The 226,184-nt window shown below is 70.9% G+C and carries 205 protein-coding genes, 1 tRNA gene, 3 pseudogenes and 3 riboswitches (1 of these 212 running past the window's edge); of the genes and pseudogenes, 116 read left to right on the top strand and 93 right to left on the bottom strand.

Translation table 11 applies throughout. From position 1 onward, the window contains the following. From AC3EU2_RS01045 to proB, 5 genes are all read left to right on the top strand, one after another. A protein-coding gene (locus tag AC3EU2_RS01045; RefSeq protein WP_488177896.1) for an Rne/Rng family ribonuclease crosses the window boundary here: on the top strand, window positions 1–2,937 show its 3' portion. The gene continues 117 nt to the left of window position 1, outside the view; the window shows 2,937 of its 3,054 coding nt (coding positions 118–3,054); its start codon lies beyond the left edge, outside the window; it ends in the stop codon at window positions 2,935–2,937. 104 nt (window positions 2,938–3,041) lie between these two features. Then, complete coding sequence (rplU, locus tag AC3EU2_RS01040; protein ID WP_488179417.1) at window positions 3,042–3,347, top strand: 50S ribosomal protein L21; 306 nt, start codon at window positions 3,042–3,044, stop codon at window positions 3,345–3,347. A 34-nt stretch (window positions 3,348–3,381) separates the two neighbouring features. After that, the gene (gene rpmA, locus AC3EU2_RS01035; protein ID WP_488177895.1) at window positions 3,382–3,651 is read left to right on the top strand and encodes a 50S ribosomal protein L27; all 270 of its coding nucleotides are present in this window, start codon (window positions 3,382–3,384) and stop codon (window positions 3,649–3,651) included. A 120-nt stretch (window positions 3,652–3,771) separates the two neighbouring features. Continuing rightward, window positions 3,772–5,307: a GTPase ObgE gene (obgE, locus tag AC3EU2_RS01030; RefSeq protein WP_488177894.1), complete on the top strand. Its 1,536-nt coding sequence runs from the start codon at window positions 3,772–3,774 to the stop codon at window positions 5,305–5,307. A gap of 3 nt (window positions 5,308–5,310) precedes the next feature. Beyond that, window positions 5,311–6,438: a glutamate 5-kinase gene (gene proB / locus AC3EU2_RS01025; protein WP_488177893.1), complete on the top strand. Its 1,128-nt coding sequence runs from the start codon at window positions 5,311–5,313 to the stop codon at window positions 6,436–6,438. Between the two features lie 102 nt (window positions 6,439–6,540). Here the strand turns inward: proB and pdxY are convergent, their stop codons facing one another. Further along, complete coding sequence (gene pdxY, locus AC3EU2_RS01020) at window positions 6,541–7,395, bottom strand: pyridoxal kinase PdxY (RefSeq protein ID WP_488177892.1); 855 nt, start codon at window positions 7,393–7,395, stop codon at window positions 6,541–6,543. Between the two features lie 108 nt (window positions 7,396–7,503). On the opposite strand from pdxY, the gene AC3EU2_RS01015 reads away from it, so the two are divergent. After that, the gene (locus tag AC3EU2_RS01015) at window positions 7,504–8,823 is read left to right on the top strand and encodes a glutamate-5-semialdehyde dehydrogenase (RefSeq protein WP_488177891.1); all 1,320 of its coding nucleotides are present in this window, start codon (window positions 7,504–7,506) and stop codon (window positions 8,821–8,823) included. 15 nt (window positions 8,824–8,838) lie between these two features. On the opposite strand, the gene AC3EU2_RS01010 is transcribed toward AC3EU2_RS01015, so the two are convergent. Continuing rightward, window positions 8,839–9,360 carry a hypothetical protein gene (locus tag AC3EU2_RS01010; RefSeq protein ID WP_488177890.1) on the bottom strand — a complete coding sequence of 174 codons (522 nt, stop codon included), beginning with the start codon at window positions 9,358–9,360 and terminating at the stop codon, window positions 8,839–8,841. Then, a complete protein-coding gene (locus AC3EU2_RS01005) occupies window positions 9,357–10,325 on the bottom strand; it encodes a glycosyltransferase family 2 protein (RefSeq protein WP_488177889.1) in 969 nt (322 codons plus the stop codon). Before AC3EU2_RS01005 ends, AC3EU2_RS01010 begins: the two co-directional genes overlap by 4 nt. A gap of 509 nt (window positions 10,326–10,834) precedes the next feature. Here AC3EU2_RS01005 and AC3EU2_RS01000 point away from each other — a divergent pair. The 6 genes from AC3EU2_RS01000 (at window position 10,835) to AC3EU2_RS00975 (ending at window position 13,688) form a co-directional block, all read left to right on the top strand. Then, window positions 10,835–11,071, top strand: a complete 237-nt coding sequence (locus AC3EU2_RS01000) for a hypothetical protein (RefSeq protein ID WP_488177888.1) — start codon at window positions 10,835–10,837, stop codon at window positions 11,069–11,071. After that, window positions 11,068–11,721, top strand: coding sequence for a nicotinate-nucleotide adenylyltransferase (nadD, locus tag AC3EU2_RS00995; protein WP_488179415.1), 654 nt, complete (start codon window positions 11,068–11,070; stop codon window positions 11,719–11,721). The genes AC3EU2_RS01000 and nadD overlap by 4 nt, the downstream gene beginning before the upstream one ends. Next, a complete protein-coding gene (gene rsfS, locus AC3EU2_RS00990; RefSeq protein WP_035940111.1) occupies window positions 11,708–12,088 on the top strand; it encodes a ribosome silencing factor in 381 nt (126 codons plus the stop codon). Before nadD ends, rsfS begins: the two co-directional genes overlap by 14 nt. After that, window positions 12,085–12,765 (top strand): histidine phosphatase family protein, encoded by a 681-nt coding sequence (locus AC3EU2_RS00985; protein ID WP_488177887.1) that lies wholly within the window; start codon window positions 12,085–12,087, stop codon window positions 12,763–12,765. The genes rsfS and AC3EU2_RS00985 overlap by 4 nt, the downstream gene beginning before the upstream one ends. A gap of 77 nt (window positions 12,766–12,842) precedes the next feature. Further along, window positions 12,843–12,915: transfer RNA gene (locus tag AC3EU2_RS00980), tRNA-Ala, on the top strand. A 116-nt stretch (window positions 12,916–13,031) separates the two neighbouring features. Further along, window positions 13,032–13,688 (top strand): hypothetical protein, encoded by a 657-nt coding sequence (locus AC3EU2_RS00975; RefSeq protein ID WP_488177886.1) that lies wholly within the window; start codon window positions 13,032–13,034, stop codon window positions 13,686–13,688. 7 nt (window positions 13,689–13,695) lie between these two features. On the opposite strand, the gene AC3EU2_RS00970 is transcribed toward AC3EU2_RS00975, so the two are convergent. Beyond that, window positions 13,696–14,517: a dienelactone hydrolase family protein gene (locus AC3EU2_RS00970; RefSeq protein WP_488177885.1), complete on the bottom strand. Its 822-nt coding sequence runs from the start codon at window positions 14,515–14,517 to the stop codon at window positions 13,696–13,698. 32 nt (window positions 14,518–14,549) lie between these two features. Here AC3EU2_RS00970 and AC3EU2_RS00965 point away from each other — a divergent pair, with 32 nt between their 5' ends. Beyond that, window positions 14,550–15,773 carry a GNAT family N-acetyltransferase gene (locus AC3EU2_RS00965; RefSeq protein WP_488177884.1) on the top strand — a complete coding sequence of 408 codons (1,224 nt, stop codon included), beginning with the start codon at window positions 14,550–14,552 and terminating at the stop codon, window positions 15,771–15,773. Here AC3EU2_RS00965 and AC3EU2_RS00960 read toward each other — a convergent pair. From AC3EU2_RS00960 to AC3EU2_RS00950, 3 genes are read right to left on the bottom strand one after another with little or no spacing between them, the layout of a single operon-like run. Further along, window positions 15,764–16,375, bottom strand: coding sequence for a DNA-3-methyladenine glycosylase I (locus AC3EU2_RS00960; protein WP_488177883.1), 612 nt, complete (start codon window positions 16,373–16,375; stop codon window positions 15,764–15,766). The genes AC3EU2_RS00965 and AC3EU2_RS00960 overlap by 10 nt on opposite strands. Then, entirely contained in the window at window positions 16,372–16,860 is a 489-nt protein-coding gene (locus AC3EU2_RS00955; RefSeq protein WP_488177882.1) for a hypothetical protein, read from the bottom strand. Before AC3EU2_RS00955 ends, AC3EU2_RS00960 begins: the two co-directional genes overlap by 4 nt. 1 nt (window position 16,861) lies before the next feature. After that, window positions 16,862–17,998 carry a metallophosphoesterase gene (locus tag AC3EU2_RS00950; RefSeq protein ID WP_488177881.1) on the bottom strand — a complete coding sequence of 379 codons (1,137 nt, stop codon included), beginning with the start codon at window positions 17,996–17,998 and terminating at the stop codon, window positions 16,862–16,864. A gap of 183 nt (window positions 17,999–18,181) precedes the next feature. Here AC3EU2_RS00950 and ppdK point away from each other — a divergent pair, with 183 nt between their 5' ends. Then, window positions 18,182–20,890: a pyruvate, phosphate dikinase gene (gene ppdK / locus AC3EU2_RS00945; RefSeq protein ID WP_488177880.1), complete on the top strand. Its 2,709-nt coding sequence runs from the start codon at window positions 18,182–18,184 to the stop codon at window positions 20,888–20,890. On the opposite strand, the gene AC3EU2_RS00940 is transcribed toward ppdK, so the two are convergent. Then, on the bottom strand, window positions 20,865–21,377 hold the full coding sequence (locus tag AC3EU2_RS00940) for a methyltransferase family protein (protein WP_488177879.1): 513 nt from the start codon (window positions 21,375–21,377) through the stop codon (window positions 20,865–20,867). The genes ppdK and AC3EU2_RS00940 overlap by 26 nt on opposite strands. Window positions 21,378–21,531: 154 nt before the next feature. On the opposite strand from AC3EU2_RS00940, the gene AC3EU2_RS00935 reads away from it, so the two are divergent. Together AC3EU2_RS00935 and AC3EU2_RS00930 are read left to right on the top strand one after the other, a co-directional pair. Further along, window positions 21,532–23,046 carry a flavin-containing monooxygenase gene (locus tag AC3EU2_RS00935; RefSeq protein WP_488177878.1) on the top strand — a complete coding sequence of 505 codons (1,515 nt, stop codon included), beginning with the start codon at window positions 21,532–21,534 and terminating at the stop codon, window positions 23,044–23,046. Window positions 23,047–23,056: 10 nt separating this feature from the next. Next, the gene (locus tag AC3EU2_RS00930) at window positions 23,057–23,851 is read left to right on the top strand and encodes a deoxyribonuclease IV (RefSeq protein WP_488177877.1); all 795 of its coding nucleotides are present in this window, start codon (window positions 23,057–23,059) and stop codon (window positions 23,849–23,851) included. Window positions 23,852–24,035: 184 nt separating this feature from the next. On the opposite strand, the gene AC3EU2_RS00925 is transcribed toward AC3EU2_RS00930, so the two are convergent. Beyond that, window positions 24,036–24,863 carry an ABC transporter permease gene (locus tag AC3EU2_RS00925; protein WP_488177876.1) on the bottom strand — a complete coding sequence of 276 codons (828 nt, stop codon included), beginning with the start codon at window positions 24,861–24,863 and terminating at the stop codon, window positions 24,036–24,038. Continuing rightward, complete coding sequence (locus AC3EU2_RS00920; RefSeq protein WP_488177875.1) at window positions 24,860–25,900, bottom strand: ABC transporter ATP-binding protein; 1,041 nt, start codon at window positions 25,898–25,900, stop codon at window positions 24,860–24,862. Before AC3EU2_RS00920 ends, AC3EU2_RS00925 begins: the two co-directional genes overlap by 4 nt. Before the next feature lie 62 nt (window positions 25,901–25,962). Here AC3EU2_RS00920 and AC3EU2_RS00915 point away from each other — a divergent pair, with 62 nt between their 5' ends. The 3 genes from AC3EU2_RS00915 to AC3EU2_RS00905 all read left to right on the top strand — a co-directional run bounded on the left by AC3EU2_RS00915 (window position 25,963) and on the right by AC3EU2_RS00905 (window position 30,481). Beyond that, on the top strand, window positions 25,963–26,925 hold the full coding sequence (locus AC3EU2_RS00915; protein ID WP_488177874.1) for a helix-turn-helix transcriptional regulator: 963 nt from the start codon (window positions 25,963–25,965) through the stop codon (window positions 26,923–26,925). Window positions 26,926–27,095: 170 nt separating this feature from the next. Further along, the gene (gene leuS / locus AC3EU2_RS00910) at window positions 27,096–30,011 is read left to right on the top strand and encodes a leucine--tRNA ligase (protein ID WP_488177873.1); all 2,916 of its coding nucleotides are present in this window, start codon (window positions 27,096–27,098) and stop codon (window positions 30,009–30,011) included. A gap of 5 nt (window positions 30,012–30,016) precedes the next feature. After that, window positions 30,017–30,481 carry an anthrone oxygenase family protein gene (locus AC3EU2_RS00905; RefSeq protein WP_488177872.1) on the top strand — a complete coding sequence of 155 codons (465 nt, stop codon included), beginning with the start codon at window positions 30,017–30,019 and terminating at the stop codon, window positions 30,479–30,481. A 39-nt stretch (window positions 30,482–30,520) separates the two neighbouring features. Here the strand turns inward: AC3EU2_RS00905 and AC3EU2_RS00900 are convergent, their stop codons facing one another. Both AC3EU2_RS00900 and AC3EU2_RS00895 read right to left on the bottom strand, forming a co-directional pair. Beyond that, window positions 30,521–31,798: a glycosyltransferase gene (locus AC3EU2_RS00900; RefSeq protein WP_488177871.1), complete on the bottom strand. Its 1,278-nt coding sequence runs from the start codon at window positions 31,796–31,798 to the stop codon at window positions 30,521–30,523. Window positions 31,799–31,815: 17 nt separating this feature from the next. Continuing rightward, window positions 31,816–32,406, bottom strand: a complete 591-nt coding sequence (locus AC3EU2_RS00895) for a TetR/AcrR family transcriptional regulator (protein WP_488177870.1) — start codon at window positions 32,404–32,406, stop codon at window positions 31,816–31,818. Between the two features lie 119 nt (window positions 32,407–32,525). Next, window positions 32,526–32,640, top strand: a riboswitch (SAM riboswitch). A gap of 43 nt (window positions 32,641–32,683) precedes the next feature. Between AC3EU2_RS00895 and AC3EU2_RS00890 the strand changes: the two genes are divergently transcribed. The 5 genes from AC3EU2_RS00890 to AC3EU2_RS00870 all read left to right on the top strand — a co-directional run bounded on the left by AC3EU2_RS00890 (window position 32,684) and on the right by AC3EU2_RS00870 (window position 39,103). Further along, window positions 32,684–34,072 (top strand): aminotransferase class V-fold PLP-dependent enzyme, encoded by a 1,389-nt coding sequence (locus AC3EU2_RS00890; protein WP_488177869.1) that lies wholly within the window; start codon window positions 32,684–32,686, stop codon window positions 34,070–34,072. Window positions 34,073–34,107: 35 nt separating this feature from the next. Further along, a complete protein-coding gene (locus tag AC3EU2_RS00885; protein WP_488177868.1) occupies window positions 34,108–34,953 on the top strand; it encodes a DegV family protein in 846 nt (281 codons plus the stop codon). A gap of 14 nt (window positions 34,954–34,967) precedes the next feature. Further along, window positions 34,968–35,579, top strand: a complete 612-nt coding sequence (locus tag AC3EU2_RS00880) for a glycerol-3-phosphate acyltransferase (RefSeq protein ID WP_488177867.1) — start codon at window positions 34,968–34,970, stop codon at window positions 35,577–35,579. Window positions 35,580–35,672: 93 nt separating this feature from the next. Next, window positions 35,673–36,683: a ComEA family DNA-binding protein gene (locus tag AC3EU2_RS00875; RefSeq protein WP_488177866.1), complete on the top strand. Its 1,011-nt coding sequence runs from the start codon at window positions 35,673–35,675 to the stop codon at window positions 36,681–36,683. Continuing rightward, window positions 36,680–39,103, top strand: a complete 2,424-nt coding sequence (locus AC3EU2_RS00870; protein ID WP_488177865.1) for a ComEC/Rec2 family competence protein — start codon at window positions 36,680–36,682, stop codon at window positions 39,101–39,103. Before AC3EU2_RS00875 ends, AC3EU2_RS00870 begins: the two co-directional genes overlap by 4 nt. Before the next feature lie 60 nt (window positions 39,104–39,163). Here AC3EU2_RS00870 and AC3EU2_RS00865 read toward each other — a convergent pair whose 3' ends face one another. After that, complete coding sequence (locus tag AC3EU2_RS00865) at window positions 39,164–40,102, bottom strand: LysR family transcriptional regulator (RefSeq protein ID WP_488177864.1); 939 nt, start codon at window positions 40,100–40,102, stop codon at window positions 39,164–39,166. 136 nt (window positions 40,103–40,238) lie between these two features. On the opposite strand from AC3EU2_RS00865, the gene AC3EU2_RS00860 reads away from it, so the two are divergent. Then, window positions 40,239–40,427 (top strand): hypothetical protein, encoded by a 189-nt coding sequence (locus AC3EU2_RS00860; protein WP_488177863.1) that lies wholly within the window; start codon window positions 40,239–40,241, stop codon window positions 40,425–40,427. 49 nt (window positions 40,428–40,476) lie between these two features. Further along, window positions 40,477–41,352, top strand: coding sequence for a Sir2 family NAD-dependent protein deacetylase (locus AC3EU2_RS00855; RefSeq protein ID WP_488177862.1), 876 nt, complete (start codon window positions 40,477–40,479; stop codon window positions 41,350–41,352). A 4-nt stretch (window positions 41,353–41,356) separates the two neighbouring features. Here the strand turns inward: AC3EU2_RS00855 and lexA are convergent, their stop codons facing one another. Then, window positions 41,357–42,103 (bottom strand): transcriptional repressor LexA, encoded by a 747-nt coding sequence (gene lexA / locus AC3EU2_RS00850; RefSeq protein WP_488177861.1) that lies wholly within the window; start codon window positions 42,101–42,103, stop codon window positions 41,357–41,359. A 184-nt stretch (window positions 42,104–42,287) separates the two neighbouring features. Here lexA and AC3EU2_RS00845 point away from each other — a divergent pair, with 184 nt between their 5' ends. Together AC3EU2_RS00845 and AC3EU2_RS00840 are read left to right on the top strand one after the other, a co-directional pair. Continuing rightward, the gene (locus AC3EU2_RS00845) at window positions 42,288–42,692 is read left to right on the top strand and encodes a LysM peptidoglycan-binding domain-containing protein (protein WP_488177860.1); all 405 of its coding nucleotides are present in this window, start codon (window positions 42,288–42,290) and stop codon (window positions 42,690–42,692) included. 182 nt (window positions 42,693–42,874) lie between these two features. Continuing rightward, window positions 42,875–43,339: a VOC family protein gene (locus AC3EU2_RS00840; RefSeq protein WP_488177859.1), complete on the top strand. Its 465-nt coding sequence runs from the start codon at window positions 42,875–42,877 to the stop codon at window positions 43,337–43,339. Between the two features lie 76 nt (window positions 43,340–43,415). Here AC3EU2_RS00840 and AC3EU2_RS00835 read toward each other — a convergent pair whose 3' ends face one another. Continuing rightward, window positions 43,416–44,543, bottom strand: coding sequence for a winged helix DNA-binding domain-containing protein (locus AC3EU2_RS00835; RefSeq protein WP_488177858.1), 1,128 nt, complete (start codon window positions 44,541–44,543; stop codon window positions 43,416–43,418). A gap of 45 nt (window positions 44,544–44,588) precedes the next feature. Between AC3EU2_RS00835 and AC3EU2_RS00830 the strand changes: the two genes are divergently transcribed. Then, window positions 44,589–45,017 carry an SRPBCC family protein gene (locus tag AC3EU2_RS00830; RefSeq protein WP_488177857.1) on the top strand — a complete coding sequence of 143 codons (429 nt, stop codon included), beginning with the start codon at window positions 44,589–44,591 and terminating at the stop codon, window positions 45,015–45,017. On the opposite strand, the gene AC3EU2_RS00825 is transcribed toward AC3EU2_RS00830, so the two are convergent. Then, window positions 45,012–45,611: a GNAT family N-acetyltransferase gene (locus tag AC3EU2_RS00825; RefSeq protein WP_488177856.1), complete on the bottom strand. Its 600-nt coding sequence runs from the start codon at window positions 45,609–45,611 to the stop codon at window positions 45,012–45,014. The genes AC3EU2_RS00830 and AC3EU2_RS00825 overlap by 6 nt on opposite strands. A 71-nt stretch (window positions 45,612–45,682) precedes the next feature. Between AC3EU2_RS00825 and AC3EU2_RS00820 the strand changes: the two genes are divergently transcribed. The 4 genes from AC3EU2_RS00820 to AC3EU2_RS00805 all read left to right on the top strand — a co-directional run bounded on the left by AC3EU2_RS00820 (window position 45,683) and on the right by AC3EU2_RS00805 (window position 51,735). Next, window positions 45,683–46,960, top strand: coding sequence for a DUF2254 domain-containing protein (locus AC3EU2_RS00820; protein ID WP_488177855.1), 1,278 nt, complete (start codon window positions 45,683–45,685; stop codon window positions 46,958–46,960). A gap of 166 nt (window positions 46,961–47,126) precedes the next feature. Further along, window positions 47,127–47,798 carry a hypothetical protein gene (locus tag AC3EU2_RS00815; protein ID WP_488177854.1) on the top strand — a complete coding sequence of 224 codons (672 nt, stop codon included), beginning with the start codon at window positions 47,127–47,129 and terminating at the stop codon, window positions 47,796–47,798. Between the two features lie 298 nt (window positions 47,799–48,096). After that, window positions 48,097–48,624 carry a transcriptional regulator NrdR gene (gene nrdR / locus AC3EU2_RS00810; protein ID WP_488177853.1) on the top strand — a complete coding sequence of 176 codons (528 nt, stop codon included), beginning with the start codon at window positions 48,097–48,099 and terminating at the stop codon, window positions 48,622–48,624. A 105-nt stretch (window positions 48,625–48,729) separates the two neighbouring features. Next, on the top strand, window positions 48,730–51,735 hold the full coding sequence (locus AC3EU2_RS00805; protein WP_488177852.1) for a vitamin B12-dependent ribonucleotide reductase: 3,006 nt from the start codon (window positions 48,730–48,732) through the stop codon (window positions 51,733–51,735). Window positions 51,736–51,810: 75 nt separating this feature from the next. On the opposite strand, the gene AC3EU2_RS00800 is transcribed toward AC3EU2_RS00805, so the two are convergent. Beyond that, on the bottom strand, window positions 51,811–54,903 hold the full coding sequence (locus AC3EU2_RS00800; RefSeq protein ID WP_488179414.1) for a DEAD/DEAH box helicase: 3,093 nt from the start codon (window positions 54,901–54,903) through the stop codon (window positions 51,811–51,813). 239 nt (window positions 54,904–55,142) lie between these two features. Here AC3EU2_RS00800 and AC3EU2_RS00795 point away from each other — a divergent pair, with 239 nt between their 5' ends. Together AC3EU2_RS00795 and AC3EU2_RS00790 are read left to right on the top strand one after the other, a co-directional pair. Beyond that, a complete protein-coding gene (locus tag AC3EU2_RS00795) occupies window positions 55,143–56,060 on the top strand; it encodes a nuclease-related domain-containing protein (protein WP_488177851.1) in 918 nt (305 codons plus the stop codon). A gap of 99 nt (window positions 56,061–56,159) precedes the next feature. Next, window positions 56,160–56,501, top strand: a complete 342-nt coding sequence (locus AC3EU2_RS00790; RefSeq protein ID WP_488177850.1) for a hypothetical protein — start codon at window positions 56,160–56,162, stop codon at window positions 56,499–56,501. Between the two features lie 329 nt (window positions 56,502–56,830). Here the strand turns inward: AC3EU2_RS00790 and istB are convergent, their stop codons facing one another. Continuing rightward, on the bottom strand, window positions 56,831–57,631 hold the full coding sequence (gene istB, locus AC3EU2_RS00785; RefSeq protein WP_488176069.1) for an IS21-like element helper ATPase IstB: 801 nt from the start codon (window positions 57,629–57,631) through the stop codon (window positions 56,831–56,833). Further along, on the bottom strand, window positions 57,631–58,848 hold the full coding sequence (gene istA, locus AC3EU2_RS00780) for an IS21 family transposase (protein WP_488177849.1): 1,218 nt from the start codon (window positions 58,846–58,848) through the stop codon (window positions 57,631–57,633). The genes istB and istA (AC3EU2_RS00780) overlap by 1 nt, the downstream gene beginning before the upstream one ends. Before the next feature lie 264 nt (window positions 58,849–59,112). Between istA (AC3EU2_RS00780) and AC3EU2_RS00775 the strand changes: the two genes are divergently transcribed. The 5 genes from AC3EU2_RS00775 to AC3EU2_RS00755 all read left to right on the top strand — a co-directional run bounded on the left by AC3EU2_RS00775 (window position 59,113) and on the right by AC3EU2_RS00755 (window position 65,227). Beyond that, window positions 59,113–59,934: a DUF4352 domain-containing protein gene (locus AC3EU2_RS00775; protein WP_488177848.1), complete on the top strand. Its 822-nt coding sequence runs from the start codon at window positions 59,113–59,115 to the stop codon at window positions 59,932–59,934. 245 nt (window positions 59,935–60,179) lie between these two features. Next, a complete protein-coding gene (locus tag AC3EU2_RS00770) occupies window positions 60,180–62,900 on the top strand; it encodes a winged helix-turn-helix domain-containing protein (RefSeq protein ID WP_488177847.1) in 2,721 nt (906 codons plus the stop codon). A gap of 109 nt (window positions 62,901–63,009) precedes the next feature. Further along, window positions 63,010–63,735: a hypothetical protein gene (locus AC3EU2_RS00765; protein ID WP_488177845.1), complete on the top strand. Its 726-nt coding sequence runs from the start codon at window positions 63,010–63,012 to the stop codon at window positions 63,733–63,735. Further along, window positions 63,732–64,475 carry a DUF2306 domain-containing protein gene (locus tag AC3EU2_RS00760; RefSeq protein ID WP_488177844.1) on the top strand — a complete coding sequence of 248 codons (744 nt, stop codon included), beginning with the start codon at window positions 63,732–63,734 and terminating at the stop codon, window positions 64,473–64,475. Before AC3EU2_RS00765 ends, AC3EU2_RS00760 begins: the two co-directional genes overlap by 4 nt. Beyond that, entirely contained in the window at window positions 64,472–65,227 is a 756-nt protein-coding gene (locus AC3EU2_RS00755; protein ID WP_488177843.1) for a GNAT family N-acetyltransferase, read from the top strand. Before AC3EU2_RS00760 ends, AC3EU2_RS00755 begins: the two co-directional genes overlap by 4 nt. 28 nt (window positions 65,228–65,255) lie before the next feature. Here the strand turns inward: AC3EU2_RS00755 and AC3EU2_RS00750 are convergent, their stop codons facing one another. The 3 genes from AC3EU2_RS00750 to AC3EU2_RS00740 all read right to left on the bottom strand — a co-directional run bounded on the left by AC3EU2_RS00750 (window position 65,256) and on the right by AC3EU2_RS00740 (window position 67,547). After that, window positions 65,256–65,432: a hypothetical protein gene (locus tag AC3EU2_RS00750; RefSeq protein WP_488177842.1), complete on the bottom strand. Its 177-nt coding sequence runs from the start codon at window positions 65,430–65,432 to the stop codon at window positions 65,256–65,258. Between the two features lie 274 nt (window positions 65,433–65,706). Then, the gene (locus AC3EU2_RS00745) at window positions 65,707–66,402 is read right to left on the bottom strand and encodes a response regulator (RefSeq protein ID WP_488177841.1); all 696 of its coding nucleotides are present in this window, start codon (window positions 66,400–66,402) and stop codon (window positions 65,707–65,709) included. Next, the gene (locus AC3EU2_RS00740) at window positions 66,399–67,547 is read right to left on the bottom strand and encodes a sensor histidine kinase (protein WP_488177840.1); all 1,149 of its coding nucleotides are present in this window, start codon (window positions 67,545–67,547) and stop codon (window positions 66,399–66,401) included. Before AC3EU2_RS00740 ends, AC3EU2_RS00745 begins: the two co-directional genes overlap by 4 nt. Before the next feature lie 130 nt (window positions 67,548–67,677). Between AC3EU2_RS00740 and AC3EU2_RS00735 the strand changes: the two genes are divergently transcribed. Then, on the top strand, window positions 67,678–68,358 hold the full coding sequence (locus AC3EU2_RS00735; protein ID WP_488177839.1) for a hypothetical protein: 681 nt from the start codon (window positions 67,678–67,680) through the stop codon (window positions 68,356–68,358). On the opposite strand, the gene AC3EU2_RS00730 is transcribed toward AC3EU2_RS00735, so the two are convergent. From AC3EU2_RS00730 to AC3EU2_RS00720, 3 genes are read right to left on the bottom strand one after another with little or no spacing between them, the layout of a single operon-like run. Continuing rightward, the gene (locus AC3EU2_RS00730; RefSeq protein ID WP_488177838.1) at window positions 68,333–68,569 is read right to left on the bottom strand and encodes a hypothetical protein; all 237 of its coding nucleotides are present in this window, start codon (window positions 68,567–68,569) and stop codon (window positions 68,333–68,335) included. The two genes, AC3EU2_RS00735 and AC3EU2_RS00730, sit on opposite strands and share 26 nt — an antisense overlap. Beyond that, on the bottom strand, window positions 68,566–69,291 hold the full coding sequence (locus AC3EU2_RS00725; protein ID WP_488177837.1) for an RNA polymerase sigma factor: 726 nt from the start codon (window positions 69,289–69,291) through the stop codon (window positions 68,566–68,568). The genes AC3EU2_RS00730 and AC3EU2_RS00725 overlap by 4 nt, the downstream gene beginning before the upstream one ends. After that, window positions 69,288–69,527, bottom strand: coding sequence for a hypothetical protein (locus AC3EU2_RS00720; RefSeq protein ID WP_488177836.1), 240 nt, complete (start codon window positions 69,525–69,527; stop codon window positions 69,288–69,290). The genes AC3EU2_RS00725 and AC3EU2_RS00720 overlap by 4 nt, the downstream gene beginning before the upstream one ends. A gap of 158 nt (window positions 69,528–69,685) precedes the next feature. On the opposite strand from AC3EU2_RS00720, the gene AC3EU2_RS00715 reads away from it, so the two are divergent. Further along, window positions 69,686–70,141 (top strand): hypothetical protein, encoded by a 456-nt coding sequence (locus AC3EU2_RS00715; protein WP_488177835.1) that lies wholly within the window; start codon window positions 69,686–69,688, stop codon window positions 70,139–70,141. Window positions 70,142–70,155: 14 nt separating this feature from the next. Here AC3EU2_RS00715 and AC3EU2_RS00710 read toward each other — a convergent pair whose 3' ends face one another. Beyond that, complete coding sequence (locus AC3EU2_RS00710; RefSeq protein WP_488177834.1) at window positions 70,156–70,767, bottom strand: vWA domain-containing protein; 612 nt, start codon at window positions 70,765–70,767, stop codon at window positions 70,156–70,158. A 188-nt stretch (window positions 70,768–70,955) separates the two neighbouring features. Continuing rightward, complete coding sequence (locus AC3EU2_RS00705) at window positions 70,956–71,645, bottom strand: DUF4352 domain-containing protein (protein ID WP_488177833.1); 690 nt, start codon at window positions 71,643–71,645, stop codon at window positions 70,956–70,958. Between the two features lie 189 nt (window positions 71,646–71,834). Here AC3EU2_RS00705 and AC3EU2_RS00700 point away from each other — a divergent pair, with 189 nt between their 5' ends. From AC3EU2_RS00700 to AC3EU2_RS00690, 3 genes are all read left to right on the top strand, one after another. Then, window positions 71,835–73,184 (top strand): sensor histidine kinase, encoded by a 1,350-nt coding sequence (locus tag AC3EU2_RS00700; RefSeq protein ID WP_488177832.1) that lies wholly within the window; start codon window positions 71,835–71,837, stop codon window positions 73,182–73,184. Further along, on the top strand, window positions 73,181–73,852 hold the full coding sequence (locus AC3EU2_RS00695) for a response regulator transcription factor (RefSeq protein WP_488177831.1): 672 nt from the start codon (window positions 73,181–73,183) through the stop codon (window positions 73,850–73,852). Before AC3EU2_RS00700 ends, AC3EU2_RS00695 begins: the two co-directional genes overlap by 4 nt. Before the next feature lie 141 nt (window positions 73,853–73,993). After that, a complete protein-coding gene (locus AC3EU2_RS00690; protein WP_488177830.1) occupies window positions 73,994–75,556 on the top strand; it encodes an HNH endonuclease signature motif containing protein in 1,563 nt (520 codons plus the stop codon). Between the two features lie 61 nt (window positions 75,557–75,617). Here AC3EU2_RS00690 and AC3EU2_RS00685 read toward each other — a convergent pair whose 3' ends face one another. Next, window positions 75,618–76,271 (bottom strand): TetR/AcrR family transcriptional regulator, encoded by a 654-nt coding sequence (locus AC3EU2_RS00685; RefSeq protein WP_488177829.1) that lies wholly within the window; start codon window positions 76,269–76,271, stop codon window positions 75,618–75,620. A gap of 63 nt (window positions 76,272–76,334) precedes the next feature. Between AC3EU2_RS00685 and AC3EU2_RS00680 the strand changes: the two genes are divergently transcribed. Then, a complete protein-coding gene (locus AC3EU2_RS00680; protein WP_488177828.1) occupies window positions 76,335–76,931 on the top strand; it encodes a class I SAM-dependent methyltransferase in 597 nt (198 codons plus the stop codon). 46 nt (window positions 76,932–76,977) lie between these two features. On the opposite strand, the gene AC3EU2_RS00675 is transcribed toward AC3EU2_RS00680, so the two are convergent. The 3 genes from AC3EU2_RS00675 to AC3EU2_RS00665 form a co-directional block, all read right to left on the bottom strand. Beyond that, window positions 76,978–77,424, bottom strand: a complete 447-nt coding sequence (locus AC3EU2_RS00675; RefSeq protein WP_488177827.1) for a hypothetical protein — start codon at window positions 77,422–77,424, stop codon at window positions 76,978–76,980. 428 nt (window positions 77,425–77,852) lie between these two features. Beyond that, a complete protein-coding gene (locus AC3EU2_RS00670) occupies window positions 77,853–78,449 on the bottom strand; it encodes a DUF6318 family protein (protein ID WP_488177826.1) in 597 nt (198 codons plus the stop codon). Between the two features lie 260 nt (window positions 78,450–78,709). Beyond that, window positions 78,710–79,630, bottom strand: coding sequence for an oxygenase MpaB family protein (locus AC3EU2_RS00665; protein ID WP_488177825.1), 921 nt, complete (start codon window positions 79,628–79,630; stop codon window positions 78,710–78,712). 106 nt (window positions 79,631–79,736) lie between these two features. Between AC3EU2_RS00665 and AC3EU2_RS00660 the strand changes: the two genes are divergently transcribed. From AC3EU2_RS00660 to AC3EU2_RS00650, 3 genes are all read left to right on the top strand, one after another. Then, a complete protein-coding gene (locus AC3EU2_RS00660; protein ID WP_488177824.1) occupies window positions 79,737–80,459 on the top strand; it encodes a SprT-like domain-containing protein in 723 nt (240 codons plus the stop codon). Window positions 80,460–80,547: 88 nt separating this feature from the next. Further along, the gene (locus AC3EU2_RS00655; RefSeq protein ID WP_488177823.1) at window positions 80,548–81,075 is read left to right on the top strand and encodes a TIGR03086 family metal-binding protein; all 528 of its coding nucleotides are present in this window, start codon (window positions 80,548–80,550) and stop codon (window positions 81,073–81,075) included. A 74-nt stretch (window positions 81,076–81,149) separates the two neighbouring features. Continuing rightward, complete coding sequence (locus tag AC3EU2_RS00650) at window positions 81,150–81,338, top strand: hypothetical protein (RefSeq protein WP_488177822.1); 189 nt, start codon at window positions 81,150–81,152, stop codon at window positions 81,336–81,338. A gap of 23 nt (window positions 81,339–81,361) precedes the next feature. On the opposite strand, the gene AC3EU2_RS00645 is transcribed toward AC3EU2_RS00650, so the two are convergent. The 3 genes from AC3EU2_RS00645 to AC3EU2_RS00635 form a co-directional block, all read right to left on the bottom strand. Further along, complete coding sequence (locus AC3EU2_RS00645) at window positions 81,362–82,651, bottom strand: peptidoglycan-binding protein (protein WP_488177821.1); 1,290 nt, start codon at window positions 82,649–82,651, stop codon at window positions 81,362–81,364. Window positions 82,652–82,738: 87 nt separating this feature from the next. After that, on the bottom strand, window positions 82,739–83,410 hold the full coding sequence (locus tag AC3EU2_RS00640) for a hypothetical protein (RefSeq protein WP_488177820.1): 672 nt from the start codon (window positions 83,408–83,410) through the stop codon (window positions 82,739–82,741). A gap of 404 nt (window positions 83,411–83,814) precedes the next feature. Beyond that, the gene (locus AC3EU2_RS00635) at window positions 83,815–84,513 is read right to left on the bottom strand and encodes an AfsR/SARP family transcriptional regulator (protein WP_488177819.1); all 699 of its coding nucleotides are present in this window, start codon (window positions 84,511–84,513) and stop codon (window positions 83,815–83,817) included. 615 nt (window positions 84,514–85,128) lie between these two features. Between AC3EU2_RS00635 and pdxH the strand changes: the two genes are divergently transcribed. Together pdxH and rocD are read left to right on the top strand one after the other, a co-directional pair. After that, window positions 85,129–85,809: a pyridoxamine 5'-phosphate oxidase gene (gene pdxH, locus AC3EU2_RS00630; protein ID WP_488177818.1), complete on the top strand. Its 681-nt coding sequence runs from the start codon at window positions 85,129–85,131 to the stop codon at window positions 85,807–85,809. Between the two features lie 51 nt (window positions 85,810–85,860). Then, window positions 85,861–87,093, top strand: coding sequence for an ornithine--oxo-acid transaminase (rocD, locus tag AC3EU2_RS00625; protein ID WP_488177817.1), 1,233 nt, complete (start codon window positions 85,861–85,863; stop codon window positions 87,091–87,093). 44 nt (window positions 87,094–87,137) lie between these two features. Here the strand turns inward: rocD and AC3EU2_RS00620 are convergent, their stop codons facing one another. Further along, a complete protein-coding gene (locus AC3EU2_RS00620) occupies window positions 87,138–87,821 on the bottom strand; it encodes a cobalamin B12-binding domain-containing protein (RefSeq protein WP_488177816.1) in 684 nt (227 codons plus the stop codon). A gap of 98 nt (window positions 87,822–87,919) precedes the next feature. On the opposite strand from AC3EU2_RS00620, the gene AC3EU2_RS00615 reads away from it, so the two are divergent. Beyond that, window positions 87,920–88,750 (top strand): TspO/MBR family protein, encoded by an 831-nt coding sequence (locus AC3EU2_RS00615; protein WP_488177815.1) that lies wholly within the window; start codon window positions 87,920–87,922, stop codon window positions 88,748–88,750. An 84-nt stretch (window positions 88,751–88,834) separates the two neighbouring features. Here the strand turns inward: AC3EU2_RS00615 and AC3EU2_RS00610 are convergent, their stop codons facing one another. Beyond that, complete coding sequence (locus tag AC3EU2_RS00610; protein WP_488177814.1) at window positions 88,835–89,722, bottom strand: alpha/beta fold hydrolase; 888 nt, start codon at window positions 89,720–89,722, stop codon at window positions 88,835–88,837. 71 nt (window positions 89,723–89,793) lie between these two features. On the opposite strand from AC3EU2_RS00610, the gene AC3EU2_RS00605 reads away from it, so the two are divergent. Both AC3EU2_RS00605 and AC3EU2_RS00600 read left to right on the top strand, forming a co-directional pair. Next, window positions 89,794–90,156, top strand: coding sequence for a hypothetical protein (locus AC3EU2_RS00605; protein ID WP_488177813.1), 363 nt, complete (start codon window positions 89,794–89,796; stop codon window positions 90,154–90,156). Next, entirely contained in the window at window positions 90,149–90,586 is a 438-nt protein-coding gene (locus AC3EU2_RS00600) for a hypothetical protein (protein ID WP_488177812.1), read from the top strand. The genes AC3EU2_RS00605 and AC3EU2_RS00600 overlap by 8 nt, the downstream gene beginning before the upstream one ends. Here AC3EU2_RS00600 and mgrA read toward each other — a convergent pair. Next, window positions 90,555–91,601, bottom strand: coding sequence for an L-glyceraldehyde 3-phosphate reductase (mgrA, locus tag AC3EU2_RS00595; protein ID WP_488177811.1), 1,047 nt, complete (start codon window positions 91,599–91,601; stop codon window positions 90,555–90,557). The genes AC3EU2_RS00600 and mgrA overlap by 32 nt on opposite strands. An 86-nt stretch (window positions 91,602–91,687) precedes the next feature. Further along, a riboswitch (SAM riboswitch) is annotated at window positions 91,688–91,802 on the top strand. 15 nt (window positions 91,803–91,817) lie between these two features. Between mgrA and AC3EU2_RS00590 the strand changes: the two genes are divergently transcribed. The 3 genes from AC3EU2_RS00590 to AC3EU2_RS00580 all read left to right on the top strand — a co-directional run bounded on the left by AC3EU2_RS00590 (window position 91,818) and on the right by AC3EU2_RS00580 (window position 94,828). Continuing rightward, the gene (locus AC3EU2_RS00590) at window positions 91,818–93,155 is read left to right on the top strand and encodes a bifunctional o-acetylhomoserine/o-acetylserine sulfhydrylase (protein WP_488177810.1); all 1,338 of its coding nucleotides are present in this window, start codon (window positions 91,818–91,820) and stop codon (window positions 93,153–93,155) included. A 183-nt stretch (window positions 93,156–93,338) separates the two neighbouring features. Beyond that, on the top strand, window positions 93,339–93,626 hold the full coding sequence (locus AC3EU2_RS00585; protein ID WP_488177809.1) for a WXG100 family type VII secretion target: 288 nt from the start codon (window positions 93,339–93,341) through the stop codon (window positions 93,624–93,626). Further along, window positions 93,623–94,828 (top strand): hypothetical protein, encoded by a 1,206-nt coding sequence (locus AC3EU2_RS00580; protein ID WP_488177808.1) that lies wholly within the window; start codon window positions 93,623–93,625, stop codon window positions 94,826–94,828. The genes AC3EU2_RS00585 and AC3EU2_RS00580 overlap by 4 nt, the downstream gene beginning before the upstream one ends. Before the next feature lie 27 nt (window positions 94,829–94,855). Here AC3EU2_RS00580 and AC3EU2_RS00575 read toward each other — a convergent pair whose 3' ends face one another. Next, window positions 94,856–95,587, bottom strand: a complete 732-nt coding sequence (locus AC3EU2_RS00575; protein WP_488177807.1) for a helix-turn-helix transcriptional regulator — start codon at window positions 95,585–95,587, stop codon at window positions 94,856–94,858. 68 nt (window positions 95,588–95,655) lie between these two features. Between AC3EU2_RS00575 and AC3EU2_RS00570 the strand changes: the two genes are divergently transcribed. From AC3EU2_RS00570 to AC3EU2_RS00560, 3 genes are all read left to right on the top strand, one after another. Then, window positions 95,656–96,456: a DUF2249 domain-containing protein gene (locus AC3EU2_RS00570; protein WP_488177806.1), complete on the top strand. Its 801-nt coding sequence runs from the start codon at window positions 95,656–95,658 to the stop codon at window positions 96,454–96,456. A gap of 60 nt (window positions 96,457–96,516) precedes the next feature. After that, window positions 96,517–100,383: an ATP-dependent RNA helicase HrpA gene (gene hrpA, locus AC3EU2_RS00565; RefSeq protein WP_488177805.1), complete on the top strand. Its 3,867-nt coding sequence runs from the start codon at window positions 96,517–96,519 to the stop codon at window positions 100,381–100,383. Between the two features lie 77 nt (window positions 100,384–100,460). Further along, window positions 100,461–101,369 carry a proteasome assembly chaperone family protein gene (locus tag AC3EU2_RS00560; RefSeq protein WP_488177804.1) on the top strand — a complete coding sequence of 303 codons (909 nt, stop codon included), beginning with the start codon at window positions 100,461–100,463 and terminating at the stop codon, window positions 101,367–101,369. A gap of 165 nt (window positions 101,370–101,534) precedes the next feature. Here the strand turns inward: AC3EU2_RS00560 and AC3EU2_RS00555 are convergent, their stop codons facing one another. Then, window positions 101,535–103,232 carry a DNA polymerase gene (locus AC3EU2_RS00555; protein ID WP_488177803.1) on the bottom strand — a complete coding sequence of 566 codons (1,698 nt, stop codon included), beginning with the start codon at window positions 103,230–103,232 and terminating at the stop codon, window positions 101,535–101,537. Window positions 103,233–103,362: 130 nt separating this feature from the next. Between AC3EU2_RS00555 and AC3EU2_RS00550 the strand changes: the two genes are divergently transcribed. The 6 genes from AC3EU2_RS00550 (at window position 103,363) to AC3EU2_RS00525 (ending at window position 109,417) form a co-directional block, all read left to right on the top strand. Next, window positions 103,363–104,103 (top strand): EcsC family protein, encoded by a 741-nt coding sequence (locus AC3EU2_RS00550; RefSeq protein WP_488177802.1) that lies wholly within the window; start codon window positions 103,363–103,365, stop codon window positions 104,101–104,103. Between the two features lie 3 nt (window positions 104,104–104,106). After that, the gene (locus tag AC3EU2_RS00545) at window positions 104,107–104,523 is read left to right on the top strand and encodes a YkvA family protein (protein WP_488177801.1); all 417 of its coding nucleotides are present in this window, start codon (window positions 104,107–104,109) and stop codon (window positions 104,521–104,523) included. 94 nt (window positions 104,524–104,617) lie between these two features. Continuing rightward, complete coding sequence (locus tag AC3EU2_RS00540; protein ID WP_488177800.1) at window positions 104,618–105,682, top strand: DUF4192 domain-containing protein; 1,065 nt, start codon at window positions 104,618–104,620, stop codon at window positions 105,680–105,682. 61 nt (window positions 105,683–105,743) lie between these two features. Next, window positions 105,744–105,854: riboswitch (SAM riboswitch) on the top strand. Between the two features lie 14 nt (window positions 105,855–105,868). After that, window positions 105,869–107,002, top strand: coding sequence for a homoserine O-acetyltransferase MetX (gene metX, locus AC3EU2_RS00535; RefSeq protein ID WP_488177799.1), 1,134 nt, complete (start codon window positions 105,869–105,871; stop codon window positions 107,000–107,002). A 94-nt stretch (window positions 107,003–107,096) separates the two neighbouring features. Further along, the gene (locus AC3EU2_RS00530) at window positions 107,097–107,471 is read left to right on the top strand and encodes a universal stress protein (RefSeq protein ID WP_488177798.1); all 375 of its coding nucleotides are present in this window, start codon (window positions 107,097–107,099) and stop codon (window positions 107,469–107,471) included. 266 nt (window positions 107,472–107,737) lie between these two features. Then, window positions 107,738–109,417 carry an RNA polymerase sigma factor gene (locus AC3EU2_RS00525; protein WP_488177797.1) on the top strand — a complete coding sequence of 560 codons (1,680 nt, stop codon included), beginning with the start codon at window positions 107,738–107,740 and terminating at the stop codon, window positions 109,415–109,417. 343 nt (window positions 109,418–109,760) lie between these two features. Here the strand turns inward: AC3EU2_RS00525 and AC3EU2_RS00520 are convergent, their stop codons facing one another. The 3 genes from AC3EU2_RS00520 to AC3EU2_RS00510 are packed head-to-tail and all read right to left on the bottom strand — an operon-like array spanning window position 109,761 to window position 114,362. After that, window positions 109,761–112,076 (bottom strand): transglutaminase TgpA family protein, encoded by a 2,316-nt coding sequence (locus AC3EU2_RS00520; protein WP_488177796.1) that lies wholly within the window; start codon window positions 112,074–112,076, stop codon window positions 109,761–109,763. Beyond that, on the bottom strand, window positions 112,073–113,338 hold the full coding sequence (locus AC3EU2_RS00515) for a DUF58 domain-containing protein (RefSeq protein ID WP_488177795.1): 1,266 nt from the start codon (window positions 113,336–113,338) through the stop codon (window positions 112,073–112,075). The genes AC3EU2_RS00520 and AC3EU2_RS00515 overlap by 4 nt, the downstream gene beginning before the upstream one ends. A gap of 4 nt (window positions 113,339–113,342) precedes the next feature. Continuing rightward, the gene (locus tag AC3EU2_RS00510; protein ID WP_488177794.1) at window positions 113,343–114,362 is read right to left on the bottom strand and encodes an AAA family ATPase; all 1,020 of its coding nucleotides are present in this window, start codon (window positions 114,360–114,362) and stop codon (window positions 113,343–113,345) included. Window positions 114,363–114,714: 352 nt separating this feature from the next. Between AC3EU2_RS00510 and mraZ the strand changes: the two genes are divergently transcribed. From mraZ to AC3EU2_RS00395, 23 genes are all read left to right on the top strand, one after another. Then, a complete protein-coding gene (gene mraZ / locus AC3EU2_RS00505; RefSeq protein WP_035935218.1) occupies window positions 114,715–115,146 on the top strand; it encodes a division/cell wall cluster transcriptional repressor MraZ in 432 nt (143 codons plus the stop codon). Between the two features lie 168 nt (window positions 115,147–115,314). Further along, on the top strand, window positions 115,315–116,295 hold the full coding sequence (gene rsmH / locus AC3EU2_RS00500) for a 16S rRNA (cytosine(1402)-N(4))-methyltransferase RsmH (protein WP_488177793.1): 981 nt from the start codon (window positions 115,315–115,317) through the stop codon (window positions 116,293–116,295). Beyond that, a complete protein-coding gene (gene ftsL, locus AC3EU2_RS00495; RefSeq protein WP_488177792.1) occupies window positions 116,292–117,077 on the top strand; it encodes a cell division protein FtsL in 786 nt (261 codons plus the stop codon). Before rsmH ends, ftsL begins: the two co-directional genes overlap by 4 nt. Window positions 117,078–117,262: 185 nt before the next feature. Further along, window positions 117,263–119,230 (top strand): peptidoglycan D,D-transpeptidase FtsI family protein, encoded by a 1,968-nt coding sequence (locus AC3EU2_RS00490; RefSeq protein ID WP_488177791.1) that lies wholly within the window; start codon window positions 117,263–117,265, stop codon window positions 119,228–119,230. Window positions 119,231–119,241: 11 nt separating this feature from the next. After that, the gene (locus tag AC3EU2_RS00485) at window positions 119,242–120,768 is read left to right on the top strand and encodes a UDP-N-acetylmuramoyl-L-alanyl-D-glutamate--2,6-diaminopimelate ligase (protein ID WP_488177790.1); all 1,527 of its coding nucleotides are present in this window, start codon (window positions 119,242–119,244) and stop codon (window positions 120,766–120,768) included. Further along, window positions 120,765–122,171, top strand: coding sequence for a UDP-N-acetylmuramoyl-tripeptide--D-alanyl-D-alanine ligase (locus tag AC3EU2_RS00480; protein ID WP_488177789.1), 1,407 nt, complete (start codon window positions 120,765–120,767; stop codon window positions 122,169–122,171). The genes AC3EU2_RS00485 and AC3EU2_RS00480 overlap by 4 nt, the downstream gene beginning before the upstream one ends. Beyond that, window positions 122,168–123,250, top strand: coding sequence for a phospho-N-acetylmuramoyl-pentapeptide-transferase (mraY, locus tag AC3EU2_RS00475; protein ID WP_488177788.1), 1,083 nt, complete (start codon window positions 122,168–122,170; stop codon window positions 123,248–123,250). Before AC3EU2_RS00480 ends, mraY begins: the two co-directional genes overlap by 4 nt. Further along, window positions 123,247–124,746: a UDP-N-acetylmuramoyl-L-alanine--D-glutamate ligase gene (gene murD / locus AC3EU2_RS00470; protein WP_488177787.1), complete on the top strand. Its 1,500-nt coding sequence runs from the start codon at window positions 123,247–123,249 to the stop codon at window positions 124,744–124,746. The genes mraY and murD overlap by 4 nt, the downstream gene beginning before the upstream one ends. Window positions 124,747–124,749: 3 nt before the next feature. After that, window positions 124,750–126,000, top strand: coding sequence for a putative lipid II flippase FtsW (gene ftsW / locus AC3EU2_RS00465; RefSeq protein WP_488177786.1), 1,251 nt, complete (start codon window positions 124,750–124,752; stop codon window positions 125,998–126,000). Continuing rightward, entirely contained in the window at window positions 125,997–127,100 is a 1,104-nt protein-coding gene (gene murG / locus AC3EU2_RS00460) for an undecaprenyldiphospho-muramoylpentapeptide beta-N-acetylglucosaminyltransferase (RefSeq protein WP_488177785.1), read from the top strand. Before ftsW ends, murG begins: the two co-directional genes overlap by 4 nt. 2 nt (window positions 127,101–127,102) lie before the next feature. After that, window positions 127,103–128,560 (top strand): UDP-N-acetylmuramate--L-alanine ligase, encoded by a 1,458-nt coding sequence (gene murC, locus AC3EU2_RS00455; protein WP_488177784.1) that lies wholly within the window; start codon window positions 127,103–127,105, stop codon window positions 128,558–128,560. A gap of 5 nt (window positions 128,561–128,565) precedes the next feature. Beyond that, entirely contained in the window at window positions 128,566–129,303 is a 738-nt protein-coding gene (locus AC3EU2_RS00450; RefSeq protein ID WP_488177783.1) for a cell division protein FtsQ/DivIB, read from the top strand. 302 nt (window positions 129,304–129,605) lie between these two features. After that, entirely contained in the window at window positions 129,606–130,847 is a 1,242-nt protein-coding gene (ftsZ, locus tag AC3EU2_RS00445) for a cell division protein FtsZ (RefSeq protein ID WP_488177782.1), read from the top strand. A gap of 72 nt (window positions 130,848–130,919) precedes the next feature. Then, window positions 130,920–131,642, top strand: a complete 723-nt coding sequence (gene pgeF, locus AC3EU2_RS00440; RefSeq protein WP_488177781.1) for a peptidoglycan editing factor PgeF — start codon at window positions 130,920–130,922, stop codon at window positions 131,640–131,642. Then, on the top strand, window positions 131,639–132,337 hold the full coding sequence (locus AC3EU2_RS00435) for a YggS family pyridoxal phosphate-dependent enzyme (protein WP_488177780.1): 699 nt from the start codon (window positions 131,639–131,641) through the stop codon (window positions 132,335–132,337). Before pgeF ends, AC3EU2_RS00435 begins: the two co-directional genes overlap by 4 nt. Before the next feature lie 54 nt (window positions 132,338–132,391). After that, entirely contained in the window at window positions 132,392–132,871 is a 480-nt protein-coding gene (locus AC3EU2_RS00430; protein WP_488177779.1) for a cell division protein SepF, read from the top strand. Window positions 132,872–132,916: 45 nt separating this feature from the next. Continuing rightward, window positions 132,917–133,192, top strand: coding sequence for a YggT family protein (locus tag AC3EU2_RS00425; RefSeq protein ID WP_488177778.1), 276 nt, complete (start codon window positions 132,917–132,919; stop codon window positions 133,190–133,192). 68 nt (window positions 133,193–133,260) lie between these two features. Beyond that, entirely contained in the window at window positions 133,261–134,631 is a 1,371-nt protein-coding gene (locus tag AC3EU2_RS00420; RefSeq protein ID WP_488177777.1) for a DivIVA domain-containing protein, read from the top strand. Between the two features lie 200 nt (window positions 134,632–134,831). After that, window positions 134,832–135,737, top strand: a complete 906-nt coding sequence (locus AC3EU2_RS00415) for a TraR/DksA family transcriptional regulator (RefSeq protein WP_488177776.1) — start codon at window positions 134,832–134,834, stop codon at window positions 135,735–135,737. Next, complete coding sequence (lspA, locus tag AC3EU2_RS00410; protein WP_488177775.1) at window positions 135,710–136,318, top strand: signal peptidase II; 609 nt, start codon at window positions 135,710–135,712, stop codon at window positions 136,316–136,318. Before AC3EU2_RS00415 ends, lspA begins: the two co-directional genes overlap by 28 nt. Continuing rightward, window positions 136,311–137,234 carry an RluA family pseudouridine synthase gene (locus AC3EU2_RS00405; protein WP_488177774.1) on the top strand — a complete coding sequence of 308 codons (924 nt, stop codon included), beginning with the start codon at window positions 136,311–136,313 and terminating at the stop codon, window positions 137,232–137,234. The genes lspA and AC3EU2_RS00405 overlap by 8 nt, the downstream gene beginning before the upstream one ends. Before the next feature lie 91 nt (window positions 137,235–137,325). Continuing rightward, on the top strand, window positions 137,326–140,943 hold the full coding sequence (gene dnaE, locus AC3EU2_RS00400) for a DNA polymerase III subunit alpha (protein WP_488177773.1): 3,618 nt from the start codon (window positions 137,326–137,328) through the stop codon (window positions 140,941–140,943). Further along, window positions 140,936–143,119, top strand: a complete 2,184-nt coding sequence (locus tag AC3EU2_RS00395) for a S9 family peptidase (protein ID WP_488177772.1) — start codon at window positions 140,936–140,938, stop codon at window positions 143,117–143,119. The genes dnaE and AC3EU2_RS00395 overlap by 8 nt, the downstream gene beginning before the upstream one ends. On the opposite strand, the gene AC3EU2_RS00390 is transcribed toward AC3EU2_RS00395, so the two are convergent. Further along, window positions 143,051–143,938, bottom strand: coding sequence for a universal stress protein (locus AC3EU2_RS00390; RefSeq protein WP_488177771.1), 888 nt, complete (start codon window positions 143,936–143,938; stop codon window positions 143,051–143,053). The two genes, AC3EU2_RS00395 and AC3EU2_RS00390, sit on opposite strands and share 69 nt — an antisense overlap. Window positions 143,939–144,190: 252 nt before the next feature. On the opposite strand from AC3EU2_RS00390, the gene AC3EU2_RS00385 reads away from it, so the two are divergent. From AC3EU2_RS00385 to ctlX, 4 genes are all read left to right on the top strand, one after another. Continuing rightward, window positions 144,191–144,844, top strand: a complete 654-nt coding sequence (locus AC3EU2_RS00385; protein ID WP_488177770.1) for a SatD family protein — start codon at window positions 144,191–144,193, stop codon at window positions 144,842–144,844. After that, window positions 144,841–145,608, top strand: a complete 768-nt coding sequence (locus tag AC3EU2_RS00380) for a hypothetical protein (protein WP_488177769.1) — start codon at window positions 144,841–144,843, stop codon at window positions 145,606–145,608. The genes AC3EU2_RS00385 and AC3EU2_RS00380 overlap by 4 nt, the downstream gene beginning before the upstream one ends. A 64-nt stretch (window positions 145,609–145,672) precedes the next feature. Continuing rightward, on the top strand, window positions 145,673–146,449 hold the full coding sequence (locus tag AC3EU2_RS00375; RefSeq protein ID WP_488177768.1) for a hypothetical protein: 777 nt from the start codon (window positions 145,673–145,675) through the stop codon (window positions 146,447–146,449). A 45-nt stretch (window positions 146,450–146,494) separates the two neighbouring features. Then, window positions 146,495–147,520 carry a citrulline utilization hydrolase CtlX gene (ctlX, locus tag AC3EU2_RS00370; protein ID WP_488177767.1) on the top strand — a complete coding sequence of 342 codons (1,026 nt, stop codon included), beginning with the start codon at window positions 146,495–146,497 and terminating at the stop codon, window positions 147,518–147,520. A 12-nt stretch (window positions 147,521–147,532) separates the two neighbouring features. On the opposite strand, the gene AC3EU2_RS00365 is transcribed toward ctlX, so the two are convergent. The 5 genes from AC3EU2_RS00365 to AC3EU2_RS00345 form a co-directional block, all read right to left on the bottom strand. Further along, window positions 147,533–148,351 carry an ABC transporter permease gene (locus tag AC3EU2_RS00365; RefSeq protein ID WP_488177766.1) on the bottom strand — a complete coding sequence of 273 codons (819 nt, stop codon included), beginning with the start codon at window positions 148,349–148,351 and terminating at the stop codon, window positions 147,533–147,535. After that, window positions 148,351–149,262 carry an ABC transporter ATP-binding protein gene (locus AC3EU2_RS00360; RefSeq protein ID WP_488177765.1) on the bottom strand — a complete coding sequence of 304 codons (912 nt, stop codon included), beginning with the start codon at window positions 149,260–149,262 and terminating at the stop codon, window positions 148,351–148,353. Before AC3EU2_RS00360 ends, AC3EU2_RS00365 begins: the two co-directional genes overlap by 1 nt. A gap of 13 nt (window positions 149,263–149,275) precedes the next feature. After that, the gene (locus tag AC3EU2_RS00355) at window positions 149,276–150,034 is read right to left on the bottom strand and encodes a DUF4386 domain-containing protein (RefSeq protein ID WP_488177764.1); all 759 of its coding nucleotides are present in this window, start codon (window positions 150,032–150,034) and stop codon (window positions 149,276–149,278) included. A gap of 1 nt (window position 150,035) precedes the next feature. Continuing rightward, complete coding sequence (locus AC3EU2_RS00350; protein ID WP_488177763.1) at window positions 150,036–150,338, bottom strand: hypothetical protein; 303 nt, start codon at window positions 150,336–150,338, stop codon at window positions 150,036–150,038. A 138-nt stretch (window positions 150,339–150,476) separates the two neighbouring features. Next, on the bottom strand, window positions 150,477–153,206 hold the full coding sequence (locus AC3EU2_RS00345; protein WP_488177762.1) for a winged helix-turn-helix domain-containing protein: 2,730 nt from the start codon (window positions 153,204–153,206) through the stop codon (window positions 150,477–150,479). Between the two features lie 32 nt (window positions 153,207–153,238). On the opposite strand from AC3EU2_RS00345, the gene AC3EU2_RS00340 reads away from it, so the two are divergent. Next, on the top strand, window positions 153,239–154,627 hold the full coding sequence (locus AC3EU2_RS00340; protein ID WP_488177761.1) for an MFS transporter: 1,389 nt from the start codon (window positions 153,239–153,241) through the stop codon (window positions 154,625–154,627). A 34-nt stretch (window positions 154,628–154,661) separates the two neighbouring features. Here AC3EU2_RS00340 and AC3EU2_RS00335 read toward each other — a convergent pair whose 3' ends face one another. After that, on the bottom strand, window positions 154,662–155,273 hold the full coding sequence (locus AC3EU2_RS00335) for a TetR/AcrR family transcriptional regulator (protein WP_488177760.1): 612 nt from the start codon (window positions 155,271–155,273) through the stop codon (window positions 154,662–154,664). Between the two features lie 61 nt (window positions 155,274–155,334). Here AC3EU2_RS00335 and AC3EU2_RS00330 point away from each other — a divergent pair, with 61 nt between their 5' ends. Together AC3EU2_RS00330 and AC3EU2_RS00325 are read left to right on the top strand one after the other, a co-directional pair. Continuing rightward, window positions 155,335–155,787, top strand: a complete 453-nt coding sequence (locus AC3EU2_RS00330) for a MarR family winged helix-turn-helix transcriptional regulator (protein ID WP_488177759.1) — start codon at window positions 155,335–155,337, stop codon at window positions 155,785–155,787. Further along, the gene (locus AC3EU2_RS00325) at window positions 155,784–157,472 is read left to right on the top strand and encodes an MDR family MFS transporter (RefSeq protein ID WP_488177758.1); all 1,689 of its coding nucleotides are present in this window, start codon (window positions 155,784–155,786) and stop codon (window positions 157,470–157,472) included. Before AC3EU2_RS00330 ends, AC3EU2_RS00325 begins: the two co-directional genes overlap by 4 nt. 43 nt (window positions 157,473–157,515) lie before the next feature. Here AC3EU2_RS00325 and AC3EU2_RS00320 read toward each other — a convergent pair whose 3' ends face one another. Both AC3EU2_RS00320 and AC3EU2_RS00315 read right to left on the bottom strand, forming a co-directional pair. Then, on the bottom strand, window positions 157,516–158,061 hold the full coding sequence (locus AC3EU2_RS00320; RefSeq protein WP_488177757.1) for a dsRBD fold-containing protein: 546 nt from the start codon (window positions 158,059–158,061) through the stop codon (window positions 157,516–157,518). Between the two features lie 76 nt (window positions 158,062–158,137). Beyond that, entirely contained in the window at window positions 158,138–158,707 is a 570-nt protein-coding gene (locus AC3EU2_RS00315) for an NADPH-dependent FMN reductase (protein ID WP_488177756.1), read from the bottom strand. Between the two features lie 310 nt (window positions 158,708–159,017). On the opposite strand from AC3EU2_RS00315, the gene AC3EU2_RS00310 reads away from it, so the two are divergent. The 3 genes from AC3EU2_RS00310 (at window position 159,018) to AC3EU2_RS00300 (ending at window position 162,290) form a co-directional block, all read left to right on the top strand. Then, window positions 159,018–160,715, top strand: a complete 1,698-nt coding sequence (locus tag AC3EU2_RS00310; protein WP_488177755.1) for a ribonuclease J — start codon at window positions 159,018–159,020, stop codon at window positions 160,713–160,715. Window positions 160,716–160,842: 127 nt separating this feature from the next. Further along, the gene (locus AC3EU2_RS00305) at window positions 160,843–161,184 is read left to right on the top strand and encodes a hypothetical protein (RefSeq protein WP_488177754.1); all 342 of its coding nucleotides are present in this window, start codon (window positions 160,843–160,845) and stop codon (window positions 161,182–161,184) included. Between the two features lie 119 nt (window positions 161,185–161,303). Continuing rightward, window positions 161,304–162,290 carry an IS481 family transposase gene (locus AC3EU2_RS00300; protein WP_488177753.1) on the top strand — a complete coding sequence of 329 codons (987 nt, stop codon included), beginning with the start codon at window positions 161,304–161,306 and terminating at the stop codon, window positions 162,288–162,290. Between the two features lie 44 nt (window positions 162,291–162,334). Here AC3EU2_RS00300 and AC3EU2_RS00295 read toward each other — a convergent pair whose 3' ends face one another. The 6 genes from AC3EU2_RS00295 to AC3EU2_RS00270 form a co-directional block, all read right to left on the bottom strand. Next, window positions 162,335–162,805, bottom strand: a complete 471-nt coding sequence (locus tag AC3EU2_RS00295) for an META domain-containing protein (protein WP_488177752.1) — start codon at window positions 162,803–162,805, stop codon at window positions 162,335–162,337. Window positions 162,806–162,810: 5 nt separating this feature from the next. Then, window positions 162,811–163,293 carry a hypothetical protein gene (locus AC3EU2_RS00290; RefSeq protein ID WP_488177751.1) on the bottom strand — a complete coding sequence of 161 codons (483 nt, stop codon included), beginning with the start codon at window positions 163,291–163,293 and terminating at the stop codon, window positions 162,811–162,813. 208 nt (window positions 163,294–163,501) lie between these two features. Next, window positions 163,502–164,365 (bottom strand): SDR family oxidoreductase, encoded by an 864-nt coding sequence (locus AC3EU2_RS00285; RefSeq protein WP_488177750.1) that lies wholly within the window; start codon window positions 164,363–164,365, stop codon window positions 163,502–163,504. Next, the gene (locus tag AC3EU2_RS00280; protein WP_488177749.1) at window positions 164,362–165,312 is read right to left on the bottom strand and encodes an NAD-dependent epimerase/dehydratase family protein; all 951 of its coding nucleotides are present in this window, start codon (window positions 165,310–165,312) and stop codon (window positions 164,362–164,364) included. The genes AC3EU2_RS00285 and AC3EU2_RS00280 overlap by 4 nt, the downstream gene beginning before the upstream one ends. A 31-nt stretch (window positions 165,313–165,343) precedes the next feature. Beyond that, window positions 165,344–166,054, bottom strand: a complete 711-nt coding sequence (locus AC3EU2_RS00275; protein ID WP_488177748.1) for a DUF4386 family protein — start codon at window positions 166,052–166,054, stop codon at window positions 165,344–165,346. Beyond that, window positions 166,051–166,464, bottom strand: a complete 414-nt coding sequence (locus tag AC3EU2_RS00270; protein ID WP_488177747.1) for a hypothetical protein — start codon at window positions 166,462–166,464, stop codon at window positions 166,051–166,053. The genes AC3EU2_RS00275 and AC3EU2_RS00270 overlap by 4 nt, the downstream gene beginning before the upstream one ends. Window positions 166,465–166,554: 90 nt before the next feature. On the opposite strand from AC3EU2_RS00270, the gene AC3EU2_RS00265 reads away from it, so the two are divergent. Continuing rightward, window positions 166,555–169,389: an AfsR/SARP family transcriptional regulator gene (locus AC3EU2_RS00265; protein ID WP_488177746.1), complete on the top strand. Its 2,835-nt coding sequence runs from the start codon at window positions 166,555–166,557 to the stop codon at window positions 169,387–169,389. A 146-nt stretch (window positions 169,390–169,535) separates the two neighbouring features. On the opposite strand, the gene AC3EU2_RS00260 is transcribed toward AC3EU2_RS00265, so the two are convergent. The 3 genes from AC3EU2_RS00260 to AC3EU2_RS00250 all read right to left on the bottom strand — a co-directional run bounded on the left by AC3EU2_RS00260 (window position 169,536) and on the right by AC3EU2_RS00250 (window position 171,608). Further along, on the bottom strand, window positions 169,536–170,720 hold the full coding sequence (locus AC3EU2_RS00260) for an AI-2E family transporter (protein WP_488177745.1): 1,185 nt from the start codon (window positions 170,718–170,720) through the stop codon (window positions 169,536–169,538). A 123-nt stretch (window positions 170,721–170,843) separates the two neighbouring features. Further along, window positions 170,844–171,056, bottom strand: a complete 213-nt coding sequence (locus AC3EU2_RS00255) for a dodecin (protein WP_488177744.1) — start codon at window positions 171,054–171,056, stop codon at window positions 170,844–170,846. A gap of 75 nt (window positions 171,057–171,131) precedes the next feature. Further along, window positions 171,132–171,608 carry a hypothetical protein gene (locus tag AC3EU2_RS00250; protein ID WP_488177743.1) on the bottom strand — a complete coding sequence of 159 codons (477 nt, stop codon included), beginning with the start codon at window positions 171,606–171,608 and terminating at the stop codon, window positions 171,132–171,134. Between the two features lie 259 nt (window positions 171,609–171,867). Here AC3EU2_RS00250 and AC3EU2_RS00245 point away from each other — a divergent pair, with 259 nt between their 5' ends. The 3 genes from AC3EU2_RS00245 (at window position 171,868) to AC3EU2_RS00235 (ending at window position 178,379) form a co-directional block, all read left to right on the top strand. Continuing rightward, a complete protein-coding gene (locus AC3EU2_RS00245) occupies window positions 171,868–175,425 on the top strand; it encodes an ATP-binding protein (protein ID WP_488177742.1) in 3,558 nt (1,185 codons plus the stop codon). An 84-nt stretch (window positions 175,426–175,509) separates the two neighbouring features. Continuing rightward, entirely contained in the window at window positions 175,510–176,901 is a 1,392-nt protein-coding gene (locus AC3EU2_RS00240) for an FAD-binding oxidoreductase (protein WP_488177741.1), read from the top strand. Between the two features lie 104 nt (window positions 176,902–177,005). After that, window positions 177,006–178,379 carry an FAD-binding oxidoreductase gene (locus tag AC3EU2_RS00235; protein WP_488177740.1) on the top strand — a complete coding sequence of 458 codons (1,374 nt, stop codon included), beginning with the start codon at window positions 177,006–177,008 and terminating at the stop codon, window positions 178,377–178,379. A 729-nt stretch (window positions 178,380–179,108) separates the two neighbouring features. Here AC3EU2_RS00235 and AC3EU2_RS00230 read toward each other — a convergent pair. The 4 genes and pseudogenes from AC3EU2_RS00230 to AC3EU2_RS00215 form a co-directional block, all read right to left on the bottom strand. After that, window positions 179,109–179,642 carry a flavodoxin domain-containing protein gene (locus tag AC3EU2_RS00230; protein WP_488177739.1) on the bottom strand — a complete coding sequence of 178 codons (534 nt, stop codon included), beginning with the start codon at window positions 179,640–179,642 and terminating at the stop codon, window positions 179,109–179,111. A 104-nt stretch (window positions 179,643–179,746) separates the two neighbouring features. Then, a complete protein-coding gene (locus AC3EU2_RS00225; RefSeq protein ID WP_488177738.1) occupies window positions 179,747–180,253 on the bottom strand; it encodes a phosphotransferase in 507 nt (168 codons plus the stop codon). 74 nt (window positions 180,254–180,327) lie between these two features. Continuing rightward, a pseudogene (locus AC3EU2_RS00220) lies at window positions 180,328–180,564 on the bottom strand (phosphotransferase); the annotation flags it as partial. 1,427 nt (window positions 180,565–181,991) lie between these two features. Beyond that, entirely contained in the window at window positions 181,992–182,861 is an 870-nt protein-coding gene (locus tag AC3EU2_RS00215) for a helix-turn-helix transcriptional regulator (protein WP_488177737.1), read from the bottom strand. Window positions 182,862–183,020: 159 nt separating this feature from the next. On the opposite strand from AC3EU2_RS00215, the gene AC3EU2_RS00210 reads away from it, so the two are divergent. The 3 genes from AC3EU2_RS00210 to AC3EU2_RS00200 are packed head-to-tail and all read left to right on the top strand — an operon-like array spanning window position 183,021 to window position 185,247. Continuing rightward, window positions 183,021–184,085 (top strand): zinc-dependent alcohol dehydrogenase family protein, encoded by a 1,065-nt coding sequence (locus AC3EU2_RS00210; RefSeq protein WP_488177736.1) that lies wholly within the window; start codon window positions 183,021–183,023, stop codon window positions 184,083–184,085. A gap of 15 nt (window positions 184,086–184,100) precedes the next feature. After that, a complete protein-coding gene (locus AC3EU2_RS00205) occupies window positions 184,101–184,655 on the top strand; it encodes a cyclophilin-like fold protein (protein ID WP_488177735.1) in 555 nt (184 codons plus the stop codon). A gap of 7 nt (window positions 184,656–184,662) precedes the next feature. Next, window positions 184,663–185,247, top strand: coding sequence for a DapH/DapD/GlmU-related protein (locus AC3EU2_RS00200; RefSeq protein WP_488179521.1), 585 nt, complete (start codon window positions 184,663–184,665; stop codon window positions 185,245–185,247). A gap of 104 nt (window positions 185,248–185,351) precedes the next feature. Here AC3EU2_RS00200 and AC3EU2_RS00195 read toward each other — a convergent pair whose 3' ends face one another. Next, entirely contained in the window at window positions 185,352–185,744 is a 393-nt protein-coding gene (locus AC3EU2_RS00195) for a nuclear transport factor 2 family protein (protein ID WP_488177734.1), read from the bottom strand. A gap of 106 nt (window positions 185,745–185,850) precedes the next feature. Beyond that, a complete protein-coding gene (locus AC3EU2_RS00190; protein WP_488177733.1) occupies window positions 185,851–186,114 on the bottom strand; it encodes a hypothetical protein in 264 nt (87 codons plus the stop codon). Window positions 186,115–186,459: 345 nt separating this feature from the next. Between AC3EU2_RS00190 and AC3EU2_RS00185 the strand changes: the two genes are divergently transcribed. Continuing rightward, a complete protein-coding gene (locus tag AC3EU2_RS00185; RefSeq protein WP_488177732.1) occupies window positions 186,460–186,900 on the top strand; it encodes a hypothetical protein in 441 nt (146 codons plus the stop codon). A gap of 513 nt (window positions 186,901–187,413) precedes the next feature. Here the strand turns inward: AC3EU2_RS00185 and AC3EU2_RS00180 are convergent. Beyond that, window positions 187,414–188,658, bottom strand: coding sequence for an IS256 family transposase (locus AC3EU2_RS00180; RefSeq protein WP_488177731.1), 1,245 nt, complete (start codon window positions 188,656–188,658; stop codon window positions 187,414–187,416). A gap of 231 nt (window positions 188,659–188,889) precedes the next feature. Between AC3EU2_RS00180 and AC3EU2_RS00175 the strand changes: the two genes are divergently transcribed. From AC3EU2_RS00175 to AC3EU2_RS00165, 3 genes and pseudogenes are all read left to right on the top strand, one after another. Further along, window positions 188,890–189,441 (top strand): hypothetical protein, encoded by a 552-nt coding sequence (locus tag AC3EU2_RS00175; RefSeq protein WP_488177730.1) that lies wholly within the window; start codon window positions 188,890–188,892, stop codon window positions 189,439–189,441. A 271-nt stretch (window positions 189,442–189,712) separates the two neighbouring features. Then, window positions 189,713–190,881, top strand: a pseudogene (locus AC3EU2_RS00170) (IS3 family transposase). Between the two features lie 50 nt (window positions 190,882–190,931). Continuing rightward, entirely contained in the window at window positions 190,932–191,285 is a 354-nt protein-coding gene (locus tag AC3EU2_RS00165; protein WP_488177729.1) for a hypothetical protein, read from the top strand. Between the two features lie 175 nt (window positions 191,286–191,460). Here AC3EU2_RS00165 and AC3EU2_RS00160 read toward each other — a convergent pair whose 3' ends face one another. The 3 genes from AC3EU2_RS00160 to AC3EU2_RS00150 all read right to left on the bottom strand — a co-directional run bounded on the left by AC3EU2_RS00160 (window position 191,461) and on the right by AC3EU2_RS00150 (window position 193,689). Beyond that, the gene (locus AC3EU2_RS00160; protein WP_009774494.1) at window positions 191,461–191,931 is read right to left on the bottom strand and encodes a UPF0158 family protein; all 471 of its coding nucleotides are present in this window, start codon (window positions 191,929–191,931) and stop codon (window positions 191,461–191,463) included. A 94-nt stretch (window positions 191,932–192,025) separates the two neighbouring features. Continuing rightward, window positions 192,026–193,378, bottom strand: coding sequence for a dihydrolipoyl dehydrogenase family protein (locus AC3EU2_RS00155; protein WP_488177728.1), 1,353 nt, complete (start codon window positions 193,376–193,378; stop codon window positions 192,026–192,028). Further along, a complete protein-coding gene (locus AC3EU2_RS00150) occupies window positions 193,375–193,689 on the bottom strand; it encodes an alkylmercury lyase (protein WP_040884048.1) in 315 nt (104 codons plus the stop codon). The genes AC3EU2_RS00155 and AC3EU2_RS00150 overlap by 4 nt, the downstream gene beginning before the upstream one ends. On the opposite strand from AC3EU2_RS00150, the gene AC3EU2_RS00145 reads away from it, so the two are divergent. Further along, entirely contained in the window at window positions 193,688–194,146 is a 459-nt protein-coding gene (locus tag AC3EU2_RS00145) for a heavy metal-responsive transcriptional regulator (RefSeq protein ID WP_488177727.1), read from the top strand. The genes AC3EU2_RS00150 and AC3EU2_RS00145 overlap by 2 nt on opposite strands. A gap of 152 nt (window positions 194,147–194,298) precedes the next feature. Here AC3EU2_RS00145 and mobF read toward each other — a convergent pair whose 3' ends face one another. Next, the gene (gene mobF / locus AC3EU2_RS00140) at window positions 194,299–200,049 is read right to left on the bottom strand and encodes a MobF family relaxase (RefSeq protein ID WP_488177726.1); all 5,751 of its coding nucleotides are present in this window, start codon (window positions 200,047–200,049) and stop codon (window positions 194,299–194,301) included. A 256-nt stretch (window positions 200,050–200,305) separates the two neighbouring features. Here mobF and AC3EU2_RS00135 point away from each other — a divergent pair, with 256 nt between their 5' ends. From AC3EU2_RS00135 to AC3EU2_RS00125, 3 genes are all read left to right on the top strand, one after another. Beyond that, window positions 200,306–200,632 (top strand): hypothetical protein, encoded by a 327-nt coding sequence (locus tag AC3EU2_RS00135; protein WP_488177725.1) that lies wholly within the window; start codon window positions 200,306–200,308, stop codon window positions 200,630–200,632. A 134-nt stretch (window positions 200,633–200,766) separates the two neighbouring features. Continuing rightward, window positions 200,767–201,111 (top strand): hypothetical protein, encoded by a 345-nt coding sequence (locus AC3EU2_RS00130; RefSeq protein ID WP_009774514.1) that lies wholly within the window; start codon window positions 200,767–200,769, stop codon window positions 201,109–201,111. Between the two features lie 167 nt (window positions 201,112–201,278). Then, window positions 201,279–202,544, top strand: coding sequence for a hypothetical protein (locus AC3EU2_RS00125; RefSeq protein ID WP_488177724.1), 1,266 nt, complete (start codon window positions 201,279–201,281; stop codon window positions 202,542–202,544). A 138-nt stretch (window positions 202,545–202,682) separates the two neighbouring features. On the opposite strand, the gene AC3EU2_RS00120 is transcribed toward AC3EU2_RS00125, so the two are convergent. From AC3EU2_RS00120 to AC3EU2_RS00030, 19 genes are all read right to left on the bottom strand, one after another. Further along, entirely contained in the window at window positions 202,683–203,309 is a 627-nt protein-coding gene (locus AC3EU2_RS00120; protein ID WP_488177723.1) for a vitamin K epoxide reductase family protein, read from the bottom strand. Further along, window positions 203,302–203,988, bottom strand: coding sequence for a DsbA family protein (locus AC3EU2_RS00115; protein WP_488177722.1), 687 nt, complete (start codon window positions 203,986–203,988; stop codon window positions 203,302–203,304). Before AC3EU2_RS00115 ends, AC3EU2_RS00120 begins: the two co-directional genes overlap by 8 nt. Before the next feature lie 88 nt (window positions 203,989–204,076). Then, window positions 204,077–204,424 carry a DUF3703 domain-containing protein gene (locus AC3EU2_RS00110; RefSeq protein ID WP_488177721.1) on the bottom strand — a complete coding sequence of 116 codons (348 nt, stop codon included), beginning with the start codon at window positions 204,422–204,424 and terminating at the stop codon, window positions 204,077–204,079. Next, complete coding sequence (locus AC3EU2_RS00105; protein WP_488177720.1) at window positions 204,421–205,200, bottom strand: cation diffusion facilitator family transporter; 780 nt, start codon at window positions 205,198–205,200, stop codon at window positions 204,421–204,423. The genes AC3EU2_RS00110 and AC3EU2_RS00105 overlap by 4 nt, the downstream gene beginning before the upstream one ends. Beyond that, on the bottom strand, window positions 205,197–206,090 hold the full coding sequence (locus AC3EU2_RS00100; RefSeq protein WP_488177719.1) for a cation diffusion facilitator family transporter: 894 nt from the start codon (window positions 206,088–206,090) through the stop codon (window positions 205,197–205,199). The genes AC3EU2_RS00105 and AC3EU2_RS00100 overlap by 4 nt, the downstream gene beginning before the upstream one ends. Further along, window positions 206,087–206,512 (bottom strand): ArsR/SmtB family transcription factor, encoded by a 426-nt coding sequence (locus AC3EU2_RS00095; RefSeq protein ID WP_488177718.1) that lies wholly within the window; start codon window positions 206,510–206,512, stop codon window positions 206,087–206,089. Before AC3EU2_RS00095 ends, AC3EU2_RS00100 begins: the two co-directional genes overlap by 4 nt. Window positions 206,513–206,554: 42 nt before the next feature. Then, the gene (locus tag AC3EU2_RS00090; protein WP_488177717.1) at window positions 206,555–207,304 is read right to left on the bottom strand and encodes a cytochrome c biogenesis CcdA family protein; all 750 of its coding nucleotides are present in this window, start codon (window positions 207,302–207,304) and stop codon (window positions 206,555–206,557) included. A gap of 4 nt (window positions 207,305–207,308) precedes the next feature. Further along, on the bottom strand, window positions 207,309–207,872 hold the full coding sequence (locus AC3EU2_RS00085) for a TlpA family protein disulfide reductase (protein ID WP_488177716.1): 564 nt from the start codon (window positions 207,870–207,872) through the stop codon (window positions 207,309–207,311). Window positions 207,873–207,907: 35 nt separating this feature from the next. Further along, on the bottom strand, window positions 207,908–208,141 hold the full coding sequence (locus tag AC3EU2_RS00080) for an ArsR family transcriptional regulator (RefSeq protein WP_488177715.1): 234 nt from the start codon (window positions 208,139–208,141) through the stop codon (window positions 207,908–207,910). A gap of 364 nt (window positions 208,142–208,505) precedes the next feature. After that, window positions 208,506–210,047, bottom strand: a complete 1,542-nt coding sequence (locus AC3EU2_RS00075) for an ABC transporter permease (protein WP_488177714.1) — start codon at window positions 210,045–210,047, stop codon at window positions 208,506–208,508. After that, the gene (locus AC3EU2_RS00070) at window positions 210,044–210,736 is read right to left on the bottom strand and encodes an ATP-binding cassette domain-containing protein (RefSeq protein ID WP_488177713.1); all 693 of its coding nucleotides are present in this window, start codon (window positions 210,734–210,736) and stop codon (window positions 210,044–210,046) included. Before AC3EU2_RS00070 ends, AC3EU2_RS00075 begins: the two co-directional genes overlap by 4 nt. Before the next feature lie 1,087 nt (window positions 210,737–211,823). After that, window positions 211,824–214,118: a heavy metal translocating P-type ATPase gene (locus tag AC3EU2_RS00065; RefSeq protein ID WP_488177712.1), complete on the bottom strand. Its 2,295-nt coding sequence runs from the start codon at window positions 214,116–214,118 to the stop codon at window positions 211,824–211,826. Window positions 214,119–214,156: 38 nt separating this feature from the next. Continuing rightward, entirely contained in the window at window positions 214,157–214,471 is a 315-nt protein-coding gene (locus AC3EU2_RS00060; RefSeq protein ID WP_488177711.1) for a heavy-metal-associated domain-containing protein, read from the bottom strand. A 48-nt stretch (window positions 214,472–214,519) separates the two neighbouring features. After that, window positions 214,520–214,828 carry a metal-sensitive transcriptional regulator gene (locus tag AC3EU2_RS00055; protein WP_488177710.1) on the bottom strand — a complete coding sequence of 103 codons (309 nt, stop codon included), beginning with the start codon at window positions 214,826–214,828 and terminating at the stop codon, window positions 214,520–214,522. A 343-nt stretch (window positions 214,829–215,171) separates the two neighbouring features. Continuing rightward, on the bottom strand, window positions 215,172–215,279 hold the full coding sequence (locus AC3EU2_RS00050; RefSeq protein ID WP_488179520.1) for a hypothetical protein: 108 nt from the start codon (window positions 215,277–215,279) through the stop codon (window positions 215,172–215,174). Window positions 215,280–215,813: 534 nt separating this feature from the next. After that, window positions 215,814–216,227, bottom strand: a complete 414-nt coding sequence (locus AC3EU2_RS00045; protein ID WP_488177709.1) for a hypothetical protein — start codon at window positions 216,225–216,227, stop codon at window positions 215,814–215,816. Further along, complete coding sequence (locus AC3EU2_RS00040) at window positions 216,224–218,398, bottom strand: NUDIX domain-containing protein (protein ID WP_488177708.1); 2,175 nt, start codon at window positions 218,396–218,398, stop codon at window positions 216,224–216,226. Before AC3EU2_RS00040 ends, AC3EU2_RS00045 begins: the two co-directional genes overlap by 4 nt. Before the next feature lie 988 nt (window positions 218,399–219,386). Continuing rightward, on the bottom strand, window positions 219,387–220,907 hold the full coding sequence (locus AC3EU2_RS00035) for an MFS transporter (protein ID WP_488177707.1): 1,521 nt from the start codon (window positions 220,905–220,907) through the stop codon (window positions 219,387–219,389). 295 nt (window positions 220,908–221,202) lie between these two features. Beyond that, window positions 221,203–222,081, bottom strand: coding sequence for a slipin family protein (locus tag AC3EU2_RS00030; RefSeq protein ID WP_488177706.1), 879 nt, complete (start codon window positions 222,079–222,081; stop codon window positions 221,203–221,205). A gap of 551 nt (window positions 222,082–222,632) precedes the next feature. Between AC3EU2_RS00030 and AC3EU2_RS00025 the strand changes: the two genes are divergently transcribed. Beyond that, window positions 222,633–222,773, top strand: coding sequence for a hypothetical protein (locus AC3EU2_RS00025; RefSeq protein ID WP_488177705.1), 141 nt, complete (start codon window positions 222,633–222,635; stop codon window positions 222,771–222,773). 184 nt (window positions 222,774–222,957) lie between these two features. On the opposite strand, the gene AC3EU2_RS00020 is transcribed toward AC3EU2_RS00025, so the two are convergent. The 3 genes and pseudogenes from AC3EU2_RS00020 to istA (AC3EU2_RS00010) all read right to left on the bottom strand — a co-directional run bounded on the left by AC3EU2_RS00020 (window position 222,958) and on the right by istA (AC3EU2_RS00010) (window position 225,060). Next, window positions 222,958–223,341, bottom strand: a complete 384-nt coding sequence (locus AC3EU2_RS00020) for an ATP-binding protein (RefSeq protein WP_488179519.1) — start codon at window positions 223,339–223,341, stop codon at window positions 222,958–222,960. Next, on the bottom strand, window positions 223,314–223,733 hold the full coding sequence (locus tag AC3EU2_RS00015; RefSeq protein ID WP_488179518.1) for an ATP-binding protein: 420 nt from the start codon (window positions 223,731–223,733) through the stop codon (window positions 223,314–223,316). The genes AC3EU2_RS00020 and AC3EU2_RS00015 overlap by 28 nt, the downstream gene beginning before the upstream one ends. A 97-nt stretch (window positions 223,734–223,830) precedes the next feature. Continuing rightward, window positions 223,831–225,060: pseudogene (istA, locus tag AC3EU2_RS00010) on the bottom strand (IS21 family transposase). A gap of 247 nt (window positions 225,061–225,307) precedes the next feature. Between istA (AC3EU2_RS00010) and AC3EU2_RS00005 the strand changes: the two are divergent. Further along, window positions 225,308–225,544, top strand: a complete 237-nt coding sequence (locus AC3EU2_RS00005; RefSeq protein ID WP_488177704.1) for a hypothetical protein — start codon at window positions 225,308–225,310, stop codon at window positions 225,542–225,544. Window positions 225,545–226,184 lie beyond the last annotated feature (640 nt).

Here is a 226,184-nt window from a genome sequence, read left to right as displayed (position 1 = left end):
GCGGCGCCGGTGACGACGCCCGACGCGGCGCCGGACGCGGCGCCCGCGTCCGACGACGTCCCGTCGTCGGACGGCGCCACCGCGGACGCGTCCGATGACGCGAGCCCGTCCGCCGCCCCCGCCAAGGCGGCGGCGAAGAAGACCGTCAAGAAGGCCGTGAAGAAGGTCGCCAAGAAGGCCACCCGCGCCAAGAAGGCCCTCGCTCCCGCCCCCGCCGACGAGGCACCCGCCGCGGACGAGGCACCCGTCGCCGACGCCGCCATCGAGCCCGACACCGACGACCTCACCGCCGTCGCACCGGCCGTCGAGCGCGCGGTCGTCGACACCGAGGCCGAGGTCGACGAGGACGTCGAGGAGATCGTGGCGGAGCCCGCCTCGGGCGACGCCCCCGCCGCGCCCTCCTTCGGGCTGCTGTTCCAGGCTCCCGACGTCAGCGCCCCCCGCCGTCGCCGGGCCACCTCGCCCGCGCAGGCCCCGACCGAGCGCCCGGCGCCGGCCGTGGAGCAGGAGAAGGCGCCGGAACTGCAGCAGCAGGAGGAGGAGCAGGAGCAGGAGAAGGCGCCGGAGCGCGCCGTCGGCACCCGTGCCCCCCGCGGCTCCCGCAGGTCCCGGGGGGCCGCGGGCACCCCGACCGTGGACGCGCCCGACGACGCCACGGACACCACCGACGACCAGAGCGACGACGCGAGCGGCGACGACGCCGGCGACGACACCCAGGACGGCGGCCGTCGCCGTCGCCGCGGGGGTCGCGGTCGACGCGGCCGGGGCAGCAACGACCGGTCCGAGCAGGGCGAGTCCGACAGCACAGAGGACACCCGGGACGGCGACCAGGCGTCCAGCGCCGGCGCCGGCGGCAGCGGCCCGGACGAGGCGTCCGACACCGAGACCGGTGAGGACGGCTCGAGCCGCCGTCGCCGCCGTCGCCGCCGCGCCGGCTCGGCCAGCGAGAACGAGGACCCGCCCGGCACCGTGACGCGGGTGCGCGAGCCCCGCACGGAGCGCGACGAGCCGACCGCCGTCAAGGGCTCCACGCGGCTCGAGGCCAAGAAGCAGCGTCGCCGCGAGGGCCGCGAGGCGGGCCGTCGCCGCACGATCATCACCGAGGCCGAGTTCCTGGCCCGCCGTGAGTCGGTCGAGCGGATCATGGCTGTCCGCGGCAAGGGCGACAAGACCCAGATCGCGGTCCTCGAGGACGGCGTCCTCGTCGAGCACTACGTCTCGCGCGAGTCCAACGCGTCGATGGCCGGCAACGTCTACCTCGGTCGCGTCCAGAACGTCCTCCCGTCGATGGAGGCCGCCTTCGTCGACATCGGCAAGGGCCGCAACGCCGTCCTCTACGCCGGCGAGGTCAACTGGGACGCCGCGGGCCTCGAGCAGCACCAGGCCAAGCGCATCGAGAACGCCATGGGCTCGGGCGACACCGTCCTCTGCCAGGTGACCAAGGACCCCATCGGTCACAAGGGCGCCCGCCTCACGAGCCAGATCTCGCTGCCGGGCCGCTACCTCGTCTACGTCCCCGAGGGGTCGATGACGGGCATCTCCCGCAAGCTCCCCGACACCGAGCGGGCCCGCCTCAAGGCCATCCTCAAGGAGGTCGTGCCGGACTCCGCCGGTGTCATCGTCCGCACCGCGGCCGAGGGCGCCTCCGAGGAGGAGCTGCGCGCCGACGTCGAGCGCCTCACCAAGGCCTGGGACACCATCCAGGCGAAGGCCAAGGCGGCCGGGTCCAAGAAGGGCGGCAGTGGGGGAGCCCCCGTGCTGCTGCACGGCGAGGCCGACCTCACCGTCCGCGTCATCCGCGACGTCTTCACCGAGGACTTCAGCCAGCTCGTCGTCTCTGGCGACCAGGCGTGGAGCGAGGTCAGCGGCTACGTCGACGACGTCGCACCCGACCTCGCCAAGCGCCTCACGCACTGGACCTCCGAGGACGACCTGTTCACGCACCACCGCGTGGACGAGCAGATCGCCAAGGCGATGGACCGCAAGGTGTGGCTGCCCTCGGGTGGCTCCCTGGTCATCGACCGCACCGAGGCCATGACCGTCGTCGACGTCAACACCGGCAAGTTCGTCGGCTCCGGGGGCAACCTCGAGGAGACCGTCACGAAGAACAACATCGAGGCGGCCGAGGAGATCGTCCGCCAGCTGCGCCTGCGCGACATCGGCGGGATCATCGTCATCGACTTCATCGACATGGTCCTCGAGTCCAACCGCGACCTCGTCGTCCGGCGCCTCCTCGAGTGCCTCGGCCGTGACCGCACCAAGCACCAGGTCGCCGAGGTCACTTCGCTCGGCCTCGTCCAGATGACCCGCAAGCGGGTCGGGTCCGGCCTCATCGAGGTCTTCTCCGAGCCGTGCGAGCACTGCGCCGGCCGCGGCATCATCGTCCAGGCCGAGCCGGTGGACCGGTCCGAGGGCCAGGGCGACTCCGGCCACAGCCACTCGGGTGGCCACGGCGCCGACAAGGGCGGCACCGCCCCCGGTCGTGGTGGCCGCACCCGTCGAGGCAAGGGCGGCGACACCGCTCCCGCCCCGGCCCAGCGCGAGTCCGCCCCCGAGGCGCCGTCGACCCCGTCGGGTCCGACCGCCGCCCAGATCGCCGCCGCCGCACACGCCGCCGCCATCAAGTCGATGTCCGGCGAGCCGGCCGACGACGACGTGGCCGACCTTGCGGCGCCCGTCGAGCAGGACACGACGTCGGACGCGGTCCAGGACGCTCCGGCCGCGCCGGTCGAGGAGGCGCCGGCCGCGCCGGTCGAGCACGCTCCCGCGGCCGTCGCCGAGGAGGCCTCTCCGGTGGTGTCCGCACCGCCGGTCGTCGCCACCCCCGCCCCGATCGACCAGCCGGTCGTGCGCGCGCGTCGCAAGCGCGGTCGCGTCGTCGCACCGGCCGGACCGCCCAAGGCCACGGATTTGGACCAGCCCGAGGGCGACCGCTAACCTAGACCGTCGGTGCGCCCACCGAGCCGATGTCCTGTGTCATGGGGTAGCTATTGGCCGGTCAACCAGAGCGAGCGCATCCTGAATCGAAAGTGAGTTCCACTGTGTACGCGATTGTTCGCGCAGGCGGTCGTCAGGAGAAGGTCTCCGTCGGAGACATCCTCCTCATCGACAAGATCGGCCAGGACGGCGACAACATCGACCTGACCCCCCTTCTCGTCGTCGACGGCTCGACCATCACCTCCGACGCCGCGAAGCTGGCGAAGGTGTCCGTCAAGGCCGAGGTCCTCAAGGCCGCCAAGGGCCCCAAGATCACGATCATGAAGTACAAGAACAAGACCGGGTACCGCAAGCGTCAGGGCCACCGCCAGCCGCTGACCCAGGTCAAGATCACCTCGATCGACGCCTGAGCGTCCGTTCACAGACTCACGAAGGTAGGCAGACATGGCACACAAGAAGGGTGCGTCCTCGACCCGTAACGGTCGCGACAGCAACTCCCAGCGACTCGGCGTCAAGCGCTTCGGCGGCCAGCTCGTCAACGCGGGCGAGATCATCGTCCGCCAGCGCGGCACGCACTTCCACCCCGGTGAGGGTGTCGGCCGCGGTGGCGACGACACGCTGTTCGCGCTCATCGCGGGCAACGTCGAGTTCGGGACCCGGCGTCGCCGCAAGGTCGTCAACATCGTTCCCGCGGAGACCGTTTCCGCGTCGTGACCCCAGCTTCACCACCAAGGCGCCCGTATGCCGCGTGCTCATCGCACGGCATACGGGCGCTTTTCAGTTCGCCGTAGACTTCACCCCCAGCACGCCAGCGTCGTCGAAAGAGGAACCCCCATGGCCGTCAACTTCGTGGACCGCGTCGAGCTGCACGTCGCGGCCGGTGACGGCGGGCACGGCGTGGCCTCGGTCAAGCGCGAGAAGTTCAAGCCGCTCGGTGGTCCCGACGGGGGCAACGGCGGCAAGGGCGGCTCGGTCGTCCTCGCCGTCGACCCGCAGGTGACGACGCTGCTCGACTACCACCACACCCCCCACCGCCGCGCGGCCAACGGCAAGCCGGGAGCCGGCGACGAGCGCAACGGCGGCGACGGCGCCGACCTCGTGCTGCCCGTCCCCGAGGGCACGGTCGTCAAGAACACCGCGGGTGAGGTCCTCGCCGACCTCGTCGGCCACGACACGACGTTCGTCGTCGCCCAGGGTGGCCGCGGCGGGCTCGGCAACAAGGCGCTCGCCTCCGCGCGCCGCGTGGCTCCCGGCTTCGCCCTGCTCGGTGAGCCCGGGGGGTCCCTCGACATCGTGCTGGAGCTCAAGTCGCTCGCCGACGTCGCCCTCATCGGCTTCCCGAGTGCCGGCAAGTCCTCGCTCGTGTCGGTCGTGAGCGCGGCCAAGCCCAAGATCGCCGACTACCCGTTCACGACGCTCATCCCCAACCTCGGCGTCGTCACGGCAGGGTCGGCCCGTTTCACCATCGCCGACGTCCCGGGCCTCATCCCCGGCGCGAGCGAGGGCAAGGGCCTCGGCCTGGAGTTCCTCCGCCACGTCGAGCGCTGCTCGGTGCTCGTCCACGTCGTCGACTGCGCGACGCTGGAGCCGAACCGCGACCCGATGAGCGACCTCGACGTCATCGAGGCCGAGCTCGCCGCCTACGTGCCCGACAACAGCCTCGGTGGCCGGCCGCTCTCCGAGCGCACCCGCATCGTGGTCCTCAACAAGGCCGACGTGCCCGACGCGCGTGACCTGGCCGAGATGGTCAAGCCCGACCTCGAGGCGCGCGGGCTCGAGGTGCACATCGTCAGTGCCGTCGCCCACATCGGGCTCAAGGAGCTGACCTTCTCGCTCGCCAAGCACGTCGCCGCCGCCCGGGCCGAGATGGAGGCCTTGGTCGTGGAGCGGCCGCGCGCCATCGTCCGGCCCAAGGCCGTCGACGACACCGGCTTCACCGTCAAGCGCGAGAACACCTCCGACGGTGAGATCTTCCGCGTCCTTGGAGACCGGCCCTCGCGCTGGATCCACCAGACCGACTTCTCCAACGACGAGGCGGTCGGCTACCTCGCCGACCGGCTCAACCGCCTCGGCGTCGAGGAGCAGCTCTACAAGGCCGGCGCCGTCGCGGGGTCCACCGTGGTCATCGGCCCGGAGGAGAACTCGGTCGTCTTCGACTGGGAGCCCACCATGGCCGCCGGTGCCGAGCTGCTCACCGGCCCGCGTGGCACCGACCTGCGCCTCGGCGAGAACGACCGCAAGACTCGCGGCGAGAAGCGCAACGAGTTCCACGGCCGCAAGGACGCCCAGACGGCCGCTCGCGACCAGCTCGCCGCCGAGCGCAAGGCCGGGCACTGGGCCACGGTCCGCGGCGACGACACCGACGAGTGAGCGGTGGGCACTGAGGCGCTGCTCCGCGCTGCCGTCGGCGAGGCGCGGCGCGTGGTCGTCAAGGTCGGCTCGTCCTCGCTGACCGGTCCCGGCGGCGGGGCGATCGACGAGTCCCGCCTCGTCGCGCTCGTCGACCACCTCGCGTCGGTGCGTGCCCGCGGGGGCGAGGTCGTCCTCGTCTCCTCGGGGGCGATCGCCGCGGGCCTGGGGCCGCTCGGGCTCAGCTCCCGCCCCCGTGACCTCGCCACCCAGCAGGCGGCGGCGTCGGTGGGGCAGGGTGCGCTCGTCGCGGCCTACGCCCGCGCGTTCGCCGCCCACCACCTCACCGTCGGCCAGGTGCTGCTCACCGCCGACGACGTCACCCGGCGCACCCACTACACCAACGCCCGCCGCACCCTGACCCGCCTGCTCGACCTCGGCATCGTCCCGGTCGTCAACGAGAACGACACCGTCGCCACCCACGAGATCCGCTTCGGTGACAACGACCGGCTGGCCGCCCTCGTCTCGCACCTCGTCGGTGCCGACGCGCTCATCCTGCTCACCGACGTGGACGCGCTCTACGACGGCCCGCCGTCGCGACCCGGGTCCTCCCGCATCCCCGCGGTGCTCTCGCTCGCGGACCTCGACGGCATCGAGATCGGCGGCTCTGGCAGCTCGGTCGGCAGTGGCGGCATGGCCACCAAGGTGGAGTCGGCCGGCATCGCGGGGGCGGCCGGCATACCGACCGTATTGTCCCGCCTCGCGGACGCGGGACGTGCCCTCGCGGGGGAGGACGTGGGGACGGTGTTCGCGCCGCAGTCCCGGTCGCGGGCCTCGCGCCAGCTGTGGATCGCCCACGCCACCACCGCCCGCGGCCGACTCGTCGTCGACGACGGCGCGGTCACCGCCCTCACCAAGCGGCGCACGTCGCTGCTCCCGGCCGGCATCGTCGAGGTCCAGGGGACGTTCAGCGGGGGCGACCCCGTCGACGTGTGCGCGCCGGACGGTCGGGCCATCGCCCGCGGGCTCGTCAACTACTCCTCGAACGAGCTGCCGCCGATGCTCGGCCGCAGCACGCACGACCTCGCCCGCGACCTCGGTGCGGCGTACGAACGTGAGGTCATCCACCGCGACGACCTCGTCATGCTCTGAGGCCAGCTCGTCCCTGTCGTTCTCGCCGGTCCATGCTCCCCGGGCGCCGTGGACGGTCGGGAACGACAGGGGGAGCGGGACCTGCCGGTCCGGGCGGGCGCCTCAGCTCAGCTGCTGGACCTCGAACTGCATCCGCGGGTGGGCGATCTCCTCCTGCGACTGCACGAGCTGGAGCTCGCGCCGGCCGGAGTCCAAGGTGCGCTGGAGCAGGTCGAACACGCTCGACACCGTCCGGCCGAGGGCCACGCCCGCGTCGCCGGTCTCGAGGAGGTGCGCGGTGAAGAGCGCGGCGGTGACGTCGCCGGAGCCGTTGGCCTTCATCGGCAGCTGCGGGGTCTGCACGATCCAGGCCCCGTCGCCGTGGACGGCGAGCATCTCGATGGTGCCCTCGGGCCGGTCGGGGCGCAGGACCGAAGTGACGAGCACGGTCGAGGGCCCCATCTCGCGGGCCCGCTCGACCGAGGCGAGGGTGTCCTCGAGGCTCTCCGGCTCGGTCTCGGTGAGGAAGCCGAGCTCGAACTGGTTGGGCGTGATGAGGTCGGCCTTGGGCACGACCCGCTCGCGCAGCAGCACGGGGATCGCGGGGTGCACGAAGCAGCCCGACGTCGCGTTGCCCATGACCGGGTCGCACGCGTAGATCGCCGACGGGTTGGCCGCCTTGACGCGCGCGACGGCGTCGAGGATCACGTCGCCGATCGCCTCGCCGCCCTGGTAGCCGGAGAGGACGGCGTCGACCTCGGGCATCGCGTCACGCTCCTCGATGCCGGTGATGATCTCGCGGACGTCGTCGGCGGCGAGCAGCGGCCCGCGCCACGCGCCGTAGCCGGTGTGGTTGCTGAAGTTCACCGTGTGGACCGGCCACACCTCGACGCCGAGCCGCTGCAGGGGGAAGACCGCCGCACTGTTGCCGACGTGGCCGTAGGCGACCGAGGACTGGATGGAGAGGATCGTCGTCACGCCCGCCATCCTCGCACCACCCCCCGACCGCCTGCGTCTGCGTGGATGGTCAGGAACCTCACCATCGACGCAGACGCAAGCCCGGGGGGCGCGACCTACGCTTGACCCATGTCCGCGCCCGCCACCCCCGTGAGCACCGCCCCCGTCAGCACCGCCCCGGTCAGCACCGGCGACGTCGCCCGCGTCGCCGACCTCGCGACCCGCGCCCGGGTGGCGTCCCGGCGGCTCGCCCTGCTGAGCCGGGCCGACAAGGACGCGGCCCTGCGGGCCCTCGCCGACGCCCTCGACACGGCGACCGACGAGGTCGTCGCCGCCAACGCCGAGGACATCGAGCGCGGTCGCCGCGGCGGCATGGACGAGGGCCTCGTCGACCGGCTCACCCTGACGGCCGAGCGGCTCGCGGCGGTGGCCGGCGCCCTGCGCGACATCGCCGCCCTGCCCGACCCGGTAGGTGAGGTGGTGCGCGGCTCCACGCTCGCCAACGGGCTGCAGATCCGCCAGGTCCGGGTGCCGATGGGGGTCGTGGGGATGGTCTACGAGGCCCGCCCCAACGTCACCGTCGACGCCGCCGGCCTGGCCCTCAAGTCCGGCAACGCCGTCATCCTCCGCGGGGGCTCCGCGGCCGAGTCGACCAACCGGGCGCTCGTCGCGGCGATGCGCGCCGCGCTCGAGGCCCAGGGCCTGCCCGCGGACGCGATCGGCCTGCTCGACGGCGGCCGCGACGCCGTGCGGGCCCTGCTCACCGCCCGCGGCCTCGTCGACCTCATCATCCCGCGCGGGGGAGCGGGCCTCATCCACACCGTCGTCACCGAGTCCACCGTGCCGGTCATCGAGACCGGGGTCGGCAACTGCCACGTCTACGTCGACGCGGCCGCCGACCTCGACAAGGCGCTCGCGATCGCCGTCAACGCCAAGACCCACCGGCCGAGCGTGTGCAACGCCGCCGAGACGCTCCTCGTGCACGACGCCCTGCGCGACACCTTCCTGCCGCGAGTGCTCGCCGCCCTGTCCGAGGCCGGCGTGGTGCTGCACACGGACGCGGCGGCCGGGGGCGTCGCGCAGGCGGCAGGCACCCCCCACGTCCCCGCGACGGAGGAGGACTGGGACACCGAGTACCTCGCGCTGGAGATGGCCGTGGCGGTCGTCCCGGACCTCGACGCGGCGCTCGAGCACATCCACGCCCACACCAGCGGGCACACCGAGGCGATCGTCACCGAGGACCGCGCCGCCGCCCGCCGCTTCACCACCGAGGTCGACGCGGCCGCCGTCATGGTCAACGCCTCGACCCGCTTCACCGACGGCGGCGAGTTCGGGTTCGGCGCCGAGATCGGCATCTCCACCCAGAAGCTCCACGCGCGTGGACCGATGGCGCTGCCCGAGCTCACGACGACGAAGTGGATCGTCGAGGGTGACGGCCAGATCCGCTGACCGGGTCGAGCAGCCCTAGCGCGTGACCTTGAGCGTTCGAAGGATCTGGTCGCACATGGCCTGCGAGCGCTCGAGCTCCCCGCCGACCGGGCACAGGACCATGAAGGTGGAGCCGACCGTCGTCCGGGCGCGTCCGGCCACGAGGATCGCGTCCTGTCCCTGCTGCTCGTCGGGGTCGAGCCGCATGGCCGGCAGCCCGTCGACGGTCACCGACCTGCTCCCCGGCACGGTGACGTCCGGGTTGACGAGCGCGTCGATCGGGGTACCCGCGACCGGGTCGGGCGGCAGGAACGAGACCGTCGCCGCCTGGGCCTCGGTCATCCCGGGCGACGTGACGCGCAGGCAGTCGCCCTCGTCGGCCGGGCAGGGGAGGGTGCGCCACGTCGCGGGGACGGTGAAGGTCAGGGCGCCGTCGGGCGTGCGCGCGGCGAGCGACTGCGCCCCGGTCTCGTCGTCGCGCAGCACGGACCACGCCGTGAGGCAGATGAGGGCGACGAGCAGCACGGCCGCGCCACCCAGCACCCGGCGCTGCCTCACGGGCGGCGAGCGTGGTTCGGTGCGTCGAGCGAGTCGTGGGCGACGAAGTACGTCGGGCGGGCCTGCATCGCGCCGTACATCCGTCCGACGTACTCGCCGAGGATGCCCAGCGCGAGCAGCTGGACGGCGCCCACGGCGGCGACGATGACGACCGTCGAGGTCCAGCCGGGGAGGGCGTGGCCGAGGATGCGCGCGATGACGGCGTACGCGAGGACACCGAGCGCGGCGAGGCCGCCGAGCAGCCCCAGCCACGTCGCGAAGCGCAGCGGGGTGAGCGAGAAGCCGGTCACCGAGTCGACGGAGAGCCGGAGCATCTTGGCGAGGGGGTACTTGGAGGTGCCGGCCGCCCGCACCTCCCGCGTGTAGCCGACCGACGCGGACGGGAAGCCCAGCGCGGGGACGACGAACCGGAGGACCCGGTTGTGCTCGGGCAGCGAGTTGACCGCGTCGACGGTGGCGCGGGACATGAGGCGGTAGTCGCCGGCGTCCACGGGGGCGTCGATGTCGGCGAGGCGGCGGATGGCCCGGTAGAACAGCCCCGCCGAGTGGCGCTTGAAGGCGGTGTCGGTCGAGCGGTCCTCCCGGACGCCGTAGACGACGTCGACGCCCTCCTCCCGCGCGACCCGGAGCATCTCGGCGATGACCTCGGGCGGGTCCTGCAGGTCGGCGTCGATGGTGACGACGTAGTCGCCACGCGCCCGCTGCAGCCCGGCGGAGATCGCGGCCTGGTGGCCCGAGTTGGCGCGCAGCCGCACGACCCGCAGCTCGGGCCAGTCGCGCCGCAGGCGCTCGAGCAGGACCGGGGTGGCGTCGCTGCTGCCGTCGTCCACCGCCACGACCTCGTATGCCGTCCGCAGCCCGTCCGCGAGCGGGCGCAGCCTCTCGACGAGGAGCGGCAGGACGGCCTCCTCGTTGAACATCGGGATGACGATGCTCAACGTGATGGCGGAGGGGGGCGCGGACATGGGGCTCAGCGTAATCGGCGGCCGCGTTCCCCGGGCACACACCGAAGGCCCCCGACGTATGAGGTCGGGGGCCTCCGGCTCGGGGCCAAGCCCTTCGAGCGAGCCGGTCGTTCCCGGTGGGCGAACCCGCCGAGGGGGCCACGCGACAGTGGCGTCGTCCCGGCTGGACCGGAACGAACTTCGACTCTGGCCGTCGGCCGCGGTGCGCCCCGCGACGTCGCTCGCGTCAGGGGTCACCCCCAGCCGGTCCCGTTGCCGGGACCGAGGCACAGCCGTTCTCCTTCGACCTGACACCACTCCGGTCCTCGAGCGAACCCGAACGGCCCGGAGCGGAGTCCGTGGGGTCCTGTCTAGCCCCCAGAGGTCCTGTGGCGCAACATGATCGGCAAGTTTCTCGCCGAACGGTGCCGCCCGCGCGTGTCGTCCACAGGAAGCGACCCTCCGCCACGCTCCCGTGCACAGGCCTGTGGACGGCGCCGGTGGACAACGGTGACGGTAGGCTGCAGCCCATGACGTCGCACGCCGCTCGTGTCCTCGCCGAGGAAGCCGCCCAGCACGACCTCCCGATGCCCCCCTGGGCCTTCGGGGTCCTCGCCCTGGCCTCCTTCGCCCTGCTCCTCGCCGTGCTGTGGTCCTTCCGAGGGACCGCGCAGAAGCACACCCCGCCGACCGAGCGCAACGACCACCACTCGACCGACGTCGCGCATGCCCACGGCGGCACGATGCACGACAAGGGTGAGCACTGAGCGCAGACCGACGACGCCGCCTGGGCGTGATGGGTGGGACGTTCGACCCCATCCACCACGGTCACCTCGTCGCCGCCTCGGAGGTGCAGTCCCACTTCGACCTCGACGAGGTCATCTTCGTGCCGACCGGCCAGCCGTGGCAGAAGGCCGAGCGGGTGGTCAGCGAGGCCGAACACCGCTACCTCATGACGGTCATCGCGACGGCGTCCAACCCGCGCTTCCAGGTGAGCCGGGTCGACGTCGACCGGGCCGGGCCGACCTACACGATCGACACGCTGCGGGACCTGCGCCAGCAGCACCCCGACGACGAGCTGTTCTTCATCACCGGCGCCGACGCGCTGGCCCAGATCCTCTCGTGGAAGGACGTCGACGAGCTCTGGGACCTCGCGCACTTCATCGGGGTCACCCGCCCCGGCTACGAGCTGTCCGAGTCGGGACTGCCGCAGGACGGTGTCACCCTCCAGGAGGTGCCGGCCATGGCGATCAGCTCGACGGACTGCCGTGAGCGCGTCGCCGACGGCGAGCCCGTCTGGTACCTCGTGCCCGACGGTGTCGTCCAGTACATCAACAAACACCACCTGTATGCCGGTGGACCGGGTCCGTCGTCCGACGCACCCCCCAAAGCCGAGGAGTCCCGTGCCAGCCACTGACCGTTCCCTCGAGCTTGCTCGCGCCGCCGCCCACGCGGCCGCCGAGAAGCTCGCCACTACCATCGTCGGCATCGACGTGAGCGAGCAGCTCGCGATCACCGACATCTTCGTCATCGCCTCCGCCGAGACGGAGCGCCAGGTCGGCGCCATCGTCGACGAGGTCGAGGACTCGCTGCGGGAGATGGGCTCCAAGCCCGTCCGCCGCGAGGGTCAGCGCGACGGCCGCTGGGTCCTCATCGACTTCGGCGACATCGTCGTGCACGTCCAGCACGACGACGAGCGCGAGTACTACGAGCTCGAGCGCCTCTGGAAGGACTGCCCCGAGGTGGACCTGGGTGCCGTCGGCACCGAGCAGGGCGGCCGGTGACCCTCGGGCCCAACGCCCGCGTCATGGCGAAGGACTCCCCGCGTCGCCTCATCGTGCTCCGGCACGGCGAGACCAACCACAACGCCGCCGGGATCTGGCAGGGCCAGCTCGACTCACCGCTGTCCGAGCGGGGTGTCGAGCAGGCGGTGGCCGCCGCCCGCGCGGTCGCGGCCTTCGAACCCGTGCGCGTCGTCGCCTCCGACCTGTCCCGCGCGCGGGTGACGGGCGAGACGGTGGCCCGGGTGGACGGCATACCGCTCACGACCGACGAACGCTTCCGTGAGATCCACGCCGGTGCATGGCAGGGGCTGACCGGCGAGCAGGTGCGCGCCGGCTACCCCGAGGACATGGACCGGCTGCTCCGCGGTGACGACTTCAAGCGGGGCGGTCACGGCGAGTCCGTCGCCGACGTCGCCGCCCGGTGCCGCGCCGGGGTCGACGCCCTGCTCGACGGGCTCGAGGCGGGCCAGTGCGCGGTCATCGCCACCCATGGGGTCGCGGGACGCGCCCTCGCGGCCGACCTCGTCGGACTCGACCAGCGCACGGCCTGGATCGCGCTCGGTGGCCTGGGCAACTGCCACTGGGCCGAGCTCGTCGAGGGTCGCGCCGGGTGGCGCATCCACACGTGGAACCAGTCGGCGGCGGCCTCGCTGGACGCCCACGGCCCCGTTGCCTGACCCCGATTTGGTCGCTCGGCGAGCCCCGTCGTAGACTTCCGCAGTCCCCGCAGGGGGACGTCCCACCGAGGCGACTCGGGGCTGTGGCGCAGTTGGTAGCGCACTTCCATGGCATGGAAGGGGTCAGGGGTTCGAATCCCCTCAGCTCCACCCCAGGATCAGCAGGACCGGACACCACGGTGTCCGGTCCTGCTGCGTCTCCCGCTCTGGCGCGCTGGTCCGGGCGAGGTGGACACTCGGGGGAGTGCCGGGTGGAGGAGGTGCGCATGGCGGTCGACCCCGACGAGCCGAGGCCGCGGCCCGAGCTCGCGACGTTGCTCGCCACCGAGCACTGGAGCCTGCTCGGCACCCGCTCGATGACGTGGAGCGAGATCATGAGCCGGATCTCGATCCTGCTCACCGTGATGTCGGCCTTCCTCGTCGTCCTCGCGCTCGTCGCCCAGGGCGTGGGCTTCGACCGCTCGCTGCTGGGGCTGGGCACCTGCTTCGCGGTGGCCTCGCTCGTCATCGGCTCCCTGACCGCGCTGCGGGTGGTGCTGGCCAGCCAGGAGGACGCGGAGCTCATCCGCGGGATGAACCGGCTGCGGGCGGCCTACGTCGAGCTGGCACCCGAGATCGAGCCGTACCTCACGGCCTCGTCACACGACGACCGGGCCGGACTCATGGCGACCTACACGCTGGGCAACCGGCGCCCGATGGTGGCGCACGTCATCGGGAGCACGTCGTTCTTCCTCGTCGTCATCAACACGATGGTGGCCGCCACGACCGGGGCGCTCGTCGCGGCGTGGGCCCACGGCTCGACGGCGGTCGTCGTCGCGTGCGCGGGCGCCGCGGCGGTCGTGTGGTTCGCAGTCCAGCTCCAGGTGGCGCGCAGGTTGTTGGGGGCGGAGATGCTCGACGTGCGATTCCCGACCGCCGAGTGACCGTGGCTCAGGAGGGTGCGAGGAGGCGGGCGCGGAACAGGTCGAGGACCTGCTCGAGCGCGTCGTGGGTCGGCTGGCCGGGCTCGTCGACGAGGTGCTCGGTGAGCGTGGAGTGCGGCGAGAGGAGCGCGTCGGGGTTGGCCGAGTCGTCGGGGAGCTCGACCGCGACGAACGCGTCGCCCAGCACCCGCGCGAGGTGGGCGAAGCGGTCCCGCGGCGACAGCCGATCGCCCGCGAAGCGCAGGCCGAGGACGGAGAGGCCGGCGGCACACCGCTGCTGCACGACGGCCAGGTCCTCGGGGGAGATGTCGACCGAGCGAGCCCGGGCCCGCGTGAGGGGCACCGGCAGGGACGGCTGGGCGAGGACCGGCGCGAGCACGCGCTCGTCCGTGGCCATGGCGAGCGCGAAGCCGCCGGTGAGGCACATGCCGACCGCGCCGACGCCGGGCCCGCCGCAGCGCTGGTGCTCGGCCGCGGCGAGCCGGCGCAGCCACGGCACGGCGGGCGAGGTGCGGTGCGTCGCGAGCAGGGTGAACTCCCGGCTGACGCAGACCTGCGCCGCAGCCCGGGCCAGGCCGGTGAGGGTGCCGCCCCAGCCGTGCGCCCCGGGGTGCACGTCCCGGCCGGTGACACCGAACAGCTCGGGCAGGACGACCGTGCAGCCGATGTCCCGCACCCGGCGGGCGAAGTGGAGCACGGCCGGCGTGATGCCGGGGAGCTCCGAGATGATGATGACGGCGGGACCCCGGCCCGACCGCAGGACCCGACGGCTGACCCCGGAGCGCTCGAACCGCTCGAGCGAGAAGTCCGGGTACGCGTCGTCGGCCATGCACGCATCATCCACGCTGGCACGATGAGGACGTGACGACGCGACGACTCGGCCCGGACGACATGGACGCGAGCCTTCGGCTGGGGGCCGAGGCCTTCGGGGAGCGACCGGCCGGTCCGGTGTCCGCCCCGACGTCGGCCTCGCCCGCCGAACCGACCGAGCCGCCGCCGTGGCCGCCCGAGGGGATCGTCGCGCTCGGCGCGTTCGACGGTGACGACCTGGTCGCCAAGCTCAACGGGCGGCCCTACGACAGCTGGTTCCACGGCGGGAGGGTGGCGACCTTCGGGATCGCCGGGGTGACCGTCGCGGCCGAGCGTCGCGGTGAGGGGCTGCTCACCCCGCTCATGGACGAGGTCCTCGCGGAGGCCCGGCGGCAGGGCGCGGTCATCTCCACGCTCTTCCCCACGGCCCCGGGCATCTACCGTCGCTTCGGCTACGAGCTCGTGGCCGAGCTCACCACCGTCTCCGTCCCGACGGCTGCGCTGCAGCGCCAGGGGCGGGCGGACGGCATACGCACCCGCAGGGCGACCGAAGGGGACTTCGCCGCGGTGCGGGAGTGCTACGACCGGTGGGGCGCGCAGCGCAACGGCCCCCTCACCCGCGACGGGGTGATGTTCCCCGCCGACGCGGCCGCCTGGCTGTCGAGCTTCACCGGGGTGACGCTCGCCCTCGACACCGACGACACCGTGCACGGCTTCGTGTCGTGGCGGCGCGGACCCGGCTACGGCCCCGAGGCGAGGATCGGCGCCGAGGACCTCGTCTGGACCTCCGGCACCGCCCGCGACGCCCTCCTGGGGATGCTCGGGAGCTTCGCCGCCGTCACCCCGACGACGCACCTCGAGACGAGCGGCACCGACGAGATGGCGCTCGCGCTCCCGGTGACGGCCACGACCGTCGTCGGGCGCTCGCCCTACATGTTGCGCGTCCTCGACGTACCTGCCGCGTTCCGGGCGATCCGGCCCGCTGCGGGGGTCAGCGGCTCAACCGTCTTCGCGGTGGCCGGCGACGTCCACGGGGGCACCGACGGCACCTACCGCCTCGACGTCGCCGGGGGAGAGGCGCGGTGCGAGCCGAGCACCGACGCGCCAGCGGCGACGTTCTCGCCGCGTGGGCTGGCGCTCACGTGGAGCGGGGTGCTGCCGCTGCAGCGCGTCGTCGCCGAGGGGCTGGCCACGGTCCACGGGACGGGCGCCGACCTCGGCCTGTGGGACGCGCTCGGGCTCTCGCGTCCGACGCACATCCGCGACTACTTCTGACCCGGCCAGACGCCCGAGGTGGCCCGGCGGTGCGAGCCGACGAGGTGGGTGTCGACGATGCCGATGGCCTCCATGAGGGCGAACATCGTCGTCGGTCCGACGAACGTGAAACCCTTGCGCTTCAAGCCTTTCGAGAGCGCGAGCGACTCCGGCGACGTCGTGGGCACGTCGGCGTGGGTCCGTGGCACGGGGGTGGTGGCCGGACGGAACGACCACACGTATGCCGCGAGGTCACCCTCGGGGTCCTCGCGCAGTCCCAGCGTGGCGCGGGCGTTCTGGATGGTCGCGTGGACCTTCGCGCGGTTGCGGACGATGCCGGCGTCGTCCATGAGGCGGGCGACGTCGTCGTCACCGAACTGCGCGACGACGTCGGGGGAGAAGTCCGCGAACGCCTCCCGGAAGGCGGGGCGCTTGCGCAGGATCGTCGCCCACGACAGCCCCGACTGGAACGCCTCGAGCGAGAGCCGCTCGAAGACGCCGCGCTCGTCGCGGACCGGCATGCCCCACTCGGTGTCGTAGTAGTCGCGCAGCAGGGGGTCGACCGACGCCCAGGCGGGTCGGGCCAGGCCGTCGTCGCCGAGGACGACACCCGACTCGCTCACGACAGACCCTGCCGTGCGGCGACGACGGCCTCGACGAACTCGTGGGGGTCCTGCACCGAGACGCCGAGGCGGCCACGACGGTGCACCACGGTCGCCATGGGGCCGCCGACGCGGTAGGCCCACTTGCCACGGCCCTCCCAGCGCAGGCCCCAGCCCCAGCCGACCCCGTCGACGTGGTCACCGGCGCCGACGTCGGTGACGTCGTCCATCCGGATGGTGCGCGGGGCGAGCGGGTAGGAGACGCGGATCGCCCCGTCGGTGACGACGACGGTGACGGGCCCGCGGGCGAGGAGCCAGCCCAGGCCGACGAGTCCCAGGACGACGAGGAGTCCGAGGGCGACGGCCCAGCCACCGAGGCTGGCGACGAGCAGGCCGGCCACGACGCCGACCGCGGCGACGGCCGCGCCCACGGCGACGAGCACCCGGTGCGGCCGCACCACCGACCGGTAGCGGGGGGCGCCGAGCACGGTCCCGTCGGGGGCCACCTCAGCCCCTCCTCAGGGTGATGAGCGGGATCTGGGGTGGGGCGGCGACACGCACCGGTGGACCCCAGGTGCCGGCCCCGCGGCTCGTGATGACGGGGACCCCGTCGACGACCGCATACCCCTCCACCACGGGCTGCTGGAGCGGCACGACGAGCTCCCCGGGCCACACCTGGCCACCGTGGGTGTGACCGGACAGCTGGAGGTCGACGCCCCGGTCGGCCGAGTCCGCGGCCATGACCGGCTGGTGCGCGAGGTAGAGGGTGAACCCGTCCTCGGTCCCGGCGAGCGCGCGGGCCGGGTCCGGGGCGAACTCGCCGGTGCCCTCGCGGTCGTGGATCCCGGCGATGCGGATCGACTCCCCGCCGACGGTGACGGTCTGCGAGGCGTTGGCGAGCACGGTGATCCCGAGCCGGTCCCACTCGGCGACCCACTCGGCGGTCGAGCCGGTGTACATCTCGTGGTTGCCGGTGACCGCGAAGACCCCGAGCGGCGCCTCGAGGTCGGCCAGCGGGGCGATCTCGGCGCGGTGCCGCTCGAAGGGCGCGTCGACCACGTCACCCGAGAGGACGACGATGTCCGGCTTCGCGGCGTTGACCCGGTCGACGACCTTGGTCGCGAAGTCGGAGCCGTGGACGACGCCGGCGTGGAGGTCGGTGACGAGCGCGACCGTCGTCCCGTCGAACCCGGCGGGGAGCGCGGCGGAGGTGTGCGTCGTGCGCGTGATCGCGGGGTCCCGGGCCTCGAACAGCCCGTATGCCGTCGTGCCCAGTGCCGCGACCAGGGCCACCGCCGCGACCACCCGGTTGAACCGCGCGAGCACCCCTCGTCGGCGGTCCCGGTGGGTGGCGAGCCAGACGACGGCGGCGACGACCTGCCCGGCGGCGAGGACGAACACGAGGTACATCGCGACGACGAGCCAGGTGAGCGCGGCCCAGGCGACCGGGCGGGTGTCGTCGGCGGTGCCCCACCGGAGCCCGCCGGCGGCGGTGACCACCGCGAGAGCGGTGAGCGCCACGATGAGGGCGCTCCCCGCATACCGCCATCTCGACGACCAGCGCGGGGCGGCGACGAGCCGACGGTGCAGCCAGAAGGTGAGGAGCCCGAGGACGGTCAGGGCGATGAGGGCAAAGGTCAGCACACGGGATCCCGGGTCGTCATGATGGAGGGGTCATGGTCGCACGCGTGGATGTGGGTCCCCTGAACGCGGGCCCAAGGTCCCCGGTGCACGACGCCGGTGATCCGTACGGTGAGGGGTGACGGCGTCGCCACACCGGTGACGGCGAGCGCCACGACGACGTGGCGCGCAAGCACAGGAGGCGTGATGCCGAAGTACGTGTACCGGTTCGCCGAGGGCGACATGGGCCAGAAGGACCTGCTGGGCGGCAAGGGGGCCAACCTCGCCGAGATGGCGAAGATCGGCCTGCCGGTCCCGCCCGGGTTCACCATCACGACCGAGGCGTGCCGGGCGTACATGCGCGACGGCGAGGTGCCGCCGGAGCTGCGCGTCGAGGTGACCATGGCGCTGCGCGAGATCGAGGACACGCTCGGCCGGCGGCTCGGGGACTTCCATGACCCGCTGCTCGTCTCGGTGCGCTCGGGCGCGAAGTTCTCCATGCCGGGGATGATGGAGACGGTGCTCAACGTCGGGCTCAACGACGCCTCGGTCAAGGGCTTGGCCGAGTTCTCCGGTGACGACCGCTTCGCGTGGGACTCCTACCGGCGCCTCATCCAGATGTTCGGCAAGACCGTGCTCGACATCGACGGCGACCTCTTCGCCCGTGCGCTCGACGACAAGAAGTCGGCCGTCGGCGCGAGCAGCGACGTCGACCTCAGCGCGGACGACCTCCAGGACCTCGTCACCACCTTCAAGGGGATCGTCCAGGACACGACGGGTCGGGAGTTCCCCCAGCATCCTCGTGAGCAGCTCGAGATGGCCATCGCCGCCGTCTTCGGCTCGTGGAACACCGAGCGGGCCCGGCTGTACCGGCGCCGCGAGCGCATCTCGAACGACCTCGGCACCGCCGTCAACGTCATGACGATGGTGTTCGGCAACCTCGGCGAGACGTCCGGCACCGGCGTCGCGTTCACCCGCGACCCCTCCACCGGGCACTCCGGCCTCTACGGGGACTACCTGTCCAACGCCCAGGGCGAGGACGTCGTCGCCGGCATCCGCAACACCCTGCCGCTGGCCGACCTCGAGCAGCTCGACCCCACGTCCTACGGTGAGCTGCTCCAGGCCATGCGGCGCCTCGAGACCCACTACCGCGACCTGTGCGACATCGAGTTCACCATCGAGAGGGGCAAGCTGTGGATGCTGCAGACCCGCGTGGGCAAGCGGACCGCGGCCGCCGCGTTCCGGGTCGCCACCCAGCTCGTCGACGAGAACCTCATCACCATGGACGAGGCGATCTCGCGGATCACCGGGGCCCAGCTCTCCCAGCTGCTCTTCCCGCAGTTCGACGGTGACGCCGCCAAGGAGCTCCTCACGACGGCCATGGCCGCCTCGCCCGGTGCCGCCGTCGGCGAGATCGTCCTCGACAACGCCCAGGCGCTCGAGCGGACCCAGGCGGGGGCCAGCGTCATCCTCGTCCGCCGGGAGACCAACCCCGACGACCTCCAGGGGATGATCGTCGCGTCCGGCGTCCTCACCGCACGTGGTGGGAAGACCTCGCACGCCGCCGTCGTCGCCCGGGGCATGGGCACGACCGCGGTCGTCGGCGCCGAGGAGATCGACGTCGACGTCGAGGCCAAGGAGGTCCGGGTCGCCGGGCGGGTGCTGCGCCCCGGCGACGTCATCGCCCTCGACGGGACCACGGGCGAGGTCTTCCTCGGTGACGTGCCCGTCGTCGACTCGCCCGTCATGCGCTACGTCTCGGACGGGCTCGAGGTCGGCCTCGCCGCCTGCGAGGACGACGCGATGCGGGAGCTGCTGCAGGCCGTCGACCGGGTCATGAGGCACGCCGACGCCGTGCGTCGGATGCGGGTGCGCGCCAACGCCGACAACGCCGAGGACGCCCGCCGCGCCCGGGCCCGTGGCGCCGAGGGGATCGGGCTGTGCCGCACCGAGCACCAGTTCCTCGGTGACCGACGCGTCCACATCGAGCACGTCGTCCTCGCCGAGGGCGACGAGGAGCGCCTCGCGGCGCTCGAGACGCTGCTACCGCTCCAGCGTGAGGACTTCGTCGACCTGCTCGAGGCCATGGACGGGCTGCCCACGACGATCCGGCTCATCGACCCGCCGCTCCACGAGTTCCTGCCCGACCTCACCGAGCTGGCGGTCAAGGTGGCGCTCGCGAACGCCGACGGCCGGGCCGACGCCCGCGACGTCCGGCTCCTCGCCGCGGTCCAGCGGATGCACGAGCAGAACCCGATGCTCGGCCTGCGCGGCGTCCGGCTCGGCCTCAAGATCCCCGGCCTGTTCGCCCTCCAGATCCGGGCCATCGCCGAGGCGACGGTGCGCCTGCGCGAGGCCGGCAAGGACCCGCGGCCGGAGATCATGGTGCCGCTGGTCGGGTCGGTGCGCGAGCTGCAGATCATCCGCGAGGAGGCGCTCGGCATCCTCGCCGAGGTCGGCGCCGCGGCCGGGACCGAGCTCGACCTGCCGATCGGCTGCATGATCGAGCTGCCTCGCGCGGCCCTCACCGCCCGCCGCATCGCCGAGGAGGCCGACTTCTTCTCGTTCGGCACCAACGACCTCACCCAGACGACGTGGGGGTTCTCCCGCGATGACGTCGAGGGTGCCTTCTTCGCCGACTACCTCGAGAACGGCGTGCTGACGATCTCCCCGTTCGAGACCCTCGACGCGGACGGGGTCGGCGCGCTCGTCAGCTCGGCCGTGACGGGAGGGCGGTCCACGAAGCCGAACCTGCACATGGGTGTCTGCGGCGAGCACGGCGGTGACCCGGAGTCGATCCACTTCTTCCACGACGCCGGGCTCGACTACGTGTCGTGCAGCCCGTTCCGGGTGCCGATCGCGCGGCTCGAGGCCGGGCGTGCCGCGGCCCTCAACCGGGAGGACGCCACCGCCTGAGGCGCGCTGGGGCGCCCCGGCGAGGGGCGGCCCACCGCGGCACGGCCTCGGCGTAGGCGGCGTGGGCCGGTCCGAACCGGCGCCGGAGCTCGCTCTCCTCGGCCTCGACCTGGTGGCGCACGGCGAGGACCGCCGGGGCCCACGCGGCGAGCGCCCAGCCGGAGCGGGCGAGCAGCGCTGAACCCAGGTGCCCGAGGGCCCAGGCGGCATACATCGGGTTGCGGGAGCGCGCATAGGGGCCGGTGGTGACCAGCCGGTCCGGGTCGGCGAGCCGGACGTCGCGTGCCTCCTGCCAGGCACGCGTGGCCAGCACCGCGCCGGACGCCAGGAGGACGAGGCCGGGCGCTCGCCACGCGGCGGCGGGGCCGGGGAGCCGGAGGCGCCGCAGGCGCTCGGCCAGCACGGCCGCCAGGAGGGGCACGGCGTGCTGCTCGGGGACCGGCACGTTGGCCAGCCGGTCCCGCCACACCGTCGACCCGTTCGTCATGGCGACGCACATCCTTCGGCGCTCTGGTCGGTGGGCGCCCGGTGCCACGACGCTACCGGGCCGCGTGCGAGCCGGGCGTGGGTCGGTCGTGATGTCATGAGGTGGTCCGCGCACCCACGCCCACGCACCCACCTCGCCCCTGGAGCCACGACCGATGCAGAGCCTCGACGTCGACGTCCTTGTCGTGGGCGCCGGGCTCTCCGGCGTCGGCGCCGCCTGCCGGCTCACCCAGCTCAGCCCGAACCGGTCGTTCGCCGTCCTCGAGGCGCGCCCGGCGGTCGGCGGGACGTGGGACCTGTTCCGCTACCCCGGGGTGCGCTCGGACTCCGACGTCGTCACCTTCACCTACCCGTTCCGGCCGTGGACCGAGCCCGACGTGCTCGCCTCCGGCGCGCGCATCCGCGACTACGTCCGTGACACGGCCCGGGAGTTCGGCGTCGAGGAGCACCTCCACCACGGGCAGCGCGTCGTCGACGCGGCCTTCTCGACCGGCACCGGCCGGTGGACCGTGACGGCCGAGACCTCGCAGGGCCGGGTCGAGCACACCGCGGCGTTCCTCCACCTGTGCACCGGCTACTTCTCCTACGACGCCGGACACGTCGTCGACTTCCCGGGTCGCGAGGACTTCGCCGGCCCGGTCATCCACCCGCAGGAGTGGCCCGAGAGCTTCGACGCCACCGGCCGGCGCATCGTCGTCATCGGGTCGGGCGCCACCGCCGTCACGCTCGTTCCCGCCCTCGTGGAGCAGGGCGCCGCCCACGTGACCATGCTCCAGCGCAGTCCCGGCTACGTCCTGCCCCGCTCGGGGACCGACCGCCTCGGCCAAGCCCTCCGGCGGGCGCTCCCGGGGCGGGCCGCCCACCGCGTGGTCCGGACGAAGAACCTCCTCACCAACGTCGCGCTCTACGAGGTGAGCCGCCGGTTCCCACGTGCCGTCCGGCGCGGGATCGCCCGGATCAACGCCGACCTCGTGGGGGAGGAGGCGGTCCGCGCACACTTCACACCGGCATACGCGCCGTGGGACCAGCGCATGTGCATCGTGCCGGACGGTGACCTCTTCGCGGCGATCGGCAGCGGACGGGCCTCGGTCGTCACGGACACCGTGGACCGCTTCACGGAGAACGGGATCCGGCTGGGCGGTGGCCGGGAGGTCGAGGCCGACGCGATCGTCACCGCGACCGGGCTGCGGCTCGAGGTCGCCGGGGGGATGCGCCTCAGCGTGGACGGGCGGGCGTTCGCGCCGCACGAGCGCTACCTCTACAAGGGCGCGATGCTCGGTGGGGTGCCGAACCTCGCGGTCTGCCTCGGCTACACCAACAACTCGTGGACCCTGCGGGCCGACCTCACGTCCCGCTACGTCTGCGCGGTGCTCGACGCGATGGCGGCTGCCGGCGCGATGACGGCGACGCCCCGCGTCCCCGTCGACCTCGAGGAGGGTGAGCCGCCGTTCGGGCTGACGTCGGGGTACGTCCGGCGCTCGCGTCACCTGCTCCCGAGGCAGGGCACGAGGGCCCCGTGGACGGTCCGCCAGAACTACCTCCACGACCTCCGGCTCATGTCGGCCCGGCGAGTCCTCGACGGCACCCTCGAGCTGGCCGGGCGCGCGGCTCCGGCGGGCGCGGCTCCCGCGGGCGCCGCGGCGGTGGGCGCTGACACCGGCGCTTCCTAGACTGGACGGCATGACCCTGACGATCGGTGCGCACGTCGACCAGACCGACCCGCTCGCGGAGGCCGCCGCGCGCGGCACGACGCTGGTGCAGTTCTTCCTCGGCGACCCGCAGGGCTACAAGGGCCCGGAGGTGAGGTATGCCGGTGGCGCTGCGGCCCTGCGTGCCGACGCCGAGGCCGCAGGGGTGGACCTCTACGTCCACGCGCCCTACGTCATCAACGTCGCGACGACCAACAACCGCATCCGCATCCCGTCGCGCAAGCTGCTCCAGCAGCACGTCACCGCGGCCACCGAGATCGGGGCCAAGGGCCTCATCGTGCACGGCGGCCACGTCGGCAAGGACGACGAGCTGGAGGTCGGGTTCGACAACTGGCGCAAGGCCGTCGAGGCGACCGACCTCACCCTGCCGCTGCTGCTCGAGAACACCGCCGGTGGGGACAACGCGATGGCGCGCCACCTCGAGCGGATCGCCCGCGTCTGGGACGCGATCGGGTCCGCGTCGCAGTCGGACCAGGTCGGGTTCTGCCTCGACACCTGCCACGCCCACGCCGGCGGCAACCCGCTCGAGACCGTCGTCGACGACGTCCTCGCGATCACCGGCCGGATCGACCTCGTGCACTGCAACGACAGCCGCGACACCTTCGACTCCGGTGCCGACCGCCACGCCAACTTCGGGGCGGGCACGATCGACGCCGACCTGCTCGCCGGGGTGGTGCGCTCGGCCGGCGCCCCGGTCGTGTGCGAGACACCCGGTGGCGCAGGGGAGCACGTGGCCGACTTCGCCTGGCTCCGCGACCGCCTCTGACCCACCGCGCCTGCGTCCGCCTCTGACCCGTCTCGGGCTGCGTCCGCCTCCGACCCACCGCGCCTGCGTCCGCAAAGGTGGTCGGGTTCGCGACCACTGTTGCGGACGCTGACGGTGCCGGCTCCTTGGCGTCCGCAATGATGGCGAGGTTCGCCGCCATCCTTGCGGACGCAGCAGGGTGGGGTCAGTCGGCGCGGGCCATCGTGCGCAGGCCGACGGCGAGCCCGAGCGCGGCCACGGCCGCCGCGGCACCGGCGCCGGCCGCCACCGTCCCGGCCGGGAAGGTGCCGGCGAAGAGCGCGCGCTCGGCCTCGACGACGTAGGCCAGCGGGTTGAGGTCGCCGAGGAATCGGAGCCACCCGGGCGCCCCGTCGTCGATCGGCAGGAGCACGCCGGCCAGGAGCAGCAGGGGGAAGATCAGCGTCTGCTGCACGGTCCAGAAGAGCCAGTCCTGGCCCTTGGAGACCAGGGCGAGCGCGAACGAGAGTGACCCGATCCCCACGGCGAACGTCGCGATGATGACGAGGCCGACGAGCACCCCCGTCACGTGCAGGTCGAACGCGAACGGCGTGACGACCGCGACGATGAGCAGGCCCTGCGCCAGGACGGGGACGACCTCCTTGAGCGCGCGGCCGACGAGCAGGGCGGAGCGGCGCAGCGGCGAGACGAGCAGCCGCTCGTGCGACCCGGTGTTCATCTCGAGGCTGAGGTTCGAGCCGGTCATCGAGGCCCCCATGAGGGCCGTCATCGCGATGATGCCGGGAACGAACCACTGGAGCTTCGAGCCGGGGCCGACGTCGGGGAGCAGCGGGGCGAAGAGTGCGAGGAAGACGAGCGGCTGCACCATGGCGAAGAGGATCGAGGCGGGTTCGCGCAGCATCGGCTTGAGCTCGCGCGTCATGACGTTCCACGTGTCGGCGACGAAGCTCGGGGCCGGGTGTGCCGGGCCCTGTCCGCCCGCGGCGCTCCCCGGGTGGCGGCGGGTGGTCGAGGTGATGTCGGTGGTGGTCATGCTGCTGCTCCTTCGTCGCTCACGTGGGAGTCGTCGGTGGTCTCGGCGGTGTCGGTGGCCTCGCGCAGGCTGCGACCGGTGAGGCCGAGGAAGACGTCGTCGAGGGTGGCGCTGACGACCTCGATGCGTTGCGCGGGGGAGCCCGCCGCGGCGAGGTCGAGGACCAGGCGCGGGGCGAGGTCGCGACCGTGGGGGACCCTCACGCCGACGTCGGTGCCGTCGAGCGTGACGGTGGCTCCGGGGAGCCGGTCGGCGTGGCCGGCGGCGGCCTCGGCGGCGTCCCGGGTGGCGAAGCCCAGTGAGACGAGGTCGCCGAGACCGGACTTGAGCCCGGCCGCCGTGTCGTCGGCGATGACGAGGCCGTGGTCGATGACGATGACGCGGTCCGCGATCGCGTCGGCCTCCTCGAGGTAGTGGGTTGTGAGGACGATCGTCGTCCCGAACTCGCGGTTGAGGCGCTGCACCTGCTCCTGGAGGTTGACCCGGTTCTGTGGGTCGAGACCTGTCGAGGGCTCGTCGAGGAACATCAGCCGCGGCCGGTGGACGAGCCCGATGGCGACGTCGAGCCGGCGCCGCTGGCCGCCCGAAAGCGTCGACACGGGTCGGCCGGCGTGCTCGGCGAGGTCGAACGCCTCGAGCAGCTCGTCGGCACGGCGGCTGGCCTCGGCGCGGGACAGGCCGTGTGCGCGGGCCTGGCTGACGACCTCGTCGCGGCCCCGCTGCTGGTGCGCCGCCGCGTTGCCCTGGCCGACGTAGCCGATCGAGCGGCGTACCGCCCGCTGGTCGCGGACCACGTCGAAGCCGGCCACCTCGGCCGTGCCGCGCGTCGGCGCGATGAGGGTCGTGAGCATCCGCAGGGTGGTGGACTTGCCGGCCCCGTTGGGGCCGAGGAGGGCGATGAGCTCGCCGTCGTGGACCTCGAGGTCGAGGCCGCGGACCGCCTCGACGGTCTGCTTGCCCCGGGTGAAGGTGCGGGTGAGTCCGTGGGTCCGGATGACCGGACCGCTGCTGCCGTGGGTGGTGGTGTCGGTGTCCATGGCGCGACGCTAGAACTGCTTCAGGACAGTTCCTGTCCTCAATCGGACCTAATCTGGGAGACATGTCGACGAGCGCCCGCATGCTCAGCCTGCTCTCCCTGCTGCAGACACACCGGTACTGGCCCGGCGACGAGCTGGCCGCGCGCCTCGAGGTCAGCGGTCGCACCCTGCGCCGCGACATCGAGCGGCTGCGAGAGCTCGGCTACGTCGTCGACGCCTCCCGCGGGGTCGCCGGCGGGTACCAGCTCCGTGCCGGCGGGCAGCTCCCGCCCCTGCTGCTCGAGGACGACGAGGCGGTCGCCATCGCAGCCGGCCTGCGCACGGCCGCCGCCGGCTCGGTCGGCGGTCTCGAGGAGACCTCGGTCCAGGCCCTCACCAAGGTCGTCGCGCTCATGCCCCCTCGGCTGCGTCACCGCATGGACGCGCTGGCCTCGCAGACCGACACTCCCGGCCCCTGGTCGCGGGGGCCATCGGTGGATGCCGTCATCCTCACGACCCTCGCCCAGGCCTGCCGCGACGACGAGTCGGCGACGTTCGGTTATGCCGCGCGAGACGCGGAGCCGACGCAACGTCGGGTTGAGCCGCACCGCCTGGTCTCGCTCGGCCGTCGCTGGTACCTCGTCGCGTGGGACCGCGACCGTCAGGACTGGCGCTCGTTCCGCGTCGACCGGGTCAGCGCAGTCAGCCTCACCGGCCAGCGGTTCCGGCCGCGTGAGCTCCCCGGTGGCGACGCCGTCGCCTTCGTGCGGGCCGGCTTCCGCCGGATCCCGCACCGGTACGACGTCAAGGTCGCGGTCGCCGCTCCCGCCGAGCGGGTGCGCTGGGCCGTCGGCAGCTACGGCGACGTCACCGACGTCACGGAGGGCTCGTGCGTGCTCGAGATGAGCGTGGACTCCCTCGAGTGGCCGCTCATGGTGCTCGCCCAGGTCGGTGCGGCGTTCGAGGTCGAGTCACCCGACGAGCTCAGGTCGGCCTGCGCCGACACCGCCGCCCGCTTCGCGGCCGCCGCGACACCGTCCCAGTGACCCCGGCCTCGTGCGGTGGGGCCTCGGTGGCCCTGCGATAGTCTGGAGGCATGGCACAGCTGCTGCTCCTTCCGCCGCCGCGCTGACGGTCCGTCCAGGACGTCGTCGCGGCGAACCCCTCCTGCGTGAGGGGCTTTTTTGTGGGCAGCACCGATGAGGCAAAGGATGAGATGAGCGAGACGGCGCACCGTTACACGGCAGAGCTGGCCGACCGGATCGAGCTGGCCTGGCAGGACCGCTGGGAGGCCAGCGGCGCCTTCGACGCGCCCAACCCGTCCGGCCCGTTCGCCGACCCCGACGCGGTCGCGTCGTTCGACGGCGGCCACCTGCTCGTCCTCGACATGTTCCCGTACCCCAGCGGTGCCGGGCTGCACGTGGGCCACCCGTTGGGCTACATCGCCACGGACGTCTTCTCGCGCTACCACCGCATGCTGGGCAAGAACGTCCTGCACTGCCTCGGCTACGACGCCTTCGGCCTGCCGGCCGAGCAGTATGCCGTCCAGACCGGTCAGCACCCCCGCGTCACCACCGAGGCCAACATCGTCATCATGGCCCGCCAGCTGCGCCGGCTCGGGCTGGGCCTGGACAACCGCCGGGCCATCGAGACGATGGACCCGGACTACTACCGCTGGACCCAGTGGATCTTCCTCACGATCTTCAACAGCTGGTACGACCGCGACGCCCAGCGCCCCGACGGAGGCCTGGGCCGGGCCCGCCCGATCAGCGAGCTCGTCGCCGAGTACACCTCGGGCGAGCGCCCGCTGCCCGCCGACGACGGTCGCGACTGGGCCGACCTCGGCGAGGTCGAGCGCGCGGACATCATCGACAGCCACCGCCTCGCCTACGCCTCCGAGGCCCCGGTCAACTGGTGCCCCGGGCTCGGCACGGTGCTCTCCAACGAGGAGGTCACCAACGACGGCCGGTCCGAGCGCGGCAACTTCCCCGTCTTCAAGCGCAACCTGCGCCAGTGGATGATGCGCATCACCGACTACTCCGACCGCCTGGCCGACGACCTCGACCGCGTGCAGTGGCCCTCCAAGGTCAAGGCGATGCAGCGCAACTGGATCGGTCGCAGCGAGGGCGCCCGCGTCGCGTTCCCGATCGTCGGCGCCGAGGACACGGTCGACCCGATCGAGGTCTTCACGACCCGCCCTGACACCCTGTTCGGAGCGACCTTCATGGTGCTGGCGCCCGAGCACCCGCTCGTGGACGTCGTTGTCTCGCAGGACGACTGGGCCGACGGCACGAACCCGGTGTGGACCGGTGGCGAGACGAGTCCGCAGGCGGCCGTGACGGCATACCGGCTGGCCGCCTCGCGCCGCAGCGACGTCGAGCGCCAGACCGAGGGCAAGGACAAGACCGGCGTCTTCACGGGCGCGTATGCCGTGAACCCGGCCACCGGTGCACCGCTGCCGGTCTTCGTCGCCGACTACGTCCTCATGGGCTACGGCACCGGCGCGATCATGGCGGTGCCGGGGCAGGACGAGCGCGACTGGGACTTCGCGACCGCCTTCGACCTGCCGAAGATCCGCACGGTGCAGCCCACCGAGGGCCACCCCGAGGACGAGGCGTTCACCGGCGACGGCCCGGCGATCAACTCCGCCAACGACACCCTCGACCTCAACGGAATGCCCGTCGCGCAGGCCAAGGCCGCGATGATCGACTGGCTCGTCGAGCACGGCCACGGTGAGGCGACGATCAGCTACAAGCTGCGCGACTGGCTGTTCTCGCGCCAGCGCTACTGGGGCGAACCGTTCCCCATCGTCTTCGACACCGACGGCGTCGCCCACGGCGTGCCCGAGTCGATGCTGCCGGTCGAGCTGCCCGACGTGCCGGACTACAGCCCCCGCACTTTCGATGCCGAGGATGCGCAGAGCTCACCCGAGCCGCCGCTCGGCCGGGTCGCCGAGTGGGTCGACGTCGACCTCGACCTCGAGGACGGCCGGGGGGTCCAGCGCTACCGCCGCGAGACCAACACGATGCCCAACTGGGCCGGGTCGTGCTGGTACTACCTGCGCTACCTCGACCCGGAGAACCGCGAGGAGCTCGTCTCCGCGGAGACCGAGCAGTACTGGATCGGCCCGCGGGACAAGGCCGTCGACGGTGCTCCGGCCGGGACGCGCGACCCCGGCGGTGTCGACCTCTACATCGGCGGCGTCGAGCACGCCGTGCTGCACCTGCTCTACGCCCGCTTCTGGCACAAGGTGCTCTTCGACCTCGGCCACGTCTCGAGCGAGGAGCCGTTCCGGACCTACTTCGCGCAGGGCTACATCCAGGCGCCGGCCTTCACCGACGACCGCGGCCAGTACGTCGAGGCGAGCGAGGTCGAGGAGGTCGCCGGCGCCGACGGCCACCCGGCCTTCACCTGGAACGACCAGCCGGTCACCCGCGAGTTCGGCAAGATCGGCAAGTCGCTCAAGAACATGGTGTCCCCGGACGACATGTATGCCGCGTACGGCGCGGACACGCTGCGCCTCTACGAGATGGGCCTCGGCCCGCTGGAGCAGAGCAAGCCGTGGGACACGCGTGCCATCGTGGGGTCACAGCGCTTCCTGCAACGCCTGTGGCGAAACGTGATCGACGAGGAGACCGGAGAGGTGCGCGTCGGTGACGCGCCCCTCGACGACGCCACCGCGCGCGTGCTGCACCGGACCATCGACGCGGTGCGGCGCGACTACGACGAGCTCGGCTTCAACACCGCCATCGCGCGCCTCATCGAGCTCAACAACGCGCTGACCAAGCTGGGCACGGCGCCTCGCGAGGCGGTCGAGCCGCTCGTCCTCATGGTCGCGCCCCTCGCACCGCACATCGCCGAGGAGCTGTGGTCGCGCCTGGGCCACGACGTGTCGCTCACCCACGCGCCGTTCCCGGTCGCCGACCCCGCGCGGCTCGTCGAGGAGACGGTCACCTGCGTCGTGCAGATCAAGGGCAAGGTCCGCGACCGCATCGAGGTGCCCGCCGACATCAGCGAGGACGACCTGCGCGAGCAGGCCCTCGCCCTGCCCAGGGTCGTCGAGGCGACGGCCGGGGGAGTGCGGACGGTCATCGTGCGCGCGCCCAAGCTCGTCAACGTCGTCCCGCTCTGACCCTCGTGGCCTGGCTGCTGGGAGTGACGGCGCTGGCTGCCGCCGTCTTCGGTGGCGCGATGTTCGCGTTCTCCGCGTTCGTCATGCCCGCCCTGGGTGACCTCACGCCGCGCGACGGCGTCGTCGCGATGCAGGCCGTCAACGTGCGGGCGCAGCAGAGCCTGCTCCTGCTCCCGATGGGCGTCCTCGCGCTGGGGTCGCTCGCGGTCCTCGCCCTCGCCGTGCTCGGCGACGTCGCCGAGCCCGGCCTGGCCGTCGCCGGAGCGCTGCTCGGGCTGGCCGGCCTCGTCGTCACCGCGGCGGGCAACGTCCCGCTCAACAACCGGCTCGCCCCACTCGCGCCAGGGGCGCCGGAGGCCGAGGGCAAGTGGGCGGCATACCTCACCGCCTGGACGCGGTGGAACCACCTGCGCACGGTCATGGCCCTCGCGTCCGCCGTGCTCCTCGCCCTCGCCGCAGCGCGAAGCTGACGCAGACCGCTTCGTCGCAGCGACCTTCCGCCCCGGGCCTCAGGCGACGTGCCTGCGGCGGGCCGGCTGCTCCAGGAGGGAGACCAGACGGTCGTCATCGACCTCCGCGCGGATGCGCGCCCCGAGATCCTCCGCCGCGCGCGCGAAATGGGGCTCGGTGAGCAGACGGCGGACGGCCTCGGCGATCCGGGCTGGTTCGGACGTCGGCTTGAGCCTCAGGCCGGCGCCGCGTTCCGTCATGCGCACCGCGTTGTCCTTCTGGTCGCGGATCCCCGGCAGGCAGAGGACCGGTTTGCCGAGGGCGAGGGCCTTGATGATGGTGCCGTGCCCGCCGTGCGTGATGACCACCGACGCCAGGGGGAAGACCTCCGAGTGCGGTGCCGACCGGACCACCTGGACGTTGTCGGCACCGGGCACGTCCGCGGGGTCCACGTACGGGCCGGTGCACACCAGCCCACGCACCGGCAGGGTCGCGAGGGCGGCCGCCACGTGTCGGAGCATGGCGTCCTGCCCCTTGACGTGGCTGCCGGACACCCCCACGACCACGAGCGGCCGCCGGTCGTCAGCGTGGTCGCCGAGCGGTGAGGGGACGGCGGCGTAGACGGGGTCATCGAGCATCGGCCCGACGTAGTGCGCGTTGCTCGGGAGCTTGGCCGGGAAGTCGAACGCCCTGGCGGTGGGAATCACCACGCTCTCGCAGGAGCGCAGCTGGTCCCACGGGTCGGAGAGGGGCGCCAGGCCGTGCGCGGCCCTCGCCTCGTTGAGCGCGGGGAGCCCGGTGCGCCACGCGGCCTTGATGCTGGCGTTGAGGGCACGGTCACGGGCCCGGCCCAGCGCGGTCTTCGCCGGTGTGAGGCCCAGGCCGAACGGGGGCATCCCCTCGGCGGGGATGATGTAGATGCCCGGGACGATGCCCACGGTGGGGACGCCCCTGGCCTCGGTCGCGACCATCGGGCCCAGGATCGCGCCGTCGACGAGGGCGACGTCGGCCGGGCGCCGGTCCAGCTCATCGGCCGTCTCCCTGGCGAAGAGGGCGGCCGGGCCGGTGATGAGGCGCTCGGAGATCCGCTTGAAGAGCCTCCACGGGTTGTCGACGACCTCCCAGTCCTTGAGGAGGTCGTCCTCGATCGCGGCCGTCGGACGGTGGGGCGCCAGCCGCCACGGGACGAACTCGGCGTCCGAGCGGGCGGCCTCGGCCTCGAGCGTCGGGTCACCGAGGACCGTGACGGTGTGGCCCCGGGCAACGAGGCGGCGGGCGATGCCGAAGTCGATGGGGACGGTGCCTCCGCCGTCCCAGGTGGCGAGCAGGTAGTGCATGACTCCTCCTTCCGGCCTCAGTGCGAGGTCAGGACTCCATCGGTGAGGGTGCACATGACCTCTGTGGTCATGCGTCGTGAGTGGCCCAGGTCGAGGCGCAGCAGGCGCCACGTGCCGACGTCGGTCGCGGCGTACAGCGCGGCGAGGGTGCGCCGGCGGGCGCGACGGTCGGTGGGCAGCCGGTCGTCGAACGTGGTCTCGAGCCACCTGCGGTGCTCGCGCCGTCCTCGCTCGGCCATGGCGGCCATGGCTTCGGAGTGCTCCGCGGCGGCGAGGAGCCGTGACACGGCGTGCCCGTAGGCCTCGTACTCGGCCGCGAGGGTCGCGATCGCGCCGGCGGTGTCCGTCGGCGCGGCCTCCCGTCGACCCGACGTGAGCTCCTCGGCAAGAGACTCCGTCAGCGCGACGATGAGGCCCTCCTTGGACCCGACGTGGTTGCGCACGGTCTGCGTCGTGACCCCGGCCCGGTCCGCCACGAGGGGGAGGGTCAGCTCGTCGAAGGGCTGGGCGAAGAGGATCTGCTTGGCCTCGGCGAGGATGCGGCGACGCGTCTCCTCCTGGGCCTCGGCCCGGGCCCGGAGGACGTAGGTGCGTGCCGTCGCTGGCATGCGCCCATCGTACCGATCGATTTATGTGACGTAAAGCGAAAATGTCCCGCGTCCGGCGTCTCGGAAGGTGGACGGAGGGTCCCGAGGACTGAACCGGGCGGCATACACTCCTGACCCAAGGTCACGAGTACCAGTGTTCAGCCCCGGCTTGCTGGTCGGCAACCCTCCTCCGCGGTGGGGTGCTCCGGGTGACGACCTGGTCGGCTGCAGCAACGCAGTCGGCAAGCGCGGACTCGCGAGCACCTCGAGGGTCCATCGACTCTCCAGGGAGCACCAGATGTCCATCGCCACCTCGGTCCCTCACACCGCCACCCCCGAACGCCGTCGCACGTGGCTCCGGTCGGTGCCCTCGCCCGGCCAGGCCGTGGCCCCACAGGGCCGGGTGCCCGCGGTCGTCGCCGCCCCGCACGTGCCCACCTGCCACGGCACCCTCGTCGAGTACGCGAACTTCGACCACGGTGCCTCGACCCCGGCCCTGGCCAGCGTCGTCGCCGCGGTCGACAAGGCGACCGCCACCTACTCCAGCGTCCACCGCGGACAGGGGTGGGCCAGTCAGGTGTCGAGCCACTACTACGAGGCCGCCCGCGAGGAGGTCGCCCGGTTCGTCGGGGCCCGTGAGGGCGACGAGGTCGTCTTCACCCGCAACACGACCGACTCCTTCGCCCTGCTCGCCCGTGCGGTCCCGCGTCGGACCAGGGTCATCGTCTTCGCGACCGAGCACCACGCGACCCTGCTGCCCTGGGAGCCCAGGAACACGACCCGCCTGCCGGTCCCGCTCACCCACACGGACGCCGAGATCCTCCTCACCGAGGCCCTGGCCCGCACCCGCGGCGGCCGCACCCTCGTCGTCCTCAACGGGGCGTCCAACGTCACGGGTGAGTACTGGCCCGTCGAGCGCCTCTCCGCGATCGCGCGCAGCCACGGCGCCCGGGTCGCCCTCGACGCCGCCCAGCTCGTCGGCCACCGCCGCGTCGACCTCGACACCCTCGGCGTCGACTACGTCGCGTTCAGCGGCCACAAGATCTACGCCCCCTACGGTGCCGGGGCGCTCGTCGGCCGCGCCGACTGGCTCGACGCCGCAGCGCCGTACCTCGCCGGCGGGGGTGCTACGGCCGCGGTCGGCGCGCTGTCGACGACGTGGCGCACCGGGCCGGCCCGCCACGAGGGCGGCACCCCCAACGTCCTGGGCGCCGTCGCCCTCGCCGCCGCGTGCGCGGCGATCCGGGAGAACCGCGTCGCCCTCGAGACCCACGAGGCCGACCTGACCCGGCGCCTCGTCGACGGGCTGCGGGCCATCGACGGCGTCGAGACCTGGAGCATCTTCGGCGACGGGGCCGACCGTGCCCCGGTCGTCACCTTCACCGTCGACGGGCTCGACTCCTCGCTGGTCTCGGCCGCGCTCTCCGCCGAGCACGGCATCGGTGTGCGGGACGGCAAGTTCTGCGCGCACCTGCTCGTCGACAGCCTGCTCGCCGACGAGGACGTCGACACCGCGGTGCGGGTCAGCGCCGGCCTCGCCACGACCGACGAGCACGTCGAGCGCCTCCTCGCCGCGGTGGACTCGCTCGCCGCCGATGGCCCCGGCGTCGCCTACGACCACGTCGAGGGCCACGGCTGGGTCCCGGCCGACGACCTGCGCGGGACGCCGACCGACCTGCCGTGGTGACCACGACCGGGCCGTCCGCGCACTAGCCTCGGGCTGTGGTCACCGCTCTCGTCACCGACTCCACGGCATACCTCTCCGCCGACCTCGTCGCCGCCCACGGCATCGGCGTCGTCCCGCTGCACGTCGTCGTCGGCGGCAAGGAGTACCGCGAGGGCGTCGACATCGGCGCGGGGGAGGTGGCCGAGGCGCTGCGCGCGTTCCGGCCGGTCTCGACCTCCCGCCCGGCGCCGCAGGCCTTCCTCGACGTCTACCGCGAGCTCGCCGAGGGCGGCGCCGACGCGATCGTGTCGGTCCACATCTCCGCCGACATGTCGAGCACCATCGGCTCCGCCCAGCTCGCGGCGCAGCACTCACCGGTCCCCGTGACCGTCATCGACAGCCGTTCGATGGGCATGGCGATGGGGTATGCCGTGCTGGCCGGTGCCGAGGCCACCGCCGGTGGGGCGTCGGCCGACGACGTCGCGGCCGTCGTGCGGGCCCGCTGCGAGGCGGCGACGGTCGTGTTCTACGTCGACACCCTGGAGCACCTGCGCCGCGGCGGACGGATCGGCAAGGCCAGCGCCCTGCTCGGGTCGGCTCTCGCGATCAAGCCGATCCTCGGGCTCAAGGACGGGTCGATCGTCCCGCTGGAGCGGGTCCGCACGTCCTCGCGCGCGATCGCCCGTCTCGAGGACATCGCCGCGGAGGCGGCCGAGGCCCCGGAGTCGGTCGACATCGCCGTGCACCACCTCGACTCCGCGGACCGGGCCGAGAAGCTCGCCGAACGCCTGCGTCCCCGCGTCCACGGGCTCGCCGACCTCTCCGTGGTGGAGCTGGGCGCGGTCGTCGGCGCGCACGTCGGCCCGGGGACCCTGGCCATCGCGGTGAGTCCGCGGGTCTGACCCGGGCTGCCGCGGTGAACCTCTCGACTTCCGTCTCCGTCCTCGGCGCCGTGGTCGTCGCCAGCGTCTGCTTCGCCATCGGCGGCCTCAACCCCGCCACGTTCGTCGGCCGCAGCCAGGGGGTGGACGTCGCCTCGGTGGGGTCGGGCAATCCGGGCGCCACCAACATCGGGCGCGCGCTGGGCCGCAAGTGGGGGATCGCCGTCGGCGTGCTCGACATGCTCAAGGGACTCGTGCCGACGCTCGTCGTGCTCCTCACGCTCGGGACGTGGTTCGCCCTCGTCGCGGGGGCGGCGTGCGTCATCGGCCACATCTACAGCCCCTACCTGCACGGGCGAGGTGGCAAGGGGGTCGCCACCTCGCTCGGGGCGATGCTCGCCGTGGTGCCCTGGGCCGCGCTGGTCGGGCTCGTGGCGTTCCTCGTCGCACTGCCGTTCGTCAAGCGGCTCGGTGACGCCTCCGTCGTCGCGACGACGCTGCTCGTCGCCATCGGGGTCGTCCTCTCCGTCCGCGCGGACGACGCCACGGAGCGAGGGGTCGGGGTGTGGCTGGCGCTCGTGTCCCTGCTCGTCCTGGCCCGGCACCGCCGCAACATCCTCAGCTGGGTGACCCGGCTCCGCGGCTGAGCGTCCGTCCACAGCGGGCGGGTGCTGCCGGGGTCGTCCACAGATCCGGTCCACGGGCTTGGGTGACGGCTTCGGCGTTCCTAACGTCGGCGTATGCCGTTCCGCCGCCCACCCGAGCCCGTCTCGCCTCGAGCCCTCGCGCGGGTGCGCTCGGCGGGCGGCGGGCCACGGCTGGCTGGCGGTGGGCCGCGGTCGGGGGTCGGCGGTGGGCCGCGGTCGGCGGCTGGCGGTGGGCCGCGGTCAGCGGCCGGTGAGCGCGACGGGGACGGCGAGGAGCACGGGCGACACCGACCGATCGAGGTCCCGCGCGGGCCGGTCCTCGAGATTCCCACCAGCCTGCGCGGCGCGCGGTGGGCTCCGACCCGGTCGGCGGGGACGGCGGTGCTCGCGGTCGCCGTGCTCGTCGCGCTCGTCTTCGGGGCCCGGGTGTGGCTGGCGGGCGCCGGTGGCCAGACCGTCCCCGGTGCCGCCGGGAACGTGGCAGCGCCAAGTGGCGTGGTGCGGGGGACGTCCACCCTGTCGCGGGCCTCGCCCGCGGTGTCGGCCACCGGCGGGGGTTCCTCTGCCGGCACGCGGGAATCATCCACGGCGGCAACGGCGCCCGCCGGATCGCCCGTCGCGGGCGCCGGTGGTGTGGTCGTCCACGTCGTGGGTCAGGTCGCGTCAGCAGGGGTCTACCGGCTGGCGGCCGGTGCCCGCATTGCCGACGCGGTGCAGGCTGCGGGCGGCGCCACCCGGACCGCCGACCTGTCCGCGGTCAATCTCGCCCGGGTCGTCGTCGACGGCGAGCAGGTCCACGTCCCCCGACCGGGGGAGGCGGTGACCTCGGTGGGGGCGCCCGTCGGTGGCGACCCACCGGGCGGCGGCGCGGCCGGCGGTGGCGGAGCCGGGCGAGGTGCCTCGGCCTCCGGTGGGCTGGTCTCGCTCAACAGCGCCGACCTGTCCACGCTCGACACGCTGCCGGGCGTGGGACCCGTGCTCGCCCAGCGGATCATCGACTGGCGCACCGAGCACGGCCGGTTCACGAGCGTCGAGGAGCTCGGCGAGGTCAGCGGCATCGGCGACACGCTCCTCTCGCAGCTCACCCCGAAGGTGACGCTGTGAGGGAGGCGACGACGCCGGGGGAGTGGCAGCGGGAGGTCGTCCACGCCAGCGACCTCCGCCTGCTCGTCCCGGCTCTCGTCGGCTGGGCCCTGCTCGCGACGACGCTGACCCGGCCCCCGACCTGGCGGTGGGCGGTCTGCGGGCTGCTGGTCGCAGGCGTGGGGGCAGGACTGGCTGCGGCCGTGGTGCGACGCGCGTCGTGGTGGCCCGCGTCGTGGCGGGCTGCGTCGTGGTGTCCTGCGTCCTGGCGGCGCGGCGTGCTGCTCGTCCTCGGCGTCGCCCTGCTCCTCCAGGTGGCGGGAGTCGGCCAGCACGCGCTCCGGGCCACCGGGGACCTCGACACCCTCACGGCCGCACGGGCGGCCGTGATGCTGGACGCGACGGTGACCTCCGACCCGTTCACCCCCGCCCCGAGGGCCGGCCGGGAGCCGGTCGTCATGCTCCGGGCGTCCGCCCACGAGGTGACCGGCCGCGGTCGTACCACCGCCGCCCACGCACCCGTGGCGGTGCACGGCTCCGAGGCGCTCCTCGCCGTGCGGTGGCACGACCGCGTCCGGCTCCGCGGTCGGCTCGGGCCTCCTCAGCCGGGCGCGTCGGAGCTCGCGGTGCTCCGGGTCACGCGGGTGACGGTGGTGGACCCGGCCGGTCGGGTCGCCCAGGTGGCCGAGCACCTCCGGGCAGGCCTGCGCCGCGCCGTCGACCCGACGCCCGCCGACGCACGCGGGCTGATGCCGGGGCTCGTCATCGGGGACACCAGCCGCACCCCACCCGACCTCACCGCGGCGATGCAGGCGACGGGGATGACCCACCTGACCGCCGTCTCGGGCTCGAACATCGCGGTCGTCGGCGGGATGGTCCTCGCCCTGTGCGTCCTCGTGGGAGTGCGCCGTCGCTGGCGTCCGGTCGTGGTCGCCCTCACCATCGTCGGCTTCGTCGTCCTCGCCCGCCCCGAACCCAGCGTCGTGCGCGCCGCGGCCATGGGGCTCATCGGCCTGCTCGGCGTCAGCCGGTCGCGGCGCCGGGCCGGGATCCCGGTGCTCGCCGGCGCCATCGTCGTCGTGCTCGTCGTCGACCCGTGGATGGCGCGCTCGTTCGGGTTCGCCCTGTCCGCCCTCGCGACGCTCGGGCTGCTCCTCTTCACCCGCCCGTGGGGTGACGCCATCGCCACCCACCTCCCGTCCCGCCTGGCACTGCTCGGGCCGGCGATCGCCATTCCCGTTGCGGCACAGGCGATGTGCGCGCCGATCGTCGTGCTGCTCCAGGGATCGGTCAGCGTCGTCGGTGTCCTCGCGAACCTCGTGGCGGCGCCGCTGGTCGCTCCCGCCACGATCGCGGGGGTGTGCGCCGCGGTCGTCTCCGTCGTCGCCGACCGACCGGCCGAGCTCATCGCCTGGCTCGGCGCCCTGCCCACGCTCGGCATCGCGAGGACGGCGCGGGTCATGGCGGAGGTCCCGGGTGGGACGATGCCGTGGCCCGACGGCGTGCTGGGAGCCCTGCTCCTCGCCGGCCTCACCGTCCTCGCCGTCCTGTCAGGGCGCTGGCTGGCGCGGGTCACCCTGCTCCGACCGCTGGTGGCCCTGGCCGTCGTCGCGCTCACCGTGGCGGTGACGATGCCGACGCGCATCATCACGTGGCCGGCGGACGGTTGGCGGATCGTCTTCTGCGACGTCGGGCAGGGTGATGCGGCCGTCATCCGCACCGGACCCGGCCGAGCACTGGTCGTGGACACCGGCCCGGACCCACCGCGCGTCGACGGCTGCCTCGCGGACCTCGACGTCGAGGTGGTGGACGCGGTCGTGCTCACCCACTTCCACGCGGACCACGTCGAGGGGCTGCCCGGGGTGCTCGACGACCGAACCGTCGGTCAGGTGTTCACGTCACCCGTCGGAGACCCCGCCCACCAGGTCGGTGAGGTGACGGACTGGACGAGAGCACACGGCATACCGCTGTCCGTCCTGGCTGCCGGCGACCGGCTCACCTTCGGTGACGTCACCGCGGAGGTGTGGGCGCCGGCGCGACGCATCGCCGCGGGGTCGGTGCCCAACAACGCGAGCGTGGTCCTCGCCGTCCACGTCGGCGCGGTCGACGCCCTCCTGCTCGGGGACGTCGAACGCGAGGCGGCGCACGACCTGCTTCTCCGGCTCCGACGTGACCCGTCGATGGCCGCCGTCGCGCAGGATCTCGACGTCGTGAAGACGCCGCACCACGGGAGCGCGAACCTCGATGCCGGGCTCATGGCCGCCGTGCGTGCGCCGGTCGCCGTGGTGAGCGTCGGGGAGGACAACGACTACGGACACCCGACGGCGGCGCACCTGACGATGATGCAGCGCAACGGGTATGCCGTGCACCGCACCGACGAGCGCGGCCACATCGCCCTCGTCGAGCGTGACGGCCGGATCGAGGTGGTCACCGAGAGGTGAGCCCCCCTGCACCACAGGGGCGCCGGCCCGACCGCCTCGGCGCCAGAGGGTGCCGACGGGTCAGCGGACGGCCGACTGCGCGGCCTTCTTCGTCGCCGCGTCGGCGCTCTCCACGAGCGCGTCGAGGGTGGCCCTGACGGCAGGGACCCGCTGCAGGTCCGGGGTCGTCACGGCGACGATGTGGCGCCGCGACGCGGGGGTCATCGGCAGGGCGACGACGTCCTCGTGGTGGACGGTCCTGAGGATGAGGTCGGGGATGACGGCGATGCCGAGGCCCTCGGCGATGAGCCCCATGACGGCGACGTAGTCCTCGGTCTCGTAGGCGACGTCCGGCACGTAACCGGCGGTGCTCGCGAGCTGCAGGAGGTGGCCACGGCACCGGGGGCAGCCGGCGATCCAGGTCTCGTCCTCGAGCGCGGCCATGTCGACCTTCGTCGAGGTCGCCAGCGCGTGCGTGCGGGGGACGGCGAGCAGGACCTCGTCGTCGAGCAGCGGGGTGGTGACGAACGCCTCGAGGTCCTCCTCCCCGCGGCCGAGGTCCGTTCCCTCGTAGACGAACGCGACCGCGAGGTCGCACTCACCGGCGCGCAGCGCGGCGAGCGACTCGCGCGGCTCGCCCTCGCTGAAGGTGATCGAGACGCCCGGGTGCTTCGCCTTGACCTTCGCGAGGGCCTTGGGGACGAGCGTGGCCGAGGCGGACGGGAAGGCCATGAGGCGCACGCGTCCGGACCGGAGCCCGGCGATCGCGGCCACCTCCTCCTCCGCGGCGTCGAGGGCCGAGAGCACCGGACCGGCGTGCCGCGCGAGCACGGCGCCGGCCTCGGTGAGGCGGACGCTGCGGCCCACGCGCTCGACGAGCGTCGTGCCCGTGCGGTTCTCGAGACGGCGGACCATCTGCGAGATGGCGGGCTGGGAGTAGCCGAGGGAGAGCGCCGCCGCCGTGAAGCTGCCTTCGTCGGCGATGGCGCGCATGACCCGGAGTCCTGCGGCATCGATCATGCGGCCATCCTATAACCAGAAGTTATCGAGATCCATCGGGACGGTTCAATCCCTGATGTCGCACGCCCACGGGCGCGCGGCGGCGACGCTCGTCCCTCGGGTGTATCAGCGGCCGAGGTGCGCCCTCCTGATGGGCATGAGGACGACGAACCGCCGGCGGACCGCCCGCCGCAGCCACCACCCGGACGTCACGTGCGACGGCCTCGGGCGGTGGCACTGGAAGTGCGCGTGCGGCGCCGGCTCCTACGGCGGCTCCTCGGCGGTGGACTGGCGCTGGATGCTCACCGCCGCCCTGGTCCACCAGAACGCCTGCCCCGGCGAGTGACCTCGCGTGACCCTGGGGCGACGTCAGGACGACCACTTACGATGTCGGGGTGAGCCCTGAGGTGTCGGTCCGCGAGGTCGCGTCGCTGCTGCGCGAAACCGGCCCGGCGCTCGTCCTCACCGGTGCCGGCATGTCGACCGAGAGCGGCATCCCCGACTACCGCGGCCCCGACGGCAACCGCCGGGTCACGCCGATGTCACACCAGGAGTTCACGGCGACCAGCGAGGCGCGGCAGCGCTACTGGGCGCGCAGCTTCATCGGCTGGCAGCGCTTCAGCGCGGCCGAGCCCAACGACGGCCACCTCGCCGTCACCGACCTCCAACGCGCCGGGGCGCTCGGAGCCGTCATCACCCAGAACGTCGACGGTCTGCACCAGGACGCCGGCACCCGTGAGGTCATCGAGCTGCACGGGTCGCTGGCCGAGGTCGTCTGCCTCACCTGCGAGGGCCGGGTCGACCGCGGTCTGCTCCAGGCGCTCATGGACGACGCCAACCCCGACTTCGCCTCACGCGCCCTCGGGGCCGTGGTCGACGGCTCCCGGGTGAGCAGCCAGATCCGCCCGGACGGCGACATCGTCCTCGCCGACGACGCCGTCACCACCTTCGTCACGCCCCGGTGCCTGGCGTGCGACGCCGACACCCTCAAACCCGACGTCGTCTTCTTCGGCGGCGCCGTCCCCAAGCCCCGCGTCGAGCAGTGCTACGCGCTCACCGAGGCGGCGTCCGCACTCGTCGTCCTCGGGTCGTCGCTCAAGGTGATGAGCGGCTACCGGTTCGTTCGGCGGGCGGCAGCACGCGGCATACCCGTCGTCGTCATCACGAGGGGCCCCACACGCGGGGACGCCGAGACGACGCACCGGATCGATGCGCCGCTCGGCGTCACACTCGCCGCGCTCACCCGTGCCGTCCAGGCCCAGGTGGCGTGACCCCTCAGATCCGGCGCAGGACGGCCGTGACCTTGCCGAGGACCGTCGCGTGGTCGCCGTCGATCGGGTCGAAGGCCGGGTTGTGCGGCATGAGCCAGACCTTGCCGTCCTTGCGCTTGAACGTCTTGACCGTCGCCTCGTTGTCGAGCATCGCCGCGACGATGTCGCCGTTGTCGGCGCTCGGCTGCTGCCGGACGACGACCCAGTCGCCGTCGCAGATTGCCGCATCGACCATCGAGTCACCGACGACCTTGAGCAGGAAGAGCGAGCCCTCGCCGACGATCTGCTTCGGCAGCGGGAAGACGTCGTCGACCATCTCCTCGGCCATGATCGGCACGCCGGCGGCGATCCGGCCGAGGACGGGCACGTAGCTCGCCTCGGGCCGCGCGTCGCCCGAGCCGGTCGGGTCGAGGTCGGCGTCCACGTCGTCCGGGGTGGCGCCACCGCGGTAGCCGCGGATGTCGCTCGGGGTGTCGGGGGAGATGACCTCGATCGCCCGTGGCCGGTTGGGGTCGCGCCGCAGGTAGCCCTTCTTCTCGAGGGCGTGCAGCTGGTGCGAGACCGAGCTGGGGGAGGTGAGGCCCACGGCCTGGCCGATCTCGCGCATGCTCGGCGGGTAGCCGCGGCGGTCGACCGAGTTGCGGATGACGTCGAGGACCTTGCGCTGCCGCACCGTGAGCGTGCCGTCGCCGGGGTCGCGGTCAGGCAGCTGGTGGACGTCGGCGTCGGGGGGGCCGCTCTTGTCGCTCATCTCGTCTCCTCTGAAACCAGTGGTGTCAGTGGTGCCTGATTGGCTTCCTGACATGACCACAGCGTACGGAGTTCGGGCGGACGGATCAAACACCTGTTCGACGCGTGTCTTGAAGTCCTCGAACATCCGTGCTAGACATCGTACAGACGTTCTATCGAACGTTCTTTCGACCCAGGAGGACTCCATGAGTGCAGCAGCGGCCCTCGACGGCACCGCGGCGGGGTATGCCGTCCCGCTCCCGATGCGTCGCCCGGAGCGTCCGCGCCTCGTCCTCGTCCCCACCGGCGAGGCCGTCACCGTGGCTCCCCGGCCGGCCCTCCGGCTGACCCGGGGCGGGCGCCTGGCCCTCACGAGCACCGTCCTGCTCATCGCCCTCGTCGCGGCGTTCGTCGGCCTCACCGGGGGCGCCGCGGCCTCCTCGACCCCGGAGCGCATCACCGTCGAGCAGGGCCAGACGCTGTCGGAGATCGCCGCCGAGCACATGACCGGCACGTCGATCGCCTCGGCCGTCGCCGAGCTGCAGCTGGCCAACGGTCTCAGCAGCGCCCAGGTCCGCGCCGGCCAGCAGATCGTCATCCCGCAGGGCTGACGACCACGACTCCGAGCCGCTTCGACCCCGGCTCGGTCCTGAGTCCATGGCAGAGCCTCGACCCCTCGCCGACTCAGTACGAAGGGCGCCCCGCGGACAGCTGCGCGGGGCGCCCTTTGCGTTTTGCCCGGTCCGAGGGCGCGCCGCGGAACATCGGCGGCGGCGCCGCCCTTGACCTTGGCATGAGCACCGAGAGCACCGAGCGCATCCAGAGGGTGAGGCAGCTGCGGGTCGTCGTCGAGGCGGCCGACTACGACGAGGCGGTGCGGTTCTACCGCGACGTCCTCGGCATGGACGAGATCGCCGCGTTCTCCGAGGGTGGTGAGGACCGGGTCGCGATCCTCGAGGCTGGTCGGGCGACCTTCGAGATCGCCAGCCCGGCGCACAAGGTCGCGATCGACGCCGTCGAGGCCGGCGGGACCCCGAGCCCGCGGATCCGGATCGCGTTCGAGGTCGACGACGCCGAGCGGTCCACCCGCGACGCCGAGGACGCCGGCGCGACCGTCGTCGCCGAGCCGGTCCTCACGCCGTGGAAGTCGCTCAACTCCCGGCTCGAGGCACCCGCCGACCTCACCGTCACCCTCTTCGAGGAGACGGCTGAGTCGCACGAGCGCGCCCAGCGAGAGGGCTTCGACACCGCCGGCTGATTCGCGTGCCGTTTCGCGCCCGGCGTGTCGCGTGCCCAACGGGGGAATTGGCGAGTTGGGGACGGGGAGCGGGGGGTCAGGGGCTGGTGAGGACGAGGTCGAGGGGGCGCTCGTGGAAGGCGGCGAGACGCTCGGCTGCCTCGGCGATGCCGTCGCGTTCGGCGGCGGTGAGGTCGACCTCGGGTCGCACCGTGACGACGGCCTGCTTCGGCCCCACCGTGCGCTTGAAGGTGCCGACGTCGTGTCCGTCGACGACGACGATCCCGCCACCGGCCTCAGACATCAGGCGCGTCCGGTCCGCGTCGCGGTTGCGACGGAGGAACCCCGTGCTCGGGTAGGTGAGGGCCGCCTCGTCGAACGTCGACAGGAGGTAGGCCCGGTGCGGCCGGGTCGTGCGCGCCGACACCGACGGGTCGAACCACAGGGTCTCGTCCTGGCACTCGACCTGCTCGAGCGGGCGCGAGGACCGCAACGTCGCGGAGGTGGTGAGCTCGGCTGTGGCGGAACGGATCTCGGTGAGCGTCATGCCACTCCACCGCTGCAGGTCGCGTTCGGAGGCGGGTCCGTGCCCGGCGTAGAAGCGGTGGGTCAGCTCGACGGCGGCCTGCTCGCGGGACCACCCGTCGGAGTCCGCGCGCGCGACGACGTCGTCGACGAGGGCGTAGGTGTGCTCGACCCCGCGCGGCGGCCCCGAGCAGATGACCGAGCGCACCTCGGCCGTCATGAGCTGGTGGGCCATGGCCTCGCCCGGCCCGGGCAGCCCGGCGTCGGAGAAGGCCGGACCGAGCTCCTTGCGGGTCATGGTGCGACCGTCGGCGAGCAGCTGGTGGAGCAGCTCGATGCCGCGGTCCTTGACCTCCGGAGTGACCCCGAGCTGGCGGTGGCGTGACGCGGCCGACGCCTCGACCTTGGCGCCGGTGAGCGACTGGATCCAGCGGAGGTCCTCGGGCACGACGTGGTGCCAGGTGGGCCGCAGGACGTGGGTGCGCACCCAGCCGCCAGCCGACTGCGCGGCCAGCACACCGGCACACGTCGTGTTGCGCGAGCGCATCGCGAGGGAGTGGGCCGCGAGCGGCGCGTCCTGGCTCTGCACGCAGGTGAGGAGCCGGACGGCGTCGGCGGCGTGGGGGAGCGGAGCGGCCGCGAGGCGCTGGACGGCCAGGCGTCGCCGGAGCACCCACGCGTGGGTGACGGTTCGAGTCACGACGCGGCCCTCGCGCGCGACCAAGGGGACCGCGACAATGAGGACATGGAGCGGAGCACGAGCGTGGACATCGAGGCGGCGCCCGAGCGGGTCTGGGACGTCATGAGCGACGTCGAGCGGTGGCCGGAGTGGGCCGAGACGGTGACGTCGGTGACCCGCCTCGACGCGGAGCCGCTGGGCCTCGGCTCGCGGGTGCGGGTGGAGCAGCCGAAGCTGCCGCCGACGGAGTACGTCGTGACCGAGTTCGACCCGGGTCGGGGGTTCACGTGGGTCGCCACCGGGCCGGGGGTGCGGACGACTGCGCGGCACAGCATCGCGGCGCGACCCGAGGGAGGTTCGCGCGTGGTCCTGGCCGTCGAGCAGGCCGGTCCCGTCGGCAGGGTCATGGGGCGGCTCTTCTTCAGCGGGCTCACCGACCGCTACCTCGCGACCGAGGCGGCCGGTCTGAAGGCGCGCAGCGAGTCGGGTTCATGAGGCCAGCGTCCGGCGCATCGTGAGCCGCGGCAGCCTGCTCGCCGTCGCCTTGGTGGTGCCGACGACCTCGAACCCGCAGCGCTCGAACATCGCCCTCGTGCCGACGAACGCCATCGTGAGGTCCATCCGGCCGGTCGGGTCGACGGGGTGCGACTCGACCGCCGGCGCGCCACGGCTCGCGGCGTAGTCCACCGCTCCGTCGATGAGGTGCTGGGTCACACCGCGCCTGCGGTAGCCGCTGCGCACGACGACGCAGACGATGCTCCACACGGGCAGGTCGTCGGTCGGGAGCATGAGCGCCGACTTCTCGAGGCGGGTGATCTCCGAGCGGGGCCCGATGTTGCACCACCCGACCGGGGTCCCGTCGAGGTAGGTGACGACGCCCGGAGGGTGCTCGCGTTCGCACAGCGCCCGCATCGCCCGCTCGCGCTGGTCCGCGCCGTCCCCGCCGAGCTCGGTGATCTCGGCCGCGGTGAGCCGGTGCGACAGGCACCAGCAGTGCGTGGCGCGACGGTTCCGGTTGACGACGTCGGCGAAGTCCTCGAACCGGTCGGGCGTCACCGGGTGCGTCTCCCACACGGGCTCGGTGGTCATGCGTTCATCGTGCCGTCTCCCACCGACACGTGCGAACGCGCGTTAACGTGACAGCGTCGAAGGGGATCAGCATGCTGTGGAAGAAGCTCTCAGCGACGGTGCTCAGCAGCTTGTGGTTCATCCCGCTCCTCTATGCCGTGGCGGGGCTTGTCATCAACGTCGTCACCGTGACCCTCGACCGGACCAACGACCACCAGCTCATCTCGATGGACTTCATCGGCGGGCCCGACGCGGCGCTCACGATCCTGGGCACGGTCGCGGCCTCGATGATCGGCCTCGTCGCCACGGTCCTCGCGATCACGATGGTCGTGGTGCAGCTGGCCATGGCGCAGTTCTCGCCTCGCATCGTGCAGACGTTCCTCCAGGACAAGCCCAGCCAGAACGCCATCGGGCTGTTCGTCATGACGTTCGTCCAGAGCATGTTGTCGATGCGCGAAGTCCACGTCAGTGAGGAGGAGCCCGTCGTCCCGGGCCTGTCGGTGCTGGTGACCTTCCTCCTCGTCGTCGTCGACATCGTCGTGCTGGTGATCTACATCCACCACATCGGTCGAGCGCTGCGGGTCTCGGCGCTGATCGAGCTGGTGGGTTCGAGCACACGCAGCTTGACCGACGAGATCTATCCCGATGCCTTCAAGGGCGAGCCGCTCGAGGACGACCCGCACGTCATCATGTCGAAGAAATCGGGGGTCCTCTCGATGATCGGCCACGAGCAGATCGTCGAAGCCGCTCGGAACGCCGACGCCGTCATCACGTTGATCCCCGCGCTGGGGCAGTTCGTGCCGGCCGGGGCGCCACTGGCACGCATCGAGGGAGCCACCGCTGACCAGGTCGATGAGAAAACGGTGCGGCAGGCCCTTGCTCTCACGCTCGAGCGCACCCTCGACCAGGACGTCGCCTTCGGAGTGCGGATGCTCGTCGACATGGGCTTGCGTGCGTTGGCGGAGCATCCCCTCGGCGACCCCACCACCACGGTCCAGGTCATCGACAGGGTGCACGACGTCCTTCGCCAACTGGCCCGGCGTGACCTCCCGGACGGCAAGCGACGCGATGACGCCGGCCAGGTGCGGCTCGTCGTGCCGTCGATGGACTGGAGCGCCTACGTCCTGCTGGCTTTCGAGGAGCTCCGGCTCGCCGGCTCCGAGTCTCCTCAGGTCAGCAGGCGCCTGAGGTCCTCGCTGCAGGACCTGCTGGATGTCGTGCCCCCTGAGCGGCGGCAGCCGTTGCAGGAGCAGCTCCGACTGCTGGAGGCGCGGGTCGTGAGGCTGACCGACGACGAGCACGACCTGCAGGTCGCCCTGCAGCCCGACCCGCTCGGCATCGGGGTCGAGGCGGGAGAGCGGAAGGCCTGAGCCCCTATCGCTCTCCCCACCGTCCGAGGGTGGTCTCGAGAGCCTCGTCGATCCGTCTCTCGAGGCCGGGACCGGCTCGCGAACCGGTTCGTGCACCGGGAACAGTTTCGTTTTTGTGTAATTGTGTAATGGTGTAAGCACTGCAACACAGGAAGGGGAACCCACCATGAGGTCCCACCACATCCACAGCACCACCGGTCCCGAGTCCGACCGCACCGAGCCCCAGGAGCGCCGAGGTGACCGACGGGGCATGCCCCACCGCGGCCCCGGTGGTCACGGGGGTCCCGGGGGCGGACGCGGCCGAGGCCGCGGTCCCGGCATGGGCCGGCCCGGCGGCTGGCAGCAGGCCGACGTCCCCAGCGCCGACGACGCCCGTGACTGGTTCACCGGGCGCCTACCCGACGACTGGTTCACGGAGGTCGACATCCGCGTCGACCGCGACGAGATCACCGTCATCGGCACCCTGCCCGACGAGAAGCTCGAAGGAGCCGAAGCCGAGGGTCGGATCAGCCGCTGGCGCAGCGACACCAAGGAGCGGCGCATCGAGATCGCCCGCGAGGCCGAGTCCCGCTACGAGCGCAAGGTGTCCTGGGGCGTCCGCCTCGGCGGCACCGAGGCGCTCTTCACCCACCTCGCCGCCCCGGTCATGACGCGCCTGCGCCAGCCGGAGCGTCAGGTGCTCGACACCCTCGTCGACGCCGGCGTCGCCCGCTCCCGCAGCGACGCGCTCGCCTGGTCGGTCCGGCTCGTCGGCCAGCACGCCGACGAGTGGCTCGGCCAGCTCCGCGAGGCCATGAGCGAGGTCGACAAGCTCCGCTCGCAGGGGCCCGGTCTCTGACCCGACCCTGCCCCACCCGTATGCCGTCCGCTCACCCCGAGCGGGCGGCATACGTCCATCGGTGCGCATCGGAAAGGCGCAACGGCGGGGCGACACGCCGAGACACGCGGGACGCGTCGACAGGGCTTGCGGCGCAGGTCACAGCAGCGCATACTGACTACTACATCTAGTGGTTACACCGATGTAGTTCATCCACATATGGTTCACAGGTGCAGCGGGGTTGTCCACACGTTGTCCCCAGCCAGTCCCCAGCGTCGTCCCCAGGCAGGCGCTGCCAGGCCCCTGAAAGGAGCCGGTCATGCACTGCCCGTTCTGCCGCCACACCGACTCCCGGGTCATGGACTCGCGGGCCACCGACGACGGCTCCAGCATCCGCCGCCGCCGTCAGTGCCCCGAGTGCGGCAAGCGCTTCACGACGCTCGAGTCCGCCGCGCTGTCGGTGGTCAAGCGCTCCGGGGTGACCGAGCCGTTCAGCCGGGCCAAGGTGCTCGTCGGCGTCCGCAAGGCCTGTCAGGGCCGACCGGTCACCGAGGACCAGCTCGCCCTCCTCGCCCACCAGGTCGAGGAGTCGATCCGGGGGGCCGGGCAGGCCGAGATCGACGCCCACGAGGTCGGCCTCGCCGTCCTCGAGCCGCTGCGGGCGCTCGACGAGGTGGCCTACCTCCGGTTCGCGAGCGTCTACCAGGCGTTCGACAGCCTCGAGGACTTCGAGCAGGCGATCACCCTGCTCCGCGTCGAACGCGAGGCGACGGGCGAGGAACCGGACCGGCAGTCGTTCGGCAGTCCGGCCGGCCCGGTAGGGGACGCGTCCGCCGGTCCACGCTGACCGGCATACGCAAGGAACACCAGTACGGCACCACTGTCAGTGGTGCGCGATAGACAGGTCATGAGGACATCGCCCGACGGAGTCGGGCAGGGAGAGGGAGCAGCAATGACGGAGACCGCCGGCGCACGTGCAGGGGCCCGCAAGAACCCGACGAAGGGATCGACGGGGGTGACGGTCGAACGCATCTTCACCACTCCTGGTGTGCACCCCTATGACGAGGTGACCTGGGAGAAGCGCGACGTCGTCCAGCAGAACTGGAAGACCGGCGCGACGATCTTCGAGCAGCGCGGCGTCGAGTTCCCCGACTTCTGGAGCGTCAACGCCTCCACGATCGTCACGACGAAGTACTTCCGTGGCGCCGTCGGCACCGAGGCGCGCGAGACCGGGCTCAAGCAGCTCATCGACCGCGTCGTCCTCACCTACGTCAAGGCGGGCAAGGAGCACGGCTACTTCGGCTCCCCGCAGGACGCCGAGCTCTTCGAGCACGAGCTGACCTACGCGCTGCTGCACCAGGTCTTCAGCTTCAACTCCCCGGTCTGGTTCAACGTCGGCACCAAGTCCCCGCAGCAGGTCTCCGCCTGCTTCATCCTCTCGGTCGACGACTCGATGGACTCCATCCTCAACTGGTACAAGGAGGAGGGCTTCATCTTCAAGGGCGGCTCGGGCGCGGGTCTCAACCTGTCGCGCATCCGCTCCTCCAAGGAGCTCCTCTCCTCCGGTGGCACGGCCTCGGGCCCGGTGTCGTTCATGCGTGGCGCGGACGCGTCCGCGGGCACGATCAAGTCCGGTGGCGCGACCCGTCGTGCGGCCAAGATGGTCGTGCTCGACGTCGACCACCCGGACATCGTCGAGTTCGTCGAGACGAAGGCGCGCGAGGAGGACAAGATCCGCGCGCTGCGTGACGCCGGCTTCGACATGGACCTCGGCGGCAAGGACATCGTCTCCGTCCAGTACCAGAACGCCAACAACTCGGTCCGCGTCAACGACGCGTTCATGCGCGCGGTCGAGGAGGGCACCGAGTTCGGTCTCACCTCGCGTCAGGACGGCTCGGTCATCGAGACGGTCGACGCCCGCGAGCTCATGGGCAAGATCGCCAAGGCCGCGTGGGAGTGCGCCGACCCGGGCATCCAGTACGACGACACGATCAACGACTGGCACACCAACCCGGAGACGGGCCGGATCACCGCGTCCAACCCGTGCTCCGAGTACATGTCGCTCGACAACTCCTCGTGCAACCTCGCCTCGCTCAACCTGCTGAAGTTCCTGCGCGACGACGACACCTTCGACGTCGAGACCTTCCAGAAGGTCACCGAGCTCGTCATCACGGCGATGGACATCTCGATCTGCTTCGCGGACTTCCCGACCGAGCCGATCGCCAAGACCACGCGTGACTACCGCCAGCTCGGCATCGGCTACGCCAACCTCGGCGCGCTCCTCATGGCGACCGGCCACGGCTACGACTCCGACGGTGGCCGCGCGCTCGCCGCGTCGATCACCTCACTGCTCACCGGTGCCGCGTACAAACGGTCCGCCGAGATCGCCGGTGTCGTCGGTGCGTATGCCGGGTACGCCCGGAACGCGGACGCGCACAAGCGGGTCATGCGCAAGCACGCCGCGGCGAACGACACCATCCGCACCCAGCACACGATGGACAAGGACATCCACCGGGCCGCGACGAAGGCGTGGGACGCCGTCGTCAAGCTGGGGGAGAAGAACGGCTACCGCAACGCCCAGGCCTCGGTGCTCGCCCCGACCGGGACCATCGGCTTCATGATGGACTGCGACACGACCGGCATCGAGCCGGACTTCTCGCTGGTGAAGTTCAAGAAGCTCGTCGGTGGCGGCTCGATGCAGATCGTCAACCTCACCATCCCGCGTGCCCTGCGCAAGCTCGGCTACACCGAGGAGACGGTGGAGGCGATCGTCGAGTACATCGCCGACAAGGGTCACGTCATCGACGCGCCCGGCCTCAAGACCGAGCACTACGAGATCTTCGACACCGCCATGGGTGCGCGCTCCATCTCCCCGATGGGCCACGTGCGGATGATGGCGGCCACGCAGCCGTTCCTCTCCGGTGCCATCTCCAAGACGGTCAACCTGCCGGAGACCGCCACGGTCGAGGAGATCGAGGACGTCTACGTCCAGGGCTGGAAGTTCGGCCTCAAGGCGCTCGCGGTCTACCGCGACAACTGCAAGGTCGGCCAGCCGCTCTCCGACGGCGGCTCCACGGCCAAGGACGCAGCGGCAGACAAGGCTGCCGGTGTCGCTGCCGACGCCGCGGCCCTCGCCGCCGGCGCGGCAAGTGCTGCGGACGAGAAGGCAGTGCGTGTCGTGTACCGCCCGACGCGTGAGCGTCTGCCGAAGCGCCGCTCGTCGCAGACGACGTCCTTCGCCATCGGTGGCGCCGAGGGCTACCTCACCGCCGGCACCTACGAGGACGGTCGCCTCGGCGAGGTCTTCCTCAAGTTCGGCAAGCAGGGCTCGACCCTGGCCGGTGTCATGGACGCGTTCTCGATCGCGGTGTCGGTCGGCCTGCAGTACGGCGTGCCGCTCGAGACGTTCGTCGAGAAGTACTCCAACATGCGCTTCGAGCCGGCCGGCATGACCGACGACCCGGACATCCGCATGGGCCAGTCGCTCGTCGACTACGTGTTCCGCCGCCTGGCGCTGGACCACATGGACTTCGAGACCCGCTCGTTCATGGGCATCCACACCGCGGAGGAGCGTCAGCGCCAGCTCGAGACCGGCTCGTACGCCCCGTCGACGGTCGATGACGAGGACACCGAGGCGCTCGAGGACGAGATCGAGTCGTTCTCCCAGGGCGTCGGTGCGAGCTCGCCGAAGAAGTCGGCGGAGGCTGCTCCGAAGGCGGCGGGCGAGTCGCCGGCGGCGGCGGACGCGGTGGACCACGCCAGCGAGATCAAGTCCGGTGCCGGCGCGGCCTCGGCTCGCGAGATCTCCGGTGACGTCCACTCGTCGGCGGAGCTGCTCGAGAAGTTCCAGGGTGTGTCCGCGGACGCGCCGATGTGCATGACCTGCGGGACGAAGATGCGCCCGGCTGGGTCCTGCTACGTCTGCGAAGGCTGCGGAAGCACCAGCGGCTGCAGCTGATCCAGTCAGCGCGGCTTGAAAGAGGAGGGGCCTGAGGCGATTCACCGCCTCAGGCCCCTTCCTTCGATTCCGCCGCTAAGCGACGACGCTGGCGATGGCGAAGTCAGTTGCGGGCATGGGTGTCCGGAGTCGCCACGTGACAGCGATGGGACGTTCGCCTCGATGCTCGACATAATCCGCCTCCCCGAGGAAGAGGTAGGGCGCGCCTGAACCGAACTCGGTGATCTTCTTCGGCCGCGCGAACAGGAGCACATGGCTGCCTTGGGTCCGATGGTTCACGTACCGCTGGCCAGTCTTGGAGTTGACCGTCGTGCTCGACTGCGACTCCCAGTGGAAAAGCTCTGGGTTGATCGCGTAGTCCTGGTACATCGTCGTGGGTGAGTACTCCGCTTCGGACTTGTGAAGGGTAATGAGGAACGCGTCAGAGTTCGCCGCAGGTGCGAAGAGGACACCCTCCCGGAAGCTATTCGGCTTGCGCCCCTGAATCGACACGTAGTCCAACGCAGCCACGAGCTCTTCCCGGGTGTACTGCGCGTGGACCCGAAGCGGGCGTAGACCCAGTTCGCCACCCAGGCGGGTGCTGACGCGCGATGCATTGTCGAACCCGAGGTCGACGACGGCTCGAAGATCTTCACGGGCCGCGACCTCGCGACGCAGGGCGGCAAGGCCGGCGGCATAGGAGTTGAAGCCGCCGCCATCCGGCCAAAGCGAAAAGAAGAGCATGCGCCCGAAGGCCTGGATGGACGGGTCCACATTGTCGTAGTCAGGCGCGTCATCGCCCAGCCATTGCAGGTAGGCCGCTGCGCGATCACGATCGTCAACATGGGCAAGGGCGCGGACGCGCTTCAGGAGGGACTCCTCGCGAGGTCCGCTTTCGCCCACGGGGACACCAGCGTCCCGACGCAACCGAGCCCAGGAGCGTCCAGTACGCACGACGTCCGCCAGCTCGACTCCAGAATCCGTCAGGAACTGCCCCAGGTCCTGAGTGGGGTGCGCTCGCAGCTCACGCGTGATGTTGGGCCAGCGCTTGGTGACCTGGCTGCGAACGTTGTCGAGCACGAGCTGCTGGCTCGTGTGGTCGAGGACGATCTGCGTGCCGGCAGGCAGGAAAGGAAAACCGCGTTCGATGTCACGCTCGAGTTCGGTGCGAGTGCTTCCGGTCATCGCTCGGAACCTCTGGTCGAACCGGAACTCCGTGCGGTGGTGCCCCACGAAGTCCAATGCCGTCAGGACGGGCTTGTCCTTCGCCCGGCGCAGACCACGCCCCAGCTGCTGAAGGAAGACCGTGGAGCTCTCGGTGGGACGGAGGAAGAGGACGGTGTTGATGGCGGGAACATCGACGCCTTCGTTGAAGACGTCCACGGTGAAGAGCGCCTGGATCGCTCCACTCCGTAGGTTGCTGATGGCCGCCTCACGATCCGCAGTGCGGGTGTCACCCAGCACGGTCGCGGCTCGGATACCGGCGTCATTGAAGACTCGCGCCATGTAGTGGGCGTGAGCCTGGGAGACGCAGAACCCGAGCGCCTTCATGGCGCTGAGGTCGGCGACCTTGTCCCGCACGGCGTTGAGGACGATCCGCGCGCGAGCGTCGTTGCCCGTGACGAGGTTGGACAGCTCTGTCGCGTCGTACGCACCTGCCTTCCAGTCCACACCGGTCAGGTCAACACCGTCCGCAACGGCGAAGTAATGGAAGGGCGTGAGCAGGTCCGCTTTGAGGGCATCCCACAGCCTCAGCTCTGCAGCAGTCCTGCCGTCGAAGAACGACCTGACATCGACGCCATCGCCGCGTTCAGGTGTCGCGGTCAGGCCGAGCAGCTCTCGCGGATTGAGGTGCTCGAGGATCCGGCGGTAGGTCTGTGCCTCAGCGTGGTGGAACTCATCGATCACGATGACCTGGAACGACCCTGGTGGGATGTTGGTGACGCCGAAGGCGGTGAGTGACTGCACCGACGCGAAGACGTGCTCCCAACGCTCCGGACGTGCGCCGCCGACGTAGAGCTCACCAAAGTTGCCGTCGCCGAGGACTTCGCGGTAGGTGCGAAGTGACTGCTGCAGGATTTCGCGACGGTGAGCAACGAACAGGAGCCGCGGGCGAAAGGGAGCCGCGTCAGCAAGGCGCTGATAGTCGAGCGCCGCAACGACAGTCTTGCCCGTGCCGGTCGCAGCCACGAGGAGGTTGCGGTGGCGGTCGTGGACGACGCGTTCGACCTCGAGCTGGTCGAGCATCTCCTGCTGGTAGGGGTACGGCCGCACCTCAAGCCCGGAGAGGGTCAGCGTGACCCGATCGTGGGTCTTGCTCCCCCTGGCTTCGGCTAACGCGTCATCGAGCCGGTCCCGATCCTCATCCGGGTTGTATGTCTCGAAGGTGGTGTCGTTCCAGTAGCTGTCGAAGGTCGCACTGAACTTGTGGAGGAGTGCTGGAGTCGCGATGGCCGAAAGACGCACGTTCCACTCGACGCCGTCGAGCATCGCTGCACGGGACAGATTGCTTGATCCGACATACGCCGTGTCGAAACCCGTGCTCCGTCGGAACAGCCACGCCTTGGCGTGCAGCCGCGTGCGTTGTGAGTCGTACTGCACCTTCACCTGTGCGCCGAAGTCACGGACGAGGCGATCGAGGGCGATGCGCTCCGTTGCACCCATGTAGGTGGTGGTGATGACGCGCAAAGGCACCCCGCGACTCTGGAGGCTGCTCAGTCGCTCTTCAAACAATCGGAGGCCGTGCCATTTGACGAAGGCCATGATCACGTCGACTCGGTCGGCGCTGGCCAGCTCAGCACGGATTTCATGTCCCATTCCGGGCTCGCCCTGAGCATTGGTCAGCAGCGCCGCGTCAGATAAGGGGGTCGATGGCCTCTCGCTGACGCCGCGAGCGGGTTGCCCCGGCAACGCGGGGCTGACGATCGACATGAGTTGACTCGCCGTCGGGGCGAGGCTGGAGTCGGGCACTCCCAGGTCGGCAATGATGCGATTGACAAGGGAATGGCGAGCATCGCTCGTCCGTTCGGCGCGCAGGGCACGCAAGACGACGCTGCGGACATGGCGTGCCAGGATCTCTGGCTCGTCGGCTTCGTCGACGCTTGCCCGTTCGATGAGTCTCGACACGTCCGAAGCGAGACGCGCCTCCAGCTCGCGCGTGATGATGCTCTCGTAAAGCCCCTCGAGCATGCTTTCGTTGTCCCCACTCACGGCTGCAGCTTGCCAGGACGCATGGGCACAAACCGGCATATGCGCCACCAGCCTGAAAATGTCCCGCCATCGTCTGATGCGTTTGGAGTACCGCCCTCCGCGTTCCCCGGGGAGCGATTTGCCACCGATTCGTGCGAACGCGGGACTAGCAACATTCTCGACTTCTAGGCTCACTCAATGTTTCGTGTTGATACAGAGCCATCGGCTGTACTGAACTGATGGCTGTCGGTGGGGGAAGTGCGGATCGCAAGGCCGAGGAGCTTGCCGCAGTCGGTGACGCCTCGGCCGGCGCATGGGCGGCCGGCGCGAAGGGCGAACGTCGGGTGGCGGAGGCACTGGCAGTCCTCCCCGAGGCTTGGACGGTCCTTCATGACCGGCTCCTCTCGCCCGGTCGGTCGCCGGTCAACCTCGACCACGTGGTGGTCGGACCCGGGGGAGTGTTCCTCGTGGATGCCAAGAACTGGTGTGGCGCGATCACCTCGTGGGAAGGCAACCTCTACCAGCACACAGGATCACGCGACGCACGCAAGAGCGTGAGCAAGCACCACGAGGTCGCCAAGGTGCACGGCATGGCCAAGTACATGGCTGCAGAGGCCGGTATGCCGGTCACCCCAGTGATCTGTCTCGCCGGTCACGGCGCGGCGAACTTCGGCGAGCCGCAGCTCATCCGTGGCGTGTGGGTGGTGTCGGTCTCGGCCATGGCGGGCTGGCTCCAGGCGCAGCCCAAGGTCTTGGATCGCGAGACCGTCGAGCGGCGCGCGGTCACCCTGATGACGAGCTTTCCCTCCACGATGACTGACCCTTACCTCCTGGCAGCGATGGGAACCGCAGCGGCCGCCGCCAAGCCACACCCACACCGTGGCCGTCAGTCACCGGTGAGGCCGCTCCCGCCCCGACTTCCCAAGCGCCGGGGAGCCTTCGGTCGAGCGCTCCGCGCCCTCATGGCGGCGGCGTTCATGGTGGGCGCCGTCGCGCTGGTCGTGAAGGTGCTTCCTGGGTTCGTGCTGGGCGGGATCGCTGACGCCGCCTCGGCCGGTGACGGTAGTGCGCCGTCCATCGCGGTCCCCGCGTCGTCGTCGCCTACTGCAGTCCCGCGATCGTCCGCGAAAGCGACGCCCGTGCCATCGCCGAAGTGACGTGCGACCGCCACTCCAGCAGCCGTTATGCCTGTGAGCAGGTGCGCGGGTCTCACGGCGGCGGAGGTCACGAAGATCCTTGACCGCACCGTCCAACCCGTGGCGGCCAATCAAGGCTGTTCATGGGGGACGCGCCTGGATGATCCGAAGACCACATTGGTGTCGCTCCTCACAAAGACGGAGCACGGTTCGTACGAGTCCAAGTTCGTGACCTCCGTGAACCAGCGGCGCGTCGTCTTTGGCGCCAGCCTTGACAGCAACTACCAACAGGCCACCGCTCTGTGGGTCGCTACCGGACAGCCGCTGTCCGCAGGGACGAAGCTGCTGTTGGCGCGCATTGACACTCACGTCGTCGTCTCCACCGAGACCCTGGGGATCACCGATGAGAAAGCGCGGCGCCTGGCACTGGCCTTGGCCACGGCGGTCGACGCGCAGGGATGACCGCCTGGTGATTGATCCGCCCTTTTCCGTGGGTGAGCCACCCTCCATCAACGAGCGGCGGTGCTGGGCAAGAGGGGTTGCCGGCCGTTCGCGCGTCACGACTTGGGCGGCGATTGTGACTTACCGACTTTGGTGAGGTCGGTGGAGCGGCACCCTCGCTGCCAAGTCGGTGATCGAAGCGCTCACGCAGATGCGGCGTCGCCGTGCGCGGTGTCGGCGTTCGGAGCAGGTTCGAGATAAGCATCCATGATGATCTGCCGATTGTGTCGGCAACGCTCGAAAATGAGGCCGATGCGACGCTCGAAAACGAGGCCACCGGTTCGTGTTGTTCAGTCTGCCGTGTCTTGGGTCTTGATGCTGGGCAGGGTGTCGATCCCGCGGTTGCGTAGCCGGTAGCTGGCGCCCTTGAGGGTGAGGACGTCGGCATGGTGGACGACGCGGTCGATCATCGCGGCAGCGACGGCCTGGTCCCCGAAGACGCCGCCCCAGCCGCTGAACGGCAGGTTGGACGTGAGGATGAGCGAGGCGTGTTCGTAGCGGCTGGACACGAGTTGGAAGAACAGGTTCGCGGCGTCTTGCTCGAAGGGCAGGTAGCCGACCTCGTCGACGATGATCAGCCCGTAGCGCCGTAGCCGGGTGAGCTCTTGCGGGAGCCGGCCGGCGCGGTGGGCGTCGGTGAGCCGGGTGACCCACTCGGTCGCGGTCGCGAACAGGACCCGGTGGCCGTGGTGGGCTGCGGCGATCCCCAGGCCGGTGGCCAGATGGGTCTTGCCGGTGCCCGGCGGGCCCAACAGGACCACGTTGCGGGCTTCGGTGAGGAAGCCGCCCGATGCGAGCGAGGCGACCTGTTGCCGGACGGCGGGTTGGGCGTCCCAGACGAACTCCTCGAGCGTCTTGCGTGCGGCGAAGCCTGCGGCGCGGATCCGCAGCTGGGCGCCGGAGGCGTTCCTGGCTGCGACCTCGCGGTCGAGGACGGCGGCGAGGTATTCCTCGTGGGTCCAGCCGGCGTCGCGGGCGTGGTCGGCCAGCCGGGCGGCGGCTTCGGTGATCCTGGGCGCTTTCAACGCGGACGCCAGGTAGGTGAGCTGCTTGAGCGCCTCGGTCGCGTCGCTCTTGGTCCTGGCTGCCATCAGGCCACCTCCTCACCGTCGACGAGCCCGAACGCGCGGTCGTAGTCGCTCAGGTCCCGCACCAGTTCGTCGGGCGGGTCGGCAGCCGGCAGGGGCGCCTGGAACCGCTCGCGCAGCTGCTTCGCGGCGGCCACGTGGGCGGGGTCGGTGAGCGTCTGCCCGCGGGCCCAGACCCGGTCATGAGCAGCGACGAGCCGGCCGTCGTGGCGGACCTCGACCCGGGACAGGTCGGCATGGACGTCGACGAACCGGCCGATCACCGCCGGGTCCACGGAGTAGTCGCTGCTGTCGACGCGCACGTAGTAGTCGCGTCCCAGCCGGACCCGGTTGACCCACCCCACCGCCGGCGGCACCGGCGGCAGCGGCAGCATCGCCGCCTTGTCAGCGTCGATCAGATCGACCGGCCGCGCCCGGGTCGTGCGCACCACCCGGCCGTTCGCCAGATCCAGCCAGCCACCGAACTGGGTGTTGAAGTCAGCAGGCGATGCGAAGTCACGACCGGGCATGAACGAGGTTTCGAAGTAGCCGTTCCTGCGTTCGACCAGCCCCTTCGATTCGGGGTCGTTCGGCTTGAGCCGCTGCAACGTCGTGGCAAGCGTGCCGGTGAAGGCCCCCACGCCCTCAGCGTGTCGCTTCCCGCGGCCGATGCCGGACTCGTTGTCCCAGATCAGCCGACGCGGCACCCGACCGAGCAACTGCAGCAGCATCCACATCCCCAGCAGCAGATCGACCGTGTGCCGGGTCGGGATCATCCGGCCGAGCATGAACCGGGAATGCGCCGCGGTCATCACCAGCACCGGCAACAGTGTCTTGGTGCCGTCCTCGAGCGGGATCTTCTTCGGCGGGAACCACAGGTCGCACTGCACGGCATCACCCGGCAGCCAGATCAACCGGTCCGCCGGATCCACCGGCCGATGCTCCGGCCGCAGCAGCCGCACGTTGTCGCGGAACCAGGTGATCGACCCCGTCCACCCGACCCGCTCGGCGAGCACCGTCGCGGGCATGTCAGGCGTCGCCGCGAGCAGCTGACGCACCGCTGGCTCGAACGGCGTGAACGAGGTCGGCCCCGTCGCCCGCTCATACCTCGGCGGCCGGTCCGACGCCAGCGCCCGCTCAACCGTCGACCTACCGACACCCAAGTCCCGAGCAACCTGACGATGCGAAACACCGTCCGCCACCAGCCGCCGGATCAGAGCCCAATCCTCCACAGAGATCACCCATCCAATCTGTCTGGGTGGCCTCGTTTCGACCGTCGCTATGGCCTCGTTTTCAAGCGTCGTCGACAGATTGCTACTGACGATCCACCGCGGACCCGCGCGTTCTATCACATATTTTCCACAGATTGTGGTTTAGCCGTCTATGGTGTGCTCTGCGGGGGGACGCGTCTTCAGGACCCGGACCGTGCACACCGAGCAACCAGCGCCGGCAAAGCGCCAATTCGCCTGCCCGCTACACCATTCGACTCGACTAGAGGAATCTCCATGAGCAGCACGCCCGCGGGTTGGTACCCACAGGATGACGGCCGTCAGCGGTACTGGGACGGGGAGCGTTGGACAGAGCACTTCGCTCCCGGTGCGGGAAGCGACGCGGATCGGGTTTCCGCGCCAACGCAGCAGGCGGGTGCAGAGTCTCACGCTCCGGCGGGACCGGCCAGTCCTGTCGCGCCCGGTCAGCCTGGAGGGAACCCTTCGAAGCCTTGGTTCAAGAAGAAGAGGTTTGTGATTCCCGCTGGTGTTGTGGCTCTTATCGTGGCGTTCAATGCCATGAGTGGGGCCGACGAGCCCACTGCCGACCCCGTGGTGGCGGCCGAGAGCACCGACGCCACCACTCCGAGTGCCGCGAAGCCTGCGGCATCGCCTGCTGCGAAGCCGGCGGCACCCCCGGCTGCCAAGCCGGCCGCGAAGAAGCCTGGCGTCGGTGCCAAGGTTCGGGACGGAAAGTTCGAGTTCACTGTCACTTCCGTGAAGTGCGGCATAGCCAAGGTTGGCACGAACGAGTACCTCGAGAAGAAGGCGCAAGGCCAGTACTGCGCGGTGGCGATGGTCGTGGCGAACATCGGTGACGAGCCGCAATCCATGTTCGCCGACTCCCAGATTGCCTTCGATTCGAAGAACCGGAAGCTTTCGGCTGACACGGAGGCGTCGATTTACGACGAGAAGTCTCAGGTTCTTTGGGAAGAGATCAACCCGGGCAACTCCGTGACTGGCGTCGTGTACTTCGACCTTCCGAAAGCGGAGAAGATCACCAAGTTGGAGCTGCACGACTCCATGTTCTCCGGTGGTGTGGAAGTCAGCGTCCCCTGACCACGGTCATGAGATGGGGCCGACTCCTGCGCTGGAGTCGGCCCCCGTTTCATTCACTCAGCCCCGAGGTTGTCCGCGGTGCGGATCCCACATCAAGGCGACGTGGCATCGGTGGCCAATCGCGCGGTCTCGCCCGGGGACTGCGGTGCGTGCCGGGACCGCGTCATGGAGGTTTGCTCCCATCGCGCTGCCGAGAACGTAGTCCTGGGCTGAAGCCATTGATGGCGCGCTCCTATGCTGGACCCGTGGCGGTGCTGGGCACGAAGATCCACCGGCCGGTCCCGCGTCGAGACCTGGTCGGGCGACCGAGACTCACCGACCTGATGGCGTCGGTGGAGAGGCCCCGCCTGGTGCTGGTGGCCGCGCCCGCAGGATTCGGCAAGACCACCCTGCTCAGCCAGTGGCTCGACACCGCCGCCGCCGCCGACGCGGACGAGAAGACCGACGTCGCGTGGCTCTCGCTCGACCACGGCGACAACGACCCGCGACGTTTCGTCGAGCACCTGGTCGCTGCGCTCAGAACGATCGACGACTTCGCGGAGGCGACCGAGCTCGTCGAGGCCACCAGTCACGCGCCCACGGGTCACGTCCCCGCCGAGGCCGTCCTCATCAGCATCGTCAACGACCTCGACCTCCGCGCGGGCCGCACGGTCATCGCCCTCGACGACTACCACGTCATCGACAGCCCGGACGTCCAGCGCGCGGTCGGCTTCCTGCTCGAGCACCTGCCCCCGCATGCCACCCTGGCCATCGCCACCAGGGCCGACCCGCAGCTCCCGCTCCCTCGGCTGAGGGCCCGCCGGGAGCTCGTCGAGGTGCGTGCTGCGGACCTGCGCTTCACCGAGACCGAAGCCGCGGCCTTCCTCGCCGACGTCATGGGGCTCAGCCTCAGCGACGCCCAGGCAGCCGCTCTCGCCGCGCGGACCGAGGGGTGGCCGGCGGGGATGCAGCTCGCCGGGCTGTCGCTGCGTGGGAACGACGACGCGTCCGCCTTCGTCGAGGCCTTCGCGGGCAGCCACCGGTTCGTCCTCGACTACCTCGTCGAGGAGGTCCTGAACGGCCAACCCGAGCCGGTGCGTCGTTTCCTCCTCGACACCGCCGTCCTGAGCCAGCTCACCGGACCGCTGTGCGACGCACTCACGGGCCGCGACGACGGCGCCGCGATGATCGAGTCGCTCGACCGGGACAACCTGTTCGTCGTCGCGCTCGACGACCAACGGCAGTGGTACCGCTACCACCACCTCTTCGCGGACGCCCTGCGGGCCCGCCTCCTCGCGCACGAGCCCGGCCGGGTCCCCGAGCTCCACCGGGCCGCCAGCGACTGGTATGCCGTTCACGGCCCTCCCGAGGACGCCGTGCGTCACGCGCTGGCCGGCGACGACCCGGTGCGGGCGGCGCAGCTGGTCGAGCACGCCCTCCCCGACCTCCGACGCGAACGCCGTGACGCACTCCTGTGCGACTGGCTGCTCGCCCTGCCGGACCCCGTGACCCGGGACAGTGCCCTGCTCTCGACCTACCGCGCGTGGACCCGCCTCATCGAGGGGGACCTGGACGGGGTGGAGCTGTGGCTCGGCCACGCCGAGCGCGCCCTCGCGACAACCCCGCCGACTCCAGGGCCGCGCGCGTCGGTCGCCACCGACGAGGAGCTCCGCACCCTGCCGTCGACCATCGAGATCTTCCGGGCGTCGGCGGCTCAGGCGCGTGGGGACACGACCGCGGCGACACTGCACGCCCAAGAGGCGTTGGCGCTGTGCGGCCCTGACGACCACATGGCGCGAGGAGGTGCCCTCGGCTTCCTGGGGCTGTTCGCGTGGGCCCGGGGGGACCTGGCGGAGGGGGTGGCGACGTTCACGGAGGCAATGCACAGCCTCGCCGCTGCCGGTGACGTCTCCGATGCCGTCGGGGGCGGGGCCGTCGTCCTCGGCGACATGTGGCTGGCCCGAGGTAGACCCGACGAGGCGCGCCGGCTCTTCGAACGGGCACTCGCCACCGCGGAGCAGCACCGCGGCGCGGCGCTGGCCACCCTCGGGGACATCCACGTCGGGCTCGCGGGCGTGCTCGTCGACCAAGGAGATCTCGTCGGGACAGCCGAGCACCTCACCACGGCGACGTCACTGGGGGAGTCCGCGTCCCTCCCGGAGAACCGGCACCGGTGGTACCTCGTCTCCTCCGACCTGCACCGGGCGCAGGGCGACCTCGACGGTGCCGTCAATCTCATGGACCAGGCGGAGGAGCTGCACCTGCCCGGCTTCTTCCCGGAGGTCCGACCCATCCCGGCGGCACGCGCGCGCCTGCACATCGCGCAGGGTCGACTCGAGGACGCCCGCGCGTGGGCTCGCGACCTCGAAACGACCGGGGTGGAGACACCCGGCCACCTCGACGAGTACAACCAGCTCACCCTGGTGCGGCTCCTCTTCGCCGAACACGGCATGGACGGCGACCCGACGCACCTCACCGACGCCAAGCACCGGCTGGCCGCGATCGAGCCCGCGGCGGTCGAGGGCGGCAGGGAACGGTGTCTGCTCGAGATCCTGGTCTTGCGCGCGCTCCTCCACGACGCTCGCGGCGACCAGACCACGGCCCTCACCCACCTCGAGGCCGCGCTCGCGAAGGCCGGGTCGGTCGGTCATGTGGGGCTGTTCCTCGACGAAGGCGAGCCGATGCGCCGGCTGCTCACCGTGGCGGAACGTCTGCCAGCAGCAGGTGAGCAGGCCCGAAGACTGAAGCACGCGGCATACCGAGCCATCGAGACTCCCGCGGCACCCCCGGTGAGCGACGCGCTCAGTGAACGGGAGGTCGAGGTGCTCCGACGGCTCGCGACGGCGATGAGCGGTCCGGACATTGCCCGCGGGCTGTTCGTGTCCGTGAACACGCTGCGGACGCACACGAGGCACATCTTCACCAAGCTCGGCGTCAACACACGACGGGCCGCCGTGGAGAGGGCGCGCGAGCTCGGGCTGCTCTGAGGGATCACCACGTCGATCACATCGGATGATGACGCGCGCTCACCCCCGCCGTTCCTACGGTCGTGCTGTTCCCGGAACCCGCCGGGACGCAGCCGCAAAGGAACGAACCATGTCCGTCACCACCACTCGCCTCGGACAGGCCGCCGGCCTCGCCGCCGCCGTCGCCGGCGCGATCTTCGTCCTCGTCCAGATCAACCACCCGCCGATGGAGCTCGCCAGCATCACGACGACCGACTGGGTCGTCCGCAGCACCGCCAAGACCGTCATGTCGGCGCTCGCCCTCGCCGGCATCACCGGCATGTACCTCCGGCAGCGGAGCCGGGTCGGGGTCCTCGGGCTCGCCGGGTACGTCGCCCTCGCCATCGGCTACCTCATGATGTTCGGGACCGAGTTCCTCGCCGCGTTCGTCCTGCCGACCGTGGCCGAGACCTCGCCGGTCTACGCCACGGACATCATCGTCAAGGCGTTCGGGGGGTCGGCCGTCGGCGACATCGGCGCGATGTCCGCGGTGCTCAACGCCACCGGCTTGGCCTACGTCCTCGGTGGTCTCGTCTTCGGCATCGCGACGTTCCGGGCGGGCATCCTCGCGCGCTGGGCGGCAGTGCTCCTCGCCGTCGGCAACACCGCGACCCTCGCGCTGGCGGCGCTGCCGGACTCGTTCAACCGGCCTTTCGCCGTGCCGACCGGGATCGCCCTCATCGGCCTCGGTGTCTCGCTGTCGCGCGACCAGCGACGTGAGCAGGCCGCGGCCGTCGCGGTCTCGACCTCGGCCGTCCAGCAACCGCAGGCCCGACGCACCGTGAACACCGGCCGCACGCAGGTGTCGGCGCGATGAGCGCCCGGCAGCGGGGCGAACGACCGGGCCGGTCGCGTGGCGGATGGCGCGCGGCGTGGGCGCCGATGGGGCTGATCGCGCTCAGCGTCATCCCGCTGTTCGCCGGGGCGGCACGGCTCGTCGAGCTCGGCGGGGGACCGGCCCTCATCCCCAGCGACACCCGGTTCACCGCTTCCCCGCTGCCCGTCACGGTCCACATCGTCTCCGCCGCGGTCTACGCCCCTCTCGGCGCACTCCAGTTCGTGTCGGGCATCCGCCGGCGGTGGCCGCAGTGGCATCGGGGAGCGGGACGCGTCCTCGTCCTCGCGGGGCTCGGGGTGGCGCTGTCGGCGCTCTGGCTGACCCTGTTCTTCCCGCCGCAACCGGACTCCGGTCCGCTGCTGTTCGTCCTCCGCGTCGGCTTCGGCTCAATCATGATCGCCAGCCTGGGATGGGCCCTGCGGGCGATCCTGCGTGGCGACGTCGACACGCACCAGGCGTGGATGACCCGGGCCTACGCGATCGCTCTCGCCGCCGGGACCCAGGTGTTCACCGAGGGGTTCGGGGGCGCGCTGCTCGGCGACAGCCCGCTCGCCCTCGACGTCTCCCGGGGTGCGGCCTGGGTCATCAACCTCGCGGTCGCCGAGTGGGTCATCCGCCGCCGTCGGGGTCGTGGTGCGCGTGTGTCCCGCCCCCTCCGGGGCCGGAGCCGGAGCAGGGGCGGGCCGGGGGTCGCGGGGCTGGTCGGTGGGCGTCGATGACCCCGGCCTACGAGCTCCGGGTCGAGGGGCACCTCGACGGGCACTGGTCCGATGCCTTCGGAGGTCTCGCCGTGCACCACGAGCCCGACGGGACGTCCACGCTCACCGGGCCGGTCGTCGACCAGACCCAGCTGCACGGGCTGTTGGCCGGACTGCGTGATGTGGGGGCGCCGCTGCTGTCCGTGCGGGCGCTCTCCGCGCCGGGCCCGCTGACCGGGCTCACCTGGCCCAGGCGCACCGCACGGCTCGCGATCCGCCCCGCCCGACCACAGGACGCCGAACCCATCTGGCGCTTCCGTCGCCAGGAGTCCGTATGCCGTTGGCTCACCGACGGCCCGGTCGCTCTCGAGCCGTATCGAGCGGCTTTCACCCACCCGGCCCGGCTTGCGACGACGCTGGTCGTCGAGCGGGACGGGGAGGTCGTGGGGGACCTCATGCTCCGCGTCGAGGACGCGTGGGCCCAGACGGAGGTCGCCGACCGGGCACGAGGGACCCAGGCGGAGCTCGGGTGGGTGATCGACCCGGCATTCGCGGGCCGGGGTTACGCGACGGAGGCGGTGAGCGAGCTCATCCGGATCTGCTTCGAGGAGCTGGGACTGCGTCGGGTCGTCGCTGCATGCTTCTCCGGCAACGAGGCGTCGTGGCGGCTCATGGAGCGGGTGGGCATGCGGAGGGAGGTGCATGCCGTGGCGGAGTCCCTGCACCGTTCGGGTGCGTGGCTGGACACCTATGGCTATGCGCTGCTGCGCTGAGAAGGCGTGGGGACCGGCGCCGCGGAACTCAGGCGTCCCGTCCGCCGTCTCCCTTGAAGGACGGGATCCCGTTCTCGAAGACGAAGGACGGCTTCCCGTGGCCGCAGTGCTTGCAGACGTCCCACCCGTTGTCGGGACCCTCCTTCTCCGGGTTGACGTGGTGCTCCCAGTGGTGGAAGCCGACGAAGCACAGGACACGGCGCATGATGCACCCCCGAGGTGAGGAAGTGCGCCCATCATCCGCCTCCGCCTGCCGACCGGCAATCCTCCGATCGGGTCATGAGCTGCGCAACGATGGCGTGCCCCTTCGGCTCATCTTCGCGGTGCCCTTGGGTCGGTGCCGACGTGCGACGTGGGTGGTAGCGCCCCTGTACGCATCCACCCACGTCGACTGGTGAAGTACCCGAATCCAGCCCGACGACACGCTCTCGCGGCCAACGAAACAGCCCTGACCGCTGGAGGGGAGCACTTCTGCCCAGTCACCGGCGATCCCGGGCCGTGAGTCCGGCCTCGTACGCGAAGATCACCGCCTGGACCCGGTCGCGCAGCCCCAGCTTCATCAGGAGGCGCCCCACGTGCGTCTTCACCGTCGTCTCCGAGACGTACAGCTCGGCCGCGATCTCGGCGTTCGTCAGCCCGCGCGCGACCGCTGACAGCACCTCCCCCTCCCGATCGGTGAGCGAGGCGAGCCGCCTCGTCACCGCAGGGTCCGCCACGGACGGCGGTCGCTCGATGAAGGCCTCGATCATCCGCCGCGTCACCGTCGGCGCGAGCAGCGACTCACCCGCGTGCACCGCCCGGATCCCCGCCACGAGCAGCTCCGGTGGGACGTCCTTGAGGAGGAACCCGCTCGCGCCGGCCTTGAGTGCGGCATAGACGTACTGGTCCATGTCGAAGGTCGTGAGCATGACGACGCGCGCGGCGCCCGCTCCCTCACGGACGAGCAGGCGCGTCGCCTCGATGCCGTCGACACCCGGCATGCGCACGTCCATGAGGACGACGTCAGGAGCGGTGGTCGCGGCCATCGCGACCGCCGCCTCGCCGTCCGCGGCCTCGCCGACGACCTCGAGGTCGGGCTCGATCTCGAGGATGAGCCGGAACCCGGCACGCACCAGGGCCTGGTCGTCGACGACGAGCACCCGGATCGGCTTGTCGGCTGCTGCGTCGGCACTCACGACGGGTCCACGGGAAGCGTCGCCACGAGCTCGAACCCGCCGTCGGTGCGGGGTCGGGTGACGAGCGAACCGCCGTACACCGCCACCCGTTCGCGCATCCCCCTGAGACCGTTGCCCAGGCCGTTGGGCGCAGCCGGCGCCGTCCCGTCGTCGCGCACCGCGAGCTCGACCACCTCGTCGCCGTAGGCGATCGACACGTCTGCCCGCTGCGGCTCGTGGGCGTGCCGCAGCGCGTTCGTCAGCCCTTCCTGGACGAGCCGGTATGCCGTGAGGTCCAGTCCTGGGGGCAGCTCCCGGACCTGCCCGCTCACCGACAGGACCACGGGCAGCCCGGCCGAGCGGAACGACTCGGCGAGCCGAGCGACCTGCGCCAGACCGGCCGGCGGTTCGAGGTCCGGTCCTTCGTCGGAGCCCGCCCCCGCCGCCTCCCGCAGCACCCCGACCATCCGTCGCATCTCGGCGAGGGCCTCGCGTCCGGTGGCCTCCACGGTCTCGAGCGCTTCGCGCTCCACGCCCTGTGAGGCGTCCAGCCGGCGGCGCACCGCGGAGGCCTGCACCGTCATCACCGAGACGCTGTGACCGATGACGTCGTGCAGCTCCCGGGCGATCCGGTTGCGCTCCTCCGCGACGGCGCGGGACGCCTGCTGCTCGGCCGTCACTCGCCGTTGCTCGCGATAGAGGGAGGAGACGCGCAGGAGCATGCCGAACAGCCACGCGATGACCGACGGAGCCAGCCACGCCATCCCGCCCAGACGCTCGACCCAGGTGGCGTTCATCGGGTCGAAGGTGGCCCAGGCGGCCACGATGAGTGTTCCGAGGCCCAGACCGACGAGCGCCTGCCTCCGCTCCAGGTGGCGACCGGCCGTGTACGTCGCGATGACCGGGGCCAGCGCCACGCTGGTGCCCTCGGGCGACCCCACGGCAGCGAACTCGACGAGTGAGGCCCCAAGCATTGCGGCGAGGACGGCGAGCGGGCGCACCCGGCGAGCGACGAGCAGGAGGGCGGTCACGGCATACAGGAACGACTGCGCCCAGAGCGGTCCCTGCCGGTGGGTCTCCCCGAGACCGAGCCACGCCTCGAGCTGGCCGAGCACACCGACGAGCAGTGCGACGGTGATGTCGAAGGCCCAGTTGCGGCGGCTCACGATCCGACGGTACGCCCGGCCGCGCAGGCCCACGTCCTCCTTGGGGAGGACCCGACAATCCTCCTGGAGTCCACCCGGGCCGCCGCCCCGGACGACGATGGCGACGGCGACGGCTTCCTACGGTCGAGCCATGGAGACCACACCGCACGACATCTCGCCGGCCACGGCCCGGCGGATCACGATCACGGCCTGGGCCATGGCGGCCTTCGGCACCGTCGCGGGGGAGCTGCACGCCCTGTCCCGCTTCAACAGCCACCCCGACGACCTCACCGAGGGCGGCTTCGGCAGCGTCTGGGCCGTCTGGGCCATCGACGCATTCCGACCGCTCCTCGAGTGGGGTGACCCGTACTTCGTCTACTGGACCTACGGCAAGATCTGGCTCCCCGTCTGCCTGGCCTTCGTCGCGGCGGCCTGGCTCGTCCACCGCCTTCGGCATCCCGTGGGAGCGGAGCGCTGGGCGTGGCGGCTGCAGCTCGCGGCCTACGCGCTCCTGCTGGTCTCGGTGGCCGGCGACTACTTCACGCCGTGGCCCGACGTCTTCTTCATCGTCGGACTGCCCGCGCTGCTCGTCATGGGGCTTGGCGGCATCTGGCTCGGGATCCTCCTGCTGCGCAACGGTTTCCGGCCAAAGGTCACGGCCTGGCTGCTCATCGCGTTCTTCCCGTTGTTCTTCGTGATCACGGAGATCACGTCGATGGGCAACGCCCTCCTGCCGCTCATGTGGGGCTGGGCGATCGCCGCACACCACGCCGTGAAGAGCCGGCGCGAGACAGAAGACGTCGCCGTCAGTGGCCTGCAAGCAGTGCGATGAGCGACTGCGCCTCCTCGGCGCACGCTGCGCACCCGACGAGGTGGCGGTCCATGGCGAGGTCGTGATGACCGGGCTCGTCCAGGACCGCCTCCACGTGGGTGTCCATCCGCTCGAAGCACTCGTCGCAGGACAGGTAGGGCGTGGTGTCGACGAGCAGTGCGGCGACAGCCGTGGGGGGGAGCTCGTGTGGGGGAGCGGGTGGGGACGTCATGACGATCCTGCCGTTGCATGGGGGTGGGGGTCCAGGTCGGATCCTGAGGCATCACCCGGCAGGTACCCCCGCGCGGTGAGGTCCTCGCGCAGGCGCCGCCGGACGTCGTGGACGGTCTTGTAGAGGGCGTTGCGGTTCGAGCCGAGGCGCTCGGCCAGGACGTCGATCGGCACGCCGTCGACGAGCAGGGCGACGGCGACCCGCCGCTGGTGGGGAGTCAGGCAGGTGTCCATCGCTCCGGCCACGGCGCGGGCGAGGTCGGCGCCCTCCGCCTGCCGCTCGGGTCCGTCGTGGGGGTCGCGCGGCACGCGCGCCAGGTCGAGGTCGCGCAGCTCCACCTCGCGGTGCTGCCACTGGAGCCGCCGCACGTCCGTCGCCGCCTGGAGAATGGCGAACTTGAACGCCCACGTCGTGAACCGGCTGCGCCCCTCGAAGGTGTGCAGCTTGCGCAGGAGCGCCGTCATCGCCTCGTCCGCGGCCTGGTTGACGATGACGTCGACGGTTCCCGGGGAGGCGTCGGGCAGCGCAGAGCGCATCCGCCACACCTGGTGGGCCGCCGCCCGCACCATGAGGCCGTGCAGCGCCCGCAGCGCCACCTGCTGGTCGGCGCCCGATGACGACAGCGCCGAGACCCAGTCCTCGGGCACCCCGTCATCGCTCGGGGGCCGCGTCGCGCCCTGACCGGAGGGCGCCAGGACGCCTTCTCGGCCCATGTCGTTCACCACGGACTCGTTCCCTCGTCGATCGGCGAGAGGATCCGCGCCGCCAGCCGCGGCGGGCAGCCGGCGTCGACGAGCGACAGCAGCGCGTGCAGGTCGGTCCGGGTCCCGGCGAGCGACTCCGCCAGAACCCACGGGAACCCGGCCTCGTGCAACCGGCACGCCCGCCAAGCGACGACGTCGACCGCTGGGCCGGCCGGCTGGCACGCCGCGGGGATCTGTGTCTGAGGGGTGGTCATGCCCTGTTCGCTGCACGGAGCCCCGCCGGTCTTACCGCCGTCCTCGACGCCGGTAAGGCCACCCACCCACACCGCCACCAACACGATGTCAGCCTCCCACCCAGCTCCCGTCCTGTCAGGCGGCGCCGGTCGGAGGCACTTCGCACCAGGAGGTCATCATGGCCACGATCGACACCCACACCCACCGAGAGGCCGAGGCGACGCAGCGCAGCCCCGGCGACCCGGCACACCAGGCGTTCGTCGTCCTTCGGGCGGCGTTCGTCGTCGCGCCGATCCTCTTCGGCCTCGACAAGTTCACGAACCTCATGACGGAGTGGGACCGCTACCTCGCGCCCGTCCTCTCCGACCCGCTGCCGTTCTCACCGCAGCAGGCGATGTATGCCGTCGGCGTCAGCGAGGTCGTCGCCGGCCTCGTCGTCCTGCTCCACCCCCGGCTCGGAGCGCTCGTCGTCGCGGCCTGGTTGGGCGGGATCATCCTCAACCTCCTGCTCATCCCAGGGTTCTACGACGTCGCGCTGCGCGACGTCGGGCTGCTGCTCGCCGCCGTTGCGCTGCAGCGACTCTCGACCCGGTACGACGCGCACGGGCTGCTCTGGCCGCTGCGCAGGGGCTGACGAAGCCCACCCGCTCAGCTGGTCGTGACCTCGTCGGGCATCGAGAAGCCGGCGCTCGGCGACGGGTCCAGCCGGTAGGCCCGCAGGGAGCGGGACATCGAGTCGAAGACGGCCACGTTGCCGGCACCGTCGTTCGAGTAGCGCGTCGTCGCGACGCCGAGCTGCTGCCCCTGCCACGCCGCGTCGTCGGCGCCGAGGAACTGCACCTCCCAGCCGAACTGCTCCTTCTGGACCCGGATGAGCTCCCGGGCCTTCTCCAGCGTGTACTCGTGCGAGGAGTTCTCGTGCCCGTCGGTCACGACGACGAACAGCACCCGACCCGGGCGTTCCCCCTCGGGGAGCGCGGCCAGGTCCTCGCCGGTGCGGACGACCTCCATGCCCACCGCGTCGAGCAGCGCCGTCATGCCGCGCGGCTCGAGCTCGAACGTGAACGGCGTGTCCCGCATCCGCTCGACCGTGTCGAACCGGTCGTCGAACTGGGCGAGCGTCACCGTGAAGCGACCGTCGAGGGCGAACTGCTCCAGCACGAGCGTCGTGATACCGGCCTGTGCCTCGTCGCGGACGCTGCTCATGCTGCCGGACCTGTCGACGACGAGGGTCAGGTGTGTGTAGGCGGGGTTGGTCATGGCGTCCTCCTGGGTGAAACGCAGTGCGGGAGTGGGCAGTCGGCGCGTCTGACGAGCCGGTCGAGTTCCAGTGTGCCGGTGACCACTGACAGCCACCGTGCCCCGCGCGTGGGCGTGGCACTCGTGCACCTCGGGTGGCCGCGCCCCTGCGCGCGGCCGCCCGAGGCGAGCGGACGGCATACGAGGAGTCAGGTGAGGGACACCGTCACTCCGCCCGAGAACATCGAGTCGTGCAGCTCGATCGACACCGGCTTCGAGCCCGCCGGCATGTCGTAGACGAGCGTCCCCTTGACCGAGTTGCCCGGGTTGATCTCGGAGATCCACACGTCGTTGTCCTCGAGGTGGATGCCGGCCATCGAGTTCGGGGTGAACGTGCGGCCCTGTGCGTCGACGACGGTCTGGGTGTCGGTGAACATCGTCTGGGGCTTGTCGCCGATGTTGGTGATGGTGAGGCGGACGAACGTGAACCGCCCCTGCGCCTTCTCCCCGAACCCGTCACTACCGACCTGGGCACCGCCGTCCTCCACCTTGGTGACGACGAACTCGAACTTCCCGTCGCGCACCTTGGTCCCGATCGCGGGAGCCTTCTTCGCGGCCGGCTTGGCCACGGGCTTGGGCGCCGTTGTCTGCTTGGCGGCGGGCGCCGTCCCGGCTGCTGCGGGTGACGCGGCCGTCGTCGGCTCGCTCGACGCGTCGCTCGGCGCGTCCCCTCCACCGCCGAGCGCGTTCGAGACCGCGCCGAACAGCAGCAGGGCGGCCAGGCCGGTGAGGATCTTGTGCCGCACGAACCAGTTCGGCTTCGTCACCGGCGGCGCCGGCGGGTTGGTCGGCTGCCACGGGCCCTGACCCTGGGGCGGGTGGCTGGGGTACTCGCTCATCTCGTTCTCCTCGTGTCTCGGCCGCGTTCGGGCCGGCTCGGCGTGATGGGTCGAGTTGATCCCGTGTGCCGGGTCGCGGTCTGCCACCTGTCGGCTCACCCTTCGTGGCCGATCGGGGGAGACGGGGTATGCCGTCTCCAGCCTTTCGGTGGACGCCGGCTGTCGGTGCGCGGTCCTACGGTTCGGCTCATGACAGCAGGACCCGCATCCGCACCCGCGCTCGGGCGACCCGACGGCAGACGCCGTCGGGTCGATCGCCTGCGCAGCCCGCGGGGGCGGAGCTGGCTGCTGTACCTGCCGATCTGCGTGATCAGCAGCTCGCTGGCGGTGTCGGCGTTCGAGGCGCGACAGTCGGGATGGGCCGACAGCGGCGTCATGTCGGACCTGGGGATGGCCATCTTCCTCGTCGCGCTGGCGTCGGCGGTCGCGCTCGGGTGGCGCCGGCAGTTCCCGGAGATCGTCGTCCTCGTGACGAGCGGTGTGGCGCTGGCGCTGCACGTCGACCCGGTGGCCGCTCTCATCGCGTTCGGCTCCCTCATGGTGCGGCGCCTCGACCGCGTCACCGCGGCCCTGGGCGGTCTCGTGGCCTTGGCGACCCTCGCGTCGACCTGGCGGGACACGCGCGGCTGGTCGATGGACACGTCCTTCTGGCAGTCGCTGCGGACCAATGACGCCTCGGTGTATCTCGCGCCCCTGCCCTGGTGGGCCGTGCTGCTCATCAGCGCTCTGCTGCTGGGCGTGACGTGCGGGCTCGCGCTCGTCATCCGGGCCCGCAGCTCGCTGTCCGAGGCGCAGCTCGCCGTCCGCGAGCAGCGCGTCGTCGTCGACCACCTCAGCGACGAGGTCGCCCGGCAGGCGGACCGCGAGCGGATCGCGCAGGAGGTGCACGACGCGCTCGGTCACCGGTTGTCGCTGCTGTCCCTTCACGCCGGGGCCCTTGAGGTGACCTCGGGGGGCGACCCGCGCGTGGCGGAATCGGCGGCCCTGGTGCGCGCGAACGCCCAACAGTCCATGGCCGACCTCCGCTCGCTGCTCGCGATGCTGCGCCAACCCGACTCTCCCGACGTGGCTGCGAACGTGCCGACGCTGCGCGACGTCCCGGCGCTCATCGACGAGACGGTGGCCACCGGGGTCAACCTCGTCTCGACCGTGCAGCTCGAGGGACTGGTCCGGCTCGACGAGACGACGAGCCGCAGCGCGTTCCGCATCACCCAGGAGCTGCTGACCAACGCTCGCCGCCACGCACCGGGCATCGGCGTGCGGGTGCTCGTGCGCGCGACACCGGAGGGTGGCGTCGAGATCGAGGTGGCGAACCACCTGCCGGCCCACGTGCCCGTCGAGTTCCACCCCGGGAGCGGCCTCGGTGGGATCCGCAACCGCGTCCTCCACCTCAGTGGCGACTTCCGCTGTTGGGTCGACGAACGCCGCGTCTTCCGGGTCGCGGCGCGTATGCCGTGGGTCTGGGCTGCAGAGATCGGTGCCACCTGGGTGCCGGCAGGAGACCCGTCGGCAGACCCGGCAGGAGAAGGAGAACGATGACCACGAGGGTGCTTCTCGTCGACGACGACCCACTGGTGTGCCGGGGTCTGGAGGGGATCCTCGGCGCAGCGGACGACATCGAGGTCGTCGGGAGCGTGCACGACGGCGACGAGGTCATCGACGCGATCCACCGGCACCGGCCGGACATCGTGCTCATGGACGTGCGGATGACCCGTCAGGACGGCATCACGACGACGGCGGCACTGCGCGCCCTGCCCTCGCACCTCTCGCACCTCACGCCGCCCAAGGTGATCATCCTGACGACGTTCGACCACGACGACGTGCTGATGCGCGCGCTCGGGGCCGGGGCGGCGAGCTTCCTGCTCAAGACCGCCGGGCCCCGCGAGATCATCGCGGCCGTGCAGTCGGTCGCGGCGGGGGAGGGCGCGCTGTCCCCGCGCAGCGCACGGCAGGTTGTCGAGCACCTCCAGTCCGACCCGGCGGGCGAGCTTCGGCGGGCGGCGGTCTCGCTCGTGGCCACCCTGACCGCTCGAGAGCGCGACGTGGTGCGGTGCATCGCGCGGGAGATGACGACGGCCCAGGCGGCTGGGGAGCTGTTTCTGGGGGAGGCGACGGTGAAGTCCCACCTGGGCCGGGCGCAGCTGAAGCTGGGCACTCAGAACAGGGTGGGGATCGGGATCATCGCGGACCGCGCCGGGCTGGTGTGAACACGGTCGTCCGTGACCACCGCCGGGGTCCGGTGGGAGAGCCGATAGGTCGGATCCGTTGCTGGAGTGACTCGCTCGCTGGGCGAGGAGCGCTGTCAGTGGTCGCCTCTAGTGTGGAGTCAGTCGTTGAAGGAGAGATCGATGGACGAGCAGGAGACACCCGTCACGCCGTTGCGTGGGGTGCTCACTGCCGCTCGTGACGGACTCTCCGGCATCGGTGACCTCCTCACCTCGCTCAGCGCCCACGACCTCGCCGAGGTCATGACGCTGGCCGACGAGGTGAAGTCCAAGGCGAGTGCCGCGCAGGTGCGAGTCACCGCCGAGGCCGCACACCGCGGGGAGTTCGCCTCAGCGCGTCGAGGCGACGGTTCCGTCCACGCGTGGGTGCGCGAGCACGCCCCCTCCCTCCGTCAGGGTGGCGCTGGGATGGTGGCGCAGCTCGCGCAGGACGCGGCCGCGTCGACTCCGGGCGGACTGTGGTCACGTGGCGGGCCCGAAGCTGGTCCCTTCGCCGACGAGGCCCGTCCGGAAGGCATCGTGTGGCGGCGAGTGGTCTCGGGGGAGGTGGGCGTCGGGCTGGCGCTGACCGCGTTGCGTGAGGTCGCCCGCATGAAGGACCTCCTCGTCGAGGAGGCCGTTCCCACCGTGACCGAGGCCATCCTCGACCTCGGTGTCGAGTGGGGGCAGGCCGAAGCCCGCAAGCTCCGCCCCCGACTCCTCGCGAAGCACGGTCTCGACGGCGAGCTCGACAAGGCGCACAAGCGGTTGCGCGCGGGCGCCTACCTGTCGGCTCCGGCTGTCGCGGATGGCGACCTGACGGAGTATCGGATGGCCATGACTCCTGAGCAGGACTGCCGGTTCGAGGCGGCGATCGGGCCGGGGTCGAAGCCCGCACCGAACCCGGTGACGGGCGAGGCCGATCTGCGCAGCGCGGGCCAACGACGCGTGGAGGCGCTCGCGTCGGTGTTGGGAGGTTCGGCCTCCACCGATGCGGCGGGCGCTTCGCCGGGCGGGGCGGCCACGGTGGTCCACGTGAGCATGAGCCTGGCCGACCTGCTCGCGGGGCTGTCCGGGGCGGGTTCCGAGCAAGGATGTGGCTCGGTCATGGGATCTCTCGCCCGCAGGACAGCCCTCGCGCCCTCGGTGGTACGTCAGATGGCCTGTGACGCTGACGTCGTCCCCATCGTGTTGGGGGCGGACGGTGAGGTCCTCGACCTCGGTCGCGCGACCCGCCTGTTCACCCGGGGCCAGCGTCGGATGCTCTGGCATCGCGACGGGTCGTGCACGTTCCCGGGGTGCACGATGCCGGCGGCGTGGACCCAGGCGCACCACATCGTGCACTGGGCCGATGGTGGCCCCTCGGACCCCAGCAACGCTGCTCTCCTGTGCCAGCGCCATCACACCCAGGTGCATGATCGACGGCTGATCGCCACCGTCCATCCACCGGATGCGCACGGTCGATCGGTGACGTGGGACCTGTGTCCCAGCAGCTATGACCGAGATCTTTCGGAGCGACTGGAAGCGTTTCGACGAGCGAAGGTGGCCTCAGCCGAACGTCACCGCCGCAAGCTCGACACCGGGCCCCCGGACGGGTGGGCGTCGGCCTTGCCCGATGCGGTGTTGCTCGAACTGGCCGAGGATTTCGAAGCCGAGCACCGAGCCCTGTTGGCTGGTGGGTTCGATGCGTGGGACCTCCCTGCCTGATCGCGCCGGATGGCGGTGGGTCGCACCCATCACCGCTGCGTGGTCGGCAGCGCACCCTCGGTCAGGAGGGGGGAGGCAGCAGTGCGGCCTCCAGCGTCTCGTGCACCCATCGTTCGAACCGGTCGAGGTCCCACCCGAGGTCGTCGACCAGCATCCGGTGCATGTTCGGACCGGTGACCGCCCAGACGGTGGCGGCCGCGTCCTCGACGCTGAGGCCGGCACGCAGCGGCCCGTTCGCTGCGACCCACCTCACTAACTGGGTGAGGTTGGCGAGTCGGGTCCGGTGCATCTCACGATGCTTCGCCGCAATCTCCGGGTCGATGAGGGCCGCGGAACGCATGACGTCGTCGATGGGTCTGGCGGCATTCGAGCGACGGACGATGTCCCTGGAGAACATCGCGAGCTGTCGTCGCTGGTCGGTCTCCGCCCTGACAGCCTGTGGGTCCTGCTGGTCGAGGACCCGCGGGCTGTCGGTCTCGCCCGTGACGGCGTAGTTGAGGACCTCGATGAGGAGCCGGCGCTTCGTCGAGAACTGTAGGTAGACGAGGTCCTCACTCACCCCCGCTTGTGAGGCGATCGAGGTGATGGATGTGCGGGGATATCCCTGTGCCACAAAGAGTTCCGTCGCGGCACGCAGGATGGACTCGCGGTTGGCCTTCGCCTTCGCGTCGCGCGCCGCGGATCGGTAGGGACGCCTCTTGACAGGTTCGTTCATCGAGGAGGACTCTAGTCAGATATTCACTCGGGTGCGACCCGAACCAATTGAAGGGAGATCGTCATGAGTGTGGGGTACGCCGTCGCCTATAGTCTCGGGATCCGGCCCTGGGAGCAGGCCGGCAATGAGGCGCAGGAGAGCTTTGACGTCCTCCTTGACCGGGAAGAGGCCGAGCGCCCGAAGCCGCCCGGTCGCGCGCTCGATCTCGGCTGCGGCCGCGGGGGCCACACCGCAGAGCTCGCCACACGTGGGTGGGAAGCCGTGGGCGTCGACAACATCGCGCGTGCCCTCGAGGACGCTCGGGCGGGCGCTCCCGCTGGAGCGACCTTCGTCAACGGTGATGTGGCCGCCCTCGACAGGTCCGCTTTGGGGACGTTCGACTTCTTCCTCGACATCGGCTGTTTCCACGGGTTGTCGAAGGAGCAGCAGACCGCTGAGGCTCGTGGCGTCACGTCGCTGGCGAACCCCGGAGCGACGGTTCTCATGCTCGCCTTCACTCCTCACGGGATGCCGCTACTCCCGTCGGGTGTGACCTCCGGGGACATCGCGTCGGCGTTCGCGGGCTGGACCATCGAGTCGGTCGAGCCAGCTGACACGACCGGGATGCCCAAGCCGCTGAGGCGAACCGCCCCGCAGTGGTACCGCCTCCGCCTGAAGTGATCGCCGGTCGCCACCACCGACGCGTCATCGCGGGCGGGTGCAAGCGTCAGTACCGGTAGAGGCGCGCTCTCGCCTCGGCCACGGTGAGGTTCGACGGCGTTCCCTGGATGGTCACCGTGTCGGGGATCGCGATCCACGCGCCGCCATCGACCCGGAAGCGACCGGTGTACGTCGCGTTGATCTGGACCGGCGCCACCATCTTCGTGCGGTAGGTGTGGATGACGTCACCCGTGGGGTGAGGTCCGCCGAGACTCTTGACCGGCCCGAGCGCCTCGCCGTCGCCGAAGACGTACGTGGCGCTGACGAAGACCGGTTCGATGTCGACTCGGCGTCCCACCAACGTCGTCGAATCCGGCTCCCCAGGCTCGAAACCTTGCGTGGGCCACCTCAGTTCGTAGTAGGTCGGCAGGTTGACCAGAGTCTTCAGTCCAACGGGCTGGATGGCGGCTGTCGGCCTGGCGAAAGTCGTCTTGTGGAACTGGTCGAGGATCATCTGCATCGTCAGGACATTGTTTGAGCCGGGCACCAGCGAAGCCAAGCATGTGTAATCAACTTGCTCCCATTGGGCACCGGGGATGACGCGGCCTGTTCGATCGACCTGTATCCGCCACACCCATACAGCCGGTCCGTCCGTGCCTCCAGTTGTTCCTCCGCCGTTGCACACGGCGAACTCAGCCGTGCAACTGGGCTGGGCAGCGTCCCCCTGTCCCGGTGGGGCGCCGGAGCAATATGACGTCGTGGCGTACATGAACCAAGGGGGCTTCGATGCCTGCGCGGATGTCGGCATCGAGTTTCCGAGATCACTTAGTTCCGAAGCAGAGAGACCGTTAAGCGCTGCCCCATCTTGAGTTGCCTCACCAAAGATGTCGTCGCCTCTTGACGCTGGGGCCAACCCAACTGCAACGCAGATGGTCAACCCGATCAGGCAGGCGCGGCTAGGCCGTCCATGTACCACTGGCCCTCCTTCCACGCGACCAAAGCCAGTCGGGTGCCTTTGGCTGCGGCTTGGGTGTCGACGACGACACCATTCCCATTCACGATGTCGACTGCGTTCTGGGTCATGACGAAAGACACTCGTCGCTTGCCGCTGGGGCTGCCGGGCAGTGACCGAGCGTTCGTGAGTGGCTCGATCGGGATCCCCGACATCCGGTGACCCTTGGCCGCGTACTCGCGCGGTTCGCCCGCGATGTCGGCACAGCTCTTGCAGCTTTCGGTTGATAGAGCCGGAATGAGTGCGGCATCGGGTTTTGTGTAGGCGAGGTTCACTTGCTCGAACCAGAAACGAACGAAGGCGATCGCTCCTGCATCGGTGTTCGCCCGGGCTGCTGCGGGGATGTTGATCGAGGCGGTCGTGCTGGGGCGGGGCGTCCCTGATGCCGATGGGGACGCGCTGCTTGCAGACGCAGAGGGAGTCGACGCGTTCGATGGCGTCGGGGTGGCGCTCGGGTCCTCCTCACTACCGTCGCAGCCCGCCAGAGCGAGCGTGACCACGGTCGCTGCGGACACGGCATACGTCATGCGTGCACGGGTCGTCATCGTGAGGAACCCCTCCATCGAGCGGTGCCCCGCAGCCGCCCAGGCGCCCTCGAGGCATCAAGTTCTGCCATCAAGGTTAGGGATTCCGCTCGGTTACGCCACCCCCCAAGGGGACCTGACGCCCTGAGACGCCCCGGCTCAAGGGCTGACAACCCAGCACGACCAGTACGAACACTCACGAGACCGAGTGTGCCCAGATACGCGGATTCGACCGTGGAGTTGTCCCCAGGCCGCCGCCCGGATCAGCGCGTACGAGCCGCTGCCGCGACCGTGCGCACGTCGGCGGGGTCGGTCATCGCCCACCGCACGGTCGCCGTCGCGGCGTCCCCGATCGGCCGCGCGAGGACCATCTCCGTCACCGGCAGCCACGGCAGGCGCAAGGGCCGACGAGCCCAGCGGGGGAGCAGGGCGACGGCACCGGCAGCGAGGGCGGCATACCCGGCCTTCGCGGCCAGCGGCAGCGGCGGGTGAAGGAGCAGGAAACGCGCAGCCTCCCGCGACGCGGCCGTGGACTCGAGCTCGGGCCGGTAGGACTCGATCATCGCGGCCAGCGCAGACGTCGTCAGCGGCGGATCCACGACCCCCAGGCGCCGGGCCACGACCGCCGTCTGCTCGACGTAGAGGTCGGCTTCGGCCTCCGTGAGCGGCTCAGCGGCATACCGCTGGAACGCGGTGAGGAAGCTGTCCACCTCGGTGATGTGGACCCAGCGCAGCAGGTGCGGGTCGCTCGCGGCATACGGGCGTCCGTCCTCGGCCTTGCCACGCACGCGCTCGTGGATCGAGCGCACCCGCGCGATCTGCGTCTCCGCGTGCTCGATCGTCCCGAACGTCGTCGTCGCGAGGAACTCGCTCGTGCGCTGCAGCCGCCCCCACGGGTCGCCCTTGAAGCCGGAGTGTCCAGCGACGCCGGCCATGGCGAGTGGGTGCAGCGACTGGAGCAGCAGAGCCCGGATCCCACCGGGGAACATCGCGGCGTCAGCATGCACCCGCCAGACCGGGTCCTCGGGCGTGAACCAGCGCTCGCCCTCGGCGCCCCAGATCACCCGGGCCTTGGCAGCGGCGTCGTCGCCGGCGACCCGCGAACGCAAGGCGTGCGCGAGCTGCGTCCGGGCGCGAGCGTCCCAGCGGTCGGGGTTCACGCTCGTGTCGTCGCGGGACGCCATCACTCACTCCTCGGGGCAGATGTGACAAACCCTATACACACCACCTGACAGGTGGCTGGGAGTGCGCCGAGAGGAACTGTCAGTGGTCGTTGGCAGCATCATCGGCATGGAGATCACGGCAGCCCTCACGCTCGGGCGCCGCCTGCTGCGCGAGCACGGGCTGGGCGACTGGAGCATCCGCACCGACCGCGCCAAGACCCGAGCGGGCGTATGCCGTTTCGCCACCCACACGATCTCCCTCAGTGCCGCGCTGACGCGCCTCCACGACGAGGCGGAGGTGCGCGACACGATCCTGCACGAGATCGCCCATGCCCTGGTCGGACCGTTCCACGGTCACGACGACGTCTGGCGCGCCAAGGCCGTCGAGATCGGCTGCACGGGCCAGCGCACCGTGCCGTCGACCGCGCCCCGCGTTGAGGGTCCGTGGCGCGGAGTGTGCCCGGAGGGGCACGTCTCCACCCGTCACCGACGGCCCACCCGCGTCCTCAGCTGCTCACGCTGCAGCACCGCGTTCGACTCCACGTCGGTGATCTCGTGGACCTACCGCGGGCGGCGGGTCGCCATGAGCCAGGCGTACCGCGCCGAGCTCGAGTCGCTCACCGGTCGCGTCACCGTCGGCGCGTCGACCGCGACGGCCGCGTCGGTCGCGCCGGCGGCTCCCGCACTCGCGCTCGGGTCGGTGGTGCGTATTGTCACCGCCGGCCCGCTGCGTGGCTCCGTCGGCGAGGTCGAGGCGGCGTACGCGACGCGCAGCCAGGTCCGCGTCGACGGTGAGCTGTATGCCGTCCCCAACGACGCGCTCGAGCTCGCCCCCAGCCTCGCCAGCTGACCGTCGGCTCCGGGCGCGAGGCCTCGACGGTGTTCGGCCCCGTCGCTAGCGTGAGAGACGTCAGACCGCCCTCCACGGAAGGTTCGTCATGGATGCCCAGCCGGATGTCGTCGTCCTGCTCTCCCGCGCTATCGACCAGACCGAGAGCCTGCTCGCGGACGTCTCGCCGGACGACTACGACAAGCCGTCTACGTGCAGTGACTGGAACGTGCGCGAGCTCGTCCAGCACGTCGCCGCATCGCCGCGCAACTTCGTCGACATGTTCTCCGGCAAGGACGTCGACTGGGCCAGCCCTCCGGCCCTGCCTGACGACCCGGCTGCCGACTTCCGCTCGGGTGCGGACGAGCTGCTCGCACACCTGCGCTCGCAGGACGGTGGTGGGTCCTCGAGTGCGGCCCTGCCCGAGTTCGCCGTCCACGCCTGGGACCTCGCGCAGTCGACCGGCAGCTCGCGCCCCCTCGACGACGAGGTCGCGAAGCACGCCCTCGCCTTCATGAGCAACAACCTCACCCCCGAGAACCGCGGCGGGGTGTTCGGACCCCCGGTGCACGTCGACGACGACCGGTCGGTCCAGGACCGGCTGGCCGCCTTCGCCGGACGCACGCCCCCGACCTGATTTCGCGAAAGCGGCCCCCGCCGGCGCCCTTGCCTCGTAGTCTGCGCGGACCACGACGACGAAGGGTATGAGCCATGAGTCAAGCGCCCGAGGGTTTGTACCAGCTGCCCGATGGAGTGAACCAGAACTGGAACGGGTCGCACTGGGTGCCCGGCCCCGAGGCCGGTGCGTTGACCTCGGCCGAGCCGATGGCGGACACCCCTCGCAGGTGGTCGTGGTCCGACTACTCCTTCGCGGCGGGGTGGCGGCGCGACCGCAGCTGACCCCAGCCCCGCGTCAGATCGCGTCAAATGGTGAACGGTGACTGCGCTTCGAAGGCGGCGTTCCTGGGTGTGCCCCAGAAGAGATTCGGTGTCTGTGTCGGAGAGGCCATGCGCTGCAGGATCTTGTCCTTGAGGTCCGCGTAGTTGGCCGCGGTCTCCCAGACCTCTCGCAATGCCCTCGTGAAGGCTCCGTTCTGATGGCCTTGGGGATCCGGTCGTCCGTCGCTGGCGGTCTGGCTGTCCTGACACGCGGCGATCAGCAGGACGCTGCACGTGGGGGCTGCCGTCGCGGCTCGATCCGCCACGGCCTGCTGGTACATGTCGGCACGCCGCTCCATGTCCTCGGTTGCACGCACTGGGTCGAGCAGCCGCGCCCGAGGGGGCACGCTGTCGGAGAGGACGCGATCCACCGACCCGGCTCCGATCCTTCGGATGACGCCTCGCGCCACCTCACGCGCTCGGTCCGTGCGCGCGGCAACGTTTGGACCCGGCAGATGCGTGGCGATGACGTCAGCGAGCCCGAAGCCGAGGTCGAGGGTGATGCCGGGAGTCAGGGTCAGTCCCTCGTCGGACGCTCCTGCCCTCAGGGCTTCGGTCTCGCGGACGAGTGCCTCGCTGAGCTCTTCGATCTTGCGGCTCACGGTCCCGCTGTGGCAGCTGTCGGAGCAGATCATGAGGCGAACCCCGGGACGGAACCGACCCCACAGCCCGTACAGCTCGTTGTCGATCAGCTGACGGTCTGACAACACCCACGTCTCACTGCGCTGGTCGTCCTCGTTGGGGTCCGGTACGTGGCTTCCGTGCCCGGAGTAGGTGATGAGGAAGATGTCGCCGGCCTGCAGCGTCTGCGCGGCTTGCTCGATGCTGGCAATGACCGCCAAGGACGTGGCGGCGCCGTCGATCAGTTGCCGACCACGGAAGCCCTGTCGTCTGGCCAGCTCCTGCATGTCGTTAGCGTCGTTCACGCACCCGGCTAGGTCGGGTACGTGGAAGGGGTAGGCGTTCGGGTCGACCCTGTTCAACCCGATGTGCAGTGACAGTCCCTGCGCCGTGTGCCCTTCTTGGGCTGGCTCTTCCACCACCGCGCTGCTCAGGGCTGCCATGGTCAGGGGCCCCACGGCACCGTCTGCCTGCAGCCCTTGCGCCCGCTGGAAGGCCAGGACCGCAGCGCGGACCCGGGGCCCGAACATGCCATCCGTCGGTCCGGGGTCGTAGCCGGCCTGCCTGAGCAGGTCCTGCAGCTGTCGCACGTCCTCACCCGTCGCCCCCAGCCGCAGGGTGCGGGTGAACACCGATCTGGTTCCACCGAGCATTGGCTCGTCCTTTCACTTGCTTCGGAGGGCCGGCGCGGGGGTCGAGGTTGCCTTCCCGCCGCACCGGCCCCGGTCATGATGGGTAGGTCACCAGTCGGACGCGGCGGGGGTCTGGAGCCCTCGGCCGCCGAAGATGGAACCCAAGATCGACGGAGCGGCTTGGATCAGGGTCGGCGCGACCGCGGCGAGGAGAGAGCCGAAGAACCTCTGCGCCTCAGGATCCGTCATCGCCGGCGGTGTGGCATCGGTGCCTCGCTGCTGGTTGAAGGCGCTGATGATCGAGGGCACCGCGGACGCAATGGCCGGGATGAGCATCCCGAGCAGTGGGAAGATCCGCTGGTTCTCCTCCTCAACGCTCCGCGGAGGCGGGCCCGAGGTGAGCTGGTTCACCAGATCCGGAACCACATCGAGGAGCTTGGGCAGGAGTGCCGAGAGGATGTCCGTGAAGTCGCGTTCGACTGACGCGGTGTCGCGTTGCTCCGGCAGCCCGAGGTCACGGCGACGCTGCTGGAACATCGCGAGGATGTGCGGTGCGACGGTCGGCACCACGTGGTTGACGAGTGCCGAGACCAGGCCCCCGAAGAAGCGCTGGGCGTCCTGCCCTCCCCCGACCTGTCCGGGGGTGTCGCCCGTGGGCGAATCCGGTCCGAAGTCGCGCTTCGTTCCGGCGTCGCGTTGGGCGGCGACGAGATCCTGGACGACGGCATCGATGAGTCGACTCGTGGCGGCACTTGTCGGTGCCTGTGCGGTGGCTGTCATGGTTCCTCCCGGGTCTGGGTGATGCGGTGTTCTCGGTCGTCAAGGCGGGCCTTGACGGGTGCCGGAGCCCGAGGACCGGGCTTGCCGAGGTGGGAGCGCACGTCGCAGCTGGTGCTGGGTCGAGCGCGGTCTGACGCGCGGCCGGCGGGGGTGAACGTGCCCCTCGTGTCTGCGTTCTCATGCTCGGCATTCAATGCCTTGGCAGCGTTCAGCCCCGTCGCCGATGCATCACACCCCGCGCTCATCGGTCCTGCCGCGCCGCCTCGCTCCTGTCCCGCCGTCGACTCAACGTCCTCTCAGCGTCGGCTCAGCGCCGTCTCAGCGTGCTTGGGCGCGCGGCGTCCGTGGGTGCGGAGTCCGGGCGCCCGGACGACCACTTCAGCTCGGGCGCGGCCACCGAACGGTCAGGTGCCCACTGGGCGATTCGCCGTCCGACGGGGGAGAAGGTCGCTCCGATCCACGAGCTGAGACTCCGGCAGTGCTGACGCGGCCGCCCGCGGCGATGGGAGGAGATGTGTCACGAGGGCGGTCACGGCGGGACCGGGCTGTCCGCAGCCCTCACGACTCAACCGCTCCTCGAAGGTGCGGTACCTCACCAGCGCCTCGACCGCGTTTCCCTGACGCAGAGCCGCGTCGATGAAAAGCCGGTTGGACGTCTCTCGCAGGGGATCCAGGCTGATGGCCACCAGCGCGCTCTCGCAGGCCTCAGCGAGTCGCCCCGTTAGCAGGAGCCGCAGCGACTGTTGTTCCCAGGCCTGCACCTGTTGGAGCCTCAGTCGCTCACGGTGCTCGATGAGCCAGGTGTCTCCCCAGCCGGGGAGGAGCTCCTGGTCGGCCCGAGACGGTGGATCGGTCACCCCGCCCGTTCCGTGCGCCGACAGATGGAACCAGTTTCGTGCGTCGTGCACGTCAACGGCGACCACCAGATCCCCGAGGCGAAGGACGTCCGCCTGGACGTGCACGAGTCCGGGCGCGTCGGTCTGCAGCCTCCACAGGACGGTGCGGAGATTGCTCACCGCTCGTTCCATGGGCATGTTGTCGTAAAGACGCGCGGCGATCTCGTTGCGAGTGACCACATCGTCGACGGCCAGAATGGCGACCACACGACGAGTGCTTGGCCTGAGGTACAGAATGCGTCCGCCCTGATGGACCACGAAACCCCCGAGCACACGGATCGTGAAGGCATTCTTTGCCCGTCGGCCCATGGGCCCCTCCCAAGGTCAGCGCAAACCCCGCCGCACAGGGTCCGCCTCGCTTTGCTCACACGGCATGAGTCCGCTGCTGTCACCGACCACGCTCGCATCCGGCATTGGGGTGCAGCAAGTTCTCCCGTTCCTTCGACATTCCCACTGAACACAATGCCAAGCGATGGGTCGAGTCTCCGCCCGACCGAGTGTCGTGTCCAATTGGGCGAAGCCGGGGATTTGGGCCCGCGGATCTTCGGCCCACCACCACTTTCTCGGCGGCGGGATCCCGACGAACGGGTGTCCGAACGGGATCCCGCAACGCCTCAGCGTGAGGACGTGGAAAGCGCTCGATCGTAGGTGCGACATAGGCATTCACGCGCACCCGACCGGCGCGGCAAGCACTTCACGCATTCCAGCGGAGGGGCTCGTGGTGACCCCAGTGACGTCATCATGACAACGACAACCGGTTGTTGCGCATTGTCACGGGAGGCACGCCACCCCGGAGCGAGCTCCCACTCCTATGCTCGGCCCATGAGCGACGTGACCCGGGTGGACTACGACGGCGAGGGGCTGTCCGAGGAGCACGTCGCCCCGACCCCGTGGCAGCAGGCGCAGCGGTGGGTCGACGACGCCGTCGAACGGTCGCGCGCCCGCGACGACGTGCCCGAGCCGTACGCCCTGTCCGTGGCGACCGTCGACGCGTCCGGCGTCCCCAACGTCCGCACCGTCCTCATGCGCTTCTTCGACGAGCGCGGCCCGGGCTTCCTCACCAACACCGACTCCACCAAGGGCGTCGAGCTCGCCGGCAACCCCGCCGTCGCGGCCTCGCTGACCTGGCCGTCGATGTACCGCGCCGTCCGCTTCCGCGGCCGCGCCGAGCTGCTCGACCGCGCGGAGGTCGCCACCTACTTCGCCAGCCGGCCGTGGGGATCGCGCATCTCCGCGTGGACCTCGCGCCAGTCGCAGCCGGTGACGTCGCGCGCCGAGCTCGAGACGGCATACGAGGCGTATGCCGTCCGCTGGCCGGACCGGGGCACCGTGGACGACGTGCCGCTCCCGGACTTCTGGGGCGGCTACCGGATCGTCTGCGACGAGGTCGAGTTCTGGGGTGGGCGGCGCAACCGGCTGCACGACCGGCTCGTCTTCACCCGGACCGCCGAGGGGTCCCTCGACGATGCCCCGGCGTGGGTGCTGGGGCGTCGTCAGCCCTGACCGGGCGCCGTTACGCTGAGCGGGACCATCGACGAAGGAGCAGCACCCGCCATGACGCCCGAGCAGACCGGCACCACCCCGGCCGTGAGCACCGAGCAGCACATCGAGACCACCGAGCGCTATGCGGCGCACAACTACCACCCGCTGCCGGTCGTCCTCGCCAGCGGTGAGGGTGCGTGGGTCACCGACGTCGACGGGAAGCGCTACCTCGACTGCCTCGCCGGCTACTCCGCCCTCAACTTCGGTCACTCGCACCCGCAGCTCGTCGAGCGCGCCCGTGAGCAGGTCGGCACCCTCACGCTGACGAGCCGCGCCTTCTTCAACGACCAGCTCGGCCCGTTCGCGCAGGCCCTCGCCGAGCTCACCGGCAAGGACATGGTCCTCCCGATGAACTCGGGTGCCGAGGCCGTCGAGACCGCCATCAAGGTGAGCCGCCGCTGGGGCTACGAGGTCAAGGGCGTGCCCGAGGACCAGGCCAACATCATCGTCATGGAGGGCAACTTCCACGGCCGCACGACGACGATCATCAGCTTCAGCGACGACAAGGTCGCGCACGACAACTACGGCCCCTACACGCCGGGCTTCCGCGCGGTCCGCTACGGCGACATCGACAGCCTCCGCGCCGCGATCGACGAATTCACCGTGGCCGTCCTCTTCGAGCCGATCCAGGGTGAGGGCGGCGTCGTCGTCCCGCCCGAGGGCTTCCTGCGCGAGCTGCGCGCGGTCTGTTCCGAGGAGAACGTCCTCATGGTCGCCGACGAGATCCAGTCCGGTCTCGCACGCACCGGCACGACCTTCGCGTGCGACCTCGAGGACGTCGTCCCCGACATGTACATCCTCGGCAAGGCCCTCGGCGGTGGCCTCTACCCCGTCTCCGCCGTCGCCGCGAACACCGACGTGCTCGGCGTCATCACCCCCGGCTCCCACGGGTCCACGTTCGGTGGCAACCCGCTCGCGGCCGCGATCGGACACGAGGTATGCCGTCTGCTCGCCACCGGTGAGTACCAGGAGCGCGCGCGTCGGCTGGGTGCGCGTCTGCTCGCCGGGCTCGAGCCGCTCGTCGGACACGGGCTCGACGCCGTCCGGGTGCGCGGGCTCTGGGCCGGGCTCGACGTCACGCCGGGTGGCCCGACCGGCCGCGAGCTGTGCGAGCGGCTCATGGAGCGCGGCATCCTCGCCAAGGACACCCATGGCATGACGATCCGCCTCGCCCCGCCGCTCGTCATCACCGAGGACGAGGTCGACATGCTCGTCGCGGCCGTCACGGAGTCGCTCACCGCCTGACGTGAGGGCCGTTCGCGGGGCGCGCGGACGGCATACGCCGTCGGTCAGGCCGACACGGTCAGACCGACGGCGTCGCCGCGGTGCCAGCGGACGACCTGCGCGAGGGACTGGCGCATGTCGGCCGGCAGCAGGGTGGCGTTGACGCGCTCCGCCAGGTCGGCGTCGGCGCCGGCGCCCCCGATGGCGAGCGGGTAGTGGCGGGCGAGCACCCGCAGCGCACCGCCGTGCGCCTCGAACACCCGACTGCGGGTGGCGGACACGATGACGCCGGACGCACCGACGACCCGGCACACGTCGGCCAGCCCCGGCAGGGGCGTGTCCGAGCCGAGGAAGCGTGACGGCACTCCGGCGCCCACCAGGAGCACGTGGAAGCAGAGCAGGCCGAGGTCGTGGCGCTCACCGGGCGGGCAGGCCAGCACGACCGGGTCGGTGGCGGTGGCGGTGGCGGTGGCGGTGGTCGACGTGTCGGCCTCGGACAGGGCGGCGCTGTTGAGCCACGACCGGACCACCTGGCTCGCGAAGTGCTCCGACGCGACGGTGCAGTCGCCGCGCTCCCACGCACGTCCCACGGCGTTGAGGAACGGCAGCACGACGTCGGTCACGACGACGGCCACGCCGAGGTCGCGCGCCTGCTGACGGAGCTCGGCGCGTAGCGCGCGCTCGTCCATGGTCTGGGCCGCGGCGAGCATCGCGTCGACCGGAGTCGGCGCCGGGAAAGTGAGGGTCACCCCCGAAGTGTAGGCGCCTCGCGCCTCCACCTGCGGTTATGCCGTGAGACGGGTACGTCACAGGCCGTTTCCGCAGCGGCGGATGGCAGGGTGGGGGGATGAGCTCCTCGGATCGTACCCGGCAGGTCGGCGTCACCCTCGCCGAGATCTTCTGCGTCATCGGCACGCTCGTCGGCGTCGGGGTGATCGGCACCCGGGTGGAGGAGTCGGGCGGGGGATCACTGTCGGCGGACGCGACGCTGCTCGCCCCGGCGGGGCCGGCGTTCTCGATCTGGTCGGTCATCTACGTGGGGCTCGCCGCCTACACGGTGTGGCAGTGGCTCCCCGCCGCCGGTCGCAGCGAGCTGGCCCGGCGGACCGGATGGCTGTTCGCGGCCTCGATGGTGCTCAACGCCGCGTGGCTGCTCGTCACCCAGCAGGACTGGATCTGGCTCAGCGTCGTCGTCATCCTCGCGCTCCTGCTCGTGCTCGCCCGGCTCGCCCTCGAGCTCGCCTCGACGCCGGACGACGCCGGCGACCCCGTCGGGACGTGGATCGTGCGGCTCACCGCGGGGCTCTACCTCGGCTGGGTCGCCGTCGCGACGTTCGCCAACATCGCGGCGGCGCTCGCGAACAGCGGGTTCGGGCTCACCGGTGGCGCGGTTGCCGTGGGCGTGGCGCTCGTGGCGCTGGTCGTCGTCGTCGCCCTCGCGGTGTCGCTGCTGCGTCTGGCGCCCACCCGGCTGGGTGTCGCCGCGGCCGTGGTGTGGGGACTGGGCTGGCTGGCCTGGGGCCGGTTCGGGGACGAGCCGCGCTCGACCGTGGTCGGGGCTGCGGCCGTGCTGGCTGCGCTGGCCGTGGCTGCTGCGGTGGTCGTGGTGACCCGGCGCGAGCGTTCCGCGGCGCGGCCCGAGCGCGTCAGCACCGAGGCGGATGCGGCCATCCACTGAGCCGAGCGCGGTCCGGCCGGTCCCGCGCGTGTCGGGGCGCCGGGTCTGCCGGCGTGTCGCGTCCCTAACCGGGGAATTGGCGAGTTAGGCGCGGCGGGCGTTCTCGGCGATCGCGTCGGCCATCTCCACCCGACGGCCGCGGGGCAGGTCGTGCCCCATCTCGGGGAAGAGGAGCAGCCGCGACCCCGGGATCGCCCGCGTCGTCGCCACGCCGCCGCTGGGCAGCACGAGCTGGTCCTGCAGGCCGTGGATGACGAGAGTGGGGACCTTCACCTCGGCCAGCCGCGCCGTCCGGTCGGGGGAGGCGTTGATCGCGTTGAGCTGGCGGTCCCGGCTCACGGCCGTCTGCGCCCCACGGCTGGCGTGCGCCTCGGCCATGCGACGCATCTCGTCCTCGTCGAAGTCGTGCCCGGCGATGACCCGGAACGCCTGCACCCCCCGCTCGATGGCCTCCTCGCGCGTCGTCGGTGCGGCGGCCCGGATCTGGCGCATGAGGGCCGGCAGCAACCGCGCGGAGGTCCGCCCGTGCCGGCGGTGCCCGGTGTTCGACATGATCGAGGTCAGTGACCGGACCCGCTCGGGGAACTTCAGGGTCAGCTCCTGCGCGACCATCCCGCCCATCGACACCCCGACGACGTGCGTTGACGCGATCCCGAGGTGGTCGAGCAGCCCGGCGGCGTCGTCGGCGAGGTCGCTCAGCGTGTAGTCCGCGATGGCCCAGCGCCGGGCCGCCAGGCCCTTGGCCACGGCGCCCCGGGTCGGCGGGGGCGTGTCGGTGAACGTCGAGAGCCCCTGGTCGCGGTTGTCGTAGCGGATGACCCGGAAGCCGCGCTCCACGAGCATCTCGACGAAGTCCGGCGGCCACGCGACGAGCTGCGCGCCCATCCCCATGATGAGCAGCATCGGCTCGCCGTCGTCGGGACCGTCGATGACGTACTCGATCCGCACGTCGCCGATCTCTGCGGAAGTCATACCGGCATCCAACCACCGCCGAACCGGCCGGTAACCGAAGGGGTGAGCAACGCGACGTAGGCTTTCGCCTCGTGCTGACCCCGCTCACCCAAGGGCTCGTCGCCGCAGCGATGCTGCTCTGCGTCGTCGCCTTGGCCTACGCGCTGTTCGACAAGCTCATCAACGACTGGCTGCTCGGCCTGGCCGCCCTCGTCGAGCTCGGCGTGCTCGTGCAGCTCGTCCGCGGCCTCGTCGGCATCGGCGACCTGGACACGGGGGAGCGCAAGGCGACGTTCGCGGCATACCTCCTCACCCTGCCGTTCGTCCTCGCCCTCACCCTGTGGGGCGCGATCAAGGACAAGACGCGCTGGGCGATGAGCGCGGTCGCCGTCGGGGCGTTCGCCGTGGCCGTCATGACGCTGCGCCTGCAGCAGATCTGGGACATCCATGCCTGAGCAGCTGCACCCGGCCCGCGGCCCCGGCCGCATCCTCGTCGCCGTGTACGGCGTCCTCGCGCTCGCGGCGACCGGGCGCTCGATCCTCCAGATCGCCGAGTACTTCTCGCGGGCACCGCTCGCCTACCTGCTCTCCGCGCTCGCCGCGCTCATCTACGTCGTCGCCACGGTCGGGATGGTGCGCGGCGACCGCGCGAGCACGCGGGTCGCCCTGCTCGCGTGCACGGTCGAGCTCGTCGGTGTCCTCGTCGTCGGGGCGCTGTCGTATGCCGTCCCCGACGCCTTCCCGGACAAGACCGTCTGGTCGCACTTCGGCTCCGGCTACGGCTACGTGCCACTGGTCCTGCCGGTGCTCGGCATCTGGTGGCTCAACCGCGTGCGCTCGGCGGCGCGCGACCTCAGTGGCCCGAGGACGTCGCCCAGAGGTTGATGCCCGCCTCGACGGCGTGCTTGTCGATGGCCTTGAGCTCGGCCTCGCTGAACCTGAGGTTCCTGACCGCGAGCAGGTTGTCGTCGAGCTGCTCGACGCTCGAGGCGCCGACGAGCACCGACGCGACACGGTCGTCACGCAGGGCCCAGGACAGCGCCATCTGCGCGAGGCTCTGCCCGCGCTTCTTGGCCATCGCGTTGAGCGCCCGCACGTGCTTGAGCGACTCGGGCGTGAGCAGGTCGGGGCTGAGGCTCTTGCCCTGCGAGGCGCGCGAGCCCTCGGGGATGCCCTTGAGGTACTTGCTCGTCAGCATCCCCTGGGCCAACGGGGAGAAGGCAATGCAGCCGACGCCGGTCTCACCGAGGACGTCGAGCAGGTCCTCCTCGACCCACCGGTTGAGCATCGAGTACGACGGCTGGTGGATGAGGAGGGGAGTGCCCATCGACCGGAGGATCTCGACCGCGTCGCGGGTGCGCGGCCCGGAGTAGGACGAGATGCCGACGTAGAGCGCCTTGCCCTGTCGCACGAGCGAGTCGAGCGCTCCCATCGTCTCCTCGAGCGGCGTCGTCTCGTCGAAGCGGTGGCTGTAGAAGATGTCGACGTAGTCGAGGCCCATGCGCTTCAGCGACTGGTCGGCGCTGGCGAGGACGTACTTGCGGCCGCCGCCGCCCTGGCCGTAGGGGCCGGGCCACATGTCGTAGCCGGCCTTGGAGCTGATGACGATCTCGTCGCGGTAGGGCCTGAAGTCGCGGGCGAAGAGCGTGCCGAAGTTGCGCTCGGCGCTGCCGTAGGGCGGCCCGTAGTTGTTCGCGAGGTCGAAGTGGGTGACGCCCTTGTCGAACGCGCGGCGCAGGATCGCCTGCTGGCGCTCGAGCGGCACGTCGTCACCGAAGTTGTGCCACAGGCCCAGCGAGATCGCGGGCAGGTCGAGACCGGACCGACCGACCCGGCGGTACGGCATACCGGCGCGGTAGCGGCCCGCGGCCGCCTTGTACTCATCGACGTGGAAGGTCATGCCGCCCATCATGCCCGGTCCGCGCCCAGTCCACGATGAGAGACGGTCGTGTCGAAGGGTGGGCACCGGTGGCTACCGTTGTCGCAGGTCATGAGTGCCAGCGACAAGCCCCGGCTCGCTGGCCGGCAACCCTCCTACCGCGGTGGGGTGCCCCGGGTGAGGACCTGGCGGCACGTCGACCGGCGGCCGCAAGCACGGCACACAAGGAGCAAGGCCATGGCCGACGACGCCACTTCCGGAACCCCCCACTGGTCCTTCGAGACCCGGCAGATCCACGCCGGGCAGGCCCCGGACAGCGCCACCGGCGCCCGGGCGCTGCCGATCTACCAGACGACCTCCTACGTCTTCAAGGACACCGAGCAGGCGGCGAACCTGTTCGCGCTCAAGGAGTTCGGCAACATCTACACCCGGATCATGAACCCGACGCAGGACGCCGTCGAGCAGCGCATCGCCTCGCTCGAGGGTGGTGTCGGGGCGCTGCTCGTCGCCTCCGGCCAGGCGGCGGAGACGATCGCGATCCTCAACATCGCCGAGGCCGGCGACCACGTCGTCGCCTCGCCCTCGCTCTACGGCGGCACGTTCAACCTGCTCAAGTACACGCTGCCGAAGTTCGGCATCGAGGTGACCTTCGTCGAGGACACCACCGACCCCGAGTCGTGGCGAGCAGCGGTGCGCCCCAACACCAAGCTCTTCTACGGCGAGACGATCTCGAACCCCAAGGTGGAGATCCTCGACATCGAGACGGTCGCCGCGGTCGCCCACGAGGCGGGGGTCCCGCTCATCGTCGACAACACCGTCGCGACGCCCTACGTGCTGCGCCCGCTCGAGTGGGGGGCCGACATCGTCGTCCACTCGGCGACGAAGTACCTCGGCGGCCACGGCACCACCATCGCCGGGGTCATCGTCGACGGCGGCACGTTCGACTTCGGCGCCGACCCGGAGAAGTTCCCCAACTTCAACACACCGGAGGAGAGCTACCACGGGCTCGTCTTCGCGCGGGACCTCGGCGTCGGGGGCGCGCTCGGCGCGAACCTCGCCTACATCCTTAAGGCGCGGGTGCAGCTGCTGCGCGACCTCGGGCCGGCGGTCGCGCCGTTCAACGCCTTCCTCATCGCCCAGGGGGTCGAGACCCTCAGCCTGCGGATCGACCGGCACCTCGAGAACACCAGGGCGGTGGCGGAGTTCCTCGACGCGCACGAGCAGGTGGAGTCGGTGCGCTGGGCGTCCCTGCCCGGCGACCCGTTCTTCGAGCTGGCGGCCAAGTACACCCCCAAGGGGTCCGGCGCGGTCCTCGCGTTCGAGATCGCCGGTGGGGCGGAGGCCGGGAAGCGCTTCGTCGAGGCCCTCCAGCTGCACTCCCACGTCGCGAACCTCGGCGACGTGCGCTCGCTCGTCATCCACCCGGCCTCGACGACCCACTCCCAGGGCGGGGACGCCGACCGCCTCGCCGCCGGGGTGACGCCCGGGCTCGTCCGTCTCTCGGTCGGGATCGAGCACATCGACGACATCCTCGCCGACCTCGAGCTCGGCTTCGTCGCCGCCAAGGCCGCCTGACCCACCACCCGACTTATTGCGCATTCCGCTCCTGCGACCGGCACTGATTGCGCATTCCGTACACGGAATGCGCAATCAGTCGGTCGCGTAGGAGCGGAATGCGCAATAAGTCGCAGACCCGGGGGGCTGGGAGGGTGTGGACAACCTCTCGGTGGGGTGAGGGGTGGTTCTAGCGTCGGGGGCATGACTCGGATGCGGATCTCCGCCGAGGTGATCGCCGCGCTCGGTGTGTCGCTCGGCGAGGTCGCGCACGGGCTCGAGGCGACCCGCGACGGCTCCGTCGACCGCTGGGCGCTCGGCGGTGGCGAGGCCTCCGACGCGTTCGACCACCTCCTGTCGGGCTGGCGCCGCACCCGGCTGGCGCTGGCCGAGTCCCTGCGGGACCTGGGCGACAAGGCCGAGGTGGCCGGGACGGCATACGTCGAGACCGAGACGGACGTCGGGCGGATGTTCGGCGGGTCGACCCGGTGACCGAGCGGGTCCTCGCACCGGTCGAGGGCGACCCCGAGTCCGTCCGCGAGATCGCCCGCGCACTGCGGTCCGGTGCCGCCCGGCTCGCGCAGGTCAACGGCGTCCTCACCGGCATCAGGGCCGGGGCCTCGTGGGACAGCCCGGCCGGTGAGGTCTTCGAGGCTGCCGTGCAGCAGTCACCTCCCGTCGTCGACGCGCTCATCGACCGGTATGCCGGTGCCGCCCTCGCGCTGATGACCTTCGCCGATGCGCTCGAGACGGTCCAACACCGGGCCCGGGTGTCGAGCGAGGGCCACCAGGCCGCCCTGCGGGACCACCGGATGCTGGAGGATCTGGCGGTTGCTGTCACCGCCGATCCGGTTGCCGCAGAGGCGGTCCGGCGCCGACAGGGCGAGGCCATGGGGCGGGTGGTGGAGGCCGAACGGCGCCATGCGCGAGTCTGGGAGGACTTCCGGGACGCGGACCGGCACCTCGCCCGCCGCCTGCGGGCCCTGGCCGACGACGTCCTCGACGACCCGTGGCACTACTCCGCGTTCGCCAGCGCGGACGGGTTCGCCGAAGAGCTCGCCGCGGTCCCGCCGGCGCTGCGCCGCACCTCCGTCACCGCAGCGCTCGGCACGGTCGCCGACGTCGTGGGCACGGTCAGCCAGGTCGGCCTGCTCGTCCTCTACGGCGAGGGCAGCTGGAAGAAGCTCGGGACCAACGCGGGCGCTCGCGCCCTCGGTGTCGGCGCCCAGGGGCTGAGGACCGGCGCGCTCGCCGGCTCGCGTGCCACGTCCAGCCTCGCCGACGGGCGGCGCGGCTACGTCGGCGAGAGCCTGACCCCCCGTGAGCGCGTCGTCGTCGGCACCCGCGACGAGCTCCACCGCGCCCACCCGCGCCTCGCCCGGACCCTCGACGGCGCCGTCCCACCCAGCCGGATGGTCGTGCCGCTGGACCCCCTGCCGGCCATGCCGCCGACGAAGAACCTCCCTCTCGGCCAGAAGGCGCAGGTCTGGCGCGCCCGGGCGACGGCGCTGGCGCGTCGACGCGTGGACGAGGCGTTCCTCGACGACTGGCGGGCCGCGACGGCCGGGGGAGCCGGCGCGCAGCGCATGTTCGTCGCCGGGGTCACGCTCGAGCGCGCTGTCCCTCCGGCCCGTTCCGCGGCCACCGGTGCCGTGACCGACGAGGCCCCCGATCGCTCGGGCCTGCCTCGCTGACCGCTACCGGCAGGCGGCGCAGCAGGATCAGTTGCTTCGCCCGGGCCTGCCGACGTGGAGCAGGCAGGCCCCGGGTTCGGCGAAGGGCACGAGGGTGACCTCCCCGCTCTCGGCACCCCAAGTGCCAAGCGCTCCCCGGACGATGCCGAGGTGCACCGAGCAGACGACGTCGGGCTGCTCACGGGCGGCCTCGAGCAGCGGGCACTGCCGGAGCCGGACCTCGCTCGCACCCTCGTCCGCGTCCGGGGCGAAACCGAGTCCGTCGAGCACACCGACGACCCCGCGCCGCGCGGCAGCCGCGCTCCGTGGACGAGGGCGCACTGCGTCGGCCAGCCGCTCGCCCCACGCGTGACCGGCCGTCGCGGCCTCCTCACGGGCGTCGTCGCTCGTGCGCGCGAGCTGCAGCGCCAGCGCGGTGGCCAGGGCGGCGTACTCCGGTGAGCCGGACGCGGGAGCCGGCACGGCGGCATACAGCCATGCCGGCCGGCCTCGTCCGGACGCCGCCGCCCGTGAGCGTTCGGCGAGCCCGGCCCCGACGAGCGCGTCCAGGTGCTCGCGCAGCGTGTTGGGGTGGTGACCGGTCGCCTCCGCGAGCTCCGCCACGCCGACGGCCGCGCCGCGTCCCTCGAGGGTGCCGAGCACCGCGGCCGCGGCTCGGCCGGGAGCCTCACGGACCCTGCTGGCCGTCGTCGGGCTCGGACCGAAGCCCGCTGCCATGCGGGCGGCGAGGGAGTCCGGGGCCGCAGGTGGATTAATCACGGAAAGGAGTGTATTAAATAGATGACGGCACCGCCACCGGGGTGGTGCCCAGCAGGGAAGGTTCGACCGTGGACACCGTCGTCGTCGCCAGCACCGCTCAGGACTCAGCCGCTGTCGAGGCGGTCGTGGCGCACCATGCGCAGATGGCCGGCACCCTGCTCACCCACGTCACAAGCATCCTCGACGCGTCCGACGACCGACGCGCGCTCGCGGCACGCGACGAGCTCGTCCGGTGGGCCGAGGCCGACCTCGTGCCGCACGCGAAGGCGGAGGAGGAAGCCATGTACCCCCTGGCCCACCGGGACGCACGGGGGCGGCTGCTCGTCGAGGCCATGCTCGTGGAGCACCGGCTCATCATCGGGCTCGTCGAGTCGCTCCGGTCCGCGCCCGACCGCGTGCACGCCGCCGCCGAGGCGCGCGCGCTGGGCGTGACCTTCGACAGCCACCTCGCCAAGGAGAACGACCAGATCCTTCCGCTGCTCGCCGCGAGCCCGGGGGTCTCCCTCGCCGACGCGCTCGCGGGGATGCACGACCTGCTCGGCGGTCACGACGACCACCACCATGCCGAGGCGGTGCCGGCAGCCGAGGGTGGCTCGTGCGGCGGCGGGTGCACCTGCGGCGAGAGCGACGGCCCGGACCTTCCCGAGCTCGACGCCCGCAGCGTCCCGCACGCGATCCGGCATGCCACGATCTTCGGGGCCCTGGACGCGGTGGAGCCCGGTGGCGGCCTCGTCCTCGTCGCGCCGCACGACCCCCTGCCGCTCCTGCGGCAGCTGGAGGAGCGGGCGCCCGGGGTGTTCACGGTCGAGTACGTCGAGCGCGGGCCGGACGCGTGGCGCCTCCGGCTCCTGCGCGTCGCCGCTGCCTGAGGAGCCGGCCGCCCGCGGGCCCGACGTGGCCAGGGGGGCGTCCGACCTATTCTTGGGCACGTGCCGGAGCGAGAGCAGGGAGGGGTCGTCACCGACGGCCCCGTCGAGCGCGGGCCGGACGGGCGGGGGCCCGTCGACCCCGCCCTGCTGAGGTACCCCGAGCAGCTCCCCGCCGTCGAGCGCCGCGACGACATCCTCGCCGCCCTGCGTGAGCACCAGGTCGTCGTCATCGCCGGCGAGACCGGCTCGGGCAAGACCACCCAGATCCCCAAGATGTGCCTCGAGCTCGGCCTCGGGAGCGCCGGGCAGATCGGCCACACCCAGCCCCGACGGATCGCGGCGCGCTCCGTCGCCGAGCGCATCGCCGAGGAGATGCAGGTCGAGCTCGGCGACCTCGTCGGCTACCAGGTGCGCTTCACCGACCACAGCAGCGACCGCACCCGGGTCAAGGTCATGACCGACGGCATCCTCCTCGCCGAGATGCAGCGCGACCGCGACCTGCGCCGCTACGACACGATCATCATCGACGAGGCCCACGAGCGCTCCCTCAACATCGACTTCATCCTCGGCTACCTCAAGTCGCTCCTCCCACGCCGACCCGAGCTCAAGGTCGTCATCACCTCGGCGACGATCGACCCCGCCCGCTTCGCCCGGCACTTCTCGACCGACCTGCGCGGCAACGTCGTGCGCGAGGTCCCGGTCATCGAGGTGTCCGGCCGCACCTACCCGGTCGAGGTCCGGTACCGCCCGCTCGTCGAGCGGGCCGAGGGCGGCGAGGTGACCGAGGAGCGCGACCAGGTCACGGCCGTCTGCGACGCCGTCGAGGAGCTGTGGACCGAGACCCCGCCCGGGCACAGCGCGACCGACATCCTCGTGTTCTTCTCGGGTGAGCGCGAGATCCGCGACGCCTCCGACGCCCTCGGCGCCATGAACCTGCCCCGGACCGAGATCCTCCCGCTCTACGCGCGGCTCTCCGCCGCCGAGCAGCACCGCGTCTTCCGCCGGGGGAGCGGGCGCCGGATCATCCTCGCCACCAACGTCGCCGAGACGTCGCTCACCGTGCCCGGCGTCGGTTACGTCATCGACACCGGCACGGCCCGCATCTCGCGCTACTCCCAGCGCACCAAGGTCCAGCGGCTCCCCATCGAACCCATCTCGCAGGCCAGTGCTGCGCAGCGCTCCGGTCGGTGCGGGCGCGTCGCCGACGGCATCGCGGTCCGCCTCTACGCGGAGGAGGACTTCGCGAGCCGGCCCGAGTTCACCGAGCCGGAGATCCTGCGCACCTCGCTCGCCTCGGTCATCCTCCAGATGACGGCTCTGGGTCTCGGCGACATCGCCCGCTTCCCGTTCGTCGACGCGCCTGACGCGAAGCAGATCGCCGACGGCGTCCGGCTCCTCGAGGAGCTGCACGCCCTGCGCGAGGGGGAGGGGAGGCGCGGCGAGAGGCGGCTCACGGCATACGGGAAGACCCTGGCCCGGCTGCCGCTCGACCCACGCCTCGGACGGATGCTCATCGAGGCCGGCCGGCTGGGCTGCACCAAGGAGGTCCTCGTCATCGTCGCCGCGCTGTCCATCCAGGACCCGCGAGAGCGACCCGTCGACAAGGAGGCGCAGGCACAGCAGCAGCACGCCCGGTTCAAGAGCGAGACCTCCGACTTCGCCGGCTTCCACGCTCTCTGGCGCTACCTCAAGGAGCAGCAGAAAGCGTTGTCCAGCAGCGCTTTCCGCCGCATGTGCAAGGCCGAGTTCCTCCACTACCTGCGGATCCGCGAGTGGCAGGACCTCCACCAGCAGCTCCGCTCGGCGTGCAAGTCGGCGCGCATCGACCCCGAGCTGACGACCGCGTCGGAGGGTGGCGAGCCCGACTGGGACCGCGTCCACCAGGCGCTGCTCGCCGGCCTCCTGTCGCACGTCGGCGTCCGGGACGAGCAGAAGCGTGAGTATGCCGGCGCGCGCGGTTCGCGTTTCGGCATCAACCCCGGGTCGGGCCTGTTCCGCAAGCAGCCGGACGTCGTCATGGCCGCGGAGCTCGTCGAGACCACCCGCCTGTGGGCCCGGGTCAACGCCGCCATCGACCCGCTGTGGGCCGAGGAGCTCGGCGCGCACGTCGTCAAGCGGACGGTCTCCGAGCCGCGCTGGTCGAAGTCCGCCGGCGCGGTCGTGGCCTCCGAGCGGGTGACCCTCTACGGCGTCCCGCTCGTCGTCGACCGCACGGTGCAGTACTCGCGGATCAACCCGGTGGAGGCGCGCGACCTCTTCATCCGCCACGCCCTCGTCGAGGGGGACTGGGACACCCACCACACGTTCTGGAAGGCGAACACGGCTCTGCTGCAACGCCTCTCGGAGCTCGAGGAGCGCGCCCGCCGCCGCGACCTCATCGTCGACGACGAGGTCGTCTTCGCCTTCTACGACGCCCGCATCCCGGCCGACGTCACGTCCGTGCGCCACTTCGACAAGTGGTGGCGCGGGGAGCAGCGACGCCACCCTGACCTGCTGACCTTCACCGAGGCGCTCCTCACCCGGGAAGACGCCGACGCCGTGTCCGCAGGCGACTACCCGCGCACGTGGCGCCAGGGCGACCTCGAGCTCGACCTCACCTACCAGTTCTCCCCGGGCGACGACGCCGACGGCCTGACGGTCCACATCCCGACGGCGGTCCTCAACCGGGTCACCGCGGACGGGTTCGACTGGCAGGTGCCCGGGCTGCGCGAGGACCTCGCCGTCGCGCTGCTCAAGTCGCTGCCCAAGGCCACCCGCCGCCACTTCGTGCCGACGCCCGACCACGCCCGCGCCGCGCTGGTCGGTGCCGACCAGGCGTCGGGACGCTCCTTCACCGACGAGCTCGCGCGGGTGCTCCGCGACCGCACCGGGGTGGGCATCCCTCCCGACGAGTGGGACTGGGACCGGGTGCCCGACCACCTGCGCCCGACCTTCGCGGTCGAGGGGCCGGGCGGCCGCCTGGTGGCCCGCGGCAAGGACCTCGACGCGCTGCGCCCGACCTCGCAGGGTGCCGTCCGCCAGCGGCTCGCCAAGGCGGGCGCGACGATCGAGCGCTCGGGACTCACGGCGTGGACCGTGGACGTCGTGCCCCGCACGTTCGAGGGGCGCTCGGCCGGCCACACCGTCCAGGGCTTCCCCGCGCTCGTCGACGAGGGGACGTCGGTGGCGCTGCGCGTCCTCGACGACGCCACGACGGCCGAGGCCGCGCACCGCGCGGGGGTGCGCCGGCTCCTGCTGCTCAACACCACCGCTCCGTGGAAGCGCGTGCTCGCGAAGCTGACCAACGCCCAGAAGCTCGCGCTCGGCCAGAACCCGCACGGCTCCGTGCCCGCCCTGCTCGAGGACTGCCTCGCCGCGGCCGTCGACTCGATCGTCGCCGAGCAGGCCCGTGCGGAGGTGCGCACCCGCGACGAGTTCGACACTGCGCACACGGCGGTGCGCACCCATGTCGTCACCCGGGTGCTCCAGGTCATCGAGGCGGTCGAGCCGGTGCTGGCGCTGGCCGCGCAGGTGCGCCGCCACCTCGACGCCGTCGACTCCGGTGCCGCGGCCCGCACCCTGGCCCTCACCAGTGCCGACGTGCGCGCGCAGCTCGACGGGCTCGTCCGCCCCGGCTTCGTCGCCGACAGCGGCCTGGCCCGGCTGCCGCACCTCCACCGCTACCTCCGCGCGATGCTGCAGCGCCTCGAGAAGGCGCCGGCGAACGCGCGGGAACCCCAGCTGCAGGCGCAGGTCGACGGCGTCGAGACGGCATACGCCGACCTCCTCGACGCGCTCCCGCAGGCGGCACGCCGCGCGCCCGAGGTGAGCGACATCGGCTGGATGATCGAGGAGTTGCGGGTCAGCCTGTTCGCGCAGTCGCTGGGGACGGCCCACCCGGTGAGCGAGAAGCGCGTGCGGCAGGCCATCGCCGCCGTGACCCGATGACCCGACGCGGTCGTGGGAATCTCCACGGCGACCCGCACGTTTGACTTCAGACGTGACCCCCCTGAGAGGCTGTTCCCGTGCAGAACCCGTCTGACCTCTATCGCTTCGAGCTCGACGCCTCGCCGCCGACGCGTCGCCCCGGCGCGCTCATCGTGCTGCTCGGCGCCTTCATCGACGCCGGAAACATCCAGCGCATCCTCGGCACGCACCTCGTCGACACCACCGAGGCGGAGGTCGTCGCGACGTTCGACGTCGACGCGCTGCTCGACTACCGCGGCCGCCGCCCCGCCATGGTGTTCGACCGGAACCGGTGGGAGAGCTACGCCGACCCGTCGATGGTGCTGTACCGGATGGCCGACCGTGACGGGCAGACGTACTACCTGCTCACCGGGCCCGAGCCGGACTTCCAGTGGGAGCGCACGATCGAGGCGATCCGCCAGCTCATGCAGGTCCTCGGCATCACCCTCGTCGTCACGAGCCACGGCATCCCCATGGGCGTGCCGCACACCCGGCCGGTCGGCATGACCGCCCACGCGACCGACCCGCGCCTCGTCGGCGACAAGGAGTCGCCCTTCGGGACGGTGCAGGTGCCGGCCTCGTTCCCGGCGCTGCTCGAGCTGCGCCTCGGTGAGGCCGGGCGCGACGCGCTGGGCTTCGCGATCCACGTGCCGCAGTACCTCGCCCAGGCCGAGTGGGCCGAGGGTGCGCTCGCCGCGCTCAACGCGATCACCGACTCGACCGGGCTCAACCTGCCCAACGACGACCTCATCGCCAAGGCCGGGGTGAACAACCGCGAGATCGCCTCCGAGCTCGACGACAACGCCGAGGCCGGGCAGATCGTCAGCGCGCTGGAGCAGCAGTACGACGCGTTCGTCTCGGGGCAGGAGCGGCCCAGCCTGCTCGCCACCGAGGCCGAGGACCTCCCGTCGGCCGACGAGCTCGGCGCGGACATCGAGGAGTTCCTCCGCAACGTCAGCGACGACTGACCCGGACTCGAGGGCGCCGCCTGCCCCCCCCAGCCGGCCCCCACCCCCGACTTGTTGCGCATTGTGCACCGTTCCAGCGAAGGTGCGCCGACCGCGGTGGGGTGCACAATGCGCAATAAGTCGGGTTGCCCCGGCCGGTATGCGCAATAAGTTGGGGGGTGGAGGTCAGGCCTTGGCGTCGGACCAGCGGGTGATGACGGAGGTGTCGGCGACGAACCGGACGGGTGCGCCGGCGGCCCAGCGCCGGGACGCGTCGACCAGGGCCCGGTCCACGAGGGCCGCGACCTCCTCCGCCTTCTCGGCAGGGGCGTGCACGAGCAGCTCGTCGTGCAGGCACAGCACGATCTCGCCGCCGAGGGGACCGGCCAGCGCCCGCACCGTCGCCGCCCACGCCTTGAAGAGCTCCGCCGCGGCGCCCTGGATGATGGCGTTGCGCGCGAACCGCCCTCGCGCCGCGTCGAGCGCCGGGTCCGCGCCGACCGGTGAGGTCGCGAGGAAGCGCCCCGTGGGGATGAGCCGCCCGCCGAACGTCCGCAGCGGCTCGCCCCGAACCCCCGACTCGTAGGCCCGGTCCAGGAGGCCCATCGCCACCGGGTAGGCCCGCTCCAGCCCGCGCAGCGCCTCGCCGGCCGCGCCGCTGCGTTGGCCGTACATCGCGGCGAGCACGGCGATCTTCGCGACCGGTCGCTCGACGCCCAGCCGTGACGCCACCGGTGCGTACAGGTCGTCGGCCCGGGTCGCCTCGGCGAACACCGGGTCCCCGGACACCACCGCGAGCACCCGCGGCTCGATCTGGCCGAGGTCGGCCCGGACGAACACGTGCCCAGGGTGCGCCGCCACCCCGGACCGCAGCGCGGCCGGGAGGTTGTGCAGCCCGTTCTCGGCCGTCATCCGCCCGGCCGCGCCGTCGCACGCGGTCCAGCCGCCGCGCAGCCGGTCGTCGGCGCCGACGCACTGGTCGAGCCAGCGGTAGCCGTAGGTCGTGGAGATCCGCTCCGCCTTGCGCCACTCGAGCAGCGCGTCGACGATCGGATGCACCTGCCGGTAGGCGTCGAGCACCCACTTGCGCGTGTTGGGCACGTCGACCCCGACGCCGGCGAGCATGTCGCGCACCTGCTGCGGGTTGCGCAGGTCGGTCGACTCGCGCCCGGGCACGTGACGCAGCACGAGGGCGTCGCGCTCGCGCCGCGCCACCGCTGCTGCCTCCTCCGAGGCCGCCCGGGGCCCGGCGAAGTCGGCGATGAGCGCCTCCATCACCGGTCGGTCGACCGGAAGCCCGCCCCACTCGAGCTCGAGGCACAGGAGGGCCGCCGCCGACTCGGAGTGCACGGTGCCCACGGTCCGCGGGCTGAGCTCCTGCGCCCGGTCGCGTTGCCGCACGGCGCAGTCGAGTGCGGCGCCGGCCCAGGCGAGCAGGCGCTCGTCGGTCTCGAGCCACCCGGACGCCGCGTCGGCACGCAGGTGCCCGTCACCGCGGACGAGGTCGTCGGGGCCGACCTCGTCGGCCGCGGAGAAGTCGAAGAGGTCACCGGCCGACGGCTCCGGCATCGTCGACAGCGCGACCCCGTGCGCCGCCGCCCAGACGCGTCCCGGCTCGGCCTTCCAGCCGCCGTGGAGCACCCGGTGCGCCTCCGCGAGGTCCCAGGCCCGAGCGAGCGGTGAGCCGACCGCGGACACCAGCTCACCGGCATACCGCGCGGACCACCAGACCCAGCGCGGACCGGACGTGGCCGCGAGACCGGCCATCCGCGGCGCCACCTCCGCCACCGACCCGACGACGCGCACGTCGGCGCCGACGAGGGCGGCGCGGCCCCCGTGGACGACGGCGGCGACGAGGTCGACGGGGCCGCCGGGGTGGGACATGGGGCGAAGCCTAGGTGAGGACGACGACACCACGACGCCGGGCGGTTCACCCCCGCTGACGTGGCAGGATCGACGCAGTCATCAGATCGCAACGGCACCCGGTCGGACCGGGCGGCCACAGGAGGACACCGTGGGACTCTTCGGATTCGGCAAGGACGAGGCCAAGGGCCAGGCCGCGCAGACCACGTCCGCGCTCGAGCAGGCGCAGGCCGGGAAGCAGGACCAGGGGTTCGTCGGCAACCAGGCCGCGAGGATCGTCGAGAACCTCCTCGACACCGGCATCGTCGGCAAGGGCCCGTTCGACCCGGCCGCCGACGTCGCCGCCTCGGCCCTGAAGAAGAACGGCGGCGACGTCGAGGCTGCGGTCGACGACGTCATCAAGAGCCACCTCAAGCTCGCCGCGGCCGGAGGGTTCGTCACGAGCCTCGGCGGCTTCATCACCCTGCCGGTGGCGCTGCCGGCCAACGTGCTCGGCTTCTACCTCCTCGCGACCCGCATGACGGCGTCCGTCGCGTCGCTGCGAGGTCACGACATCACGACGCCGCAGATCCGCACCGCCGTCCTCCTCACGCTCGTGGGCGCCGACGCGGAGGACCTGCTCGCCAAGGCAGGCATGGTCTCGCCGACCGGCCGCCTCACCAGCCTCGCCGCGCAGCGGCTGCCCGGCCCGGCCCTCATGGTCCTCAACAAGGCCGTCGGCTTCCGCCTGCTCTCGACCGCCGGCCGCAAGACGTTCAGCCGCTTCGGTCGCAACGTGCCGATCGTCGGTGGGGTCGTCGGTGCCGGCCTCGACGGCTGGCTCATCAAGCGCATCTCCGACAACGCCCGCCGCGAGTTCCCGACGGCGACGGCGCAGATCGCGGGGGTCTGAGCCGTGGCACTGCACTCCAAGGTCGCGACCTTCAAGAGCCTCGCGACGGCCGTGCGCATCGCGACCCGCCCCGGCGGCCCGTCGATGGTGGAACGGGCCCAGGCCATGCCGCGGCTCGTCCGGGCCGTCCGCAGCGGTGAGTACACCGGCACCTCCTTCGGGCGGCTGGCCCTCATGCTCGGCGCGGCGGGCTACCTCGTCTCGCCGGTCGACCTGCTCCCCGAGGCCCTGCTCGGCGCGTTCGGTCTCGCCGACGACGCCGTGGTGGGCTCCTGGCTGGCCGCGCAGCTCGTCACCGAGACCGAGGACTTCCTCGCGTGGGAGCGGTCCACCGGGCGCGGCTCCGGCCACGGGGCCACGGTGCCGGGCGAGGTCGTCGACGACGCCCCCCGTGACGCTTCGTCCTCACCTCGTGCGTGACGGTCGTCCACAGCCGTCCCGTATGCCGTCCGCGCTCCACAGGCGCGTGAGCTGACCCTTCCCGGGACAGCGCGGGAGTTCCGACGCTGGGGTCATGACCTCAGTGAAGATCACGACCACCGGCGAGTTCCTCGCCGTCCTCCCGCACCAGCTCGGCCACCAGCTCGAGGACTGCGTCGTCGTCGCGACGGTGCGCGCCAAGGCGCTCGGCCCGGTCGCGCGCACCGACCTGCCCCGTGAGCGTGACGCCGCGGCTCTCGCCGCGCAGTTCCTCGCGAGCCTGCTGCGGGTCGAGCCCGACCTCGCGCTCATCGTCGGCTACGAGTCCGTGCCGGGGGAGTCGCGCACGGTGCGGCACCGGCTCCATGCGGGCCTGCGGCGGGCAGGGGTGGGGATCATCGACCACGTCGTCGTCCGCGACGACTCCTGGTGGGGCGCCTGCTGCCGCCCGTCGCCGCGCTCCCTCGACGGGCTCGTCCCGGGCCACCTCACCGGTCACGCGCTGCCCGACCCCTCCCGCGTGCCCGCCGTCGCCGAGCTCGTCGTCAACGGCAGCGCTCCGCTCGCGAGCCGCGACGAGGTGAGCGCCCTCGTCGCCGAGGACCGGGCCGCGAGTGCCGGGGTGGGGGAGGCGCTCGACCGGCTGGACGAGGCGGGCGCGGACGCCGGCGACCCGGTGCCCGACCTCTGGGCGCGGGTGCTCGCCCCCGAGGGGACCCGTGGCGAGAGGTTCGAGGCCACCGACGCCGACGTCGCCCGGATGCTCCGCTCGCTGCGCGACAAGCAGTGGCGCGACGCGCTCGTCGCGTGGATGTCGGCGGTGATGTTCCCGCTCGACCTCGTCGACGACGCGTCCTCGACGCTGCTGACCGCCGCCGCACCCGCCGGCCCGGTGTGCCGCGCGACGTGGTCGCGGGCGGTCCTCCAGCGACTCCTGTCCCTCACCAGACGGGTCCCGGACGAGTGCGCCCGGGACGCCGCGGCGATCTGCACGGTCACCGCGTGCGTGGCGTGGGGACTCGGCAACGGCTCGACCGCCGGGGACGCCGTGGCCCGGGCGCTGCGGGTGCAGCCGGACTACACCCTGGCCGAGTACCTCGGCCGGCTCATCGAGTTCCAGGTTCGTCCGCGGCGGCAGTGGTCGGACGTCGCCGCCTGAGTGCTCTCACGGAGCGGACAGGGCTGGGTCGACGCCGTCGCGAGTCCTAGACTCGGCCCCAGGTCATGAGTCCCAGCGACAAGCCCCGGCTTGCTGGGCGGCAACCCTCCTCGCGGTGGGGTGCCCCGGGTGAAGACACGGTCCGTCGGCACCCGACGGGCAAGCGCGATCCGAGGAGCACCTCCGATGACCATCACCGACCTGCCGACGGCGGCGTTCTGGCGCCCCGGCGACCCGCTGGGGCGTCGACAGCTCACCTCGATCGGCCCCGTCCGGCTCGAGCTCGGCGGCTCGCTGCCCGACGTCACCGTGGCGTACGAGACGTGGGGCGTCCTCAACGAGGCGCGGGACAACGCCGTCCTCGTCGAGCACGCGCTCACCGGCGACTCGCACGTCGAGGGCCCGGTCGGGGACGGTCACCCCACTCCCGGATGGTGGGACGGGCTCATCGGCCCGGGCCGGCCGCTCGACACCGACCGCTTCTACGTCGTGGCCAGCAACGTGCTCGGTGGCTGCCAGGGCACCACCGGCCCGTCGAGCGACGCCCCGGACGGCCTGCCGTGGGGGAGCCGTTTCCCGGCCATCACGATCCGCGACCAGGTCACTGTCGAAGCCCTGCTCTCCGACCAGCTCGGGGTGAGCCGGTGGGCGGGCGTCCTCGGCGGCTCCATGGGCGGCATGCGGGCCGTCGAGTGGGCGACGAGCCACCCGGACCGGGTGGCGACGTGCATCGTGCTGGCGTCGACGGCCTACGCGACGGCGGACCAGATCGCGTGGTGCCAGCCGCAGCTCCTGGCGATCCGCAGTGACCCGCACTTCCACGGTGGCGACTACTACGCGCACGGCGTCGTCCCGTCCGACGGCCTGGGCATCGCGCGACGGATCGCGCACGTCACCTACCGCCACGAGGGCGAGCTCGCCGAGCGTTTCGGCCGGGTGGCCCAGCCCGGCGAGGAGCCGCTGCGCCGCGGGGGTCGCTTCGCCGTGGAGTCCTACCTCGACCACCACGCCGGCAAGCTCGGGGCGCGGTTCGACGCCAACTCCTACGTCGTCCTCAGCGAGGCGATGAACAGCCACGACGTCGGCCGGGGTCGCGGGGGAGTGGCCGCGGCGCTCGCGGCCTTCACCGGACGCCTCGTCGTCGCCGGTGTCGACACCGACCGGCTCTACCCGGAGCGGCTCTCCGACGAGATCGCCGCCCTGCGCCCCGGCACGATCCAGCGAAGAGTGACCTCGCGGTTCGGCCATGACGGCTTCCTCATCGAGATCGAGCGGGTCGGCGAGATCATCCGCGACGCGCTCGCTGCTCCCCACGGCTGACAGCGTGCTCGACGTCCGTGTCAAGCGTCACGTTCTCCGGTAGCGTCCACGCCAGAGAGCCCCATGGGGCTGACCTGAGACAGAGGAGACGCTCGTGGCGATCGTCGTGGGATACATCCCGACCAAGGAAGGCGCGGCCGCCCTGGCTCGGGCCGGAGAGGAAGCCGTCCTGCGCAAGACGGACCTCGTCGTGATCAACTCCAACCGGGACGGTGCCGGGAACGACTCCGAGGATCTCCAGCGTCTGGGGGACGACCTCAAGGGCAAGGGCGTCACCGTCACGGTCCGCCAGCTCATCCGCGGCAACGAGCCCGCCGAGGACCTCATCGCCGTGGCCGAGGAGATCGGCGCCGAGCTCATCGTCATCGGCCTGCGGCGACGCACCCCGGTCGGCAAGCTCATCCTCGGCTCCAACGCGCAGCGCATCCTGCTCGACGCCCCCTGCCCCGTGCTCGCCGTCAAGAGCTGAGCACCCCCGCCGCACCGCCGGCTGCCCCGGTTCCGAGCCGTCTCGAGCCGGTGTACCCCCCGCGTGGAATCGCCTGCGACCCCCCAGGAATAGGGCTGGGGGGTCGCAGCGATTTATAATGGTGAAGCACCCTTCGAGCAACGACCGATTCTCACCCCTGTGGGTCACGTCAGAAGGTGCACCAAGTCGATCAGCCGGTCGGTGCTCCGCTCACGCGTGAGCACCACCGAGCCCTCCCCCGTGACGAAAGGTTGCCGGTGTCGCCTGTGTCCACGAACGCCTCCGAGACGCCCCTCCCCGCCGAGTTCAGCCACCCCGCCCTCCAGGACCTCGTCCGGTCCGGACGCACCGGCGGTCAGGTCACCGGTGAGCAGGTGGCGCAGGCCATCACCGCCGCGGGGGTGCGCGCCAACAGGGGGCGCATCGTCCTCAGCGCGCTCGCCGGCCAGGGCATCGAGGTCGTCATGACCGCCCCCGACAAGGCCGTGGCCGCCGCTGCCAAGGCGTCCGCCAAGAAGACGACGTCGGCCGCGACGAAGAAGGCGGCCGCGACGAAGAAGGCCGCCGCGACCACCACCAAGGCCGCGCCCGCGAAGAAGGCCGCACCCGCCAAGGCCGCCGCCACGAAGGCGACCGCCGCGGACGGGGCCCCTGCCGCGAAGACGGCTGCCAAGAAGACCACTGCCAAGGCCGCGACGACCAAGACGGCCGCCGCCGCTGCCGCCGCGCCGGCCAAGAAGGCCGCGCCGGCGCGCAAGACGGCCGCCAAGAAGGCTGCAGCCAAGGCCGCCGACGGCACCGCTGCGGGGACCGGGGACGCCGAGGTCGAGGACGTCGACCCGGCCGAGCTCGCCAAGGTCGGCGAGGTCGACGTGGCCGCGGTCGCCGCCGAGGTCGACGGTGACGACGACAGCGACTCCGAGGACGGCGAGGGCGACAAGGCCAAGGCCGACACCGCACCCGAGAGCACCGGTGGCTTCGTCCTGCGTGACGACGACGAGGAGGACGCGCCCGTCCAGCAGGTCGTCACCGCCGGCGCCACCGCCGACCCGGTCAAGGACTACCTCAAGCAGATCGGCAAGGTCGCCCTCCTCAACGCCGAGCAGGAGGTCGAGCTCGCCAAGCGCATCGAGGCCGGCCTGTTCGCCGAGGAGCGCCTCAACTCCGGCGACAAGATCGACATGAAGCTCAAGCGCGAGCTGTGGTGGATCGCCCAGGACGGCAAGAACGCGAAGAACCACCTCCTCGAGGCCAACCTGCGCCTCGTCGTCTCGCTGGCCAAGCGCTACACCGGTCGCGGGATGCTCTTCCTCGACCTCATCCAGGAGGGCAACCTCGGGCTCATCCGTGCGGTCGAGAAGTTCGACTACACCAAGGGCTACAAGTTCTCGACCTACGCGACGTGGTGGATCCGTCAGGCCATCACCCGCGCCATGGCCGACCAGGCGCGCACCATCCGCATCCCGGTCCACATGGTCGAGGTCATCAACAAGCTGGCCCGCGTCCAGCGCCAGATGCTCCAGGACCTCGGTCGCGAGCCCACCCCCGAGGAGCTGGCGCTCGAGCTCGACATGACGCCCGAGAAGGTCGTCGAGGTCCAGAAGTACGGCCGCGAGCCCATCTCGCTGCACACGCCCCTCGGCGAGGACGGCGACAGCGAGTTCGGTGACCTCATCGAGGACTCCGAGGCGGTCGTCCCGGCCGACGCCGTGAGCTTCACGCTCCTCCAGGAGCAGCTGCACTCGGTCCTCGACACCCTCTCCGAGCGCGAGGCCGGCGTGGTCTCGATGCGCTTCGGCCTCACCGACGGCCAGCCCAAGACGCTCGACGAGATCGGCAAGGTCTACGGCGTGACCCGTGAGCGGATCCGCCAGATCGAGTCCAAGACGATGAGCAAGCTCCGTCACCCGAGCCGCTCGCAGGCGCTGCGCGACTACCTCGACTGACAGGTGGCCAGTCCTGTCCTTTGGGCAGGGTGGAAGCGGGGTCCCCTCTGGCCGGAGGGGACCCCGCTTCGTCGTTGCCCGGTCACCGTCACCCGCGCGGTGAGAGGCTGGGGACGGACTCGCCCAGCACGTCGACCAGAGCTGACGAGGGGAGGGACCTGCTGATGGCACGAGTCAGCGGCAGCATCGTCATCGACCCGACCGGGGTGGGAACGCGCTTCCTGGCGCCCGTCGTCAGCCGTGGACGGCCTCAAGGAACGAAAGATCTGGACCGGACTCAAGAGGTGGCTCGCGGGCGGTGACGTCATGACCTCGCTGGAGCAGGTCAGGGCACAGTCGCGCGTCAGTCGCGGCGCAGGCGGCGCCAGGCATCCCGGGGCCAGCGGGCCACGGCGTCCCTGACGTCGTTCCACTGGCGGATGCCGTCGGCCGGGAAGAGGTAGGCCCGGGCCTGGTCGCTGCGCTGGCGGGCGGACAGCGCCGCCTGCCACACCGTGCGCGCGTCGGCACTGACGTCGGGGATGTCGGAGCGGGGTGGGGCGTAGCGCGCGCGTTCGACGGTGGCGATGATGCGTCCCATCGCCTTCTTCGGCTCCCCGGAGAGGATCGCGTCGTGGGTCAGCCGGGTCCCCGCCTGACGCGGGGTGCTCCCCGGCGGCGGCGCGATCCCGATGTCGCCGAGCCGGGAGATGAGCGAGGCCCAGTCGGCCTCGACCCGTTCGGCGTCGTCGCGAGCCTCGAGCCGAAGGCGGCGTCGTCGCGCCCACGCCGCCACCGGCAGGAGCAGCAGGGCCATGACGGTGGCGAGGGCGACGACGATGGCGAGGGCGTTGTCGCCGAGCCATGCGAGCGGCCCACCGCGCGTCGCCGCGTCGTCCGCGGCGGCACCGGCGTCGCTGTCCGGGCGCTGGCTGATCGACGGGGTGGGCGTGGCCGTGGGTGCCGTCGCCGACGCGCTCGCCGACGGGACGGCCGTGGCGGGGGTGAGGCTGTAGGTGGGCGCCGCACCCGACTGTCCGCCGGGGGTGGGCTCGAAGCGGGTCCAGCCGAGGTCGGAGAACCACAGCTCCGGCCAGGCGTGAGCGTCGTTCGCGCGCACCGTGTACGACCCGTTGCTGAAGGTGCCCGGGAGGAACCCGATCGCCATGCGCGCGGGGATGCCCTTGAGCCGGGCAGCCATGATGAAAGCCGTGGCGAACTGGACGCAGTAGCCGGTGCGCGAGACGAGGAAGTTCGACAGCGGGTCCGACATCATCGCCCGCCCGGACACCGGGTCGGTGGGCGTCGGCAGCTGCAACGAGTACGTGTACTGGCTGCTGCGGAAGTGGGACTGCAGCAGGCGGGCGGTCTGGAGCGGCGTGGAGCCCTCGGGGACGACCGAGTCGACGAGCTCGTTGAGCCGCTCGACCCCCTCACCGTCGATGTCGCTGTAGACACCCTCCTGCCATCCCTGCGGCCGAGCACCGTCACCGTCGAAGTCGGCGTCCGTCGGGGCGAGCTGGGCGTAGGTCGCGGAGTACTCCTCAAGGGTCGCGTCCATGTCGATCTCGTAGCCGCCGACGAAGTTCCGGCGCAGCGTCGTGTCGCCGAGGTCGGCGGACTTGAGCGGGCTGGGGAGGGCGATCTGCGGGGCCGAGAGGCGGTTCTCCTGGACCTCGATCGTCACGTCGGTCGCCTTGACGTCGGGGGAGGCGAGGAGGCGCTCGGTGTTGCCGGTGAGGACGCGGTTGGCCTCGAAGCGCGTGCTCCACTCGCCCCGGCGGTACTCGGTGAGGATGCCGACCCGCAACGGGTCCGGGGTGCTCGTCGTCGTCGAGTACGTGACGACGGGCGCCCGCGACTGGCTCAGGAGGGAGCGGCGCAGCTCGACCGTCGTGTTGAGGCTGACGGCGCCGCCGCCGCGTGAGCCCTCGGAGCGACCCAGCCCGTCGGCGAGGAACGTGGTGGGCAGGTGCGGCACCACCACGGGCAGGACGATCGCGAGGGCGAGCGCGCTCACTCCGAGCAGGCGGGCGGTTCCGGCGACACCGAGCACCGGGTCGGGCCCCTCGCCGTCGGCCGAGCGCGGGACCGCGGTGCCCCAGCGGCGCACGCTGCCGACGCCCTGCATCGCCAGCAGGGCGAGCCAGCAGGCCACCGGGAGCACGAAGTACCTCCACGACAGCCCGTCACCGGAGTTCGTCGCGGAGATGAGGTATGCCGTGAGCAGCCCGAGCCCGGCCAGGGCCGGCGCGCGCAGGGTCACCCCCACGGCGTCGACGACGAGGGCCGTGAACCCGATGAGGATGGTGATGGCGACGACGATGCCGCGGTCGGTCGGGACGGGGACCGAGAAGGTCAGCACCGTCTGCTGGGCCTCGCCGAGCAGGATCCCGAGCGACCTCACCGTGTCGATGCCGGGCAGGAACCCGTAGTAGAGGTGGCCCTGTCCGTGCACCCACGACACCATGAGGAAGCCCGCGAGGACCTGCCCGAGGATCGGCGACCACGCGGACGTGGTCACCGAGCGGAGGGCGACGCCGACGAGGGCGAGGGTGGCGATGACGACGACGCTCGGGCGCATCCACGTGTTCGCGTCGAACAGGGTGAGCAGGGGCAGCGCGACGCAGAAGCTCGCCATCGCCGCGAGCAGGCTCTCGATGGGCCGGGCGCGGTTCATCGCGCACCCACGAGGCTGCGGGAGCCGGCGACCGTCGCCCACGCGTCGGCGACGTCGAGGTCGGGCGTCACGGTGACGACCGACCACCCGGCGGCGGCGAGGGCGGCCGAGGTGGCCCGGGGGTCGATGTCGCCGGTGCCGGGGTGCGGCCCGCCGCGGCCGAAGCCGTCGGGGTCGACGACGAAGGCCAGTCCCGGTCCACCGGGCTGGCGCAGGGACGACAGGGCGCGCGCCGACGCGTCGTCGAGGGCGCCCACCACGGCGACGACGAGCCCGCCCTGGGCGGTCGCACCGCTCGCGGCGTGGAGCATGCCGTTGATCCCGCTCTCGTCGCTGGCGACCGTCCGGGCGAGGGTCTCGAGGGCGGGGTCGAGCTGGGAGTCCTCGCGGACGCCGGACTCCTGCCCCGGGTCGGGGGTGAGGAGGTGGACGGCGAAGCCGGTGTCGAGCAGGTGGGTGACCGCCGACGCCGCGAGCGTCACCGCCCACTCCAGCGACCCGCTCGGGCCCTTGCCCCCGTGGGCCCGCACCCGGGTGTCGAGCAGCACCGTCGCGCGACGCTTCGCGGGCCGGTCCTCCTGCCGCACCATGAGCTCACCGGTGCGGGCGGTCGCCGGCCAGTGGATGCGCCGCAGGTCGTCGCCGTCGCGGTACTCGCGGATCGACTGGTCGTCCTCGCCGTGGAGGGCGACACGGTGCGGGACCGAGCCTTCGGCCCCGAGGCCGCGCCCGAGCGCGCGTCCGTCGGCCAGGTTGACCACGCGCGGCAGGACGAGGAGCTCGTCGTGGCTGCTGATCGAGGTGTGCCGCAGCGTCAGCCCGAAGGGGTCCTGGACGCGCACGCCGAGCGGGCCGAGGCGGTGGGCGCCGCGCGCGTGGGCGCGGACGGCATACTCCACATGGGTCGAGGCGCCGCTGTGGAGTGCGGGCACGACGAAGCGGGGCCGGTCACCCAGGGAGTAGTCGAGGTGCTCCTCGGCGAGCAGCATCGGGGCGCGCGCGGTCGCCGGGTTCGAGATCGACACGACGACGACGGCCGGCTCGTCGATGGTGATGCGCGAGGGCCGGGCCACCCGCTCGACGACGAGGGAGAGGTCGTGCCTGCGGCCGAGGAGGCCGGCGAGCACCGGCAGCGCGACCAGGGCGGTGCCGATCCGGCTGAGGTCGTGCTGGCCCAGCGCGAGCCCCGCGAGGACGAGGACGATCCCCGAGGCGAGGAAGGCCGCGCCCCGGGTGGTGAGTGACTCGCGGAACCGACGCATCGACTCAGCGCGTGGGCGCCGGCACGCGCACGCGCTGGAGCAGGTCGGTGAGGACATCGGCGGCCGTCCGGTGCGCGAGCTGGCTCTCACCGGTGAGCATGAGCCGGTGCGCGAGGACGGGCACCGTCATGGACTGCACGTCGTCGGGGAGGACGTGGTCGCGGCCGGCGAGCGCGGCGTGAGCACGACTGGCGCGCAACAGGTGCAGGCTCGCCCGGGGTGACGCGCCGAGACGCAGCGCGGAGCTGGTGCGGGTGGCCTGGGTGACGTCGACGACGTACTGCTTGAGCGCCTGCGAGGCGTGCACGCGGCGCACGGCGTCGATCATCTGGGTCACCGTCGCGGCGTCCGTGACCGGGCGCAGGTCCTCCAGCGGTGAGCGCGAGCCGTGCGAGTCGAGCATGTCGACCTCGCTGCGCGCGGACGGGTAGCCCATCGAGATCCGGGCCATGAACCGGTCGCGCTGCGCCTCGGGAAGGGGGTAGGTGCCCTCCATCTCGATCGGGTTCTGGGTGGCCAGCACCATGAACGGCCGGGGGAGCGCGTAGGTCGTGCCGTCGACGGTGACCTGGGCCTCTTCCATCGACTCGAGCAGCGCCGACTGCGTCTTGGGTGAGGCACGGTTGATCTCGTCGCCGACGACGACGTTGGCGAAGATGGCGCCGGGCCGGAACTCGAAGTCGCGCACGTCCTGGTTGTAGACGCTCACGCCGGTGATGTCGCTCGGCAGCAGGTCGGGGGTGAACTGCACCCGCCGGACCGAGGAGTCGATGCAGCGGCCGAGCGTCTTGGCGAGCATCGTCTTGCCGACGCCGGGGACGTCCTCGATGAGCAGGTGGCCCTCGGCGAGGAGCGCGGTGACGGCGGTGCGGACGGCCGCCGGCTTGCCCTCGATGACCGAGTTCATCGCCGTCTGCAGCGAGCTCGCGACCTGGAAGACCTGGTCGAGGGCGGCTCCGGGCGGCGTCGCGTGGGCGAGGCGACGCTGGTCGTGGGTCTGGTGGACCTCGTCGTGTGCGGGCACGGCGTCTCCTGGAGGACGGGGACCCGAGGCCCTGCGCCTCCGGTCCTTCGATCTTCCCCCACATTCCTCCACCGAGGTAGCGGCTCGAGCCCGAAATCCGGGTTCACAGCGAACGTGCAGGCGGGGCACATCCGGGGTGCAGGCGGCAGGCGCCGGAGAGAGGGCCTCCTCGACGGGCGACGAGGCTCGACTGCGCGGAACTGCCCCACTTTGCACCACCGCATCTGACCTGCAGAAAAAGAGTGTCGGAACCCGGATAACGACTTGATTTCGGTGCTTGGTGGAGTAAAGTGGGGGAAGCCGGAGAGAAGTGTCGTCTTCGGGGGTCGAGACGGGTGGGGAGGTGAGCGCGGTGTTCCTCGGGACGCACACGCCTCGCCTCGACGACAAGGGCCGGCTGTTCCTCCCGGCGAAGTTCCGCGAGCGCCTCTCGACGGGCCTCGTCGTGACCCGCGGCCAGGAACGCTGCCTCTACGTCTTCCCCATGGACGAGTTCCTCAAGGTGACCGAGCAGATGCAGGCGGCGCCGACGACCAACCGCGCCGTGCGCGACTACATCCGCGTCTTCCTCTCGGGCGCCAGCGACGAGATCCCCGACAAGCAGGGGCGCGTCACCGTGCCCGCCCACCTGCGCCAGTACGCGGGCCTGACCCGCGAGTGCACCGTCATCGGCACCGGCTCCCGGGTCGAGGTCTGGGACACCGACGCGTGGAACGAGTACCTCGCGAACACCGAGCAGGCCTACTCCGAGCAGTCCGAGGAGGTCGTCCCCGGACTCATGTGACCACCCCGGCTCCCGGCCTCCAGCCGACCGGACTCCCGACACGACTTCCCCCGTGCCGGGCCCCGGACGGATGGGGACCAGGAGCCGGGGAACCGGACACCACCGCAGGGATCGACCGCCACACCGCCACACCGCCACACCGCCCACCCACGCACGAGGAGCCGACAGATGGAGTCACGGGGAGCCGCCGAACAGCGGCACGTTCCCGTCCTCCGCGACCGCATCGTCGAGCTCCTGGCCCCGGCACTCTCCACGCCGGGGTCGGTCCTCGTCGACGGCACCCTCGGCATGGGCGGCCACGCCGAGGCGGTCCTCGAGCGCTGCCCCGAGGCCGTCGTCATCGGCATCGACCGCGACGAGGAGGCGCTCGCCCTCGCGGGGGAGCGCCTCGCGCGCTTCGGTGACCGGTTCCGTGGCGTGCACGCCGTCTACGACGAGATCGCCGACGTCGTCGCCGACGCGGGGCTGGGCGAGGTGCAGGCCGTGCTCTTCGACCTCGGCGTCTCCTCGCTCCAGCTCGACGAGGCCGACCGGGGCTTCGCGTACGCGCAGGACGCGCCGCTCGACATGCGCATGGACCAGTCCACCGGCGTCACCGCCGCCGAGGTCCTCAACACCTACGCCCCCGGCGAGCTCGTCCGCATCCTGCGCGACTTCGGTGAGGAGCGCTTCGCCAAGCGCATCGTCTCCGCGATCGTGCGCGAGCGGGAGGTCGAGCCCTTCACCCGTTCGGCTCGCCTCGTCGAGCTCCTGCGTGACGCCGTCCCTGCCGCGTCGCAGCGCTCGGGCGGTCACCCGGCGAAGCGGACCTTCCAGGCGCTGCGCATCGAGGTCAACGACGAGCTCGGCGCGTGGCAGCGCGCCGTCGTCGCCGCGATCGACGTGCTCGCCGTCGAGGGCCGCATCGCGGTCCTGTCGTACCACTCGCTCGAGGACCGCATCACCAAGCGCGCCCTGGCCGCCGGTGCCACCTCGACCACCCCCCACGGCATGCCGGTCGAGCTTCCCGAGCACGCGGCATACCTCCGGCTTCTCACGCGTGGCGCCGAAGAGGCGCCCGCGTCCGAGCAGGCCTCGAACCCCCGATCCGCATCAGCACGCCTGCGGGTCGCCGAACGTACTCGTCCCACGAAGGGAACCCGGCGATGACCCAGACCGCCACCGCCCGCCCGCTCCAGCGGTCCGCGTCCCGACCGTCACGGCCGCAGCCGCTGCGTGTCGTGCGCGTCCAGCCCGTCCACGGCCAGCCCGGGTTCGTCGCCGCCTGCCTCGCGCTGCTCGTCGCGGGCCTCATCGGCGTGCTCATGCTCAACACGGCCATGGCCAAGGGCTCGTTCGTCCTCGGCGACCTGCAGGACCTCTCGAACGAGCTCGCCGACGCTCAGGAGGCGCTCGGCCACGCGATCGACGCCCAGAGCGCGGCCCCCGTCCTCGCCCAGCGCGCGCTCGACATGGGGATGGTGCCCGCCGAGACCGCGGCCTTCCTCCGGCTCAGCGATGGCAAGGTCCTCGGCGTGGCGGCCGGTGCCACGGCCCAGAAGGAATTTAAGGTTGCGACACAGGGCAGCTCGACTGCCGCGGCGTCCACCCCCGCTCCCGTGGCCCACGCCACGGTCAAGACGGTGGGCACCGTGACGACGACGACCGTCTCGACCGTGAAGGGGGACAACATCGAGGTCACGACCACGAGTGTCGACTCCCGCACCGGGGCGACGAGCACGACGACCTCGACGCGTCAGGCCCCGGCCGTGCCGTCGGCCTCTGCGAACCCGGACGTCGCCGCCGACGCCGGCGCGCGCACGCCGGCACCGCCATCGTCGGCCGCAGGCGCGAGCACCCCGGGTGCGGCGCTCACCCCGTCCGCAGCCCCGTCCGGCACGCCGCGTGCGGCCGGCCCCTCGCCCAGCCCGACCTCGACCACCGCCCCGTGACCCCCCGGACGCCGCCTCCGCCGCGGGGCCGCGAGCCGCGGCGTGCCCGCGCGGCCCAGGGGCGTCCCGCCACCTCGCGGTCCGCGGCAGGCCGTCCGGTCAAGCGTCGCCAGCCGCCGGCCGCCGGCACCGCCCGGTCCGCGAGCCCGCGCCCCGCCAAGGCGTCCACGGCCGCCAAGGCGTCCATGCCGGCCAAGCCCCCCAAGCCCCCCAGGGCCGCCAGGCCCGCGGGGGCCGCCAAGCCCCCCAGGGCGTCCGCGCCGAGGAAGACCGGCGGCTCGGGTCCGCCGCGTCGCCCCCCGGCGCGCCGCCCGGCCGCCCAGGCCCCGGGCAACCCGCGCCGCCGCATGCGCGGGCTCACCGTCGCGGTCCTCTTCGTCTTCAGCATCTTCGCCGCCCAGCTGCTGCGCATCCAGGGCTTCGACTCGTCGGCGGTCGCCGCCGAGGCCCTCGAGCAGCGCACCGAGAAGGTCGTCATCCCCGCGCTCCGCGGCAAGATCACCTCCTCGGACGGCGTCGTGCTCGCCTCCAGCCGCGCGCGCGAGACCGTCGTGGCCGACCCGACGGCGGTCTGCACCTACCAGCAGAAGAACAAGAAGACCTGCGAGCCGGCCACCACGGCGGCCGCCGTGGACGCCGCCGCCGCTGCGCTGGGCCCGTTGCTCGGGAAGAGCGCCGCCGACCTCCGGCCGCTGCTCACCCGGTCCGGGCGCTACCAGGTCCTCGACCGCAAGGTGAGCCCCCTGACGTGGCGCAAGATCGCCAAGCTGGGGATCCCCGGCATCTACAAGGACTCCGCCGAGTCGGTCCCGGAGCGCGTCTACCCGCAGGGCCCCGCGTCCGCCTCCCTCGTCGGCTACGTCACGAACGACGGCGAGGCCGGTGGCGGCCTCGAGTCGATGATGGACAAGGCCCTCAAGGGCAGGGCCGGCTACTCGGTGTTCGAGAAGGCGCCGGACGGCTCGAAGATCCCCGGAGGGCGCCAGGGTGGCGCCAGGGCGGTCGACGGCCAGGACGTCACCCTCACCGTCAACTCCAACATCCAGTGGTACGCCCAGAACGCCCTGGCCCAGCGCATGTCCGAGATGGGGGCGCAGTCGGGCACGGCCGTCGTCATGAACGCCAAGACCGGCAAGGTCCTCGCCCTCGCGTCCTACCCGACCTACGACCCCAACGACATCGGCCGGGCCAAGGGCAGCCTCGTCAACAAGGCGGTCAGCGACGTCTTCGAGCCCGGCTCGACCGCCAAGGTCATGACGGTCGCGGCCGCCCTCGAGGACAAGACGGTCACGCCGGACCAGCCGGTGATCATCCCCAACCGGATGCAGCGCTTCGACGCGTCCTTCAAGGACAGCCACGACCACCCGACGCTGTACCGCACGGTCGCGGGGACGCTCGCCGAGTCGAGCAACATCGGGACGATCCTCGTCGGCGAGACCCTCAAGCCCAAGCGGCTCGAGGAGTACTACCGCAAGTTCGGCCTCGGGTCGAAGTCCGGCATGGGCTTCCCGGGTGAGTCCAAGGGTCTGCTCGCTCCCGCGGACAAGTGGAGCGGCACGCAGCGTTCCACCGTGATGTTCGGACAGGGCCTGTCCGTGACCGCGATCCAGGCCGCCTCGGTCTTCCAGACCATCGCCAACGGTGGCCTGCGGGTGACCCCGTCCCTGGTCGACGGCACCACCGACTCCCACGGCACGTACGTCAAGGTCCCACCCGCGGCCGGCACCCGGGTCGTCTCGGTGGACACCGCCACCAAGGTCAACGCCATGCTCGAGGGCGTGGTGTCCAAGGAGGGCACCGCACCGCAGGCCCAGATCCCCGGCTACCGCGTCGCCGGCAAGACGGGGACCGCCGACTTCTACGACGCCAGGCTCGGCCGCTACAGCGGCAAGACGGCCAGCTTCATCGGCTACGCCCCGGCCGACGACCCCGAGCTCGTCGTGGCCGTCATCCTCCAGCGGCCCAGCGCCAGCATCTACGGCGGCACCGTGGCCGGCCCGGTCTTCCAGGACGTCATGACCTACGCCCTGCAGGAGCTCAAGGTCCCGCCCACCGGGACGACCAAGGCGGGCATCACGCTGTCGGTCGACCCCGACGTGGCCAAGAGCGACCCGGACACACTGCAGGACAAGCCGCGCGGCAGCGGCAAGTAGTCTGACTGGTCGTGTCCGCACCCCGACCCGCCTCCCGTGACAGCTCGAGCATCCGTGACCTCGCGCTGCTCGTCGGCGCATCCATCGACGACCCGGCGGACGCCGGGAGCGTCTCGGGTGTCACCCTCGACTCCCGTGCCGTCCAACGCGGCGACCTGTATGCCGCCCTGCCCGGCGCCCGCGCGCACGGCGCCGACTTCGCGGGCCAGGCCGCTGCCGCCGGGGCCTCGGCCGTCCTCACCGACCCGGACGGCCGGCAGCGGATGCGCGCCGCCGGGGTCGACCTGCCGGCCCTTGTCGTCGAGGACCCCCGCTCGGTCCTCGGGGCCGTGGCGGCCCACGTCTACGGGACGACCGACCAGACCCTGACGATGGTCGGGATCACGGGGACCAACGGCAAGACGACGACGGCCTACCTCGTCGCCAGCGCGCTCGAGGCGCTCGGGCACCGGACCGGGCTGATCGGCACGGTCGAGACCCGCATCGGCGACGAGCGGATCAAGAGCGTGCGCACCACGCCCGAGGCCTCCGACCTGCACGCGATCCTCGCGGTGATGGAGGAGCGGGACACCGACACGTGCGTCATGGAGGTCTCGAGCCACGCCCTGAGCCAGCACCGCGTCGACGGCGTCGTCTACGACCTCGCGCTCTTCACCAACCTGTCCCAGGACCACCTCGACTTCCACGCCGACATGGAGGATTACTTCTGCGCGAAGGCCGACCTCTTCACGCCGCTCCGGTCGCAGCGCGCGCTCGTGTGCGTCGACGACGTGTGGGGCCGGCGCCTCGCCGAGCAGTCCGGGGTCCCGGTCACCACGCTGACGACGGTGCCCGGACTGCAGGCCGACTGGGTCGTCACGGTGGGCACCGAGGACCCCTCGCGGTTCTCCCTGCGCGGACGCGACCTCGAGCTCGACCTGCGCTCCGCCCTCCCCGGTGACTTCAACGTCGCCAACACCGCCATGGCCGCGGTCGCGCTGCTCCTGCTCGGCGAGGAGACCGACGCCGTGAGCCGGGCGATCCTCACCGACCCGCACGTCCCCGGCCGCATGGAGAAGGTCACCGCCTCGCACGAGGAGGACCTGCTCGCCGTCGTCGACTACGCGCACACGCCGGACGCCGTGGAGGCCGCCCTCGCGGCCCTGCGCCCGAGCACCCGCGGCCGGCTCGTCGTCGTGCTCGGGGCCGGGGGGGACCGTGACCGGGGCAAGCGCCACGGCATGGGCCGCGCCGCCGCGGGGCTGGCCGACGTCGTCGTCGTCACCGACGACAACCCGCGCAGCGAGGACCCGTCGGCCATCCGCGCCGCCGTCATCGAGGGTGCCCGGTCGTACGACTCGCACGCCCAGCTCGTCGAGGTCGACGGCCGCGCCCAGGCCATCCGCGAGGGAGTCCGGCTCGCCCGCGAGGGCGGACCCGGCTCGGTCGTCGCCGTCGTCGGCAAGGGCCACGAGACCGGTCAGGAGGTCTCCGGCGTCGTCCACCCGTTCGACGACCGGGACGTGCTCCGCGCCGCGCTCGAGGTGGCCGCGCCGTGATCGCCCTCTCCCTGGCCGAGATCGCCGACCTCACCGGCGGGACGCTGCACGCCGTGCCCGCCGACGGGCACGTGCCGGTCGTCACCGGCGCCGTCGTCACCGACTCCCGCGAGGCGGAGGCCGGCAGCCTCTACGTCGCCCGGATCGGCGAGTCGATGGACGGACACCGCTTCGTCGGTGGCGCCCGCGACCGCGGCGCCGTCGCCGCGCTCACCAGCCGTCCTGTCGAGGAGCTGCCGTGCGTCGTCGTCGACGACGTCCAAGAGGCCTTCGTCGCCATCTCGCGCGCCGTCCTCGACCGCGCCACCGACCTCACCGTCATCGGGATCACCGGCTCGTCCGGCAAGACGAGCACCAAAGACCTCCTCGGCACCGTGCTCGGCGCGGCCGCTCCGACCATCGCGCCCGTGGGGTCCTACAACTCCGAGGTCGGGGTGCCGCTCACCGTCACCCGCGTCACCGACGACACCCGCTTCCTCGTCGTCGAGATGGGGGCCCGCGGGATCGGGCACGTGGCCTACCTCACCCGCATCGCTCCGCCCCGCATCGGCGTCGTCCTCAACGTCGGCACTGCGCACGTCGGTGAGTTCGGCTCGCGCGATGCCATCGCCCGCGCCAAGGCCGAGCTCGTCGAGGCCCTGCCCGCCGACGGTGTCGCGGTCCTCAACGCCGACGACCCCGCGGTCCGCGCCATGGCCGGTCGGACCGACGCCCGCGTCGTCCTCGTCGGCGAGCACGCCGACGCCACCGTCCGCGCGGAGGCCGTCACCGTCGGACCCGACGGCCGGGCGTCCTTCCGGGTCGTCGCACCGCAGGGCGAGGCCACGATCGCGCTCCGGCTCGTGGGCCGGCACCACGTCGGCAACGCGCTGGCCGTCCTCGCCGTCGCCCTCGAGTGCGGCATCCCCCTCGAGCAGGCCGTGAGCACCGTCGCCGGTGCCGACGCCGTCAGCCGCTGGCGGATGGAGGTCACCGAGCGCGCCGACGGGGTGACCGTCGTCAACGACGCCTACAACGCCAACCCCGACTCGATGCGCGCCGCCCTCTCCGCGCTGGAGTCGATGGGGGAGGGCCGACGCACCTGGGCCGTCCTCGGCTCGATGCTCGAGCTCGGCGACGAGTCCGACGCCGAGCACGCGGACATCGGCGGCGAGGCGCAGCGACGGGGGGTCGACGAGCTCGTCGTCGTCGGCGAGACCGCCCGCCCGATGGCCGACGTCGCCCCCGTCGGCGGGACCCGGATCCGGTGGGTCGCGGACGCGGACGAGGCAGAGACCCTGCTGCGCGCCGAACTCGCCCCGCCCGACGTCGTGTTGTTCAAGTCCAGCCGTGACGCAGGTCTACGGTGGCTCGGAGACAGACTGACCACGACGGACCACGACACGCAGGAGGACCCCCGGTGAAGGCCGTGCTCGTCGCCGCGGTGGTCAGCCTCGTCGTCGCACTCTTCTGCACCCCGATGTTCATCAAGTGGCTCGTCCGCCAGGGCTACGGACAGTTCATCCGGGACGACGGCCCGACCTCGCACCACACCAAGCGCGGCACGCCCACCATGGGTGGCGCGGTCATCGTGGCCGCGACCCTCGTCGCCTACGCGATGGCGCACCTCGTCTTCTGGTCGACGCCGAGCTGGAGCGGCGTGCTCGTGCTCTTCCTCATGGCCGGCCTCGGGCTCGTGGGGTTCCTCGACGACTACATCAAGATCAGCAAGCAGCGCAGCCTCGGCCTCCGATCCAAGGAGAAGCTCTTCGGGCAGACCCTCGTCGCGACGATCTTCGCGATCCTCGCGCTGCGCTTCCCCAGCGACTCGGGCCGGACCCCCGCCTCGACGAAGATCTCCTTCGTCCGCGACACCAACCTCGACCTCGCCTTCGCGGGGACGATCGTCGGCGTCCTGCTGTTCATCCTCTTCGCCAACGTCATCATCGCGGGCACGAGCAACGGCGTGAACCTCACCGACGGCCTCGACGGCCTGGCGACCGGGGCCTCGGTCATGACGTTCGCGGCATACGTCCTCATCGGCATCTGGCAGTTCAACCAGAACTGCCAGACCAACCCCGGCATCAAGTGCTACGAGGTGCGCGACCCGCTCGACATCGCGATCGTCGCGGCCTCGGTCATGGGCGCGTGCTTCGGGTTCCTCTGGTGGAACGGCTCACCGGCCAAGATCTTCATGGGGGACACCGGCTCGCTCGCGCTCGGCGGTGCGCTCGCCGGGCTCGCGATCGTCACCCGCACCGAGTTCCTCGTCGTCATCATCGGCGGCCTCTTCGTCACCATCACGCTCTCGGTGATCATCCAGGTCGCGTCGTTCAAGTCCACCGGCAGACGCGTGTTCCGGATGGCCCCGCTGCAGCACCACTTCGAGCTCCTCGGGTGGCAGGAGGTCACCATCGTCATCCGGTTCTGGATCATCGCGGGCCTGTTCGTCGCGCTGGGCCTGGGCCTGTTCTACGCCGAGTGGGTCGTGGGGGCGGTATGAGCGCGAGCCAGCCCGACCGGCTGCAGCGGCTCGCAGGGCTCACCCACCGCGAGGCCGACTGGGCCGGCCTCCGCGTGCTCGTGGCCGGGCTCGGGGTCAGCGGGTTCGCCGCCGCCGACGCCCTGCTGGAGCGCGGTGCCCACGTCATCGTCGTCGACGGCTCGGCCGTCGACGCCACCCCGGAGATGTCGGAGCGCGCCCGGATCCTCGAGATCCTCGACGCCGAGCTGCGCTTCGGTCCCGACCACGTCTCCCGTATGCCGTCCGACCCCCTCGACCTCGTCGTCACCTCCCCGGGCTGGGCGCCGACGCAGCCGCTGCTCGCTGCGGCGGCCGAGGACGGGATCCCCATCTGGGGCGAGGTCGAGCTCGCCTGGCGGATGCGCCCGCTCGAGGGCGCGGCGCCGTGGCTCACGGTCACCGGGACCAACGGCAAGACGACGACCGTCCAGATGCTCACGTCGATCCTGCGGGCCGCCGGTGAGCGGGCGGTCAGCGCCGGCAACGTCGGCACGCCGATCCTCGAGGCGGTCATGGACCCCGAGCCGTACGACGCCATCGCGGTCGAGCTGTCGAGCTTCCAGCTGCACTGGTCGAGCTCCATCCGGCCGCAGGCGTCGGCCGTGCTCAACGTCGCGCCGGACCACGTCGACTGGCACGGCGACTACGACGCCTACCTCGCCGCCAAGGGCAAGGTCTACGAGGGCACCGAGATCGCCTGCGTCTACAACGTCGACGACCCGCAGACGCAGGCCCTCGTGGAGGAGGCCGACGTCCAGGAGGGATGCCGGGCGATCGGCTTCACCCTCGGCACCCCGGCCCCGTCGATGCTCGGCGTCGTTGGCGAGGTCCTCGCCGACCGCGCCTTCGTCGAGCAGCGCCGCCACGCTGCCGCCGAGCTGGCCTCGATCGAGGACCTGCGCGGTGACGCGCCCGACGTGGCTCCCCACCTCGTCGCCAACGCCCTCGCCGCGGCGGCCCTGGCCCGGGCCCACGGCGTCGAGCCGGGCGCGGTGCGCCAGGGGCTGCGGGCGTTCCGTCCCGAGGCCCACCGCATCGCGCACGTCGCGACCGTGGACGAGGTCCGCTTCGTCGACGACTCCAAGGCCACCAACCCGCACGCAGCGGCAGCCTCGCTCGCGGCCTACGAGCACGTCGTCTGGGTCGCCGGTGGGCTGCTCAAGGGCGCCGACGTCGACGACCTCGTGCGTTCCGCGGCCGGTCGGCTGCGCGGCGTCGTGCTCCTCGGGCGCGACCGCGCCGCGATCGCCGAGGCGCTTGCCCGACACGCGCCCGACATCCCCGTGGTCGACGTGGGGGACACGGACACTGGAGCCATGGATCGTGTCGTCTCCGAGGCCGCGTCGCTCGCCCTGCCGGGCGACGTCGTGCTGCTCGCTCCGGCGGCCGCGTCCATGGACATGTTCGTCAACTACGGCGCACGCGGAGACGCCTTCGCCGAGGCGGTGCTCCGCCGCGCTGCATCGGGGGAGTAACCAGTGAGCAGCACGACCCGCCCGGTCAAGGAGGAACGCGGCACCGCGTTCCTCCCGTTGTGGCTGGAGCGACTCGACCGACCGGTGACGACGTACTACGTCCTCGTCGGCGTCACCACCGTCCTCGTCGGCTTCGGCCTCATCATGGTGCTCTCGGCCTCGGCCGTGACCTCCCTCAACGAGACCGACTCGGGGTCGGCGTACTCGATCTTCTTCAGCCAGCTCCAGTTCGCCGTCATCGGCGCGATCGCCCTGCTCGTCGCCTCACGGCTGTCGGTCGCGACGTGGAAGCGGCTCGCCCTCCCGCTCCTCGGGTTCGCCCTCACCTTGCAGCTGCTCGTCTTCACTCCCCTCGGCATCGACGTCCAGGGCAACCGCAACTGGCTCGACTTCAAGGTCATCACGATGCAGCCCTCCGAGCTGCTCAAGGTCGCCCTCGCGCTCAGCGGCGGGCTCGTCCTCTCGGCCAAGCGCAAGCAGCTCGGGCGGCTCGGGCACGCCCTCGTCCCCTTCGTCTTCCCCATCTCCGTCGTCGCCATCGGGCTGGTCCTGCTCGGGCACGACCTCGGCACCGCGCTCGTCATGTCGGCCATCGTCGGCGGCGTCCTCTACACCGCCGGCGTGCCCGGCCGGTGGTTCGCCCTCGCCGCGGCCGGCGGCGCCGCCGTGGCGGCCGCGTTCGTCGTCACCAGCCCCAACCGGCTCGGGCGCTTCGACGTCTGGCTGGGTCGCGACACCGACCCGACCGGCATCGCCCGGCAGCCCATCCACGGTCGCTATGCCCTCGCCGACGGTGGGTGGACCGGCCTCGGGCTCGGCGGGTCGCGCGAGAAGTGGCAGTGGCTCTCGGAGCCGCACAACGACTTCATCTTCGCGATCATCGGCGAGGAGCTCGGCCTGCCGGGCACGATCATGGTGCTCGTCCTCTTCGTCGTCCTCGCCCTGGCCTGCTACCGGCTCGTCATGCGCAGCTCCGACTTCTTCGTGCGCATCGCGACGGCCGGCATCATGAGCTGGATCGTCGTCCAGGCGATGATCAACGTCGGCGCCGTCATCGGACTGCTCCCGGTCATCGGGGTGCCGCTGCCGCTCGTGTCGTCGGGTGGGTCCTCGCTCGTGACGACGATGCTCGCGCTCGGCATCCTCCTCTCGTTCGCCCGCTCCGAGCCCGGCTGCGCCAAGGCCCTCGCCGCGCGCCCGTCGCTGCTCCGCCGCTCGTTCGCGGTGCTCCCGACGCGGAGGTCCCGGTCATGAGTGACACCCCGGCCCGCGTCGGGTCCGTCCTGCTCGCCGGCGGCGGCACGGCCGGCCACGTCTCCCCGCTTCTCGCCCTCGCCGACTGCCTGAGGCGGCGCGAGCCGGACGTGCGGATCGTCGCCCTCGGCACCGAGGAGGGGCTCGAGGCCCGCCTCGTCCCCGCACGGGGCTACGACCTCGAGGTCGTCCCCAAGGTCCCCATGCCGCGTCGGCCCTCGGCCGCCCTGCTGCGCCTTCCCACGTCGATGCGGCGGGCCATCGACGCCGCCGACGCCGCGATCGCCCGGGCGGACGCCAGGGTCGTCGTCGGTTTCGGTGGGTACGTCGCGACGCCGGCCTACCTCGCGGCGCGACGACGCGGCATACCCGTCGTCATCCACGAGCAGAACGCCCGTCCGGGTCTGGCCAACCGGCTCGGGTCGCGGTTCGCGACCCATGTCGCCGTCACGTTCGCCGACACCCCGCTGCGCGGAGCGGTCGTCACGGGAATGCCGTTGCGCCGCGAGATCGCGCTGCTCGACCGCAAGGAGCGCCGCGCGGAGGCCCTGGCCCACTTCGGCCTCGACCCCCAGTGGCCGACGGTCCTCGTCACCGGTGGCTCGCTCGGCGCCCAGCGCATCAACGACGCCTTCCGTGGCGCCATGGGCTCGCTGCGGACCGACGGGGTCCAGGTCCTCCACGTGACCGGTGTCGGCAAGGAGTTCCCGGTCGACGACGCCCCGGGAGCGCCCTATGTCGTCGTGCCCTACGCCGACCGCATGGAGCTCGCCTACGCGGCGGCCGACATCGTCGTCGCGCGCTCCGGCGCCAACACCGTCTGTGAGGTGACCGCGGTCGGCCTGCCCGCGGCCTACGTCCCGCTGCCCGTCGGCAACGGCGAGCAGCGCCTCAACGCGCGTGCGGTCGTCGACGCCGGCGGTGGGCTCGTCGTCGAGGACGCCGACCTCACACCCGGCTGGGTCGAGACCACCCTCATGCCCCTGTTGCGCGACGCGAACGGGCTCGCCGAGATGGCGAAGGCCGCGGCGTCGGTGGGGGAGCGCGACGGGGACGAGCTGCTCGCCGACCTCGTCGTCGACGCCGCCGGGAAGGGCTGACCGTGACGAGCCGCAACCCCCGGTTCGACTTCTCCCACGAGGTCCCGGGCCTCGAGACGCTGGGTCGGGTCCACTTCATCGCCATCGGCGGCTCCGGCATGTCGGCCGTCGCCCGGGTGATGCTCGCCCGCGGGGTCGAGGTCAGCGGGTCCGACGGCCGGGACAGCCCCGTCCTCGAGACGCTGCGCGGGCTCGGTGCCCGGGTGGTCGTCGGTCACGACGCGGCCAACGTCGCCGACGCCGACACGGTCGTCATCTCGTCGGCGATCCCCGAGACCAACGTCGAGCTCGCGGCCGCGCGCGCGGCCGGGTGCCTCGTGCTCCACCGGGCGCAGGGGCTGGCGGCGACGATGACCGACTCCCGTCCGGCGGCCGTCGCCGGGGCGAACGGCAAGACGACGACGACCTCGATGCTCACCGTGGCCCTCCAGGCGGCAGGGCTCGACCCCTCATTCGCCTCCGGCGGCGAGCTCACCGGTCAGGGCACCAACGCCGCCTGGACCGGGGGCGACCTCTTCGTGGTCGAGGCCGACGAGAGCGACGGCTCGTTCCTCGTCTACCGTCCCGAGGTCGCCGTGGTGACGAACGTCCAGCCCGACCACCTCGACTTCTACGGCACCTTCGCCGAGGTCGAGGCCGCCTATGCCGAGTTCACCGCGTCCCTGCGCCCCGGGGGGCTGCTCGTCGCCTGCGCCGACGACGCGGGGTCCCGCCGGCTCGCCGCCGTGACGGTGGAGCGTGGCACGCGGGTGCTCACCTACGGCTTCGACGAGTCCGCGGACCTCCGCCTCTCCGACCACCGGGCCGACGATGAGGGCATCGGCACGACGTCGGTGCTGCACCTGCCGGGAGGCGGGACGGCGACGATGCGCCTCGCGACGCCGGGGCGGCACAACGCCCTCAACGCCGCCGCGGCCCACCTCGCCGCCACCGCCGGCTTCGACGCCGACCCTCGGCTCGTCCTCGACGGGCTCGCCGGCTTCGACGGTGCCCGCCGACGGTTCGAGGTGCGCGGCGAGGTGGGTGGCGTCACGGTCGTCGACGACTACGCGCACAACCCGGGCAAGGTGGCGGCCGTCGTCGGGACCGCCGCGGACATCGCCGCCCGCCGAGGCGGTCGGCTGCACGTCGCCTTCCAGCCGCACCTCTACTCACGCACCCGCGACTTCGCGGGAGGTTTCGCGGCCGGCCTCGCGCCGGCCGACACGGTCCTGCTGCTCGACGTCTACGGCGCGCGCGAGGAGCCGATGGAGGGCATCACGAGCGAGCTGGTCGCCGCTCCGCTGCGCGACCTCCCGGGGTCGCGGACGGTCACCGTCGGGGGCACCTTCGCGTCCGCCGCGGCCGCGTTGGCCGCGACCGCGGCGCCGGGCGACCTCGTGCTCACCGTGGGTGCCGGAGACGTCACCGATTTCGCTGGCCTCGTCCTCGACGCGCTGCGTGCGGCGGGGGAGAGGTGAGCGGCGTGAGCACCTCCCACCGCCGGTTCGCCGCAGCCGACCCCCGCTTCCGGGAGCGGGCCCTCGAGCATCGGCGCCGACCGTGGCGTCGGGTCCTGTGGACCGCGGGGAGCCTCGCCGTCGTGGCGGCCCTCGTCTGGCTGACCTTCTGGAGCCCGGTGCTCGCCGTGCGCTCGGTGCAGGTCTCCGGGGTCACCGGCACCGACCGGACGGCGGTCGCCGGACTCGTCGGCGTCGAGGAGGGCACGCCCCTGGCGCGGGTCGACCTCGAGGCCGTCGAGCAGCGCGTGCGGACCCGCCGCACCATCGCCGAGGTCTCCGTCGAGCGGGGTTGGCCGTCCACGCTCCTCGTTCGCACCGTCTCCCGACAGCCCGCGCTCGTGCTCAAGAACCCTCAGGGTAAACTTGAGGTTGTGGATTCGACGGGCGTCTCCTACGACACCGTCACCGTCCCGCCGGTGGGCATCCCCGTCGTCACGGCGGCCTCGCCCAAGGGCACGACCCAGGAGGCCCTCGAGGCCGCCCTGTCGGTCGTCGCCACCCTCCCGCCGTCGCTGGCCGGTCGGGTGAGCGCCATCGAGGTGAGCACGGCCAACCTCGTGTCGTTCACCCTGGGCGGGATCGACGTCGTCTGGGGCGGCGCCGACGCCGCGGAGCGCAAGCTGCAGATCCTCCAGGCGCTGCTGCCCACGAAGCCCGCCGTCATCGACGTCAGCGCCCCCGACACCCCCGTCACCCGCTGAGCCGCCTCCCCGGAGGGGGAGCGCAGGCTGAGGTGGAGGTCGAGGGGCGGATGGGACCGGTGTGACGTCTGTGGCGAGCGTGGGGAAGAATCGCCGGGACCGGACGGCGACACGCCCACCGCCTCGTTGCACTGGGCCCTGCCGACGCCTAGCGTCGCCTCATCGGGTCGTGACCAAACTGTGACTCTTGACATGAGGTCAAGACTTCTACCCAAAGAAACGGCGGGTCGCGACCCCACCAGACACGGCAGCACCAGCACGTGACACCAGAAACAACGAACCACTCAGGGAAGGCCCACATCGTGGCAGCACCACAGAACTACTTGGCCGTCATCAAGGTCGTCGGCATCGGTGGTGGTGGTGTCAACGCCATCAACCGCATGATCGAGGTCGGCCTCAAGGGTGTCGAGTTCATCGCGATCAACACCGACGCGCAGGCGCTCCTCATGAGCGACGCCGACGTCAAGCTCGACGTCGGCCGCGAGCTCACCCGTGGGCTCGGCGCCGGCGCCGACCCCGAGGTCGGCAAGAAGGCCGCCGAGGACCACGCCGAGGAGATCGAGGAGGTCCTCAAGGGGGCCGACATGGTCTTCGTCACCGCCGGCGAGGGTGGCGGCACCGGCACCGGTGGTGCGCCCGTCGTCGCCCGCATCGCCCGCGGGCTCGGCGCCCTCACCATCGGCGTCGTCACCCGCCCCTTCACCTTCGAGGGTCGTCGTCGCGCCAACCAGGCCGAGACCGGCATCGCCGGCCTGCGCGAGGAGGTCGACACCCTCATCGTCATCCCCAACGACCGGCTGCTGTCCATCAGCGACCGCGCCGTCTCGATGCTCGACGCGTTCCGCAGCGCCGACCAGGTCCTCCTGTCCGGTGTCCAGGGCATCACCGACCTCATCACCACGCCGGGGCTCATCAACCTCGACTTCGCCGACGTCAAGTCCGTCATGCAGGGCGCCGGCTCGGCCCTCATGGGCATCGGCTCGGCCCGTGGCGAGGACCGTGCGGTCCAGGCCGCCGAGCTCGCCATCTCCAGCCCGCTGCTCGAGGCGAGCATCGACGGGGCCCACGGCGTGCTGCTCTCCATCCAGGGCGGCAGCGACCTCGGTCTCTTCGAGATCAACGAGGCCGCCCGGCTCGTCCAGGAGGCCGCCCACCCGGAGGCCAACATCATCTTCGGCGCGGTCATCGACGACGCGCTCGGCGACGAGGTGCGGGTCACTGTCATCGCGGCCGGCTTCGACGGTGGCACCCCCGCCAAGCGGCCCGACGAGCGCCACATCGGCAGCATCCAGGGCCCGAGCAAGGCGCAGCAGGCGGCCAGCCTGGCCCAGACCGCGTCGGTCGGCGACCGCCAGCCCCAGCGGACCAACCACCAGCCCGAGCCGGTCCGCCAGGCCGTCCCGGTGGCCGCCGGTGAGCACCACCAGGGCGTCCCCAACGCCGCGAGCAACGGCAGCCCCGACTCGGAGCAGCGCCCGACCCCGCCGCGCACCGTCACCTTCGACGACGGTGACGACCTGGACGTGCCCGACTTCCTCAAGTGAGGCACTGACGCTCCACAGACGCCGAGGGCGACCGGTCACACCGGTCGCCCTCGGCGCGTCTACGGTGGACGCGTGTTCTTCTGGCGCGACGACGTGGCCGGCATCCGCCGGGCGTTCACCGACCGCTCCGGCGGGGTGAGTCTCCCCCCGTATGCCGGTCTCAACCTGGGTGGGCACGTCGGGGACGCCCCGGAGGCGGTGCGGGAGAACAGGGCTCGCGTCGCCACCGAGCTCGGAGTCACGCCCGAGCGGCTCGTCCTCATGGACCAGTGCCACGGTGCCGACGTCGCCGTCGTGTCCGAGCGGCCCGCGGGTCCGCTCGCCGTCGACGGGGTGGTCACCACCGAGCCCGGCCTGGCCCTCGCGGTGCTCGTCGCCGACTGCACCCCGGTGCTGCTCTGCGACGAGGGTGCGGGCGTCATCGGCGCCGTCCACGCCGGCCGCCCCGGGATGACGAAGCAGGTCGTCCGGCGTGCGATCTCGGCGATGCGCGACGTCGGCGCATCCAGCATCAGCGCCGTCGTCGGCCCCAGCGTGTGCGGTCGCTGCTACGAGGTGCCGCTCACCATGCGTGAGGAGGCCGCCGCGGTCAGCCCCGAGTCCCGGGCCGTGACATGGACCGGGACGCCCGCGATCGACGTCGCGTCCGGCGTCGTCGCCCAGCTGCGAGCCGCCGGGGTCGACGACCTCACCTGGGTCCGGGGCTGCGCCCGCGAGGAGCCCTCGCTCTACTCCTACCGCCGCGACGGGACCACCGGCCGCTTCGCCGGGCTCATCGTCCGGACCGCCACGTGAGCACCCGCCGCGACGAGCTGGCCGCGAACCTCGCCGCCGTCCACGACCGCATCGGGGCGGCGGCGGGCGCCGCCGGGCGCTCCGCGGCCGGGATCGAGCTCGTCGTCGTGACGAAGTACTTCCCGGTGAGCGACATCGACCTCCTCGTCGACCTCGGTGTCCGTCACATCGGGGAGAACAAGGACCAGGAGGCCCGGGCCAAGGTCGAGGAGCTCGCGCGCCGCGATGCCGTCACCGTCCACTTCATCGGCCAGCTCCAGTCCAACAAGGTCGCGCACGTCGCGGCGTACGTCGACGTCGTCCAGTCCGTCGACCGCGCCAAGATCGTCACGGCGCTCGACCGTGCGGCCGAGCGCGCCGGCCGGCGCCTCGACGTCCTCGTCCAGGTGGGGCTCGACGGCGAGGCCGGTCGCGGGGGAGCGGTTCCCGACGACGTGCCCGCGCTGGCCGACCTCGTGGGGGAGTCCGCCCACCTCGACTTGCGCGGCGTCATGGCCGTGGCGCCCCGAGAGGGCGAGCCGCGCGCGGCGTTCGCACGGCTGCGCGAGGTCGCAGACGGCATCCGCGAGCGACACCCGGATGCGACGTGGGTCTCCGCCGGGATGAGCGGCGACCTCGAGGCCGCCGTCGCCGAGGGAGCGACTCACCTGCGTGTCGGGACCGCAATCCTCGGAACTCGTCCGTCACTTGGGTAACTTCAATGTCGGACAGACGGCCACCCCGGTCGCCGATTCGTACTAGGAGTACTCATGGCTGGCGCGCTGCGCAAGACGATGGTCTACCTCGGCCTTGCCGAGGACGAGGCCCGTTACTACGACGAGGCCTATGACGAGTACGACACCGACGAGGCCGTCGAGGCCGACGAGCCGCGCGAGCGCTCCGCCGAGGTCACCCCCCTGAGCAACCGTCGCAGCGTGGCCTCCGTCGTGCGCACCCAGGAGGCCTCCGGCATCTCGCGGATCACGACGATCCACCCGCGCACCTACAACGAGGCCAAGACCATCGGGGAGAACTTCCGCGAGGGCACGCCGGTCATCATGAACCTCACCGACATGGACGACGCCGACGCCAAGCGCCTCGTCGACTTCGCCGCCGGCCTCGTTTTCGGTCTGCACGGCGCCATCGAGCGCGTCACCGCGAAGGTCTTCCTGCTCTCGCCGTCGACCGTCGAGGTCAACGCCGAGGAGTCCGCCGTCGTCCCCGGCAAGACCCTGTTCAACCAGAGCTGACCCCCGCGTCCCCGCGGCCACAGCCCGTTCGCGCACACTGTCGCCATGGACACCGTGTTGGCCCTGCTCGCGCTGATCGTCTGGCTGTACCTCATGGTGGTCTTCGGGCGCCTCATCCTCGACTGGATCCGGGTCTTCGCCCGGGACTGGCGGCCTCGCGGCGTCATGCTCGTCATCGCCGAGGCGATCTACACGCTCACCGACCCGCCGCTCAACGCGCTGCGCAAGGTCATCCCGCCGATCCGCCTCGGCGGCGCGTCGATCGACCTCGGCTTCCTCGTGCTGGTCCTCGGTCTCTACCTGCTCCTCGCCATCCTCTAGGCTGGATCGCTGAGTCCCTGCGTCTCCATGCCAGGGCGCGCTGAACCGATCCACACACAGGAGTTGACATGGCGTTGTCGCCCGAGGACGTCCTCAACAAGACGTTCACGACCACCCAGTTCCGCCGCGGCTACGACGAGCGCGAGGTGGACGACTTCCTCGACGACATCGTCGCCGAGATGCGCCGGATGACCAAGACCGAGGACGAGGTCCGCCAGCAGCTCAACGACTGCCGCGAGGGCCGTGGCCTCGAGCCCGTCACCGCGGCGATGCCGGTGCCCGCCGCCGGAACCGCCGACCGTTCTGCCGAGATCGCCACGCTCGAGGGTCGCAACTCCGAGCTCGAGGCGCGCGTGCGTGAGCTCGAGGAGCTCGAGGGCCGAGGTGACGCCGCACAGGACCAGGGCGACACCGACGTCTCCGGCCGCGCCACCGACCTCGAGAACCGGGTCAAGGAGCTCGAGGCCCAGCTCGCCGAGTCCGAGAGCCGGCTCGCCGACCTCCAGGGCGAGCGTGACTCCCTCGCCGGGGAGCGTGACTCCCTCGCCGGGGAGCGCGAGGGCCTCATCGGTGAGCGCGACTCGATCGCCTCGGAGCGCGACCGTGAGCGCGCCGAGCGCGACGCGGCGTCCGCGCAGGACGCCCAGGACGCCCAGGCGTCGAGCGACCGGGCCCACAGCGACGCCGACGAGCAGCTCGCCACCCTGAGCGCGCGGGTCGAGGAGGCCGAGCGCGAGGCGCAGAGCCGCATCCAGAAGGCCCAGCACGAGGCCGAGCAGGCGGAGTCCGAGGCCGCCGAGCGCATCGCCAGCAGCACGCAGCAGGGCCAGTCGCCCGAGGGTTCCGACGCGGCGGCGCTCGCCGGCGCCGGCGCGATGGGTGCCGGCTCCGCGGCCGGGGTCCTCGCCCTCGCCCAGCGCCTGCACGACGAGCACGTCTCCGCCGGCGAGAGCCGTCGCGACGAGCTCATGCGTGAGGCGCAGTCACGTCACGACGAGCTCGTGGGCTCGGCCGAGTCCCGTCACCACGAGCTCGTCAGCACCGGGCAGGCACGCCACGACGAGCTCATCGGCTCGGCGCAGGCCCAGCACGACGAGCTCGTGAGCACCGCGCAGGCCCAGCACGAGGAGCTCGTGACGTCGGCCCAGACGCAGCACGACACGATGCTCGCCGAGGCCAACGCCAAGCGCGAGGAGCTCATCACCGAGGCGCGGGAGCGTTCCACCGGGATGGTGCACGAGGCGCAGCAGCGCAAGGCCGCCATCCTCCAGGACCTCAACGAGCAGCGCACGGTCCTCGAGCGCAAGATCGAGCAGCTGCGCGGCTTCGAGCGCGACTACCGTGCCCGCCTCAAGAGCTACATCGAGAGCCAGCTCGCGGAGCTCGACCAGACCGCGGTGGACGCCGAGATCGAGGAGTCGTCCGAGCAGGCCACCTGACCGGTCGCCGACCGAGCACGCACGCAGGGCACCCGGGGTCACCCCGGGTGCCCTGCGGCGTCCCCTCCCTGCGTGTGCCGTGGGGGCGGCGTGGCAGGTCATCTGGCGTTTGGCGTTGTGATGGGCAGGTCGAGGGCTTATCATCTCGGCACGTGGTCGAGCCCTCGGGGCCCGACCTTTGTTGACGAGTGAGGACAGTCATGGCTGCCAAGGGCGCTCCCTCCGGGACCTCCACGACCGGATCCGGCAAGGCCTCCTCCGCGTTGGCGGTGGTGAAGAAGGCGCTCGGCCGAGGAAGCAAGCCGGCGGCCGCCAACAACGGGAAGGTCCCCGCCACCAAGGCCGCTGCGGCGAAGAAGGCGCCCGCCACCAAGGCTGCTGCGGCGAAGAAGAGGTCCGCCACCAAGGCTGCTGCGGCGAAGAAGGCACCCGCGACCAAGGCCGTTCCGGCGAAGAAGGCACCCGCGACCAAGGCTGCTGCGGCGAAGAAGGCTGCGACCACCAAGGCCGCTCCGGCGAAGAAGGCACCCGCGACCAAGGCCGTTCCGGCGAAGAAGGCACCCGCGACCAAGGCCGCTGCGGCGAAGAAGGCCCCCGCCAAGAGGGCCGCCGCCGCCCCGTCGACGACGACGGCCAAGCCCGCCGCCACGAGGACGGTCACGGCCAAGGCCACCCCGGCCGCGTCGAGGACCGCGGCCGCCGCCGCGAGGAAGGCCAAGCTCGTCGTGCGCGAGGACGAGTCGCCGTGGACCGCAGCCGAGCTCAAGGCGGTCCGTGCCGAGATCGAGGCCGACGTCGCCCAGCTCCGGGCCGAGCTGACCCACGCCGAGTCGGAGCTGTCCGAGCTGCTGCGCAACTCCGGTGACGGGGCCGGGGACGACCAGGCCGACGCCGGCGCCAAGACGTGGGAGCGCGAACAGGAGATCGCGCTCGCCGACAACGCGCGGGAGATGCTCCGCCAGAACGAGCACGCCCTCGAGCGGCTCGACGACGGCACCTACGGGGTGTGCGAGTCCTGCGGCCAGCCGATCGGCAAACTTCGCCTGCAGGCCGCACCTCGTGCGACCCTATGCATGCCATGCAAGATGAAACAGGAACGCCGCTGACGCCCAGCGCCCAGTCCACCACCGCACCGGCCCAGGACCAGGTCCAGGGCCGGTCTCGGCTGTTCACCCTCCTCGTGGGGGTCGGCGTGCTCACGCTCGTCCTCGACCAGGCCTCCAAGGTGTGGGCGCTGAGCGCCCTCACGCCGGGGCAGCCGCGCGAGCTCGCGGGCTCCCTGCTGCGCCTCAACCTCATCCGCAACCCGGGGGCCGCGTTCTCGCTCGGCGACGGCGTCACCTGGCTGCTCACGCTCGTCGCGCTGGGGATCGTCGTCTGGGTCGGCCGCGCCGCCACCCGGGTCGGCCACCGGGGGTGGGCCGTCACGCTCGGGCTGCTCCTCGGGGGCGCGGTCGGCAACCTCATCGACCGGATCCTGCGCTCGCCCGGCCTCGGCCGCGGCCACGTCGTCGACTTCATCGACTACTTCGGCCTGTTCATCGGCAACATCGCCGACATCGCGATCGTCGGGGCGGCGGGCTACGGCGCGGTCCTGGCCGTGCGCGGCATACCGCTCGAAGGGGTGACGCCCGGCCGGCACGAAGCCCACCACGGCGACGGCGACGCGGGGTCCGACGATGTCTGACAACCGCACCGTCCTCGTCCCCGAGGGCCTCCAGGGCGAGCGGGTCGACGCCGCCATGGCCCGTCTGTTCGGCCTCTCCCGCACCCGCGCCGCCGACCTCGCGGCCGACGGCGGCGTCAGTGTCAACGGCGCGAGCGTCGGCAAGTCCCACCGCGTCCACGGCGGCGACATGCTCGAGGTCACCCTGCCCAGCACCGACCCGAGCCCGACCCTCGAGGTCATCGCCGAGCCCGTCCCCGGCATGAGGATCGTCCACGACGACGACGACATCGTCGTCGTCGACAAGCCGGTCGGCGTCGCGGCGCACCCGAGCGTCGGCTGGACCGGTCCGACCGTCCTCGGCGGGCTGGCCGCCGCCGGCTACCGGATCTCCACGAGCGGCGCGAGCGAGCGCCAGGGGATCGTCTCGCGCCTCGACGTCGGCACCTCGGGCCTCATGGTCGTCTGCAAGAGCGAGCGCGGCTACTCGCTGCTCAAGCGGGCCTTCAAGGAGCGCCGGGTCGACAAGACGTACCACACGCTCGTCCAGGGGCTCCCCGACCCGCTCGTCGGCACCATCGACGCCCCCATCGCCCGTCACCCGGGCCACGACTACAAGTTCGCGGTGATGGAGTCGGGCAAGGCCGCCGTCACCCACTACGAGCTCATCGAGGCGTTCCGGCACGCGAGCCTGCTCGAGGTCCGCCTCGAGACCGGTCGCACCCACCAGATCCGGGTCCACTTCTCGGCGCTGCGCCACCCGTGCGTCGGCGACCTCACGTACGGCGCGGACCCGACCCTGGCCAGGAAGCTCGGGCTCGAGCGCCAGTGGCTGCACGCCGTCGGCCTCGGGTTCGAGCACCCCGGGAGCGGCGACTGGGTCACCTACGAGAGCACCTACCCGGCCGACCTGCAGAGCGCCCTGGACCGCCTCTGAGCCAGCGGGACGGCATACACCATCCGTCCCATCCGTCACTCGGTGGCGCGTCCGTCGGCGCTGTCGCCGGACCGTCTTAGGATGGGCGACGATGTCCTCGCCTACCTCCACCCCAGCCCCGGACCGCACGGACAACTTCGTCCACCTGCACGTCCACACCGAGTACTCCATGCTCGACGGAGCGGCGCGGATCGGCGACCTGTTCCAGCGCGCCGGCGAGCTCGGGATGCCGGCGCTCGCCATGACCGACCACGGCTACCTCTACGGCGCCCACGAGTTCTGGCGCAAGGCCCAGGGCACCGGCGTCAAGCCGATCATCGGCCTCGAGGCCTACGTCACGCCCGGGACGCACCGCACCGACAAGACCCGCGTCAAGTGGGGCGACGAGCGCACCCGCCCGGGCGACGACGTGTCCGGCTCGGGCGCCTACACGCACATGACGCTGCTCGCCAAGAACAACAACGGGCTGCGCAACCTCTTCCGGATGGACAGCCAGGCCTCGCTCGACCAGGTCTACGCGAAGTGGCCGCGCCTGGACCGCGAGCTCCTCAGCGAGTACGGCCAGGGCCTCGTCGCGACGACCGGCTGCCCCTCCAGCGAGATCCAGACCCGCCTGCGCCTGGGCCAGTACGACCTCGCGAAGCAGGCGGCCAGCGACTTCCGCGACATCTTCGGCGCCGAGAACTACTTCTGCGAGGTCATGGACCACCAGAACGAGATCGAGCGCCGCACGATCAAGGACCTCCTGCGCCTCGCCAAGGAGCTCGACCTCCCGCTCCTCGCCACCAACGACAGCCACTACACCTACCCCGAGGACGCGACCGCCCACGGCGCGCTGCTGTGCGTGCAGTCGGGCTCGACCCTCATGGACCCCAACCGGTTCAAGTTCGACGGTGACGGCTACTACCTCAAGTCCGCGGCCGAGATGCGGCACACCTGGCGCGAGCTCCCGCAGGCGTGCGACAACACCCTGCTCGTCGCCGACATGTGCGAGGTCTCCTTCACCGAGGGCGAGGGCCGCTACATGCCGCGGTTCTCCTGCCCGCCGGGGGAGAGCGAGGAGTCCTGGTTCGTCAAGGAGGTCCAGACCGGCCTGGGCGGCCGTTTCCCCGACGGCATCCCCGAGTACGCGCAGAAGCAGGCCGACTACGAGATCGAGGTCATCGCCTCCAAGGGCTACGCCTCCTACTTCCTCGTCGTCGCCGACTTCATCAACTGGGCCAAGGCCCAGGGCATCCGGGTCGGCCCGGGTCGTGGCTCCGGTGCCGGGTCCATGTGCGCCTACGCGATGAAGATCACCGACCTCGACCCGATCCCGCACGGGCTGATCTTCGAGCGGTTCCTCAACCCCGAGCGCGCGTCCATGCCCGACTTCGACATCGACTTCGACGAGCGCCGGCGCGGCGAGGTGATCCGCTACGTCACCGAGAAGTACGGCTCCGAGCGGGTCGCGCAGATCGTCACCTACGGCACGATCAAGGCCAAGCAGGCGGTCAAGGACTCGGCCCGCGTCATGGGCCACCCGTTCAACGTCGGCGAGCAGCTCACCAAGGCCATGCCGGCCGACGTCATGGGCAAGGGCGTGCCGCTCTCGGGCATCTACGACCCCGAGCACCCCCGGTTCGCCGAGGGCAGCGAGTTCCGCTCGCTCGTCGAGACCGAGCCGCACTTCAAGGAGATCGTCGAGACCGCGAAGGGCCTCGAGGGGCTGAAGCGCCAGTGGGGCGTCCACGCCGCCGGCGTCATCATGAGCAGCGAGCCGCTCATCGACGTCATCCCGATCATGAAGCGGCTCCAGGACGGCCAGGTCCTCACCCAGTTCGACTACCCGACCTGCGAGACGCTCGGCCTCGTCAAGATGGACTTCCTCGGCCTGCGCAACCTCACCATCCTCGACGACGCCATCGAGAACGTGAAGACCAACCGCGGCGAGGACCTCGACCTCGACGCCCTGTCCAAGGACATGACCGACAAGGCCACCTACCAGCTGCTCTCGCGCGGCGACACCCTCGGTGTCTTCCAGCTCGACGGCGGCGGCATGCGGACCCTGCTCAAGCTCATGCAGCCGGACACCTTCGAGGACATCTCCGCCGCCCTCGCGCTCTACCGCCCGGGTCCGATGGGTGTCAACGCGCACACCAACTTCGCGCTGCGCAAGAACGGCAAGCAGGAGCTCACGCCCCTCGACCCGCAGCTCAAGGGCAAGCTCCAGCAGGAGATGATCGACGCCCTCCTGCCGCTTCTCAGCACGACCTACGGCCTGGTGATCTACCAGGAGCAGGTCATGGAGATCGCCCAGAAGCTCGCCGGCTACACGCTCGGCAACGCCGACCTCCTGCGCCGCGCCATGGGCAAGAAGAAGAAGGAGGTGCTCGACGCCGAGTACGTCCCCTTCTCCCAGGGCATGAAGGCCAAGGGCTTCACCGAGGCCTCGATCGCCGCCCTCTGGGGCGTCCTCGTCCCCTTCTCGGACTACGCGTTCAACAAGGCCCACACCGCGGCCTACGGGCTCGTCTCGTACTGGACCGCGTACCTCAAGGCGAACTACCCGGCCGAGTACATGGCCGGCCTGCTCACCAGCGTCGGCGACGACAAGGACAAGTCGGCGCTCTACCTCGGTGAGTGCCGCCGCATGGGCATCAAGGTGCTCCCGCCCGACGTCAACGACTCGGTCGCGCGCTTCGCCGCCGTCGGCACCGACATCCGCTTCGGCATGGCGGCCATCCGCAACGTCGGCCACAACGTCGTCGAGGCGATCATCGCCGCGCGGGCGGACAAGGGCGCGTTCACCTCGTTCCGCGACTTCCTCTCCAAGTGCCCCGCCGTGGTGTGCAACAAGCGGACGATCGAGTCGCTCATCAAGGGCGGGGCGTTCGACGGGCTGGGCGAGACGCGGGCCGGACTGCTCCGGGTGCACGAGGAGTACGTCGACGCGTTCGTCGCGATCAAGCGCCAGGAGGCGATCGGCCAGGACTCACTCTTCGGGCTGATGGGGGGCGACGACGGCGATGGTTCTGGTGGCGGCGACGCGACGATGATGGGCCTGACCCCGGTCCCCGCGGTCGAGTGGGACAAGTCGACGCTCCTCCAGTTCGAGCGCGAGATGCTCGGCCTCTACGTCTCCGACCACCCGCTGTTCGGGGTCGAGCACGTCCTCGCCCAGCACGCCGACACCGCCATCGCGAGCCTCAGCGCCGAGGACGGCAAGCCCGAGGGCTCGATGGTCACCGTCGCGGGGCTCATCACCGGGCTCCAGATCAAGCGCACCAAGAAGGGCGACCTCTGGGCGATCGCCACCGTCGAGGACCTCGAGGGCGCCATCGAGTGCCTCTTCTTCCCCAGCGCCTACCTCACCGTGTCGACGATGCTCTCCCAGGACGTCGTCGCCGTCGTCCGGGGCAAGCTCAACCGGCGCGACGACTCCGTGTCCCTCTACGCCCAGGAGCTCACCCTCCCGGAGATCACCGAGGGTCCCCGCGGCCCGGTGGTCGTGACCCTCGACACGATGCGCGCGACGACCGGCCGGATGGAGGAGCTCAAGGGCGTCCTGTCCAACCACCCGGGCGCGACCGAGGTCCACCTCAAGCTGACCAAGCCCGGCCGGACCACCCTCATCCGGCTCGACGACGCGTTGCGCGTCGACGCGACCGAGTCGCTCTTCGGCGACCTCAAGGTGCTCCTCGGCCCGAGGTGCCTCACCGGTGGCTGACCTGCGCATCGAGCCGCCCCGGGCGGCCACCCGCGAGCACGTGCGCGAGCACCACGGGGACCGGGTCGTCGACCCCTACGAGTGGCTGCGCGACGGCGACGACCCCGAGGTGCTGGCCCACCTCGAGGCCGAGAACGCCTACGCCGACGCCCGCACCGCGCACCTGCAGCCGTTGCGGGACAGCATCTTCGGCGAGATCAAGTCACGCGTGCTCGAGACCGACCTGTCGGTGCCGGTGCGCTCCGGTCCGTGGTGGTACTACTCGCGCACGGTCGAGGGCCAGCAGTACGCCATCCAGGCCCGCGTCCCCGTGCTCGACCCCGCCGTCCGCCCGGTCGTGACCCCGGACCAGGTCCCGGCCGGCGAGCAGGTCCTCGTCGACGGCAACGTCGAGGCCGGGGACTCGGAGTTCTTCTCGATCGGCGCCCTCTGCGTGAGCGCCGACCACGACCGCCTCGCCCTGGCCACCGACACGACCGGTGACGAGCGCTTCGACCTCGTCGTGCGCGACCTCACCACGGGGGAGACGCTCGACGCGTCGCTCACCGGGATCGGCTACGGCGTCGAGTTCTCCCGCGACGGCGGGACGGTCTACTACACCCGTCTCGACGACGCGTGGCGCCCGCACCAGCTGTGGCGTCACGTCGTCGGCACCGACCCCGAGGGCGACGTCCTCGTGCACGAGGAGGCCGACGAGCGCTTCTGGATGGGCATCGGCGTCAGCCGCGACGAGCGCTGGCTGGTCCTCGCGCTCGGCTCCAAGACGACGTCCGAGGTGCACCTCCTCGACGCGCGCACGCCCGAGGCCGACTTCCGGGTCGTCGCGCCCCGTCGCGACGGTGTCGAGTACGACGTCGAGCCCGCCGCCGACCACCTCCTCATCGTCCACAACACCGACAACCCCGACTCCGACCTCGCGTGGGCGCCGCTCGACACGACGAGCCCCGACCAGTGGCGTCCGCTGATCGCGGCCGGCGAGGGTGAGCGGTTCATCGGCGTCGACGCGTTCGACGGGGTGGCCGTGCTCGCCCTGCGCCGCGGTGGGATCACCGCGCTGTCGCTCCTCACCGCCGATCCCGCGAGCCCGTCGAGGTATGCCGCGCCCGTCCCGGTCGAGTTCGAGGAGCCGATCTACTCGGTCGGCCTCGGCGACAACCCCGAGCCGGGACAGACCGCGCTCCAGGTCGTCTACGAGTCGTTCGTCACCCCCCGCACCGTCCTCGAGCTCGACCTGGCGACAGGGGAGCGCACGGTGCTCAAGCAGCAGCCGGTCCTCGGTGACGTCGACCTGGCCGACTACGTCCAGCGCCGCGAGTGGGCGACGGCCGCCGACGGCACGCAGGTCCCGATCTCGGTGGTCCACCGGAGGGACCTGCGACCGGACGGGACGCACCCGGGCCTGCTCACGGCATACGGCGCCTACGAGCACTCCAGCGACCCCTACTTCTCCGTCGCGCGCCTCTCACTGCTCGACCGCGGTGTCGTCCACGCGACGGCGCACGTGCGCGGTGGCGGTGAGATGGGGCGCCACTGGTACGACGAGGGCAAGCTGCTCGCCAAGCCCAGGACGTTCAGCGACACCGTCGCCTGCGCCGACCGGCTCGTCGAACTGGGATGGGTCGCGCCGGACCGGCTGGGGCTCGAGGGCGGTTCGGCCGGTGGCCTGCTCGTCGGTGCGGTGCTCAACCTCGCTCCGGACCGCTTCCGGGTCGCCCACGGCGCGGTGCCGTTCGTCGACGCCCTGACGACCATCCTGCGGCCGGACCTGCCGCTGACCGTGGGGGAGTGGGAGGAGTGGGGCAACCCGCTCGAGGACCCCGAGGTCTATGCGGTGATGAAGGCCTACACGCCGTACGAGAACGTTGCGGCGCAGGCCTATCCGGCGATCCTCGCCACGACGAGCCTCAACGACACCCGCGTCTACTTCACCGAGGCCGCCAAGTGGGTGGCGCGGCTGCGGGCGACCGTCACCAACGACGAGGCGACCCGGCCGATCCTCCTGCGCACCGAGATGGCCGCCGGCCACGGGGGTCGCAGCGGGCGCTACGCGGCGTGGGAGCAGGTCGCGTGGGAGTGGGCGTTCGTGCTCGACCAGCTGGGGGCGACCTCACGCCTTCCGCGGGTGCACGAGGACCAGCGGGCAGGCGGTGCGGCCGAGGAGCCGGTTCGAGACTGAGCCGAGGTGCAGCCCGGGGAACCCGCCCGTGCCGCGGGCTCCGACGACCACGAGGTCGGCGGTGTCGGCTGCGTCGATGAGCGCGGCCACCGGTGAGCTGCGCACCACGTGGTGCACGACCTTGACGGCGGGGTGCTCGGCGCTCATCGCGGAGATCTCGCGGCTGACGGCCTGCTCCAGACCTCCCTCGTAGGCCGGCCAGCTCGAGTCGGTCTGCAGGGTCGGGTCCTCGGGGCCCTTGGCCTCCCAGGCGTGGACGACGACGAGCTCGGCGTCGCGCTGGGCGGCGTGGTCGAAGGCGGTGCGCAGGGCCGCCATCGACGGCTTCGAGCCGTCCACCCCGACGACGACGCGGTGGTGGAGTGCCTCGGTGTGTCCCTCGTGCCCGACGATGACGACCGGGCAGGTGGCGTGGGCGGCGACCTGCTGGGCGACGGCACCGATGGTGGCCCGGCTGAGCAGCCCGTGGCCGACGGCGCCGAGGACGACGAGCGCGGCGTCGTGGGAGGCGGCGACGAGTGAGCGGGAGGCGTAGCCGGGCGGCAGCGACGTCGTCACGGTGATGCCGCGGTCGACCGCGTGGGCGCGCGCCGTCGCCGTGGCGAGGAGCCGCTCGCCCTCGCTGCGGATCGAGCTCTGGTCGGTCGTGCCGAAGCCGAGCATGGGGATGTCGGGGGCGAAGGCGTGGATGAGGTGCAGGCTCATCGACCGCGCCGCGGCCTGCTCGGCGGCCCAGGCGAGGGCGGCCCAGCCGTGCGCGGACCCGTCGATGCCGACGACGATCCGCGACTTGGGTGCGGGTGAGGTGGTGCCGCTCATCAGTTCCTCCACGGGAGAAGTGGACCGGGCGGCGGAGAGCTCACGGGCTGGGACCGGGAGGTCCCCGTCGTCACGGACCACCGGGGTCCGCTCCTCCATGATGGACCTCCCGGGGCGCCGGGGACAGGCGGATCGCGGCAGCACTGCGGTGAGTCACTGCGGTGCGTCACGGTGATGGTGCAGGGTGGGGCTTCAGGTGCACAAAGTGAAGCGCATGGCTGCATCTGATCGAGATGAAGGTATGCTCTGGACATGAGCGATCGTCAGCCGTCCCCTGTCGTGCTCATCGGCGACGTCGTGGGCTCGCGTGCGAGCCCGGACCGCCGCCGGCTGCACCGCGCCGTCGAGGCCGCTCTCGCCGACACGAACGCCCGCGTCGCGCACGTCGAGCCGCTCGAGGTGACGGTGGGCGACGAGTTCCAGGCGGTCTACGCCGACCTCGGCGCCGCGCTCGAGGCCGCGCTGCGGACCCGCCTCGTCCTGCGGCCGGAGGCCGAGACCCGCTACGGGCTCGGACGGGGCGCCACCACCACCCTCGACGAGGCCAGGGGGATCAAGGACGGGCCGGGCTGGTGGGCGGCGCGACAGGCCATCGTCGAGGTCGAGGCGCAGGCCGAGCGGGCGGCGATGCAGCACGTCCACACCGCCTACCGGCTGGCCGAGGGCGAGGCCGACGAGAACGGGACCGCCCGCGCCGTCGAGGCTGCGCTGCAGTGTCAGGACCACATGGTTGGGTCGTTGTCGGAGCGGTCAGGTCGGCTGCTGAGAGGACTTCTCGACGGCATGACACAGCGTGAGCTCGCCGCGGCCGAGGGCGTCAGCCCCTCGGCGGTCTCCCAGCGGGTCCGTGCCGACGGGCTCGCCGTCATCATCCGCTCCCACGAGCTGCTCCGGACCCTGCCGTGACGTGGCTGGCGGTGTGGCTCATCGGGGTCGGCGTGAGCGACCTCCTGCGGTCGGTCGGGCACCAGCACGTCCGCCGCGCCGCGGTGCCGGTCGGGGCGGTGACCGTCGTCGCGGTGGGGCTGCTGGCCGGGCTCACGGGCGCGGCGGACGTCGTCGCCCTCACCGCGTCGGTCGTGCCGCTGGCCGGGTGGGTCTTCCTGTCCGAGCGGTCGCTGCGACGCGGGGGAGGCCACGCCCGGGCCCTGCTCCTGCTCGGTGGCTCCGCGGTCGCGCTCGTCGCCGCGTCGGGGTTGGCCTCGACGCCCGGTGGCCCGCTGGGGAGGTGGCTCACGTGGGCCGACCTGCCCTTCGACGGCGACCAGCCCGTCGCCCGGCTGCTCCTCGTCACGGGGCTCGGCGTCGCCAACCTCGCGACCGGCAACGTCATCGTGCGCCTCGTCCTCGTCAGCGTCGGGGCGATGCGCCCCACCTCGCCCAACGGTGGCCCGCCGGGCGCCCAGCCCTCCGAGAAGCTCAAGGGCGGCCGGCTGCTCGGCCCGATGGAGCGCGTCTTCATCATCGGTCTCGGTCTCGCCGGCCAGATCACCGCCGCGAGCATCGTCATCGCCGCCAAGGGGCTCATCCGGTTCCCGGAGCTGCAGTCGGCCAGGGACGACGGGGCGAACGTCAAGGGCGACGGCATCGACGAGGTCACCGAGTACTTCCTCGTCGGCAGCTTCGTCAGCTGGCTCGTCGCGTTGGGGTCCCTCGCACTCACCCGCTGAGGTCGACGTCGGGGCATGCTGGGGGAGGCCGCGGAGCCGTCCCGGCCCGACCCAAGGAGGACCAGTGGGATTTCTCGACAAGCTTCTCGGCCGTGAGCCTGTGCAACAGCAGGGACAGCAGGGACAGCAGGGCCAGGCGCCCGGCGCCGCCGGCGGGTCCTGGTCCACGTCCGGCGCCCCCGGCTCGCAGGGCCGGCCGTTCCAGTCCGGGGCCGGCTCGGGTGGGGCCGCCTCCGAGGACGAGCGGGCCGTCGCCCGCTACCGCTACCTCCTGCGCACCGCTCCGCCGGAGTCGCTCGAGCAGGTGCACGCCGAGGCGTTCGCCCGGTTGACCCCGGAGCAGCGCCAGCAGGTGCTCGCGCAGCTGACCGAGGGCGCCGCGCAGGGCGAGGCCCCTGCGAGCGCCGAGCCGCAGGACCTCGCCCGCGCCGCGACGCGCGCCGAGATGCGCCAGCCGGGCACGCTCGAGCGCACCTTCGGTCGGGGGTCGGTCGGGGGCGGCGCAGGGATGGGCATGGGCGGGATGATGATGGGCTCGATGATGGGCACGATCGCCGGCGTCGTCGTCGGGTCCGCCATCGCCAACACGCTCTTCGACGGCTACGGCGACTCGCCGGAGGCGGCCGACGCGGGGGAGGCCGGTGCCGACTCGGGCGGTGACGCCGGATCCGACAGCGGTGGTGACGTCGGTGGTGAGGGCGGCGACGCGGGTGGCGGTGACGTCGGTGGCGCGGAGGCCGGTGGCACGGGGTGGGGCGACAGCGGCGGCTCGGACGTCGGTGGCGGGTCGGACTTCGGCGGCGGCGACTTCGGGGGAGGCGACTTCGGCGGCGGCTTCTGAGCGGCCGACGGCCGGACGGCATACGGGATGGTCTAGATTCCGTGCGTGAGTGCACAGGCCCCCTCTGCCGTCATCCTGATCCGCGCCGAACGGTTCCATCCCAACCCGGCGACCGCGGCTGACAACGCGTTCCAGTCCGACATCCCCTCGGGGCAGTCGGACCGCGCGACGGCGACCAGGGCGCTGGCCGAGATGGACGCGCTGGCCGACGCGCTGCGCGCGGCCGGGGTGACGGTGCACGTCTTCGCCGACGAGGACCACACCCGGCCCGACAGCGTGTTCCCCAACAACTGGCTGTCCACCCATGCCGGCGGCTACGTCGCCGTCTACCCGATGTACGCGTCGAACCGGCGTCACGAGCGGCGCGCCGACGTGCTCGAGATGCTCAAGTCCGACTACCGGGTGCAGTCGATCGTCGACTACTCCGGCCTCGAGCCCGACGGGATCTTCCTCGAGGGGACCGGGGCGATGGTGCTCGACCACGTCTCGCGCGTCGCCTACACCGCCCGGTCGCACCGCGCGGACATCGCCGTCCTCGAGCGGTTCTGCACCGACTTCGCCTACGAGCCGATGGCCTTCGACGCCGTCGACTCCGACGGCGTGCCGGTCTACCACACCAACGTCGTCGCCTGCATCGGCACCGACGTCGCGATGATCTCTCTGGGGATGATCCCCGACGAGGAGCGCCGCGAGCAGGTGCGTGAGCGCCTGTCGGTCAACGGCCGGACGGTCGTCGAGCTGACCGAGGAGCAGGTCCGCGAGTTCGCGGGCAACGCCGTCGAGCTGTGCGGGCGCACCCCCGAGGGGCGGCGTCGCTACATCATGGCGATGTCGGCGCGGGCGAGGCGCAGCCTGCGGCCGGACCAGGTGGCCGCGGTCGAGGAGTCCTGCGACATCGTCGCCGTGGACATCCCGACGATCGAGCTCGCCGGTGGGTCGGTGCGCTGCATGATCGCCGGCGTCCACCTCGACCGCCGCCCGGTCGCCGACGCCGAGCCGACCGCCGCGGCCGAGGCCATCGACGAGAACCCCGGCACCATCGACGGCCAGGACCTCGTCGACAGCGAGTGAGGGCGCTCGCCCCTACTTCACCTCGGAACGGACCAGCGCCCGGACGCCGACGGCCAGCGGTACCACGAGCCAGACGAGGGTCGTCACCGCGAGCTGGGCCCACTGCTCGCCGCTGAGGCCGCCCCGGAACAGGGCGTCCTGGCTGACGTTGGGGTCGACCCACGGCTGCAGGTCGGCGAACCACGCCTGGTTCATCGCGAGGAAGGTCAGGAGCGTGGGCGCGACGAAGGCGTAGAGGAGATAGGCGACCAGGGCCGCCGTGGAGCTCCGGAGGAGGACGCCGAGCATGAAGCCGACCATGAGCAGCAGGGTGTTGCCGGCGACCATGTACAGCACGTCGACCACCCCGAGGTCCCACACGGTGGGCACACCGTGGATGGCAGACCCGATGACGTTGCCGACGGCGCCGACGGGGAAGGCGACGAGCATGGACACGACGGCGATGGTCACGGCGGCGACGGCCTTGCCGAGCAGGATCCGTGTGCGGTGGGGGACGAGGGTGAACGTCGTCAGGCCGCTGCGCTGGCTCCACTCGGCCGTGACCGAGAGGATGGCGACCATCGGCAGGATGACCGACATGGGGAAGCCGATGGCCAGGGTGAACGTGCTGTAGGTGAACTGGTCGGGGGGGGCGAACGCGATGACGGCACCGGTGGCCAGCACGGCGGCGATGCCGATGCTGGCCAGCAGCCAGAACCCCGCTCTCGTGTCCAGGGACTTGCGCAGCTCGACCCGGGTGATCCGGGACAGCGGGATGCGTGCCGGGGACCCCTGGCGGAGCCCGGGTGGCGAGGTCGGGAAGGTCTTTTGCGGTGGGGCGATGGTGCTCATCAGGCTGCGCTTTCTCGTTGGGTGTCTGCGGTGAGGTCGAGGAACATCTCCTCCAGGCCGGCACCGTCCGCCGGCCGGAGCCCGAGGAGGGCGACGTCGGCCTGGTGCGCGAGTCGACCGACGAGCTCCGGGTCGGCGTCGACGCGCAGGGTGACGGCACCGGCATACGGAGTGCCGTGGTCGGTGAACGTGACGCCGGCTGCGTCGAACCCGGCGACCAGCGGCCCACGGTCGCGGGTCTGGACCAGGGTGCCGGTGCCTGCGAGGAGCTCGGCCTTGGTGCCCCGGGCCACGATGCGGCCGTGGCCGATGACGACGATGTCGTCGGCGATGACCTCGATCTCGTGCAGCAGGTGGGAGGAGAGCAGGACGGTTCCCCCACGGTCGGCATGCCCCCGCAGCAGGTCTCGCATCCAGCGGATGCCGCCGGGGTCGAGCCCGTTGGCGGGTTCGTCGAGGATGAGGACCTCTGGGGCGCCGATGAGGGCCGTGGCGACACCGAGGCGCTGTCGCATCCCCAGGGAGTACTCGCGGACACGGCGCCCCGACTCCGTCGGGGTCAGGCCGACCAGGTCGAGCATCTCCTCGACCCGGCCGGGAGGCAGGCCCATCATCTGTTGGCTCAGCGTGAGGATCTCGCGTCCCGTGCGGCCCGCATGCTGCGCGGACGCGTCCAGCAGCACTCCCACCTCGAGTCCCGGGTTGGGCAGGTCGGCGAACCTGTGGCCCAGGACCGTGGCGGTTCCGGTCGTGGGCCGGGTGAGGCCGACGAGGATCCGCATGCTCGTGGACTTCCCGGCTCCGTTGGGGCCGAGGAACCCGGTGACTCGGCCGGGAGAGGCGGTGAAGGTGACGTCGTCGACGGCGAGCGTGCGACCGTACGTCTTGGTGAGTCCTTCGACGGTGATCATGGGGTGGCTCCTGTCAGCTGACGTCGGCGGGTGCGGCGGCGGTCCGCGGTGAGGGCCTGAATCCCTTGACCACGAGGTAGATCCCGAGGGAGAGCTCCCAGACGAAGATGAGCACGCCACCGGGGGCGAACCACACCGAACCCTGTTCGGTGACCCCGGCGACCGTGGCGACCGTGGCGGTGAGGAGCGGCACCACGGCCAGCAGTCCCATGAGCGGGAGGATGCGTGGCACGAGACGTGAGCGGTACAGGATCGTGCCGATCATCATCGCGTTGAGGGCAGCGGACATGTTGGGCCCGAACTGGAAGGTGTAGTCGCGAACGGCCACGAGGGCCTGGCCGGTCGTCACCAACGACGTCTGGTCCGTGCCTGCGCTCTCACCGGCCTGACGGAGCGTGACGACGGCGAGCAGACTGATGACCCCCGTCATGATGACGGCCGCCTCGAACATGCGGGTGGTGACGAAGCCGAGGGCGAGGGACTCGTGCAGGCGTCGGGCGACGGGCCAGAACGCGACGGCGCTGCCGATGCAGGCGAGGGCGTTGACCGTCTCGAGCAGGGCGCCGATGACGACCCGGGTGTCCTCGCCGGCGCTGACGATGTAGTTGGGGTCGTCGAGGACCGGGCTGAAGAAGTAGAACGCGGCAGGGATCGACGAGGCGAACGTGATGAGGTAGAAGAGCCCCGTCGCGAACGCGTACTTGCGCGTCCAGTCGCCCGATGCCGGACGCGTGGCGGTGGCGATGGTGGGGGTCGCGGTGCTGGCGGACATGTCAGTCTCCTTGGGGTGCAAAGGTGGTGGAGGTGGGTGGATCGACCGGTGTGTGCGGTGCGTGCGGTGCGTGAAGTTCACTCCGCGTGACGGACACCAGGGGCAGGCCGATGTCGCGCAGGGTGCTGAGGAGCCCGTGCAGGGCGGACTGGTCGACGACGGCACCCTCGAGGAGGCTGGTGCCGTCGGCGTCCGTGGTGAGCGTCATGCCCTCGAACCGCAGGGCCCAGCGGGAGTCGAGGTGCCCCTGGACGCGGATCGCGTACCGGGCCCCGTCGCGCTGGTCAGAGGTGTCGCGGTGCATGACCTGCTCCCGTTCCGACCCCTGGCCGGCGCCGGTGGGTCCGGGCTCAGCGTGGGGCTGACTGAAACCTAGGAAGCACGGTGGGGAGCGGGCATCCCCACTTGTGGTGACTGCGGTGGGGATTCGTCACGGTCGGAGTCAGGACGCGGTAGTCGGTGGCAGGAGGCCGAGCTCCCGGGCCCGCGTGACCGCCGCTCGGCGGCTGTTGACGCCGAGCTTGGCGTAGACGTGCTTGGTGTGGCTGCGCACCGTGTGCAGGGAGACGACGAGGTGCTGCGCGATGCCGGGTCCGTCGAGGTCCGTGCCCAGCAGCCGAAGGACCTCGAGCTCGCGGACGCTGAGCGGCTCGACGAGCCGCGGGGTGGGCGCGGGCGTGCCCCCGCGCATCGGGAGCGCGTGAGGAGTCGCGGCCGGCAGCCCGTGCCGGCAGGCGGCGAGCAGCCTGCCCGCGTACGGCGATCCGTGAGGGCCGTCGACCTCCTCGAGCAGCGCGACCATGGCGGCACCCTCGCCCACGAAGACGTGCACGTAGCCCTCGGGTTCGGCGAGCTCGAGCGCGTGCTCCAGCAGCCCTCGGGCACGGACGGTGTCGCCCGTGGAGTGGTGGGCCAGCGCCTGCAGGACCAGGAGCTCGAGGACGGTGCGGGTGCGTCCACCGGCCTCGGCTGCCTGCAGCAGCCGCTGCACCAGGTTGTGCATCCGGGGCATGGCGTCGTCGTCGCCGGTGTGCCGCGCCAGCAGGATGCGGGCGAGGGTGACGTGCTCGTACTCACGCAGGTAGGTCAGCTCGTCGTCGGCACGGACGCCGCGTCCGGTGGCCCAGTCGAGCGCGTCGTCGAGATGCCCGTGGCGGGCCAGCAGGCGAGCCCGGACAGCCGCAATGGGCTGCACGTCGGGGGAGAAGTCGGTGTTGTGGACCAGCTGCGCCTCGTCGAGGAGGTCCAGTGCGCCCTCAAGGTCGCCCTCCGCGTCCCTGACGCGAGCCAGGGCGACCCTCCACCGGTACGGGTTCTGCGGGAGGCCGCCGAGCTCACCGAGCTCCCGGCTGCGCGCCAGGTGGTCGAGGGCGGTCGGCAGGTCGCCGCGTTCGAGGGCGATCCCGCTCAGGCCGACCAGCATGTCCGAGGTTCCCGGCAGGACCTCGCCCCGGGGCGAGGGGTCGTGGGCGGCCAGTCGCAACGCGTGCTCGTAGGTCGCCGAGGCCTCCTGCAGGCGTCCCTGCGTGAGCCGGATGTCCGCCAGGGTGATCGAGCACGCGAGGACGTCCGCGAGGTGACCCAGCTGTTTCAGCTGCGCGGCGCAGTCCGAGTAGGCGGCGTGCGCTGCCTCGAGGTGGCCGTTTCTCCACGACGCCTGTCCGGACAGCGCCGACGCACCGGCGCGCACGAGGTCGTCGCCGTCACCGGCGCGCTCGCGGGCCAGCCGGGCATGCCGAAGGGTGCCGGCGGGGTCCCCTCGACGCAGCGCCAGCGCCGCCCGGTACATCTGGATCGTGGCGTCGAGTCCGGCCTGCGGAGCGTCACCGAGCAGCTGCTCCACGTCGTCGAGTCGCTGCTCCACGTCGTCGAGTCGTTGCTCGACGCCCTCGAGCTCACCAGCGGACAGGAGTGCTCCGACGAACATGACGGCGAGCCGGGGCCGGTAGCGCAGCACCTCGTCGGGGATGGCGTCGACCCACCCGCGGATGGTCCCGTCCTGCCGAGCACGCTGCATCGCGGGGATGGCCTCCTCGACGAGGCGGGCGGCACGGTCGTCGTCACCGGCGGCGAGGGCATGTCGCACCGAGGGCGCCGCCTCTCCCTCGGACTCGTACCACCGGCTCGCCCGACCATGCAGCGAGTCGACCTCGCCGGGCCGCTCGTCGCCGAGGTGGGCCTGCAGGACGTCGGCGAAGAGGTGGTGGTAGCGGAACCAGCGACGTCGTTCGTCGAGGGGGACCACGAACAGGTTGGAACGCATGAGCGTCTCGAGCATGACCCTGCCACCGGGGTGCCCCGTGACGGCGTCACAGAGCGGCCCGCTCAGCCGGTCGAGGATCGAGGTGGACAGCAGGAAGTCGCGGACCGTGTCGGGTTGGCGGCTGAGGACCTCCTCGACCAGGTAGTCCACGACGTAGCGGTCGTCACCGGCGAAGCCCTCGACGAACCCGCTGACGTCGTCGCGCCCCTGCAACGACAGGGCAGCGAGCTGGAGCGCCGCGATCCATCCCTCGGTCCTGACCTCCAGGCTGGCGGCGTCGGACTCGGCGAGCGCCAGACCGGTGACGCCGTCCAGGTACTCGGTCACCTCCTGCGGGGTGAAGCGGAGGTCGCCCGCGCGGACCTCGACGAGCTCACCCCTGACCCGCAGGCGAGCAAGGGGGAGAGCCGGATCGGCCCGGGTGCTGATGACGAGGTGGACGTTGGGGGGCAGGTGCTCGAGCAGGAACGTGATGCCCTCGGCAATATCGGGGCCGTCGACCTGGTGGTAGTCGTCGAGCACGAGGACGATGTCGCTCGTCCTGCCGGCGAGCTCGTTGACGAGGGTGGTGAGGAGCGTCCGGACCCGGGGCTGGGGCGACGTCACGAGGGGCAGCGCGTCGAGTCCGGGGACGGCCTTCGACAGGGCGGCCGCCACGTACGTCCAGAACGAGGCGGGTTGCCGGTCGTGCTCCTCGAGGGACAGCCAGGCGACGACGCGGTCCTGTGCCGTCGCTCCTGCGAGCCACGACGCCAGCGCGGTGGTCTTGCTGAAGCCGGCAGGGGCCGAGACGAGGGTGAGGGCGACCTCGGAGCCGCGGCGCAGCCGCTCGTCGAGGCGCGGTCGCGACACGGCGCCCGGGCGCAGCCGGGGCACGAAGAGCTTGGTGTCGACGAGTGGGCTCGCCATGACCACCCCCGTCGTGAGCCCTTGATGGAGGGATGCGTCCGAGACTAGGGCGTTTCACCACCACCCGGACCCTGACGTCGACCATCGTCGCCGTTCCTCAGGAAAGCGCCCCGCGTTCGGAGCACACTGGACGGATCGACGGGACACCAGCGGAGGGTGCAGCCGGCGGCAGGGCCGCGGTGGACCCCGACCGCGGCCCGCTGCCTGAGGTGGGGTGGCCCTTCCTCGTCCTCTATGCGTTGGCATACATGAGCACCTCTCTGCTGTTCCTCGCCCCGCTGCTGGTGAGCCTCGCGCTCAAGGTCAACTCGCTCGTGGGGCTCGACGAGGCGCCGGGGAGTCTCGCACTCGTCGCCGGTGTGGGTGCCGCCGTCGCCGTCGTGGCCAACCCGTTGTTCGGCACGCTCAGTGACCGCACCACCTCCCGGATGGGCAGGCGCCGGCCGTGGATCGTCAGCGGGCTGGTCGTGGGTTCGGCAGGGGTCGTCGTCGTGGCGGTGGCGGACGGCATTCCCGTGGTCCTGCTCGGGTGGTGCGTGGCCTCTCTCGGTTTCAACGCCCTGCTCGCCACGATGGCCGCGGTCCTGCCAGACCAGGTGCCCGTGTCCCAGCGGGGTCTGGTGGCAGGCGTTCTCGGCATGTGCCTGCCCGTCGCCTCCGTCGCCGGGACGTTCCTCGTCAGGCTGTTCAACGGCCACATGCTCGCGATGTTCATCGCTCCCTGCGTCGTCGGCGGGTTCTTCATCCTCCTCTTCGCCGCCACCTTCCGGGACCGGCGACTGGACCCCGCCGAGAGGCCACTGTGGTCGGTTCGCGAGCTGCTCATGACCTTCTGGGTCAGCCCTCGCCAGAGCCCGGACTTCGCCTGGGTCTTCGTCAGCCGCTTCGCGTTCGTCCTCGCGTTCGCCTTCCTCACGACGTACCAGGCGTACTACCTGTTGGACCACGTCGGAAGCGGAGAGGCTGCGGTGCCGCACCAGATCTTCATCGGGACGCTGGTCCAGTCCAGCGTGCTGGTGGCCGCGTCGCTGTCCGCCGGGAAGCTGTCGGACCGGTCCGGGAGGCGGAAGGTCTTCGTCGTCACCGCCTCCGGCATCTACGCCCTGGCGTTGTTCCTCCTGGCGGCGGCGAGCAGCTACAACGGCTACCTCGTCGGCATGGCGGTGGGCGGACTGGGCTTCGGGATGTACATGGCCGTCGACCTGGCCCTCGCGGTGGACGTCCTGCCCGACCACCACACGGCAGCGAAGGACCTCGGGGTGCTCAACATCGCCGGCGCACTGCCCAGTGCCGTCGCCCCTGCCATCGCACCGTCGATCCTGGCCTGGGGTGACGGGAGCTATGCAGTCCTGTATGCCGCCGCAGGAGTCAGCGCCGTGTGCGCGGCGTTGGCGATTCTCCCGGTCCGCCGGGTCCGATGACACCGGACGGTCCCTGAGCCGGCGCACCGACGGCTCAGCGGGGGTCGACCACCGCGAACGCCTCGTCCAGACGACGGCGCAGCGACCCGCTGAACCCGGAGGCCACGTGACCGCCGACGGCGGTGCGCACCGCGGCCATCGCGACCCGCGCGCCCAGCGCCGGCAGCAGGTCGCGGGCGGGGTCGGTGCCGGTCCTCTCGTAGGCCGCTGCCACGAGCGCCGACTCCAGGCGGTCGTTCGCGCCGGCCAGCCGGGCGGCCAGAGCCGGCTCGCGCGCCGCCAGCTCGCGGCGCATCCGCCAGATCTCCTCGTCCGCCTCGAGCGCGGCGAGATGGTCCAGGAGCACGTGCCGGACCGCGGTGAGGCCGCTCTCCGCGGCGGGGCGCGCCACGACCGCGGCGGCGAGGCGGTCCGCGGTGGCGGGGTCCGACCCGACGAAGGCGTCCTCTTTCGTCGCGAAGTAGTTGAAGAACGTGCGGGGGGAGACGTCGGCCGCCGTCGCGATCCCCTCGACGGTGACGCCGTCGACCCCGTGCGCGAGGGCGAGCGCCACCGCCTCGCGGTGGATGCGCGCCCGGGTGGCGATCTTCTTGCGGTCCCGCAGACCGGCCTCGGGGGCCGAGTGTTCGTCGGCGGCGCTGGTCATCCTGTGAGTATGCACCGTCCGCAAAGTTGCACTGACTGCAAAGTCTGAATATGCTTGCGTCATGCAAGCTCCGACACCGCTCCCGCTGAGCGACCACGTCGCCGTCCTCATCGGGCAGATGTCGCGCGCGGTGGCCCGCCTCGGGGGGCCGCTCACGAGGGCGGAGTACACCCTGATGTCCCTGCTCGACCACCACGGGCCCTGCCGCCCGGGGGAGCTGGCCGCCGCCGACGGACGCGACCCGTCGAGCGTGAGCCGTCGCGTGAGCGCTCTGGCCACCGGGGGCCTCGTCGAGCGCACTCCCGACCCGCAGGACGGACGGGCCCACCTCGTCGGGCTCACCGACGGCGGCCGCCGGCTGCTGCACGCGGCACGCGTGCTTCGCGCGGACGTCGTCACCGACGCGCTCGCCGGCTGGCCCGAGGCCGACCGCTTCGAGCTCGGCCGCCTCCTCCTCAGGCTCAGCGACTCCCTCGTGGAGCGCGACCTCGCCGTCGAAAGGACCCCCGCATGACCACCACGACCACCGAGCCGCCCGCGAGCGACACGGTCGAGCCCTACCGCCTCTCCCCGGAGTCGAGACGCGTCTTCGTCGGCCTCATGCTCGGCATGCTCGTCGCGTCGATCAGCCAGACCATCGTCGGCCCGGCGATGCCGCGGATCGTCGCCGAGCTCGGCGGCATGGACCACTACAGCTGGGTGGCCACCGCCGCCATGCTCGTCTCCGCGATCACCGTGCCGATCGTCGGCAAGCTGTCGGACCTCTACGGCCGCCGGGGCTTCTACCTCGCCGGTCTCGTCGTCTTCATCCTCGGGTCCGTCGTCAGCGGTTTCGCCGGCAACTTCTGGGTGCTCGTCCTCGGCCGGGCCATCCAGGGTCTCGGCATGGGCACGATCATGCCGCTGTCGCAGACCATCATCGGCGACATCATCCCGGCCCGGCAGCGCGGGAAGTACCAGGGCCTCATGGGCGCCGTCTTCGGTGTCACGTCCGTGGCGGGCCCCCTCGCCGGCGGGGTCATCACCGACCACTGGGGCTGGCGCTGGCTGTTCTTCGCCGCGGTGCCGATCGGGATCGTGACGACCGTCGTCATCGCGCGCTTCCTCCACCTGCCCCACGAGCGGCGCGAGGCGAAGATCGACCACCTCGGCATCGCCACGCTCACCGTCGCGCTCGTGAGCCTCCTCCTCGCGACGTCCTTCGGCGGCACCACCTACCCCTGGGGCTCCGTCGAGATCCTCGGGCTGTATGCCGTGGGCACGCTTGCGCTCGTGGCGTTCGTGTTCGTGGAGCTGCGCGCCGAGGAGCCGGTCCTGCCGTTGCGCCTGTTCCGGTCGTCGGTCTTCACGGCCAGCAACATCGCGGCCTTCGCCGTGTCCATGGTGATGTTCGGCTCGATCATCTACATCCCCGTCTACGCCCAGGGTGTGCTCGGCGTCGGCGCGACCGACTCCGGCCTCATCCTCATGCCGCTCATGCTGGGCCTCATCGTCATGGGAATCCTCGCCGGGCTCGTCATCACCCGCACCGGCCGCTACAAGGCGATCATGGTCACGGGCGTCGTCATCATGGGCGCCGGACTCTTCCTGCTCACCCGGCTCGGGGCCGACTCGACCCAGACCCAGCTCACGCTGGCCATGGTCGTGCTGGGCATCGGGCTGGGCATGGCGATGCAGCAGTACACGCTCGTCGTGCAGAACGCCGTCGCCCGCTCGGACCTCGGTGTGGCGACCGCCTCGACGCAGTTCTTCCGCAACGTCGGCTCCACGGTGGGCATCGCGGTGTTCGGCACGGTGATGACGAGCGGCCTGGCCGGCGCGATCAGCTCGCACCTGCCGGCGGACGTGGCCGCCCAGATGCCGGCCGGCGCGGCGGGCGCCGGCTCGGTGCTCGACCCGACGGCTCTCGAGGGCCTTCCGCCCGTCGTCGTCGACGCCGTCCGACAGGGTCTGGCCGACCAGCTGCACGAGGTCTTCGTCCTCGCGCTGCCGATCGTGCTGGTCGTGCTCCTCGCGACGATCGCGATCAGGGTCATGCCGCTGCGCGAGAGCGTCGACGACGTCCCGGTGGCGGAGGAGGTCGGGCACGAGCTCCTCGACTCGATGTCACAGTCGGCCCCCGACGTCGAGGTGGACGACCACGACGCCCACGTCGGCACGCACGTCGATGCGCGCCGTGGAGTGGGCGCGGGGGTCTGAACGACCTGCCCCGCCCGGCGGGCACGCCCCGGCGGTCCGCGCCTCAGCGCGAGCGCAGCGTGATGTCGTGCTCGCCGGTGACGCCCTCGATGTCGTTGGCGGCCGTCTCCATGAGGCGGTCCGCCAAGCGGCGCAGGGCGCGCGCCACGGCGACCTCGTCACCGATCTCGGGAACCGACCGGTCCTCGGAGCTGCGGTGGCTGTGCCCGTGCGCCGTGAGGTGCTTCGGGGAGTCCGCCACGAGCACGACCCTCGCCTCGGCGTCGTCGTCGTCACCGAGCACGCTGATCCGCACGTGCCAGTCCCGAGCGTGCAGGCGGGCCCCGGAGGGGGAGTGCTGCTCCCGTTGCTGACGCGGCTCGGCTGGTGGGGCCGGTGGCGTGAGCTGCTTCGCCGGCTTGTCCGACGACGTGACGCGGAGCACCGCACCCGGTCCGGGGAAGATGAAGCCCTCGTGACCGTCGCTCCACCTCACGACGTAGGGGGGCTGGCCGTCCGCCCCGCGGGACTCGACCACCTCGCCCTCGCGCAGGGGCCCGTCGACCGTGGGTGGGGCCAGGATGATGTGGTCTCCGGGCTGGGCTCTCATGACGTCCTCCTCGGGATCGTGGTCCTCCCAGCGTCCCGGGTCGGCGAGGCCGCGGCATGAGCCGAAGGTCCCGAGGTCAGCCCCGCGGGATCACGGTGAGGACCCGCTCGACATGGATGCGAAACTCCTCCATGAAGCCACGCAGGAAGCCGGCCGTCTCCTCGTCGGTGACCTCGCCGGACTCGGAGTACACCTCCGGTCGGAAGTGGATGTAGGCCTCGGGTGCCGTCATCTGCCGGGCGTTGCAGAAGCTCAGGACCCCCCGCAGGCTCTGCTGGGCCACGGCGGTGCCGATCTGCCCGATCGAGGCCCCGACCACCGCAGCCGGCATGTGGTCGAAGGAGTTCTGCCCCCAGGGTCGGGAGGCCCAGTCGATCGCGTTCTTCAGGGCTCCCGGGATCGACCGGTTGTACTCGGGGGTGACGAAGAGGACGGCGTCCGAGGCGGCGAGGGCCTCCTTGAGCGCTCGAGCCTCCGGCGGGTAGTCCGCGTCGAAGTCCGGGCTGTAGAGGGGGAGGTCGCCGATGGGGATCTCGGTGAACTCGAAGTCCTCGGGCGCCAGCGCGATGAGCGCCTTGCTGAGAGTGCGGTTGATCGAGGTCGACGACAGACTGCCGACGAAGTACGCGACCTTGAAGGTGCTCATGCTGACTCCTCGTGCTGGGGCACCCCGACGAGCCGCCGAGGTGCGCTGAACTCGGCTCCGACCACCCTCGCAGGGTTCGTTCCCGACCACCAGAGCCCGCGAACGCCATCCCCGTCGGTGGGGCGGGTTGGCCCAGCGCACCACGGCGGAGGACACTGGGGGACGACCCGGTCGGCATGCGACACCCCCGCCGACCCATCGCCTTCGCCGCGACCCTCTTCCTCTTCCCCATGGGAGCACACGTGAAACCAGCTCGTCACGACCACCCGGGACACCGGGCCCGTCCGCTCCTCCGGTCGGCGGGACGCCGATGAGCCGCAGAGGGCCGCGCCGCAAGACCACCGACACCCTGCCCGCCCTTCCGCCCCACGGTCTGCGCGTGGTGCCGCTGGGCGGTCTCGGCGAGATCGGGCGCAACATGACGGTCTTCGAGCACGCGGGTCGCCTGCTCATCGTCGACTGCGGGGTGCTGTTCCCCGACGAGCACCAGCCGGGTGTCGACGTGATCATCCCGGACTTCACCTGGCTCAAGGACCGCTTGGACCGCATCGACGCGATCGTGCTCACCCACGGTCACGAGGACCACATCGGCGGTGTCCCGTACCTGCTGCGTGAGCGCCCGGACATCCCCGTCGTCGGCTCGCGCCTCACCCTGGCGTTCCTCGAGGCCAAGATGGTCGAGCACCGGATCAAGCCGAGGACCGTCGTCGTCGCCGAGGGCGACCGGCGCAAGCTCGGCCCCTTCGACTGCGAGTTCGTCGCGGTGAACCACTCCATCCCCGACGGGCTCGCGGTCGCCATCAGGACCGCCGCCGGGCTGGTGCTGCACACGGGCGACTTCAAGATGGACCAGTTCCCGCTGGACGGCCGGGTCACCGACCTGCGCGCCTTCGCCCGGCTGGGGGAGGAGGGCGTCGACCTCTTCCTCGTCGACTCGACGAACGCCGAGGTCCCCGGGTTCACCGTCTCCGAGGGCGAGCTCGCCCCGGCGATCGACACGGTCTTCCGCACCACCAAGGGCCGAGTGATCGTCTCCAGCTTCGCCAGCCACGTGCACCGCATCCAGCAGATCCTCGACTCCGCCCAGCAGCACGGTCGCAAGGTCGCGTTCGTCGGGCGCTCCATGGTGCGCAACATGGGCATCGCCCGTGAGCTCGGCTACCTCACCATCCCCGACGGCCTCGTCGTCAAGGACCTCAAGGCGCTCGACCGCCTGCGGCCGGAGCAGATCGCGATCATCGCCACCGGCTCCCAGGGCGAGCCGATGGCGGCCCTGGCCCGCATGGCCAACCGGGACCACCCGGTGAGCATCACCGAGGGCGACACCGTGCTCATGGCCAGCTCCCTCATCCCCGGCAACGAGAACGCGATCTACCGGGTCATCAACGAGCTGACCCGGTGGGGCGCCAACGTGGTGCACAAGGGCAACGCCAAGGTGCACGTGTCGGGTCACGCCAGCGCGGGTGAGCTCGCCTACTGCTTCAACATCATCAAGCCGACCAACGTGCTCCCCGTGCACGGCGAGTGGCGCCACCTGCGGGCGAACGCCGACATCGCCATCCGGACCGGGATCGACCCCGAGCGGGTGCTCATCGCGCAGGACGGGAGCGTCATCGACCTCGTCGACGGGCGCGCGAAGATCACCGGGAGTGTGCCCGCAGGACTGGTCTACGTGGACAACATGACCGTCGGAGGTGCGACGGAGGAGAGCCTGCACGTGCGCCGCACCCTCGCGGAGGAGGGTGTGGTGACGATCGTGTGCATCGTCGACCCCAACACCGGCTCCCTCGTCGAGGACCCGGAGTACCTCGCCCACGGCTTCCCTCCCGAGGCGACGGACTTCTCGTCCGCCACCCCGGCGATCCAGAAGGCGCTCACCAAGGCGAGCAACGACCGCATCGAGGACCTCGAGCAGCTCGAGGAGCTCGTGCGGCGTGCGGCGTCGTCGGCCGTCCACCGCGCCCACCGCCGCAGCCCGCTCATCATCCCGGTCATCGTCGACGCCTGACCGGAGTCGCGGTTCGCGATCACGATCGGCTGCGCGGACGGCTGTCGCCCGGCTACGGTCGACCCTGCTGGGCCGCGTGGCTGATCTGTCAACGCGCATGCGGATGACGGGAACCTGGTGTGACGACATGACGGAGTGGCGACCGGTGCGCCACCACGGCGACCGGCCGGCGGGCGCAGGTCCCGTGGCCCTTGACGGGCCACGGAGGTCCGCCCCGCTGGCCCACGCGAGCTCGGCGACCGCGTTGGTGGTCGTGGCGACGGTTTCGACGCTGATCGGCCTCTTCTTCGCCATCCCGGCGCTCGTGCTGGGGCTCGTCGCGGTGCTGCTCCAACGCAGGTCCGACCCGCGTTCCACGACGCTGGCGACGTGGGGGTGGGTCGCCTACGTCATCGGCGCGGTGCTGATGCTCCTCGCCGGGGTCGCGCTGGTGGTCATCGCCGGGTATGCCGCCAGCGGCAACGGCTAGCTGTACTGACCCGGGACGTTGGTTGAGTGGATGTGATCCGCGCGTCTGAGTGACGTGGGAGGGCCCCCTGCGGTGGAGTGGAACTGCTGAAGGTTTCGCACCACGAACAGGAGGCCCTCGTGTCCCACGCTAACGCCGCTCTGACTCCTCGCGCCCGGTTGACGGTCGCACGGCTGGTTGTCGACCAAGGCGTGCCGATCGCTGAGGTCGCTGCCCGCTTCCAGGTCTCGTGGCCGACGGTGAAGCCGTGGGCTGTGCGCTACGCCGCCGGGGAGGCGATGGGTGATCGCTCGAGCCGGCCACACGCGATGCCGTCCAAGACCAGCCGCACTACAACGAAACGAATCGTCTCGTTGCGGATGCGTCACCGCCTCGGCCCGGTCCAGCTGGCCCCTCTGGTCGGAGTGGCGCCCTCGACGGTCCACCGGGTCCTGACCAGGTGCCGGATGAATCGGCTCTCCCACGTCGACCGCGCCACCGGGGAACCGGTGCGCCGCTACGAGCACCCGCACCCCGGGGCGATGCTGCATGTGGACGTCAAGAAGTACGGCAACATCCCCGATGGCGGCGGATGGCGCTTCGTCGGCCGCGCCCAAGGCGAGCGGAACCGGGCAGCCACCCCGGACAAACCCCGGAGCCGCCACCACCATCCGAAGATGGGTCACGCGTTCGTCCACACCGTCATCGATGACCACTCCCGGGTCGCGTACGCCGAGGTCCACGACGACGAGACCGCCGCAACCGCCGTCGCGGTTCTGCGCCGCGCAGTGGCCTGGTACGCCCAGCGCGGCGTGGTCACCGAGCGGGTCCTGTCCGACAACGGCTCCGCGTACGTCTCGTTCCTGTGGCGCGACACCTGCGCCGAGCTCGGGATCAAGCACTCCCGCACCCGACCCCGACGGCCACAGACCAACGGCAAGATCGAACGCTTCCACCGCACGATGTCCGACGGCTGGGGGTACGCCCGCTGCTACCAGTCCAAGAGCGAACGCCGCGCAGCCCTGTCAGCATGGCTCCACCGCTACAACCACCACCGACCCCACACCGCCTGCGGGAACAAGCCACCCATCACCCGCTTGATCAACCTGTCGGGTCAGTACAGCTAGCCGCGCGCGGGAGGTAGGCCGTCCGGGTGGCGCCGAGGGCTCGGTCAGTCGCGCAGGAAGCCGATCCAGCCGGCATCGCTGTTGAGGCTGAACATCGGGCCCTCCGTCGACCCCTTGAGCTGGACCTGCGCATGGTCGGCGACGAGTGCGGCAAGCCACGCCTCGTGTGCCGCGACCTCCGGCGGGCAACCGATCTCGGTCGACCTGACACCCTGCGCGGACTGGAGCCGGTGGTCCTCGACGGTCGCGGTGGCGGTCATCCGGTTGCAGCCCGCGTCGAAGCGCAGCTCGTCCCCGTCCACGCTGACCCGAACCGGGGCCGTCCACGGGGCCGAGCCGTCGTAGGCGAAGCCAGTGCGTGACACCCATTGGCCCTGGACCGGTTCGAGCGAGTCGAGCCAGCCGGCCTCCTCGTCTGCGGCTCGGTGCAGAGCGAGCCGGACGGCATACACCCCGGAGACGACCACGATCGCGACGACCGCCGCGAGCGCGACCCACTTGGCCGCACGTCCCATAGGGATCAGCCCGTCGAGTCCCGGCGCCACGAGGCGACCATGACGTCGTACGGACCGGCGCTCATGGGCGGGCCGTCGGGTGGCGCCATGGACAGGGCCGACTCGGGGACGACGTTGCACATGGTCATCGTCACGGTCTCGTCGGCGAGCTCGACGGCCACCGTCCACCCCCACTCCTCCATGTAGGTCCCGGCCAGCTCGACGCGGTCCCCGTCGCGGGTGCCGTGCAGCGTCATCAGCCCCGGTTGCTGGTGCCACGTGTCGAAGAGCGCGCCCTCGACGCGGCCGGCGTCATCGGTGCCGCCGGCCAGCAGCACGCCCTGCTGGTCGCCGTCGACCGGGTGCACCCACCGGTAGTGCAGCGTGAAGCACTCCGCTCCCACGGGGGTCAGCGTGGCCGACGACGGCCCGTCGACGAGGGGGTCGTTCGGCATGAGCCGGAAGGCGCAGGTGCCGGACAGCGAGTCACTGGTGGGGTGCGAGGTCATGTGCACAGGATGACGCACACTCGCACGCCACGCCCGTGGACACCAGTGCTCAGGGAGTCGTCGTGCTGCAGCGTCGTGGTCCGGGGACCCGGGACACGTGCCCGACCAGCCGTACGGGAGCGGGCCCAGCACGACGCCGGGGCAGTGGGGTTCCGCTGCCGGCGGCGGCATGGAGCCGTCCTCCTCGCGGACGTCCCTCCGCCCAGCGTCAACTCAGGCCGACGAGTGCTTCGCTGGCGAGCCACAGCGCGCGGCTGACGTCGGTGTCGCAGCTCCTGGCGGATGATCGCGTCTGCCTGCCGCCCCTGAAGAACTGTCCGGTGACCGTGCTGAGGTCCGGATCGGAGGCGAGCAGCACCGACGTGTCCGCCCCCCGGTGAGGACTGCGCATGAAGGGGCGCACCAACGGGACCACCAGCCGTTGGGCACGTCCGGGGTCCTCGGCACCGAACGAGGTTCGCACCACTCCGGGATGGAGGGCGTTGGCCGTGACCGTCGTCCCCTCGAGGGTGCGCGCCAGCTCGTGGGTGAACATGATGTTCGCGAGCTTCGACTGGTTGTAGGCACGCGCCCCGGAGTAGGAGCGCTCGCCGTGGAGATCGTCCAGATCGATCCGGCCCATGGCCTGCGCGTTCGAGGAGACCGTGACCACGCGGCCGTCCCGGCTCTGGCGGATCCGCTCCAGCAGCAGTGCGGTGAGAAGGAACGGGGCCAGGTGGTTGACCGCGAAGGTGCGCTCGAGGCCATCCGCGGTCACGTGCCGGGTGTTCCAGTAGCCGCCGGCGTTGTTCACGAGGACGTCGATGTGGGGGAGGTCGGCGAGCAGCTCGGCAGCCAGCTGCCGAACCTGTGCCTGGGCGGACAGGTCTGCGCTGAAGGCGTGGACGAGCGAGCCGGTGGAGGAGCGGATGTCGTCGGCGGCATCCTGGGTGCGAGCGTGGTCGCGGCCGGTGATGGCGACGGTGGCGCCGAGCTCGGCCAGACGTCGGGCCGTGGCCCGGCCGATGCCTCCGCTGCCTCCGGTGACGACGACGGTCCGGCCGGCCATGGGGGTCGCGGTGTCGCGGTTCATGCGGGGCTCCTGTACGTGTCCAAGGTCTTCTCCATGGCCGTCTCCATCGGTGTGGAGCGCATCCCGAGTCGTGTCGTGAACGAGGCGCTGTCGACGATGAAGGGCTCGTCGAACTGATACTGCATCTCCAGCAGCTCACGGACGGTCGGGTTCACCACAGCGAGGCCGCGAAGGAGCAGGGGGTGCACCTGGCGAAGCCGAGTCCGGGACCGGCCAGCGAGGCGGAAGGCGAGGTCAACGAGCTCGCGGGTGGTGTGGGTGACCGGGTCGTTCGGCAGGTGCCACGGCCGCCCTGTCGCGTCGGGGTGCTCGCCGAGGACGGCCAGGCCCTCGCCGATGTCGGGGATGAAGGTGTAGGTGTGTGGCTGGTCGGGGTTGCCCATCACGGTGGCCGTCCGACCGGCCAGCGCGGCGGGGAACACGCGGTCGCCGACGTTGGACTGGGCTCCGCCCCGCGGGCCGAAGTAGTCGGACGCGCGTCCGATGGCCACCTCGACCCGGCCGGCTTCGTGGGCAGCAAGCAGGTCCCGGGACATCGTCGAGCGCAGCCGGCCCTTGCGGGTGGCGGCGTCGTGGGCGCGGTCCTCGGTGAGTGGCCGACCGTTCGGGGGGCCGTACATGTAGACGTTCTCCACGCTCACCAGGCGTGCTCCGTGGGTCTGCGCCGCCGTGAGAACCCCCGCCTGAAGGGCCGGGAACCGCCGCTCCCAGAGGTGGTAGGGCGGGTTGAGCGTCTGGTAGACGACCTGGGCGCCCTCGGAGACTGCGGTGGTGAACGCCGGGTCGCCGGCATCCCCGCCGACCACCTCGACGTCGTCGGGGACGCGCGCGCTGCCGCTTCGGTTGACCATGCGCACGCGCTCGCCCCGGGTGCGCAGGGCGTCGAGGGTGGCGAGCCCGATGGCTCCGGTGCCGAAGACGACGTGGCGCGGTGCTGGCGTGGTCATGAGCGGTCTCCTGTCGTGGTGGTCATGACGGTCAACCCCGGGCCCGGGCCAGGTTGCCCTGGGTCGGAACAGCGACGGCGGACCGGGTGCGACGCAGGAGCAGGACGCCGAAGGTGATGAGCCACACGCTCCAGAGGACGTACCCGGCGAAGTTCGCGGTGTCGACAAGCGGGAGGTCAAGCGGCGACAGCAGTCCGGCGAGGATGAGCACGGCCGACCCGGCACCGAGGATGGTGAACCAGCGACCGGCCAGCGCGCGGTGCAGCGCCAACAGGACGAGCAGCGTCCAGGCCGCGGTGAAGAGGTAGCCGAAGTTCTCGCCGATGACGTTGCCCAACACCCGGTGAGCCGTCTCGAACGTGTCCTCGGCCCGGGCGGCGGTGGCTGGGTCGGAGCTCGCCGCGTCGGCGGCGAAGCCGGGTACGAGCAGGGGCCAGCGGGACAGGCCGATGACCTGGACGGCTGCTGCGGCGATGCCGACGGGGACGGCCACGCGCATGGCCCGGTGGTCCGACAGGCGCCCGACGCCGATCGCGATCGGGGCGAACAGTGCGGCCGAGACGGCCATGACCGTGAACCAGAACGTGACGGCACCCTGGTGCTCGCGGAAGCTGGCGAGGATCTCGCCGGTGGGCTCCTTGAGGACGTCGGGGTAGCTGAACACCGACCCCAGGACGGTGAAGGCCGCGTTGGTCAACACCGCGGCGGCGACGAGGAGGACGGCGGTGGTCTTGCGGTTCATGAGGACTCCTTGACGGTCGGTGCCGGGGCGGTGCCGGCTGAGGTGGGTGCCGCGGAGGTGCCGGCTGGGGTCGCCCTGATGGGCGCGGGACGGGTGGCACCGGCGGCGATCCAGGCCGCCAGGAGACTGTCGGGGTGGTCCAGCAGGTGCTCCCGGGCCAGTGCGCTCACGAGGTCGTGGTCGCCGGCGAGGTGGGCTGCGGCCAGGGCAGCGATCTGTCGGTCGCGAGGCCGCACAGCCGCGGCGGCCGCCCGGGCGAGGTGACCCGGCGTGGTCGGGTCGATGAGGGCGGCCGCGGTGAGCACGAGCGGTTCGGTGGAGGTGGTGGCGCGAGCCAGGATCGCGTCAGCCGCTGCGGGGTTCCCGCTGATGAGCTGTCGGACCAGGCTGTCGTTGTCGTCGGGGGGCATGGAAAGCAGCGTGGCGGGGAGCGCTGGCACCGCGCTGACAGGGCGCTGACACCCCTGTGCGGCGCTGCCACCGCGCCGTATGCTCGCGAGATGCTGACCCTTGCGGTGCTGGGTCCGGTCACCCTGCGCCGGGATGGCGTCGTGCTGGCGGTCCCGGGTGGCAAGACCGCCGAGCTGTTGGTGCGGCTCGCGCTCGAGGCAGGCACGCCGGTACGGGCGGAGCGGCTGCTGGAGGACCTGTGGCCCGACGAGCCGCTGGGTGCGGCGCCGAACACCCTGCAGTCGAAGGTCTCCCGACTGCGGCGCGCCCTGGGTGACGCCACCGCCGTGACGAAGGGGGATGTCGGTTACACCGTGGTGGTGGCGGCGCGGGACGTCGACGCGCTCCACGTCCTCGACCTCGCCTCAGAGGTCGAGACACGTCCCGCCACGCCTGGCCCCGAGCGCGTGATCCGCCTGTGCGACAGCGGACTTGCGCTCTTCCACGGCGACGTGTTGCCGGCCGCGTCCCGCGCCGCGTGGGCTGAGCCCTACCGCCAGCGCCTGGTGCAGACACGTCTGGCGCTCGTGGAGGGCCGTCTCGCCGCGAGGGCCGACCTCGGTGCGGGTGGCGAGCTCGTGTCGGAGCTGGAGGAGCTCGTCGCGACCAACCCGCTGCGCGAGCGCGGGTGGGCGCTGCTCATCACGACCCTCTACCGGGCCGGGCGGCAGGGTGACGCCTTGGCTGCGTGCGCCCGGGTTCGCCGCCTCCTGGCCGACGAGCTCGGCATCGACCCCGGCCCGCAGCTGCGACTGGTCGAGCAGCAGGTGTTGCGTCAGGACCCGGCCCTGGCTGCCCCCACACACCGTGCTGCCGCCACGCACCGGTCTGCCCCCCGCCCGCCCGGGGCGCTGAAGGTCGCCCACGGCATCCTGCCCACGGCACCGGGCTCCCTCATCGGTCGCGCGGTCGACCTCGACCGGCTCGAGTCCCACCTGGGTGAGCGGCGCCTCGTGACGGTGACCGGACCCGCCGGTGTCGGCAAGTCCAGGCTCGCACTCGAGGCGGCACGGCGGTGGACGCGGCCCGGCGGGGCCTGGCTGGCGCATGTCGAGGCGGCGACGGACCCGGCGTCCGTGTGGGCCGTCGTCGGGCAGGCTCTCGGCCTCGACGCTCCGGGCCGGGCGACGGTGACCGACCGGCTGCGCGAGGCGGAGCTGCTCCTCGTTCTCGACGGCTGCGAGCACGTCGCCGACGTGGTCTCCGGCGTCGTCGACTCGCTGCTCGCATCGGCGCCCGACCTGCACGTGCTCGTCACGAGCCAGATCCCCCTGCACAGCGGGGATGAGGGCGTGCTCGACCTGGCGCCGCTGGCGCTGACCGACGCGGTGGCACTGTTCACCGACCGGGCCGCGGGACGGAGGTCGGACGGGACCGGCGGCGACGACAGCAGCCACGCAGTCGAGGAGGTGTGCCGGGCGCTCGACGGCCTGCCCCTGGCGATCGAGCTCGCCGCGGCCCGCACCCGGGTGCTGCCGGTTCATGAGATCGTCCGCCGCCTGGACGACCGGTTCGCCCTGCTGCGTGACCCGACGCGCAACCTCCCGGCCCGCCAGACCACGTTGCGGGCCGCACTGACCTGGAGCTACGACCTGCTCTTCCCCGACGACCAGCGGGGGCTGTGGAGCATCGCCGCGTTCACCGGCGGCGCACCCCTCCCGGGCGTCGAAGCCGTGCTGGCGGCCTTGGACGTTCCGACGGATGCCGGCCTCGACGTCGTCACCCGGCTCGTCGACCGCTCCCTGGCCACCGCCGAGCTCAGCCCACACGGCCCCGGCCGGTACCACCTGCTCGACAGCGTGCGCGCCCTCGCCGCAGAGCGTCTGGGGGAGGCAGGGCTCGCGGACGTGGCCGCAGCCGCACATGCGCGATGGTTCGCGGGGGCGGCAGACCGTGCGCGCTCCGGAGTGCGCGGACCGCAGCAGGCCGAACACCTGGACCTCGCCCGCATCGAACGCGCCAACATCGACGCCGCCCTCGGCTGGTGTGCGACCCATGACCCGCCGCTCGGTGTTCGCATCGCACTCGGCTTCGGGTGGGCATGGGTGATGCTGGGCACCGGCGTCGAGGGCGCTCACCGCGTGCGTCGCGCCTTGCATGCGGCTCCGGCTGGCGACCACGAGAGGTCGGCTGGTCTCCTGCTGTGTGGGTGGTTCGAGGCCTCCGGGGGCAACATCGAGCGCGCCGTCGCCGACCTCGAGGAGGCGATCCGCGTCGGCGACGAGCAGGAGGCCGCCAGGGCCCGGCTCCACCTCGCCTTCGTGCACACCCAGGGCGGGCGTGCCGCCGACGCGCTCACCGTGCTCGACGAGTGCCGTCCGCAGCTGACCCGGTTCGCCCTGGTCTGGGAGGAGGGTGCCAGCTGGCTGCTCGCGGCGTGGGCCCACATCGCCTCGGGAGACGCCGCCGCGGGAGACGAAGCCTGCACCCGGGCGTTGGCGCTGCTACGGCCGCTGGGTGACGGGTGGGCCCTCGCGCACGCCGACGGGCTCCTCGGCGAGCTGGCCCTGCTGCAGCACCACCTCCCCGACGCCATTGGGCACCTCGACCGGGCGGCCACCGCGGCAGGTGCGCTCGGCTTCGAGGCTGCGCAGGCGCACCACCTGCTCAACCTCGGCCGGGCCAGGGACCAGGCGGGAGAGCTCACCGCCGCGCGGGCCTGCCTGGAGCGCGCTGTCGACGTCGCCCAGCGTTGCGGCGACGCCCGCACGGCCGCCGGGGCGCGCACCCACCTGGCGCAACTGCTGCGGGATGCCGGTGAGACCGCCGCCGCGCTGGAGCTGGCCGAGCACGCCGCCGCGTGGTTCGCGGGGGCAGGCGGAGGGGATGGCGCCGCTCTGGCCGATGACGTCCTCGCTGACCTGCGGTCCGACGCCCGGCTCTGAGGAAGCGGGTGTCGACCTCGAGGAGGACCCACGGCGTGGACCGGGTTGGCGGAACAGCGCCGAGCCTGAGACAGGACGACCCCGACACGATGCGGCAGATGTCCCCGGCACCTCTTGGTCGGCAGGCCGATCAGGCCGCCAGTTCGTCAGGTCGCTTCCGGGGCGGTCCTGGAGTCGCCGACCTGGAGCACCTCGTGCACCAGCTCGTAGCGGTGGCTGTAGGTGTCGAGGATGGCGACCCCGGCCGCTGCGAGCGGGATGCCGATCAACGCGCCGAGCGGTCCCCAGATGGCTGCGCCGACGAACACCGCACCGAGCGCAATGGCCGGGTTCACGTCCATGGTCTTCTCGCTGACGCGAGGGGTGAAGATGTAGGTCTCGATCTGCTGGTACACCGCGGCGAAAGCGACGATGGCGGCCGCCTGCCATGGGCTGATGAACACCGTCGCGAGGACGGGGAGGATGACCCCGAGGTAGGTCCCGACGATGGGGACGAACTGCGCGGTGATGCCGGCGAACAGTGCGAGCGGCAACCAGTAGGGAACCCCGATCGCGGCGAAGAAGATGCCGTGGAAGAGGGCGGACGCCGCTGCGAGGACGATCTTGGAGACGACATAGCCGCCGGTCTTGGCGATCGTGATCTCGGTGATCGTCACGAAGACCTCCTGGCCGCGTGGCGGCATCCAGGCAGCGAGAGTGTGGACGAGCCTGGGACCGTCTCCGGCGATGTAGAAGCCGAAGACCAGCACCGTGACGAGGTCGAACAGCACCGAGGACAGGGATCCGACTGCCTCGAGGACGCCGCCCGAGAGAGGACCGGCCCAAGAGGCGACCTGCGCGGGGTCGAGACGCAGCTGGGCGGAGATCGTGGTCGGGTCGAGCGCCGTCCCGAACTGGGTGTTGACCCAGTCGATCACCGTGGTCGTCACCTCGGGTAGGCCGCGGACGAACTCGGTGATCTGATGGAAGAACAGCTGCCCGAAGACCGCGGTCAGGGCGAGGGCGACGAGGAGTGCGCTCCCGCCCATGACGGCGGTCGCGAAGCCCCTCGATCGGCCGCTTTGGACCAACCATCGGATCCCGGGTTCCAGAGCGGTGGCGAACAGCCAGGCCAGCAGGAGCAGGAACAGGAAGTGGCTGAGGACCGAGACGAGCCACAGGAACAACAACAGCCCGGCCCCCAGACCCATGAGGATGAGCCCTGACCGCCAGACCGACGCGCGGTCGAAACTCACCGTGACGTGCAGGCCGTCCCCGGAGACCGGAACCTCGACGGGCGGGGAGGTCTCTGATCGCGACGCGTCGGTGGCGTCCGGTGTCGGCATGGTCATGGTCCGTCCCAGAAGTCCCGAGCGGGTGCCTGCTCGGATGTCGGAAGTCTTCCAGATCCGGTCACAGAACGGCGGACGGCGCTGGCGGTGATGGCGGGCCGACGTTGTGGCGTCCTGGTCGAGTCACTTCTCCACGCGGAACCCCAGCTTGAGGCCCACCTGCCAGTCGGCGACCTGGCCGTCGTCCCCGAGGTGTCCGCGGATCTCGGTCACCTCGAACCAGTGGAGGTTGCGGACCGACTCGCTCGCTGAGGTGAGCGCCTGCCCCACCGCCGCCTCGATGCTCTCGGGCGAGCTTCCGACGAGCTCCGAGATCGCGTACACGTGGTTGGCCATGGGTGCCTCCGGGCGTCGCGCCGGACGCCGGTCGTCCGGCTGTGGCACCAACGTAGACCCGCGACTGCTGGGCCGTCACCAGCGAACGGAGAAGCCGACCGATCCCTGGCCGCCGAGGAAGCTGTTCCGGAAGCCGATGATCCCGTCGCTCACGCGAGCGCGCTTGTGGGTGCCGTGGTAGCTCACCTGCTTGGTGCCGAAGGACGCGTTGAGCGTCGGGGTGCCGTCGATGACGTGGCTGCAGAGCTCGCCGGTCGTGTCGATCTCGAACGACTCACCCGGCGCGACGGTGAGAACGGCGTGGACGCCGGCGGCCTCGCACTGACCCTGGGCAGGAAGGGTGCCGTCGCCCGCCTGGACAGAGAGGCGCATGTACCCGCCGAGCTCGCCGGCGGTCGCGCCTGACATCGCGTAGCCGGTGGTGGTCACCACCGGGGCGCCATCGAAGGCAGTGCGGTCGAACCGGTCTGACGTCGCCGCGTGGGCGGCCGGCGTGACGAGCGTGAGGGCGGCAACGGCGAAGGCCGCGGTGAGGCTGCTGCGTGCGTGCATGGTGTCTCTCCTTGTTCGTGTGGGTGTTCGGGGTTGGGTCCACCGTGCCCAGCGGGTCTTGAGGGTGACTTGGGGCCGAGTTGACGGGGCTGGCCCACCTGGTCCCGGGTCGGGCTGGGGCTCCATGACGTCAGTGGCGGGGTTGCCGTGTCCGGCCGTCTCGCGGGACGCTGGGGGCGGTCCTGAGGGCGGTCTGCGCCCAGTGATGGGCCCGCCCGCACGGGCGATCGCTTCTTGGTGCAGGAGCAGGGTTGGGAGCGTGGTGGACCTCGAGACGACGGTGCGACTTCGGGTTCTCGGCGAGGTCGCGGCCACCATCGACGGCACGGTCGTCGATCTCGGTGGGCGCCGCCAGCGCGCCGTCCTCGCGGCCCTGGCCATGTCGCGAGGCCAGGTCGTCTCCGCGGACCGTCTCGCCGGCTGCGTCTGGGGGGAGGCCCTGCCGGCCAACCCGGCGGCCGCGCTCCAGGCGTACGTGAGCCACCTGCGGCGACGTCTCCAGCCCGAGGCCGCGGCCCGCAGGCGTGACGGTGTCATCGCCAGCGAGGGAGCCGGCTACGTCCTCCAGCTGGCTCCCGACTCGGTCGACGCCTGGTGCTTCGAGCACGCCGTGGACTCCGCGGCGGGTCTCGCACCGGCCGAGGCGATGCGCACCCTCGACGACGCCCTCCGGTTGTGGCGCGGGCCCGCGTACGCGGAGTACGTCGGCGAGCCATGGGTCGAGGCGGAGACCCGGCGGCTGGCCGAGCTGTACGCCGTGGCGCGTGAGCGGCTGCTGGAGACGCGCCTGCAGGTGGGGGACGCCGCAGTGGTCATCGGTGAGCTCGAGGCACTGGTCGCGGAGGACCCGCTGCGCGAGGAGCGGTGGCGGCTGCTGGCGCTCGCCCTGTACCGGGCGCAGCGGCAGGCGGGTGCGCTGGCGGCACTGCGCAGGGCACGCGACACGCTCGCAGAGGAGCTGGGCGTGGATCCCGGACCAGCGCTTCGGGATCTTGAGGCCGAGGTGCTCGCCCAGTCTCCCGCCTTGGACGGGCCGGCCCCGCGCCCCCGGGCGGACCTGCCGGTTGCGGAGGTGGTTCGTGAGTCGGTCGCGGTGGCCGACCTCGTCGACCGTGTCCGCGAGACCACGGAACTGCGGCGGGTGGTGGACGAGCTCACGAAGGGGGAACCCGGTTACGTGATCATCGAGGGCCCGGCCGGCATCGGCAAGTCGCGGCTGCTCGGCGAGGCACTGCGTCTGGCCACGGAGGCGGGGGCCAGGGTTCTGTCCGCGAGGGGCAGCCCACTCGAGCGTTCCTACGGCTTCGGCGCGGTGCGTCAGCTGTTCGAACCCGTCACCAGCGACCCCGTCTCGCGCGAGCCACTGTTCACCGGGGCCGGGTCCGCCGCGAAGCCGGTGTTCGAGGAGGTGGCCGGGGCGGATGCCGTGGCGCAGGGCAGCTTCGCCGTCCTCCACGGTCTGTACTGGCTGACGGTGAACCTCGCCCACGACGGCCCGGTCGTGATCTGCGTCGATGACATCCAGTGGTGCGACAGTGCGTCGCTGCGCTACCTCGCCTACCTCGTCAAGCGGCTCGACGGGCTCGGCGTCCTCGTCGTCCTGGCCCTGCGGACTGGCGAGGAACAACCCGACGACGCGCTGTTGGCAGACCTCGCCCTCGACGCGTCTGTCACCGTGCTCCGGCCCGCACCGCTGTCACCGCAGGCCGCCGCAACCCTCGTGCAGGAGCGACTCGGGACAGGGGCCGACCCGTTCGTCGAGGCCTGCCACCGGATGACCTCGGGCAACCCGCTGCTGCTCCGACAGCTGCTGCGTGCCCTGGCCGATGAGGGCGTCCGGCCCGATGTGTCACACGTGGACACCGTGCGCGCGGTCGGGTCACGAGCCGTCTCGGCCCTGGTGACGCTGCGACTGCGCCGCATGCCGCCCGCAGCCACCGCGGCCGCTCGCGCGGTGGCGGTCCTGGGCGAGGCGGCCGGCCTGCCGACCGTGGCGGCCCTGGCCCAGCAGCCCGAGGAGGAGGTGGCCGCCGCCCTCGACGTCCTGAGCCGCAGCGAGATCCTCACGCACGACCGGCACCTGACCTTCGTCCACCCGTTGGTCCGCGACGCCATCTACGACGACCTCCCCGCGGGCGAGCGTGCGCTGCACCACGACCGGGCGGCCCAGGTCCTGCTCGACCAGGGCGCGACCCCCGAGCAGGTCGCGGTCCACCTGCTGCGGGCACCCCACCGAGGCAGCGCGGCCACGGTCGACCTGCTTCGTGTCGCGGCCGGCACGGCGATCTCGCGGGGGGCGTCGGATGCTGCGGTCGAGCTCCTGCGACGGGCCCTGGAGGAGCCGGTTCCGGTACCGGAGCGTGCCCGCGTGCTCGTTGAGCTGGGTCGTGTGGAAACCCACGTCGACGGCCCCTCCGGGGTCGCTCACCTCACCGATGCGTACCTCGCCCTGGACGAGCCGCACGAGCGCGCGCTCCTCGCGATGGACATCGCTCGTACCCAGGTGTTCGTCTCTCCTCCCGGGGTCGCGACATCGTTCGCGCGCGAGGCGGCCGCGGGCCTGCCGGAGGGTCTCGACGATGACCGGCAGGGGCTGATCGCGCTGCAGCGCATCACGGGTTACATGCACGGCCTGCCCGCCGACTCGTACCGGGCGGGCCCGGTGCCCGAGGTGTCGGGGGAGGGCGACGGGGCCCGGATGCTGGCGGCGACGCTGTCGTACGAGCTGCTGCGCGAGGGCCAGCACCGGGCAGACGCCGTCCGACTTGCCCGTTTCGCGATGGAGGGGGACCGACTCCTGGTGGTGGACAACGGGCTGCTCTGGATCGTGGCCGCCAACGTCCTGCTCCTGGCCGACGACGAGCTGGGCGACTTCTGGGACCGAGCACTGGCCAGGGCCCACGCGACGGGTGGGCTGTTCGCCGCGCTCTCGGTGAACCTGTGGCGAGGCTTCGCCCAGTGGCGCCGCGGCCAGCTCGACGACGCGCTCCAGTCGCTGGACGACGCCGTCGAGCAGCAGCGGGAGTGGGGCATCTCCGGGATCACGTCGACGTACGCCGCAGCCTTCAGGCTCAGCGTCCTCACCGACCTGGGCGACCTTGACGCAGCCACCTCGAGCCTGGAGGCGGGGCGTGCCCTGCCGTGGGTCGGTGAGGGCGGCAGGCTGCTGCGGGAGGCCGCGGCGCGGCTGCTCATCGAGCAGGGTCGACCATCCGAAGCGCTCAGCGAGCTGACCCCAACAGGGGGCCACCCTGCGGTCCCGAACCCCGCTTGGTCGCCATGGCGTCGGGACATGGCCCGGGCCCTGGCCGCCCTGGGGCGCACCGAGGAGGCGGTGGCGTTGGCGAAGGAGGAGGTCGCACTCCAGCGGCGCTGGGGTGCGCCGACGGCGCTCGGGCCGTCCCTGCGGGTGCTGGGGGAGATCCTCGGTGCAGACGGGACGGCTGACCTCCGTGAGGCGGTCGGGCTCCTGGCAGGAACCTGCGCCGTCCTGGAAGAGGCTCGCGCCCAGCTCGCGCTCGGCCGGTCCGTGGGGGTCCCGGACGCGGAGGCGGTGCCCCTGCTCCAAGCCTCGCTCGCCACCGCGCGCGCCTGTGGTGCCCGGGGGGTGGTTCGCGACGTGGTGTCGGCGCTCGCCCACAGGGGGGAGGCCACCGTCGAGGCCGATGACGGCCCTGGTCGCGTCACGAGCCGCCAGCGGCGTGTCACCGACCTGGCAGCGACCGGCCTCGACGTCAACGAGGTCGCCCAACGATTGTTCCTCACACCCGGCACGGTGCGCGCCGTCCTCGAGTCCGCTCAGGGCGCTCCGCCGTGACCAGCCGGAGGCGCTCCGGGCCGGGCTCAAGTTGCCCTCAAGTCGTCGTTGCCATGCTTGCACGCCCCGATCGTGAGGAACCTGATGGTCCCTGAGCCCGCGCCCGTCGCCCCGTCCGGGGCGGAGCTCCTGCGAGGCCTGTGCGGCGGCGCGGTCCACCTGCCCGGGGACGCGTCGTACGACGAGGCACGCCTGCCGTGGAACCTCAAGGCCGACTCCCGTCCCGCCGCTGTGGCCTATCCCGCATTCCCTCACGAGGTGTCCACGGTGTTGCGCGCGGCGGAGGCCGCCGGCCTCAGGGTGGCACCCCAGGGCACCGGCCACGGCGCTCCTCCGCTGGCCGGCCACCTCGGTGACGCCGTCCTCATGCGGACCTCCGCCATGACCGAGCTGCGCGTCGACGCCGCCCGACACACCGCCCGCGTGGGCGCCGGCGTGCTCTGGGGTGACGTGGTGCAACGCGCCGGCCGGGTGCACCTTGCCGCCCTGCACACGTCCAGCCCGGGCGTCGGTGTCGTCGGGTCGTCACTCGGCGGCGGCCTGAGCTGGTACGCCAGGAAGCACGGGCTGCAGTGCGGTGCGATCACGGCCGTCGAGATCGTGCTGGCCGATGGCACCCTCGTCCGAGCGACCGACGAGGTCGACAGCGACCTGCTCTGGGCGGCGCGCGGGGGCGGTGGTGGGTTCGGTGTCGTCACCGCACTCGAGTTCGACCTGCTCCCGGTGAGGACGGCGTATGCCGGGATGCTCGCTTGGGACTGGACGCACGCCCAGCGAGTGCTGACCGCCTGGGGTTCGTGGGCAGAGGAGGCACCCGACTCCGTCACCAGCGTCGCCCGGCTCTTCCAGGCGCCCGATCTCCCGTGGCTTCCCGCAGACGTCAGGGGGCGCAAGCTCGTGATCGTCGACGCCGTCGTGCTCGCGGAGACCGAGACGGCGTCGCGGGTCCTGGCCCCCCTGCGTGCGCTCCGAGCGGAGGTTGACACGTTCGCCGAGCGGCCCGCGGCCTCCGTCGCGCACCTCCAGCTCGATCCCGTGGCGCCGACGGCGGTCTACGCCGACAGCGTCCTGCTCCACACGCTGCCCGAACGAGCCGTCGAGGCGCTGGTCGAGACGGCCGGCCAAGGATCCGGGTCGGACCTGCTGTTCGTCGAGCTGCGCCAGCTCGGGGGGGCGGTGTCTCGACCGGCCCGGCGCGCCGGGGCCCTGGACCGCATGGACGGCTCGGTGCTGGTCCTGTGCGTGGGACTCGACCAGGGAGCCGGCTGGGGGGCCGTGCGCAAGGACGCCGAACGGGTCACCGGAGCCCTTCAGCCGTGGGCGACCGGGTCGGCATACCTGCTCATGGCCGAAGCCGACGTCGACGAGCAGCGTGGCTGGCCGGCCAGCTCCTGGCGGCGCCTCGTCGACATCCGGAGGGCGGCCGACCCCCACGGGCTGTTCCTCCCGCCCCGCCCCGCCACGCAGCAGCGCTGAGGCGGCATCTCAAGACGGCGGCAAGTTGGGCTCAAGGCTCCGGGTTCACGGTGGTGCTGCACCACCACCACGACCACCACCACCATGAAGACCCGGAGGAAGTCATGACCATCGCCGAAACTCCCGTCGCGAAGGACCGCGGCGCACCGTTCGCTGACCTGGACGCCCGCACCCAGGGAACGGTCGCTGTCCCCGGCGACGAGCAGTACGGCCCGCTCGTCTCGCCGTGGAACCTGGCGATCCCGGTGAGGCCTGCAGCCGTCGTCGCCGCGGAGACCGACCAGGACGTCGTCGAAGCCGTGCGCTTCGCGGCGGAGAACGGACTGCGGGTGACCCCGCAGGCCACCGGGCACGGCCCGATGGCCGAGCTCGTGACCGAGCTGCTCGTCACGACCCAACGCCTCGACGAGGTCGTCGTCCACCCGGAGGGCTGGGCTCGGGTCGGCGCCGGTGTGAAGTGGCTGCGGGTCGTCGAAGCCGCCGCCCCCTACGGTCTGGCGCCGCTGTCCGGGTCGATCACCGACGTCGGCGTCGTCGGCTACACGACGGGGGGTGGTCTCGGGCCGATGGCGCGGACCCACGGGCTCGCGATCGACAAGGTGCGCGCCATCGAGGTGGTCACCGGGGACGGCGTCCTGCGCAGGGTCACGCCCACGGAGCACCCCGAGCTGTTCTTCGCTCTGCGCGGGGGCAAGGGCATGCTGGGCATCGTCACCGCGATCGAGTTCGACCTGGTGCAGCAGCCGATGTTCTACGGCGGCTCGTTGTGGTTCGACGGCGCGGACGCGGCGACCGTCATCGAGCAGTGGCTGTCCTGGTCCAACGACCTCCCCGAGCTCGGCACGACGTCCTTCGCGCTGTTCCAGCTGCCGGACATGCCCGGCGTCCCGTCGGAGCTCGCCGGCCGGCTCACCCTGTCGGTGCGCTACGTGTGGACCGGCGACGCACACGAGGGGGAGCGACGTTTCGCCGACATCCGCGGCGCAGCCCCGGTGATCCTCGACGACGTGTCCCACAAGCCGTACACCGCGATCGACTCCGTGCACACCGACCCTCTGGACCCGACGCCGGCGTACGAGGTGGCGGCCGTGCTCACCGACTTCCCTCGGGAGGCGGTCGATGCGCTGCTGGCGCTGACAGGACCGGGGGTACCGTCGCCGCAGGTGTTGGTCGAGGTGCGACAGCTGGGCGGGGCGTTCGCCCGCGGTGGTGAGCACCCCAGCGCCTTCGCCTCACGGCAGGCCGCGTACTCGCTCCTGATCGTCGGGATCTCCGAGGTCCCCGGGGTGGAGGAACACGCGACCGCGATCCTGCAGGCCATGGGTCCGTGGACCGGCGGCTACCGGCTGCCCAACTTCACCTTCACCCCGAAGGAGTACACCGACGCCTACGACGACGTGACGCTCGCGCGACTGCGCCGGGCCATCCGCACCTACGACCCCGACGGCGTCATGGCCATCGGTGGCGTGCTCACCTGACGGGTGCGGTCGTGGGCTCGGGCGCTGACCATCGCCAGCGCGACACTCGTGAAGGCTGCCGCGGTGAGCACGGGGACCCGGGCTGGTTCGTCCAGACCGGTTGCCAGGTGGAGCCGCGGGTCCCCGGCACGAGACCGAGGAAGGAGGCGACGGCGGCGACCAGCGGCCATGGCCACAGCCTGGCGAGCCCACGCCGGGCCTGCCCGCGCGACGCAGGCATCGGCTTGTCGATGCGCGTGGCGAGGACGCCTGCCAGGCTCCCGATCAGCGGCGGGCCGAAGCCTCCGCCGACGAGGAGCAGCGGCACCGACAGCGCGATCAGGACGACCCCACCGTGTTCCGGTCGGCGAAGCCGACCGCCCACACGCCGACGGCCAGGGCGACGATCACGGCAGGGGCGCCAGTGACGAGCAGGTTCGGCACGACGGACATCGCCGGCTCGCCGCCAACAGGTTCGAACGCCGGCGTCCCCTCCCACGACCGGAACACCCATGACGGCGGCGCGTGCCGGCCCTGTCGGACCTCTCCGATGCCATGCTCGACGCCAGCGAATGCCGCGGGCGCGCCCAAGGTGCCCACGGTCGTCCGGGTTGCACTCGGCGAGCCGGGGCGTCGAGTGTGCCCGCGCGAACCACCTACGGTCATCATCTCCATCGACGTGGACCTCGCTTCCTGACGAAGCCGCTCACCCGCTGCTTGCGCGCCGGCGTTCGAACGCAGGCAAGCCGCTCAGGTTGGGGACTCGGCGAGCTCGTCGGCGATCGTGCGAGCCCAGGCGTCGACGTCGTCCCAGTCCCGGAAGTCGCCCTCCGGCAGAGCCTCCCGGGCCGCTGGGAGCGTCCTGAGTGCCCGCTCCGCGAGACTCAGGGTCTTGGGGTCCAGCGCGCCGAAGAACACACGGTGCCCACGCGCATCGAGCGCATCCAGCAGTTCGGGCAGTTCCTTGGGCTCCGCGGCGGTACGGCTGTCCTGCCCATGGCTGTCCGTCGCGCTGGTGCCGACCGGGCCGCTGCTGAACAACCACGTCGGTTCCTTCGTGGTGACCCTGCCGAGTCGGCGGACGAACTCGGAGGCGTCCCTGAGCCAGTGCCCGAGATAGGTGGCGCTGCCGATCACGAACGCGTCGTACCCCCTGCCGTCTTCGACGTCTTCCACGCTGCGAACATCGACGTGGAAGCCGGCCGACTCCAGTGACCGCCCGATCCGCTCGGCGATGCCGGCGGTGGCACCGTGCTTGCTCGCGTACACCACGAGAATGCGCATGACGACCTCCCTGTCGACGCCGAAGCCTGTTGGTGGAGTGGACGTCAACGACCCCAACCCACCAAACGACCTCTCGGCGGACGGTTCTCGGGGCCTTCGCGGGATCACGAAGCCCTCACGTCCACGCTAGATCCGCCGGGCGACGGGACAGCAGGACCTTGGACCCAGGGTGTGTCGGTGCAGTCCTCGAGGAGTTCGCCGATGACCCGGCGCGCCTCTGACGCAGCAGCGTCGTCATGGTCGTCCACGGCGTTGGCGAGGTCCCGCAACGACTGCCACAGGGCCCATCCGCGACCTCGCCTCCACGTCGAGGCGTCGATGTCGAGTCCTTGGCGGAGGAGCTGACGACCGGCGCGGTCGAGCAGCGTCCAGGCGATGGCAAGGTCACAGGACGGGTCACCGACACCGCAGGTGCCGAAGTCGATGACCGCGGCGAGCCGGCCCTCGTCCAGCAACACGTTGCCCGGCGCCAAGTCACCGTGGAACCACACGTCCACCCCGTCCCAGCGCGCGGCCAACGCGTCGTCCCATGCCGCTGCAGCTTCGCCGACGTCGAGGAGACCTTCGAGCTCGGCCAGAGCGCCCCTGACGATCGAGTCGTAGGTGCGCAAGGTGCCCCGCGGAACCAGTTGTGGGTGCCGGGCTGCGGCCCGTCGGTGGCGTCAATGCTTCGCAGGGCCCGAAGGAAGTCGGTGAGGTCTTCGGCGATCCCCATCGAGTCGGTGATCTGGCAGGGGTCCGCAGTGGTGCCAGAAATCCAGCGATAGATCGACCACGGGAAGGGGTACCCCGCCCCTGGCTGGCCAAGGCCCACCGGGTGCGGGATCGACATGGGCAGCTGCCCGGCCAGCCGCGGGAGCCAGTAGTGCTCCTTCTCGACAGCCAGCGCGTACTCCGCAGCGCTCGGGAGGCGGACGAGCAGGGCCTCCCCGAGGTGAAAGGTGACGTTGTCCCACCCAGGCGTCTCGACCGGCCTGATGAGCCGTCCTGACCACTAGGGGAACTGCTCCTCGACGAGGAGACGCGCGGTCTCCAGGTCCACGGTGAGCCTGTCGGGGACCGGGCCGAGGTCTGGCACGTCCGTGCTCGACGTGTCGGTCTGCGGGCTCATGGGGTGGCACGCTACCGAGTGGAGTGCGCACGAGACGACGCTCACCACCCACGGCCACCTGTGGCCGGATGCCGACGAGTCCTCACGAGCCGCCGTGGCGCTGGCGCTGAATGCTCGGGAGGACTCGTCACGTGCTGCGAGAGGAACCTGAGCCTCTGACCTGCGGTTGTGTTCAGATGCCGTCTTCCTTGGCCACGACATCTGGCACCCCCGGCGCTGCTCAGATGTCGCCTGACCTGCGACCCGGAACCGCTCGCCTGCTTGCAGGCATGCGCGACCTGATCGCCCAGCACACGCCATGACGACCGCGGCCACCGCAGTGTCGGCGAGTTCCTCCTCGACGTCGACCACATCGCACGCGATGTCCTCATAGACGTGTCGGATCTCGACGCCGCGGCCATGCTCCGCACCTGGGGTGAGGTCGTGCAGACCGCGTCAGAACTCTGGCAGACACTCCCCAGCGCCCCGGCGGCCGCGACCCCTCGCGCGCGGCGCGCAAGCGCAGACCCAATGGTGCAGGTCGTTGTACTTCGCGCTCCACGGAGTGCACCTCGCCGTCGTGGGGCACGCGCGCCTGCTCGAGCGCGCGGCGAAGGCCACGGGTCGGGCGGACGTCGGCCGAGGGTGGGCCGAGTTTGCTGCTCATAGTCCGCGACCCGGTTCACCCGCTCTGACCACGGCTGCCGCCGAGGTCCGAGCCACCCTGCGGGAGATCACCATCGACGGCTCCGTCAAGGCGGCCCCCGACGCGGTTGCAGCCCGGACCGACCTGCAGGCTGCGGGGCGCACCTTCGGCGTCCTTCGTCCACATCCACCGAACTGGCACAGTTGATCAGTGATGTGACCCTTGACCCCGGCGTCACCTTCCCGCTCGAGCGGACAACGCGGCCGCTGCAGCCGCATGCACAGCTCCCGATGTCAGGACGGTCGCCGGCCTGGGAGACGCAACGCGGGTGGACATCAAGGACCTCACGATGAACCGACCAATCCCGCTGTCGGACCGGGTCCGGCGCCAAGGTGGCCGTGGGCGCTAACGCGCTGATGGACCCACCCGCGCGGCTGCCGACAGCGGGGTCTGGCTCGTCACCAAGCGCATGACACCCCAGCTTCGTGAGACCGCCCGCCCTCCTTCCCCGCCCGGGCTGCCCCCGCGGTCACTCGCAGCCGGGGCGCGTGCCGTTGGTCGTCACCGTGAGCTATCGCGTCCGGACGTTCCCGGGCGGTCTCCGACCAGAAGTTCAATCGTCGGCGCCGGTCCGGGCTGGCGTCGCCCATGACGCGAGCAGCCTCAACCGTTCAGCGGAGGGGGAGCCAGGTTCGGCGGTGTAGATGAACAGGGCTAGTCCGGGTTCGGCGGTGATGGCCAGCTCCTCATAGGCCAGCGTGACCTCTCCAATGACGGGGTGGTGGAAACGCTTGGTGCCGGTGCCGTGTTTGCGGACATTGTGGGCGGCCCAGAGCCGGCGGAAGGTCTCACTGCGGGTGGACAGTTCGCCGACCAGGTCCTGAAGGCCACGGTCGTGGGGGTCGCGGCCGGCGTCTGCGCGCATGTTGCCCACGCACATCTCGGCGAACAAGTCCCAGTCGGGGTAGAAGTCGCGGGACGTGGGGTCGAGGAACTGGAAGCGGGCTAGGTTGGGCAGCCGACCGCCGTCGCCGATCACCGGCGAGTAAAACGCCCGGCCCATGCTGTTGGTGGCGAGGATGTTCTGATGTGCGTCCCTCACGAAGCCGATGCCGTCTGTGATGGCCTCGAGGGTCCAATGAAGGCTGGGTCGCGTGGCCTTGCCAGGCGTTCGACGACGGGATCGACCTGAGGTGGGGACGCCGTCAGCTGCGCGGGCCAGGTCCAAGAGGTGGGCTCGCTCGGTCTCGTCAAGCTGCAGGGCACGTGCGAGGGCGTCGAGCACGCCGGCGGAGGCGCCGCCGAGCTGCCCCCGCTCGAGACGGGCGTAGTACTCCACACTGAGGCCAGCAACGGCGGCGACCTCGCTGCGTCGCAACCCCTTGACCCGCCGGGTGCCGAACGTCGGCAGCCCAGCCTGCTCGGGGGTGATGCGGGCGCGGCGAGTGAAGAGGAACTCGCGTACCTCTGCTCGGTTGTCCACGTCGTCAAGGGTATGCCGGGTCCGAGGCCGGCCCGAGCCGTCAGGGGTGCCCTGCCAGTGCACCCATCGACAGGGACTCCCGCGCCACGAAGCCACCGGGTTGACTCGATGTCGCGCGGCAATCCGGTCCGCGTTGTGCGCATCAAAGGAGTGCAAGCGATGAAGACAGCGATCTTCAACGGCAAGGGCGACATCTCTGTCGAGGAGCGCCCGAAGCCGATGGTCAGCGAGCCGACTGACGCAATCGTGCGCGTCGTGCTGGCCTGCGTCTGCGGATCGGACCTGTGGTGCTACCGCGGCGTCTCTGACCTGCCCCACGGCTCCGTGGGGCACGAGTTCATTGGCGTCGTCGACGAGATCGGCAGCGGAGTCGGCGAGTTGGCAGTGGGTGACTTCGTCATCTCTCCCTTCACGTGGAGCGACGGCACCTGCGACAACTGTCGGGCCGGATTCCACAGCGCCTGCGTGCACGGTGGCGTCTTTGGGCAGGGCTTGGACGGCGACGGTGGCCAGGCCGAGTTCGTCCGTGTGCCGCAGGCCGACGGAACCCTCGTCAAGGTCTCGGGCGCCGACTTCAGCGACGAGACGATGGCCTCTCTCCTCGCGTTGAGTGATGTCATGGCCACCGGCTACCACGCCGCGGTGAGCGCCGAGGTCACCCCGGGTGACACCGTCGCGGTCATCGGTGACGGTGCCGTCGGCCTGTGCGCGGTGCTGTCGGCCAGGATTCTGGGCGCCACGCGCATCATCGTGCTGGGTAGCACAACTGAGTCCCGCCACGCGCTGGCTCGCGAGTGGGGCGCGACCGACATCGTCACCGCCCGGGGTGACGAGGGAGTCCAGCAGCTCAAGGAGCTCACTGATGGTTACGGCGCCGACGCTGTCATGGAATGTGTCGGCGGCAAGCTCGCGACGGACACCGCATTTGCCATCGCCAAGGCCGGCGCCGTCGTCGGCCGTGTCGGGATGCCGCACGACGCCACGATCGACGCCAACGTTCCCTTCTTCCGCAACATCGGGACACGAGGCGGGCCCGCGCCCGCGCGCCACTACCAGCCACAGCTGATCGAGGCCGTCCTCGCGGGCGAGATCAACCCCGGGAAGGTCTTCGACCTCACGGTCGACCTCGACCACATCGCCGAGGGCTATGCCGCGATGGACGAGCGACGGGCGATCAAGGCGCTGGTCAAGGTCAGCGACGTGGCGTCACAGCCAACCGTCTGAAGTGCCAGGGCTTTCATGGCAACGACTGAGTCCCGGTCCCCGTGGGTGGCTGCCCTCACCGCAGCCGTGCTGGTGTTCGGTGCGGGCTGCGCCTCGTCCGACTCGTCTGATGAGCGGTCGCAGACCTCCCCCACCTCATCCTCGAGCAGCAGCACGCTGGACCGACCCAGCCCGGCTGCGGAGACCACGTACACCCCCGAGGAGAACCCCATGCGCATCAGCCTCAGCATCGGCGACGCACAGCTCAGTGCGACCCTCACGGAGAGCGCTGCGGCCGAGGACCTGCTAGCCCAGCTTCCGGTGACCGTCGAGATGGTCGACCACGGCGGGGTCGAGAAGACCGGCCCCCTGCCCGAGCCACTGTCCTTGGAGGGTCAGCCCGAGGGAGCCGACCCGTCGCCCGGAGACCTCGGCTACTACGCTCCCGGCAACGACCTCGTCCTGTACTACGGCGATCAGTCCTCCTTCGCCGGGATCGTGATCCTGGGCCGGTTGGACGGCGATGCTGCCGAGCGCATCGGAGCACTGGACGGCCCCGTCACCGTAGTCATCCGGTCAGGCCGAGAGTGAGCCGGTGATGCACCTGCAAGAGTTCCTCGCACACGTTGACGGTGGTGGCCTGATCGAGGCCGGCTCCGACCATCACCGGTTCATGCACGACGCCGCGCAGGAGGCGCTCCGGACCGTCAACGAGCTCAACACGGGGTACCGCACGCCCGAGGAGGTGCGGGCCCTGCTGACTCGGCTCACCGGCAAGCGGATAGACAAGTCGGTGGCAGTCTTCCCGCCGTTCTACAGCGAGTTCGGCAAGAACCTGGCCCTCGGCAAGGACGTCTTCATCAACATCGGCTGCCGCTTCCAGGACACCGGCGGAATCACGATCGGCGACGGCTCGCTCATCGGTCACGGCAGCACGCTGACGACGCTCAACCACGCAGTCGACCCCGACCGTAGGGCCGACATGGTCCCCGCCCCGATCGTGATCGGCCGCAAGGTGTGGCTAGGAGCCGCAGTGACGGTCGTCCCTGGCGTCACCATCGGCGACGGAGCGATCGTGGGCGCCGGCGCCGTGGTGACCAAGGACGTGCCAGCGAATGCCATCGTCGCAGGCGTGCCGGCCGGGATCATCCGGATGACCGGGTTCGACGCCTCGCCACGTTGAATCGGGCGCCTCGTGGGAGGCGGGTCAGCCCGTGTCATCGGTATGGCCGGTCATCGGCAGATCCGGGCTTCCCCACTGCACACCCGTTGGAGGTGGGGACGAGGTCAGTCGGCGGCTACTACGGTCCCCTGGTGGTAGAGAACGTGCCATCCACGGGCGGCGTCGTGGCGCCAGATGCTGGCTCGGCGGGTGACGCGGCCCTGGCCATGCAGGACGTACGTCAGCAACCAGGTGTTCTGGCCGAGTTCCCGGAGCCGGTGGTCCTCGGTCCGCCAGTTCTCGACCACCATCTCGTCGACCGCTGTGTCGGCGAGGCGCCGCAGGATGTTCTCCTTCACGGTGTCTCGGTCGTAGACCCGACCTGAGGCGCCAACCTCCCAGAAGTCATCGGCAGCCTCGAGATCGAACGTGTCAGCCGAGTGGACGAGCTGCCGGTGATGAAACAGCGGTTCTCGCGCCACGAGTTCCTCCATGATGGCGTCCATCTCACCGGGCATGGTGCCGACTGTGCTCTAGACGAGCCGGCCTGTCACCACCCGACCCACCCGCACACGGGAACGAGAGCACCGCAGCGGGGTCGACCCTCGCAGATTGTGGCACCCCTCAGCCCGCTTGGGAGGGCCGTTCGAGGCGCTCGACCCGCTCACGGGCGGTGTCGTACGCCTGGTCGAGCCCGAGGCGGAGCGTGGCGATGAGATCGGGCACGTCGTCGGCTGCGAGCCGGAACGTGCCGATGCAGAGGTTGTTGCGCCAAAGCGAGAGGACGACGACCTGCTGCTCCTGATGCCAGGTCGCGCGCAGCGAGCGACCATCACCGCGGAGGTCGGGGAGGACCGACCCGGTGCGGGGCGTGCGCTGCAGGACCATGTGCCATTGTGACCCCGCCGTTGAGGATCCACCAGACCCGTTCCTGCCCTGCCCGCTACGCGGCAAATGCGGGCGCCAAGGCCACGCGCTCCTACCGAGAAACGGACGTCGCGGAACGCATCGTCTCGTACCTCGATCAATCTCGGCGAGCACCAGTCCTTGACGTGAACCCGGATGCGGCCTCGGCCGCCGAATACTGCGTCCTTATCCGGCAGGCGGCCGTGCACGTGAAGGTGTTCAAGGCGCACTTCGGTTCCACTCCGCTCTCCGCGGTGAAACCGTCGGACGTCAAGGCTTGGACGGTGACGCTGGGGGAGCGGTATGCGCCCTCGACGGCGAGGCGTCGTGACTCCGAAGATCCAGTGCCCGGATATGCCCCTGAAGTCCGAGCCGAGCCTGACGGCCGTGCCGATGCCTTCGGAGCTGGCCCTGTTGCTGTCGGCGAACCATGCCATGTACGGCGCCACCACGGTCGTCACCGCCGAGGACGGACGGGCGACGACGCCCTACGCGATCGAGCGGGCGATCCGGGCGAGGAGGGGGCAGGTCCCCGGGCTCCCGGAGGGCTTCCGGTCCTACGATCTGCGGCACTACCTCGCGTCGCTGCGGATCCCTTCCGGGCTTGACGTGAAGGTGGTCCAGACCAGGCTCAGGCACGCGACCGCTACCACGACGCTCAACACCTACGGTCACCTGTGGCCGGACGCGGACGAGTCCTCACGAGCCGCCGTGGCGGTGGCGTTGAATGCCCGTGAGGACTCGTCAAGGTCTGCGGGGGAGGTTTAGGCCGCTGACCTGCAGTTTTGCTCAGATGTCGTCTTCCTTTGCTACGACATCTGGCACCTCGGGCTGAGGCAGGTGCCTCCTTCGTCGGCCCCTACCTCCGCCCTCGCTGCTCAGATGTCGTAGTACATCTCGAAGTCGTGCCCCTTAGATGGACGTTGATGGCAGTCGACGGCAAACATGCTCTGACCTGCGGATATGTGCTGAGTGACGTGGGCGCTGGTGTGTGCTGGCTGAATCTGCCAAGGACTCCCCAAGGACTGCGCACGGCGGCGTAACCGGTTCGGAAACTGTCACGAACGTCCCAAGAGTGCGAGGGCGCACCAGCAGCTGGCCCCGGGGTGTCACGGCACCCTGCCGACTTTTCCACAGGTGCCCGAACCTCTGGCGGATCGGTTATGTACGTGTGATCGTAGAAGCCATGTTCGTGCGGTGACCGCTTGTGATCGGCACGCACGTGGCGCCGAGGAAGGTCAAGTCCCTGGGAGTGGTGTAGCGCTGCGTGATCGGTGAGGGTCAGGCGGTCAGGGCGGGCATGGTGTCTGCTCCGATCTCGGGGTCGGTGGCGGTGAGGGTGAGTCGGCAGCGGGTCAGGACCTCGAGGCCGAGGTAGCGGCGGCCTTCGGCCCATTCGTCGGTTTGCTCGGCCAGGACGGCGCCGACGAGCCGGATGATCGCGTCGCGGTTGGGGAAGATCCCGACGGCGTCGGTGCGGCGGCGGATCTCCCTGTTGAGGCGTTCGGCGGGGTTGTTGGACCAGATCTGGGTCCACACGTCCTTGGGGAAGGTGGTGAACGCGAGGATGTCGTCGCGGGCGCCGGCGAGGTGCTCGGCCACCGCGGGGAGCTTGTCGGTGACGTAATCGATGAGCCGGTCGAACTGGGCGTGCACGGCGGGGGCATCGGGTTGGTCGTACACCGAGTGCAGCATCGCCTTGACCGCGGGCCACATCGCTTTCGGGGTCACGCTCATGAGGTTGGCGGCGTAGTGGGTGCGGCAGCGCTGCCAGGACGCGCCGGGCAGGTTCGCTGCGATCGCCTCGCGCAGGCCGGCGTGGGCGTCGGAGGTGACGAGCCGGACCCCGGCCAGGCCGCGGGCGACCAGGTCGGCGAAGAACTCGTTCCACGCCGCCCCCGTTTCGGACGTGGCCACCCGCAGCCCCAGGACCTCGCGGTGTCCGTCGCCATTGACGCCGGTGGCGAGCAGCACGACCGCGTTGACGACCCGGCCGCCTTCGCGGACCTTCATCGTGAGTGCGTCGGCTGCCACGAACGTGAACGGTCCCGCCGCGCCCAGGGGGCGGTGCCGGAACTCCTCGACGACCTGGTCCAGCTCGGTCGCCATCCGGGAGACCTGCGACTTGGACAGCGAGTCGATCCCCAACGTCTTGACCAGCTTGTCCATCCGTCGGGTGGACACCCCGGCGAGGTAACAGTCGGCGACCACCGTGATCAACGCCGCCTCGGCCCGCTTGCGACGCTCGAGCAGCCACTGCGGGAAGTAGGTGCCCTGGCGCAGCTTGGGGATCGCGACGTCGATGGTCCCGACGCGGGTGTCGAGGTCGCGATGGCGGTAGCCGTTGCGCTGCGCCGTCCGGTCCGGAGAGGGCCGTCCCCACTCGGCGCCCACGACCGCGTCAGCATCGGCCGACAGCAACGTGTTGATGACCGACTGCAGCAGCGAACGCATCAGATCCGGCGACGCCTCGGACAGTGCTTCGCCCAGCAGGCCTGCAGGGTCGACAATGTGTGGTGCGGTCATCGTGATGACTCCATTCGAGAGTGCTTTGGAAGGTTCACTCGAAGGATCACGCGGTGGCCGCACCTCGTCCATCACCAACTCGGCAACGAACCCGGCGACCGCGCTACACCACTATCGGGGACTCAACTCCGAGGAACTGGGACAACTTCTGAGGAAGTGTCCACAACAAGTGGTTGGAAGGCTTTCGGGATAGACCGAAGGGGAGATATGCGACAGCGGATGCTCGCAAGCATGGCCGTCGTCGCCTGCCTCGTGACCCTCGCCGGCTGCAATTCTGACGAGGTTCCACCCACCGCCAGCCCGACCGGTCCCAGCCCGTCGTCATCGCCGGGAAGTACGACCCCGACGCCGACGCCATCGAGGTCATTGACCCCCGATCAGGAGGACCTGCGCTCAGCGGAGGACGCGATCACCGATTATTGGAGGGTCATCGACGGAGCCGCGTCGAACCCCAACCAGAACCTGAATGTCCTTGCCACCGTCGCGCGCTCTCAAGCATTGGCCCAGTGGCAAACCACACTGACCGACTACCGCACCAAGTCCTGGGTGCAGCACGGCTCATCGACCGTGGTAGGCGCAGTGGCGACCGCCCATGACGGCAAGGAATTCACGGTCGTTGCATGCAGGGACGTCACTTCCGTCGATGTAACTGACAGTTCGGGCAAGTCTGTGGTGCAGCCAGATCGGCCCGTCCGGCAGCAGTTAACCTACTCGATCACGAAGGCGCCCGAGGGATTCTTCGTAACGCAAGACCTACTCAAGGGTGCGCCATGCGCCGAGTAACCCGAGTCATCGCACTGTTGATTGGTCTTGCCCTCGTGTGCGCCCATACCGCCGCAGCCGCGGCACCACCTGTTTCGTGCCCTCCAGGACAGGTGCCCGACCCGAACACGGGATCCTGCATCATCGTGGTCATTCCACCACCGAACCCCGGGACTCCTGGTGAGCCTGGGACTGCTGACGATTTGATTGACACTTTGACCTGGGGACTGCTGAAGGTTTGGTTGACACCTGATCTGTGGGGACGAGAGATCCCCGATGGAAGGATGTCGACATGCCAGCTGCTCACCCGAAAGAGTTTCGTGATGACGTCGTCGCGGTCGCGCGCCGAGGCGATGCGTCGATCGCGCAAGTGGCCAAGGACTTCGGAATCTCCGAGTCCTGCCTTCGGAATTGGCTCCACCGCGCGGACGTCGAGGACGGCCACCGTCCCGGCGTGACCCGAGCCGAGTCCGAGGAAGTCAGGGACCTGCGTCGGCGCAACCGGCTGCTGGAGCAGGAGAACGAGGTCCTGCGTCGGGCCGCGGCGTACCTCTCCCAGGCGAACCTGAGGCTGGGTCAGTCCCCAAAATGACGTTCCCGCTGGTCCTGGACCTTGCCGCCGACGGTGTCCCCGTCGCGGTGACCTGCGGGCTGCTCGGGTTCTCCCGGCAGGCCTTCTACGCGTGGAAGGCACACCCGGTCAGTGAGCGGGACCTGGTCGACGCGTACGCCACCCATGCCGCGCTCGAGGTCCACGCCGACGACCCGGGGTTCGGGTACCGGTTCATCGCCGACGAGCTCACCGACGCCGGCCACACCGTATCCGAGCGGCGGGTGTGGCGCCTGTGCTCGCAGGCGGGGATCGTGTCCGCGCACTCCCGCAAGCGGGGCCGGGCCAAGAAACCCGGGCCGCCGGTGCACGACGACCTCGTCGAACGCGACTTCACCGCACCCGCACCGAACCGGTTGTGGCTGACCGACATCACCGAGCACCCCACCGCCGAAGGGAAGCTGTACCTGTGCGCGGTCAAGGACGTCTGGTCCCGCCGCATCGTCGGGTACTCGATCGACTCGCGGATGACTTCGCACCTGGCTGTCGACGCCCTCGAGATGGCGATCGCTCGACGCGGCCCGGACCAGGTCACCGGATGCGTGGTCCACGCGGACCGAGGCAGCCAGTTCCGCTCACGACCCTACGTCGCCGCGTTGCACCGCCACGGCCTGCTCGGGTCGATGGGACGCGTCGCCTCCTCGGCCGACAACGCCGCGATGGAGTCCTTCTTCGCCCTGCTCCAGAAGAACGTCCTCAACGCCCGCCGCTGGGACACCCGCGACCAGCTCCGGCTGGCCATCGTCAGCTGGACCGAACGGACCTACCACCGCCGGCGGCGGCAACGCGCCCTCGGCAAACTCACCCCGATCGAGTTTGAGACCATCAACCGTGCCGCGCACGCGGCCTGAAACACCACACCGGAAGTGACAACCAGATCGTCAGCAGTCCCCAGGATCCCTTGGAGACCGAAGCGCAGTTCGTGCAACGAGTTAACCATGACGCTCGGACGGAAGAGGCCGGTGGACGCCCCGGGGGCGGACAAGTCAAGTGGCTGGTCGGGGCCAACCAGCGCAACCTTGGTTCGCTACACCAGGACATCTGGCAGACCTCCGGTGTCGAGCTTGCGCAGTCAGGGAAGCTCGCAGTGTTCCCGGTCGGAGGCTGGTGGAAGAACAATGCCGCCAAAGCCCGCGTTGACCAGACGGTTCGGTACGCACTATTGGTCTCCCTCAAGACCGCCGAACAGGACGTCGACCTGTACACCCCTGTTGCCAACACACTCCAGATCCCAACCCCGATCGTGGTCAACTAAGACTGCGGCAGCGGGACATCCTTCTGAGGCATCGTTTTTTCGGGTGATCAACTGGTGTGTGCGACGGAACGGCCACCCATGGCGTGGCCGGGCTGAGTCATTGTGGAAGGGCTGATGCGGCGCTATGACGCAGGCAGAACGACGCGGATCTGGCCGAACTCCGCGCTGCTCGGCCTCACGGCAGGGCGGGGTCGCTCTGGTCCCGCAGGAACCCTTGGGCGGCGTCTTCGTCGATCAGCCCGTCGTCTGCCAGCCACTGCACGGCCCGAACCCGTGCCCTGGCATCCCGCAGCGTGTGCCAGGCCGAGATCAACTCAGGGTGTCCCTGGTACAGCGCATTCCTGAAGCGCCGGAAGGCGCCCTTGCCCTCCAGCGAGCGGCGCAGGCGCTCCCCTGCACCCCGGTCGCTGATGCCGTCGGAGAAGTCGACCATGTCCTGGTACCAGACGTAGGGCGGGAGGGGGTCGATCAGGATCAAGTCCAGCTCGTCGAGCTCGACCGGGTTCTCACCATCGATACCCAGGTCACTGGTCCAGAAAGCAACCTCGCCCGTTCTCGGGTCGATCAACCATCGATGCTCGTAGTCGGTCTGATGTGCGAGAGCGTTGGCGATCTCCTCAACGTCGATAGCGTCCAGGTCGAGCATCCAGCCAGCGTAGGACCGGAGTGCGTCACGTACACCAGTCAAAACGGCCGGCGGGTTGTGCGCGGTTCGCGGCGAAATGGGCGCACGCATGCGCTCAGAGCATCGAGCCGAGGTCTGATCCGACGGTCGGGTAGGCCGCAGTCATGGACTTGACCTGACGGGTGGTCAATCCGAGCTTCATCGCCAGGCCGAGGACGTTGATCAACTCGGCGTACTCGGGGCCGAGGAGGTGCGCGCCGACGATCCGGTCGCTGGTCCGGTCGATGAGGATCTTGGCCGCGGCGGTGGTCTCCCCTGTGCGGTAGTTCGAGTACCAGTTACTAGTGTCGTGGTAGCGGACCTCGAGGTCGAGGTCTTGGTCTCGGGCTTCTTGCTCGAGCATTCCCACTCTGGCGAGCTCGGGGATCGTGAACACTGCGGTTGGGATGGCGGCGTAGTCGGGCACGGTCTTGGCGGCCTTGACCATGTTGGACGCGGCGACCTTGCCCTCGATGACGGCGACCGGGGTCAGCGGCATCCCCGGGGTGTTGGCTGAGTCGCCGGCGGCGTACACGGCCGGGTTGGTGGTGCTCTGCAGGTGGGGGGCGACGCGTACGCCGTGCTCGTCCCAATCGACCCCGGCCGACTCCAGGTTCAGGCTGCTCAGATCGGGTGTCCGGCCGGCGCCGTGCACGATGAGGTCGAACTCCATGGTCTTGGTGTGGCCAGATCGTTCCACGGTGGCTTGGTAGCCGTTCTGGGACTTCTCGATTGCGGTGATGATGGTCGAGCGCAGCAGTTGGATCCCCGCCTCCGCGCCTCGGGCAATGAGGAGCTCGACGAGGTCCGGGTCGAACCCCTTGAGGGGGCGTGGGCCCCGGTCGATGACGGTCGGGGTGCTGCTCGCACGTGCCGCGATGTGGGCGAACTCGAAGGAGATGAAGCCGCCGCCGACGAACAAGATCCGCGGCGGGAGCGCCGTGAGGTCCAGGAAGTCGGTGCTGTCGACCATGAGCTGGTGGCCGGGGAAGTCCAGTGGGCGCGGGCGGGCTCCGGTCGCGATCAGGAAGTGGGTCGCCTGATAGTGGCTGCCGTCGATCTCGAGACTGTTCATGCCGGCGAATCGGGCGAGCCCGTGCAGGGTGTCGACGCCGGTGCCAGTGAGGCCGTCCTCCATGTTCTGCGGGACCGGGTCGGTGAAGCCGTGCTTGTGCTTCATCAGGTCGGCCCAGTTGATCACCAGGCCGTCGTCGTCGATGCCTTTGCCCCGCATCAGTCGGGCGCTGTCGATGATCTCGGCGCCGCGGCGCAGGATCTTCTTCGGGTCACACCCCCGGAGGGCGCACGTGCCGCCGTAAGGAAGTGCGTCGACGATGCCGACGCTCCAGCCCTGTGATGCGCACTTGTTGGCTGCAGCGACCCCGGCCATGCCGGCCCCGATCACAATGAGGTCGTAGGTGCGGCTCATCGCTTACCCTTCGGCGCCACGCCGAGCGCGGCCCGAAGCTGCTCCAGCGTGGGCGCCCCTGCCAAGCCGTCGGGAGTGCGGTAAACCCGGCACGAGATTCCGACCCCGGCGCCAGGTTCGGCGAAGGCATCCACTCCGTCGACCAAGATGCTGGGTGAGCCATGGAAGCCCAGCCGCTCGGCCTCCTCAAGAGTCTCGACACGGTGATGCCTCACGCTGACGTCGGCGTCGTCTGCGGCGATCGTGGCAAGGCGTTGATCGGCAATCTTCCAGTTCGGGCAGTCGTCGAAGTACAGCAACGTGATATCCATGAGCACGACCGTAAACGTTGTACCGTGGTGCAATGTCAAGCTTGAAGGTGGCGCAGTGCTGATTGGAGAACTTGCCGAGGCGGTTTCCCTACCCACCCAAACCATTCGGTTCTATGAGCGCAAGGGCCTGCTGCCCGATCCCGAGCGCGGCGCCAATGGTTACCGGAACTACGACGGGTCCACGCTCACCCGGTTGTACTTCATTGGGGCTGCGCAGGCAGCGGGGCTCACGCTGGCCGAGATCGGCAGCATCATCGAACTTCGAGACGACGGGACCGCGCCCTGCACGCACGTGGCAGGGCTCATCGAGAACAAGCTCTCCACCGTACGCGCACGGATCGCAACCCTCGTCGCCCTCGAAGCAGAGCTCGATGGGCTCGTCGAACGCAGTCATCGCCTCGATCCCGCTGACTGCTCGGACGGCGAGATCTGCCACATCCTCTCGGTGCCGCGCTAGCAGGTCGCCGAGGGCTCGCAACGCCTGCTCCTGTGCCGACGCTGCCCGTGAGCCGCGTCTTTGTGGGTGCTGTGACGCGTAGCGAATGGCTGATTCTCAGCTTGGAACCGGGGAACGCAGGGACCCGCGAGATGCATGCTGGTCCGCCGAGCTCATCGGTTCGCGCGGCGACTCGGTTGCATGGGGCGGTGCATGCTGGGTGGTTGTCTGCGACTCGGCAGGCCAGGCGCGGTCGGGCTGTCGTGAACCGGGTTGTCATGTGCAGGGGGCGGCAGGAGCCCAATGAGTCGATACCGCAGGTCTTGTGCGGGCTGATCGGAGAGGGGACGGCGATCCGCGGCGGCCCGGGTCACATGTGCCACGTCATGGTTATTGTCGGCCAGCGACTGGAGGACGTATGCGAGTGCCGGCCAATCACTCTGGCTGCTGAGGCCGTGGTGGACCTCGTCGGCGAGGGAGGCCCAACGCCTCACGGGGTCTTGGGCGTGTGCTTGGAGGCGGGCTTGAATCGCCACGGATTCGGCTAGGCGTTCGCTCGCTACCTCCGCTGGGGCGCTGTTCCAACGGGTCGCGGCGGTCCGCAGGTCACCTGTGATGGTCTCGAGGGGGGTCATGGTGCGGCCGCAAACGGTGTTGGCCTGAGCGGCCCAGGATGTCGCTGGGCTAGCTGCGATGATGCTGGCTGCTGCCTGAACGGCGGCGTTGGCAGGCAGGTTGGCGAGCCGTTCGTCAATAAGCGTTGCGGCGAGGGGGCGGGCTCTGTCGAGTAGGTCGAGAAGGGCAGCCGGACCGTGGGTGTGGAACACGGACGCGGGGTCGGCCCCCTCGGGCATGTCGACGGCCAGCGGGTCTGCACCGTGTTGGGCGAGAAGCCAGAAGGCGCGTTCGGCGGCGATGCGACCAGCTAGGTCGGCGTCGGTGGCGACGACCGAGTGGGCGCTCAGCGTGGCGAGCTCTCGGGCCTGCTCATCGGTGAGGGCGGTTCCCAGTGGTGCGACGCCGACGTATCGGCCTTGACTGGTGAGGGTCACGGCGAGGGCGTCGAAAGGTCCTTCGACAAGCACTGGCACCGCACCCTTGTCGAGCAGCTCTGAGATGGCCCCGTAGAGCTGCGCGCTTTTGTGGAAGACGACGGTGTCGGCGGTGTTGAGGTACTTCGGTCCGCACCGGTCGTCGTCGGTGAGCTTCGGGTGGCGGCGGGCGACAAACCCCAGGATCTGGTGCTCGTGAGTGATGGGGAGGATGGCGCGGTCGCGAAATCGGTCGATGATGGTTCCGGTGCGCGCGCGGATGGTGAGCCCGGTCTCGAGGAGCTCGTCGTTGGTGACGCCGCGTCCACCCAGATGATCCACCAAGGCAGTCCAGGATGCCGGGGCGTACCCCGCGGAGACGTGAGGACTCGTCCGCCACCCGGGAAGGCGGTCGTCTAGGTAGGCGCCGGCCCAACCGGTGTCCACGCGGGTGGCGTAGAAGTCCATGGCCATGGCGTTGACGAAGGCCAGACGTGCCGGGCCGGCGACGGCGTGGTCCCACGCCGCGGCCCGGTCGAGCATCCGCTGGATCTCCGCGTCGGTGGGTTCCAACACGCCCATGGACTGCCGGTACAGGGCGGCGGCGGCGAGGTCGGTGGCGACATCATCCGCGACTGTGTCCTGGTCCGGACGTGTTTCTTCTCCTTGACTACCGGAGTTGAGTTGGGCCCACTGGTCTGGGGTGGGGGCCTCGACGAGGTGACTTTGGTCGGCGGGCCACCATGGCTCGGCATCCGCGGGCATCTCAGCATCGATGTCCTCTGGTGGGGGCGGCGGGGTCTCGCCCTGGTCGAGGGACGTGGGCTGGTCGGTCAGGACGGACAGGCGCCACACCAGGGCTTGGCACTGGTCGACGTCGACGGCCGGATCAATGGCGCGGGCCATGCCGATGACGCTTGCAAGAGCCTGACCTCGGGCGAGGGCGTGCTCGATGACGGTGACCAGCGACGGCCACCACGGGCTGTCCTGTAGTTGTGCGGCGCGGTCGGGCCCGAGTGCGGTGCCGAGTCGGGCGGTCCAGGTGGGGGTGAGGTCGTGCCGGTCGTCGATCCGGGTGGCGACGGCGGGGGAGAGGTGGCGGCTGATCCGCCACCACAGTGCGGCGGCTACGTGGTCGTCGGGCAGGGCACTCTCGTGGGCGGCGGCTTGGAGGAGGTGGTGGGCGGCCAGGCCTGCGCGGGAGATCGCGGCGAGCCGCTCGGCCAGCACAGGGGTGAACGCGTCGCTGCGGACGGTGGGAGCGATCGCCTCGAGTAGCGGCCCCCACTCGGCCAGTGCGGGGGAGTGTCCGTCGGTAACGCGGGCGTCGAGGGTGTGCTGCCAGAGGGCAGCGGCCTTGGCCGGCTGCTTGGGGCCGGTGGGCCGGTGGTCCGTGCCGGGGACGCCGGTCGCGGCCCGCCAGACGGTGATGTCGGCCAAGGTGCGGGCGTCAAGGCGGCCGCGGCCTTGGCATGCCCAGACGGGGGGCGGCGCGGTGTGGGAACGGTCGTGGACCTGGGTAGCGAGGTCGGTGACGAGGTTCGCACGGGCGGCCAGGTAGGTGCCCCACGTTGGATGGGTGCGCAGGGCGGCGGGGATCCCGGGCAGCCAGGGCAGCGGTCCGGGGCCGGCGTTGCCTAGGCCGGTGTCATCGAGGCGCCAGTCCAGGACGGCGGCGCGGTCGCCGGCAGTGTCGAGCTCGCGGGATCCCACGGCGGTCTGGAGGTGGGTGAGGGGGTCGCCGCCGTGAGCGCCCAGCAGGATCAGGCGGGCGCGCAGGGTCGGCCACGCCGGGTCGTCGGTGATGCCGTCCACGACCCGGTCTGCGCCCGCGTCAAGGCCCGCAATGGTGGACCGTCCGAGGTGGTGCTCGGCGGCGACGTGGAGCGCGTCGACGTATCGTGCGGTGGCGTCGGCGAGCCGGGTGGCGGGGTCGGCCTGCTCCCGCAGCATCGTGGATGCGGAGATGGGGGAGTTGTCGCGGGCGAGGATCCCCTGCAGCAGGTCGATGGCGGTTTGCGGGTGGAGGTTCTCGGGGCGGATGACGGCGTGGGGGTCGCCGTCGCCGACGACCTGCAGGTGGAGATGGTTGGCGTGTCGACCGCGGGTGAGCATCGTGTAGAGCTGCTGTCGGGACTCGGTGCCGGTGGCCAGGCCGTGCATGGTGTCGGCGGAGACGCCTTGGGCGCCGTGGACGGTGGTGGCGTAGCCAAGCTCGGTGGCGCCGGTCACGTACGTGCGGGGGAGGGTGATGACACGCCCGTGACGCGCATGCCGCACCCTCAGCGATCCGTCGACTCCTGCGGCGAGGACGGTCCACCGGTCCCCGTTCTTGACCCAGTCGGTGGCGCTGACCCGCAGCCGGCGCTCGTTGGTGCGGGTGATGACCTGCTCCCCGACGTAGGCGGTGTTCCCGTCCGCCAACCGCACCCCAGCCCCCGAGTTGGTGTTGTTCAGGCGGTGGGCTTGGGCGCGCTGGTTCAGCTCGGAGACCAGCTCGCGGGTGGGGGCGAGCATGATCGAGTCAAGGCCGTTGCCACGGTCACGAGCCCAGGCGGTGAACACGTCGTGGGTGACCACGGCGAGGTCGCCGACGTGGATCCGGTCGCGGTCGAGGTAGAACCCGAGCGCCTCAGGGTGACCGTCGCGCAGCGCCAGGGAGGCGGCGCCTTCGGCGGGGTCGACGAACCGCATCAGCTCGCTCAGGTGCAGTGCTCCGTGGGTGGCGACGATGTCGCGCAGGACCCCGCCGGCGCCGATCGCGGCGAGCTGTTGGTCGTCCCCGATGAGCCGTACGGACCCGCCACGGCCGACCACGAAGTCGACCGCGGCGGCCAGGGACAGGGTGTCGGCCATGCCCGCTTCGTCAACCATCACCAGCGTTCCTGCGCCTATGTTCTCGGCCCAGTCGGGCAGGTCGTGGTCGGCGATGGACCAGGTCAGCTTGGCCAGGGTGTCGGTGCCGGCGCCCAGCTGCTCACGCAGCACCGCGGCCGCAGCAGCGGACGGGGCGAGACCGATGACAGTCCCACCGTCCTCAGCCCATGCGGCCGCAAGAGCCTGCATGGCGGTTGTCTTCCCGGTCCCGGCGGGGGCGATCGCCAGCTGCAGTCGGGCCCCGGAGGTCGCCATCCCACGGACCAGCGCGGTCTGTCCGGCGTTGAGGGTGACCCTGTTCGCGGCCTGCTCCAGCAACGCGATCGCGACCGCGTCCTCGCCTGCTCTGCGACCGTCACAGCGACCCGCCGTCTCGACGAGGCGCTGCTCGGCGGCCAGGATCGCGGCGGCGGTGAACAGGGCCGACCCGGCCGCCTCATAGACGCTGGAGCCGTCGCGGCGGCGCAGCTCCTCGGGTTCGACGACATCGTCCTGGGGGCGGGTGATCCGCACTGAGCGGGCGGTGAGGACCTCCCCGACGAGCAGGTCCACCACCGCCTCCACCTGCTCGGGTGGAAGGTCCACTGCCCGGACCTCACGCTGCGCCTCGGCGCGCACATGCCACACCTGCCACGTCGAACGCCCTCCCTGCAGGGTGTCGAGGATGGTGCTGGCGGTTGAGCGCACCCATGCCGCATCCACGCCCGGGGTGGCAGGTGTGGTCGTGGAGGACAGGGCCGCGGTCACCATCGCGGTCACCGCGTCGGGGCCGCCGAGGACCACTTGGGCCTCTCGTGCCCAGGTGGTGCGTTGCTCGGTCAGGGTGCGCGGTTCGTGCTTGGCGTCACGGGTCTCCAGGGTGGCCTGCTGGGCCAGGTGGATGGACTCGATCACGGTCGGGGGGCGCCCGTGGTCGGACTGGAACGCGGTGGCGAGCTCGCTGCGGCGGGCCTGGATGGAGGCGCGCCGGGTGGACCAGCGCTCGTTCAGGCGCGGGTCGACACCGACGACCTCGCGGATAGGGCGCTTGCTGCGGTCGGTGCATGCCCGCTCGGTGAAAGTGAGCCCGAGCCGGGTCCGCAGGTGCTTCTCGATGGCGGTGTTGTAGGTCTCGGAGGCGGTGACGTTGGCCTTGAACAGCACCCGCCCGTCGATGGCCAGCCACTTCCCGGCCAGGGTTTGCACCTTGTTGGCGACGGCGACGTGGGTGTGCAGGTCGGGATCCCCGGAGCGGGAGTCGCGATGGGTGAACGCGGTAGCGACAAAACCGGTGACGTCGACCTGCCGCACCCCGCGCGCGCCCTCGCGGGTGTAGAGGGCGTGCTTCTCGATGAACGCCAGCGCGTCGCCGACCGCCTCGTGGTGGGCCAGCTCGATCTGGGCGGCGACCTCGCGGGGGGCGACCGCCCACAGGGTGCTGATGCTCTTCACCGGGGAGAAGGTCAGGTCGTAGCCGGCTACCGCGGTGGTGCGCTGGCGGGAACGCTTGGCGATGGTCGCCGCCACCTCGCGGGCGTCGGCTGGGGGGCGGTTGTGCTCGGCAGTGAAGAACTCCACGGCGACCTGGGTGCGGATCTGGGCCCGTTCGTCCACGGTGAGCGGGTAGTCGCGGGGGTGGCCTTGGCTTGCGGCGAGCTCCTCCAGACGTTGGGCGACCTCGAGCCGGAACACGCTGACGTCGCCGGCGTGCACCCGGTACGGCGCGCCCAGCCGGGCAACGCCCTGGTAGTCCTTCTCGGTCAGACCGGGGCCTGCCAGGCGGGCTTGCCGCTGCGCGGCCAGCGGGTGGTGACCGGACCCGAACAGCAGCTGCATCTGCTCCGCGGTGACCTCGTCCCCGACCGCGAGGCCATCGATCCCGACCAGCCCCGACCCGACCCACCGCCCCGGCGCTTCGCCCTTCTCCGCGTAGTAGGTGGCCAGGCCAGGACGGGCGCCCTCGGTGCGGTCATGGGCAGCCACCTGACGGGTCAGGTAGTCATACCCCGACCCCGCCGTCAGCTTGTGAAGGCTCATCGTCACACCCACCAAAGCCACCGACCGCCCTGTAGTGGACAGGTAGCTGAAACTGAAACGACCGGGGGTGCATGAGGTGTGTAGGACATGAGATTGACGGTTTTGGGGGAGGGACGTGACGGCTGGGGGCGTCACGGGGGTAGTTCGCGGTCGGTGGGGTGGGACGGTACTTCGACGTGACAGGTGATGGGTGTCCACAAGTGGGCGGGTCGGTGGCTTTGGGAGGTGCCGGCGATCAGCAAAGGGGAGCAGGGCAGTGAACTCGAACCAGGGGAAGCAGGCCACGCGGCAGGCGGCGCGTCGCGCGGCGGCAGAGGCTCAGGCGAGCTTGATGCGCCAGCGGCTGGAGCGCGACCGAAGGTGCGCCGCCTTGGGCGTGCAGGTGCTGTCCGCGTTGCGGGAACGCGACGACGTCGTGGCGCGGTTCGAGCGCCAGGCCGGCGATGCCCTGCGTGCGTTGGTCGTGGACGAGAGGGTGGGCGCGGCTGAGGCGGCGCAGTGGTGCGCCGGGTCGGTGACCACCCGGGAGGCCGCCCGACTGCGCCGCCTCGCGCAGGCCGCCACCGATGCCGGCGAGCAGTGATCGACGTGCAGGTGGGAGCAGTTCGTGCACAACTACGTGCCGGGGCGTGCGCCGTCCACACATCGACGCAGCCCCTGCGATTCCGTGCGCAGCCGCGCGCATCGTGAAGGAAACGAACCCGTGAAGGAGAGGCCATGAACCCCACACGCCCCACCGCAGGCCCCGACGGCGTGGAGACGCTTCAGCGCGTCGCCCGGTCCCTGATCACCGCAGAGGTCCGCGCCGTCGACCTGCCCGGGACCGACGCTGACCAGTGCGACTTCGCGGTGTGTGCGGCGTTGCTGACCTCGCAGGCGCTGCGGCTGCTGCCAGCGGGGGTCAGCGTCGACGACGTCCCCGCGCCGGCCGAGCGCGACCCGCTGGCACTGCTGCGGAGCGCGGAGCAGCTGATCCGCGCGCACCCGATCGAGGACCTGCCGCCCGGAACCACGGCCCTGGTGACCGACCTACGTGACCTGATCGTCCGGTCCACGCCATGACCGGCCGCGACCACCGCAGCGTCGGAGAGCTCCTCCTGGACGCCGAGCACACCGCCCGCGACGTCCTCATCGACCTCAGCGACCTGAACGCCGCCGCGATGCTGCGCACCTGGCCCGAGGTCGTGCAAACGGCGGCGTCCCTGTGGTCAGTCCTACCCACACCGTCAGTGACCCTGACCGCGAGCTCCTCAGCCACCGACCCGATGGCGCGGGTGGCGGCAATGACCGCGGTCCTGCACCGCGGCAGTCGCAGCGGCCGGTGGCCCGGCCCCGGACCCACTGAGCCCCGGCTGCAAAGCATCGCGGACAGCTTCGCCCGGGCAGCTGAGCTCGTCGACCGGCACGGTGCACCCCACTCGAGCGGCAACCCCGCCGTGCGCGCCGACGCCGATGCCGCCCGCACCCGAATCATCCACACCCTGTACCTCACCGCACACGGTGTGCGGCTCGCAGTCCTCGAGTACGCGCGCTCGATTGAGGCCACCCTGAGCCCCCGAAGCAGGATCACCGCGCCAGGCGGCCTCAGCGTCCCCCGATCCTTCCTGAATCGCCTGGACGCGGTGGAGCAGGTCGCAGGCGCCTACGTCACCCGCACGTACCCCGTCGCCCTGGCCGGTGAACACCGCCAGGCCCCGCTCGGCTCACGGGTCGCGACCGCCCTGGCCGCGTGGGACGTGCACGCCCACCGTGCCATCGCCGCCCACCCCACCGCAGGCCACCTGCGCCTGGTCGCCCGAACCCAGGAGCTGGTCCTAGGGCACGCCGCGGTGCTCCTGTCCGCCGCCGCGCACACCGGTGCCATCGACAAGTTCCAGTACGCCACCCGGCTCGAGCAGCCCCTGGATTCGGCTCGGGCCGCATGGGCGGCCAGCGGCCGATCCTGGGCCCAGCTCGCCGCCCACGGCGCCCGCCCTGACCTGCCCGCCCTGACCGGGGCGGCCGCCGAGGCCCGGGCCGCCCTGCGTGAGATCACCGTTGACGGCTCAAGCACGGCCGCCCGTGACGTGATCGTCGCCCGCATCGACCTGACCGCCGCAGCGCGAACCTTGGCGACGGTGCTGTCCTCGTCCACCGACTTGGCCCACCTGATCCACGATGTCGCCACCGACCCGGCCGTGACCTTCCCTGCCCGGGCCGTCAACGCCGCCGCGATCACTGCGGGCACCACCCCCAGAGGTGGCGTTGTTCCGGGCAGCGGCGACGCCGCCCATGTCGGGATCAAGGACCTGACCTTGAACCGGGAGATCCCTCTCACCCCGGTGGTTCGCGACCGAGAGGCCCACCGCGCCGAACAGTTGATCACCGCCAACCAGGCCGCCGCGCACGCCGGGGTATGGCTGCCGAGGCCGACCATGTCCACCTCATCGCCCAAGGTCAGGATCCCTGCGTCTGGATTGAGGCTCCCGCAGCCGGTGCGTGCACGGTCACGATGAGACGGACCGGCATGGCCTCCGGTCATCCCGGCCGCGGCCTGAACGCGGTGGGAATCCCCGATCGCGGGACGGGGCATTCGGGCCGGCACGACCATGCGGCCGAGCCACCGGTAGACGGTCCACGGAGCGCCCGTCCGATCACCTGCGCAGCGTGACCCAATAGTCCCAGAACTGGACCAGGATGAGTCCGGCGATGAGCACGAGCCATACGGTGACCACGCTGGGGGCATAGGACCCGATGTCTTTGGTTGGCGGTGGAAGTGGGAGTCGGCCGCTCTTGGCGTTCTGGGCGGTTGCCGCGACGAACGCGGCGATGGCTGCGATCCACACGACCATGCAGTAGGGGCACAGCGCCTCGATGCGGTAGAGGCTTTGGAAGATGAGCCAATGCACGAACACGACCCCGAAGGTCGTCCCGGCTTGAATGCCCCACCAGAACCACCCTGGCAACGTCGCCCGGGTTAGTAGGACCACGCCGATGGTCAGGAGGGCGGTGAACCCTGCGACGCCGAGGATGGGGTTGGGGAAGCCGAAGGCTGCGGCTTGTTCGGTGTTCATGACCGAGCCGCAGGACAGTACCGGGTTGATGCTGCACGAGGGCACGTAGGCCGGGTCCTTGAGCAGAGCGATCTTCTCCACCAGCAGGGTGAACGCTGCGGCCAGTCCGACGAGCCCGGTGATCGTGAACGCCCATGCTGTGCCCCGTCCCGCTTGGCTTACTGCCTCTGCCCGAACGGGCGGTGGGGCCTGCATGGTCTCAGCCATTAAGGGCAGCTTCGATCTTGTCGCGGAAGTCCTGCGTCGACGTCGGTTCGAGTTTCTTGCCGTTCAGGAAGAAGGTGGGTGTTCCCTGCACGCCGAGGTCGAGACCGTCCTGCCGGTCCCGCTCCACCCTCTCCAGAGTCGCCTTGTCGGCAACGGCCTTGTCGTAGGCAGCCATGTCGAGACCCAGTTCCTGCGCGAAGCCGCGGAACACCGAGGCCTTGGACTCCTGCTGCTCACCCCAGGCGGCCTGAGTTTCGTACATGCGCTTGTACATCTCCTCGAACTTGTCTTGCTGGGCTGCGGCTTCGACGGCGATAGCCGAGTTGACCGCGTTGGCGTGGCTGTCAATGGGGAAGTAGCGCACGACGAAGTCGACCTTGCCTGCGTACGTGGCCCGCAGCTCCTCCACGACGGGGAACGCGGCACGGCACGACTCGCACTCGAAGTCCAGGAACTCGACGAGGACGACTTTGCCTGTTCCTGCAGCTCCGAGACGGTGGCTGTCGTCGCGGACGAGTTTGCCGGTCGCCGTCCCGGTCGCGGCATCGGCAGGGTCGGCGGGGGCGGCGGTTTTGGCGCCCAGAGTCAGCGCAGCAGTGACGAGCGCGACGAAGGTCGCGACGACGAGTGACGAGACGATGACATTGCGTTTCACGGCGTTAGTCTTCGGGGCTTGCATGGGTCACATCTCCAAGGCAGGGGAAGGGCTCGCTCGGCGAACGGGTGAGGGCTAGGTCAGGTTCCGGGTGAAGTCACGGCGGCTTGGTTCAGCGGTCGGCGAGGATCTCAGCGAGGTCCGTGGGGACGGGCATTGGCGCCATCAGTGGAACGGTCGCACGGCCGGTGTTGCCCTCGGGGTAGCGCCCGAGGGCCGATCCAGGAGCGGCGACCAGGAGCCGGACGAACTGACCGATCGTTTCTCGCCGGTCACGGTCCCTCCACGCCGCGCGAAGCATGACGCCGTGCGCCTGCGTGTGCGGCCAGGGCCATGGCTGGGAGAGGATGTGGGCCCGCTCCAGCGCCGACCAACGCTGCTCGCTCGTCGCCGACCTCCGCGCCTTGCGTAGTTCCGCCTCGAACGCCGTCCGCACGGCGGCGGGCATCCGGCGGCTCACTGCCGATCCTCGCCCCGGGAGAGCGTTACCGGCGCAGGTTCGCGCTCCGCTTTGGTCCGCTCGCCGCCTTCAGACGGTGCCGAGGCGCAACACGCGTCGTCGGCGCAACCGGTGGCACCGGCGGAGCCCTCCCTCACGGCGGAGAGGGCCGCGGGGGTGCAGCAGTCGTCCCCCTGCCAGTTCTCCCAACCCTCGCGGACGGCGACTGCGGCGATGATCAAGGCTGCTACCGGGTCGGCCCAGGTCCAGCCGAGGGACGCGTTGAGCACCAGACCGATCAGGAGCACTGCGGACAGGTAGGTGCACAGCAGGGTCTGGGTGCCGTCACCTTCGACGGCTCCGGAGCCGAGCTCGCGACCGGTCCGTCGCTGCCACACGCTCAGGAACGGCATGACGGCGAGAGAGGCGATCGCCAAGCCGATGCCGACGGGGCTGCTGTCCGGCTGGGCTCCGGTGAGCAGGGCATGTCCGGCCTCGACGGTGAGGTAGGCAGCCAGCGCGAAGAACGAGATGGCGATGAGGCGCTGCGAGGTGCGTTCTCTACTCTCGGGCATGGGGTGGCGGAACTGCCAAAGGATCACCAGCCCGGAGGAGACTTCGACGAGGGAATCCAGGCCGAACCCCACGAGCGCGGAGGATCCAGCGATGTTCCCGGCCGTGATGGCGATGACGGCCTCGACCGTGTTGTAGGCGACGGACGCGGCTGCGAGCAGTTGCGCGCGTCGCATCAAGGTCGCGCGGCGCGCTGGCGTCGCCAAGGTGGTCCATGTGGTCACCACGTGACCTCCTTGCATCCGGTGTGAGTGTCGGGTTCGACCTGCAGGGTGGCGTGCTCGACGCCGAAGTCGGTGCGCATGACCATCCGCGCGCTATCCAGGACGGCATGGGGGTCAGCGTTGCTGTCGGTCACGAGGTGGGCTGTGGCCACGTTCATGCCCGAGGTCAGGGTCCACACGTGAAGGTCGTGGACGTCGGTCACACCGGGAACGCGCGCCAAAGCACGGTCGACCTTGTCGGGATCCATGCCCGCCGGGGCATGCTGAGCGAGTACCGCGAGCACTTCGCTGCCCAAGAAAACGGCCCGAAAAGCGACGAAGACCGCGATGGCCAAGGCGATGCCGGTGTCCCACCACGCGTTGCCCGTGGCAGCCACCATCACCCCGGCGACGATGACGCCGATCGAGCCGACGGTGTCCGCGACCACCTCCAGGTAGGCGCCCTTGACGTTGAGGCTCTCGCTGGCACCTCCACGAAGCAGCAACAGCGCGACCAAGTTGATGACCAGTCCGACGGCACCCACCAACAGCATCGGACCGGAGGCAATCTCGGCGTCACGGCCAATGCGTCCGATGGCCTCCATGGTGATGTACGCCGACACCCCGAGCATCAGCAGGACGGCAAGTCCCGAGGCGAAGACTTCAGCACGGTACGAGCCGAACGTTCTCCGGCCGGTGCTGTCCGGGCGCGTGGCGATACGAGTCGCTACCAGGGCGGCACCCAAGGCCACCACGTCAGCCGCCATGTGGCCAGCGTCAGACAGCAACGCCAAGGACCCCGAGATCAACCCAGCGGCCAGCTCGACGACGAAGAAGCCCGCGACCATGACGAACGCCAGACGCAACCGCCACCGGTGTGCTCCGCCCGCGTGCCCGTGGCTGCCGCTCACGAGCGCACCTCAGCGGAACCAGTGGCAGCGTTCCGGGCCCCGTCGACATCATGAGCGATGTGCTCGCGGGTCAGGTCGAGCAACATCCGCACGTGCGCATCCGCTAGCCGGTAGAACACAAGGCGTCCTTGCCTGCGCCCGGTGACAACACCGGACGCGCGGAGCATCCGAAGCGATTGCGACACCGTCGCCTCCTGCGTGCCTGTGGCGGCGGCCATGTCGCACACGCACAGTTCACCTGCCTCCAAGAGGGCGAACAACAGTCGCGCACGAGTCGGGTCACCGAGCAGCTTGAACATGGCAGCCACGCGGTTCAAGTCGTCCATCGGAAGCGAGGCGTCCAACACGACCTGAACCTTCTCGGCATGGACGCACTGCACTGAACAACCATCGAGCCCAATAACCGTGTCATCTGAGCGCATGATCAGATGTTAGACCCGATCTTCCCCCGCGCCAACATAGCGTCAGATCGGCATCTGGAACCCGGACACGAGCTCTGCTTGGAGCCATCTCGTGAGCGCCTCCCACAGTCCTGTGAGCAAGAGAAGGCCAACGAGAATGAGCAGCCCGCCGCCGAGGCGCTGAACCAGACGGTGGTGGCGTCGGACAAGACCCGCCACACGTTCGAACTTCTCGATGCCAGCCGCCGCGAGGATGAAGGGCACTCCTAAACCGAGAGCGTATGCCGCCGCGAGGGTGACCGCTCGTCCGGAGCTTGGGTTCATGGTCGAGGCCGAAAGAGTCATGACCGCAGCGAGCGTCGGGCCAGTGCACGGCGCCCAGCCGAGCCCGAAAACGGCGCCCAGCAGAGGTGCACCCAGCAGTCCAGCGCGTGGTCGCCACGATGGCGCAAGCTGGCGTTGTGACCCTGCACTGACGCCCAGTCCGAGGAAGACGAGTCCCATGAGGATGACCAGCACTCCTCCGACGCGCATGAGGAGTGCACGGTGCTCGATGAGTGACCGCCCGAGGGTGGCGATGAAGATCGACCCGACGATGAAGACGGTTGCGAATCCGAGGACGAACAGCGTTGCACCAAGGATCATCCGTCCCCGTGAACGTTGCTCAAGGGCAGTGTCACTCAGTCCCGTCACGTATCCGAGGAAGCCCGGTACCAGGGGCAGGACGCAAGGCGAGGCGAAAGACACCAGCCCGGCCAGTGCGGCCACGAGAATGGCGAGCGGGAGGGCACCGGAGGCAATCGTTTCTGTCACCGGATCAGGACCCGGAGCTCAGCACGTCATCAATGAGGCCTTGGAGCGTCGTGGCGGAGACGACCCCGTTGGCGCGAGCGGCGACCCGGCCATCAAGGTCGAGGATCAGCGTGGACGGCGTTGTCGCTGGGGCCTGCCGCCCGAAGGCGAGAATGAGCGTCCCGTCCTCGTCAGAGAGACTGGGATACGTCATCTTCATGGTTTTGGCCAGGGCCGCGCCGCGCTCGGGGCCCTCGCGGAAGTTGATGCCCATGAGCTGCACCGGCTTGCTGGCCGCTTGGACGTCAGTCCATACCTTCTGCAGGTCCGGGATCTCCGTGAGGCAGGGTGCACACCAGGACGCCCATGTGTTGATGACGACGATCTGGTTGCTGCGCTCGGATGTGCTGGACCAGCGCCTGCCGTCGAGCGTCGTCCCTTCGAGCGTGACGGGCTTGAGCCGCCGGTTCGTCGGGATCTGCTCGATCGCGCCGTTGCCGGCGATGTAGCCCTTCTGGTCGCCCTTCTTGGCCTGTCCGGCGACCGAGTTGGGGTCGGAGGTGCACGCGCCGAGCGCAAGGACTGCCACGCATGAGGCGAGCGCGACTGCCGCACGCGACCGGCTCATGAGAGAGCCCGAGTGCCGTACTCGGGGCGCAGGGTGACCGCCGCATCGGTCGCGGACAATACACGTTCGGCTGCGGCCAAGACTTCCATCGTGGAGTGCGGGTGCGCCAGAGAGTAAAACGAGGCTCGACCTTGCGCACGAACACTGACGATCCCGCAACCGAGCAGACAAGCCAGGTGTTTGCTGACCGTCGACTGGGCAAGCCCAAGCTGGCGCGTGAGGTCGACCACCCGCAGTTACCCCAGAGCGAGGTGTTGAACGATGGCCAGTCGGGATCGATCACTGAAACCGCGGAAGAGGCAGGCAGCCGCGGTCAACGCGTCTGTCCCCTCACTGAACGACGGCGCAGCACAAGGAGCGTCAACCGCGGTTTTCATCGTCATGTGGCGATGGTATTGGTTGCGGTCTGCGCCGGGGACAATGGGGCGACCGCGGGGTACTGGACAGGGGACTGTGGACGTTCGGTGACACCTGATCTATGGGGGGCCGAGGGGGCTTGCGTGGCGGCACCTCTCAGGCGCGGCCAGCGCATCGGTTTCGCGCAATCGAATGGGCTGCCCCTCGGTGACAGGCCAGCAATTGCCTCGGTTAGCTCTAGACCGGCGCGGACGCACGAGGTGACGGCCTGTCGGTGGAGTCCGTGGGAACGTGGCCAACCGCCAAGCGACTTCGAGGGGCGATGACCCCGCCGGCGGCGACAAGTAGGACGGCCAGCCAGGTGAGCGCGGCGGCAGCCGAGTTCGCCTCATCGAAGCTGGGGGTCAAAGCGCCGTCGATGACGAGGCGGATGCCGCCGTACCCGGGAAGCCACTGCGCCCAATCTTCTGGCTCCCCTCGCAGCATCGGGCTCTGCCAGATGCCGAGGTCGAGGAACGGGATGAGGAATGCAAGAAAAACACTGCTGACTCTGCCAAAGAGCGGGGCGAGAAGCGTGCCGATTGCCGCGTATGTCACCGCCACTAGAACGACGCCCGCGATGTATACGCCCCACTGGCGTGGCTGGAAGACGGTGGCCGTGACAGCGAGCGACACCGCGGTGGCGACTCCGGTCGCGACGAACACGAGGACCAGCCGTGAAGCAACCAGTGCGGCGCGGCGCTCTCCGGCGAGTACCAGTCGGCGGTCGGCGGCGCGGGAGTCGAGGACCATGAAGACGCCCACGAGCGAAGCAAGTGACGCGACCGCGATGGGGGCCATGGTTCCCGCATGCATGAGGGCCGGGTCCACCAGGTTCACGCGCGAAACCCCAACCTCCCTCAGCACCACGGGAGTCTGGCCGTGGGGGGTGACTGCGTCAGACAGAAGGATGAATACGGCTGGAACAGCAGCCAAGAGGACCCACAGCACCGGAGTTCGTATCCAGTCGCGCCAGCCCATCCTCAACCCCACAAGCAGCTGCGCGACCCACCCATGACCCCGGGCCTGACTTGCGCTACGGCCGGTGCCACCGTGCGCCACGACGACGAACGCCAGAAGGAGCGCACCCACGACCCAGATCGCGGACCACGCGAGCTCGCTCAGTCCGGCATGCCCTGCCGGAAGGTCCACGGTCCACAGGGACACGAAGTGCGTGGGCAGAAAACGGACAATCGGCGACTCAGTTCCGCTGAGGGTGGGTCCGAAGAAGACGTCGAGAATCCAGATGAACATCAGCAAGACCGAGCCGTTGACGGCGTTCGGCACGAATGCGCCCACCGCCGCACCCAAGCCGATGTAGACAAGGGCGAACAGCAGAGTGCCAACCGCCACTCTCCACACGTTCTCTACGTCACCTCGCGCGAACAACGCGCCCAAACCGGCGGCACTGGCGAGACCAGCCAAGACGACTCCGGTGAGCAGGCGAGCGGCCCGGAGCTGGCGCGGCGGCATACCTGCGGTCACCAACCGGGCGTCGGCTCTCCGGGCGCCAGACACTTGGAAGTACATGGCGATGGCGGAGAGGAACGCCGCTGCCCAACCTGCGGTCACGGTTTCGATGGCCGGCCCGCCTCCCGCACCACCCAAGAGTTTGGCGGCGTTGGACAGTGCCGGTGCTGCGGCAAGAACGAACGTCACGGGCACCACGACGAGAAACAGAAGATTGGCCCCGTTGCGGCCGTAGTCGGCCAGGAACCTCCGGAGCAGGAAGTGCGTCATCGCTGGTGTGTCCTGCCGTCCCGGACCTCCACGATCCGGTCGAAGCGTTCCTCGTCAGTGACGAAGTGGCTGATGATGAGGACTGACCGTCCGCGGGCGCGCCGGTCAGCGACGATCTCCCAGAACCGCACGTAGGTGTCCCAGTCGAAGCCGGAGTACGGCTCATCGAGCAGCAGCACTTCCGGATCCGGCAACAACGCAAGAGCCAGGTTGAGCTTCGCGAGGGTGCCCCCTGAGAGCTGGTCTGTGCGCGTCCTCGCATACCGTTCGAACCCCAGCGCAAGGTAGAGCGACCGGCGGCTTTGACGCTCGGCCGTGGAGGCGATTCCGTAGGCCCGACCGAACAGTTCGAAGTGCTCGTCGCAGTTCAACCGCGGGTACACCACCGGCTGCTGGGGGCAGTACCCGACTTGGCCGACAGTTGAGACCGTTCCGGCATCGGCAGCCAAGTCACCCACGAGTATGCGCATGAGGGTGGACTTGCCGGACCCGTTCTCACCGACCAGCCCCACGACCTCTCCAGCACCCAACGACAGACTGGCACCCGTGAGCACCGGTTGGGGTCTGCGTAGCCCTCGCCGCGGATACGTCTTCTCGAGACCGACCGCATCCAACACCGCGAAAGGCTCGCCTTCAAGGCTGCGCGGGGAGGAAACCGTTTCCAGGGGCACCCCTGCTGGCATCGTCATCACCTCGCACCTTCCATATGACGGCTCGATCCGGATGTCCGGTCAGTACCACCATGCCGCCCGGCCATGAAGATCCCGCCTGTCGAACAGTGAAGATCCCCTGAAGACCGGTGTCAGGACCCGGTGTCAGGTGGCGGGGTCCTCCCAGCCCAGGGGAGGCCTCCGTGGCGCCCGATAACATCGAGGTTGCCGCGTCGCGCCGACTGGCTGGCCCTCACCCCTGCAAGGAGTCGGTGCCCCGTGGGCGGACACCACGCGCGTCACGGGGTGGACGACTCGGCGCCGATGCGCCGGCTTGCCGTCGCCGTGATCGCGCCCATCGCCATCGCTACCCTCGCCGCATTGGTGTGGTCGTGGAGGTCTGAGGGCTTCGACGAGCGCCCGGCTGTGGATCAGGCCGCCGCCGCGGCGCGCCTGACCGCGTGTCGGTCCTGGTCATTGCGATGGCGCCTGTTCCCGAGCATCGACGGACGCGCATCTTCAGCGAACCTTCACGGAAATGCGACTGTGCAACGCGGGTCCGGCGAGGAGGGTGGTGTCATCGAACCCGGCACCAAGCGTCACCCATTGTGGGTACGACGGCCCCTTATCAAGGGTCAGCGCTTCCGGACCTCTCCGGACACGCGGTGGCAACTAACCACGAAACATCCAGGACAAGAAGGAACGTCACATGACGCGCTTCGCATTGAGACTTGCTTCCGCAACAGCATCCGTTGCCCTCGGGGTGGTTCTGGCATCCACCTCGGCATCGGCCGCACCTTCTGACGCCGCCACGTACGGCCAGCATGTTCGAGAATGCGCCCAGTCCATGGGCTTCGACCAGACCCACAACCCCGGCATGCACCGTGGCAGCTCGATGTGGGACCCCTCCCACACCTGCTGACGCCCAGACACCACGAGCCGACGGTGCCATCGCACCGTCGGCTCATGGTCGGCGCCCGCTTCCCGAAGGCGGCGGGCGATGAACGCGGTCGGGTCGCCCGAGGATCCAGGCCCCGACGACCTGATCGTGCTCCGTCGGCTAGCACGCGTAGGAACGGCCAGACCAGGTAGCCAAGCAGGAGGTGCTGGAGCTGTTCGTCCAGTCCTAGCGTGTGGGACTGAAGCGGCGCAGTCGCAGGCTGTTGCTGACCACGAACACGGAGCTGAACGCCATGGCAGCGCCGGCGATCAGCGGGTTGAGCAGGCCCAACGCCGCGAGAGGCAAGGCGGCCACGTTGTAGGCGAAGGCCCAGAACAGGTTGCCCTTGATCGTGCGCAGGGTGGCGCGTGCGAGCCTGATGGCGTCAGGCGCGGCCCGTAGGTCACCGCTGACCAGGGTGAGGTCCGAGGCCTCGATGGCGACGTCAGTGCCGGTCCCCATCGCGAGTCCGAGGTCGGCTTGGGCGAGCGCGGCGGCGTCGTTCACCCCGTCGCCGACCATGGCGACCACGGCGCCTGCATCCTGTAGGCGCTTGACGACGTCGACCTTGTCGGCAGGGAGAACTTCGGCGATCACGTCGTCGTGATCGATGCCGACCTGCGTCGCGACTGCTCGCGCCGCCTTGGCGTTGTCACCGGTCAGGAGGATGGGGCGCAGTCCGAGGTGGCGGAGCTCGGCGATCGCCTGGGCGGAGGTGTCCTTGATGGTGTCGGAGACGACGATGACGGCGCGTACGCGGCCGTCCCAGGCGACCCACACCGGGGTGCGGCCCTCGCTCTCCGCTGTCTCAGCGAACGCCTCCAGCTCGCCCGGAACGTGCAGCGACCACTCGTCAGCCAGCCACGAACGTCGGCCCACCATGGCCGCGTGACCACGGACGGTGCCGGAGACTCCGTTGCCCCCATGGTTGGTGAAGTCCTCCACCGGGGCGAAGTCGATCCCGGCGTCACTGGCGTGCCTGGCGATGGCGCGGGCGATGGGGTGCTCGGAGGCGTCCTCCAGCGGACCGGCGATCGACAGGACGCTTTCGAGGTCCTCGCCGACGACTGGGTGGACTGCGGCGACGCCCATGTGCCCGGTGGTGACCGTGCCCGTCTTGTCGAGGACGATCGTTTCGACACGACGGGTCGACTCGAGGATCTGGGGCCCCTTGATGAGGATGCCGAGCTGGGCGCCGCGACCGGTTCCGACAAGGAGTGCCGTGGGCGTGGCGAGGCCGAGGGCGCAGGGGCAGGCGATGATGAGCACCGCTACTGCCGCGGTGAAGGCTGCCGTGGCTGAGCTGCCCGTGATGAGCCACGCCGCGAGGGTGAGCAGCGACAGCCCGATGACGATCGGCACGAAGACGGCGGACACGCGGTCCGCGAGGCGTTGGACCTCGGCCTTGCCGTTCTGGGCGTCCTCCACGAGCCGTGCCATCTGGGCCAGCTGGGTGTCCGAGCCGACGCGTGTGGCGCGTACGACGAGTCGGCCGCCGGCGTTCACGGTGGCGCCGACCACGGGATCTCCCGGGCCTGCCTCGACGGGAACGGACTCACCGGTCAGCATCGAGGCGTCGACGGCGGACCTGCCGGACTCGACCTGGCCGTCGGTGGCGATCTTCTCGCCCGGGCGGACGACGAAACGGTCGCCGACGCTCAGCTGCCCGACCGGCATACGGACTTCGGTGGGTCCGGAGGGACCGTCGCGCAACACGGCGACGTCCTTGGCGCCCATGTCGAGCAGTGCGCGAAGTGCGGCGCCGGAGGTGCGCTTCGCACGCGCCTCGAAGTAGCGGCCGGCCACGATGAAGGTGGTGACCGCCGCTGCGACCTCGAGGTAGATGTGCGGCTCGGGTGCACCGTCGGACCGGCTGGGCAGTAGGTCGAAGGGCATTCGCATGCCGGTCATTCCTGCGTGGGTGAAGAACAGTGCCCACAGGGACCACAGCCATGCGGCGCCGACGCCGACGGAGATGAGGGTGTCCATGGTCGCGGCGCGGTGGCGGAGGTTCGTCCAGGCGGCCCGGTGGAACGGCAGCGCGCCCCAGACGACGACGGGGGATGCGAGTGTCAGCGAGAGCCACTGCCAGTTGTCGAACTGCAGGGCCGGGATCATCGACATCAGTAGCACGGGGATAGTCAGGACCGCCGAGACGGTGAGGCGCTGTCGCCACGCGGCGGCCTCCTCGTCCTTGGTGCGCTGTGCGGCGTCCTCGACGGCTTGGCCCTTGACCGGCGGGGTGGGGAGGGCAGCGGTGTATCCGGTGGCCTGGACGGTCGCGACCAGATCGTCAGGCTCTACGTCGGTCGTGAAGTGGACCTTCGCCTTCTCTGTCGCGTAGTTCACGCTGGCGTTGACGCCCGGCATCTTGTTGAGCTTCTTCTCGATGCGGGCTGCGCATGAGGCACAGGTCATGCCGCCGATCACGAGCTCGACCTCCCGGTCGTGCTGCTGAACGTCGTCCACGTGCGTGCTCATGGTGCTGTCCTTCCCCGTCAGGCTGGGCTGGTGTGTCGTTACGGGCGGGCGAGGTGGTAGTCGCCGGCCTCGTCGAGGGCCGCAGCGACCTGGTCGTCCGTGAGAGGGGTCGTGGCGGCCACCGTCACCGTGGAGGAGCCTCCGGCGACGAGCTCGACATCGACGTCAGTGACGCCGGGGAGGTCCTTCAGCTCGCTGGTGACTGCACTGACGCAGTGGCCGCAGGTCATGCCGGTGACGGGAAAGCTCTGGGTGTTCATGGCGGTCTCCTTGCTTGAAGGGGCGTTGTTGGGTGCGGACGACGTCCCGCCGCAGCACGCGCAGCCGTTCGACTGCGCCAGCGGCAGGGACATGTCAGGAGTGTTTTGCGACATCGGGTTTCGCTTTCTTTGGGCGTTGGCTTAGGAGCGGACGAGTCGCGCTATCGCGGCAGAGGCCTCGTCGATCTGGCGGTCGAGGTCTGACGTGGTCCCTGCCGCTGCATGGGATATGCAGTGGCGAAGGTGGTCGTCCAGTAGGCCGAGGGCTACTGCTTCAAGCGCTTTGGTGGCCGCGGAGACCTGGGTGAGGATGTCGATGCAGTAGGTATCGGACTCCACCATCTTCTGCAGGCCGCGGACCTGACCCTCGATCCGTCGCAGCCGCCGCAACTGGTCGTCCTTGCTGTCGATGTAGCCCGGCACGACCCGGGCTGGACTCTTCTCGCTCATACGCTCCTCCACCATGTCGACAGGTCCAACATACCCTCCAGGGGTAATATTCCGAGAGGTGCTGTGGGTGGGATTTCGCTCTTGCGTCGCGGTCGCGGGCTAGCGGCCCGCATACCCGTCGTTGCTTAAGGTCGGCGGAGCAGGGTGTGCCTGTGCCGATCTTGCCCCAGTGGTGCGCCGAGCTGCCGAGACAGCCGCGATCGGCGAACGGCGGGCTTTGGTCACGTGGCTCCTCGCCGTGTCGTGTAGCGCTCAGTCTGGCGAGTGCAACCGAGGAGTTCGTCGGAGGTCCTATGAAGTTTCAGTGAAGCCCACACAGGTGTGCCGCGGCCGGCGCACCCGGCTACGCCCGGTCGAGGGGAAGTCGGATGGTGAACGCGGCTCCGCCACCGAGGCCAGGGCTCGAGGCGGACAGGCCCCCGCCATGGACTTCGACGAGCGACTGGCTGATGATCAGGCCGATACCGCTGCCGGCGCGCGCAGCTGCGGGCCGGGTCGGCGCGGTAGAACGCCTCGAAGACGTGACCCAAATGGTGGGTGTCGATCCCTTCGCCGTTGTCCGTCCCGGTGATCTTCACCCAGGCCGGGGTCGAGCTTGAGCACGCAGACTCGAACCCGTCCGTCGGGAGGGGTGTGTTGCAGCACGTTGTCCAGTATGTTGCCGAGCACTTGGGCCATGCGGTCCGGGTCGGCAGAACGGAGCCCGCTTGCCGGGTGTCCACGTCGAGGGCGATCTGCTGGGCGTCGTACGCGTTCCGTGCAGCGGCCGTGGCCGAGTCAACCAGCGTGTTGGTGTCCGTGGGCATCGTTGGAGATGAGCCCACCTTCCTCCGCGCGCGCGACGGCGGTGATGTCCTGAACGAATCCGCTCGCGCAAAGTAACCGGCATCGGACGGACGAACTACATCGAGGACACGATGAGTTCACCAACGAGGTCGGCGCGGTGGAATAGCCGCTGCACCCATCGTCCTCCTGCGGCTTCGGGTCATCGAGCAGTCGCGGCTAGCAGTAGGCCCAGTGCCCAAACCAGATCAAGGCACAGCAGGGCCCACTTGAAATCGGAGCGGATCAGGAAGTTGACCGTGGTCATCCACCCGATCGAGGCCAGTCCCGACAGTGCCAATATGGCGAGAGCGCCGCCGCTGTCTGAGCGCAGGCCGGTGTTAGCGACGTATAGGACCAGGAACCCCGTCGTGACGACGTAGCCGCCCATCACCCAAAACACGCGGCGTAGCCACCGGCCGAGACCGGGAACGGCATGGAAGATCTCCTGGGTGGTGGAGCTCATGAATCGCGCGTCCTCGGGCAGCAGTGCCGGACGCGCCAGAATGAAGAAGCCACCGATGCCCACGAGGCTGATGCCGCAGAGGGTCAAAAGCCATGCCGCGATCGATGTCATCGCGGCGAGAGAACTTCGCTGTTTGCTTCGGGCACGGACGGCTGGTGCACCATGGGTCTGCCAACACGGGGGGTATCCCAGGGTGCGGGCGGGGCCGTTCCGGCGGCGACGGCGTGGTTGCCGAAGGCGGCTTCTCGACTGGGCTCGCCGCGAAGGAGTCGGGCGAGCACCATGTCGATAACCGCACTCGTGAGAGCTCCCAGTTGGGGTGGTTCAGCTGACCCGCGTGCATCGCCATCCACCGCAGGGATGCGGCCATGTCGGTCGGCGAACCGATACAGCGGTATCTCGAAGCTGTCCGCGACCTCTGCGAAGTTCACCGCGGCAAGGGATGGCGCTTGTTTGGCCCAGGCCAAGACCGGGTGAACGACGAAGCCGGTGTCCGGCAGCGCCAGCGGGGGGAGGCAGTCGATGACTGTGACGAGGTGGATGTCCAAGCCCACCTCCTCCGTAGCCTCGCGCAGCGCCGTTGCGACGGGGCCCCGGTCGCCCGGTTCGGCGACACCGCCTGGGAACACGATCTGGCCCGGGTAGTCGGTCAGATCGCTGGTTCGTTCAGTCAGCAGAACTTGTGGTCCTTGAGCCCCCTCGGTGAGAAGAACAAGCACTGCCGCTTGTCTGAGCGCGACCCGTTCGGGCCCGTAGTCGATAGAGAGGGCATCTCGGGCCTCCTCCATCAACCGGGTCGCCCAGCCCGGGCGTGTTCGCTCATCGCGCTGTCCCTGGAGACCTGGGCGTCCCTGGTCCGGAGTGGACGCGCCGGGCACCCAGGTGATTTGAGCGGAATCGGCACGCATCAGGGCCACCCCGGGTCGAGGGTTTCCCGGTTGCACAAATCGAGTCTGCTGGCCAAGGCCTGGATGTCCGAACAATGCGCGGGCAGGATGGCGCGCCGGCGACATGTGCTTTTCGACCGTCCAGTCGCCCGGGTTGTTTGCGACAGCGACGAACGCTTGGCCCGCGCCCACCAGGTGGGCGACTGGCCCACCAAACGCCATGAGGGTCTCACTCATGGCCGGGACGAGAACCAAGTTCGCCCCCGCCTCCGCCAGGGCGTTCACCGCCAGTGGGTTCAGCAGATCGCGGCAGATGGCGATCACGAGGTGCCACCCTTGGGCACTGACGTAGATCCGTAACTCCGGCCATCCCACGGGCTGTATGTTCTCCACGATTGGCCCATCACCAGGGGAGTGCTTGTCGTGCAGGAGTGGCTGCTCGTGCCCCCGCATCCAAGCGATTGCGGTGTTCCTGCGGCGGCGTTGTCCTGGTTCCTGGTCGTGTGGATCTTCGTGGTGGAAGCTACCAGCGATCAGGAGGCCGGGGCCGTCCGGTCGGCGTACCCATTCCTGCAGCTCTAGAGCCATCTCCTCGGTGAGGCACAACTCAGGCAAGACAACGATGGAGGCGCCAGCGCCGGTTGCCTGGCTGATGAGCTTGTTGACTTCGACGCTCTGTCGCGCAGCGTCGATCGGACCGATGGGAAACGTCCGCCCGTCCCTGACCTGGGCGAGGTCCAGTTCTAGGAGGCTGCGATTGGGATGACAGGTAGCGATCACAGCGTCGTGGCTCATCAGGGTGTCGAGGTTGTCGGCAATGCTGTAGTCGAACACGATGCGGAAATGAACCGCCCATTCACCGGCCAGTCGCACACGCCGCGTCTCGTCCAGCCGGTTCGCTAACCGCCACGGCGGTGAGGTGGGCCGCATTGCTGTCACTCTCCGAAGGTCGGGATTGTCCAGCGGGATGGGGTCGCCCACTCCTGGTTGGTATGGACTGCGCCGTCGGAAGGACTCAAGGAACGTGTGCCCGAACCGGTCGTCCACGAGTTCTGCGAGGGCGTGGGCAACCAGCACGACGGGGACATCGGGAACGAGCCCCAGTGCTTCGGAGAGAGCACGTCGGACCGATACCTCGAGCAGGGTCGAGAACCCCTCGCTGGAGATCAGATCGTTGATGGCGTCGATGACCTTCACCACGGCTTGGCGGCTCTCCGGTTCGTGCCGGGTTTCCGAGAGAACCCTGTGCTCGTCCCGACACAAACGAAGCAGATGCGTGACCGTGATCAGCGGCTCGGACTCCGCGAGAATGGCTTTCTGAAGTGCCAGCAGCCGCTCCCGCGGTGACGAGAGTTGCGCGAGGCAAGGGTTGCACACGTCGATGGGGCGTTCCATGTCGGCGACACTGTCAGCGACCGTCCCTCGGAAACCAGAGCCTTTGGTCCCGCCGAGGCCGGCCACCGATCGGGGCGGGAGCCTTTTGCGCGGCACGGCCTCAACGATGCGTTTGGGGCATCGATGGCGCCGCGGCCCTGCCCGCCCCTTGCCATGTTGGGTGTGGTCGAGGTTTTGCTCGTGGCCTCATGGGGGCCGATGGGGTCGTGGGCAAGGTCATCACCACAAGGAGACCGCCGAAGTGATGAGCCCAGACGTGGGGCTAGCCGACGTCTCGGCCGTTCTCATCGGCTTCGGAACGCCGTCGCAGGCCCCACTTCGCAACCGGTCGGTCGCCCAACCTGAGGCGCTCACCTTCCCGCCGGCTCGATGGGTCCGTTTGCCGATTTCGTGCACCAGTCGCACCGTCACGGCCTACACCGAGAGCTGACCATGACGATTCGACCCCGCCGAGGGGCCCGACCGCGGCCGACGACAACAGAGTCGGCCAGGGCAGGCAGTCTCAAGGACGCGCGGTTAGGCGGCACAGGGCCACGAACGACGAGGCACTCGCAAACCTAGCCACGCTGTCGGCGCAGTCAGTTGCGAGGGCACAGGGCGACGAACGACGAGGCACCGCAAGTTAGTCACGCTGTCGGCGCAGTCAGTTGCGGCGGCACGGACATGGGTTCCGGCGCAACGCCCCTCGATGCACGACGTCCTGACCTAGCAGCTTCCTTGTCCCGGAGCGGCCGGGGCACCTCCGCCCCCGACGTTCTCCGGCGGCGGACGGCGATCGCGTGCCGGCTGCCGCAATCCAATCGGCTCCGGTCTTTGTAGGTCTCGCCTTTGGGGCGTCAGGCAGGGACGCATCACGGCCGGGTTGTCCGCCAGGCTTGGTGAAGGGTCAGGGCTCGTTATCGCTGGGGCGCGTGTCCAGTGGTTGTACTGGCGCAGTGCTTGGGGACTGACTGTTTGAAGTGGCGAGCGAGCTTAGCGCGGCGGTCGCTCAGGTGTGGTCTTGCTCGCCGCTGGCTGAGACGGTCCGCGACTCGGGAAGGAGCGGTGGTGGGCGCAGCATGATCGCGGCGAGCACGGCGGCGAACATGGCGATCCCGGCGTTGACGGTGAGCGCGGCGGAAAAGCCTTGGACGAAGGCGGCGTGATGTTCGGCGTCAATGCCGCGGGCGAACGCCGCACCTGATCCGAAGGACGCCATAATCGCTCCCATGATCGCGATGCCGAGGGTCAGGCCTGTGGTTTGGAAGGTGCTAAATACGGCCGCGGTTGTGCCATGGTCAGCGGCGTCGGTGGACCCCATGGCAGCGGCGGTAGTCGGGGAGGTGACAAGTCCGATGGCCAGCCCGGCCATGGCGAACCAAGGCATCAGCCTGCCGAGGCTCGAGTCCACACCCAGCCCCGACAGGCCAAACAGAGCCGCAGCGAGCAGAAGCATCCCCACCGTGACGGGCAGGCGCGGCCCGATCCGGTCGGCCAGCCGGCCGGCGAGCGGACCGACTATCACGATGGTCACCGTCAGGGGTAACAGGACGACCCCCGAGGCGAGTGCCGAGTAGCCGAGGACAACCTGCAGGTACAGGGCGAGGAAGAAGAAGAGGCTGCACATCACCGACGTAGCCAGCAGGATCTGGATGTTTGCCCCGGCGAAGGCCCGGTCTTTGAATCGTGAAAGCCTCAGCAGTGGTTCGACGGTGCGGTTCTCATGCCAGCCGAACACCGCGAAGCTGAAAGCAGCGGCCGCCAAGAGGGTGATGACGCGGGGGGAACTCCACCCGACGTCGTTGGCCTGGGAAACGCCGAGCAGCAACGCAAGAAGGCCGGTCCCGGAGATGGCTGCGCCCGCCGCGTCCAAGTGCCGCGGAGCGTCGGCCACGCGAGACTCGCTAAGAACGGCGCGGGCGACCAGCCAGGCGCCGAGGCCCACGGGAACGTTGAGCAGGAAAATCCAGCGCCACCCCAAGCTGTCGTTGATGATGGCACCGAAGAGTGGGCCCAGTCCGAGTGCGCTGGCGGAGACCGCGGCCCAGATCCCGATGGCCATGCCGCGCTCGTTGCGCGGGAAACTGTCGGCGATGATCGCCAGCGAGGTGGGGGCGACCAGTGCGGCGCCGAGGCCTTGGACCGCGCGGGCGGTGATCAACAACGCCCCATTTGGGGTCAGGCCCGCTCCGAGGGATGCCACTGTGAAAATCGCGAGGCCGGTGAGGTAGATCTTGCGCCGACCGTCGCGGTCACCGATCCGACCGGCAAGCATGGTGAACGCGGCGATGGTTAGTGTGTAGGCGTTGACCACCCACTCGAGTCCGTTAAGGCCCAGGCCGAGCTGGCGTTGAAGCGTTGGGAGCGCGACGGCCACCGCCGTGTCGTCCAGCAACAGCAAGAACGTGACCAGAGTGAGTCCGGCTAGGGCGATCCAGCGTCCCTCAGGCTTCGCGGACAGATTCGACGGTCTCGCGCCCGCGGCTCGTGTCCTGGAGGTGGTGCCACGTGTGGGACGTGACCCTTTCATCGGTGCGCACGCCCCCGACCAAAGTCGGGCTCAGACTCTGGGTGAACGCCTTTGATCACACGGATGGTCGGCACTTTCACCGCGCTGGTGGCCTCGGATTTCGGACTGCGGTGCATCGCGGTCACTGCGACCCCAAGGATCAAGGCAAGAACGCGTCCGGTGCTCATGTCGTTTCCCTGCTTTCGGAAGCTTCTGGCCCTTTGAGTCCGCGGCATCTATCCGCAGCTCGTTGATTGCCTTTCGCGCCACTCTGCGCGGTCAGGCACGGGCAGTGGCGATGTGACGGCTGCGCGGGTTACATGGCGCTTGTCCGCGCGCCAGCCGTCCCGTTGGCGGGCACCACAACGACCGGCTTGATCGCTGGCTTCTCGGTGCCACCGGACGCGTGCGCTGACTGGGAGGCCGCCGCGGACTCGCGGGCCAGGAACGCACCGAGTTCGGCGATGGTGCTCATTAGGGGTGCGGGGAAGACGACGGTGGTGTTCTTGTCCACACCGATCTCGACCAGGCTTTGGAGGTTGCGCAGCTGCAGCGCCAGCGGGTGAGCCATCATCGTGTCGGAGGCATCCCCGAGTGCCGCTGCGGCCAGGGACTCGCCCTCGGCGTTGATGATCTTTGCTCGCTTCTCTCGCTCGGCCTCGGCCTGTCGCGCCATAGCGCGTTTCATGCTGTCGGGCAGCTGAATGTCCTTCAGCTCGACCAGAGTGACCTCGACGCCCCACTCGACGGTGGTGACGTCGAGGATTTCGCGAATGTCCAGATTGATCCGGTCGGTCTCCGACAACGTCTCGTCTAGTGTGTGCTGGCCGACCACCTTGCGCAGCGTGGTTTGGGCGATTTGGTCGATCGCGGCATGCACGTTCTCAATCGCGACCACGGACTTGACCGTGTCCGTAACCCGGAAATAGGCGACAGCGGAGACGTCCACGCTGACGTTGTCGCGGGTGATGATGCCCTGCGACTGGATCGGCATGGTTACGATTCGTCGGGAGACCTGATGCATCACCTCGACGAACGGGATGATCGTGCGGAGCCCCGGCTGGCGTGCCCCGGTGACGCGTCCCAGCCGGAACACCACGCCCTGCTCGTACTGCTTGACGATCTTGATCGTCATCGAAAGAAGGACGAACACAACGGCGACGATCACCGTCAGAACAATCGCTTCGGTGCTCATGGTGGTGCTCCGATCCGGTCACGTGGGAACCTTGCCGCTCGGAGCCGAGCTGCCCTATTCCTCACTGCTCCTACACGACCACGAGCTCGCACCGACGGGCAGGGTCCAAAGTCCCCTTTGCCCGATCAAGACGATGCACCCCCGTCCAACAGACGGGGGTGTCCCAAACGGCCGCAGTGGGTCTCGCTACGTTGGTGCTGCACTCCGAGCCTTGTGTCTGCATTTGGTCGTGAGCGCCCCCACGCTCAGGTGTGGTGCTGGCAAAGCGGTCTCATCGCCAGATCCGGGTTGGCCAACGCTGAGCCATCCTGCGAGAGTGCCTTTCAAGGTGCTGAAGGATCGGGGCGCGCACCGTGTACCGCGGGCATGGCGAACGCCTTGGTGCGGAAGTGAGCAGCCCCAAGACCCCACACAGCAGGTTGCCTCCCGCGCCCGTGAAGCGGCGCCGAAGATGAGCCGGGATGCGCTCATTTTCCGGCGGCTGTGTCCCCCATCGGCGCGGAGTCAGGCCTGCTACGGCCTCCCGATCCCACGTCCATGTCGTGTCCCTCATGACCGCCGCTCCCATGGCCACCATGCCCGTGTCCGCCCAGATGCATCATCAGCATCAGCACGACAAATCCAACGGAGAGAACGCGATCGACAGAAACACCCGCCAGGAGGAGACCGCCAAAGGCGACAATGAGCGCTAGGTAGACGAGTGGTCTCTGTTTCAGCATCACAAACTCCTTGCCTCGACTGCTCCCCACTCTTGTGGGCGCCATGTCTCCCCTCTAGGGGAGAAGGTCCTGCATCGTCCGGGCGAAGGTTTGCGACCTTCCATGGCCACGATGTTGTGCCCCCAAGGACATAGGGATGCGGGCTGAGGTCCGCGAATCAAGGTCTGATGAACAGGGTCGGCGCCCTTGGTGGACGGTGCTCAACGTCGCCTGAGAATGAACCCGTGGCGTCGGGTGAAAACTGACCCCTCTCGGGGTGTGGGGACGCGGCCGAGGACGCGGTTCTTGAGGCGGTGGGAGTCGCCTTGAGGTTGACGACGTCGGCGTGGTGGACGAGCCGGTCGATCATCGCTGCGGCCACGACGTCGTCGCCGAAGACTTCGCCCCAGGGGGCGAAGGGCTTGTTGGAGGTGACGATCAGTGAGGCCCGCTCGTAGCGGGAAGGGACGAGCTGGAAGAACAGGTTGGCCGCTTCGGGTTCGAAGGGGATGTACCCGACCTCGTCGATGACGATCAGCGGGTACCTGCCGAGGCGGCGCAGCTCGTCCTGGAGGCGACCGTCGTGGTGGACTCCGGCGAGGCGGTCGACCCACTCGCGCTGGCGGTGGCGAACGGCACCCGGTGCCCGGCGTGGCAGGCGCGGATCCCGATCCCGGTGGCCAGGTGGGTCTTACCGGTGCCGGGCGGTCCGAGGAAGACCACGTTCTCTTTGGCTGCCACGAAGTCCAAGGTGCCCAGGTGGGCGATGGCCTGCCGGTTCAGCCTGCAGGCGTGGTCGAAGTCGAAGTCCTCGAAAGACTTACGGGCCGGGAAGCGCGCGGCACGGATACGTCCTTCGCTGCCGTGGGACTCCCGGGCGGCGACCTCGCGTTGCAGGCACGCGGCGAGGAACTCCTCATGAGTCCAGGACGCCTCTCGGGCCCGTTCGGCCAGGCGCGGGATCGACTCCCGAAGGCTCGGCGCTTCAGGGCGCGGGTCAGGAACGCCAGCTCGGCCTCAACGTCCCGGGAGGCGCTGGTGTTGGCGGGCATCAGGCGACCTCCTCATCGGCGATCACGAACGCGGCGTCGTACACGCCCAGGTCCCGCTGCTCGACCACGTCGGGTTGCGGTGCCGGGTTTGGCTTGCGGGCCGCGCAGCCAGGGCGAGGGCTGCAGCGTGGTGGACCGGGTCGGTGAGGCTCTGGTGCCGCGCCCAGCACCAGCGCATGCTCGGCGACCACCTTCCCAGCCAAGGTGACGGTCACGGTGTCCAACCCGGCGAGGACCTGCACCTGTCGACCGACCGCGGCCGGGTCCACGGATTAGTCGTTGCCGTCCAAGCGCACGTAGTGGTCCCGCGGCAGGCGCACCTGGTGGCGCCACCCAAGCGTCGGTGGCACCGGCGGCAGGGCCAGCACCGCCGCCCGGTCCCCCTCCCAACGGGTGACCGGGGCGCACCCGATCCGGCGCACGATCCGCTGGTTCGCGGCCGGCAACCACGCCCACAGCTCGGCGTTGCGGTCCGCCGGCGACGCGAAGGTACGTCCGGGCAGGAACGAGGTCTGCAGGTAGCCGTTCGCGCGTTCGACGATGCCCTTGGCCTCCGGGTCGCCGGGGCAGCACTGATGCACCCCACATTCGACACGCCACGGAACGCATCGAAGCCCTCAATCAGCTTCGGCCGACCGGCCCCCAAAACCCGACCGCGGACTCGTTGTCCCACACCAGCTCGCGCGGCACCGCTTTGAGGTGCCCACTCAGCAGCAGCCAGTGCCCGGCGATCAGGTCCAGCGCCTGCCGGGACGGGTCATCACCGCGAACAACATCCGCGAGTACCCCGCGGCCATCGCCAGCACCGGCGTCCGCCCGACCTGCCCGAACCCAGCGGGACGTCCACCGGCGGGACCCACAGGTCGCACTGAACCCGACCCCCAGCCACATACGTGGTGCGCGAGGCCGGGTCCGGCGGCAGGTACACCGGCCGCAGCTCACGCGCCCGGTCCTTCAACACCGTGACCGAGCGGTAGCCAGCCAACCCTCTCCGCGATCACCGTCGCCAGCATCGACGGGTACTGACGCCGCAGCTCACGGATCGCCGGCTCGAACCCATCCACGCACGAGCCCTTCACCGGCCGCTGGTACCGCGGCGGATCGTCCCTCGCCAGCGCCCGCCGCACCGCGTTCCTCGAGACACCCAGCCGGCGCGCGATCGCCTTGATCGGCATCGCCTCCGCCCGGTGCAACCGCCGAATCTCCGCCCAGTCCTCCACGCTGATCACCCTCCACAGGGCCGTCGAGGGGGTCCGTTTCCACCCGTCGATCAGGGATCAGCTTTCACCCGTCGCTGACAGGTGCTGTAGCAGCCGGCGCCGTCGAGTCGCTCGGTCGGTGGAGACGACGGGAGGGGACCTTTGGCCCTGACCCAGCGCGTGTGAACGTCGTAGCGTCGGTATCGGGCTGCACGACCTGCTGGTTCACCGGCAGGAGTTCGGCTCGGTCGTCGCATACATGCAGGAGCTGGAAGAGATGAACCACAAGACGCATATGTACCTCATGGTCGGCTTGGTCGTCGGTGGGGGTGCGCTGTTCTTCTCGGGCCTCGTCGACGGAGGTGCGTTGTTCCTCCTGTGGCCGTTGGCCTGCATGGGGATGATGCTTGCGATGATGTGGGCGATGGGCGGCATGTCACGTCGGCCTGTCGAGCACACCCACGAGGATGGAGTGACCCACTCGCACGGTGACGTTGCGACCGGGCGAAAGTAGAGCTGTCGACGCCGGCGCCGCAGTCTCGGCGCCTTGACGGGTGAAAAGCGGCCACGTGGCTTCCGACGAGTGGGACATGATCACTGGACGGGCCTTCGCCACCCTGGGGGGCGTGGTGCTCACCGGCGGCCCGGGTTGGTCTTTGGCCCGCCCGCGGGCGGTGACCCAGGCCGTCGACCGGAACGGGCTGTCAGAGGTGTCGGTGCGCCGGCCGGAGGCGGCGCAGTGCCGGGTGAGCCTGACCCCACAGCTGTTCACCAGGCTGGGCAGCCTCTCACTGGGTGGTGTCGGGGTCGTGATGGCGGTCCCCTCGGGGTTGAAACTTGCAGTGGTCGCCAGAAGCACCGTCGGCTACGCCCACTACTGGGCAGGACCGCGGGGCCGGCGGACTCCTCTACGTCGCGCTGGGCGACAGGGCCGCACAGCGCATCGGCGCGAGCCGACCGGAGCACGGTTAGGTCGGGGTGCTGGCCCAAACGACTGCGAGACAGCACTGGTCAACGGGGGCAGGTCGTCAGTCTGAGCCGCTCCGGTGCCCGATGCACGACGTGCTCGACTCCCTGATCCCGGCTCTCGCCGCTCTCGGGCGTTCCCCGCACTGCTTTCACGCGCCTTGGTGGTGCGGATACCTTAGGTGAGG

This window comes from Knoellia sp. B-D-2 (assembly GCF_057714695.1).
The sequence above is the reverse complement of the archived record's forward strand: the minus strand, read 5'-3'. Positions and strand labels throughout refer to the sequence as shown.

What these genes read in the sequence shown, in the direction of transcription:
- rpmA (WP_488177895.1), top strand. Translation starts at nt 3,382, where the DNA reads ATGGCACACAAGAAGGGTGCGTCCTCGACCCGTAACGGTCGCGACAGC.
- obgE (WP_488177894.1), top strand. Translation starts at nt 3,772, where the DNA reads ATGGCCGTCAACTTCGTGGACCGCGTCGAGCTGCACGTCGCGGCCGGT.
- AC3EU2_RS01015 (WP_488177891.1), top strand. Translation starts at nt 7,504, where the DNA reads ATGTCCGCGCCCGCCACCCCCGTGAGCACCGCCCCCGTCAGCACCGCC.
- AC3EU2_RS01005 (WP_488177889.1), bottom strand. Translation starts at nt 10,325, where the DNA reads ATGTCCGCGCCCCCCTCCGCCATCACGTTGAGCATCGTCATCCCGATG.
- AC3EU2_RS01000 (WP_488177888.1), top strand. Translation starts at nt 10,835, where the DNA reads ATGACGTCGCACGCCGCTCGTGTCCTCGCCGAGGAAGCCGCCCAGCAC.
- AC3EU2_RS00975 (WP_488177886.1), top strand. Translation starts at nt 13,032, where the DNA reads ATGGCGGTCGACCCCGACGAGCCGAGGCCGCGGCCCGAGCTCGCGACG.
- AC3EU2_RS00970 (WP_488177885.1), bottom strand. Translation starts at nt 14,517, where the DNA reads ATGGCCGACGACGCGTACCCGGACTTCTCGCTCGAGCGGTTCGAGCGC.
- ppdK (WP_488177880.1), top strand. Translation starts at nt 18,182, where the DNA reads ATGCCGAAGTACGTGTACCGGTTCGCCGAGGGCGACATGGGCCAGAAG.
- AC3EU2_RS00940 (WP_488177879.1), bottom strand. Translation starts at nt 21,377, where the DNA reads ATGACGAACGGGTCGACGGTGTGGCGGGACCGGCTGGCCAACGTGCCG.
- AC3EU2_RS00935 (WP_488177878.1), top strand. Translation starts at nt 21,532, where the DNA reads ATGCAGAGCCTCGACGTCGACGTCCTTGTCGTGGGCGCCGGGCTCTCC.
- AC3EU2_RS00930 (WP_488177877.1), top strand. Translation starts at nt 23,057, where the DNA reads ATGACCCTGACGATCGGTGCGCACGTCGACCAGACCGACCCGCTCGCG.
- AC3EU2_RS00925 (WP_488177876.1), bottom strand. Translation starts at nt 24,863, where the DNA reads ATGACCACCACCGACATCACCTCGACCACCCGCCGCCACCCGGGGAGC.
- AC3EU2_RS00920 (WP_488177875.1), bottom strand. Translation starts at nt 25,900, where the DNA reads ATGGACACCGACACCACCACCCACGGCAGCAGCGGTCCGGTCATCCGG.
- AC3EU2_RS00915 (WP_488177874.1), top strand. Translation starts at nt 25,963, where the DNA reads ATGTCGACGAGCGCCCGCATGCTCAGCCTGCTCTCCCTGCTGCAGACA.
- leuS (WP_488177873.1), top strand. Translation starts at nt 27,096, where the DNA reads ATGAGCGAGACGGCGCACCGTTACACGGCAGAGCTGGCCGACCGGATC.
- AC3EU2_RS00900 (WP_488177871.1), bottom strand. Translation starts at nt 31,798, where the DNA reads ATGCACTACCTGCTCGCCACCTGGGACGGCGGAGGCACCGTCCCCATC.
- AC3EU2_RS00895 (WP_488177870.1), bottom strand. Translation starts at nt 32,406, where the DNA reads ATGCCAGCGACGGCACGCACCTACGTCCTCCGGGCCCGGGCCGAGGCC.
- AC3EU2_RS00890 (WP_488177869.1), top strand. Translation starts at nt 32,684, where the DNA reads ATGTCCATCGCCACCTCGGTCCCTCACACCGCCACCCCCGAACGCCGT.
- AC3EU2_RS00875 (WP_488177866.1), top strand. Translation starts at nt 35,673, where the DNA reads ATGCCGTTCCGCCGCCCACCCGAGCCCGTCTCGCCTCGAGCCCTCGCG.
- AC3EU2_RS00865 (WP_488177864.1), bottom strand. Translation starts at nt 40,102, where the DNA reads ATGATCGATGCCGCAGGACTCCGGGTCATGCGCGCCATCGCCGACGAA.
- AC3EU2_RS00860 (WP_488177863.1), top strand. Translation starts at nt 40,239, where the DNA reads ATGAGGACGACGAACCGCCGGCGGACCGCCCGCCGCAGCCACCACCCG.
- lexA (WP_488177861.1), bottom strand. Translation starts at nt 42,103, where the DNA reads ATGAGCGACAAGAGCGGCCCCCCCGACGCCGACGTCCACCAGCTGCCT.
- AC3EU2_RS00845 (WP_488177860.1), top strand. Translation starts at nt 42,288, where the DNA reads ATGAGTGCAGCAGCGGCCCTCGACGGCACCGCGGCGGGGTATGCCGTC.
- AC3EU2_RS00840 (WP_488177859.1), top strand. Translation starts at nt 42,875, where the DNA reads ATGAGCACCGAGAGCACCGAGCGCATCCAGAGGGTGAGGCAGCTGCGG.
- AC3EU2_RS00830 (WP_488177857.1), top strand. Translation starts at nt 44,589, where the DNA reads ATGGAGCGGAGCACGAGCGTGGACATCGAGGCGGCGCCCGAGCGGGTC.
- AC3EU2_RS00825 (WP_488177856.1), bottom strand. Translation starts at nt 45,611, where the DNA reads ATGACCACCGAGCCCGTGTGGGAGACGCACCCGGTGACGCCCGACCGG.
- AC3EU2_RS00820 (WP_488177855.1), top strand. Translation starts at nt 45,683, where the DNA reads ATGCTGTGGAAGAAGCTCTCAGCGACGGTGCTCAGCAGCTTGTGGTTC.
- AC3EU2_RS00815 (WP_488177854.1), top strand. Translation starts at nt 47,127, where the DNA reads ATGAGGTCCCACCACATCCACAGCACCACCGGTCCCGAGTCCGACCGC.
- nrdR (WP_488177853.1), top strand. Translation starts at nt 48,097, where the DNA reads ATGCACTGCCCGTTCTGCCGCCACACCGACTCCCGGGTCATGGACTCG.
- AC3EU2_RS00805 (WP_488177852.1), top strand. Translation starts at nt 48,730, where the DNA reads ATGACGGAGACCGCCGGCGCACGTGCAGGGGCCCGCAAGAACCCGACG.
- AC3EU2_RS00800 (WP_488179414.1), bottom strand. Translation starts at nt 54,903, where the DNA reads ATGCTCGAGGGGCTTTACGAGAGCATCATCACGCGCGAGCTGGAGGCG.
- AC3EU2_RS00795 (WP_488177851.1), top strand. Translation starts at nt 55,143, where the DNA reads ATGGCTGTCGGTGGGGGAAGTGCGGATCGCAAGGCCGAGGAGCTTGCC.
- istB (WP_488176069.1), bottom strand. Translation starts at nt 57,631, where the DNA reads ATGGCAGCCAGGACCAAGAGCGACGCGACCGAGGCGCTCAAGCAGCTC.
- AC3EU2_RS00775 (WP_488177848.1), top strand. Translation starts at nt 59,113, where the DNA reads ATGAGCAGCACGCCCGCGGGTTGGTACCCACAGGATGACGGCCGTCAG.
- AC3EU2_RS00765 (WP_488177845.1), top strand. Translation starts at nt 63,010, where the DNA reads ATGTCCGTCACCACCACTCGCCTCGGACAGGCCGCCGGCCTCGCCGCC.
- AC3EU2_RS00760 (WP_488177844.1), top strand. Translation starts at nt 63,732, where the DNA reads ATGAGCGCCCGGCAGCGGGGCGAACGACCGGGCCGGTCGCGTGGCGGA.
- AC3EU2_RS00755 (WP_488177843.1), top strand. Translation starts at nt 64,472, where the DNA reads ATGACCCCGGCCTACGAGCTCCGGGTCGAGGGGCACCTCGACGGGCAC.
- AC3EU2_RS00750 (WP_488177842.1), bottom strand. Translation starts at nt 65,432, where the DNA reads ATGCGCCGTGTCCTGTGCTTCGTCGGCTTCCACCACTGGGAGCACCAC.
- AC3EU2_RS00735 (WP_488177839.1), top strand. Translation starts at nt 67,678, where the DNA reads ATGGAGACCACACCGCACGACATCTCGCCGGCCACGGCCCGGCGGATC.
- AC3EU2_RS00730 (WP_488177838.1), bottom strand. Translation starts at nt 68,569, where the DNA reads ATGACGTCCCCACCCGCTCCCCCACACGAGCTCCCCCCCACGGCTGTC.
- AC3EU2_RS00720 (WP_488177836.1), bottom strand. Translation starts at nt 69,527, where the DNA reads ATGACCACCCCTCAGACACAGATCCCCGCGGCGTGCCAGCCGGCCGGC.
- AC3EU2_RS00715 (WP_488177835.1), top strand. Translation starts at nt 69,686, where the DNA reads ATGGCCACGATCGACACCCACACCCACCGAGAGGCCGAGGCGACGCAG.
- AC3EU2_RS00710 (WP_488177834.1), bottom strand. Translation starts at nt 70,767, where the DNA reads ATGACCAACCCCGCCTACACACACCTGACCCTCGTCGTCGACAGGTCC.
- AC3EU2_RS00705 (WP_488177833.1), bottom strand. Translation starts at nt 71,645, where the DNA reads ATGAGCGAGTACCCCAGCCACCCGCCCCAGGGTCAGGGCCCGTGGCAG.
- AC3EU2_RS00700 (WP_488177832.1), top strand. Translation starts at nt 71,835, where the DNA reads ATGACAGCAGGACCCGCATCCGCACCCGCGCTCGGGCGACCCGACGGC.
- AC3EU2_RS00695 (WP_488177831.1), top strand. Translation starts at nt 73,181, where the DNA reads ATGACCACGAGGGTGCTTCTCGTCGACGACGACCCACTGGTGTGCCGG.
- AC3EU2_RS00690 (WP_488177830.1), top strand. Translation starts at nt 73,994, where the DNA reads ATGGACGAGCAGGAGACACCCGTCACGCCGTTGCGTGGGGTGCTCACT.
- AC3EU2_RS00685 (WP_488177829.1), bottom strand. Translation starts at nt 76,271, where the DNA reads ATGAACGAACCTGTCAAGAGGCGTCCCTACCGATCCGCGGCGCGCGAC.
- AC3EU2_RS00680 (WP_488177828.1), top strand. Translation starts at nt 76,335, where the DNA reads ATGAGTGTGGGGTACGCCGTCGCCTATAGTCTCGGGATCCGGCCCTGG.
- AC3EU2_RS00675 (WP_488177827.1), bottom strand. Translation starts at nt 77,424, where the DNA reads ATGATCCTCGACCAGTTCCACAAGACGACTTTCGCCAGGCCGACAGCC.
- AC3EU2_RS00670 (WP_488177826.1), bottom strand. Translation starts at nt 78,449, where the DNA reads ATGACGTATGCCGTGTCCGCAGCGACCGTGGTCACGCTCGCTCTGGCG.
- AC3EU2_RS00665 (WP_488177825.1), bottom strand. Translation starts at nt 79,630, where the DNA reads ATGGCGTCCCGCGACGACACGAGCGTGAACCCCGACCGCTGGGACGCT.
- AC3EU2_RS00660 (WP_488177824.1), top strand. Translation starts at nt 79,737, where the DNA reads ATGGAGATCACGGCAGCCCTCACGCTCGGGCGCCGCCTGCTGCGCGAG.
- AC3EU2_RS00655 (WP_488177823.1), top strand. Translation starts at nt 80,548, where the DNA reads ATGGATGCCCAGCCGGATGTCGTCGTCCTGCTCTCCCGCGCTATCGAC.
- AC3EU2_RS00650 (WP_488177822.1), top strand. Translation starts at nt 81,150, where the DNA reads ATGAGTCAAGCGCCCGAGGGTTTGTACCAGCTGCCCGATGGAGTGAAC.
- AC3EU2_RS00645 (WP_488177821.1), bottom strand. Translation starts at nt 82,651, where the DNA reads ATGCTCGGTGGAACCAGATCGGTGTTCACCCGCACCCTGCGGCTGGGG.
- AC3EU2_RS00640 (WP_488177820.1), bottom strand. Translation starts at nt 83,410, where the DNA reads ATGACAGCCACCGCACAGGCACCGACAAGTGCCGCCACGAGTCGACTC.
- pdxH (WP_488177818.1), top strand. Translation starts at nt 85,129, where the DNA reads ATGAGCGACGTGACCCGGGTGGACTACGACGGCGAGGGGCTGTCCGAG.
- rocD (WP_488177817.1), top strand. Translation starts at nt 85,861, where the DNA reads ATGACGCCCGAGCAGACCGGCACCACCCCGGCCGTGAGCACCGAGCAG.
- AC3EU2_RS00615 (WP_488177815.1), top strand. Translation starts at nt 87,920, where the DNA reads ATGAGCTCCTCGGATCGTACCCGGCAGGTCGGCGTCACCCTCGCCGAG.
- AC3EU2_RS00610 (WP_488177814.1), bottom strand. Translation starts at nt 89,722, where the DNA reads ATGACTTCCGCAGAGATCGGCGACGTGCGGATCGAGTACGTCATCGAC.
- AC3EU2_RS00600 (WP_488177812.1), top strand. Translation starts at nt 90,149, where the DNA reads ATGCCTGAGCAGCTGCACCCGGCCCGCGGCCCCGGCCGCATCCTCGTC.
- mgrA (WP_488177811.1), bottom strand. Translation starts at nt 91,601, where the DNA reads ATGACCTTCCACGTCGATGAGTACAAGGCGGCCGCGGGCCGCTACCGC.
- AC3EU2_RS00590 (WP_488177810.1), top strand. Translation starts at nt 91,818, where the DNA reads ATGGCCGACGACGCCACTTCCGGAACCCCCCACTGGTCCTTCGAGACC.
- AC3EU2_RS00585 (WP_488177809.1), top strand. Translation starts at nt 93,339, where the DNA reads ATGACTCGGATGCGGATCTCCGCCGAGGTGATCGCCGCGCTCGGTGTG.
- AC3EU2_RS00555 (WP_488177803.1), bottom strand. Translation starts at nt 103,232, where the DNA reads ATGTCCCACCCCGGCGGCCCCGTCGACCTCGTCGCCGCCGTCGTCCAC.
- AC3EU2_RS00540 (WP_488177800.1), top strand. Translation starts at nt 104,618, where the DNA reads ATGACCTCAGTGAAGATCACGACCACCGGCGAGTTCCTCGCCGTCCTC.
- metX (WP_488177799.1), top strand. Translation starts at nt 105,869, where the DNA reads ATGACCATCACCGACCTGCCGACGGCGGCGTTCTGGCGCCCCGGCGAC.
- AC3EU2_RS00520 (WP_488177796.1), bottom strand. Translation starts at nt 112,076, where the DNA reads ATGAACCGCGCCCGGCCCATCGAGAGCCTGCTCGCGGCGATGGCGAGC.
- AC3EU2_RS00515 (WP_488177795.1), bottom strand. Translation starts at nt 113,338, where the DNA reads ATGCGTCGGTTCCGCGAGTCACTCACCACCCGGGGCGCGGCCTTCCTC.
- rsmH (WP_488177793.1), top strand. Translation starts at nt 115,315, where the DNA reads ATGGAGTCACGGGGAGCCGCCGAACAGCGGCACGTTCCCGTCCTCCGC.
- ftsL (WP_488177792.1), top strand. Translation starts at nt 116,292, where the DNA reads ATGACCCAGACCGCCACCGCCCGCCCGCTCCAGCGGTCCGCGTCCCGA.
- AC3EU2_RS00490 (WP_488177791.1), top strand. Translation starts at nt 117,263, where the DNA reads ATGCCGGCCAAGCCCCCCAAGCCCCCCAGGGCCGCCAGGCCCGCGGGG.
- murD (WP_488177787.1), top strand. Translation starts at nt 123,247, where the DNA reads ATGAGCGCGAGCCAGCCCGACCGGCTGCAGCGGCTCGCAGGGCTCACC.
- murG (WP_488177785.1), top strand. Translation starts at nt 125,997, where the DNA reads ATGAGTGACACCCCGGCCCGCGTCGGGTCCGTCCTGCTCGCCGGCGGC.
- AC3EU2_RS00430 (WP_488177779.1), top strand. Translation starts at nt 132,392, where the DNA reads ATGGCTGGCGCGCTGCGCAAGACGATGGTCTACCTCGGCCTTGCCGAG.
- AC3EU2_RS00425 (WP_488177778.1), top strand. Translation starts at nt 132,917, where the DNA reads ATGGACACCGTGTTGGCCCTGCTCGCGCTGATCGTCTGGCTGTACCTC.
- AC3EU2_RS00420 (WP_488177777.1), top strand. Translation starts at nt 133,261, where the DNA reads ATGGCGTTGTCGCCCGAGGACGTCCTCAACAAGACGTTCACGACCACC.
- AC3EU2_RS00415 (WP_488177776.1), top strand. Translation starts at nt 134,832, where the DNA reads ATGGCTGCCAAGGGCGCTCCCTCCGGGACCTCCACGACCGGATCCGGC.
- lspA (WP_488177775.1), top strand. Translation starts at nt 135,710, where the DNA reads ATGCAAGATGAAACAGGAACGCCGCTGACGCCCAGCGCCCAGTCCACC.
- AC3EU2_RS00405 (WP_488177774.1), top strand. Translation starts at nt 136,311, where the DNA reads ATGTCTGACAACCGCACCGTCCTCGTCCCCGAGGGCCTCCAGGGCGAG.
- dnaE (WP_488177773.1), top strand. Translation starts at nt 137,326, where the DNA reads ATGTCCTCGCCTACCTCCACCCCAGCCCCGGACCGCACGGACAACTTC.
- AC3EU2_RS00390 (WP_488177771.1), bottom strand. Translation starts at nt 143,938, where the DNA reads ATGAGCGGCACCACCTCACCCGCACCCAAGTCGCGGATCGTCGTCGGC.
- AC3EU2_RS00385 (WP_488177770.1), top strand. Translation starts at nt 144,191, where the DNA reads ATGAGCGATCGTCAGCCGTCCCCTGTCGTGCTCATCGGCGACGTCGTG.
- AC3EU2_RS00365 (WP_488177766.1), bottom strand. Translation starts at nt 148,351, where the DNA reads ATGAGCACCATCGCCCCACCGCAAAAGACCTTCCCGACCTCGCCACCC.
- AC3EU2_RS00360 (WP_488177765.1), bottom strand. Translation starts at nt 149,262, where the DNA reads ATGATCACCGTCGAAGGACTCACCAAGACGTACGGTCGCACGCTCGCC.
- AC3EU2_RS00355 (WP_488177764.1), bottom strand. Translation starts at nt 150,034, where the DNA reads ATGTCCGCCAGCACCGCGACCCCCACCATCGCCACCGCCACGCGTCCG.
- AC3EU2_RS00350 (WP_488177763.1), bottom strand. Translation starts at nt 150,338, where the DNA reads ATGCACCGCGACACCTCTGACCAGCGCGACGGGGCCCGGTACGCGATC.
- AC3EU2_RS00345 (WP_488177762.1), bottom strand. Translation starts at nt 153,206, where the DNA reads ATGGCGAGCCCACTCGTCGACACCAAGCTCTTCGTGCCCCGGCTGCGC.
- AC3EU2_RS00340 (WP_488177761.1), top strand. Translation starts at nt 153,239, where the DNA reads ATGCGTCCGAGACTAGGGCGTTTCACCACCACCCGGACCCTGACGTCG.
- AC3EU2_RS00335 (WP_488177760.1), bottom strand. Translation starts at nt 155,273, where the DNA reads ATGACCAGCGCCGCCGACGAACACTCGGCCCCCGAGGCCGGTCTGCGG.
- AC3EU2_RS00330 (WP_488177759.1), top strand. Translation starts at nt 155,335, where the DNA reads ATGCAAGCTCCGACACCGCTCCCGCTGAGCGACCACGTCGCCGTCCTC.
- AC3EU2_RS00325 (WP_488177758.1), top strand. Translation starts at nt 155,784, where the DNA reads ATGACCACCACGACCACCGAGCCGCCCGCGAGCGACACGGTCGAGCCC.
- AC3EU2_RS00320 (WP_488177757.1), bottom strand. Translation starts at nt 158,061, where the DNA reads ATGAGAGCCCAGCCCGGAGACCACATCATCCTGGCCCCACCCACGGTC.
- AC3EU2_RS00315 (WP_488177756.1), bottom strand. Translation starts at nt 158,707, where the DNA reads ATGAGCACCTTCAAGGTCGCGTACTTCGTCGGCAGTCTGTCGTCGACC.
- AC3EU2_RS00310 (WP_488177755.1), top strand. Translation starts at nt 159,018, where the DNA reads ATGAGCCGCAGAGGGCCGCGCCGCAAGACCACCGACACCCTGCCCGCC.
- AC3EU2_RS00305 (WP_488177754.1), top strand. Translation starts at nt 160,843, where the DNA reads ATGACGGAGTGGCGACCGGTGCGCCACCACGGCGACCGGCCGGCGGGC.
- AC3EU2_RS00295 (WP_488177752.1), bottom strand. Translation starts at nt 162,805, where the DNA reads ATGGGACGTGCGGCCAAGTGGGTCGCGCTCGCGGCGGTCGTCGCGATC.
- AC3EU2_RS00290 (WP_488177751.1), bottom strand. Translation starts at nt 163,293, where the DNA reads ATGACCTCGCACCCCACCAGTGACTCGCTGTCCGGCACCTGCGCCTTC.
- AC3EU2_RS00285 (WP_488177750.1), bottom strand. Translation starts at nt 164,365, where the DNA reads ATGAACCGCGACACCGCGACCCCCATGGCCGGCCGGACCGTCGTCGTC.
- AC3EU2_RS00280 (WP_488177749.1), bottom strand. Translation starts at nt 165,312, where the DNA reads ATGACCACGCCAGCACCGCGCCACGTCGTCTTCGGCACCGGAGCCATC.
- AC3EU2_RS00275 (WP_488177748.1), bottom strand. Translation starts at nt 166,054, where the DNA reads ATGAACCGCAAGACCACCGCCGTCCTCCTCGTCGCCGCCGCGGTGTTG.
- AC3EU2_RS00270 (WP_488177747.1), bottom strand. Translation starts at nt 166,464, where the DNA reads ATGCCCCCCGACGACAACGACAGCCTGGTCCGACAGCTCATCAGCGGG.
- AC3EU2_RS00265 (WP_488177746.1), top strand. Translation starts at nt 166,555, where the DNA reads ATGCTGACCCTTGCGGTGCTGGGTCCGGTCACCCTGCGCCGGGATGGC.
- AC3EU2_RS00260 (WP_488177745.1), bottom strand. Translation starts at nt 170,720, where the DNA reads ATGACCATGCCGACACCGGACGCCACCGACGCGTCGCGATCAGAGACC.
- AC3EU2_RS00255 (WP_488177744.1), bottom strand. Translation starts at nt 171,056, where the DNA reads ATGGCCAACCACGTGTACGCGATCTCGGAGCTCGTCGGAAGCTCGCCC.
- AC3EU2_RS00250 (WP_488177743.1), bottom strand. Translation starts at nt 171,608, where the DNA reads ATGCACGCACGCAGCAGCCTCACCGCGGCCTTCGCCGTTGCCGCCCTC.
- AC3EU2_RS00240 (WP_488177741.1), top strand. Translation starts at nt 175,510, where the DNA reads ATGGTCCCTGAGCCCGCGCCCGTCGCCCCGTCCGGGGCGGAGCTCCTG.
- AC3EU2_RS00235 (WP_488177740.1), top strand. Translation starts at nt 177,006, where the DNA reads ATGACCATCGCCGAAACTCCCGTCGCGAAGGACCGCGGCGCACCGTTC.
- AC3EU2_RS00230 (WP_488177739.1), bottom strand. Translation starts at nt 179,642, where the DNA reads ATGCGCATTCTCGTGGTGTACGCGAGCAAGCACGGTGCCACCGCCGGC.
- AC3EU2_RS00210 (WP_488177736.1), top strand. Translation starts at nt 183,021, where the DNA reads ATGAAGACAGCGATCTTCAACGGCAAGGGCGACATCTCTGTCGAGGAG.
- AC3EU2_RS00205 (WP_488177735.1), top strand. Translation starts at nt 184,101, where the DNA reads ATGGCAACGACTGAGTCCCGGTCCCCGTGGGTGGCTGCCCTCACCGCA.
- AC3EU2_RS00200 (WP_488179521.1), top strand. Translation starts at nt 184,663, where the DNA reads ATGCACCTGCAAGAGTTCCTCGCACACGTTGACGGTGGTGGCCTGATC.
- AC3EU2_RS00195 (WP_488177734.1), bottom strand. Translation starts at nt 185,744, where the DNA reads ATGCCCGGTGAGATGGACGCCATCATGGAGGAACTCGTGGCGCGAGAA.
- AC3EU2_RS00190 (WP_488177733.1), bottom strand. Translation starts at nt 186,114, where the DNA reads ATGGTCCTGCAGCGCACGCCCCGCACCGGGTCGGTCCTCCCCGACCTC.
- AC3EU2_RS00180 (WP_488177731.1), bottom strand. Translation starts at nt 188,658, where the DNA reads ATGACCGCACCACACATTGTCGACCCTGCAGGCCTGCTGGGCGAAGCA.
- AC3EU2_RS00175 (WP_488177730.1), top strand. Translation starts at nt 188,890, where the DNA reads ATGGCCGTCGTCGCCTGCCTCGTGACCCTCGCCGGCTGCAATTCTGAC.
- AC3EU2_RS00160 (WP_009774494.1), bottom strand. Translation starts at nt 191,931, where the DNA reads ATGCTCGACCTGGACGCTATCGACGTTGAGGAGATCGCCAACGCTCTC.
- AC3EU2_RS00155 (WP_488177728.1), bottom strand. Translation starts at nt 193,378, where the DNA reads ATGAGCCGCACCTACGACCTCATTGTGATCGGGGCCGGCATGGCCGGG.
- AC3EU2_RS00145 (WP_488177727.1), top strand. Translation starts at nt 193,688, where the DNA reads ATGAGCACGACCGTAAACGTTGTACCGTGGTGCAATGTCAAGCTTGAA.
- AC3EU2_RS00150 (WP_040884048.1), bottom strand. Translation starts at nt 193,689, where the DNA reads ATGGATATCACGTTGCTGTACTTCGACGACTGCCCGAACTGGAAGATT.
- mobF (WP_488177726.1), bottom strand. Translation starts at nt 200,049, where the DNA reads ATGAGCCTTCACAAGCTGACGGCGGGGTCGGGGTATGACTACCTGACC.
- AC3EU2_RS00130 (WP_009774514.1), top strand. Translation starts at nt 200,767, where the DNA reads ATGAACCCCACACGCCCCACCGCAGGCCCCGACGGCGTGGAGACGCTT.
- AC3EU2_RS00120 (WP_488177723.1), bottom strand. Translation starts at nt 203,309, where the DNA reads ATGGCTGAGACCATGCAGGCCCCACCGCCCGTTCGGGCAGAGGCAGTA.
- AC3EU2_RS00115 (WP_488177722.1), bottom strand. Translation starts at nt 203,988, where the DNA reads ATGCAAGCCCCGAAGACTAACGCCGTGAAACGCAATGTCATCGTCTCG.
- AC3EU2_RS00095 (WP_488177718.1), bottom strand. Translation starts at nt 206,512, where the DNA reads ATGCGCTCAGATGACACGGTTATTGGGCTCGATGGTTGTTCAGTGCAG.
- AC3EU2_RS00075 (WP_488177714.1), bottom strand. Translation starts at nt 210,047, where the DNA reads ATGACGCACTTCCTGCTCCGGAGGTTCCTGGCCGACTACGGCCGCAAC.
- AC3EU2_RS00070 (WP_488177713.1), bottom strand. Translation starts at nt 210,736, where the DNA reads ATGACGATGCCAGCAGGGGTGCCCCTGGAAACGGTTTCCTCCCCGCGC.
- AC3EU2_RS00065 (WP_488177712.1), bottom strand. Translation starts at nt 214,118, where the DNA reads ATGAGCACGCACGTGGACGACGTTCAGCAGCACGACCGGGAGGTCGAG.
- AC3EU2_RS00060 (WP_488177711.1), bottom strand. Translation starts at nt 214,471, where the DNA reads ATGTCCCTGCCGCTGGCGCAGTCGAACGGCTGCGCGTGCTGCGGCGGG.
- AC3EU2_RS00055 (WP_488177710.1), bottom strand. Translation starts at nt 214,828, where the DNA reads ATGAGCGAGAAGAGTCCAGCCCGGGTCGTGCCGGGCTACATCGACAGC.
- AC3EU2_RS00045 (WP_488177709.1), bottom strand. Translation starts at nt 216,227, where the DNA reads ATGACATCGATCGCGGCATGGCTTTTGACCCTCTGCGGCATCAGCCTC.
- AC3EU2_RS00040 (WP_488177708.1), bottom strand. Translation starts at nt 218,398, where the DNA reads ATGGAACGCCCCATCGACGTGTGCAACCCTTGCCTCGCGCAACTCTCG.
- AC3EU2_RS00035 (WP_488177707.1), bottom strand. Translation starts at nt 220,907, where the DNA reads ATGAAAGGGTCACGTCCCACACGTGGCACCACCTCCAGGACACGAGCC.
- AC3EU2_RS00030 (WP_488177706.1), bottom strand. Translation starts at nt 222,081, where the DNA reads ATGAGCACCGAAGCGATTGTTCTGACGGTGATCGTCGCCGTTGTGTTC.
- AC3EU2_RS00025 (WP_488177705.1), top strand. Translation starts at nt 222,633, where the DNA reads ATGACCGCCGCTCCCATGGCCACCATGCCCGTGTCCGCCCAGATGCAT.
- AC3EU2_RS00005 (WP_488177704.1), top strand. Translation starts at nt 225,308, where the DNA reads ATGAACCACAAGACGCATATGTACCTCATGGTCGGCTTGGTCGTCGGT.